The sequence below is a fragment of the Pseudomonas sp. IT-232MI5 genome (assembly GCF_949767845.1).
Lineage (GTDB): Bacteria > Pseudomonadota > Gammaproteobacteria > Pseudomonadales > Pseudomonadaceae > Aquipseudomonas.
Genome location: NZ_CATKQE010000055.1, coordinates 55984 through 286669 on the forward strand (window position 1 = coordinate 55984; position 230686 = coordinate 286669).

Consider the following 230686-nt stretch of genomic DNA (forward strand, 5'->3'; position numbering starts at 1 on the left):
CACCGCGCAAACGCAAATCACCGGCCGAACCGCTGACCGTGCTGTGGATCACCCCCATGCGCGCCCTCGCCGCCGACACCGCGCGCGCTTTGCAAACACCGGTCGATGACCTGCAGATCCCGTGGAACATCGGTCTGCGCACCGGCGACACCAGCAGCAGCGAGCGCGCCCGCCAGAGCCGACGCCTGCCGACCACGCTGATCACCACCCCGGAAAGCCTGACCCTGCTGCTCGCCCGCGCTGATGCACAGGTAGCGCTGTCGACTCTGCGCATGATCGTCGTCGATGAATGGCACGAACTGCTCGGCAACAAGCGCGGCGTGCAACTGCAACTGGCCCTCGCCCGCCTGCGGCATTGGCAGCCTGAGCTGATCGTCTGGGGCGTCTCGGCCACCCTGGGTAATCAATCCCACGCCGAGCAGGTGCTGATCCCACAGGGCGGCGGCATCAGCATTCAGGGGCAACGCGAAAAAACGCTGAAGGTCGACACCCTCCTCCCACCGGCCATCGAACGTTTTCCCTGGGCCGGGCATATCGGTCTGAAGATGCTGCCGCAGGTCGTTGCCGAACTGGATGCTTGCGCCAGCACCTTGGTCTTCACCAATACGCGGGCGCAATCGGAAATCTGGTATCAGGCGCTGCTGGAGGCACGGCCGGACTGGGCCGGGCTGATCGCGTTGCATCACAGCTCCCTGTCTCGCGAGACTCGCGACTGGGTCGAACAGGCCTTGAAGAACGGGCATTTGAAAGCCGTAGTCTGCACTTCAAGCCTGGACCTGGGCGTGGATTTCCTGCCCGTCGAGCGCGTACTGCAAATCGGCTCGGCCAAAGGTGTCGCGCGCCTGATGCAACGGGCCGGACGCTCGGGCCATGCACCGGGCCGCACGTCGCGGGTGACGCTGGTGCCGACGCACAGCCTTGAGTTGATCGAAGCCGCCGCCGCCCGCGATGCCGTCGAACAACGGCGCATCGAACCACGCCTGTCACCGCACAAACCGCTGGATGTGCTGGTGCAACACTTGGTCAGCATGGCCCTCGGCGGTGGGTTTATTCCTGAAGAGTTGTACGAAGAAGTCCGCGGCGCCTGGGCCTATCGCGACCTGACACCCGCTGACTGGAGCTGGGCGCTTGCTTTCGTACGCCATGGCGGGATGTCTCTGACAGCCTATCCGGATTACCGCCGGGTCGAGCCAGACGAGCACGGCGTCTGGCGCGTACCGGATGCGCGATTGGCGCGGCGCCATCGCATGAGCATCGGCACCATCGTCAGTGACGCGAGCATCCATCTGAAATTCTGGAGCAATGGCGGCGGTGGCAAACAGTTGGGCAGTGTCGAGGAAGGCTTTATCGCGCGGCTCAAACCAGGTGATGGTTTTCTCTTCGCCGGGCGTTTGCTGGAGTTGGTGCGGGTGGAAAACATGACCGCTTACGTCAAACGCAGCACGGCGAAGAAAGCCGCGGTGCCGCGCTGGAATGGCGGGCGGATGCCACTTTCCAACGAGTTGGCCGAAGCCGTGGTCAGGCGCTTCAGTGCCGCCGCGCAGGGTGAGTTTGTCGGCCCGGAAATGCAGGCGTTGCGACCGTTACTGGAAACGCAGATGCACTGGTCTGGCTTGCCCACCGCCGAAAATCTGTTGGCCGAAGTGCTGAAATCCCGCGAAGGCTGGCACCTTTTTCTCTACCCGTTTGCCGGGCGCCAGGTGCATCTGGGGCTGGCGAGCCTGCTGGCCTGGCGTGTCAGCCAGCGCCAGCCCGTGACGTTCTCGATCGCGGTGAACGATTACGGCCTGGAATTGCTCAGCGCCACGCCCGTCGACTGGGCCGAGCATTTGAATACACAACTGTTCAACGCCGATCACCTGTTAAAGGATGTACTGGCCAGCCTCAACGCAGGCGAATTGGCGTTGCGACGCTTCCGAGAAATCGCCCGGATTGCCGGGCTGGTCTTCGCCGGTTACCCCGGTGCGCCGAAAAGCACCCGGCAGGTACAGGCGTCCAGCGGTTTGTTCTTCGAAGTGTTCAAACAATACGACGCCGATAACCTGTTGCTCGCACAGGCCGGGGAAGAAGTCCTACGAGAGGAATTGGATATTCAACGTCTGGAACAGACACTGGAGCACATCAACCGGATGAAACTCGACGTGCATCAGATAAAGCGTCCTACACCCCTGGGGTTTCCACTGCTGGTGGAGCGCATGCGCGAAAGCATGAGTTCAGAGAAACTCGCCGACCGCATCAGACGGATGGTTGGAGACCTGGAAAAATCCGCCGACAAGGGCAAACACCGATGAACGCGCCCTACCCTGTGCGACTGGCGGGTGAAGACCTCTGGTTGCTGCCGGAAAAGGCCCTGTACTGGCCGGCGCAACAGGCCTTGTTGATTGCCGATGTGCATTTCGGTAAAGCCGCCGCCTACCGCAGCCTCGGTCAACCGGTCCCGCAAGGCACTACCGCGAGCAATATTGCAGTGATTGACCGATTGCTGGCGAAAATGCCCTGCCGACAGCTGATATTCCTTGGCGATTTTCTCCACGGACCCGGCTCGCATGCCGTGGGGACTTTGCGCGAACTGGCCGAATGGCGTGCTCGCCATGTTGATCTGCCGATGACACTGATCCGCGGCAATCACGACAAACGGGCGGGCGATCCGCCGGAATCGCTGAATATCCGCGTCGTGCCCGAACCGCTGCTGATCGGGCCATTCGCCCTGCAACATGAACCGGACCCGCATCCTGAACGACACGTACTGGCCGGTCATGTGCATCCGGTCTATCGGTTACATGGCAAGGGCCGCCAAAGCTTGCGCCTGGCGTGTTTCAGACTCAGCGAAGGCATCAGCCTGCTGCCGGCCTTTGGCGCGTTTACCGGGGGATATCCGGTCGAGAAGGAGCAAAGCTGCAGAATTTTCGTCATCGGTGACAACGAAATATGGCCAGTCAGTTGACGTCTTCACAGACCTCATCTGACTGGCCATTGGTTTTCAATGCAGATCAGGCAACCGGTGCCGGTGGCGGCTCGTCTGGAAGGGTCGGTTCGCCCGGCTCGGTCGGTTGTTCGTTGGGGGTATCGGGATCGGGCTGTCCGGGAATTCCGCCGGCCATGCTCAGTGGCGGATGCGCCAACAAGGACCAGGCCAATACGCCAATCTGATTGGGCTCGAGCCTTGCCAGTTCGGCAGTGATTTGCGGATCGATCTTCATAGGGCACTCCTCGCGAAGGCCCGTTTTGCCGAAAGCAAAAACGGGCAGTACACCCCATAGAGTGTCTGCCCGCCAAAGAATTCCCGCGATCTGTCGGATGGACCGATCAGGTGCGCGGCAAGGTCACGCCACGCTGGCCCTGGTACTTGCCACCGCGATCCTTGTAGGACACTTCGCATTCCTCGTCGGATTCAAGGAAGAGCATCTGCGCCACGCCTTCGTTGGCGTAGATTTTCGCCGGCAGGTTAGTGGTGTTGGAGAATTCCAGCGTCACGTGGCCTTCCCACTCTGGCTCAAGCGGGGTGACGTTAACGATGATGCCACAGCGCGCGTAGGTGCTTTTACCCAGGCAGATGGTCAATACATTGCGCGGAATGCGGAAGTTTTCGACGGTGCTGGCCAGTGCAAAGGAGTTCGGCGGAATGATGCAGACGTCGCTATGGACGTCGACGAAGCTGCCCGGGTCGAAGTTTTTCGGGTCGACGATGGACGAGTTGATGTTGGTGAACACCTTGAAGTGATTGGTGCAACGTACATCGTAGCCATAGCTCGATACACCGTAGGAGATCACACGGCTGTCATCGCTGCCGCGCATCTGGCGCTCGACGAACGGTTCGATCATGCCGTGTTCCTGCGCCATGCGGCGAATCCACTTGTCCGATTTGATGCTCATGGCGGGGTGTCCTGAATAGCGAGGTGGAAAAATTCTGTCCGGCATCTTACCGGGCGCGCCGCCGGGTTCAAAGTGCGCGGTGCAATTCTCGCCGAACACCCATGAAATACGAGCTTTGGCGACGAACCGTCACACCGCCGATCCCGAAAACAGAGAAACCTTCGCAAGAAGCATTGGCACTTCTCGGAAACTGGGTTAAGGTGGCGTCACTGTGTTGCTTGTGTCACTGAGAATCTCTACACGATATGTTGAATTTCGATCCAACCATCTACAAGAATTTTTCCTGCTCTTTGCACTCAGTCTCGGCCAGGGTTCTTCCTGAGTCGCAGTTATCTTTGTTCAAGGAGTTACACCATGTCTAATCGCCAAACCGGTACCGTTAAGTGGTTCAACGATGAAAAAGGCTTCGGCTTCATCACTCCACAATCCGGTGACGACCTGTTCGTTCACTTCAAAGCTATCCAATCCGACGGCTTCAAAAGCCTGAAAGAAGGCCAACAGGTTTCTTTCATCGCTACCCGCGGTCAGAAAGGCATGCAAGCTGAAGAAGTACAAGTTATCTAACTTGTAGCTTCTTTAGAAAAGAGCCCCGCCCTTAAAAGCGGGGCTTTTTTGTGGGCGTCTGTTTTTCAGCTCGCAAAAAAAGATCGCAGCCTTCGGCAGCTCCTACAGGATGTACATCAATCCTCTGTAGGAGCTGCCGAAGGCTGCGATCTTTTGCTTGCGCCTTACCAGGCCACGCCAAACCCGGCGGTATAACGGGTCTTGTTCAGATCGGCATCGTTGGTGCCACTGATGATGTCGCGCTCAGCCTTGAGGTTGAGCGACGCCCAGTCGGTGACCTTGTAACGCAGCCCCAATTCAGCATCCAGTGCGTAATCAGCAACTCCGGACAGTGGTTTGCCCACTTCACCGTTGGTGAAGAACTCGACTTTCTTGCCAATCAGGTAACGGTTGTAATCCCATTTCATGGCGACAGAGTAGAAGTTGTCCTTGCTGCCATCGCGGTACTCATAGTCCGTGCGGTTGAGCAGCGAGCCCAGCGAGAACGCGCCTAACTCGTCATCCCAGAACTGGTAGCCAGGACCGGTACCAACCACGCGCTGACGCGCCAGCTCTTCGATGTGATCGCGCTTGTAATTCAGACGACCCTGCCAGAACCATTTATCGGTCAGGAAGCGGTCGAGTGCATATTCGGCGCGCCAGTTGTTGGTGGTGGTCTCGTCGTCCTGCACTTCGCGGTTGTACTCGCCTTCGGCGGTATGACGCCAGCGACCATGACGTGCCGTGGTCTTGAAGCCGACATCGTAGTCATCGGTGTCCTTCTCGGCGCGCTGATAATCCAGCGCCAAGTCGACATTGCCCTTCCACACCAGATCCTCGACCACCGGTTTCGGTTTGAGAATCTGCTGAATGCTCGCCAGCTCGACGGTTTTCGGCGCCTCGCCATTGGCCAAGGTGACCTTGCCATCTTCGGCGGCCGTCAGCGACTTGGACACTTCGCCGGTGTAGGCATCCTGTTTGACCAGCAAGTGCTGATCGCTGTCCAGCGTCTTGACCTCTTTCCAGTCGATGGTGACCGCACCGGCGTATTTGGTCTGGATCAACAGCTTGCCGCCGTCGAATACCGTAATGGTACCGCTCAACTTGTCACCGTTCTTCAACCAGACGGTATCGGCAAGCAGGGGCGTGGACGCGCTGAAAACAGCAAGGCACAGCAAGGATCTGGAAAACATAAGCGAATCGAAGGCTCAAGTTTGCGAAAAAGGTCGGCATTATCCGTAGGAATAAGACCCTGACAAGGACTGACCGAACGATTTCCGATGAGTTCATTTCTCAATTGCGCGATCACCGATTACTCTGAAAGCCATCAAACTGTTCATGCTCAGGAACCGCGTACGTGACAGACCCGCTCGACAGCGTTGAAAACGATGCGCAAATCCGACGCACGGCGCTCTACTCGACGCTCGCCCAAGTGCCCGAAGGCAAAGTCGTCAGCTATGGTCAGTTAGCTGAACTGGCCGGGTTGGGGCGCGCCGCCCGCTGGGTCGGCCGCACCTTGAGCCAGCTACCCGGTGATACCAAACTGCCCTGGCACCGAGTGCTGGGCGCCGGCGGTCGGATCAGCCTGCCGGTGGGCAGCCCATCGGGTGATGAACAACGGGCCAGATTGCTCATGGAAGGCATCACCGTCCTGAACAATCGTGTGGATATTCAGCGCCATGGCTGGCGTCCGGTAGAGCACAGCGGTTAGAGTGCGCGCTTTGTTTTCGCAATCTTGAGGCAGACTTCAGCCCATGCCCCGTAAAACCTGGCGCGCCGCGCTAGCCGCTTATGCCAGTCCTTCGACGCTCGTGCTGTTGTTGCTCGGTTTCGCCGCCGGCCTGCCGTACATGCTGGTATTTTCAACGCTTTCCGTCTGGCTGCGTGAAGCCGGTGTCGCCCGTGAAACCATCGGCTACGCCAGCCTGATCGGCCTGGCTTATGCGTTCAAATGGGTCTGGTCACCACTGCTCGACCAATGGCGCCTGCCGTTGCTGGGCAAACTCGGCCGTCGCCGTTCGTGGCTGGTGCTCTCGCAGGCCTTGGTGATTCTCGGCCTGGTCGGCATGGGTTTCTGCGATCCGCAGAAGCATCTGTCCTGGCTGATCGCGATTGCCGTCGTCGTCGCCTTCGCCTCCGCCACCCAGGATATCGCGGTGGATGCCTATCGCCTGGAAATCGCCGAAGACAACCGCCAGGCCGCCCTCGCCGCCAGTTATATGTCCGGGTACCGCGTAGCAGCGCTGCTGGCCACCGCTGGCGCACTGTTTTTCGCTGAGGGCTTCGGCTCCACAGGTTTCAATTATCAGCACTCGGCCTGGGCCGGCACTTACGCGCTGTTCGGCGCATTGATGATTCCTGCCCTGCTGACCACGCTGTTGATGCGCGAGCCGCCAGTGCCGCTACGCACTCAATTGCAGGCCGGGCGCTATACCTTCATGCATCAACTGATGTCGGTGTTTGTGCTGATTATCTTGCTGGTCTCGGTACCGGCGATGTTCACCCAGCTCTACAACACCGATTTTGCCAGTGTGCTGTTCGGCGACATGAGTCCGCTTGACCTGCTGCTCGAAGACCGCGCCTTCCTGCGCGCGATTCTCTATACGCTGCTCACCGGTCTGTGTCTGTCGACCATGGGTCGTCGCGGCCTCGCACCGGTGCTGACACCGGTCAATGACTTCATTCTGCGCTACCGCTGGCAGGCACTGCTGCTGCTCGGCCTGATCGCCACCTATCGGATGTCGGACACGGTAATGGGCGTCATGGCCAACGTGTTCTATATCGATCAGGGTTTCACCAAGGATCAGATTGCCAGTGTCAGCAAGATCTTCGGCCTGATCATGACGCTGGTCGGCGCCGGCATGGGCGGTCTGCTGATCGTGCGCTTCGGCATTCTGCCGATTCTGTTCATCGGCGGCGCGGCCTCGGCCGCCACCAACCTGCTGTTCGTCATGCTCGCCGACATGGGTCCAAACCTGCAGATGCTGATGGTGACCATTTCCCTCGATAACTTCAGTTCGGGTCTGGCGACGTCGGCGTTCGTTGCCTACCTGTCGAGCCTGACCAACCTGAAGTTCTCCGCCACCCAATACGCCCTGCTCAGCTCGATCATGCTGCTGTTGCCGCGCCTGATGGGCGGCTATTCCGGGGTTCTGGTCGAGAAGTTCGGTTACCACAGCTTCTTCCTGATCACTGCCCTGCTCGGCGTGCCGACGTTGATTCTGATCGCGTTGCACTGGTTTCAGGAAAGCCGCCGCGAAGGCCCGACGCCAACGCCCGAGCCTGTGCCGACGCCGGTCGCAGAAGAATCGTAAGACGTTTCGGCAACGGCGGGAGGAATCTCGCCGTCGTGCCTCCCCACTGACCTCACGCCTGTACGTCGGCAAAACTCGCCGGTACACTGCGGAGTCATTTCCAGTCATAGCAACCGACAACGGCCAACCATGCGCACCAGTCAATTTTTGCTCGCCACACAGAAAGAAACGCCTTCCGACGCGGTCGTGATCAGCCACCAGCTGATGCTGCGCGCCGGCATGATCCGCAAACTCGCCTCGGGCCTGTACACCTGGCTGCCGATGGGCTTGCGAGTCATGCGCAAGGTTGAAGCCATCGTTCGCGAAGAGATGAACGCCGCCGGCTCTCTGGAAGTGTTGATGCCGAGCACCCAACCGGCCGAGCTGTGGCAGGAATCGGGGCGCTGGGAAGAATACGGCCCTGAGCTGCTGCGCATCAAAGATCGCCACGGTCGCGACTTCTGCGCGGGCCCGACCCACGAAGAAGTGATCACCGATCTGATGCGCAACGAGTTGAGCAGCTACAAACAGCTGCCAATCAACCTGTACCAGATCCAGACCAAATTCCGTGACGAAATCCGCCCACGCTTCGGTTTGATGCGTGGCCGTGAATTCATCATGAAGGACGCGTACTCGTTCCACGCTGATCAGGCGTCGCTGCAGGTCACTTATGACCGTATGCACCAGGCGTACTGCAACGTGTTCAGCCGTCTGGGCCTGAAATTCCGTCCGGTTGAAGCCGACAACGGTTCGATCGGTGGCGCCGGCTCGCACGAATTCCACGTACTGGCCGAGTCCGGCGAAGACGACATCGTCTTCAGCAACGGCTCCGACTACGCAGCGAACATCGAAAAAGCCGAAGCGGTGCCACGCGAAACCTCGCGTGCCGCTGCGACCGAAGAGCTGCGCCTGGTCGATACCCCAGACACCAAGACCATCGCGGCGCTGGTGGAAAAATTCAATCTGCCGATTGAGAAGACCATCAAGACCCTGATCGTGCGTGCCGAAGAAGAAGGCAAGCTGATCGCGCTGGTGATTCGAGGCGACCACGAACTCAACGAAATCAAGGCTGCCCAGCAACCGGGCGTTGCCAGCCCGCTGGTCATGGCCACCGATGCCGAACTGCGTGACGCCATTGGCGCCGGCGCCGGTTCGCTCGGCCCGCTGAACCTGCCGTTGCCAATCATCATCGACCGCTCGGTCGAACTGATGAGCGACTTCGGTATCGGCGCGAACATCGACGACAAGCACTACTTTGGCGTGAACTGGGAGCGCGATCTGCCGGTTCCGACCGTGGCCGACCTGCGTAACGTAGTCGCCGGTGACCCAAGCCCGGACGGCAAAGGCACGCTGGAAATCAAACGCGGTATCGAAGTCGGCCACATCTTCCAGCTGGGCAACAAGTACAGCAAGGCGATGAAGTGCGAAGTGCTGGGCGAGAACGGCAAGCCGGTAACCCTGGAAATGGGCTGCTACGGCATCGGCGTGTCCCGCGTGGTGGCGGCTGCCATTGAGCAGAACAACGACGAAAACGGCATCATCTGGAGCGACACTCTGGCGCCGTTCCAGATCGCTCTGGTTCCGCTGCGTTATGAAACCGAGCAGGTGCGCGAAGCCACCGACAAACTGTACGCCGAACTGACGGCCGCCGGTTTCGAAGTGCTGCTGGACGATCGCGACAAGAAAACCAGCCCGGGCATCAAATTCGCGGACATGGAGCTGATCGGCATTCCTCACCGGATCGTGGTCAGCGACCGCGGCCTCGCCGAAGGCAACCTGGAATACAAGAGCCGGACCGAAGGCGAAGCGCAAGCATTGCCGGTGGCCGACGTATTGTCCTTCCTGCAGGCCCGTATCCGCCGCTGAAACCAGATAGAGACGTCATGTTCAAGCGAAACACCTTAGGCCTCGGTGGCACCGCCCTGTGCGGTGCCCTGCTGGTCAGCGGCTGTGCCAATCACATGTCACAACGCAGCGAGCACGAAGAGCGGGTCGAGCGGAAGTTGCTCGACCATAGCCTGCAGATTGATGTCGGCGAGCCTAAGGCGCTTGAGCTGCCGCAGCGACGCGTGAAGATCAACGAACAGAAGACTTTCGAAGTCACCGAGTTCGAAGTCACCCGTCGCTACGATCGCTACACGCCTTACCAGCCTTGGCGGGAGGTCTACGAGATCCCGCTGGGCGTGGTGGCCGTGGTCGGCGGCGTCGGCGCGAACGTGGTCAACGTTTTCGCTCTCGGCAATCTGCCGGACAGCGTCACCAAGGACTGGCTGAGCTACGGTTTTGCCGGGCTCAATCCGTTCATGAACGTGCAGTCCAATGGTCGCGCGCAGCAGAACCTGGCGGGTATCGATGAAGTCCAGCGCGACAAGCGCACGGAGTATTCGAGCCTGCCGTGGAGCGAGCGCCCGGTGCAGGTCAAGGCTGGCAAGCAGACCTTCGACATGACCACCGATCGTAACGGTGTGCTGCGTCTGAATCTGCTCGACAGCCCGTTTGCCGAAAATGACCTCAATCATGTCGGCAAGCTGCAGATCAGCGTCGAAGACAGCAAGGATGACGTGCACTCTGATTCGTCGCTGATGATCAGCAGTCATCTGCGCGGCAAATTGCTGGAGGCGCACGGGCTGATTTACGACGACCTGGAAGACGACGAAGTGAGCCAGTGGGTACACCGGGTCAAACGTCTGTCGGAACTGGGTCTGGAAGAAGAAGCCAGCGAGCTGGAACAAAGCCTGATCGAACTCACGCGCAACGATCCTGAGCTGCAGACCGAGTTTCTCAAGTCGCTGACCAAGGATGCCGGGCGTCTGGTGGCAGATCCAGGACCGAATTAAGGCCTATTAAAAGATCGCAGCCTGCGGCAGCTCCTACATTGGAACGCATTTCAATGTAGGAGTGAGCCTGCTCGCGATGAGGCCCTTACATTCCGCAAAAATCTACCGCTCAAACAACTCCATCTGCTCAAACCCGCCGCGCAAATCCTCAAGCCTGACCCCCACCCCCAACAACCGCACCGGCTTCCCGCCGCGATTGAACGCCTGCGTCAGCATCAACTGATAGCTACCGAGATCCCGCCCTGCCCCGGCCTGCTCCAGCGTCGTCTGGGTAAAGTCATGAAACTTCACTTTGACGAACGGCTTGCCCGGCCGATAACTGCTGTCGATCCGCGCCATACGGGTTTTCAGGGTTTCCAGCAGCTCCGGCAGTTTGTCGAGGCAACTGCGTAGATCCGGCAGATCAACGTCGTAAGTATTTTCCACACTGATTGACTGACGCCGGCTGTCGTTGTGCACCAGCCGGTCATCGATCCCACGGGCCAGACTCCAAAGTCGCTCGCCAAAACTGCCGAATTCGCGCACCAACGCGAGCTTGTCCCACTCGCGCAGGTGCAGGCAGTCGACGATGCCGAGCCTGCCCAGTTTGTCGGCGGTGACCTTGCCGACGCCGTGCAGCTTGCTTACAGGCAAATCGCTGACAAAGTCTTCGACCTGATCCGGCGTAATCACGAACAAGCCGTTGGGCTTTTTCCAGTCACTGGCAATTTTCGCCAAAAACTTGTTCGGCGCCACACCGGCAGAAACGGTGATGTGCAATTGATTGGAGACTCGACGACGGATGTCTTGGGCGATGCGTGTGGCGCTGCCACCGAAATGCGCGCTGTCCGATACATCCAGATAAGCCTCATCCAGCGAAAGCGGCTCAATCAGGTCGGTGTAATCGGCAAAAATCGTATGAATCTCTTTCGAAGCCTCGCGATACGCATCCATACGCGGCTTGACGATGGTCAGGTCCGGGCACAGCTTCAAGGCATGCCCCGACGCCATCGCCGAACGCACGCCATACGCGCGCGCTTCATAGTTGCAGGTGGCGATCACCCCGCGCCGGTCCGCCGAGCCACCCACCGCCAACGGCTTGCCGGCCAGACGCGGGTCATCGCGCATCTCGATGGCGGCGTAGAAACAGTCGCAGTCAATGTGGATGATTTTTCGCTGAGTCATGTCAGAAAAGGAAACGTGGCGAACCGGATCGGCAGTATCTCACTGACACCTGTATATAGCACCAGTGGTATGAATGTTCTTTCCAGGTGGTAGGAAATGTCCTTTGAATTTATTTTCTCAATCGACGAGTGGCCGCCAATAGAGCTGAAAGCCTTGCCCCGCCTGACCTGCAGCGTGACAAACACCCGAGAAAAAGCGCTAACCGATTGAACCTCAACAGTTTTTATCCAGATTGCGGGTTGACACCCCGGCGTTCCTCTGTAGAATGCCGACACACAGACGCGGGATGGAGCAGTCTGGTAGCTCGTCGGGCTCATAACCCGAAGGTCGTCGGTTCAAATCCGGCTCCCGCAACCAAACATCAAAAAAGGCTACTCGAAAGAGTGGCCTTTTTTGTGCGCGTTTGTTTTGTAGATTTCCTCTTCTTATAGAGAAGGATCGCCAAACAGGAATTCTTTGCATTTCCGAAACTTAACGCACCACCTGCGACCGTTTGACGCGATTGCACACTTATTTGACCCTTTACGGGATTAGCGGTTGACACCTCGCCGTTCGCCTGTAGAATGCCGCCACACAGACGCGGGATGGAGCAGTCTGGTAGCTCGTCGGGCTCATAACCCGAAGGTCGTCGGTTCAAATCCGGCTCCCGCAACCAAACATCAAAAAAGGCTACTCGAAAGAGTGGCCTTTTTTGTATCTGTTGAAAAAGTCCTTTCGCAACAATGATCTGTCACTGTGCAGTGAACCGCTTGGGATCTTCAGAAGTGCTGAGTTGCGACTATGCTTGAGTCGCAGGCCAGGCCTCTGCAATCCAGGAACTGCCCTCGCCGATACCCGGTGAGAGGCGTAGTATTTTGTGATTATTTTTTTCTACAGGGATTGGTAACTTGGCTGGATACCTCCATCCTGTCGCGCACAATCCAAGAGGTGATTGATGCGCGCCAACTCGTCTGATCCACAAGACACCGTCACAGCGGAACACCCGATCAAACCCGAGCGTCTGCGCTTGCTGGATCGGTTGAGCAAATACCGACAACCGATTGGTCTGGCGGTGACTTTGCTGCTGTTTGCCATTGCGCTGATTGCCTGTCGTCATCTGCTCGCCGAACTCGATCTCGATGCGCTGCACGACTCGATTCTCGACGTACCGAAACCCGCGCTGATCGGCGCCTTCGCTGCGACCGTGGTCGGTTTCATTATTCTGCTCGGCTACGAATGGTCGGCCAGTCGCTATGCCGGCGTGACCTTGCCACCGCGCACATTGGCGCTGGGCGGATTCACCGCGTTTGCGATTGGCAATGCAATCGGTCTGTCGCTGCTGTCCGGCGGCTCGGTTCGCTACCGTTTATATGCTCGACTGGGTCTGGGGGCGTCGGAAGTCGCGCACATGACCTTGTTCGCCAGTCTGTCGCTGGGTTGCGCCTTGCCGCCGCTGGCTGCACTGGCAACGCTGAGTGACCTGCCTGCTGCCTCTCAGGCGCTGGGGTTGTCCGAAGGCCTGCTCGGCACAGTGGCCGCTGTCGTGCTGTTGCTTGGCGCAGTACTGGCTATCGGCATCTACCGTCGGCGCCTGCCGGAACAACCGTTGCGCGACAACCTGCTGGTCAGGGTTGGCCGCCGCACGCTGCGCTTGCCGGGTCGGCGCCTGACGTTCCTGCAACTGATCATTACCGCCCTCGACGTTGCGGCTGCCGCCACTGTCCTTTATCTGTTGCTGCCGGAAGCGCCACCGTTTGGTGCGTTCCTGCTGGTGTACCTGCTGGCATTGGCTGCCGGCGTACTCAGCCACGTCCCCGGCGGCGTCGGTGTGTTCGAAGCGATCCTGCTGGCCGCTTTCGCCGATACTCTTGGTGCCGCACCACTGGCCGCGGCGTTGCTGCTGTATCGCTTGATCTATGTGGTGCTGCCGCTGCTGGTCGCCTGCGTATTCCTGCTGATCAACGAAGGTCAGCGCCTGTTTCAGACTCAGACCATGCGCGCGGCGTCTGGTCTGGCGGCACCGATTCTGGCGGTGCTGGTGTTCTTGTCCGGTGTGGTGCTGCTGTTTTCCGGCGCCACGCCCGAGATCGACACACGTCTGGAACACATCGGTTTTCTGATCCCGCACAGGCTGGTCGACGCGTCGCACTTCGGCGCCAGCCTGATCGGCGTGCTCTGCCTGATGCTCGCTCAGGGCCTGCGTCGTCGCCTGTCGGCGGCGTGGATGCTCACCACCATTCTGTTGCTGGTTGGCGCGCTGCTCTCGCTGCTTAAAGGCTTCGACTGGGAAGAAGCAACGCTGATGACACTGACGGCTGCGCTGCTCGGTGTGTTCCGTCGCTCATTCTATCGCCCGAGTCGCCTGACCGAACTGCCCTTCTCGCCGCTGTATCTGGTGGCCAGCCTGTGCGTCCTCGGTGCCTCGACGTGGTTGCTGCTGTTCGCCTATCAAGACGTACCGTACAGCCATCAACTGTGGTGGCAGTTCACCCTCGACGCTGACGCGCCACGCGGCCTGCGTTCGCTGCTCGGCGCTGCGGTGCTGTTGCTGGTAATCGCGCTGACCTGGCTGCTGCGCACCGCACGTCCGGTCATTCACCTGCCGACGCCTGACGAACTTGATCGTGCGGCGAAAATCCTGATGGCGTCGTCGCAACCCGACGGTGGCCTGGCGCTAACCGGTGACAAGGCGTTGCTGTTTCACCAGAACGACGAAGCGTTCCTGATGTACGCGCGCCGTGGCCGCAGTCTGGTGGCGCTGTACGACCCGATCGGCCCTGGCCAGCAACGCGCCGAGATGATCTGGCAGTTCCGCGACCTCTGCGACATTCACCACGCCCGCCCGGTGTTCTACCAGGTGCGCGCGGAGAACCTGCCGTACTACATGGACATCGGCCTGACCGCGATCAAACTGGGCGAAGAAGCCCGGGTCGATCTGCATCGCTTTGACCTGGAAGCCAAGGGCAAAGAGATGAAGGACCTGCGTTACACCTGGAACCGTGGCACCCGCGACGGCCTGTCGCTGGAAATCCATGAGCCGGGTCAGGCGCCGATGGACGAGCTGAAAGTGATTTCCGATGCATGGCTGACCGGCAAGAACGTGCGTGAGAAAGGCTTCTCCCTCGGCCGTTTCAGCGACGATTACCTGAAGCATTTCCGCATCGCAGTGATTCGCTTCGAAGGCCGCCCGGTGGCGTTCGCCAACCTGCTCGAGACTTACAGCCATGATCTGGCCAGTCTCGACCTGATGCGCGCGCACCCGGACGCCCCCAAGCTGACCATGGAATTCATGATGGTCGGCCTGATTCAACACTATAAGAGTCACGGATACGCGCGCTTCAGCCTGGGCATGGTGCCGTTGTCGGGGTTGCAACCCCGGCGTGGTGCACCGCTGACCCAGCGTCTGGGCTCGATGGTTTTCCGCCGTGGTGAGCAGCTGTACAACTTCCAAGGCTTGCGCCGCTTCAAAGACAAGTTCCAGCCTGACTGGGAACCCCGTTATATGGCCGTGCCCGCCGGACTCGATCCGCTGGTGGCGCTGGCCGACACTGCTGCCCTGATCGCGGGCGGCTTGACTGGATTGGTGAAACGCTGATGATTCAACGCTCCCTGAAGTACATCCTGGCCGCACTGATCGTGCTGGCCGTGATTGCCGGCGGCGGTTTCTGGTACCTCAAACGTCCGGCACCAGAACCGACGCTCGAACCTGTCACGGCGGCAGACGGCACCGTTTTGACCCGCGTCATCCCCGGCACCAAACCCAAGGCGCAGGTGCTGGTCGCGGTCAACGACGACCAGAAACTCTCTGAAAAACAACTGACCACCCTGAGCCGCAGCGCCTCGGCGCAAATCGTTCAGGTGATTCTGCCCAAGGACTGCCTGCTGCAAAGCCGCGCCCTGCAAACCGGTCTGCGCGAACTGAACGGCCCGGCTACGCTGGTCAGCGGTATCGGCCCCGGCGCGGTATTGGCCTGGCGTTGGTTGTCCGAGCAAAAGGACGACAAGGCCCAAGCGATTTCCGTGGACCTGGCACTGGAAAAACCTGGCTGCACTCACCTGTTGCCGAAATCCGCCGCGCATGGTCACTGGCTGGTGGCATGGAACGACAACCCGGATGATGCCAGCGCGGGTTTTGTACGCGATCAGCCGAACGCCGAAACCAGCATCAGCGACTACGACATCAACCTGCCGCAAGTGCTGAACAACGAACTGCGCAAGATCCTCGTCGGCGGCGACAAGGCCAACGGCGGTCTGGCGATCCCGGTGGTTGAAGTGCCGGCCGGTCAGGCGAAAGACACCGTGACCCTGTTCCTCTCCGGTGACGGCGGCTGGCGCGACCTCGACCGCGACGTGGCCGGTGAAATGGCCAAGATCGGCTACCCGGTGGTCGGCATCGACACCCTGCGCTACTACTGGCAGCACAAGAGCCCGGAGCAAAGCGCGCTCGACCTGACCGAACTGATGCAGCACTACCGGCAGAAATGGGGCACCAAACGCTTCATCCTCACCGGTTACTCGTTTGGTGCGGACGTGTTGCCAGCGATCTACAACCGCTTGCCAGAAACCGAGCAGCAACGCGTCGACGCAATCATCCTGCTGGCCTTCGCCCGCACCGGCAGCTTCGAAATCGAAGTCGAAGGCTGGTTGGGTAACGCCGGTAAAGAAGCCGCCACCGGCCCGGAAATGGCCAAGCTGCCACCGGCCAAGGTCGTGTGCATCTATGGTGAAGAAGAGACGGATGAAAGCGGTTGCACGGACAAGACTGCAGTGGGTGAAGCGGTGAAACTGCCAGGCGGCCACCACTTCGACGAGAACTATCCGGCGCTGGCCAAGCGTTTGGTGGATTTGATCGAGAAGCGTCAGAGCAAGGACTCGGTCGCCGAAGAGTGATCTGAGCCACGCCCACAAAAAGCCCCCGCAACTTCGCAGTTGCGGGGGCTTTTTACATTCAGCAGCCACGAAAATCCCCTGTGGGAGCGAGCCTGCTCGCGAAAGCGGTGGGTCAGTTTACAGATTCGTCGACTGACACTACGTCTTCGCGAGCAGGCTCGCTCCCACAGGGGTATTGGGCTGGATTCAGACAACCCGTCAGTCTCGCTGGCCAAGCTGGACATCTATCCACGTGACATCATCGTCGCCAACGCTAAAGTCGCTATCCCGCGCCGCCAACAAACTGCTTTGCTGCACTTGCGTCAAGTCCGCCCAAAAGCCATCAGTGACAAACACCAAGCGCTCAACAGCGTCCAGTGCACAACAAACAAAGTCAGGGTTCGGGACCCGATTGATCTTCAAGCATCGTGTTACCGAATTTCGCGCCGGGTCTTGTGCCAATTCACAGTGCGAACGGTCGCGCCGCCAATTGGCCTTGCAGTGAGGTGGCGTAATCCACTCGATGGCTCCCGCCAGCGGCACAATCCCGCATGAACAGTCTCCCTCGTATGCAATGGTGAGTCGGCCATGAGCGACCATGCCAATCAGGTAACAGATGGCTCCCGTCTGATCAGCAGGCAACGACGCATGAAAATCCGCCAGTATTGAACCCAATAGACGCTCAACAGCTGCGGGGTCTGCAGGATAGCCCCCCTGCTCCATCTGTGTGGAATGAGCCGCCAACATGCCGCTTACGAAGCTTTCAGCCAGCTGTCCACTGCCGCGCCTGGAAGTGCCATCCGCGACAACAAAAAACCCACTGTCACCTTCACAGGTAGCTCCGGCATAGTCATTATTTGCCCTGCTGGCTTGCCCAGTGATTGATCGGGAGTGGTATCTCATGCGCTGGCCAGCGCTTTCAAACGCCGGTGAATAATCTGCCCTCTGCCTGGATTCGCCTGCACCGAGCCTGAACTTTCGATCACATAGCCAACCCCGTCGAGCGCCATCAGTTTGTGGATTCCATCTGTGACGAACGCCTTAAGGTCGCTGTCAGCCTGGCCCACCTCCTCCAACAGCTCAGGCCGACCATCGATCAAGATGATCATGTCCTCGACATCCTTGTGATAAGGATCACCATTTCCCCGACCGGCGAAAGCTTCCAGTTTCGTCGCGAGAAAATATGTGGGCTGGAATATCTGGATGACAGTGCCGCTGGGCAGGGTGAATTTATCCGCCCTCGCCAGCCCCTCGACGAACCAGCGGTTGGCATAGCCGAGCACTGCAGGGTCGGAAGGCATGACATCCACAACAACGTCATTGAAGCGAAAACGACAATTGACCTCGTCCTCACCGGTGATCTTGAATCCCTTGGCAGCCAGCCGTTCAGTGAGTTGGTTCCAGGCGCTGATACCGGCCAACTCGATCACTAGATCAACGTCATCAGTGAAACGAATGTCGTCCAGCACTGCTGTATCTGTAACCAGCATGGCGGTTGTGCAACCGCCAACAAAAGCAACTTCGGCGAGAAACGCCTCGCCCAAGCCTTCAGCCACGAACTCAATAAGTTCGTAGTTGTGATCCGCGTTTGACGACATGTTATTTAAGCCCCATCCCTGCCTTCAGAATACTGATTGCCACACCACACTCACGCGGACCACCCAGACGGATTGCATCAGCGAGCGCCAGATAGTGGTAAAGGATCCGGTCTTTTTTCACCGCTTCCGGCACTGTTTTGTAAAGCGGCTCGATCGCTTGGCCTCGCTCGGTTCCATGCGCATCCGGCCAGACCGGAATCAAACCACCCGCACTCTTGATGCTTTTGGACAGCGCGGGTGCCGCAAAGCCTGTGGGTATGCCACGAACCATCGCGCCAGGCTTGACCGGGAAGAAGTACTTCAGCGCGTGCTCGGTAATTTTCAGCAGTTCCCGGCGGTGCACTTTGGCAAGCCCGGTGTCGTAATCATGAATGAGCAATCCAGATTCCCGGCACCGGGCGAGAGCATTTGAGACTTCGCTTTTGCTCAGTCCGAGAGAGGCAGACAGCGCACGCAGAGAGTAGCGATCGCTCCAACTTGTCAGCGGTGGATCAGATGCTGGTTCCGCCCATCCCTCCCAGCCTGGCCCATCAGCGAAAGGCGAATCGAATTCGCGGCGCTGGAAGACTGTGTCTTCCCCATCAGTGGAATAGGTAACCAATGGCTTCCCCACACCCTCCCCTGCGGTCATTCGGCTGACGACATAGGGCCTGAGCAGCTCTTCGACCCTGTCCGAATTTGATTCGGCCTCCATCTCCCCCAAGAGGTTCTCTTCCTGAGCGTGGAGACTGGCCATTTTGAACAAAAGTAAAATGTCTTGACTCTTCATTTAGTTCAAAACCTCAAGTGTCCACATTCCATAAAACGTGGACACTTGTCTCACTGCCGAGGCCGGGTCGTCAAGCCCTTGGGTCGATCACTAATCGCTGCATACCTTGCCCGCATATCGTCATGGCTGATTGCGTGGGCCAAATCAAAGATGAGCAGTCGTTCACTGGCCTTCTTTTCGATCCGAAGGTCCTTTGGTTCATCCTGTAATTCTTGTTCCGCTGATGCCGTCATACGTACCTGAATGCTTTGCACACGTCGGTTCGTGCGTGACGTTTAGTATCGTTTACTTCCAGTCTCGCAATATCGGATGACGCCCACAGACCTTGTAGGCAAACTCCGAAACTCGTGTTGGGGCGCTTTGCCGCTCTATTGCGCTGTTTTTCGACGGGATACTCTCCGGATGTCGCTGACCCATTCAGCGATCGGGTGTGGTAACCCGGTTAGGCAAAGTGCAACAGTGCCTCCATCACGACATCAGGCGTTCTTTTACGCCTGTAATTTACTGTCATGGCAGCTGTACGTGGGAGACCTTCGGGTCTGCCGGTTTCTTTGCTCTCCCGGTTTACCACCCTGCGTACAGCTGCCACCCATTCGTGTGGTAACGAATGCGGCAGCTCCTCGTTTTAGGGAGCAAAACAATGAGCAAAGAAATTCCGTCAACGCCTTCAGACCTTACAACCATCGGCTTCACCCCTTTCCTCTACCACTCGGATCAAGCGTTCTTCAACGTCCGCGCCGGCATCCCGATCATCGATGCCTTGTCCCAATCCTCCGACCTGCTATCCCTCGCAAAATCCTTCGCCGAGGACGCTGCCTTCATCAAAGACACCGACCGCCATGCCTGGGCCGCGCATTACCTGACGGTGATGGGCAAAGCCTTGATTGATGACGTGATCCAAGCGCTGATCCCACGACCTGCGCGGACGAAGACCGAGTCTGAAGCAGAGATACCTGAAGGCTTGTAAAGGTTTGAAGATCAAAAGATCGCAGCCTTCGGCAGCTCCTACATGGAATGCGAAACCTGTAGGAGCTGCCGAAGGCTGCGATCTTTTGATCTGAAGTTGCCGCCCACAAAAAAGCCCCCGCCAGCCACAAGGCCGACGGGGGCTTTTCGGATGGGGCCAAGCTTACATTTCGACCTGCGTCCCCAACTCAATCACCCGGTTCAGCGGCAGATTGAAGAACCGCAAGTTCCCATTGGCATTCTTCAACATGAACGCAAACAGCGCCTCACGCCAACGCGCCATGCCTTCCAGCTTCGAGGCAATCACCGTTTCGCGGCTGAGGAAGTAGGTGGTGCGCATCGGGCTGAAGTCCAGATCATCCAGATGACACAGCTTCAGCGCTTGCGGTACGTCTGGCTCATCGGTGAAGCCGAAGTGCAGGATCACCCGGAAGAAGCCCTCCCCGTGCGCTTCCACTTCGAAACGTCGCGATGGCGGCACGCGCGGGATGTCTTCGTAAACCACCGTCAGCAACACCACCTGCTCATGCAGCACCTGGTTATGCAGCAGGTTGTGCAACAACGCATGCGGCACGGCGTCGGAACGCGCGGTGAGGAACACCGCAGTGCCCTGCACGCGATGCGGCGGCTGCACGCGGATGCTGCTGATGAAAATCGGCAGCGGCAGCGCGCCTTCGTCGAGGCGTTCGACGAGCAGTTGTTTGCCGCGCTTCCAGGTGGTCATCAGCACAAACAGAGCGATACCGGCGATCACCGGGAACGCACCGCCCTGCACGATCTTCGGCACGTTGGCGGCGAAGTACAGACCATCCACCAGCAGGAAGCCGATCAGCACCGGCACCGCGAGGATCGGTGGCCATTTCCACAGCAGCAGCATCACTGCCGACACCAGAATGGTGGTCATCAGCATGGTGCCGGTCACCGCCACGCCGTAGGCCGAGGCCAGTGCGCCAGAGGATTCGAAACCGAGCACCAACAGGACCACGCCGACCATCAGCGCCCAGTTCACCGCACCAATATAGATCTGGCCCTGCTCGTCGCTGGAGGTGTGCTGGATGTACATGCGCGGGATGTAGCCGAGCTGAATCGCCTGACGGGTCAGGGAGAATGCACCGGAAATCACCGCTTGCGAGGCAATCACCGTGGCCAGGGTCGACAGACCGACCAGCGGAATCAACGCCCAGCTCGGCGCCAGCAGATAGAACGGGTTACGCGCCGCTTCCGGGTTTTCCAGCAACAAAGCGCCCTGCCCGAAGTAATTGAGCACCAGCGCCGGCAACACCAGGATGAACCACGCACGGGCAATCGGCTTGCGGCCAAAGTGGCCCATGTCGGCGTACAGCGCTTCGGCACCGGTCAGCGCCAGCACCACGGCGCCGAGGATCGCCACGCCCATGCCTGTGTGGACCATGAAGAAACGCACGGCCCAGACCGGGTTCAGCGCATGCAGCACTTCCGGGGTGTGGCTGATGCCATAGACACCGAGGGCGCCGAGGACGAGAAACCAGGTGACCATGATCGGCCCGAACAAGATGCCGATCCGCGCCGTACCGTGGCTCTGGATCAAAAACAGAGCGACCAGCACCACCAACGACAACGGCACAACCCAGTGGTCGATACCCTCAAATGCCAACCCCAGACCTTCAATAGCCGACAACACCGAGATCGCCGGGGTGATCATGCTGTCGCCATAAAACAGTGCCGCGCCGATCAGCCCGCAAACCACCAGCAACGAACGCAGCTTCCTGCGATGCCCTGCCGCGCGACGGGCCAGTGCGGTGAGCGCCATGATGCCGCCCTCGCCCTGGTTGTCGGCGCGCAGCACGAACATCATGTATTTGATCGACACGACCCAGATCAGCGACCAGAAGATCAACGACAGTATGCCCAGCACGCCGTCGTGGTTGACCGGTACGCCGTAAGCGCCGGAAAACACTTCTTTGAGGGTGTACAACGGGCTCGTGCCGATGTCGCCGTAAACCACCCCGACCGCCGCGACCAGCATGCTCAGCGGCTTGGAGGCCGAACCCTCGGCGCCTGCCGCATGACTACTTGCCTGACCCATCCAACACTCCTACTTCTCAGAACCGGCTTCTTGAATGAAGCACTATGCTTTGTGGTGCAGCATGCGCTGTTTTACCTGTTGTTACAGACGTTTTGTTGACTGTAAAAAATTGGTAAAGCTCAACGGCGCGAAGCATAGCGCAGCACTCGTCGTATTTCCCTGCATAAAGCTGGTCAACTGCGTTGCCCGCCGCTAGAATTGCGCACTTTTTGATCAGAGGCGCGCCCTAAGCGCCCATCCGTCGGCTTTCGCACCAAGAAAGCGATGTCACAAAATACCGAGGTTAGACATGTCCACCACTCCTGCGCCGGCCAATCCAAAGGTTGGCTTTGTATCTCTGGGTTGCCCGAAAGCACTGGTCGACTCCGAGCGCATCCTGACCCAGCTGCGCATGGAAGGTTATGACGTGGTGTCCACCTATCAGGACGCCGACGTTGTAGTCGTCAATACCTGCGGTTTCATCGATTCGGCCAAGGCTGAGTCGCTGGAAGTGATCGGCGAAGCGATCAAGGAAAACGGCAAGGTGATCGTCACCGGTTGCATGGGCGTGGAAGAAGGCAACATCCGCAACGTGCACCCGAGCGTGCTGGCCGTGACCGGTCCGCAGCAATACGAGCAAGTGGTCAACGCCGTGCACGAAGTCGTACCGCCGCGTCAGGATCACAACCCGTTGATCGACCTGGTGCCGCCGCAAGGCATCAAGCTGACCCCGCGCCACTACGCCTACCTGAAGATTTCCGAAGGCTGCAACCACAGCTGCTCGTTCTGCATCATCCCGTCGATGCGCGGCAAACTGGTCAGCCGTCCGGTGGGTGATGTTCTCGACGAAGCTCAGCGTCTGGTCAAATCCGGCGTCAAAGAGCTGTTGGTGATCTCGCAAGACACCAGTGCCTACGGCGTTGACGTGAAATACCGCACCGGTTTCTGGAACGGCGCGCCGGTGAAAACCCGCATGACCGAACTCTGCGAAGCGCTGAGCACCCTCGGCGTCTGGGTCCGTCTGCACTACGTTTACCCGTACCCGCACGTAGACGAGCTGATCCCGCTGATGGCCGCCGGCAAGATCCTGCCGTACCTGGACATCCCGTTCCAGCATGCCAGCCCGAAAGTGTTGAAGTCGATGAAACGCCCGGCCTTCGAAGACAAGACACTGGCGCGGATCAAGAACTGGCGCGAAATCTGCCCGGACCTGATCATCCGTTCGACTTTCATCGTCGGCTTCCCGGGCGAAACCGAAGAAGACTTCCAGTACCTGTTGAACTGGCTGACCGAAGCCCAGCTCGACCGCGTCGGTTGCTTCCAGTACTCGCCGGTGGATGGCGCTCCGGCGAATGATCTGGATCTGGAGATCGTACCGGACGACGTCAAGCAGGATCGTTGGGATCGCTTCATGGCGCACCAGCAAGCGATCAGCTCGGCACGCCTGCAAATGCGCATCGGCCGTGAAATCGAAGTGCTGGTCGACGAAGTTGATGAGCAAGGCGCTGTTGGCCGCTGCTTCTTCGATGCCCCGGAAATCGACGGTAACGTGTTTATTGATAACGGCAGCAATTTGAAGCCGGGTGACAAGGTCTGGTGCAAGGTGACTGACGCTGACGAATATGACCTGTGGGCAGAGCAGATCTGATCTGAAGATCAAAAGCCCCTCATCGGAACGCCGCCCGCCCAGCCCTCTCCCAGAGGGAGAGGGAGCTGACCGTGTTGTTCTTTCGAGGTACATCGACCTGAGCTATCCGGTCGAACTCAGGTTTGAAAAGCACGAAGTTCAGCTCCCTTCCCCCTCGCCCTCTCTGGGGGAGAGGGGACTGATCGAGGTGCTCTTCAGAATGACGGCGACTTGAAATATCGAGTCGAACTCAGGTTCTGAACAGCACGAAGATCAGCTCCCTTCCCCCTCGCCCCCTCTGGGGGAGAGGGTTGGGGTGAGGGGGAGAGATCTTGCTGGCGACAGAAATAGCCAGCCAGACACCGCAATAAATACGGAAAGCCCCGCTCTTTTTACGAGATGCGGGGCTTTTTTACGGCTATCGTTTAGCGGGGGACGGACTCCCTTGAAACGGACAAGAGGCAGACGGGCATGCGTCACCATTCGGTCATCCACACACCGAAACTCAGCGATTACCAGGAACTGACCCAGGTCTGGGAGGCCTCGGTCCGCGCGACCCATGATTTTCTCCCGGACAGCTATATCGAGCTGCTGCGCAACCTGGTGCTCACCCGTTATCTGGATGCGGTGATGCTGATCTGCACCAAAGACGCCAATCAGCGCATCACCGGGTTTGCCGGTGTTGCGGCGGGCAAGATCGAAATGCTGTTCATCGACCCCGATCATCGCGGTCAGGGCTTGGGCAAGAAACTGCTCAACTACGCGATGCAGCACCTGAATGCTGATGAACTCGACGTCAACGAACAGAACCCACAGGCATTGGGCTTCTACTTCAAGCAGGGTTTTGAAGTGATCGGCCGCTCGGAGGTGGATGGCATGGGCCAGCCGTATCCGTTGCTGCATATGCGGTTGCGTCAGAACCAGCAGCGCTCCAGTAACGGCTGACACACCATGGCCCCCTGTGGGAGCTGGCTTGCCAGCGATGCAGACGCCTCGGTCTGACAGATGCACCGAGGTGATGCCATCGCTGGCAAGCCAGCTCCCACAGGGAATACGGACACCGTGAAAATGGAACCGGACTTAACCGGCGCCACACAGGTACAATGCCCACCCCTTTTTTGTTACGGCCCTGTCATGACTGACCCGATTCGCCTCTCCAAACGCCTCATCGAACTGGTCGGTTGCTCCCGCCGGGAGGCCGAGCTGTTCATTGAGGGCGGCTGGGTCACCGTGGACGGCGAAGTGATTGACGAGCCGCAATTCAAGGTCGGCGACCAGAAGGTCGAGCTCGACAAGGACGCCAAGGCCACTGCGCCGGAGCCGGTGACCATCCTGCTCAACGCCCCTGCCGGCATGGACGTTGAAACCGCCATGCAATCGCTGAGCGCCGAAACCCTCAGCGAAGAACACCGATTCAGCAAGCGCCCGTTGCGCGGGCACTTCCTGCGCCTGACCGCCAGCGCCGACCTGCAAGCCAAGGCCAGCGGCCTGCTGGTGTTCACTCAGGACTGGAAAATCCTCCGCAAGCTCACCGCCGACGCCGCGAAGATCGAGCAGGAATACGTGGTCGAGGTCGAAGGTGACATGGTCGCTCACGGCCTCAACCGTTTGCAGCACGGCCTGACCCACAAGGGCAAGGAGCTGCCGCCGGTCAAGGCCAGCTGGCAGAACGAAAACCGTCTGCGTTTCGCCATGAAAAATCCGCAGCCCGGCATCATCGCCCAGTTCTGCGAAGCGGTCGGCCTGAAGGTCATCGGCATCCGCCGCATCCGTATCGGCGGTGTCTCGATCGGCAAAGTCCCGGTCGGCCAATGGCGCTACCTGTCCGGCAAAGAGAAGTTCTAAGACTTCCACTGCCGCCACACATTCCGGTAGCGCGCCCGCGTGCTGCCCACAACGCTTATCAGGATGACTCACATGATTCATAACGACGTATTGCGCAGCGTGCGCTACATGCTCGACATCAGCGACAAGAAGGTTGTCGAGATCATCAAACTCGGCGGCATGGAAGTCGCGCTCGCCGACGTGGTGACCTGGCTCGACAAGAAAGAAGAAGACGAAGAAGGTTTCGTGCGCTGCCCGGACGAAGTCATCGCGCACTTCCTCGACGGTCTGGTGATCTTCAAGCGTGGCAAGGACGAAAGCCGTCCGCCGCAGCCGATCGAAGTGCCGGTGACCAACAACATCATTCTGAAAAAACTGCGCGTGGCCTTCGAATTGAAAGAAGACGACATGCACGCGATTCTCAAGGCTGCCGAGTTCCCGGTGTCCAAGCCTGAGCTGAGCGCACTGTTCCGCAAGGTTGGTCACACCAACTATCGCCCGTGCGGCGACCAGTTGCTGCGCAACTTCCTCAAGGGTCTGACCCTGCGCGTTCGCCCGGCCTGATCCCCTTCTGCGGTGGCGACTGATGGTCGCCGCCGCAACGCATGATTGTTCATTCCCTCCAGAAATAATGGCTCCGCTTCGTGCGGCTGACGACTAGGGTGTACTGATCCCTAATCCTCAGGACTCGCCATGCACCCGTATTTCTCCCTGCAAGGCCGCACCGCTCTGGTGACCGGCGGCACCCGTGGTATCGGCAAGATGATCGCCAAGGCCTTTGTCGAGGCTGGTGCCCGGGTCTATGTCTGCTCGCGCGATGCCGAAGCCTGCCATCAAACGGCTGAAGAACTCAGTGTCCTGGGCAAATGTCATGGCATCGCCGCGAATCTGGCGACGGAAGAAGGCGTACAGGAGCTGGCCGCGCGCCTGGGTGAGCAGATCACGCATCTGGATATTCTGGTGAACAACGCCGGCACTACTTGGGGCGCGCCGCTGGAGAGCTATCCGGTCAAGGGCTGGGAGAAGGTCATGCAGCTCAACGTGACGTCGGTGTTCAGTTGCATCCAGCAATTCCTGCCGCTGTTGCGCAAAGCTGGCTCAGCGGCGAATCCGGCGCGGATTATCAACATTGGTTCGGTGGCGGGGATTTCTTCGTTTGGTGAGCAGGCGTATGCCTACGGGCCGAGTAAAGCCGCCCTGCATCAATTGTCGCGGATTCTGGCGCGGGAGCTGGTGAGCCAGCACATCAACGTCAATGTGATCGCACCGGGGCGGTTTCCGAGCAAGATGACTCAGCATATTGGTAATGATGAGAAGGCGCTGGCTGAGGATACGGCTTTGATTCCGATGAAGCGTTGGGGGCGGGAGGAAGAGATGGCGGCGCTGGCGATCAGTCTGGCGAGTACGGCTGGGGCTTATATGACCGGGAATATTATTCCGCTGGATGGCGGGTTCAGTCTCTGAGATCGGCGGTGCGGCCTTCGCTGGCAAGCCAGCTCCCACAGGTTTTTGTGGTGTACTTGGATTATGTAGCCACTCGAGAACCCTGTGGGAGCTGGCTTGCCAGCGATGGCGTCAGCCCGGCCACCACCAGACTTGAAGCTCGCCGGGTTATCATGCCCACCCTGCCCCGCTTCGAATGCAAACCATGACTTACAGCGTCTCCCCCATCGGCTTCGTGCGCTCCTGCTTCAAGGAGAAATTCGCCATCCCGCGCCAGCCACAACTGGCCCCCGCCGCCCGTGGCGTGCTGGAACTGGTGGCGCCGTTCGATCAGGGTGACGCCGTGCAAGGTCTGGAACAGGTCAGCCATGTGTGGCTGTTGTTCCTGTTTCATCAGGCACTGGAAGACAAACCGCGCCTGAAAGTCCGCCCTCCACGCTTGGGCGGCAACAAGTCCATGGGCGTGTTCGCCACCCGCGCGACTCACCGGCCGAACGGCATCGGTCAGTCAGTGGTGAAACTGGACAAGGTCGAAGCCCATCGGCTGTTCATCTCCGGGATCGACTTGCTCGACGGCACGCCGATTCTCGACATCAAACCCTACGTGCCTTACGCCGACATCATTCCCGAAGCTTCCAACAGCATCGCCAGTGCAGCACCGCAGCTGATTGACGTGCAGTGGACGGACTCAGCACTGAAACAGGCGCACACACACGCTCAGCGCCTTGGCGAACCCTTGGTTGAGCTGATTGAACAGTGCCTGGCGCAGGATCCGCGCCCGGCCTATCAAACCCCGGTGCCTGAGCGTGAATATGGCGCACAGTTCTGGGATCTGGACGTGCGCTGGCATTACCCGACACCGGAGCAGATCCGCGTGCTGGAAGTCATTCCCGCCATGGTCTGAAACCGCGCCCAATGTAGGAGCTGCCGCAGGCTGCGATCTTTTGATTTTGCTCTTCAAAAGCAAGATCAAAAGATCGCAGCCTGCGGCAGCTCCTACAGGGAAATGTTCGGGCATAAAAAAGCCCCCATTGCCTGCAAAGGCAATGGGGGCTTTTTCAGTGGGGCTTACTTCTCGACGAACGCACGCTCGATCAGGTAATCACCCGGCTCGCGCATCCGCGCCGAGATCTTCAGGCCGAAGCTGTCGAGCACTTCGCTGGTCTCGTCGAGCATGCTCGGGCTGCCGCAGATCATCGCGCGGTCGTCCTGCGGGTTGATCGGAGGCAGGCCGATGTCGCTGAACAGCTTGCCGCTGCGCATCAGGTCGGTCAGACGGCCCTGATTCTCGAAAGGCTCGCGGGTCACGGTCGGGTAGTAGATCAGCTTGTCACGCAGCGCTTCGCCGAAGAACTCGTTCTGTGGCAGGTGCTCGGTGATGAATTCGCGGTAGGCGACTTCGTTGACGTAACGCACGCCGTGGACCAGGATCACTTTTTCAAAGCGCTCGTAGGTTTCCGGGTCCTGAATGACGCTCATGAACGGCGCCAGGCCAGTGCCGGTGCTCAGCAGATACAGGTGCTTGCCCGGGTTCAGGTCGTCCAGCACCAGGGTGCCGGTAGGCTTCTTCGAGATGATGATCTCGTCGCCTTCCTTCAAGTGCTGCAGTTGCGAAGTCAGCGGGCCGTCCTGCACCTTGATGCTGAAGAACTCCAGATGCTCTTCCCAGTTCGGACTGGCGATCGAGTAAGCGCGCATAAGCGGGCGGCCGTTGGGCTGTTGCAGGCCGATCATCACGAACTGACCGTTCTCGAAGCGCAGACCCGGATCGCGGGTGCACTTGAAGCTGAACAGAGTGTCGTTCCAGTGATGAACACTGAGGACACGCTCGTGGTTCATGTTGCTCATGTACGTTTGACTCCTGGAGATTGGGTCTGCGCTGGCTTTTGAAGGCGACGGTGCGCAATTGCATCGCATTCTAATAGCGACGACAATATCTGTTAACTGGATTATTAAGATAAGGGTTATCGGTTATATCGATATGCGATTTACTCTCCGTCAACTGCAAGTCTTCGTCGCCGTCGCCCAGCAGGAAAGCGTATCCCGTGCTGCGGGTCTGCTCAACCTCTCGCAGTCGGCCGCGAGCACCTCGATCACCGAGCTCGAGCGCCAATCCAGCTGCCAGCTGTTCGACCGCGCCGGCAAACGGCTGAGCCTCAACGCCCTCGGCAAACAGCTGTTGCCACAAGCGGTGGCGCTGCTCGATCAGGCCAAGGAAATCGAAGACCTGCTCAACGGCAAATCCGGTTTCGGCTCGCTGTCGGTGGGCGCAACGCTGACCATCGGCAATTACCTGGCGACGCTGCTGATCGGCAGTTTCATGCAACGCCACCCGGAAAGTCAGGTGAAGCTGCACGTGCAGAACACTGCCAATATCGTGCAGCAAGTCGCCCATTACGAAATTGATCTGGGTCTAATCGAAGGCGATTGCAGCCACCCGGATATCGAAGTGCAGAGCTGGGTTGAAGATGAGCTGGTGGTGTTCTGCGCGCCGCAGCATCCACTGGCCCAACGCGGTACGGCGACCATGGAGGAGCTGACGCACGAGGCATGGATTCTGCGCGAACAGGGTTCCGGCACGCGGCTGACCTTCGATCAGGCCATGCGTCACCATCGCAGTGCGCTGAATATTCGTCTGGAGCTGGAACACACCGAAGCGATCAAACGCGCGGTGGAATCAGGACTGGGGATTGGCTGCATCTCGCGGCTGGCGCTGCGTGACGCGTTCCGACGCGGCAGCTTGGTGCCGGTGGAGACGCCGGACCTGGATCTGGCCCGACAGTTTTACTTCATCTGGCACAAGCAGAAATACCAGACTTCGGCCATGCGCGAATTTCTCGAGCTGTGCCGCGCTTTCACCGCCGGGGTGCAGCGCAGCGACGAGATCGTTTTGCCGACAATCGCTTAAAGCAGAATCACTGCCCACACCAGCGCAATCATGCTCAGTGCCACGAATTGTGCGGCGCTGCCCATGTCCTTGGCGTTCTTCGACAGCGGGTGCAGCTCCAGCGAAATGCGGTCGATGGCCGCTTCCACAGCCGAATTCAGCAACTCGACGATCAGCGCCAGCAGGCACACGGCAATCAACAGTGCCTGCTCAACGCGGCTGACATTGAGGAAGAACGTCAGCGGAATCAGCACCACATTGAGCAGTACCAATTGGCGAAAGGCTGCTTCACCGGTGAAGGCTGCGCGCAGGCCGTCCAGCGAGTAACCGGAGGCGTTGAGGATGCGTTTCAGGCCGGTCTGGCCCTTGAAAGGTGACATAAAGTAGAAACCAACCAAAAAGGAGTGGGAAAGCTAGAGCAACAAAAGTCAAAAAAGCGTGAAGACGCCAGCCTTTATTGGCTCGGAATTGACTCAAGTTGTTGCAGCAGTAAAGCCGCTTGCGTACGAGTGCGCACATTCAGCTTGCGAAAGATCGCCGTGACGTGGGCCTTGATGGTCGCTTCCGACACACTCAGCTCATAGGCAATCTGCTTGTTCAGCAGGCCTTCGCAGACCATGGTCAAGACGCGGAACTGCTGCGGGGTCAGGCTGGCGAGACCATCGCTGGCGGCTTTGGCTTCATCGGAAACGGCGACTGCCTCGAACGCCTGCGGCGGCCAGAAAACATCGCCATCGAGCACTTTGCGCACGGCCTCCTGAATCACGCTGAGGTCGCTGGACTTGGGGATAAAACCACTGGCGCCGAACTCACGGGATTTGACCATCACCGAAGCTTCTTCCTGCGCCGAAACCATCACCACCGGAATCTGCGGGTACTGCCCGCGCAGCATGACCAAACCGGAAAACCCGAAAGCGCCGGGCATGTTCAGGTCCAGCAGGACCAGATCCCAGTCAGCCTTTTCGGTCAGGCGAGATTCCAGCTCGGCGATGCTCGCCACTTCTACCAGCCGGACGTCCGGGCCAAGGCCCAGCGTCACCGCTTGATGCAGGGCGCTACGAAACAGAGGGTGGTCATCGGCAATCAGGATGTCGTATGTGGCCATTTTTCAAATGATCCTGTTTTTGATGGCAGACCCGGTGCATTCCGGTCTGGCCAAAGCAACTCAAGATGCCGCTTGAAAGCGGTATCTACAGGGGCACGTTCAACGCCAATCAACAGCAAACACGGCGTTTCAAACCTTGGCCGCACCCCAATCGGCGCCAAGCATGCCCAGCGAAGACGGGGTGGTCAAGCAGCACGGCCGCTGGCTTGTACAGTATGGGCCACTATTGGGCCAACTCCGGCTGCGGCTTTCGTATATAGGGCAACAACTCGGCGTGAGCCGGCGTTGACTCATTCATGTCCAGTTGCTGTTTGGCGCCCAGATAATGCTGGCTGAACACGTCAAAATAGGCGTCCAGCGCAGAGGCGGCGTCGCTGTCACCAGCCAGTTCCAGGCACAATGCCGCGACTTCGGCGGTGCACAGGTGCTCACTGCGGGTCGAACGGCGCAAGCGGTAACGCGAGAGTTTGTCGGGCAGCAGACTGAGAATCGGCAAGCGATCAAAATACGGGCTCTTGCGGAAAATCTTCCGCGCTTCGGTCCAGGTCGCATCCAGCAGAATGAACAACGGGCGCTTGCTGCTATCGATCGCGACAGTATTGGTCACTCGCGACGGCTCCACGTATTCGCCGGGAAACACCAGATACGGTTGCCATTGCGGATCATTGAGCAGCGCCAGCATCTGCGGATCAGGCTCGGTACGCGACCAGATAAACGCATGGTTATCGCGCACCACGTCGGCTATCAGCCAACCGGTGTTGCTCGGTTTGAACACTTCCTTGCCGGTCATGATCAGGCACACGCCCGATCGGGTTTCGACACTCGGACGCCAGGCGCACAAACAATGGCTGATGATCACCCGGCAGTCGCGGCAACGCTCGGAGCGAAAGCCACGGGCCTGAATCGGCTTGATGCCCTCGTCCTCGCGCTGATCGCGCAAGCGGGCTACGGCGTTGGGGGCATGATGGGTCACGGGCAACGCCTTACGGCAGGAAAACTCGACACGCACAGCACTCGGCAAGGCTATAAAGGCCGGCAGTTTACCAGAGCGGCGAGTGCAAACCTGTACCGTCCCGACCGGCTCCCCTATAATCCGGCGCCACTGAACGCACAGCCACAGGGCTGGTCGAACCACCAGTCACTGAATCAGGAGAGTTTCATGCTGCGCCTTATCGTTCCTACCGCTGCCATTCTGCTGGCGTCGTCCTTCACCGCTCAGGCTGCATCCCTGAGTGAGCAGAATCTGAACCGAGAGCTGCGCAACGTCGCCGCCCAGAGCAGCGTCGGCACGCCTCGGGCAATCAATGAAGACATTCTTGATCAGGGCTACACCGTTGAAGGCACTCAGTTGATCAACCACCTGAGCGTACAGAAGAGCCACGCCGACAAAATGCGCGCTGACCCTAAAGCCGTGTATTTCCAGTTGGGCGCCTCGGTATGCAACAACCCGTCGTACCGCAAGCTGATGGCCAAGGGCGCGATCATGCGTTACGACTTCACGGAAGTGAAAACCAACAAAGCGATCGGCTCCGCCAGCTATCAGGAATCGGATTGCCCGAAAGCCGCCCCGGCGAAGAAGAAGTAACTATCGCGAATTGGCGCGCCGCTGTTCATCCTCGGCGCGCAGTTCAGCCAGCAAAGCCTGTAAATAGTGCGAACGACGCTCGCCACCCGCCAACCGCCGGCAGCACTCCTCTTCGAGACTGAGTTGATTGGTCTCGGCTGATGCCTTCAACATCCGATACAACTGCGTATCGATCTCCAGAATCACTCTGGCCATGTGTCCCGCCTCCTTGCCACCCGCAAATCCTTGAATCGCGTGCACCTTGCGTACGGTTATTGACCTAAAGCTGTCGTAAGGCGCCTGTACGTTAGTTAATCAGAGGGTTTGCCATTCGGTGCACGTTCGGACGAGCGGTGAAGCAACGCGCGGAAAATCAACAAACGATTGCCAGCCAAAACTTTACGGCGCAATGATCAAGTCAGCGCAAATGCGCGCAAGGGTCTAGATTCAGAGTATTCCCGATCATTTTTCAACGGCAGACAAGGAACTGCCGATCGTGTGTTTTTTGCAGCGCGGCACTGACGCCGCTCGTCAGGGCCATCCGCTCTGTGCAGAAGGAGACGTTGAATGCCTTACCAACCGAATGACCTCTTGAGCCGTCATTTTCAGGAAAGCGGTCCCGACCTCATCAGTAAGGTCGAAGAACAACTCAACCGTGTTTCACCCAACAGCCCGAATATCCCCATCTACCGCGACATGATCCTGACCGTGCTGCGCATGGCCCAGGAAGACCATAACCGCTGGAATGCCAAGATTACCTTGCAAGCCCTGCGCGAACTGGAGCAGGCGTTTCGGGTCCTGGAGCAGTTCAAAGGCCGACGCAAAGTCACGGTATTCGGTTCGGCGCGCACGCCGGTCGAGCATCCGCTGTATGCGATGGCCCGTGAACTCGGCGCGGCGTTGACCCGCTCGGGGATGATGGTCATCACTGGCGCCGGGGGCGGCATCATGGCTGCCGCGCATGAAGGTGCCGGCCGCGATCACAGTCTCGGCTTCAACATCACCCTGCCCTTCGAGCAGCATGCCAATCCTACGGTGGACGGCACCGGCAATCTGTTGCCGTTTCACTTCTTCTTCACGCGCAAACTGTTTTTCGTCAAAGAAGCCGACGCGCTGGTCTTGTGCCCGGGCGGTTTCGGCACGCTGGATGAAGCGCTGGAAGTGCTGACATTGATCCAGACCGGGAAAAGTCCATTGGTGCCGGTGGTGCTGCTGGATGCGCCGGGCGGCACATTCTGGCAAGGCGCGATGGACTTCATTCGCCAGCAACTGGAGGAAAACCATTACATCCTGCCGACCGATATGAGACTGATGCGTCTGGTTTACACCGTTGAGGAAGCGGTGGAACAGATCAACCAGTTCTACAGTAACTTCCACTCCAGCCGCTGGCTCAAGCGCCAATTCGTGATTCGTATGAATCACAAGCTCAGCGATCAGGCGCTGGCGCACATGCAGGAAGCGTTCGCCGATTTGTGCCTGAGTGATCAGTTTCATCAACACGCCTACGCCGGCGAGGAACACGATGAAGCACAGTTCAGCCATCTGGCACGACTGGCCTTCGCTTTCAATGCCCGAACGCACGGGCGTCTGAGGGAGTTGATCGATTACATCAATCTGCCGGAAAACTGGGCCGATTCAAAACCGCAAACAGCGCAACGCAGCCGCGAGCCGTCAAAGGCAATTTGAAGGCAAAAAAAAACGGCCCGCTATTTTCATAGCGGGCCGTTTTTATTGAAGCGGTTTAATCGTCCATGCCGCGACCGCTGAACAAGCGGTTGATCATCTCCATCGAGAACCCCCGATACGCCAGAAACCGGCCTTGCTTGGCCCGTTCTTTCGCATCAATCGGTAAATGCCCGGAGAACTTCCGGCGCCAGGTTTCCTGAAGTTGCTCCTGCCAGCTGATACCGCTTTCGCGCAGGGCGAGTTCGATATCGGCGCGCTGCAAACCGCGCTGGCTCAGTTCCTCACGAATCCGCAGAGGGCCATAGCCGGAGCGGGCGCGGTAGGAAACAAAGCTTTCAAGGTAACGGGCTTCGGAAAGCAGCCCCTCTTCCGTCAAACGGTCGAGGGCTGTTTCGATCATCTCCGCTTCAGCGCCGCGCTGACGCAGTTTGCGCGTCAGCTCGACTCGACCGTGCTCGCGGCGTGCGAGCAGGTCCATGGCGGTTCGCCGCACAGCGACGAGGGTATCGAGTACGGCGGTGGTCATCGCTGCAATCAGATATCAGCGTCGGCCAGGTCGTCTTCAGTCTCTTTGACTGCAGAAGCCTTGGAATCGATCACTGCAGGCGTCAGCAGTTTGTCACGCAGTTGCTTCTCGAGCTTCGCGGCGATTTCCGGGTTGTCTGCCAGGAACTTGGCCGAGTTGGCCTTGCCCTGACCGATCTTGGTGCCTTCGTAGGCGTACCAGGCGCCGGACTTCTCGACGAAACCGTGGAGCACGCCCAAGTCGATCATCTCGCCGTTGAGGTAGATGCCTTTGCCGTAAAGAATCTGGAACTCGGCCTGACGGAACGGCGAAGCCACCTTGTTCTTCACAACCTTGACGCGGGTTTCGCTGCCGACCACTTCGTCGCCTTCCTTCACCGCGCCGGTACGGCGGATGTCGAGACGAACCGAAGCATAGAACTTCAGCGCGTTACCACCGGTGGTGGTTTCCGGGCTACCGAACATCACGCCGATCTTCATACGAATCTGGTTGATGAAGATCACCAGGCAGTTGGCGTTCTTGATGTTACCGGTGATTTTACGCAGCGCCTGGGACATCAGACGGGCTTGCAGGCCCACGTGCATGTCACCCATTTCACCTTCGATTTCGGCCTTCGGTACCAGTGCAGCCACGGAGTCGACGATGATCACGTCAACAGCGTTGGAGCGCACCAGCATGTCGGTGATTTCCAGCGCCTGTTCGCCGGTGTCCGGCTGCGACACCAGCAGGTCGTCGACGTTGACGCCCAGCTTGCCGGCGTACTCAGGGTCGAGGGCGTGTTCGGCGTCGACGAATGCGCAGGTCGCGCCGGCTTTTTGAGCCTGGGCGATCACGGACAAGGTCAGTGTGGTTTTACCGGAGGATTCAGGACCGTAGATTTCAACGATACGGCCTTTTGGCAGGCCGCCAATGCCGAGCGCGATGTCCAGACCCAGAGAGCCAGTCGAGATAGCCGGGATCGCCTGACGGTCTTGATCGCCCATACGCATCACGGCACCCTTGCCGAATTGACGTTCGATCTGACCCAGGGCCGCAGCCAAGGCTTTCTTCTTGTTGTCGTCCATTAAAGTCCTCACGTAATCAATAAGGCCTGACGGCCAACACCTGTATAAGTAGCCAGTATTATTCCACAGCGTTCGCGGATCGCCTACCCCTGATTTTCGATTTCTCGTGCCGCTAGTCGCAGGAGCCCCTCTAGCGCGGCCTTCACCGTTTGTCGGCGGACTTCATCGCGGTTACCGGGGAAGTGCTGAACCTCACTGGTGACCGTTTCGCCAACACCCCAGGCCAGCCACACAGTGCCCACCGGTTTGTTCGGTGAACCACCGTCCGGCCCGGCCACACCACTGACGGCTACGGCAAATCGCGCCAGACTTTTGTCCTGGGCACCACGCACCATCGCCTCAACCACCTCGCGACTGACCGCACCCACCGACTCGAACAATTCACCCGACACATTCAATTGCTGGGTTTTCTGTCGATTGGAATACGTGACATAGCCCGCCTCGAACCACGCCGAACTGCCCGGGATCCGCGTGATGGCTTCGGCGATCCCGCCACCGGTACAGGACTCAGCGGTGGTGACGTGGGCATTGAGCAGTTGCAGACGTCGGCCAAGGTCGGCAGCCAGTTGAGTGATCTCTTTCACGGCGTGCTCCGGATCGTGTGGAATGCCTCCACCGTACACGAGCCGGTTGCGCTTTCAATACACAGACTCATTCAAAATGTTCGGGCGCGAGCGCTCTGACATACGCCTGACACGCCTGCAAGGCGATCAGTCCACGGTCGCCGGTGTCGGTGATGGCGATAATTCGTTGAGCATGCGCCGGGTCAAGTCGGGCGCGTACGGTTGCATGATCCACGTTGCCGGCGCCGGCGGTGGCTGGCACGTTGCAGCCTGGGGCAACGTCGCTGGCGTCGAGAAGGACTGACAGGCGCACATCAGCAGTGGCAAGACGATCGCGCAGGCGATCCTGATCACGTTGGGCATCGCTCAGCGCTCGGTAATGGGTTTGTTCACTGGCCGCGAGCCGTTGCTCCAGCGCCAGGCGTTTATCCTGCTCAGCCTGCTGCGCGGCGGCGGCGGTCTGCGTCAGTTGATTGAGGGTTTCGGCGTTTAACCGGGCCTGCTCGGCCAATTGCCGTTCGTAGCGCCCCCCCTGAAACTGCCAGGCCGCAGCAAAAGCACCAGCGGCCAGCAATAAGATGCCGATCACTCGCCAGGGGATTGGCATAGCACTGCCCTCGCCCGCGCCCAGATTTCCAGGCGATCCTGCAAGCCGTTCAACCCGCCGTTGATTCGCCGGGTGATGGTGTTGAACTGATCGCGATCGGCCAGTTCATTCAAGCCGTTCTGCTCCCAGAACCATGCCGCGGACTCGGCAGCCCATTGTGGCTGTTCGAGCAGTTCGGGCAGGGACAACAGACGTTCATCACCGAACAGGCCAACGCTGCACTGGCGATAGTTGCTGCGACCAGTGATCTGGATCAGTCCGCGACCACGATACTTCTGCCCGTCGCCATCGGCCTCCGGAGTATTGCCCAGACGTAAAGCCAAAGTGCCGGTGTCGTATTTGCTCAGGTATTGGTTGTTGCCAAGTTCCCGCACATAGCGCAGTTGCCCGGACTCGTGCCCGACCTGCGCGAGGAACGCCGCGACGCGTTTGGGCGAGTCGATATGACGGCGCGCCATCGCGCTGTTGAGTGCAGAAACAAAAACGCCCGCTTGGGAGCGGGCGTTCGGCATGATGTCGATAAGGTTGCTTTCAGTTATTTGCATAATGCTTGATCCTCCCTGGATATTGCCCCCGATTGAATCATGGTTGGCGGCCAATGCCCGTCAGCCATTTTTTTGCCAGAGTTTTCAGCGTGCTGTCCGGTGCAAGTTCTTCGGGCACGTCGAACACCCAACCGAGGGTACCGAAGTGGGCGGTCCAGTCGATTTGCGGTACCGGAGTGATTTCAGTGATGTCGACCCAGAGCAGATCCGGATGAAACATCTCGGCCATATTGCCATCGGTGGAGAACAGCTCGACCACGGTGCTGTTGAAGATGCGTGCGTAGGTTTTCATCAGGCGTACTCGTAGATGATCACAACACCGGGGGCGCCTGCTGCACCCGGTCTGCCCGGCTGGTTGGTGGCGTTAGCAATCCCGCCCGCGCCTGAGCCATAACCTGAACCGGGCGCAGCCACACTCAATGCGACACTGCTCGCATAACCACCACTGCCAAGAGGCGAGTTTGCGCCATGCCCGGCAAGTGTTGATCCGGTGAGGCACATCCCTGGGTTACCGGCCGCACCCGCCGAATTGATAATGTTGCCTCCAGTTGAGGCTTGGCTGGGAAAACCACCCACATACAAGCCGAATCCAGGAAGCGTGAGCGGGGAACTCCAGGGAGAACCTCCACCACCGGTGGCCGAAGCCAGTGAGCCAAGCGAACTTGTTCCACCACTTCCCCCGCCTACGCCAACAGCACCCGCCGCGCCGCCCGCCCCAACCGTAATGATTTGGCTCTGCCCGATCGCGGCAGATGATAACCAGGCTTGTGCGTAGCTACCGGAAGCGCCACCGCCTGTAAGGGAAACCTGGGTAGAGTTCGTCGCACCGATTCCCGAGCTGCCACCACCTCCGCCGACGATGGTGACCAATACGTTCTTCATTCCCACTGACGGCACATAGTTGCCGGATACGGTAAACGTCTTTACCCCCAACAACCGGCCGCTCGCAGCACTACCACCGCTCGCATACACCAGCACCCAACTGTCCAGCGCCGCGCTATACACCACCGAACACACACTGCTGCCGACAATCTCCGCTGGCCGCAACGCACTCAGCCCAAGGCTCAATAGCGGCCGGGGCATCAACCCGTTCGGTGCAAACGTACTCGCCCCGGTATTGGCATTACCGGCAGTAAAGCGCAGCGCCAATCCGTCCTTCAGTGCGGTGACGGCAGGCACATAATTGGCCATGTAGAGATTGGCCGCGCCGATGTCAGTGGCATGTTTGTCTTCACCTGCCTGACTGAGCTTTTTCATCGCTTGCAACAACTGGGTTGCGTCGGCTTCGCTCGGCTCAAGGCCGGCTGATTTGACGACGTTCAACAATTCATCGGTAACGCTGTTGCCCCAGGTCGCAGGGATCAACGATCCGGGCAATCCCGCGACGACGTCTTCATTGACGAATTTGCCATTCACCAGCCCGACGCTGGGAACGCTTTTTGGATAATCCATGTCGATTCCTCAGCCATTGACCTGTCGCAAACCGTCAAGCCAGTCAGGTTCGACCGGGCGCGAACGGGCATCGGGGAAGTCCGGATGATTGGGCCAGTCGCGCAGCGCCTGCCGGTAGGCGAGGAGCTCTTTGAACTCCTCGGTACGCAAGGTTGTGCCCTCGCCCATTTCCAGTTCTTCGGCATCGCGAAGGACCAGCCATTGAGTACGATCCAGAACCTTGTCGCGCCAGAACTTTTCTGTGACATCGGTGGTTTGTCCAGCCAATACCACCCGCTCTGGACGCCCTTTAGCGTTCAGTGAAAGAACTGTCCCTGCGGGAGCATTAGAGACCAGCGCGCAATACTCGCCCTCGCTCAACGCAAACGCGTCAGCAGGGATGTTCGCACCGTGTAGATCTGAATGATAAAAGCCAGAAGTTTGCGGAGAGAAATAATACATATTCAGTACCCTATACCGATTACGCGAGCAGCAATGGAGCCTGTCGGATAATCAGGACAGCGAACATTGATGCCCGCCAGCCGACTGATCGTCGCGTTGTTCCAGACCAGTAAAGTTGCCGATGAAGTACCCTCATGGGTAGCGACTGCGAGAAATAATGCGTTGGGAAACATCAATGGCCATGGGTTTACATCGCCATAATTACTATTGCCTGCCTGGCTGGCACTGCCACTGATCCATTGGATAATGACGCCACCCATCCACGAAGGAAAAACAACATAACCTGATGCCCCTAACCTAACCATGAACCCGAGTCTGAGCTTTTTAGGGGTCACAATAGATGTGTCACTGACACCGGCGTTGACCTCTGCCTGAGAGGCGATTTTTGCGGTTCCTACGAGGGACTCTGTGGCCTGTTGCACTTTTTTCGCAATGGCTTGAAAGACTCTTGACGGCGTCATCAACCGTGTAGTGCTGGTGCCGGATTCGGCTTCGTCCTGACTGGCAAGACTCTCGCTTTGCTTCCTCGCTATAAGCGTATCAATGGCCGCTTTTAGTTGAGTGTTATCACTTTCATCAGCGGCCGCTCCTGAGCCTTTGATGACTTCCAGAATTTCCTGCGTAACGGCATTTCCCCAACTTGCCGGAATCAACGAACCCGGCATTCCAGTGAGAGGGTTTTCATCAACAAACCTGCCATTCACCAGGCCGGCGCTGGGAATATTTTTTGGGTAGTCCATCAATCTTCTCCATATTTTCAAAGCATCAACAAAACGTCTCAGGCAGAAACGCCGACCATCCACTCGGGTGCAGCCGGACGGAAAACCACTTCCGGGAAATGGCTGGAATCAGGCCAGTCGCGCAGCGCTTGTCGGTACTCGAGCAGTTCCAGGTATTGCGCAGCCTTGAGCAAGGTTCCGCGCCCCAGTTCCTGCTCATCGCGATGGCGAGTGACCAGCCATTCAGTCGCAGAAAGGGATGCCTGACGCCAGCTACGTTCGGCTGTCGAAGGCGCTTGATCTGCAACAACCGACGCCTGGAGGATCACCGGACTTTCCTGCGCGGGCAGTGGGTCGGCAGCTGTCGGCATCTCACTGATCGGTGCGCCGATCTCGACCGCCTGATCATCCGGCACTCGCACCATCGACTCGACAAAGGACGGTGCAAACAGTTGGCTGATTGCGTAGTCACCCGTGTCGATTCGTTCGACGACTACGCCGTTTTCGATCCGTGCATAAACGGCCATTACTCGTACTCCCAGATTTCACAGAAAGCGTTACCGCCAACACCGCTAAGGACAGAGGCGGACGCACTGGTCGAACAAGAACCACTGCCACCCGAGCCTCGGACGCCTGCGAAACCCGGATTGTTTACGCCCCTGTACGGGCCGCCACCGTCAAACGGACTCGCCGCTCCGCCTCCGGAGAGCATTCCCCAATTACCGTTGAACATTGCGTAGCCACCGGTGTGCCCCCGAGCATTGGCAAGGTTGCCGCCCACGGCGTCTTGACCTCCAGTGCCACCCTGAACGTACCCCGAGGAAGAGGTTGTCGTATCGATGGTCAGGATCTGTGCACCGCCGCCTCCTGTAACGCTCATGTAAGAGCCGAAGGAAGCCCCACCACCTGCCAGGCCCATCGAAGCGCTGGCAGCTCCACCGGCCCCCAAAGAAACGGGTACGCCGGCAAGCATCTGGGGCGTCACGTCATACAGACTCTCCGCATAGGCCCCCGATCCGCCGCCGCCACCGAGACGTAGGTTCCCGGAGGCGACAGGTGCACAACCGCCGCCAGATCCACCGCCCCCCACCAGTCGAACACGAATACGTTTGGCCTTGGGGTTAGGCTTGTAAACCGTGATCCCGACCGCTTCGAACTGCCTGACTGCCAACAACCGTCCCACCGCATCGGTGATGCCATAGCCGGCCAACGTGGTTGGGGTATTTTTCAGTTTGTTGAAGTCGACCAGTGCGCCGATTGCGCTGGCTAATTGATCGGTTCTGGCTTCATCCGGCGTTAATCCGGCAGCCTTGATCGCGTTGAGAATTTCTTGCGTGACGCTGTTGCCCCACGCAGCGGGAATCAACGATCCCGGTGTTCCGGCGAGCGGGTTTTCATCGACGAAGCCGCCGTTGACCAGCCCGACCCCGGGAATACTTTTTGGATAATCCATTGCACTGCTCCCTGTGCTGAATTCAGTTGGCTAAGGATGTGCCGGGTGCGACCGGCCAGGTAATTTCATCGGGGAAACCGGCCTGTTTTTCGATGCGGTTCAGCTCGACGCTGTAGAGCTTCCATTCGATCAGCAGCAGTTGTTCGTCATGGCTGGCATCGCCGATGTCTTCGGCGTATTGCAGGGGCGCGATGCGCAGCACCGCATCGCGAAGCAACGCGTCGCGTTGAACGAGGACGATGCGTTTGCGATCCGCCAGTTGCGCGGCCTCATCGACCTGCCAGGCGTTGCCCAACCAGACGTGAAAGCCACCCGGAAAAGGCAACCGGGTGAAGCCCTCCGGCAATTCGCCAAGCGCGTTCCAGGTTTCCCGAATGCCTGTGTCAGTGCGATAGACATCCCCACGACAATCGATCTGCTGTTGCAACGAACCTTTGTTATAGGCCCAGGCAAACCCCTCAGGCGCAGGGGAGAGTTCGATGCTCAGCGTCACAGCATTGCTTGGCAGTTGCAGACCGATCCCGGGCACCAGCGGAAACTCGACAGGCCCGGTCAATGCACCGCTGTCATCTATCAAATAATTGAACATGTGCACCTCAGATAAATTTGATTCGCGCGGGATAGGCGATGTTTCGCGGTCGGGTTTCGCCAGCGAAATTGCCGATATTGCCGATGTAGGCATCATTGTCGAATGCTGGGTTGGGATAGGTCGTTGCCACCGTTGCTGAAGTCGGTAAAAAATTGACGTTGGTGGTAACGTCCCAGGCGGTATCCGGAATCGCTGGAGCAGGCTTGAATGTCGCCCCGGTTCCCGTCGGCAGATAATGGTTGTGGCTTTGCAAGGCGTGCATTTGCAGACTGCCTATTACACGTCCAGCATCAACGCTTCTGCTCTCACTCAGCACCCGCAAAAACTCACCCCGAATCTCGGGAATTCGAAAGTTCGAAGCGCCATCGCCACTGGTCCAGCCACCTTCTCTGCCCGCTCGGGCCGCTTCGGTCGTCAGTGCCCCGGACGCCTGAGCAAAATCCCACAGCCACGGCCATTCGGCGCGCTTGAACAGATCACCGTTGGGAACGCCATAACCTCCCGGGTTAAGCGTTGTGGTGGTCTCCAAAAACGGGCGTCCCAAGGCGGTATTGTCGAAGCGTCCTATCGGCCACCAGCTCCCGGCTCCGTCACTGCGCAGATGCCACCAGTCACCTCCCCCCATCAACACCAGAAACGGATAACCGCTGGCCGACAAGTAGGTGTGAAAGCGAATCCTGTCGGTGCCGGATGCTTGAACAACGAGGCGATTGCCGCTGTTGTCGACACGACGAAGAATCACATCGCGTACACCCAGAGAAACATCCGCCGGAGGTAAAGTCAGGGTCACGGGGGCGGGACTGCCATCGATCAAAACAAGTCCGAGTTCCTGCTCAGTCAGTGACTTGGAAGCTGCAAGCCGGGTAATCACCGAGCGCATCGGACTGGCATTACTGACAATCGACTGAATCGCCTTGAATAGCTGGCTGGTATCCGCCTCGGAGGCCACCAACCCACCGCCGCTGATCACACTCAGAATTTCCTGAGTGACACTGTTGCCCCACACCGCCGGAATCAACGATCCCGGCGTACCCGCCACTGGGTTTTCATCAACGAAGCGGCCATCAACCAAGCCGACGCTGGGGACGCTTTTTGGATAATCCATAGGTTATTCGTTCCTTTGAAATGACAAATGACCAGCGTCGACACGGCGTTTTCTGCGTGCCTGCGAGGGTCTGTTTTCTGAAAATAAAAAGCCCACATTGAAGTGGGCTTGGGTGACGCTGAACGGAGGCTTTTCGGCTTAGTTGGAAAGGCCGCTGGCCAGCTCGCGAATGGCGACCAAAGCTTCCTCACCCGCGCTGCGCGCCAGATCCATGTTGCCCTTGGCGGCCTGTGCGCGAATTTGCGCTTTGGCTTTCAGGCGCAGCGTACGCAGCGCCAGCAGATGGTCGGTCAGTTGATCGGCCTTGCTCAGAATCTGCTCGGCGGCCTGTTTGGCCGTGCGCCCTTTGACAACCCACGCGGCGACTGACAGCGGCACTTCCTTTTTCGGGTAACCGGCGTCCTGATAAGCCTGCGCGTCAGCGGCGGCTTGGGCGTACTCCAAGGCTTTGAGGGGGTCGCCGGCCAGCGCGGTGCGGATGTTGTCGGCGGTGGCGTCGACTTTGGTACACAGACGTTCAGTTTCCTGCTCGTTCAGCACAGCCTGCTTATCGCCGTTCACGACCCACTTCTCACCGTCCCAGTCATGGGCGGCAGAAGGTTGAGGAAGGCGCATTTCGCCGTCGAACTGATGAAGTTCCTGAATCACGATCATCGAATAAGCTCCCACGACAGTTGGACGTTCACGGCATCTGCAAAGTTGATCGCAATCCCGACGCTGTAGTCGGTGACAGGGTGGCTCTTGATGCCCATGCTGAGTAACAGCTCATCACTGTCGGCGTTCGACTGACCAAGGTTGTGTTCTGCCTGATAGCACTGCCACAACGAGCGCAGATTGGCATGGTCGAAACTGGCGGCCAGCGTTGAAACCGTCACGTCGTTAACGATGTTGTTGGTAAACAACACACAAGGGGAAACCGTTGCCGGGTTCCAGCCCCCGGGGTTGTTGGAACTTCCCGCAATAATGGGCGAAAGGAAGCAATAGTTACCGCCCGCCCATCCCGTTGACGGAAAGGCGACCGACGTCACTGCCGTCGAGGACGGCGTTGGATTGCCGGCAACCAATCGGGCAGAACGTGCGTGCGGATCCAGCGGCAGGAAAATCGCGCCGGTCCCGTTGACGGTCTGGGTCCAGGTCAAGCGGGCACGGTTGTAAATCGTTCGCACCGTCGGCACCGAACCCGGTGCGCCGGTCACGACCCAGGCCAGGCACATGTCCAGTGCCGTTGACTGGAACCCACCACCGGCGGCACCGTTTACCGTTCCTTTCAACGACTCGGGCGTCACGTCATGAATGTTGCCACGCTGCACGTAGAACGTCAGCGCACCACCGGAAACTTGCGCGCGCAGAAAGTAATGGCTGCTGGGCAACAGATCCACGCTGCTCCAGGCCGATGTCACAAAAGTGCGCGAGCGGCCCAACTGGCCATTCACCACTTCCTGCCCCAGGCTGATAAACGTACCCGCCGCGATCGAAACCTTGCCACCGCTGGTAGCGGCAGCTGCCGGGCTGACCGTCAGCCGGCCATCGGCAGTGGCTACCGTTGGTAGCGGCAACGCCACCAGTGGCAACGCCAGATCCTGATTCCAGCCCTTGGCCGTCACCGATTGAATCGCCTGCAACAGCTGATCGTATTTCTTCTCGTCCGGCGTCAGCCCGGCCGCATTGATCACATTGAGAATTTCCTGCGTAACTCCATTCCCCCAGTCCGCCGGAATCAGCGACCCCGGGGTTCCGGTCATCGGGTTCTCATCGACAAACTTCCCGTTCACCAAGCCGGCGCTGGGAACACTGTTCGGATAATCCATGGCTCATGCCTCCCTAGTCATAATTGATGTGCACCTTGGTATGCGCCGGGGCGCTGCGGTGGATCAGGCATTCCAGCGCCGAGCCCGGGTTGACGCCAAAACGCTCGCCCCAGTAGCTCGCGCCGTAACGCCGGCCGAGCAGCAAGCGGCCGCCGGTGTTGAGCGTCCACATGAACTGCGCTTCCCACGTGCCCCAATGCGCCGAGCCAAAACGCGAGCGGCCCATGCGTGGGGCTTCGAGTTCGGTGATGGTCGCGTTGGGGTAGCCCTGGCTTTTGGCGATGTCGAGGTAGTAACCGACAGCCTGGCTGCCGACCGCGAGCAAGCGCCGGCGTACGGCGAGGCGGCGGTCGTCGAACAGCGGCGTGGCGCCCAGGCACGGATCGGGCAGGTTCATCACCCGCTCCCAGTCCGGCACCAGTTCGCTGACGCCGGCCGGGTCCATCTCGTTGAGCAGGTCAGCGGCGCGGGCATCGAGGCGGGCCAGTTCGACGGCGACGCCTTGCAGCACTTCTTCGAGTTCCGGTACACGCTCCGGGTCCCACGCCGGGCCACTGGGCAGCAAGGCGCGCAGTTGCGCCTGATATTGCGCGGCGGTTCTTATGCCCCCCATACGCAACCTCCGAAGGTGAGCAGTTCGCTTTGCCCGGCAGGCACGTCAACGGCCGGCGCGGTCAGGGTGTGATCGTACTCACCACCGGCGCTGCTGATGGCTTCGCGGATATGGCTGATCAGCAGCGGCACACCCAGGTCGGCCTCGCGGTTGTGCAGGTCGCGCAACTGCGCTTCAACGGCGGCGCGCACAGCGGTGGTGTCCGGATTGACGCTCTTGAAGCGATACACCACCGGCACTTGAATCGGCCGCTGTACGTGCACTTCCGCAGTCACCGGACGCAGCGGTTCGATGTACGCCTGAACCTCCGCCAATTGCTCATCGTTGGGCACCGGTTGCGGGTCTTCATCACGCATGATGAACACCGTCACCGTGCCTGGCCCGAGCAAGCCACCACGACACCAGGCGCGCGTTACGCCCGGCACTTCCAGCGCCCAGGTCTCGTAATCACTGGCCGAGCCGCCATGGGGAATGACGCGGTAGGAACGAATCACCCGCGAGCGCAGCGACTCCAGACTTTCCCGTGCCACGCCGCCGCTGAGCCCCGGCGCCAGCACGACAAAACTGGTGCCGACCACACCGGTAATTGGCTGCACCGGTGTCAGCGCCAGACCGGCGTCGGCATTACCGAGGCTGCCGGCATCCAGCGCGGCGATGGTAGTGGTGTTGCTGCCATTGACCGTGGTGCGCGCGGCGGTGACTTTGTAGGTGCGACCGTCGTTCGATTGCAGCAACGTGTCGACGTCCAGCACTGCTCCGGCAGTGGCGGTAAAACTGACGCTGCCGCTGGCGACTTGCGCGGGTTTGCGCGGTTGATTCAGACGCAGTGCGGCGATGCGCTCCAGGGTCGATTCATCGGCCTTGTCCGGCAGGATCTGCTCGGCAATCCAGTCGAGATAACCGTACAAACCATAAGCCGCGCCACCGAGGGTACGGGCCAGCACTTGCGCATCGGACTGGCGCAGCGAATCGCCGGCCAGGTCGCTTTGGGTGCGCTTGATCAGCACCGGCAGCGAAGGGGTTTCAAACGGCATAGATCACCTGCCAACTGTTATCGGGGTTGATGTCCAGACGTTCGCCGTCAGCCAGGGTCAGGACCGTGCGCAGGTTCAGGCGCTGGGCGTCGAGGCGTTCGCTGATGATGTCGATGGCGCTGCAGTGGCCGTCGTCGATCAGCCATTGCAAGGCTTCGCGGGCATAGAACTCGGCGTCCATCTGCGTTTGTCGGGTCAGCTTGACCCGGCGCAACAGCCACAGCCGCGAGCCGATGCGGTCGTCGGCAACGGTGGGAAACGTGTCGCCCCACCAGCCGAAACGCTCGTCGTCGTCGAGGGCGTCGTCATCGGCGGCGCGGCGCCAGGTGAACAGGCTGATGAGCACGGCGCGGGTCAGCGCGGCGTGGAGGTTTGGGCTGATCAGCATCACTTGCCTCCTGCCGGCGCGCCGGTCTGGCCGTTGCCGGCCTGTACGCCGACATGCACGTGGTTGATCTGGCTGATGCCACCGGCGAGCTGATCGCCGCTGGAGACGATCTTGCCGGTCTGATTGATCACTGGCGTATCGAAGTTCACCGCGCTGCTGGCGCGGATGTTCAGCGTGGCGGTTTCGATATCGATGATCCGCCCGCGCTTGAAATGAATCTTGTCGCCCTCGTCGGTGTAGATCGCCACTTCACCAGCGGCCAGCGCTTGCAAGCGATAGCGGCGGTCGGCGATGACCAGGGCGATGGCATGGGATCGGTCACCGCCGATGAAGGTGACGACGCCCTCGGCGCCGGCCAGCGGATGGCTGGTGAAGCCGTAGGGTTCGAAATGTTCCATGTCGTCGTTCACTTCACCGGCGGTGAGGCGCATTTGCAGCGATTGCAGCTTGGATGCCGAATTGGCGAGCACGACAGTGCCGCGCGCCAGCAGGCGTGTCAGTAGGCTCATGCTTGGTTCCTGTAAGAAACGGGCCGAGGTCAAAAGATCGCAGCCTTCGGCAGCTCCTACATAAGATCGGCGTACACCTGTAGGAGCTGCCGAAGGCTGCGATCTTTTCCGGGCCTATGAGGTTGTTTTAGGAGGGCTGGGATTGGCATCGAAGGTGTGCGGCGGGGCCATTTGCAGGGTGGTCACCGAGCCTTGCGCCGACAGCGAATAAGTGACCTTGGAAATCAGCATGTCGCCATCAAACCCAAGCACCGGATCCGTGACTTTGACCAGCGTGTTGTGCCGCCAAAGATCACCGTTGGCCTGGCGCCAGCCCTGCACCTGATACGTGGTGGTCTGCGCCCGCCCCATACGGGTGGCGCTTTCCCACTGGGCGCGTTGCTGGGCCAGTTCGAACGTCAGCGCGGTGCCCTCGTTGATGATCGTGGTGCGTCGACGTTTGAAGCTCAGATCGGTCGCGCTGGATTCAACCTCGCTGACTGCCGCCCCGCTCTTCTTGTCCGAACCTTTTTGCTGGCCGATCACCCGGTATTCGGAGAACACCTGGCTGTAATCCATCGACGCGCTGGCGGACAAAATATTCTTGCCCAGCTCCAGCGCATCACTGGCCCGCCCACCGCTGCCCGGCTTGGCCAGCACCAGCCGGCCCTGCTCGTCATCGGTGGAAAATACCCGCAGCAGCGAGAGCAAACGGTCGATCGACTGAAACACCGTTTCACCCGGCACGATCGTGTGTTTGGTCAGCCGCGCGGTCTCGGGAATTTCATTGACCACCATCAGCCCGTACTCCATCGCCAGCGCCTGAACGATGCTCAGCAGCGGTTGTTCCTGCCACTGGTTCGGCGTGTTCCTGGCGGCGCAATCGACCAAATCCTGGGTCTTGGAACTGCCCTCGATGGTCAGGCTGATCTGGCGTCCGTCATAGCGGATCGGCGCCTTGAACACATAGCCGGTGAGCACCAGGTCCTGGCCGATTTTCACTTCGCAGGGGTCACCCGGCTTGATCCGCTGGTCCACCGTCTGCCCCGGCCACTGCCAGGTGATGTCAAGTTTGAAAGTGCGGAACTGGCGCTCCAGATCAGCGGTGATTTCCACGTTTTTCCAGCCGCCGTATTCCATGTTGTTGACGGTCAACGTGACGCGGTTATCCATCTCGCTCATGGCTCACTCCCTGGACACTTTCACGTCGTTGGGTGAAAAGCCCGGATGGTTCATCGCGTTGCTCTGAGTCACTTGAGTCACTCGTGTGGCATCGGCAAATTGCTTGTAGGCCACAACCAGCGCCGGCAGGCTTTCCTGGAACGATTTAGTGACCTGTCGCACACCGGATGACGCCACTGCCTTGAGATGCGCCAGCAGCGCTTCCTTGACATCGTTGATTGCCTGGTGGTGCTTGGGATCGGCCTTGTCCAGCATTGGATCAATGGCCACCCCGACCGCCTTCTGCAGCGCTTTCATTTCGTCGGTCACCGGTACTTCCTGACGGGTCACCGGTTGATCCGCCTGATGTGCCACCGAAGGTGTCGACGACAGTTTCACCGCGGGGGTCGCCACTGGCATCGACGCCACCCACTGCGCCACTTTGACCAGCATCGTGTCCTGCACCAGATCGGCCATGGCCTGCGCCGCGGCGTTGGTGTCCTTGCCGGTGGTGATCTTCGGTGCATCCGCCTTGCGGATGGCTTCGAGTTGTTGGGAGACGTCGGCAATCACGCCACGGTAGCCCTCCTTCGCGAATGCCTTGAGCTCTTTGATATCGCCGAGCAAACCTTTGAACTCAGCCGCCACTTCCTTGGGCAACTCTTTCACTGCCTTGACCAGTTCGGTGATCTGCCGGTACTGCTCGATCAGCGGCTTGAGCTGTTCTTTGATCACCTCATAAACCCCGGTGAGGCTGTTGCGCAGATTGGCGATGCCGATCCGCGCAGCCTTGATCAACGTCATCGCCTGCTCGAAGCGTGCCACCGCCGAACCCAACAGCGTGTCAGCCTTGGCCAGCAACACTTTCTGTGTGCTGACGGTAGCGGTCGGAAACGGCAACGGTTGGTCTGGATAGAACTTCAGGGTAAAGGTCACCAACCCGCCGTCCTGGCGGGTGTGGGTCATGTCGCATTCGCCGACCTTGACTTGCAGGCGTCCGAGCCACGGATGCACCAGTTCACCACTGCCCGCCTCCAATGCCTTGAGCAGCTTGTCACGCTGCTCCAGGCAATCGGCGCCGATGATGAATGCAGTGACGTCGTGGGTCTTGGCCTGCTGACCGAGATCTTCGAAAAACGGCAGGTCACGCTGCGGATATTCATGCAACTGACCTTTGCGACCGACCGGGGTTTTCGCCTGATCGATCCAGAAGCCGACACCACGAAAGGATGCCGGCAACAAGCGGTCACGCCAGTTCATTGGAACCTCCCATCGACAGCGAGCGATAGCCGATGCGCGAAGACAGCGCCAGGCCCGGTTGATTGGTTTGCGGTTGATCGGTGCGCAGCCCGGCCGGCGCATTTTCGAAGCGCACGGTCAGGCCGCCTTCGAGTTGCGTACGGTTGTTGGCCGCGCTTTGCTGGATCAGGGCGCCAGAACTTTGCGGTAACGAACCACCCTGCAGCGCACCGTTGGCCGATGTTTGAGGACTTGCCCCGAAGAACGCCGGCGCCAGCTCTCCTTTGCCTTCGGCATTGGTCTGGCGTTGCGCTTCGGTGAACGTTTCAACCTTGCCGGTAACCTTGGCGATCAGTCCGGCAAAGCCGCCGTCGAACAGCTCCTTGATCGGCGCGATCACGGTTTGCAGCTTTTGCCACAACTCGCCGAACCACTCGGTGATCGGCCCCCAGTTCTTGATGATCTGCCCCAACGGGGTCCATTCGAACATGGTGTGCAAAAACTCCAGCACCGGCGCGGCCAACGCTTGCACCACGCCCCACAGCGCCGAAAACACTTCGCTGATCGGTTGCCAGTACATGGCGATCTGTTCCAACGGCGACCATTCGAACAAGCTCTGGAAAAAACTTTTGATCTGCTGCGCCGACGTTTGCAACGCGGTCCAGATCGGTTCGAAGAAGGTCACGATGGCGCCCCAGTTGTTGACAATCATCCCCAGCGGGGAATAGTCGAACAACGTGCCGAAGAAATCCTTGATGGCTTGTGCCGCCGGTTGCAGCGCCGTCCATATCGAGGCAAAGAACCCGGTGATCGCCCCCCAGTTGTTGATGATCATCCCCAACGGTGTCCAGTCGAACAGACCTTTAAGAAACGCCATCACCGGCACACTCAAGGCCTTGAGCAATTCCCAGATCGCCGAAAACAGCCCGGTCAGCGGCGCCCAGTTTTCCAGGATCATGCCGGCGGGCGTCCACGAGAACACCGATTTGAAGAAGTCGATCACCGGGGCGGTGACGGTTTTTACCTTGTCCCAGATGCCCGAGAAGAACCCCGCGACCGGTAACCACAGCGCCGCCAGTGCATCCAGCGGTCGCCAATCGAGGATCGAGCGCAACGTCGCCATCGCACTCGCACCGATGTTTTTCACGCCCTCCCACATGCCTTTGAAGAAAGCACTGATCGGCGTCCAGTTGGCATAAATCAGACCGGCCGCCACCGCGATGCCCATGGCGATCAGCATGATCGGGTTGGTCTTGAGCACCATGCTCATCACGTCCATCACTTGGGTCATGCCGGTGACGGCGGTTTGCATCGCCGAGAAGGCAATCGCCCCCGCCGCTAGGCCTTCGACCAGTTTCGGGTTGTCGGCGAGCAGACTGCCGACCTGGGTCAGCATCGGTTCCAGCCCGACCACCAACGCCCCCACCGCCGGCACCAGTGCCGCGTCCACGGCTGCGGAAACCTTTTCCATCGACGCACTGAACACGTTCATGTTTTGCGCAGCGACTTTCGGTGTGGCGGGCAAGTCGACGGTTTTTGCCGTGTCGCTGACTTCAGTCAATTTGCCCTGAAACGCTGCGGCCGATTTGATCCCGTCCACAAACGGCGTGATCACGCTGCCGCCCTTGAACAGACCACTGATGTCCAGTTTGCCGAGGCCGGCCTGTTCGAGGTTGTTCTTGAAGCTCTCGACCTTGACTCGCAAAGCGCCGAGTTTGGGCGACAGTTCATCGATGCCGGTAAGCAACACCGACGCTTTAGCTTTGGTTTCTTCTGCCATCACTGCACCTGCTGCATCGCATTGATCCGTTGCGCGTGCTCCAGCGATTCGCGGAGCACATCCAGTGGCCTGGCCATCATCTGTTCGGGGTCAACCTTCCAGAACCAGGCCAGGTCATAGGCGACGGCGATCAGGTCGGTGATGGCGCCGACGCCGCACTCATGAAAAAACTCGCAACGGCCCAGCTCAGCGCATTGAGGTCAGCCAGATCGAGCTGGTTGACCGACGACGGCGGAATGCCGGCGCACACGGCGATGTATTTGGCCGCCACGTCCATGTCGAGGCTGACTTCTTCGCTCTTGTCGATCTTGTACGGCAGCGCCTTGATCGCTCGCACTTCCTGCACCGTCGGACGGCGCAGGACGAGTTCGGTCAGGGGCTCGCCGTGAGCTTCGATCGCAACCTGAAGCTTCACGGCGCCGCTCATTGCCAGGTCCCCTTGATGCCTTCGAATTTCAGTTCGATGGTGGCGTCATCGCCCTTGGAAACTGGCTCTTCGACCAGATAGGCACCGGCCAGCACGTAGACTTTGCCGTTGCTGAATTCGCAGGTGACGGTGATGTCGGTGCCTTCGATCAGCTTCTTCAGCGGGAAGTCGGCGGTGTGCAGCGCGGTCACTTTGAAAGACGGCGCGATGTCGGTTTCCTTGTAGAAGCCGGGTACGACGGTTTCGCGTTTGACCGCCATCAGCGGGGCTTCGCAGCCGCCATTGATGGTCAGTTGTGCGCCGTCGACTTTGACGTAGCAGGTGCCTGCAATCAGTTGACCCATGGTGTTACTCCCTTGAATAAAAAAGCCCACGCGAGGTGGGCTGAAAACTTGCCGTCAAACGCGCGGATCAAGCCGCGTCGTCGTACTGCAGACGGAATTGGTTGAGCAGCGCGAACACGCGCAGACCGTTGATGTAATCCGGCGGGAACAGCACGTTCACGCGGCTCGGGTCCTGCACGTCGCGCTCGACGATCAGGTGCTCGGCAAACAGCTCGGCGTTCTCCACGTGACCTTCCAGTTCGAGCTTGGCGTACTGGGCGATCAGCTCACCGCGAATGGTCGCTGGCGTCACGATTGGCTGACCGGCGCCGAAACGGGTGCCGTCGGAGGCCAGTTTGTGCCGGCCGTATTTGCTGGTGATCACGCTTTGCAGACGACGCACGATGAACGCCGATTGGTGCATGGTTTCGCTGTCCAGGTAGGAGTTATCGGCCTGACCGTAAGCGTTTTTCTGGTAGGTGGTGATTGAGCGCTGGATGCGCACGTAGCCGCCTTCGTAGTACGCGGTGGCGATGCCGTAGTTGAGCAGCGACTGACGCTCGGTCAGCGTGAAGCGTTCGCTGGCCGGCGCAGGGTCGACACCCGGCAGGCTGCCGCTTTGCGTCGGACGGCTGGCGTCGGCAGAGATGAACACGGCGGTGCGTGCAGCCAGTGCGGCGGCTTGTACCCAGAACGGTTGCGGTACACCCGGCTCCAACGCCTGAATAGTCATGTGCTGGTCGTTACGCGCTTGGCCCGCGGCAACCAGAGTACCGACAGTGCCGCGCTTGGCGCTGTAGACGTGACCGAACAGCTGCTTGGCCCAGGACCAGCGACCGGTGCTGTCATCCATCACCGCTTGCCAGGTGTTGAGGGTCGACAGATCGGACCATGGCAGTGCGATGAATTCGAACGGCTCGTCACCCAGCGCGGCAATTGCCGCCACCTGATCCGGCACACCGGCGCCGCCAGTCATGGCGGTGATCGCAGTGGTCAGGCCGGCCGGGGTATCTTCGCCGTTGCTCTTGCCCAGGCGATTGAATTGCAGGCTGATGTCGTTACCGCTGTCGCCAGTCCATTTGGCGCTCAGGGTGACCACACCTTCGGCAGCAGCAGCGCTGACCGGCAGGTCGGCGGTAGCGTTGATTTTCTGTGCCAGTGCGGTGGCTGCTTGCGCAGCAGTGGCACCGTTGACCACGGTGGCTTGCACACGCACGCCGCCGACATACAGATTGAGCACGCCAGCCTGAGTGGCAGTGCCGGTCAGGGTCAGCACGCCTTTGGCGATCGCGCCTTCGGTGTTGTGCAGCGGCAGGCACCAGATCTCACCGATCGGGTCGGCCTTGCGGAAGGTCTCGTACATCGAGGCGAGCATCGAGCCCTGACCACCGATGCTTTTGGCCAGCGCAACGCTGGAGACCAACACCAGTTTGCCGACTTCGGTCGGGGCAATGTTGTCGTTGACCTGAGCGACGATCAAACGACGCAGGGTCGAACTCGCGCTATTGGCGGCCGAGTTGTCCATTTCGGCATAGAACAGCGGTACACGAATGTCCGCGGGGATGTTGCTGAATCCGATCGCCATTATTTGGCTCCCTTTTGTTTGGCTGGTGCGGTTTTGAGGGTGATATCGCCGTCGGCCAGACGTCGGCGCCACCAGGCGCTGTCCAGCACTTCACGGCCTTCCAGCGGCAGCAGATCGCCGGCCTCCGGGTCAGGTACAACGCGGCCTTCGGCCGGCAGTACGGTGATGCGATTGCTCATGGGGTTACGTCTCCAGAGAAAGTCATTTCCACGCGCCCATCAGGGCCCGGGCGTTTCAGGTTGGGGTCGGCCGGGTCGATCGCATCGACCCGCACGGTGGCCCCGGTAAAGGACGACAAACCGTCCAGTTCGCGTTCGTGCCAACTCTCCGCAGGCTGACTTGGCAGATTGCGGCCGAGCTGGAACTCGGCAAAAAAGCGCAGCCGGTAGAAGGCGCGGCTGCTGTTGATCGAGACCATCTCGCCGCCGTCGTAAACGATGGCGCTGTAGTCGGAATCGGGCTTGAACCCCACCACCGCGCGCCACAGTTCGGCGCGCAGGTCGTGCAACAGATCCAGCGCTTTTGTGGCGTCCGTGGCGTCAAGCGCCAGGACGATTTCGAAGCGCTCGCGGATCGGTTGGGTGATGAGGTTTTGTGTGGTGCTGTTACTGGCCAGATCGGCGCTTGGCAGCACGTGGGCCGAAGGTGTTGGCAGATCCGGGTTGCCTTGCAGCAAGGCCAGATCGAGGCCCACCGAAATGTGATTGGCAAGGCCAGGGCATTGCCCACGCAGTTGCGTGAGGATCGGGGTGATCTTCATGGGGGTGTTCCAAAATAGTGGGAGTTACCGCAGGCCCCTGTAGGAGTGAGCCTGCTCGCGATAGCGGTGTGTCAGGCGCGTTGGTTTTGAATGTGGCACCGCTATCGCGAGCAAGCTCACTCCTACAGGGGGGGCTCGTGGGTCAGTCTTTGGACTCGGCTTTGGGGTCGAGGCACGACGCATCGATCAGGCAGCGATAGCTGTTCTCGCGATTGCCACTGGCGGTGACCTTGTCGATCGACCAGCGCCCGCGCATGAAGTCCGGCCAGGTCTCATCGAGCAACACCAGGCCTTCGGCGGCCAATCGTGGATCGCCTGGGCAGGTGATCTTCACCTTGTACTTCTGCCGGAGCATTTTGCGCACTTCGCCCTCGCCGACGGCGATGGCATCCGCTTCATTGGGTTGCTTCTGGCGGATGGTCTTGAACGGCGCGAGTCCCGTCTCGACCCAATGCAAAACGCCTGTAACAGCATCGACAAAACAGGTCTTGCAGCCCTTTGCCTGTTCGCGGGCGGCCTCTTCCAGCGTGGCGCTGATGAAGGCGTGATCGCCGGGACGATTGTCGTGGGTGACCGACAACGTCACATCCTGCAGTTTCTGCCCCGAGATTGATTTGATCTGCCCAGGTCGCGCCAGCACATACGCATCGCCATAAGGTTTGGCGACCAGGTTGTACTTCTTCGCCAGCCGCGTCAGAAAGCCCATATCGGTTTCATTGGACTGGTCGACGTGGGCGATCTTGATCATCGACACGTCCGCAGCGACACGCGATGAAAAACCGTGCTGCGACACCAGTTTGCTAAACAGTTGACCGAGCGTCGTCGGTCCATGACTGGCGGTGCGGCGCTGCTTGAAGCCGGTTTCATCATCCTTGCTGAACGGCGCTGCAGTGGCCACCAGGGTCAGGCGAAACGGAAACAGCGTCGGTGTCAGGCGAGTGACTTTGAACTGGCCCTTATCGACCATTTCTTCCATTTCCAGGTAACCCACCAGCAGGCCGATTTTCCCGCCGAGGCTCGGCAGCCCTTCGAGGCCCTCCAGATCAATGGTCAGGGTCAGTTGATCCGACTCGATGCCGGCGGCATCGATGTGCTCCCAACTGATCAGACGCTGGTTGAGAAGATCCGCGTTTGCGCCATAAATCTGCACGACCGGGGTAAAACCCAATGCCATACAACCTCCTTAATCCCAGGCCGTGAGCGCTTTGATCGCAGCAGGTTTGCTGTCGAGTTCAGGCAGCACGACCCAGATGCCAGCGGGCAGAACCGGGCCGTGTTCGGCCAGGATCGGATTGAGTTTCCACAGGGCTTCTTCAGCGGCATCGTCGCTGCGCCCGGTTTCGCGGTAGAGCAGCAAATTCACCGAATCACCGGCCACGCTTCGAACCTTACGCATTGTTGAACTCCGCCAATTCGATGACCCAATCGACCACCATCGCCGTACCGTCATCGATGATCTGGGTCTGGGTTTCCTGAACGTTGTTGATCCGCCAAAGACCCCAGTTGCGACCAATGCCGTCAATCAATGGCAGCGGTATGCGCAGTGCCTGCAAGGCGCGCAGTTCATCGAGCCGATCCATGGCCACGGCGTACATCGACCTGCCGGTGATGGTCAGGGTTTCCGACTTCTGGCCGGTCTGGCTGGATTTCGGTTTGCTGGTGAGGATCTGTATTTCGCTCCAGCCGCCATCGGACTTGCGCAACAACTGGTGGTACGCAAATTGACGCGAGAGGCCGAAGATGAAATTGCCCAGTGCCATTTGTTGTTTCATCAGGCGACTCCATCGGTCAGGGCTGCGTCACGGCGGGTGGCGAGGGGGTTGGTTGGCATGATCTGCCCCAACTGCCCCATGGTTGTTTGGACCACCAGATTGGCGAGCGCCTGGGCGCTGGCCAGATCCTGGCCATTGATCTGTATTGTTGAGTTGAACGTGACAGGCTGGCTGGCGGCTGTGGTGGCTGGGATCGCCGAGGTCGCCGAGGTCGTGATCAGATCCTTGCTGACCTGAGCAGGCGCGCCAAGACGATCGACTTGGGTCCCCAGCTTGTCGCCCAGCGACTCACCGATGGCTCCCCCCGCCATGCTTCCGAGCCACCCGCCAATTGCAGTGCCCACGCCAGGCAGAATCAACGTGCCAAGCGCGGCACCGACAGCGGCGCCCGCTGAAGACCCGGCCAACGAAGCACCGGATGACACCACTGAACGCGTGTCCCCGTGCCTCACACCATTGACCAGTTCATAACCTGCGCTGAGCAGGCGCAGCGGCGGCGCTTTTCTGGCCAGCAGCGCGCCGGCCTTGGCGTAGGAGCCGGACAGCGGCGCGGCGTGCATTGGGCTGGCGCTCGATGAGCCGGCGAATGCCGTCATGCTTGCCGGCCACGCTGAGGTCTGGCGAATGAGAGGATTGCGAGCTGCAGAGCTGCCGGAGCTTATCAGTGGTTGATGGCTCTTTCGTTGGGTCAAAGAACCGAGGCTCACCCTGCGTGGTTTCAGGCCTCTACCCTTTTTCAGGGAAGGCTTTTTCGGGTTTGGCTCATCCAAAGGCGAATTTTCAACGGGTTTACCGCTATCGCCGGCAACATCGATATCAGCAATCCATTTGCCAAGTCCCTTCGGCAGTTTCGTTGCGATACCCTTCACAAGCTTGCCAACGAAATTATCGGCGGCCTTTGCCAGCAATGCCCCCACAAACGCCGTAATCCCCGCCGCCGCAATAGTCAGAGACGTGGCGACTTTCGGGTTTGCCTCAGCTTTTTCCGCCGCCCAGTTCAATGTATTGGTAAGCGAGTCCAGCGTTTGTGCATCCGGAGCTACCGCTGTCGCCAAACGATTTCTACTGGCCTCCAAAGCATTCCAGCTCTGCTGAGGACTCCCGCCTGCCGGATCGGCTGACCTTTGCACCGCACCTTTGTACTGCGGCTCGATGCTTTGGGTCGGTCCTTGAAGGGGAACCGGCGAGACCGGCGTATCAGCAGGTTTCGCCATCAACTGATGCAAACCGTCGCTGCCGGTCGACAACGTCTTCAGCAACTCGGTCTGTGGATCAAGCGGTTTTCTCGCGGTCAGCAACGCAAATGTCTTTTCGACATCCTGCGGTTTCTCCAGCAGTTTGCTGACGCCTTCATCACCGTTGAACAACGTCTTGATCAGTGCCGATTGTTCGCTCGCAGGCTTTTGTTTAAGAGCCTCGAGTGCTTTGAAAACGGTTTGCGGCACATTCTCGGTGAGCTTGTCCGGCTGGAGTCCAAGTGTTGCCCAAGCGGCACGCTCGGCGACAGAGCCTTTGGTACCTTTGGCCAACGCAGCGCTGATGCTTTTCACCGATGTAGCGGCGCCAGACGTGTTCACATCTGCGTTGAGCAAAGCGGCCGCAAGAGCAGCCAGTTGCTCAGGTGCAATACCCGCCGCGACTCCTGTTTCGCCAGAACTCTGTACCACCGAGCCGATGTCGGCTGCGGTCGCTTTCAGCGAATTCTTCCCGAGATGAATACTGGCGTCGGCCAAGCTTTGAGCCTGCGCGCGATCAAGCTTGAGCGAGGTTCTCCAGACCGTCAGCATTTCTCCAGCAGCTTTCAGCTCAATGCCAAACGCTGTCGCGTTCGTGGCGGCATCACGGCCGAAATCCAGCAGTTCCTTTTCCTTTGCGTCGCCAGTGAGATTGGCGCCTACCCCGGATTTGCCCGCGGCATATTCGACCTCGGCCAGGCTAACCGCGGTCGCACCACTGCCCGCCACCGCTTTTTCGCTGGCCATTGCCAGGTTGGCGATCTCCATGCTCTTGAGATCGCCGTCCATGCCCGGCACTTGTTTTAGCCTGGCCATGGCCGTTTGAAGCGCCATGGTCGGCTGCAGAAACGCGGGAGGCTGACGCTGTTCGATCTCGGCCGTGAGTTTTGACTTCGGCGCAGTTACTGGCGCCGACGTCGGCGAACTGGCCTTCGACAGCGATTGCAGCGCGACCATGACTTCCCGGAGCTTGATCTGCTCCTTGATCAACAACCGGATGTCCTGACTGGCGGTCAAGACCGCCAGCTTCAACTCCGCCAGCGGATTGGCGATAACATCGAATGCAGACCTCTCACCTGCCAAGCCAGTGTTGCTGAACCCGACGCTGCTGTTCGCGCTGGCCAGCATTGGCGAATACCTTGTTTCTGCCATGCCGCTCTACTCCTGTTTCACGCCAAGGCGAGTGATCGCTATGTCGTAGCGGCGCAACGCCTTTTCGGCGTCCCATTCCAGAATCTCCGCTTCACTTACCGGGTAAATGAGCGGGACGATATCGAGGATTACTTCGATGTCGCGTTCCGAAAGTAGGCCGCCGGCTGGTTTAAAAAATCGTCGATGCGCACCTGCAATTGCGTCCAGTCCGGGACGGTCATCAGGGCCAGATCGGGGATCATCAGGCCGGTGCAATGGGCGGTGATGAACTCGGCGCGTTCCTTGGCCGTTTTCAGTTTCTTCATCACTTTGGTCGCGCGCAGTGCCGGCATTTCCAGCGACAGCGAGGTTACGGTGCGGCCGGTCACGGCGAGCGGTTGCAGCAACTGCACCTGGTCGGGATCGGCGGATTTTTCCGCGTCTTCGACCTGATCGAGGAAGTACGACGCAGGGCGTGTCGACATCTCGTGCACGTACTGGGCGATGCTCACGTAATCCGGGCGCTTGAGCTGGTCGAGTTCCTTGACCGAGAGGCCGGTGGCGAGCAGCGCCAGTTCGAAGAACTGATCGTCTTCGTCATCGCCGGCGCGCTCCAGCGCGTCTTTTTGCGCGGCGTAGAACAGCGGCTTGAGCTGGATCGTTTCGATCTGCGAACCGTCATCGCCGGTGATCGGCGACAGCAGGTCATGCTGGGGTGGCATCCACGACATGAATGAATTCCTTGGTGATTCTTGAGGGGTGTAGCAATTCCCTTGTAGGAGTGAGCCTGCTCGCGATAGCGGTCTTTCAGGCACATTGATGTTGAATGTGCTGGCCCATCGCGAGCAGGCTCACTCCTACAGGGTTTTGTGGTGATGGGAGGGTTACGGCATCAGCACCGCACGACGCGCATCACCGAGGATGTCGACGCCGTTGAGCACGAACTTCTGGGTGCGCACGTCGATGTCGATCACCGGAATGCCGTTTTCCAGGCGGTTGTAGGTACGGCACGAGAAGTCCAGCGTCGTCAGGGCTTTGCCACCCATTTTGATGGCGTCCTCCCCCATGGTTTTGAGCTTGCCGCCGATGGTGTGATAGGTGAACCAGGTGTTTCCGTCCTGATCCTGACCGGCTTCACGCACGTTCAGCAGAATGTCATCGCCCAATTTCACACCCATGGCGAGCAACACTTCGGCGCCCGTGCCCTGCAGCTTGATCTGAGCATTCAGCGGCTTGGCACTCTTGGCCATTTCCTCAACGATGAAGCGTCCGCCCGTCATGTTTTCCATGTCGAAATCGATTTTCGGCGGGGTGAATTCTTCAACGGTTGCCGACAACGGCAGGCCTTGCAGAGTGGCCGCGATGGCCTGTCTTACGCGGTTGGTAAACATTAGAGAACGTCCTCCAGGAACTGCTCGATGATTTCATCGCGGGCGTTGAGTTGATAAACCATGTGTTCGTTCGGCGCGTAGCGGCCGTAGTCGATAACCACGTACCAGGTGCCGTTCTTGTACTTCTCGACGCTGTTCAGTTCCGGGTGCAGATACACGCTGCCGCCAGGGATGGTTTCGTCGGCGACCAGGGTTTGCAGCCAGTCGTTGATGCGCTTGACCTCTTGATCCATGAACGACTTGGTGAGGTTCTTGGCCATGGCTTTCTGGCCGGCCTTGACCAGCTTGCGGCTGATCGCATCTTCGAGGCCGACATAGCTGATGAACTTGCCGGTGATCGAGCGGTTACCCAGCAGCGAGAAGCCGCCGAGCACGGTGCGGGCGTAGTAGCTGACGCCGTAGCGGTTGAGCAGGTCGCCCTCGGTGGAGGTGTCGAGAATGTTGTATTCAACGACCCGCGAAACGTCCTCGGCGTAGGTCACCTGGTTGCCCGGGCTCTCCCACTGCTTGACCTTGGCCAGCGCGGCAATCGCCAGGCTGGAAGGCGACAGGAAGACGTTTTTCTTCGCCGCTTTCGAATACACGGCGGGCATGTTGTGCACCACCAGGCAACGGTCAAAACCGAGATCGGCGCCGCCGAGTTCCTGGCTGTACAGCACTTGATCGGCGACCGAGGCGTCCTTGCCGTCCAACACCACACGGGCCTTGATGCGCTTGCCGAACGAGGCGAACTCGCTGGCCACTGCTTTGGTGCCGGTAAAGCCCGGCGCGCCGATGATGGTCAGGTCTTCCGGAACACTGCCCAGTGCAGCCAGACCGAGCTTGCGACCGGTCAGCGGATCAACGCCGCCAATCACTGCGTTAACGGTGTCGGCCGGTGTCGCGCCCGCTTCGACGATGACCACGTAGACCGGCACCTTGACCACTTTGAGGATCTGGTAGACGGCGTGGTACAGAGTGCCCTCTTCCGAACCGGTCGGATCGAGCAGCGCATGGGTGGTGAAGCTGTTGATGCGGAACGGTGCGTTGCGCGGAATCAGCGGATCGGCTTTCGGCGCAGTGCCGACCAGACCGATGACGTTGTCACCCAGGCCACCCATGGCCTCGGGGGATTCGGTGGCATTGACGGTAATGCCGTTGTGCTCGAAGTTCAGAACCTCAGCCATGTTCAGTCAGCCTTCTTGGCAGCGGCCTTTTTGGCCTGGGTGGTAGGTGTTTTCAGTTCCAGTCGACCGGCGAAGTGCAAAGCACTGGCCTCGACGTCGAGCAGATCAAGGTCTTGACCGATGCTCGACCAATGCCCACCGCCGGTGGGGAATGGGACGAGCACGGTGTAGGTTTGGCGGGTTGCCATTTTTCGTTTCTCCATAAACGGGAAAGCCCCTCTTGGGGAGGGGCTTTGGCGGGTGTTGAGTGCTTTTGGGGTTAGAAAAAAACACCCCGAATTCGGGGCACTTATTGGAGCGCTGCGCTATCTAGGGCGGCCCATGAAAAGACCACCAGGACTTCATGGTTAACCTATTGCGGGCCTAACGTCGGCAGCCGCTGCTTGAATCGCAATGATTGCTTCATCAGCAATCTGCTTGGCCTCTATAGTGGCCCCCGTTGCGATCTTCTGTTTGATCTGCTCCTTCGCCTGCAGGCGATTCTCGCGGATCAGGTTTAATACCTGCACATATTGGCTGGCCTCAGCCAGCATGCTGTCGGCGGCTTCACGTGGCGTTCGACCCGTGATCGCCCAAGCAGCGACCGTGCGCGGCACTGCATCGTCCGGATAGCCGTCATCCCTGAACTGCTGAGCCTCAGCAGTAGCACGTTCATACTCAACTGCACGCAATGGGTCGCCGGCAACGAGCCGCCGAATTTCGTCAGCATAGGTGTCTATCCGCAAACAAATCTCGTCGGCGGTCGGCACAGGCTCTCCGTCCTGCACCCACATGCCGGTCCATTCCCCAGTTTCCTTGTCCCGTGCTCCGGTAAATCGTGGGTTCCAGCAAGGCTGGGGAAGTGGAATGAGCGTCCAGTCAGAGTAATTTTTATTACTGGCGTCGGAGAAGAGAAATCCGCCTTTTGAATCGAGGATGTAATACATGGCTTGCCTTCACGCTAGTTGAGTGCAGAGGTGAATTTGAGCTTGGTAGGCGCTAGCTCCAGCCGACGCTCCCACTGACAGGTCGATGCTGAGGTTCCCGTTGGTTTCAAGTGACCAGGAGAGGTAACCAAACGCCAAGGGTGACGACGTAACCCAATCCCCGGTGCCACAACATCTGAATCGAGGCCTTGCACCGGGCGGTAGAACACACAAAAGAGTTGATTGACCACCAATCGCAGTTCCACGGGCAAAGTCGATGGAGACATACAAGTTGCCGTTCGCCGTCCAGTAGCGCGAAGTGTTTGCGTCGTAGAACCCGTTCAGAAAGGCCGGAGCGGCCAGGTTTTTAGTTGTCGAGAAGTCGGCAATGGCCTGATTGACGACGCCTTGGGTACCCGCTGTGGTGTAGGCATCGGTTATCCCGTAACCCGCGAGAGTAGCTGGCTTGCCGGAGCCAATTTTCGACCAGTCAAGGAACGGGATGTCTGTCGCCGAAAGTGCTGCTCCCCCTGTCACCAAACCTTTAGTGTTAACGGTAACCTTTGTGTAAGTACCGGCAGCAGCGCCTGAGTCGGCAAGCGCTATGGATATGTTGGCATTTGCCGATCCGTCAAACGACGCGCTACCGCTCGCCGCGCCGGAGACGGAAATACTCCGAGGCGTTTCAAGCTTTCGAGCCGCGACTGCCGTTGCGTTGATGCCAAGGGCGTCAGTGATCCCGAAACCGGCCAATGTATTGGGATTCGCCCCCGCAGTCGCACGGCCATACTCATCAACCGTCAAACTCTTGTAAGTCCCGGCAGCAATCCCGGTTCGCCCGGCGAGCATCTTGAACGTCAGCGCGGTAGTGCCGAGAGTGATCGGCGCATTGGTGGTCAGGTGCCACAGCGAATCTCCGTTCGCCGTGCCCTCCTCGACCATGACCGTCAGACCTGGCGTAACCTTGGCGTTACTGTTGGCATCGGTCGCCCGCACCCAGTCGCCATTGGCGACGATCCACAGTCCGTTGTCCTTGGCCAGCGTCTGATTCGCAACCAGCACGCGGTCACCAGCGATCACTGCGACACCGTCAATTTGCTGCGCACCGTTCAACACGACATTGCCAGTCGCAGCAACACGCACCGACTGCTTGCCATCGAGCTTGCCGAGTTCTTCGGCGAGGTAACTCATGACCCAGGCACGCGTGGCTTTAACCACGGTGTCATCAATCAACAACGTCACCAGCGACGCATTACTCGTCTCGAAAATCGAGCGAATGTAGAACTCTTTACCCGAACCCGACGTGGCCAGAACCGGTTTGAACGACTCCGGATATTTGACGATGGCGTAGAGAATCCCGGTGTCAGTCCACAACCCGGCCTCTCGTACATACCAACCGCCGACATCCGGCGGAATGGTCACTTCGGCGAGCAGCCAGCTCGGATTCTTCTCGTCCTGGAACAGCGCATTGAGCGGCCCGCGCCAGACTTCGCGTTTCAGTGCCGTGGCGGTCGCGGCCGGGTTGTAGACCGCGCCGCCGCCGTCACCGACGGAAATCTGCGTCAACTTGATCGGCGTGCCCGCGGCCTTGCACGCCGTTTCGTAGGCAATCCCTGCGTTGGTGAGCAGGGTGTAATAGTCAGCCATTCAGGCCCCCTGAGGATAAATAGTGGATGTTTCGACGGTGTACATGCCGGCAGCCATGAACGCCTCTCCCGAGGTTTCGAGCCCTTCGATGAACACCGGATAAACCGTGGTCAGCTCGCCGCAGAACGTCGCGGCGCCGATGACGTGATTGCCGAAAGCGCTCAAGCCAACGGAGACCGTCAGCACATCGCGCTCGCTCTTGGCATCCGCCAGGCGTCGGTCGAGACGGGCATCGATTTCTTCGCTGTAGGGTTGGTCGCTGAAGGCGCGAACGGAAAAGCTGTACGGCGCACCGGGCGGTGTCTGTTCGTACCAGGCGCGGATTTCCGGGCGCAGTTGCAAACCCTTGGCGGCGTTTTCCAGCGCCTTGCGAGTGCCGGCCTGGCGCGCGGTGGGCCAGGCCAGTTCAACGGTCAGGCGCTTTTCTGCTTCCGGTGCGGCGGTGCTCCATTCAGCAACACCGCGATCCGCTGCCAGATATGGCAGGAAGGCGACTGGTGTTTCTGCTGGGTTCATCAGTTCCGGGAACGGCGGCGCGATGCGATCAAGCAAGGCGCCAAAACCCAGATCCAGACCTCGTTCAAGTGCCGAACTGTTGGCCGGCAGCAGTGTTGGGCGCTGAGTTTTTTCACTCATAGCGTCAGCACCTCGACTTCGACCGCAGTGCAATACGGCGCTTGAAACGCCGTGGTCACGATCGGCGCCAGCGGTTCAAGAATCTGCAGTTGCACGGCACCGGCGCTGTGCAGCGTGTAGTCGATCCAGCTCGGATCGACCCGGCCTTCGAGGCGATGGCAACTGTCGGCGTAGGCCTGTAGTTGCTGTTGCGCGGCGACTTTGGTCAGGCCCGAATCGGGGCCGGAATTGATCTTGGCGACGACGCGAATCTTGTAGCGCTGAATGTCGGCAGCCTTGACGGTGACGAGGTCGGTTTCCGGTCGCACATCCGGCCGGGCGAAGTGTTCACGCACGCCTTCAAGCAATCCTTCAGATGGCGTCCCATCACCCTCTCGCGACAGCACCGTGACCTGCACTTCACCGGGCGCGGTGCGTCGACCGTTGCCATCCTTGACCTGCGCGGCGAGACCATCGGGGTTGAAGGAGTAAGTGACACTCACCACACCGGCATCGGTGGATGCGACCTTCACCGTTGGCCGCTCGCCGAGGGTGAAGACTTCGCGGCGATATTGCATCCGTGAGCCCGCTGCCGGTGCATGCGGTGCCAGGTAATAACGCAAGCGAGCATCGTCGTCGCTTTCATAAATCGCCGGCACCGGTGGAAATGCTGCCGGATCACCTGGATCAAGCAACTGCCGCTCAAGGCCCATGTCCGCCAGCCGTGCATCGAGGTTGCTGCCCGTCGCCCACCACGCCAGCATCTGTTTGATGCGAGCGTTGTATTTGCGCTCATGGGTTTGCAGCCGCACGCAGAAAGCTTCCAGCGCCAGGGTCAGCAGTTCACTTTCGTTTTCCAGGCTGGTCTTGAGTTTCGCAGCACTGTCCGGCGAACGCGCCCCGACATATTCGACGACGAAAGTCTTGAACTCAGCGAGCAATTCTTCGAAGGCTTCAACGGTGATCAGCGCGGGTTCGGCCAATTGGTTCTGGCCGGGGATCAACATGCTCATGTCACGACCTCGAAGGTTTGTTGACGGTTTTTCCAGGTGCCGGCGAAACGCAGCAGCAGACCGGCGCCCTGACGGCTGGCGACGATCACTTGCGGCTGAAAATCGCTGATCCCGTTCTGCGTGTTGTAGAACGCTTGCGCCGCGTGGCTCTGGGCCAGAAGCAGGACGTCGTCGCCGAGGTTCTGCCCCAACAACGAGGGGATCAGCGATCCGTACAAGGGCCTTTTTTGCCGGGTACCCAGCGGCGTAGTCAGGGCCCGGGTCGCGCGCTGCACAAATTGCAGCCAGTCGTCGACCGTGGCCCCGCTGTCTCTATCGATTCCGATCATGGAAGGCTCTTGATTCAGGGGCTGATGACACGGCCCTGGTGATCGACCAATGGGCCGCTGAAGTGCACGCCCGAAGCGTCAATGGTCAGGCCGACTGCACCCAGTTGCAGGGTGATCAGTTGCGGTGTCATTGCCAGTCGTGCCGGGCCGATGCTCAGCTCCAGCGATTCACGAGAACCGTTGAAAGCTGCCGGGCCGTTTTGCCAGTGCAGGGTGTGTGAAGCATCGTCGTAGCCGCTTTCGCTACCGTCCTGATGCACGCGACGGGTCAGCGTCGGGATCGTAGAGGCTGGCGGAAAACGGTCACTGTTCAAACCGAACAACGCCACGCTCTGTGCACCGCTTTCGCCGCTGCCGTAGTTGAACAGCAGACACTGCTCGCCCACCGTCGGAATCCGCGACTCACTCTGCGCGCCAGCGCTGGGATTGAAGAACTTGATGGCTGGCGTGAGCAAGCCACCGTGACTGACCTGACAGGTGTTGCTCGCGGCGTCGACGGTCTGGCAAATGCCGATACGGCAGAAGCTCTCGGCACGGCGGTGCAGGTCGTCGATTTCCGCTTCCATTTCGGCCAGGCGCTCGATGATCGGGCCGAGTTGCATGCGCAGTAATGCGTCGAACATCGGTCAGGCCTCCAGCGCGGTGTATTGGTCCGGGTCGTCGATATTGCTGACCTCCCAGGTGCGAGCGAATTTCGGCGTACCCAGTGGATCGTCCAGCAAGGTCGGGCCGAGGTAGAGGGTCTGGTTGAACGTCAGGGTCCAGGCTTTGTATTGCTGATCGCCGCGGATGAGCAATGACGGCAAGCCATCAATATTCATCGGCAGATCGCATTGATCGCCGGGCAGGTTCCAGCGGTTGTCAGTAATCAGGTTTTTCAGCACCGCGATCAGATCGCACGCTGCAAATGCGCTGGCGGCAAGGGCCGGGATGACTTGCAGGGAGACCGTCATGACATGAGCAATTCGCCCGTCAGCGGCACGCACTCCCGGTCCATTGCGGTCGAAGTCGATCAGCACCCAGGCCTGATCGCCCGGTGCAGTGAAATCATCATTATTGCCGACGCTGAGGTTGAGTCCGGTAGTGTTGCGCAGTGTCGTCGCGATGGCTGTGAACAGTTGCGACGGCTGCTGGATCGGTGTGGGCATACATGACCTCCTTTTCAATCGTCCACGCGCAGCCCTGCCGCCAAAATGGCGGCACGGAGAAATACCAAGTTCAAGGTTGGTCGCGAGGCGGTACTTCGCAGACGCCGATGCGCTTGGCAGCCCAGCGTTCGTACAACCCGATTGCCACGTCGGCGCCGGCCATTGCGGTCAGGCAACCGAAGGCGCCGGCGGCCCAGATCGACATGCCGGCGGCATACAGCAGCATGATCGCCGACACGCCGCAGATCATGCAGGCGCCCGAGCGCAGGGCCAGGCGCCGCAGCAATGACCAGCCGCGAGCGCCCTCCTTGTCGGCGCGCCACATTTCGCCGGACACCCCGCCCACTACGGCAAGGAGGATGACCAGCCAGATCGGCATGTCGGCCAGGGCTTGTTGCTCGTTTGTCATGTCACGCCTCCGGGGTAGCGTTGAGGAAACAAGAAATTGTGAGCAGACCCGATGCGTTGAGGTCATCTCTCACGTTTGAGTAAAACCAGCGCTCCCCGTCTACAGGCGTTACAAACGCTCGACAATGACGTCATCGATAAAGGCAAAGTTGGCGTACGGGTTCTGCTCGTTGGAAAACGCCAGCGTTGTCTGCGGCGTGGTTGCGGTGAAATCGTAGGTCAGAGTGGCCCATTCAACTGCAACGCCTTTGGCGGTCGGCGTGTTGAAGGTTGCGGTTTGTCCTGCCACTTTCATCTGGATGACACCGTCGCCCGAGCGGCTGGCAAAACGCGAATTGCCCGCACTGAAGGTCACTCGGTATTTGGCGCCCACGGTCGTTGCAAAGTTCTGCTGTATTCCACCGCCGTTGCCGTACACGTAGTTGGCCAAGTCAACGATCATCACGCCATCTGCTGCAACAGAGCCGCCAATCGCATTAGGCATATTGAAATATTCGGCACCAGACAGAAATGTCGTCCAGCCTGTGATGGCGTTGGCTTTTGCGGGAGTGTCCAAAATGCAGCCTGCGCCGCAGGTTGATTGCTCGAAACTGCCGTTCACCAACAGATTGGCAGCCAGTGCGTGGGTACCTGTGCCGAGCAGTACAAAAGTCGTGAAAAGCGCAGCGATTTTATTGTTCAACATGGTTTGTTTTTCATCCCTGATAAATTTCGGAATTGGTTGTGGTCTTCTGGCTCAAGGAACCAGGCACGATGGGTCTGCTTTCACAGCAGACTTGATGCGTCAGTAAGGAGCGACCGGCCACATGATGTTTGCCGGATACCCCGACTGTTTATCGATGTCGCTGAGAGCGATGCAGTACTGTTTGTGAGCCAGCAGCCGGGCCTGCTCTTCTGCCGTGGCCATGGCCAGGTCAACCTTGAACTGCAACGAGTTCATCAACAGCCAGTTGGCGGCAGCATTCAGCAATTGCCATTTCTGCTGTTCGGCTTCATTTCGCAGGTCTTCCTCGGTCGGTGGAGAAAAGGTCCAGATTCCGTTGAATGTGGCTCCCCACCCCACTCGAACATCCGAGCCGGTGACATCAACCCAGACGGAGGCTGGCGAAGCCGGTGCTTCAGGAGCGATTTCGCTCTCTTTCAGTTGGACCACTCTGTTGTATTCGACCAGTGCATAAAGATTCATGTGTATTCCTCGATGTGTGTTTTTCAATGCATGTCGTGTTTGATCAGGCAGGCATTCCAAAAAGCCCGGCGCTTGCACCCCGGGCTTTTCAGTAATGCACTCCTTCGCCTTCCTTCAAATCCTGTGTTCGAGAAGGAAGCTGACTGTTCGGCGCTACTGGCGCGGTACGAGTCCATTCAAATTGTTTTTCCGACCGCGGTCCCTGCCCGCCGGATAACTGCTTCTGGTGCTTTACGCTGCACACCCGGGTCAGTTGCCAACCCTCTGAACCGTTGAGGCCGGTTCATCGCTGCCTGTTCTTGTGGAACTAAAGAGCTTTCTTGCCAGCCGCTTTGTCGAGCGGCTTGGTGGCAAGAATATGCATGTATGCATATCCAGTCAATGCGCAAATGCATTTATTTATGCATTAGAAATGCGCAAACGCATGAAAGCCCCGCAGCGAAAGGGTTTGGTGGTTTTATTCAGGCGAAAAAAAACCCGCCAACGAAGGCGGGTTTATCTGGAAGAGGTCTGGTTAGCGGGCGTACATGCCCCACCAGAAGACGTGACCGAGGATGACGATCTGCTCTTCCTGGATTTCCTGGAAGCTGTAGTCTTCGTCTGGATGCTCATCGCGATTGAAGCTGCGCAGACGAATGCCGGTAGGCAAGCGATAAAGCTGCTTCACGCGCAATTGGCCGTTGTGATTGATCGCGTACAGGTCGCCATCGATGATGTCGCCGATGCCGCACTTGCCCGCATTGACGCCGACGGTGGCACCATCACGCAAGACCGGCAACATGCTGTTGCCACGCACTGTCACGCATTTGGCCTGGTCGAACTGCACCCCGTTATGGCGCAGGCTGCGCTTGCCGAAGCGCAGGCTAGAGCGCTCGCTTTCTTCGATGACGAATCTTCCTGATCCAGCAGCCAATTCAACCTCGCGAAGGAACGGCACCGATACTTCGTCATCATCGACCGGCGTATCGTCGTCCCACAGCATTATGTCCTTGAGTTCCGCGTGTACATCATCACGCGCGGCACCGGCCGACGGCGTGACATCCGCGCGCCCGCGCAACTGATCGGTGCTCACGGCGAAGTACTCGGCGATCTTCGAGATATGTTTATCCGAGGGATCGACGATCTTCCCGCTGAGAATCCGCGAGAGAGTGGATTGAGGCACGCCGGTGCGACGGTGGAGCTCCGTGGGGGAGATCCCGTGCTGGTCGAGCAGTGCTCTTAAGACGGAGGCTACGTTGCGTTTTTGCATAACGCGCATAGTGCTTGAAGTTTTTAATGAAGACAAATGCTGATTTGCATAAATCGTGCATAAATACACCTTTCGGTGAAGAAAACCGTCACCCGGCTGCGATGCCTGCGTCCGGCAGACTGCCCATGGTAACCTTGCGCCCATCGCGCGAAAGCCTGGCCGATGCCCCCGCTTTTGCCCTACATCTTTTAACGAGTTGCCTGACAATCCGATGAATAAAGCCGTCTCCGACCTGTCCTCCCACACTCCGATGATGCAGCAGTACTGGCGCCTGAAGAATCAGCACCCGGATCAGCTGATGTTCTACCGCATGGGCGACTTCTACGAGATCTTCTACGAAGACGCAAAGAAGGCTGCCAAGTTGCTCGACATCACCCTGACCGCGCGCGGGCAGTCGGCGGGACAGGCGATTCCGATGTGCGGGATTCCCTACCACGCGGCGGAAGGCTATCTGGCGAAACTGGTCAAGCTCGGCGAATCGGTGGTGATCTGCGAGCAGGTCGGCGATCCAGCGACCAGCAAAGGCCCGGTTGAACGTCAGGTCGTACGAATCCTCACGCCGGGTACGGTCAGTGATGAGGCGCTGCTCGACGAGCGCCGCGACAACCTGATCGCTGCGCTGTTGGGTGATGAGCGTCTGTTCGGTCTGGCCGTGCTGGACATCACCAGCGGCAGCTTCAGCGTGTCGGAAATCAAAGGCTGGGAAAATCTGCTGGCGGAACTGGAGCGGATCAACCCGGTGGAATTGCTGATCCCGGACGACTGGCCAAGGGACCTGCCAGCGGAAAAACGCCGTGGCGTCAGTCGGCGTGCACCGTGGGATTTCGAGCGCGACTCAGCGCTGAAAAGCCTTTGCCAGCAATTCTCCACCCAAGACCTGAAGGGCTTTGGTTGCGAGAACCTGACCCTGGCCATCGGCGCTGCCGGTTGCCTGTTGGCGTATGCCAAGGAAACCCAGCGCACCGCCCTGCCCCACCTGCGCAGCCTGCGCCACGAGCGTCTCGACGACACCGTGGTGTTGGACGGTGCAAGCCGCCGCAATCTTGAACTCGACACCAACCTGGCCGGTGGCCGCGACAATACCTTGCAATCGGTGGTCGATCGCTGCCAGACCGCCATGGGCAGCCGCTTGCTGACCCGTTGGCTGAATCGTCCGCTGCGCGATCTGACCGTGCTGCTGGCGCGTCAGACCTCGATCACTTGCCTGCTCGATCGCTACCGCTTCGAAAAACTGCAACCGCAGCTCAAGGAAATCGGCGACATCGAACGGATTCTCGCGCGGATCGGCCTGCGCAACGCGCGTCCTCGTGATCTCGCACGGCTGCGCGACGCCCTTGGCGCACTGCCTGAACTGCAAGTGGCCATGACCGACCTGGAAGCGCCGCACCTGCAAGGTCTGGCGACCACCACCAGCACTTACCCGGAACTGGCGGCGCTGCTGGAAAAAGCCATTATCGACAACCCGCCTGCGGTCATCCGTGACGGCGGCGTGCTGAAAACCGGTTACGACAGTGAACTCGACGAGTTGCAATCGCTGAGCGAAAACGCCGGTCAGTTCCTCATCGATCTGGAAGCCCGCGAGAAAGCCCGCACAGGCCTGAGCCACCTGAAAGTTGGCTATAACCGCATTCACGGCTACTTCATCGAACTGCCGAGCAAGCAGGCCGAATCGGCGCCAGCGGATTACATTCGTCGGCAGACGCTGAAAGGCGCCGAACGCTTTATCACGCCGGAACTGAAAGAATTCGAAGACAAGGCGCTGTCGGCCAAGAGCCGCGCCCTCGCACGCGAGAAGATGCTTTACGAAGCGCTGCTGGAAGACTTGATCAGCCAATTGCCACCGTTGCAGGACACCGCTGGCGCACTGGCCGAACTCGACGTGTTGAGCAACCTCGCCGAGCGCGCGCTGAACCTCGATCTGAACTGCCCACGTTTCGTCAGCGAGCCGTGCATGCGCATCTCCCAGGGTCGTCACCCGGTGGTCGAGCAGGTGCTGACCACGCCGTTCGTGGCCAACGACCTCAGTCTGGATGACAACACGCGCATGCTGGTGATCACCGGCCCGAACATGGGCGGTAAATCCACCTACATGCGCCAAACCGCACTGATCGTGCTGCTGGCGCATATCGGCAGCTTCGTGCCGGCCGCCAGTTGCGAACTGTCGCTGGTCGATCGCATTTTCACCCGCATCGGTTCCAGCGATGACCTCGCGGGCGGCCGTTCGACCTTCATGGTTGAAATGAGCGAGACCGCCAACATCCTGCACAACGCCACCGAGCGCAGCCTGGTACTGATGGACGAAGTCGGTCGCGGCACCAGCACCTTCGACGGTCTGTCGCTGGCGTGGGCTGCGGCGGAGCGCCTGGCTCATTTGCGCGCCTACACACTGTTCGCTACACACTACTTCGAACTGACCGTGTTGCCGGAAGCCGAGCCATTGGTGGCCAACGTCCACCTCAACGCCACCGAGCACAACGAACGCATCGTGTTCCTGCACCACGTGCTGCCCGGCCCTGCCAGCCAGAGTTATGGCTTGGCAGTGGCGCAGTTGGCCGGCGTGCCGAGTGAAGTGATCGTGCGTGCCCGCGAGCACTTGAGCCGACTGGAAGAAACCGCGTTGCCGCATGAAGCGCCGAAACCTGCGGCCAAGGGCAAACCGGCGACGCCACAGCAAAGCGACATGTTCGCCAGCCTGCCGCATCCGGTACTCGATGAGCTGGCTAAACTGGATCTGGATGACCTGACCCCGCGTCGTGCGCTCGAAATGCTCTATGCATTGAAGAACCGGATATAAGCACTGAAGAAGCGGATATAACGCAAACGGCTTCAAGCTGTTAGAATCTCGCGCGGTTTGGGATGCTGCTGGCTAATAGCCTGGCCAGCAGGTATCGCTCCCGAACCTGGCGACCCCAACCGTGAAGGGGCAACGCTGCCGCCGCCTGAGGAGAAAATTAGAAATGACCTTCGTCGTCACCGACAACTGCATCAAGTGCAAGTACACCGACTGCGTAGAAGTCTGTCCGGTGGACTGCTTTTACGAAGGCCCAAACTTCCTGGTGATTCACCCGGATGAGTGCATCGACTGCGCCCTGTGCGAACCGGAATGCCCGGCCGTAGCCATCTTCTCCGAGGACGAAGTTCCGGAAGAGATGCAGGAGTTCATTCAACTCAACGTTGAGCTGGCTGAAATCTGGCCGAACATCACCGAGAAGAAAGAATCGCTGCCGGATGCCGAAGAGTGGGACGGCGTCAAAGGCAAGATCAAAGACCTCGAACGCTGATCTGCCCCGCGCTCGAATGAAAAGGCCCCTCGCGGGCCTTTTTGCTTTTCTGTGTTCTGCTTTTCTGCGGGCAAAAAAAGGGGCGGTATGACCCGCCCACATTTTTTCCCTATTCCCTGTATTCCTTTTCATCGTCCTGATGAATCGCGTCCTGCGATGTCCGTTCCCCTCATCCTTGAAGGGCGTGTCTGTCCGTCGACACAACCCAGATACTAGAGAATTCCCCGGCGAGAGCAATCGGCCCTGAGACCGTAGAAGCGCTGTAATAAGCACTTCACATTAAAAAATAAATATATAAATCAATAAGTTAAATAACCACGCCGAGGATAATCGACGTCTGCCGTCCTAAAAAAATAGTGAACACCTACGAAAGAGTAAGCCAAGGCTTACACCGCGAGACTACAAACGATGGAATTGCCAACCGTACGTCCGGCAATCAACAGCGTTGCAAGGGACAGCCACCAAATCCAGGCCAACAAAAAGCCCCGAACCAGTCGGGGCTTTCTGCGGGCGGACGTGAGAGGCGCTTACTGGAACAGCGACTCGCTCGACAGGCCATTCTTCTCAAGAATTTCACGAAGGCGCTTGAGGCCTTCGACCTGAATCTGCCGCACCCGTTCCCGGGTCAGGCCGATCTCCAGGCCTACGTCTTCCAGCGTGCTGCTCTCGTGACCGCGCAGGCCGAAGCGACGCACAACCACCTCGCGCTGCTTGTCGGTCAGCTCCGACAGCCATTGATCGATGCTCTGTGACAGGTCGTCATCCTGCAACAGTTCGCACGGATCGGTCGGACGATCATCGGTAAGGGTGTCCAGCAGGGTTTTATCCGAATCCGGACCCAGCGAGACGTCGACCGAAGAAACCCGCTCGTTCAGGCCCAGCATGCGCTTGACCTCGCCCACCGGTTTTTCCAGCAGGTTGGCGATTTCTTCGGGTGAAGGTTCGTGGTCGAGCTTTTGCGTCAGCTCCCGTGCAGCCCGCAGGTACACGTTGAGCTCCTTGACCACATGGATCGGCAACCGGATGGTCCGGGTCTGATTCATGATCGCGCGCTCGATGGTCTGACGAATCCACCAGGTTGCATAGGTCGAGAAGCGGAAGCCGCGCTCGGGATCGAACTTTTCCACCGCCCGGATCAGCCCGAGGTTGCCCTCTTCGATCAGATCCAGCAGCGACAGCCCTCGATTGACGTAACGCCGGGCGATTTTGACCACCAGCCGCAGGTTACTTTCAATCATGCGCTTGCGCCCGGCCGGATCGCCACTTTGCGACAAGCGCGCAAAATGAACTTCTTCCTCCGGGGAGAGCAATGGGGAAAAGCCGATTTCGTTGAGATACAACTGCGTGGCATCAAGTGCACGCGTGTAGTCGATGTACTTATGTTGTTTAAGTGAAGCGGAGTGTTTGGATTTGGAACGAACGGAAGGTGGAGCAGCCCCTTCATCATTCGACATCGAATCCGAATCGATGCCGGTCTCCATAAGGAGAACCTCATCGTCGATGTCAAACTCCGGCACTTCTTTACTGAGAGCCATTGTTATAGTCCTTTGGTGAGTTCGACCCCAAGCTCAAGCGACGCCTTTATCCTTGGCAGCGCTGGAGCCTGTCCCCTCTACGTGACGGAACAGGCTGGCTTACAAATCAACGTCTTGGCAGGAACTGCAGCGGATCCACAGGTTTACCTTGGCGGCGAATCTCAAAATGCAGTTTCACCCGGTCTGTACCCGTTGACCCCATTTCGGCAATTGTCTGTCCGACCTTGACCTGCTGTCCCTCCCGAACCAACAGCCTACGGTTATGTCCGTAGGCACTGACGTAGGTTTCGCTGTGTTTGATGATGACTAATTCGCCGTAGCCCCTTAAGCCACTCCCGGCGTATACCACCGTCCCATCAGACGCAGCTAAAACAGGCTGTCCCAAATCTCCGGCGATATCAATTCCTTTATTCAAACTACCGTTTGAAGAGAATTTTCCAATCAGAATGCCATTAGATGGCCATCCCCAGCCGGTCGGGGCCGGGCCTGCCGGAGGCAGTGGCGCGGGCGCTTGCTTGTTGGCGACGGACGGTGCAACACCCGCAGAACCGCCAGTAGAACCGGTGGTTGTGGTGGTCGTCGTGCCATTTGCCTGGCGCCGGATTACCGTGGTTTTACTCGAAGAAGAAGGCGAAGAACTGCTGTTGCCGACCACCGCCGTCGGCGTTGAACCGGTGCGGCCATCGAAGCGAATCGTCTGACCCGGATGGATCGTGTACGGCGTAGGAATATTGTTCCGGGCCGCGAGGGCTTTGTAGTCCCAGCCGTAGCGAAACGCGATCGAAAACATCGTATCGCCGGGACGGACTACATACTGTCCGGTCGTCACGGTAGGACGCTGGGCCACCGCATTATTGCGATCGACCACCCGCACATTGCTCGATTTGGTGCTGGAGCAACCGACCAGCAAGGTGCTCAAGACAAGGCCAGTCACCAGGCGCTGAAAGCTCGTGTTACCCATACGCTGCGCAATGACTGTGAGACTCACCCGCCGCTCCCTTTGTGGTGGCTGAAAAATGTGAAATGCCGGATGTCGGCATGAGGTGTCGCAAGTATAACGGGCCGGATCGGCTTTACCTTTAATGAAGCGAAATCGCTTCGCGCACACGTTTGCAAGCTGACAATCTGCTGCGTTTAAACCATCGCTGCCGGAGTAAGACACAGGCGAACGAAAGGAATTCAGCGTGCGTAAACAAATGCTCAGGCCAGCGGCCCATTGAGCAACGGCACGAAACGAACAGCCCCCAGAACATGCCGGGAAAAGCCGTTTTCCTCACGCACGATCAGCAACAATTGCTGCACTTCTCCCGAGCCCACCGGGATCACCATGCGCCCGCCCGGAGCCAGTTGATCGAGCAAGGCTTGCGGTACATCGGTGGCCACGGCCGTGACGATAATGCCGTTATACGGTGCCAGCGCCGGCCAGCCTTCCCAGCCATCGCCCCAGCGGAACACCACGTTGCGCAGGTTCAGTTCAACCAGACGTTCCTTGGCCCGGTCCTGCAGGACCTTGATGCGCTCGACCGAGAACACTCGCTCGACCAGTTGCGACAACACAGCGGTCTGGTAACCGGAACCAGTGCCGATCTCCAGCACTTTATCCAGCGGTCCCGCCTCCAACAGCAGCTCGCTCATGCGCGCCACCATATAAGGCTGGGAAATGGTCTGGTTATTGCCGATCGGCAGCGCCGTGTCCTCGTAAGCGCGATGTGCCAGCGCTTCATCGACGAACAGATGACGCGGCGTACGCCGAATCACTTCCAGCACCTTGGCGTTAGACACGCCCTCTTCGTACAGGCGCTGGATCAGACGTTCACGGGTACGCTGCGAGGTCATACCGATGCCGCTGCGCAGCCTGTCTTCGTGTTCACGGGCCATCAGCGCAGTCCCTCCAGCCAGCCATCGAGACTTCTGAAGGCATCATTGAAGGTGCGATCAAGCTGCAACGGCGTGATGGAGACATAACCTTGCATCACCGCATGAAAGTCGGTGCCGGGGCCGCCATCCTCGGCATCGCCGGCGGCAGCGATCCAGTAACCTGCCTTGCCACGCGGATCGACCACTTTCATCGGCGCGGCCGCGCGGGCGCGATGGCCGAGTCGGGTCAGCTGGATGCCACGAATGTGATCGATGGGCAGGTTGGGAATATTCACGTTGAGCACCGTGCGCGGCGGCAGGTCGAGCCCGGCATGGGCTTCAACCAGTTTGCGCGCAAAGTACGCCGCCGTCGGCAGATTATCCACCTGCCGTGAGACCAGCGAAAAAGCAAACGACGGACGCTCGAGGAAACGTCCCTCAAGAGCGGCCGCCACTGTCCCGGAATACAGCACGTCATCGCCAAGGTTGGCGCCGAGGTTGATGCCGGAAACCACCATGTCCGCCTCGCGTTCCAGCAGGCCGTTCAGGCCCAGGTGCACGCAGTCGGTCGGTGTGCCGTTGAGGCTGATAAAGCCGTTGGCAAGGTATTGCGGGTGCAGCGGACGGTCGAGCGTCAGCGAACTGCTGGCGCCGCTTTTGTCCTGCTCCGGGGCGATAACCACGCACTCGGTGTAATCCGCCAGCGCAGCATAGAGCGCGGCAAGACCGGGTGCGGTTACCCCATCGTCGTTAGAAATCAGAATACGCATGGGCTGTCCGTCTGCCCCACCGGCACCAGATCAACGAGTTCGCGCACCAATACGGTGGCGAAGCATCCGGCCGGGAGGACGAATTCCAGTTGCAGAATGTCAGGCTGGGGATAATGCCACGTCAACCCGCCAATGGGCAGCCGCAGGATGCGACGTTCGTGGCTCATGCCGGCATGAACCAACCAATCGCGCAGCTCTGCTTCATCGGCGGCGATCCCCTGCTCCAGTTCATGGACAACGCCTGCGGTCGGCGAGTCACCTTCGCCCCACTGTGGACCGGTCGGATGCAGATCGAGAATCGCCAGACGCGGGTCGCTGCATTCAGCTTCTCCGGCCGGGAAAAAACTGCGGCTGTCGGTGAACGCCAGCAGATCGCCGACCTGAGCTTTTTGCCAAGTACCATCGGCAACACGCGCCGCCAGCACTTTGTTGAACAGAAAACTGCGCGCGGTCGAGAGCAGGCGCGAGCGCACATTGCGCTGCTCCGGCAAAGCCTTGCGCGCCGCCCACGCACGCGCATCAACGACGTTGCCGCCGTCATGGCCGAAACGCTGGGCGCCGAAATAATTGGGAATGCCCTGTTTGGCGATCAGTTGCAGACGCTGTTCAATCGCGTCTTTGTCGCCAGTGAACTGAGTCAGGCGCAAGGTGAAACCGTTGGCCGAATGCGCACCGCGTTGCAGCTTGCGCTTGTGCCGGGTGGTCTTGAGGATCTTCAGCGTGTCGTTTTCCGCCGCTGACAGATCCGGATCGGCCTTGCCCGGCAGTTGCACGCTGAACCACTGACGGGTCAGCGCCTGACGATCCTTCAGCCCGGCATAGCTGACGGTGCGCAACGGCACGCCGGCAGCCTTGGCAATACGCCGTGCGGCTTCTTCAGTGTTGAGGCCGCGTTTTTCGACCCAGATCCACAAGTGCTCGCCGTCGCCGCTGAACGGGATGTCGAGCACTTCATCGACCTGAAAATCTTCGGCGATGGCTTTTAGTATCGCGCTGCCGAGAGCTTCGCCATAGGCACGCGGGCCGAGCAATTGCAGTTCATTCATGCGCGCAGCAACAAGGCAACGGAGTGCACGGCGATGCCTTCTTCGCGACCGACAAAGCCAAGCTTTTCGGTGGTGGTAGCTTTCACGTTCACTTGATCCAACTCAACTTGAAGATCCGCCGCGATCAGCGCGCGCATCGATTCGATATGCGGGGCCATTTTCGGCGCCTGGGCAACGATGGTGTTGTCGACGTTGCCGACTTTCCAGCCCTTGGCATGGATCAGCGCGACCACATGACGCAGCAGCGCACGGCTGTCGGCGCCCTTGAATTGCGGGTCGGTGTCCGGGAAGTGTTTGCCGATATCACCCAGCGCCGCAGCGCCGAGCAAGGCATCGCTCAAGGCGTGCAGCAAAACGTCACCGTCGGAATGAGCGAGCAGCCCGAAGCTGTGTGCGATACGCACGCCGCCCAGAGTAATGAAATCGCCTTCAGCGAAACGGTGCACATCATAGCCGTGGCCAATACGCATAAAAAAAACGCCCCGATTTTTGTCAGGGCGTGATTCTACCTGCATTAACCGCGCAGGGCGCGTGCGTGATGCTGCAAGTGGTCGTCTATAAAGCTTGAGATGAAGAAATAGCTGTGGTCGTAGCCCGGTTGCAGGCGCAATGTCAGCGGATGGCCCGCTTGTTTTGCTGCTTGTTGCAAGGCTTCGGGTTTGAGCTGAGTGGCGAGGAAGTCGTCGCGATCACCCTGATCGACCAGCAGCGGCAGTTTTTCGTGGGCCTCGGCGATCAGCGCACAGGCATCCCACTCTTTCCACTTCGAACGATCTTCGCCCAGGTAACGGGAGAACGCCTTTTGCCCCCATGGGCAATCCATCGGGTTGTTGATCGGCGAGAACGCCGACACCGATTGATAGCGACCCGGGTTTCGCAATGCGCAGACCAACGCACCGTGACCGCCCATGGAGTGGCCGCTGATGCTGCGTTTGTCCGAAGCGGGGAAATGCGCTTCAACCAGTGAAGGCAATTCCTGCACGACATAGTCATGCATCCGATAGTGGCGCGACCAAGGTTCCTGGGTGGCATTCAGATAGAACCCGGCGCCAAGGCCGAAATCCCAAGCGTTGTCCGGATCACCCGGGACATCGGGGCCGCGCGGGCTGGTGTCCGGCGCAACAATGATCAAACCCAGTTCGGCAGCCATGCGCATCGCGCCGGCCTTCTGCATGAAGTTCTCATCGGTGCAGGTCAGGCCTGACAACCAATACAGCACTGGCAGCTTGCCGCCCTGCTCAGCCTGCGGTGGCAGGTAGACGGCGAACACCATGTCGCAACCGAGCACGTCAGAGCGATGGCGATAGCGCTTGTGCCAACCGCCGAAACTCTTCTGACAGGAGATGTTTTCCAGATTCATATGAAGACTCCTACGTGATCACGACCACAAGCCTTCAAGACTTGTAGCCATGTCGCCACGATTGATCAGAAATGAATGACGGTACGAATGCTCTTGCCTTCGTGCATCAGATCGAACGCTTTGTTGATGTCTTCCAGGCCCATGGTGTGGGTGATGAACGTATCCAGCGGGATTTCGCCGCTCTGGGCCATGTCGACGTAGCTTGGCAACTCGGTACGACCGCGCACGCCGCCGAACGCCGAACCGCGCCAGACGCGACCGGTCACCAACTGGAACGGACGGGTCGCGATTTCCTGGCCGGCACCGGCCACACCGATGATCACCGACTCACCCCAACCTTTGTGGCAGCACTCAAGGGCGGCGCGCATCAGTTGCACGTTGCCGATGCATTCGAAGGAGAAGTCGACGCCGCCATCGGTCATGTCGACGATCACTTCCTGGATCGGACGATCGAAGTCTTTCGGGTTTACGCAGTCGGTTGCACCGAGTTGCTTGGCGATTTCGAACTTGGCCGGATTGATGTCGATGGCAATGATGCGCGCAGCCTTGGCTTTCACCGCGCCGATCACCGCTGACAGACCGATGCCGCCGAGACCGAAGATGGCCACGGTGTCACCCGGTTTGACCTTGGCGGTGTTGAGCACTGCGCCGATACCGGTGGTGACGCCGCAGCCCAGCAGGCAAACCTTTTCCAGTGGCGCGTCCTTGGAGATCTTGGCCACGGATATTTCCGGTAACACGGTGTATTCCGAGAACGTCGAAGTGCCCATGTAGTGGAAAATCGTTTCGCCCTTGTAGGAAAAGCGCGAAGTGCCGTCCGGCATCAAACCTTTACCCTGAGTGGCGCGAATTGCCTGACACAGGTTGGTCTTGCCCGACTTACAGAATTTGCACTGGCCGCATTCCGGGGTGTACAGCGGAATCACGTGATCGCCCACCGCAACCGAGGTTACGCCCTCGCCGATGGCTTCAACGATCGCGCCACCTTCGTGGCCAAGGATCGACGGAAAGATGCCTTCCGGATCAGCACCGGACAGGGTGTAGGCGTCAGTGTGGCAAACCCCGGAAGCCACCACGCGCAGCAACACTTCGCCGGCCTTGGGCATGGCGACATCGACTTCTACGATTTCCAGCGGCTTCTTGGCCTCGAAGGCAACGGCGGCGCGCGACTTGATCATGCTGACTCTCCAGTGAATCCAATGAATAAAAAACCAGACAAGGAGTGTAATACATGGCTTTACGATGAATAATCCGGACAAAAGCAAAACATTATTGCCATACAGGGATAATCCCCATGTCCGAAAACCGCTGGGAAGGCATCGACGAGTTCGTCGCCGTCGCCGAATGCAGCCAGTTCACCGCCGCTGCCGAACGTCTTGGGGTTTCGTCCTCGCACATCAGTCGCCAAATCGTCCGACTCGAAGAGCGTTTGCAGACGCGTCTGCTCTATCGCAGTACCCGGCGCGTGACACTGACCGAGGCCGGGCAGACCTTTCTGCAACATTGCCAACGCTTGCAGGATGGTCGCGAAGAAGCCCTGCGTGCGGTGGGCGACCTGACCAGTGAGCCGAAAGGCATGCTGCGCATGACCTGTGCCGTGGCTTACGGCGAACGCTTTATCGTGCCGCTGGTAACGCGGTTCATGGGGCTTTATCCGCAGCTGCGCATCGATATCGAACTGAGCAATCGCCAACTCGACCTGGTGCATGAAGGATTGGACCTGGCGATTCGTCTCGGTCGCTTGCAGGACTCGCGGCTGGTCGCGACACGCCTGGCGCCACGGCGAATGTTTCTCTGCGCTTCACCGTCCTACGTTGAGCGGTACGGCCGCCCACACAGCCTGTCGGAATTGAGCCGACATAATTGCCTGATCGGCAGCTCGGACATCTGGCAGCTTGAGCAAAACGGCCGGGAGTTTTCCCAACGGGTGCAGGGCAACTGGCGCTGCAACAGTGGGCAAGCAGTGCTGGATGCGGCGTTGCAGGGGGTTGGGCTGTGTCAGTTGCCGGACTATTACGTGCTGGAGCATCTGCACAGTGGCGCGTTGATTTCCTTGCTGGAGGCGCACCAGCCACCGAACACGGCGGTGTGGGCGCTGTATCCGCAGCAGCGGCATTTGTCGCCGAAGGTGCGCAAGTTGGTGGATTTTTTGAAGGAGGGATTGGCTGAGCGGCCGGAATATCGAGGTTGAAAAGCAAAAGATCGCAGCCTTCGGCAGCTCCTACAAAGGCATGCGAACCCATGTAGGAGCTGCCGAAGGCTGCGATCTTTTGATCTTTTAGCGGCGATTCGCCCAACGCTGACGCAACCATTCGAGATCTTCAGGCCGGGTCACCTTGAGGTTATCCGCCCGCCCTTCAATCAGTCGCGGCTTGAGACCGGCCCACTCCATCGCCGAAGCTTCATCAGTAATCAGCGCATCCGCCACCAGACTGTCCGCCAACGCCCGATGCAACGCGCCGAGGCGAAACATCTGCGGCGTATACGCCTGCCAGATCACGCTGCGATCGACGGTTTCCAGCACCCGACCTTGCTTGTCGACGCGCTTCAACGTGTCGCGCGCAGGGACGGCGAGCAAACCGCCGACCGGATCATCCGCCAGTTCATCGAGTAACTTGTCGAGATCTTCGCGACTCAGATTCGGTCGTGCCGCATCGTGCACCAGCACCCAATCTTCATCATCGGCACCCTGCGCATGCAAGTGCAGCAAGGCATTGAGCACCGAACCAGAACGCTCGGCCCCGCCTTCAACCCGCTGAATGCGCGGATCGCTGACGCACGCCAGGTTCGGCCAGTAAGGATCATCAACCGCAAGACTGACCACCAGTCCTTTAAGGCTTGGGTGATCGAGGAAACAGCCGAGGCTGTGTTCGAGAATTGTGCGCCCGCCCAATTGCAGATATTGCTTGGGACGGTCCGCGGCCATTCGGGCACCGACGCCCGCGGCAGGAATCACGGCCCAGAAGGCCGGCAGGGAATTGATCATTGGGCCAACTGGTAAAGGGTTTCGCCGTCCTTGACCATGCCCAGTTCGTGACGAGCCCGCTCTTCAACGGTCTCCATGCCCTTTTTCAACTCACTGACTTCAGCGTCCATCACGCGATTACGCTCCAGCAAACCTTCGTTCTCGGCATGTTGATCAGCAATCTGCTGATTCAGCTCGGCAACTTGCGCCAGACTGCCATTGCCCACCCACAGGCGGTATTGCAGACCGGCCAGTAGCAAGAGCAAAACGAGAAACAACCAGTAAGGACTGCGCATCGAATATCAGGTATCCAGTGAAAAAAGACAGCCACGCCAAAACTTTGAAGCATCTGATAGCACGAAGCCTGGAAGACCCAGGCTTGTGCTGTTAAGGCATCAGATTAGTGGCAAATCCATCGCTGTCACGACTTTTTCGACACAATCCGGTGTCCTTCCATCGATTTGTACTTAGCCGCGAAACTCGCTGCGACCGTTGTACTTGGCCTTGCCATTCAACTGCTCTTCGATACGCAGCAGTTGGTTGTACTTGGAAACGCGGTCGGAACGGCACAGCGAACCGGTCTTGATCTGGCCAGCCGAAGTACCCACAGCCAGGTCGGCAATGGTCGAATCTTCGGTTTCGCCGGAACGGTGCGAGATCACTGCGGTGTAACCGGCTGCCTTGGCCATCTGGATGGCTTCAAGGGTTTCGGTCAGGGTGCCGATCTGGTTGAACTTGATCAGGATAGAGTTGGCGATGTTTTTATCGATGCCCTCTTTCAGGATCTTGGTGTTGGTCACGAACAGGTCGTCGCCCACCAATTGAACCTTCTCGCCGATCTTGTCGGTGAGGATTTTCCAGCCAGCCCAGTCAGACTCGTCCAGACCGTCTTCGATCGAGATGATCGGGTAACGTTCAGTCAGGCCTTTCAGGTAGTCAGCGAAACCTTCAGCGGTGAACACCTGGCCTTCGCCGGACAGGTTGTACTTGCCGTCTTCGTAGAATTCGCTGGCCGCGCAGTCCAGGGCCAGGGTCACGTCGGTGCCCAGCGTGTAACCGGCATTGGCCACAGCTTCGGAGATCACTTTCAGCGCGTCTTCGTTGGACGCCAGGTTCGGTGCGAAACCGCCTTCGTCGCCAACGGCAGTGCTCAGGCCACGAGCCTTCAGCACAGCTTTCAAGTGATGGAAAATCTCGGTGCCCATGCGCAGACCTTCCGAGAACGACTTGGCACCAACCGGCTGCACCATGAATTCCTGGATGTCGACGTTGTTATCGGCGTGCTCGCCACCGTTGATGATGTTCATCATCGGTACCGGCATCGAGTAAACACCCGGGGTGCCGTTGAGGTTGGCGATGTGTGCGTACAGCGGCAGGTCCTGGTCCTGCGCAGCAGCCTTGGCCGCAGCCAGAGACACAGCGAGGATGGCGTTGGCGCCCAGAGTTGCCTTGTTTTCGGTACCGTCGAGCTTGATCATCGCGTGATCCAGGGCTTTCTGGTCGCTTGGGTCGGTGCCCAGCAGCAGATCGCGGATCGGACCGTTGATGTTGGCTACCGCTTTGAGCACGCCCTTGCCCAGGTAACGGCTCTTGTCGCCATCACGCAGCTCGAGCGCTTCACGCGAGCCAGTGGATGCACCGGACGGCGCGCAAGCGCTGCCGATGATGCCGTTGTCGAGAAGCACGTCCGCTTCCACGGTGGGATTGCCACGGGAGTCGAGAACTTCACGACCTTTGATGTCGACGATTTTTGCCATTGTTGTAAACACTCCAAAGTTGACGAAAACGACGCAGCTAGAGGAAATCTTTTTACCGTCGGCAAGGGGTGTGCAGCGGGCAGACTTGCAGACGATAACGCTCATGCCCGAGGGCATGAGCGACAAATCGTGCGGTACTTTACCGGAGAATTGAGGCTTACGCGGTTTCTACCGTCGGAAAACTCTTCACCAGTTCGTCCAAAGCTTTGAGCTGGGCCAGGAATGGCTCCAGTTTGTCCAGACGCAAGGCGCAAGGGCCGTCGCATTTGGCGTTGTCCGGATCCGGATGCGCTTCGAGGAACAGACCCGCCAGCGACTGGCTCATGCCCGCCTTGGCCAGATCCAGAACCTGTGCACGGCGACCGCCTGCGGAGTCGGCACGACCACCCGGCATTTGCAGCGCGTGGGTCACGTCGAAGAATACCGGGTACTCGAACTGCTTCATGATGCCGAAGCCGAGCATGTCGACCACGAGGTTGTTGTAGCCGAAGCTCGAACCACGCTCGCAGAGGATCAATTGATCGTTACCCGCTTCCACGCACTTGTTCAGGATGTGTTTCATTTCCTGAGGCGCGAGGAACTGGGCTTTCTTGATGTTGATCACAGCATTGGTCTTGGCCATCGCGACGACCAGATCGGTCTGGCGCGACAGGAAGGCCGGTAGCTGGATGATGTCGCAGACCTCAGCGACGACCGCGGCCTGTTCAGGCTCGTGGACGTCGGTGATGATCGGTACGCCAAAGGCTTGTTTGATGTCCTGGAAGATGCGCATGCCCTCTTCCAGGCCAGGACCGCGATAGGAGGTCACAGAAGAACGGTTGGCCTTGTCGAAACTGGCCTTGAACACGTAAGGGATACCGAGTTTCTCGGTGACTTTCACGTACTCTTCGCAAACCTGCATGGCCATGTCACGGCTTTCCAGCACGTTCATGCCGCCGAACAGCACCATGGGTTTGTCGTTGGCAATTTCGATGTCGCCGACGCGGATGATCTTCTGTGCCATCGGGATTAAGCCTTCTTCTGGTGTTGAGCCAACGCTGCTTTGACAAAACCGCTGAACAGCGGATGGCCATCGCGTGGTGTCGAGGTGAACTCAGGGTGGAACTGGCAAGCGACGAACCAAGGGTGATCGGCCGCTTCAACCACTTCAACCAGCGCCGCGTCAGCGGAGCGACCGGAGATTTTCAGGCCGGCTTCGATCAGTTGTGGCAGCAGGTTGTTGTTCACTTCGTAACGGTGACGGTGACGCTCGACGATCACATCCTTGCCGTAGCAGTCGTGCACCTTGGAGCCGGCTTCGAGCAGGCAGTCCTGAGCGCCGAGACGCATGGTGCCGCCCAGATCAGACGATTCGGTACGCACTTCAACGGCACCGGTCGCGTCTTCCCACTCGGTGATCAGACCGACAACCGGATGACCGCTGGCGCGATCGAACTCGGTGGAGTTGGCGTCTTTCCAGCCCATCACGTTACGGGCGAACTCGATGACCGCCACTTGCATACCGAGGCAGATACCCAGGTATGGAACCTTGTTTTCGCGAGCGTACTGAACGGCAGTGATCTTGCCTTCCACGCCACGCAGACCGAAGCCGCCCGGTACGAGGATCGCGTCGACACCTTCGAGCAGCGCAGTGCCCTGGTTTTCGATGTCTTCGGAGTCGATGTAGCGCAGGTTGACCTTGGTGCGGTTGCTGATGCCGGCATGACTCATCGCTTCGATCAGCGATTTGTAGGCGTCCAGCAGCTCCATGTACTTGCCGACCATGGCGATGGTCACTTCGTGTTCCGGGTTCAGCTTGGCATCAACCACCGCTTCCCACTCGGACAGATCAGCGCTACCGCATTGCAGACCGAAACGCTCAACGACGAAATCGTCCAGACCCTGCGAGTGCAGGATGCCCGGGATCTTGTAGATGGTGTCGGCGTCTTCCAGCGCAATTACCGCACGCTCTTCAACGTTGGTGAACTGGGCAATCTTGCGACGCGACGAGATGTCGATCGGGTGATCGGAACGGCACACCAGCACGTCCGGCTGCAGACCGATCGAACGCAGCTCTTTTACCGAGTGCTGAGTTGGTTTGGTCTTGGTTTCGCCAGCGGTGGCGATGTACGGCACCAGCGTCAGGTGCATCAGCATCGCGCGCTTGGCGCCGACTTCGAAACGCAGTTGACGGATGGCTTCGAGGAACGGTTGCGACTCGATGTCACCGACGGTGCCACCGATTTCAACCATCGCCACGTCAGCGTCACCGGCACCTTTGATGATGCGGCGCTTGATTTCGTCAGTGATGTGCGGGATCACCTGGATGGTCGCACCCAGGTAGTCACCACGGCGCTCTTTGCGCAGCACGTGTTCGTAGACACGGCCGGTGGTGAAGTTGTTGTTCTGGGTCATGGTCGTGCGGATGAACCGCTCGTAGTGGCCCAGGTCCAGGTCGGTCTCGGCGCCGTCGTGGGTGACGAACACTTCACCGTGCTGGAACGGGCTCATCGTGCCCGGATCGACGTTGATGTACGGATCCAGCTTCAGCATGGTGACCTTAAGTCCCCGCGCCTCCAGGATGGCTGCCAATGAAGCCGATGCAATGCCTTTCCCCAATGAAGAAACAACACCGCCCGTGACGAATATGTAGCGCGTCATGAAAAACCCTAGAAGTCTGCGTTAAAGCGGTACGAGCCGCCGGGGAAAGCGAAGGAAGGCCGAAGCCCCCGATCACCTGCATTAATCACAGTGCACCTTTCAAAAAAACCGCCGCGTTGGGACAGACCGGCAGGTGAAACACCGGTACGTTGCTCGCTACACATTTTTTGGAATCGCCCAGCAAAGACTGCTTGGTAATCGGCAACTCCTGCAATTCAGGCGAATCCACAGAAGTTGTATCAAGAAGGGAGCGTAGTCTACCGGAATGCTCCTTTCAGCTCAAACCTTGATCTTCGTCTGTTGGCAGCCAATGCAATTTCCAGCCGCCCTGCACAGGTCCATCAAGTCCCGGCAGGTTCGCCACCGCGAGCAATTCATCACCGCGAAACAGCAGCGGCAATCTGCCACGGACGAAGCCCGGCACCGCGCGCTCATTGAGCAGGCGCTTGAGATCGCGGTGACCGCGATCCGCCAGGTGCATGACTTCGCCGCCCTGACGATAGCGAATCTGCAAAGGCCCGGAAGGCGCCTGCCCGCTGAACATGACACGGCCATTATCGGCCAAGCGTAGCGCTGACGACGGCGCTTGCCAGTCGGCACCGATCACTGGCGTGCGCAACCAGTTGCCGCTCAGCCACCACACTCGACCGGCGCTACGGTGCAGCTCGCCCTCAGCCAGCCGCCAGACGGGTGAAGCATCGTGAGCGGCCGCGCACAGATCCGTCCATCCCGACCAATGGTCACTATCGGGCAGTTGTGTGGAGGGCTCGAGCCAATGGCTGATCGCGTTTCGTTGGCGGGCCGCGGACAGTGCGGCGAGGGGCGCCAGCTCCAGCGACGGCAATCCCAGCCATTCGAATTCATGAGCGGTGGCGGCTTGAGCCAGATCAATCTGCGCCAACTCATCGAGCAGTCCCTGGGCCTCACGCAGATGCGCAGCGCTGCGGGCCATGCTCGCCTGCGCCTGCGGCCAGCGCCCGGTCAGCAGCGGCATGACCTGATGGCGCAGATAGTTGCGCGAGAATTGCCGATCCTCATTTGATGGGTCTTCAATCCAGCGCAATTGATGAGCCTGCGCATACGCTTCCAGTTCGGCCCGGGAGATTTCCAGCAACGGACGAACCAGCGTGCCCTGCCCCACTGGCCGCTGCGTCGGCATCCCGGACAATCCGCGCACACCGGCGCCACGTAATAACCGGAACAAAAGTGTCTCCGCTTGATCATCGCGATGCTGGCCAGTGAGCAATACGTCATTGGCTTGCGTCAGCGAACTGAACACCGCGTATCGCGCATCCCGCGCCGCGCGCTCCAGGCTTGCACCCGGTTGCACCTTCACCCGCTCGATCAGCAACGGCACACCCAGCGCATCGCAGATGGACTGGCAATGTTGCGGCCACGCATCAGCCGCAGCCTGGAGGCCGTGATGGATATGAACAGCGCACAGCGGGGGCAGGGATTCGGTTTTTACGAGATGGGCAAGCAGATGCAGCAGAACAGTGGAATCGAGTCCACCAGAGAAGGCGATACGCCAATGAGCGGCATTGCGCCAAGGCTCAAGGTTCAGCAGAAGCCGCGACGGCAAATCACTCTTCGAAGAATTCATAGAGAGGGTCGCTTCTCAAAGATCCTGTAGGAGCTGCCGAAGGCTGCGATCTTTTGATCTTGAAAGATCGCAGCCTTCGGCAGCTCCTACAGGGGTACTGCGTTCGACTTAGAGACCGTAGCTCATCAGCCGATCATAACGACGCTTCAACAGCGCTTCGTTATCGAACTTCTTCAGCATCGCCAGTTGCGAGCTCAGCTCGGCACGGATCGAAGCCGCCGCAGCCGCCGGGTCACGGTGAGCGCCGCCCAGTGGCTCGCCAATCACCTTGTCGACAATGCCCAGACCTTTCAGACGCTCGGCAGTAATGCCCATCGCTTCAGCCGCATCCGGCGCCTTTTCCGCGGTTTTCCACAGAATCGAAGCGCAACCTTCCGGCGAGATCACCGCGTAAGTCGAGTATTGCAGCATGTTCAGCTGATCGCAGACGCCGATCGCCAGTGCACCACCGGAACCACCCTCACCGATAACGGTAGCGATGATCGGCGTTTTCAGGCGCGACATCACGCGCAGGTTCCAGGCAATTGCTTCGCTCTGGTTGCGCTCTTCAGCGTCGATACCCGGGTAGGCGCCCGGGGTGTCGATGAAGGTCAGGATCGGCATTTTGAAACGCTCGGCCATTTCCATCAGGCGGCAAGCCTTGCGGTAGCCTTCCGGACGCGGCATACCGAAGTTGCGGCGTACCTTCTCGCGCACTTCACGGCCCTTCTGGTGACCGATGACCATCACCGGCTGGTCTTCCAGACGGGCGATGCCGCCAACGATGGCCGCGTCGTCAGAGAAGTGACGGTCGCCGTGCAGTTCGTCGAACTCGGTGAAGATGTGCTCGATGTAGTCGAGGGTGTACGGGCGTTTCGGGTGACGCGCCAGGCGTGCGATCTGCCAGCTGGTCAGCTTGCCGAAGATGTCTTCGGTCAGCGTTTTGCTTTTGTCCTGCAGGCGGGAGATCTCATCGCCGATATTCAGCGAATTGTCATTACCGACCAAGCGCAACTCTTCGATCTTGGCTTGCAGGTCGGCGATCGGCTGTTCGAAATCTAGAAAATTCGGGTTCATAGGCGTCCGTCTTGGGTCGTGTCCCAAATGAGCTTGGGCCGGCCGGTTGTCTATTCGCGCCCTACCTTAAGGGAGAGGCGCGCTGAGGTCGAGATTAAAAATTCAGGTTGCGGGCAAGCGCAATGATGGCACTTGCCGGTCAACGGTATTGGAGGAAGACGTTGTCTCGCCCGAACTGGTCACGCAGGGCTTGAATCAACGCATCCGCCGGATCAATTCGCCAGGTCTCGCCGAACTGCAGCAAGGTCTTCGCATCCGGGCTGGTGTACTCCATGGTGATCGGGCACGCGCCGCGATGACGCTTGAGCAAATCACCCAACCAGCGTAGCTGATCGCCTTTCAGGTCCTGGGTTTGCAGCTTCAGGCGCAGGCTCTCGGCGAGGTTGGTGCGCGCATCTTCCATGCTCATCACCCGCTTGACCCGCAGGCGCAGACCACCGGAGAAGTCGTCGTTGCTGACTTCGCCTTCGACCACCACCATCGCGTCGGTCTGCAACAACGATTGCGCAGAGTGGAACGCATCGGCAAACAAGGAAGCCTCGATCCGCCCTGAGCGGTCGTCGAGGGTGATGAAGCCCATCTTGTCGCCCTTCTTGTTCTTCATCACGCGCAGGGCAATGATCATCCCGGCCACGGTCTGCGTGTCGCGCGCCGGTTTCAGGTCGATGATGCGCTGGCGGGCGAAACGGCGAATTTCGCCTTCGTATTCGTCAATCGGGTGACCGGTCAGGTACAGACCCAAGGTGTCTTTTTCACCTTTGAGGCGTTCCTTGAGGGTCAGCTCCTTGGCCTTGCGATGGGACGCATAAACATCGGCGTCTTCCTCGACAAACAGCCCGCCGAACAGGTCGGCATGGCCGCTGTCGTGGGTGCGCGCGGTTTGTTCGGCCGCCTTGATCGCCTCTTCCATCGCCGCCAGCAGCACGGCACGGTTACGGTCGATATTGGCCTGGTAAGCCTTTTGCTCGTCGTGGAAGTACGGGCCCAGACGATCCAGCGCACCGCTGCGGATCAGGCCGTCCAGCGTACGTTTGTTGATGCGCTTGAGGTCGACACGGGCGCAGAAGTCGAACAGATCCTTGAACGGACCGGCCTGACGCGCTTCGGTGATCGCCTCAACCGGGCCTTCGCCGACGCCTTTGATCGCGCCGAGGCCATAGACGATGCGGCCATCGTCGTTCACCGTGAACTTGAACTCCGAAGTATTCACATCCGGCGCGTCGAGACGCAGCTTCATGGTGCGAATTTCTTCGATCAAGGTCACGACCTTGTCGGTGTTGTGCATATCCGCCGACAGTACCGCGGCCATGAACGGCGCCGGGTAGTGAGCTTTCAGCCACGCAGTCTGGTACGAGACCAGGCCGTAGGCGGCGGAGTGGGATTTGTTGAAGCCGTAACCGGCGAATTTTTCTACCAGGTCGAAAATGTTACCGGCGAGGTCGGCGTCAATATTGTTGGTCGCGCAACCTTCAATGAAACCGCCGCGCTGCTTGGCCATTTCCTCAGGCTTTTTCTTACCCATCGCCCGACGGAGCATGTCCGCACCACCGAGGGTGTAACCGGCCATGACCTGGGCAATCTGCATCACCTGTTCCTGATACAGGATGATGCCGTAAGTCGGTGCCAATACTGGCTTGAGGCCTTCGTACTGATAGTCCGAGTGCGGGTACGCCAGTTCGGCGCGACCGTGCTTACGGTTGATAAAGTCGTCCACCATGCCGGACTGCAGCGGGCCTGGACGGAACAGGGCCACCAGTGCGATCAGGTCTTCCAGGCAGTCGGGCTTGAGCTTTTTGATCAGCTCTTTCATGCCGCGCGATTCAAGCTGGAATACCGCAGTGGTCTCAGCTTTCTGCAACAACGAGTACGTCGGTTTGTCGTCCAGCGGGATAAACGCGATATCCAGCGGCGGCTCGTTGACCTTGGCGCGGTCGCGGTTAATCGTTTTCAGCGCCCAGTCGATGATTGTCAGGGTCCGCAGACCGAGGAAGTCGAACTTCACCAGACCGGCCGCTTCAACATCGTCCTTGTCGAACTGGGTTACCAGACCGTCACCGGCCTCATCGCAATAGATCGGCGAGAAGTCAGTCAGCTTGGTCGGCGCGATAACCACACCACCGGCGTGTTTACCGACGTTACGCACAACGCCTTCGAGCTTGCGCGCCATCTCCCAGATTTCCGCCGCCTCTTCATCGACCTTGATGAAGTCACGCAGGATCTCTTCCTGTTCGTAGGCTTTTTCCAGGGTCATGCCGACTTCGAACGGAATCATCTTCGACAGACGATCGGCCAGACCGTAAGACTTGCCCTGTACCCGCGCCACGTCACGCACCACAGCCTTGGCGGCCATGGAACCGAAGGTGATGATCTGGCTTACCGCGTTGCGGCCGTATTTTTCGGCCACGTAATCAATCACGCGGTCACGACCGTCCATGCAGAAGTCGACGTCGAAGTCGGGCATGGAGACCCGTTCCGGGTTAAGGAAACGTTCGAACAGCAGGTCGTATTCCAGCGGATCGAGGTCGGTGATCTTCTGCACGTAGGCCACCAGCGAACCGGCACCCGACCCCCGGCCAGGACCTACCGGTACGCCGTTATTCTTGGCCCACTGGATAAAGTCCATAACGATCAGGAAGTAACCGGGGAAGCCCATCTGGATGATGATATCCAGCTCGAAATTCAAGCGATCGACATAGACCTGGCGCTTGGCTTCGTAGTCTTCGGTGGTGTCTTTGGGCAGCAGTACCGCCAGGCGTTCTTCGAGACCGTCGAAGGACACTTTGCGGAAATACTCATCGATGGTCATGCCATCGGGGATCGGGAAGTTGGGCAAAAAGTGCGTGCCCAGCTTCACTTCGATGTTGCAGCGCTTGGCGATCTCGACGGTGTTTTCAATCGCGTCGGGAATATCGCTGAACAGCTCGATCATTTCCTCGGCGCTTTTCAGGTATTGCTGATCGCTGTAATTCTTCGAACGGCGCGGATCGTCGAGGGCACGGCCCTCACCGATGCACACGCGGGTTTCGTGGGCGGCGAAGTCTTCCTGCTTGATGAAGCGCACGTCGTTGGTTGCCACCAGCGGCGCGCCCAGTTTGTCGGCAAGCGCTACGGCACCGTGCAGTTGCTCTTCATCGTTAGGACGATTGGTGCGCTGGATTTCCAGATAGAAACGATCCGGGAACACCACCATCCATTCGCGCGTCAGGGCTTCGGCTTCGGCCGGATTGCCGCCGATCATGGCCATGCCGATCTCGCCTTCTTTGGCGGCGGACAGCATGATCAGGCCTTCGTTGGCTTCGGCAACCCACTCACGCTCGACAATGATCATGCCGTTGCGCTGGCCTTCGATGAAGCCGCGCGAGATCAACTCGGTGAGGTTGCGATAGCCCTTGGCGTTCATCACCAACAGGCTGATGCGACTCAGCGGTGCATCCGGGTCTTTGTTCGACAGCCACAGGTCGGCGCCGCAAATCGGCTTGATGCCGGCGCCCATGGTGTTTTTATAGAATTTGACCAGAGAACACATGTTGTTCTGGTCGGTGACCGCGACCGCCGGCATGTTCATGGCGGTCAGCGCCTTGACCAGCGGCTTGATCCGCACCAGCCCGTCGACCAGGGAGTATTCAGTGTGCAGGCGTAGATGAACGAATGAAGCCGGCATAGTGATCCTGTCCAGTTACATAGAGACAACAAGGCCCGGATTGTACCGGGCCTCGAACAAAACATCAGCCTTGCGACTAAACCTGCGTCAGACCTTCCAGCGCTTCATAAGCCTGACGCACCGGGGCGAACGAGCGCCGGTGAATCGGCGTCGGGCCAAGGCGCACCAAGGCTTCCAGATGAACGGGCGTCGGGTAGCCTTTATGGCCGCCGATGCCGTAACCCGGGTAGATCAATTCGAATGCAGCCATTTCACGGTCGCGACTGACTTTGGCCAGAATCGACGCCGCAGCAATGGCCGGCACCTTGCCGTCGCCCTGCACCACCGCTTCGGCGCGCATCGGCAATTGCGGACAGCGATTGCCGTCGATCATCGCCAGCTTCGGCTGAATGTGCAGGCCGGCGACTGCGCGCTGCATGGCCAGCATGGTCGCGTGCAAAATATTCAGCTCGTCGATTTCTTCGACTTCGGCGCGGGCAATGCACCAGCTCAGGGATTTCTCGATGATTTCGTCGTAGAGCTTTTCGCGCTTGGCTTCGGTGAGCTTCTTCGAATCGTTGAGGCCGAGAATCGGCCGATTCGGATCGAGGATCACCGCTGCCGTGACCACTGCACCGCACAACGGACCACGACCGACTTCATCGACGCCGGCGACCAGTTCTTCGACTTCGGCGACCAGGGTGAAATCCAGGCCCATCTGCATGCTTGCCTTGCTCATCGTGTCTGACCGATCAGGTTGAGGACGGCGTCCGCCGCCTGATTAGAAGCATCCAGCCGCAGTGTGCGGTGGATCTCGTCGAACCCGCGGGTCTGTTCTTCGCCGCCTTCGATCAGCGGCGACAGGGTCTGCGCCAATGCTTCGACCGTCGCATCATCCTGCAACAATTCTGGAACCAGCAGACGCTGGGCCAGCAGATTCGGCAAGGACACGTACGGGCTCTTGACCATGCGTTTGAGAATCCAGAACGTCAGCGGTGCCAAGCGGTACGCCACCACCATCGGCCGCTTGTACAACAGCGCTTCGAGGGTCGCGGTGCCGGAGGCAATCAGCACGGCGTTGCACGCAGCCAGTGCCAGATGGGATTTGCCGTCGAGCAGGGTTACCGGCAGATCACGCCCCGCAAGCAACTCTTCAAGCTGCGCGCGGCGCTCCGGATTGGCGCACGGGATGACAAAGCGCAAACCCGGGCGCATCGCGCGCAGGCGTTCAGCAGTATCGAGGAACAGCGCACCGAGACGGGAGACTTCGCCGCCACGGCTGCCGGGCATCAACGCCACCAGCGGGCCGTCGGGCAAGCCCAACTCGGCACGCGCCGCAGAGCGGTCGGCCTCCAGCGGGATGGTGTCGGCCAGTGTGTGGCCAACGAACCGCACCGGCACGCCTTTCTCTTCGTAGAATTTTGCTTCGAACGGCAGCAGTGTCAGCATCAGATCGCAACCTTCGCGGATCTTCAGCACGCGCTTCTGTCGCCATGCCCACACCGAAGGGCTGACGTAATGCACGGTTTTGATCCCGGCCTGACGCAGCTTGAGTTCGATATTGAGATTGAAGTCCGGCGCGTCGATACCGATGAACACATCCGGTTTCTCGGCGATCAGCGTGGCGATCAGGTCCTTGCGGCGCTTAAGCAATTCGCGCAGGCGCCCGAGCACTTCCACCAGGCCCATGACCGACAAGCGCTCCATGGGAAAATAGGAGGTCAGGCCTTCGGCCTGCATCAACGGGCCACCGACGCCGATGAACTCGACCGCCGGATGCTGCGCCTTGAGGGCGCGCATAAGACCGGCGCCGAGAATGTCACCGGAAGCTTCACCCGCTACCAGCGCGATACGCAGATTGGCCATGATCAGCGAGTGATGCCGCGAGTCGACGACTGGATGGAGTCGCGGAATATCGCGACTTCCGGGAACTGCGCTGCAGGTTCGGCCAGCTCGGCCAGCGCCTGTTCGACCGTGAGGCCCTGACGATAGACGGTTTTGTAAGCGCGACGCAGGGTGTGGATCGCGTCCTCGCTGAAACCGCGACGGCGCATGCCTTCGAAGTTCATGCTGCGCGCTTCGGCCGGGTTGCCGAACACGGTGACGAACGCCGGAACGTCCTTGCCGATGGCGGTGCCCATGCCGGAAAAGCTGTGGGCGCCAATGTGGCAATACTGGTGAACCAGGGTGAACCCGGAGAGGATCGCCCAGTCATCCACATGCACATGGCCGGCCAAAGCCGTGTTGTTGACCAGAATGCAGTGGTTGCCGATAACGCTGTCGTGGCCGATGTGCGCATAGGCCATGATCAGGTTGTGATCGCCCAGCGTGGTTTCCGAACGGTCCTGCACGGTGCCACGGTGAATCGTCACGCCTTCGCGGATGACGTTGTGGTCACCGATCACCAGACGGGTTTCTTCACCCTTGTACTTCAGATCGGGCGTGTCTTCGCCTACCGAGGAAAACTGGTAGATGCGATTGTGTTTGCCGATGCGGGTCGGGCCTTTGAGGATTACATGCGGCCCGATCACGGTACCCTCGCCGATTTCCACACCTGCGCCGATGATCGACCACGGGCCGACCTCGACGCCATCAGCCAGAACGGCCGATGGATCGATGATTGCGCGAGGGTCAATCAAACTCATAGCTTGCGTTCCGCGCAGATGATTTCAGCCGAGCAGACCGGCTTGCCATCAACCGAAGCCTGGCATTCGAACTTCCAGATCTGGCGCTTGCAACTGATGAACTTGGCTTCGAGGATAAGCTGATCGCCCGGCAACACCGGCTGACGGAAGCGCAGCTTGTCGGAACCGACGAAGTAGTAAAGCGTGCCGTCGGCAGGCTTCACGTCAAGCATTTTGAAACCGAGGATCCCGGCAGCCTGAGCCATCGCTTCGATGATCAGCACGCCCGGCATGATTGGATGCGCAGGGAAGTGACCATTGAAGAACGGTTCATTGATGCTGACATTCTTGTAGGCGCGAATGCGCTTGCCTTCAGTGTCCAGTTCCACCACCCGGTCCACCAGCAGGAACGGGTAACGGTGAGGCAGGTATTCGCGAATCTCGTTGATGTCCATCATTTCGGGGGGAAGCCTATGTAAAGATTGGGAGCGCGACTGACGCGCACTCCTCTAGCAAATCAAGGAGGCAGTCTAGAGGCTGTGCACACTTGATATGGAAATGGTATCAGCCATCTGATGAAGCATTGCCGTCAGGGGTCACTTCCCCTACGCGCTTTTCCAGCTGTTTCAAACGTCGCGCGATGTCATCGAGCTGACGGATGCGGGCCGCGCTTTTGCGCCATTCGGCCGCCGGTTGCATGGCTGTACCGGAAGAATAGGCACCCGGCTCGGTAATCGAGTGGGTCACCATGGTCATCCCGGTGAGGAAAACGTTGTCGCAAATTTCAATGTGGCCGACCAGGCCAACACCGCCGGCGAGCATGCAGTGCTTGCCGATTTTGGTGCTGCCGGAAATGCCGACACACGCCGCCATGGCGGTGTGATCACCGACCTGAACGTTGTGGGCGATCTGGATCTGGTTATCGAGCTTAACGCCATTGCCGATCACGGTATCGGCCAACGCGCCGCGGTCGATGGCGGTGTTCACGCCAATCTCGACATCGTCGCCGATGGTCACACCACCGATCTGGGCGATTTTCTGCCAGATGCCTTTTTCATTGGCGAAACCGAAACCTTCACCGCCGAGCACGGCACCAGACTGGATAACCACACGCTTGCCGATGCGCACGTCGTGATACAGCGTCACGCGTGGCGCGAGCCAGCCGCCTTCGCCAATTTCACTGCGCGCGCCGATGAAGCAATGCGCGCCCAGTGTCACGTTTGCCGCGATCCGCGCACCGGCCTCGATCACCACGAATGGGCCGATGCTGGCGGCTGGATCAACCACTGCGTCAGGCGCAATGACCGCCGACGGATGGATACCCGCAGTGGCTTTTGGCTTGGGATCGAACAGATGCGAGATTCGCGCGTAAGCCAGGTAAGGATCCGGCACCACCAACGCATTACCGGCAAAACCTTCGGCATCGGCTTCTTTGAGCAGCAGTGCTGCCGCCTGCGAGCCGGCGAGGTATTTGCGATATTGAGGGTTTGCCAGAAAGCTCAACTGAGCTGGGCCAGCCTCTTGCAAAGTGGCTAGCCCAGTAATTTTCGTCTCAGGGTCGCCACGCAGGGTGGCGCCGAGGAACTCGGCCAATTGGCCGAGCTTGATATTCACGGTCATGGGTTACTTCAGCTGATTCATGCGCTCGATAACCTGGCGCGTGATGTCGTACTGAGGTTTGACATCGATCACTGCACCACGCTCGAACACCAGATCAAAACCACCTTTCTTGATGACTTCTTCCACTGCGCTATCCAGCTTCGGCTTCAGTTGCTTGAGCATTTCGCGGTCAGCAACGGCTTTGGCTTCGTTCAGCTCCTTGGACTGGAACTGGAAGTCACGGGCCTTTTGCTTGAATTCCAGCTCCAGACGCTCACGCTCACCCTGCTGCATTTTGTCGCCACCGGCCATCAGACGATCCTGAATACCCTTGGCGCTGCTTTCCAGCGTTTTCAGCTTGGTCAGTTGCGGACCGAACTTCTTCTCGGCATCCACGGCGTACTTCTTCGCAGCGTCGGATTCCAGCAAGGCCATCTGATAGTTCAGAACGGCAATTTTCATGTCGGCAAATGCCGGGCCTGCCACCATCAAGGAGGCCAGGAGAACCAATTGAGTCAACTTACGCACGATGCACTCCTACAAAATCCATTGTCGTTATCTTGGGTCAGACGCTTAGAACGTCTGGCCGAGGGAGAATTGGAACACTTGAGTTTCAGCCTCATCCGGCTTCTTGATCGGCATGGCCAACGCGAAGCTCAGAGGACCCAGTGCGGTGACCCAGGTCACACCCACACCCACGGAACTGGCCATGTTGCTCAGGCTGATGTCGTTGCACTTGGTGTTCGACGTCGAGCCGTTTGCATTGGTAGTGTCCTTGCACTGCGAGTCAAATACGTTACCCACATCCCAGAAAACAGAGGTGCGCAGCGAACGTTGATCTTTCACGAACGGCAGCGGGAACAGAACCTCGACACCACCCTGGATCAGGACGTTACCACCGAACGGCAGTGGATCCTGGTCCGGGTCAGCCAATGTGCCCGGGTTGGTGCCACGGCTCGGCGTACTGCGCGGGCCGAGGGTGCTGTCCTTGAAGCCACGAACCGAGTTGAAACCACCAGCATAGTAGTTTTCATAGAATGGCAAGCCATCGGTTCCGCCGTATCCATCGCCATAACCCAGCTCGGTGTGCAGACGCAGGGTGTAGTTCTCGCTGATCGGCTGGAACAGCTGACCGCGGTAATCCAGTTTGTAGAACGACAGGTCGCTGCCCGGCACGGTGGTTTCCAGGGTCAGACTCTGGGAACGACCACGGGTCGGCAGTACGCCTTTGTTCAGCGTCGATTCGGACCAACCGGCCGAAGCCTTGAAGTTCAGGTACTTGTCGCCTTCCTTGTTAACGAAGTCGAAAATCTCGTCAACGGTGTAGGTACCGGTCTTGATCTCGTCCTGTTGAACCGACAGGCCAAAGGTCAGACGCGAAGTCTCGCTGATCGGGTAGCCAACGTTCACGCCGGCACCCAGGCTGTCGACCGCATAGCTTGCTACGTCGACGTCGAGGTCTTTGTAGTCGGTGGTGCGATAGAACGCGTTGTAACCCAGGCTCACACCATCGGCGGTCCAGTACGGGTCAACGTAGCCGAAGTTGTAGCGGCTCTGGTATTCACTGCGGGTCAGGCCGACGCTGACGCGGTTACCGGTACCAAGGAAGTTGTTCTGGGTGATCGAACCACCGAGGATCAGACCGGCACTCTGGGCGAAACCGACACTGGCGGTAATCGAACCGGAAGCCTGCTCTTCCACGGCGTAATTCACGTCAACCTGGTCGTCGACACCTGGCACGGCCGGGGTTTCAACGTTGACCTCTTTAAAGAAGCCCAGACGCTCAAGACGGGTTTTGGATTGGTCGATCAGGTAAGTCGAAGCCCAACCGCCTTCCATCTGACGCATTTCACGACGCAGCACTTCGTCCTCGGACTTGGTGTTGCCACGGAAGTTGATGCGATTGACATAGGCTCGCTTGCCCGGATCAACGGCGAACAGAATATCTACAGTGTGATCATCATCGTGCGGCTGAGGTACGCCGTTGACGTTGGCGAAGGTGTAACCCTCGTTACCCAGTCGACGGGTGATCAGTTCGGACGTGGTGGTCATCAGCTTGCGCGAGAACACCTGCCCCTTCTGCACCAGCAGCAGGGATTTGACTTGGTCCTCAGGGACTTTCAGATCACCGCTGAGCTTGACGTCACGAACGGTGTACTTCTCGCCTTCGTTGACGTTGACAGTGATGTAGACGTGCTTCTTGTCCGGGGTGATGGATACCTGGGTCGAAGCGATATCCATGTTGATATAGCCACGGTCCAGGTAGTAGGAGCGCAGACGCTCCAGGTCACCGGAAAGCTTTTCACGGGCGTACTTGTCATCGTTCTTGAAGAACGACAGCCAGTTGGTGGTTTTCAGCTCGAACAGATCGGTCAGGTCTTCCTCAGGGAAAACCGTGTTACCCACCACGTTGATGTGCTGAATGGCCGCAACGGTGCCTTCGTTGATCTTCACTTTCAGACCAACGCGGTTACGCGGCTGCGACACCACTTCGGTATCAACGGTAGCCGAGTAACGGCCTTGCGCGACGTACTGACGTTGCAGTTCGTTACGCACACCCTCAAGGGTGGCGCGCTGGAAGATCTCGCCTTCAGCCAGACCAGACTGTTTGAGACCTTTCATCAAGTCTTCAGTGGAGATCGCCTTGTTGCCTTCGATCTCGATACTGGCGACCGACGGGCGTTCAACGACCGTGATGACCAGAACGTTGCCTTCGCGGCCCAGCTGGATATCTTGAAAGAAACCGGTTTTGAACAACGCACGAGTGGATTCCACCAGGCGACGATCATCCGCCTGCTCACCGACGTTCAACGGCAAGGCACCAAAGACGCTACCCGCGGAGACCCGCTGGAGGCCATTGACGCGAATATCAGAGATAGTGAAGGACTCGGCGTGAACTTCGGCGATCATCAATACGGTGAGAACCGCAGTTAGCAGCAGACGTTTCATGAAGTCCTTTCTTATTCCAACTGGCAATAAACAAACTGCCGCAAAATGCGGCAGATTCGCAATTCAGCGAAGCGTTACAGTCGACCCAGATCGTTGACCAGAGCAAGCAACATCACCCCGACCACCAAACTGATACCGATCTGTATCCCCCAACCTTGCACCCGATCCGACAAGGGACGACCACGCGCCCACTCGATCAGATAAAACAACAAATGCCCCCCATCCAGTACAGGAATGGGCAGCAAATTCAGAACCCCCAGGCTAATACTCAGATAAGCAAGGAAATTCAGGAAATCAGCGACGCCCGACTGGGCAGAAGCGCCCGCCACTTTAGCAATGGTTATCGGTCCACTCAAGTTTTTTACCGAGAGCTCGCCGAACAGCATTTTCTTTAGCGAATCGAGCGTCAGAATGCTCATGGTCCAAGTGCGACGGGCACCCTCGCCAATGGCAGCAAGAGGCCCGTAACTGACCTCGCGAATCATCTCCGGCGGCCAGTCGACAGCTTTTACACCTGCACCCAGATATCCGCTTGGCGATTTGCTTTCACCGCGCGCCGCCAGAGTGACAGGGACGTCGATTTGAGCACTGTCGCGCTCGATGCGCAGCATGATTTTGGTATCAGGACGCGTACGAACGGTATCGACCACTTGCTGCCAGTCATTCAGCGTCTGGCCGTCAAGGGCCAGCAGGCGATCACCCGTCTTCAGACCGGCAGCCTGAGCCGGGCCTTTCGGATCAAGCTCGGCAAGCACCGGTGGCAAAGCCGGGCGCCACGGACGAATACCCAAAGAGCGGATCGGGTCTGGCTCATCAGCACCTTTAAGCCAGTTATCCAGCTTCAGCTCACGCGGCGAATCCGCTGTCGAACCCTGCTCACGCACCAGCAACTGCAGAGAACCGCTTTCGCCCAGGCGCCGGACCAACTGCAGATTGACGGCCGCCCAACCGGTAGTCGGCTCTCCATCGATCGCCACGATCTCTTCACCTGCGCTCAAACCGGCACTGGCGGCGATACTGCCGGATTCAACCGCACCGATGACCGGACGCACCTGTTCGCTGCCGAGCATCGCCAACACCCAGAAGAACACCAGCGCCAAGAGAAAATTGGCAATGGGGCCGGCCGCAACAATGGCGATACGCTGACGCACGGATTTGCGGTTGAACGACTGATCAAGCTGATCGACCGGGACTTCGCCCTCACGTTCGTCGAGCATTTTGACGTAGCCGCCCAGCGGAATCGCGGCAACCACAAACTCGGTGCCTTGCTTGTCGTGCCAGCGCAACAACGGCATGCCAAAGCCTACGGAAAAACGTAGAACCTTGACGCCACAGCGACGCGCGACCCAGAAGTGGCCGAATTCGTGAAAGGTGACCAGCACACCCAAAGCGATCAGGGTGCCGGCAATCATATAGAGCGCGCTCATCTATTTTCTCCGCAATCCTGTTCAGTGCCGCGTGTAGCCATTGTGTAGCAAATTCTATCGATCGTGGCGCTTCAGCCACTGCTCGGCCAGAACTCGCGCCTTGGCGTCTGCCGTAAATACGGCATCGAGGTCTGCCAATGCTACGACCGGTTCGAGGCTCAATACCTCCTCGATGATACTCGCGATTTCCAGGTAACGAACCCGTCCGTCGAGAAACGCTGCCACCGCTACTTCGTTCGCTGCGTTGAGCATCGCCGGAGCACTGTCGCCAGCTTCGGCAGCTTGCCGGGCCAGACGCAGGCAAGGGAAGCGTTCTTCATCCGGCGCCTCGAAGTCCAGGCGCGCCACAGCAAACAGATCCAGCGGTGCCACGCCGGAATCAATGCGCTCCGGCCAGGCCAGGGCATTGGCAATCGGCGTGCGCATGTCGGGATTGCCCAACTGCGCCAGCACCGAGCCATCGACATAATCGACCAGCGAGTGAATCACGCTCTGCGGGTGGATCACCACCTCGACCTGCGAGGGCTTGGCATCAAACAACCAACAGGCCTCGATCAGTTCGAGACCTTTGTTCATCATGCTGGCCGAATCGACCGAAATCTTGCGCCCCATGGACCAGTTCGGGTGAGCACACGCCTGCTCAGGTGAAACATGCGCCAACTCACTCATCGGTGTCTGTCGGAACGGACCACCAGAGGCTGTGAGTAAAATCCGACGGACACCGACCGAGCTCAATCCACGGGCAAAATCCTGTGGCATGCACTGGAAAATCGCGTTGTGTTCGCTGTCGATCGGCAGCAGCACCGAACCGCTCTTGCGCACTGCCTGCATGAACAGGGCGCCGGACATCACCAGCGCCTCTTTATTGGCCAGGAGAATCTTCTTGCCGGCCTCGACGGCCGCCAGGGTCGGACGCAGACCTGCCGCACCAACGATCGCCGCCATTACGGCATCGACCTCAGGAGCAGCAGCGACCTGGCACAGACCCTCCTCCCCCACCAGCACGCGGGTCGGTAAACCGGCCGCACGCAAATCATCCTGCAAACCGCGCGCAGCGGCAGCTTCCGGCACCACGGCAAATTGCGGCACGTGACGCACGCACAAGGCGAAAAGCTCGCTCAGGCGCGTGAAACCACTCAGCGCGAACACCTGATAACGCTCAGGATGGCGGCCAATGACATCCAGCGTACTCAGACCGATCGAGCCGGTCGCACCCAGAACGGTGACCTGTTGAGGGCGACTCACGGTGCAGCCATCCACAGCAGCACGGCAAACACCGGGATGGCCGCTGTCAGGCTGTCGATACGATCAAGCACACCGCCATGACCAGGTAGCAGGTTACTGCTGTCCTTGATGCCGGACTGACGCTTGAACATGCTTTCGGTCAGGTCGCCAACCACGGAGATGAAGACGATCAGCGCAGCGCCAATCAAGCCTTTAAGCAACTCGGCGACCGTCCAGTCGCGAACAAACGCGACAATGGCAGTAATCACCAAACTCAGCGCAAGACCACCATAGACGCCTTCCCAGCTTTTGCCTGGGCTGACTTGCGGGGCCAGCTTGCGCTTGCCGAATTTGCGACCAGAGAAGTAGGCACCGATATCGGCCCCCCAGACCAGCACCATCACGGCCATGATCAGCCAGTTACCCAGCGGATACTGTTTGATCTGCACCAGACCTTGCCAGGCCGGCAGCAGAATCAGCAGGCCGATGACCAGTTTGGTTGCCGCACTGGACCAATGCACGCTGGACCGCGGATAGGTCAGCACCAGCCAGGTTGCCACCGCCCACCACAGCACGGAAGCACCCAGCACCCACGGGGCAAGCCCGGGCAGGATGTACATGATAAACAGCATGAACGCGACCACGGCGGCAAAACCCACGCGGAACGTTTGTCCGGTGAAGCCTGCCAGACGCGCCCATTCCCACGCACCCAAAGTCACGACCAGACCGATAAACAAGGCAAAACCGGAGCCTTCCAGCAGGAAAAACCCGCACAAGGCAATCGGCAGCAGGATCAGTGCAGTGATGATTCGTTGTTTAAGCATTAAACCCGGGCTCCAGCTTCGACCTGTTCGCTCGTTTTACCGAAGCGACGCTGGCGCGAAGCGAAATCGGCCAGCGCATTGCGCATGGCATCGTGTTTGAAGTCCGGCCAGAACAGGTCGGAGAAGTACAACTCGGCGTAAGCCAGTTGCCACAGCAGGAAGTTGCTGATGCGATGCTCGCCACCGGTACGAATGCACAGGTCTGGCAACGGTAGATCGCCGGTCGCCAGACAGGTTTGCAGCAGATCCGGGGTGATGTCTTCCGGACGCAGGTGCCCGGCCTGAACTTCACGCGCCAGACGCTGTGCAGCTTGTGCGATATCCCACTGACCGCCGTAATTGGCAGCGATCTGCAGGATGAATCGGTTGGCGCCCGCCGTCATCGCTTCGGCTTCACGCATTGCCGCCTGAAGCTCCGGATGAAAGCGCGAACGATCGCCAATGATGCGCAGGCTGATGTTGTTGTCGTTGAGGCGCTTGGCCTCACGACGCAAGGCCTTGAAGAACAGGTCCATCAAGGCACTGACTTCATCGGCCGGGCGCTGCCAGTTCTCACTGGAAAACGCGAACAAGGTGAGCACTTCGACCTTGGCCTCGGCGCACACCTCGATTACGGCACGCACAGCATCCACGCCCGCTTTATGCCCGGCGACACCCGGCATAAAGCGTTTTTTCGCCCAGCGATTGTTGCCATCCATGATGATCGCGACATGGCGCGGCACCGCGGACGGCGCAGTCTGCTTGGTCTTGTCCATTAAAAGCTCGAACCTTATACGGCCATCAGATCCGCTTCTTTTTGCTTGGTAGCCGTGTCGATATCAGCCTCGGCCTTGTCGGTGAGCTTCTGAATATCGGCAGCGGCACGACGCTCTTCGTCTTCGCTGATTTCTTTGTCCTTGACCAGTTTCTTCAGCTCGCCCAAGGCGTCACGACGGATGTTGCGCACGGCAACACGAGCGTCTTCAGCAGCACTGCGCGCCTGCTTGGTGAAGCCCTTGCGGGTTTCTTCAGTCAGGGCAGGCATGGAAATCAGCAACAACTCGCCCAGGTTGGTCGGGTTGAGGTTCAGGCCAGCGCTCTGGATTGCCTTGTCGACCGCTGCGAGCATGTTGCGCTCGAAGGCCACGACTTGCAGAGTGCGCGAGTCCTTTACAGTGATGTTGGCCACTTGGGTGATGGAGGTGTCAGCACCGTAGTACGGCACCATCACGCTACCCAGAATGCTTGGGTGAGCCTTGCCGGTACGAATCTGGCCGAATGCATGGGCCAGAGAGTCCAGGGATTTTTGCATGCGCTCTTGAGCGTCTTTTTTGATTTCGTTGATCATTGTTGACCTTCCTCGATCAGTGTGCCTTCAGCGCCGCCATGGACGATGTTCAGCAGGGCACCAGGCTTGTTCATGTTGAATACGCGCAGCGGCATCTTGTGGTCGCGGCACAGGCAAATAGCTGTCAGATCCATTACACCCAGCTTGCGATCCAGCACTTCATCATAAGTCAGATGATCGAACTTCTCGGCATGCGGGTCTTTGAACGGGTCAGCGGTGTAGACGCCATCGACCTTGGTCGCTTTGAGCACGACGTCGGCATCGATCTCGATTGCGCGCAGGCAGGCTGCAGAATCCGTGGTAAAGAACGGATTACCGGTACCGGCCGCGAAAATCACCACGTCCTTGGAGTTCAGGTGGCGCATGGCCTTGCGGCGATCATAGTGATCGGTCACGCCAACCATGGAAATGGCCGACATCACGATGGCCGAGATATTGGCACGTTCCAGCGCATCACGCATGGCCAGGGCGTTCATCACAGTGGCCAGCATGCCCATGTGGTCGCCTGTCACCCGATCCATACCGGCTTTGCTCAAGGCTTCGCCACGGAACAGGTTGCCACCGCCGATCACCAGACCGACCTGCACGCCGATGCCGACCAGCTGGCCGACTTCCAGTGCCATCCGATCCAGCACTTTTGGATCGATCCCGAACTCTTCCGAGCCCATCAGGGCCTCGCCGCTAAGCTTGAGTAGAATGCGTTTATAGCGAGCCTGATAACCACTGCCCTGCTGAGCCATTGCGAATCTCTCCTGCGGCGTATTTAAAATTCTTTGCGAGCTGTTTACAGCTGGCGTTCACTCTAGCTTGGCGCTGCTTCAGCGCCATCGGAACATGGCTTTGTAAGTCAGTTCCAAGTGGAAACCAATAAAAATTGGCAACCCCATCTGAAAAGAGGCTGCGCGCGTGAGCGGGCAGCCTCTTTCGGGCGACAGTTGAAAAACCGTCTTATTGCTTGGCGGCAGCCAGCTGGGCAGCAACTTCTTCAGCGAAGTTGTCGACCGGCTTCTCGATGCCCTCGCCTACTTTGAAGTAGGTGAAGGAAACGATTTCAGCACCGGCTTTCTTGGCCAGTTCGCCAACCTTGATTTCAGGGTTCTTGACGAACGCCTGCTCAACCAGGCTTGCTTCAGCCAGGAACTTGCTGATACGGCCTTTGACCATATTTTCAACAATGTTTTCTGGCTTGCCTTTGATTTTTTCTTCGTTCAACTGCAGGAACACAGCTTTTTCACGTTCGATAGCTTCAGCCGAAACTTCCGATGGCAGCAGGAACTCAGGGTTGCTGGCCGCTACGTGCATAGCGATGTCTTTGGCCAGTTCAACGTTACCGCCTTTCAGAACAACTGCAACACCGATCTTGTTGCCGTGCAGGTAGCCACCAACAACGTCGCCTTCTACGCGAACCAGACGACGGATGTTGACGTTTTCGCCAACCTTGCCGACCAGTACCAGGCGAGCAGCTTCTTGAGCTTCGATCAGCGGAGCAACATCAGTCAGCTTGTCAGCGAAAGCTTTTTCAATGCTTTCAGCAACGAATGCCTTGAAGTCGTCCTGCAGAGCCAGGAAGTCGGTCTGCGAGTTCACTTCCAGCAGAACAGCAGATTTGCCGTCTTCTTTCAGAGCGATGGCGCCTTCAGCGGCAACGTTGCCAGCTTTTTTGGCAGCCTTGATTGCGCCCGAAGCACGCATGTCATCAATGGCTTTTTCGATGTCGCCGTCAGCCTTTTCCAGGGCTTTCTTGCAATCCATCATGCCTTCGCCGGTACGCTCGCGCAGTTCTTTAACCAACGCTGCAGTAATTGCTGCCATTTTCAAATTCCTCTTGGATAGGTTTTCAACCATTCCACCCGATCGAACGGGCGTTCAATTCGTCCCAAACCCCACGTTGTAGCTGCTGCACGTTACAGAAGCTGTAGCTGCGCCGCCGACAAATGGTTTTCGAGGTGGCAAAAAGGGGGCCAAGCCCCCTTTTTGCTTACTGAGTCAACGCCAGGGCGTTAATTACTCAGCTGCAGCCTGAGTTTCTTCAGCTGCGAATTCTACAGTGCCGCCAGCAACATTGTTGCGACCACGGATTACTGCGTCAGCCATCGAACCCATGTACAGCTGGATAGCGCGGATTGCGTCATCGTTGCCTGGGATGATGTAGTCAACGCCTTCCGGGCTGCTGTTGGTGTCGACAACGCCGATTACCGGGATGCCCAGCTTGTTGGCTTCGGTGATCGCGATGCGCTCGTGGTCAACGTCGATCACGAACAGTGCGTCTGGCAGACCGCCCATGTCCTTGATGCCGCCCAGCGAACGATCCAGCTTCTCAAGATCACGGGAGCGCATCAGCGCTTCTTTCTTGGTCAGCTTGGCGAAAGTACCGTCTTCGGCTTGAACTTCAAGGTCACGCAGACGCTTGATGGAAGCACGAATGGTTTTGAAGTTGGTCAGCATGCCGCCCAACCAGCGGTGATCGACGTACGGCGAACCGCAACGTGCTGCTTCTTCAGCAACGATCTTGCCAGCGGAACGCTTGGTGCCGACGAACAGAATCTTGTTTTTGCCCTGGGCCAGACGCTCTACGAAAGTCAGAGCTTCGTTGAACATTGGCAGGGTTTTTTCAAGGTTGATGATGTGAATCTTGTTACGCGCGCCGAAAATGTACTTACCCATTTTCGGATTCCAGTAACGGGTTTGGTGACCGAAGTGCACACCGGCCTTCAGCATATCGCGCATATTGACTTGGGACATGATAGTTCCTTAATAAGTCGGGTTTGGCCTCCACGTATCCCAATGACCAACCAGTGGCATAAAGCCAAAAGCACCCAGGTCATCGTGTCGACACGTGTGTGGATTTAAGCTTTTCGGGGTATCCCCGGAAAGCGGCGCATTTTATACCACAGGGTGCGCAGAAACGGAACCCGGAATCTGTATTCGCACCAAGGACATGGGCGCAGCCCCCTTGGAATCGGCCCCGAACGCACCATTGTATAGAGAGAAGCGATGCACGCGGGCGCTGAATTGCGCCGTGCGTCTGTTAGAATCGCGTTTTTCAGGGTCGCAAAACGCACACCTGCCACCCTATTCGTATCAGCAAGCGCCGCCGAGCGCAGAGAGAGCCTGTATGACCGTCAACCTCAAAACCCCCGAGGACATCGCTGGCATGCGTGTCGCCGGCAAACTGGCCGCCGATGTGCTGGAAATGATTGCCGAACATGTCAAACCGGGCGTCACCACCGATGAGCTGAACCAGATCTGCCACGACTACATCGTCAACGTGCAGCAAGCCATCCCTGCCCCGCTCAACTACAAGGGCTACCCGAAGTCGATCTGCACCTCGATCAACCACGTGGTCTGCCACGGCATCCCGAACGACAAACCGCTGAAAAACGGTGACACCCTGAACATCGACGTCACCGTGATCAAAGACGGTTACCACGGCGACACCAGCCGCATGTTCCACGTCGGTGAAGTGCCGGTGTGGGCCGAGCGCCTGTCGCAGATCACTCAGGAATGCATGTACAAGGCGATCGAAATCGTCAAACCTGGCTGCCGCCTCGGCGACATCGGCGAAGTCATCCAGAAGCACGCCGAGAAGAACGGCTTCTCGGTGGTTCGCGAGTTCTGCGGCCATGGCATCGGCAAGGTCTTCCACGAAGAACCGCAAATCCTGCACTACGGCCGTGCCGGCACCGGCATGGAACTGAAGGCCGGCATGACCTTCACCATCGAACCGATGATCAACCAGGGCAAGGCCGACACCAAAGTATTGGGCGACGGCTGGACCGCGATCACCAAAGACCGCAAGCTCTCGGCCCAGTGGGAGCACACCCTGCTGGTCACCGACACCGGTTACGAGATCTTCACCCTGCGCGCCGATGACACCATCCCGCGCGTCTCGGCCTGATCCACCCAACGCTCCCAGCCTTATAGAAGGAAAGCCAATCGATGCCGCAGGTGGATCCCGAACTCTTCGACCGCGGCCAGTTCCAGGCTGAACTGGCCCTGAAAGCGAGTCCCATCGCGGCGTTCAAGAAGGCGATCCGCCAGGCTCGCGAAGTACTCGACACGCGTTTTCGCAATGGCCGCGACATTCGCCGTCTGATCGAAGACCGTGCCTGGTTCGTCGACAACATCCTGCAAAAGGCCTGGGAGCAGTTCACCTGGAGCGAAGACGCCGACATCGCGCTGGTCGCGGTCGGCGGCTACGGCCGCGGTGAGTTGCACCCGTATTCCGACATTGATTTGCTGATCCTGCTGGACAGCGCCGATCACGAAGTTTTCCGTGACTCTATCGAGCGTTTTCTGACGCTGCTGTGGGACATCGGCCTGGAAGTCGGCCAGAGCGTGCGCTCGGTCGATGAATGCGCCGAAGAAGCCCGCGCCGACCTGACCGTCGTCACCAACCTGATGGAAAGCCGCACCATCTGCGGCCCCGAGCGTCTGCGTCAGCGCATGCTCGACGTCACCAGCACCGCACACATGTGGCCGGCCAAGGAGTTCTTCCTGGCCAAGCGTGCCGAGCAAAAGGCCCGTCACCACAAGTACAACGACACCGAATACAACCTGGAACCCAACGTCAAAGGCTCGCCCGGCGGCTTGCGGGATATCCAGACGATTCTGTGGGTGGCCCGGCGTCAGTACGGCACCCTGAACCTGCGCGCCCTCGCCGGCGAAGGTTTCCTGGTCGAAAGCGAAAACGCCCTGCTCGCCTCTTCCCAGGAGTTCCTCTGGAAAGTGCGCTATGCGCTGCACATGCTGGCGGGCCGCTCCGAAGACCGCTTGCTGTTCGATCATCAACGCACCATCGCCGGGCTGCTCGGGTTTGAGGGTGACGACGCCAAACAGGCCGTCGAAAACTTCATGCAACAGTATTTCCGCGTGGTAATGAGCATCGCCCAGCTCAGCGACCTGATCATCCAGCACTTCGAGGAAGTCATCCTCGCCCCGGAAGACGAAGCGCCGCCGCAGCCGATCAACTCGCGCTTCCAGCTCCACGACGGCTATATCGAGGCACGCAACGACAACGTGTTCCGCCGCACGCCGTTCGCCATGCTCGAGATTTTCGTGCTGATGGCGCAGCAGCCGGAGATCAAAGGCGTACGCGCCGACACCATTCGTCTGCTGCGCGAGCACCGTCACCTGATCGACGACAACTTCCGCAACGATATTCGCAACACCAGCCTGTTCATCGAGCTGTTCAAGTGCAAGATCGGCATCCACCGCAACCTGCGCCGGATGAACCGTTACGGCATTCTCGGGCGTTACCTGCCGGAGTTCGGCTTTATCGTCGGGCAGATGCAGCACGACCTGTTCCACATCTATACGGTCGATGCGCACACGCTGAACCTGATCAAACACCTGCGCAAATTGCAGTACACCCAGGTCTCGGAGAAATTCCCGCTGGCCGCCAAGCTCATGGCCAAACTGCCCAAGCCCGAACTGATCTACATGGCCGGTCTGTACCACGACATCGGCAAGGGCCGGCATGGCGATCACTCGGAAATCGGCGCGGTCGATGCCGAGGCGTTCTGCCAGCGACATCAGTTGCCACTGTGGGACAGCCGCCTGATTGTCTGGCTGGTGCAGAACCATCTGGTGATGTCGACCACCGCGCAGCGCAAGGACTTGTCCGATCCGCAGGTGATCCACGACTTTGCCCTGGCAGTCGGCGATGAAACCCGCCTCGACTATCTCTATGTGCTGACGGTTGCCGACATCAACGCGACCAACCCGACGCTGTGGAATTCGTGGCGCGCCAGCCTGTTGCGCCAGCTCTATACCGAGACCAAGCGTGCCTTGCGCCGCGGCCTGGAAAACCCGGTGGATCGCGAAGAACAGATCCGCCAGACCCAAAGTGCCGCGCTGGATATTCTGGTGCGTGGTGGCACCGATCCGGACGATGTCGAGCAGTTGTGGGCGCAGTTGGGCGATGACTATTTCCTGCGCCACACCGCCGGTGACGTGGCCTGGCACAGTGATGCAATCCTGCAGCAACCGGTCGATGGCGGGCCGTTGGTGCTGATCAAGGAAACCACCCAGCGCGAATTCGAGGGCGGCACGCAGATCTTCATTTATGCGCCGGACCAGCATGACTTCTTCGCCGTGACCGTGGCGGCAATGGATCAGCTCAACTTGAACATTCACGACGCCCGGGTTATCACCTCGAGTAGCCAGTTCACCCTCGACACCTACATCGTGCTCGACAACGAAGGCGAATCCATCGGCGACAACCCGGCACGGGTCAAGCAGATCCGCGAAGGCCTGACCGAAGCCCTGCGCAATCCGGACGACTACCCGACGATCATCCAGCGTCGCGTGCCGCGCCAGCTCAAGCATTTCGCCTTTGCGCCGCAGGTGACGATTCACAACGATGCCCAGCGTCCGGTGACCGTGCTGGAATTGACCGCACCCGACCGCCCGGGACTGCTGGCGCGGATCGGCGGGATTTTCCTCGAATTCGACCTGTCGCTGCAGAACGCCAAGATTGCGACCCTCGGCGAGCGGGTCGAAGACGTGTTCTTCATCACCGACGCTCACAACCAGCCGCTGTCCGACCCGTTGCTGTGCAGCCGTTTGCAGGATGCGATCGTTGAGCAACTGAGCGTCAATCAGGAACCCGATATCAAATTGTCGCGCATCAGTATTTGATGGCGCCCCGGATTCAAATGGCTTTGCGAGAGACCCAGCCCCAATGAACAACGCTCTGAACCAGCTCCAGCCGTACCCGTTCGAAAAGCTCCGCGCCCTGCTCGGCACCGTAACGCCGAACCCGGAAAAACGCCCGATCGCCCTGTCGATCGGCGAGCCGAAACACCGCTCGCCAAGCTTTGTCGCTGAAGCGCTGGCTAACAGCCTGGATCAGATGGCGGTGTATCCGACTACCCTCGGTATCCCGGCGCTGCGTGAAGCCATTGCCGGCTGGTGCGAGCGGCGATTCGGTGTGCCTGGCGGCTGGATCGATCCGGCGCGCAACGTACTGCCGGTGAACGGCACCCGTGAAGCGCTGTTCGCGTTCACCCAGACCGTGGTCAAGCGTGGCGACGACGCGTTGGTGGTCAGCCCTAACCCGTTCTACCAGATCTACGAAGGCGCGGCGTTCCTCGCCGGGGCCAAGCCGCACTACCTGCCGTGCCTCGACGAAAACGGCTTCAATCCGGATTTCGATGCCGTTTCGCCAGACATCTGGAAACGCTGCCAGATCCTCTTCCTCTGCTCGCCGGGCAACCCGACGGGCGCGCTGATCCCGGTCGACACCCTGAAAAAGCTGATCGCTCTGGCCGACGAGTACGATTTCGTGATCGCCGCCGACGAGTGCTACAGCGAGTTGTACTTCGATGAGCAAACGCCGCCGCCGGGCCTGCTCACAGCCTGTGTCGAACTGGGCCGCAAGGACTTCAAGCGTTGCGTGGTGTTCCATAGCCTGTCCAAGCGCTCCAACCTGCCAGGCCTGCGCTCCGGTTTCGTTGCCGGCGACGCCGACATCCTCAAAGGCTTCCTGCTGTATCGCACCTACCACGGCTGCGCGATGCCGGTACAAACGCAACTGGCCAGCGTGGCGGCGTGGAATGACGAAGTGCATGTACGCGCCAACCGTGCGCTGTATCGCGAGAAATTCGATGCGGTGCTGGAAATCCTCAGCCCGGTGATGGACGTGCAGCGTCCGGATGGCAGCTTCTACCTGTGGCCGAACGTGCAAGGTGATGACGCCGCGTTCTGCCGCGATCTGTTTGAGCAGGAGCACGTGACCGTGGTGCCGGGCTCGTACCTGTCTCGTGATGTCGATGGCGTCAACCCGGGCGCAGGGCGTGTGCGCATGGCGCTGGTTGCGCCACTGGCCGAATGTGTCGAAGCCGCCGAGCGGATTCGCGCCTTTATCACCCGTCAGCAATAAGTAGTATTTGGCCCGCGCCAGGCAATCTGGCGCGCGGTTTTATCACCGCGATACATATCAAAGCAATTACCGACTTCCTACCTGCCCGCTCCAAAGATAGTCTTCAGATGAACAGTTACTGTAACTATCCGTCGCGCCCTATCGATTAAAAAACTTCCGGGCACCACCCTAAGCACCTTGTCAATCAATATGGATATTGATCATGCACCATTGCCCCTTCGTCAAAATGCGCAGTCGCAACTTCACCTCGGGAGAACGTCACAAGCGTTCTATCGTCTGTTCCAACCGGTTATGGGACAACGCCAGTACGGTAACTTTTTCGTTCATGGAGGATTTACCCGATGAATTGGCCTACCGGGTCGAACGGATAATTCGTCAATGGGAGCCCTTTGTCAGCCTGACATTTGCCCAGGTCGAACAAGGCCTGGGACAGATCCGTATCGCCCTGAACGGCGAAGCGAACTGGTCGGAAATCGGCACCGAAGCGTTGGAAGTCGATTCAGAAGAACCTACGCTGGTCATCCAGACTGAACCGCAACACCCGCTGTTTGAAGCCACGCTGCTGCATGAGTTCGGACATGCACTGGGGTTTCATCATGCCCATCTGCATCCCGATGCCAATATTCCATGGGATATAGAAGCTGTGTACAAGTACTTCAGCGAAACTCAGGGCTGGAACCGTGAAGAAATTGAACTGAATATCTTCCGCCTCGACAGTTGCGACATTACTTCCGGAGGAGAATACGACAGCCTTTCCATCTTGCATTATCCGGTACCCAACTTTCTGACCCACGGCAACTTCGAGATTGCCTTCAACCTGAAACTCAGTGAACGGGACAAACGCCTGGCCAAACAAAGTTATCCGGCCATTGATTATCAAGCTCAGGTTATTTGACCTGCCCCAAGTTAGCCTCGCTCAAATCCAGATCGGCCAACACTTCTCGGAGAACGTCATCACCTATCTGATGCTGACGACTGAGACTATAGAGCTCCAGGCGCTGCGCCCTCAGCGCCTTCAAGCGCAGGCGACGCTCAAGCAGATCCATCTGGAACGCCAGGGCCTGCGCTTCGGCGGAATCGTTGAAGACATCCAGTTGATGGCGATACTCGGACATGATCCGCGCCTTCAGCTCGGCTGACAGAGCGGCTTGAGCAGCGTCCTGCGGGGTAGTTTCTTCGGTTTCGAGCGCGTGAATCGCCGCCTCTGCGGTTTTACGCCACGCGTCGCGCACTTCCTGGCGCCGTTTGTCATCCGGACTTTTCTCGATGCCGCGCAACAACAGTGGCAGCGCGATGCACGCCGAAATCAGCGACAGCAAAATCACCCCGGCAGCAATGAAGATCAACAGATCACGCTCGGGAAACGCCTCCGCCCCCATCAACATCGGCACCGACATCACCCCGGCCAGCGTCACCGCACCGCGCACACCGCCGACGGTCAGCAGCCAGCAGGAGCGCGCGGTCGGCACTTGCGTCAGATCACCTTTACCGCGCAAACGCCGCAGCAATACCGATAAACGCCAGATGCTCTGCACCCAGATAAATCGCAACAAAACCAGCGCGAGAAAAATCGCCACAACATCGAGGCAGCGATAGAACAACGTCGGCCACAACGTCGGCTCGTGGCTGACCACGGCTTTGATGATGTCCGGCAATTGCAGGCCGAGCAGGAGGAAAATCAGCCCGTTGAAAGCGAACTCCAGCAGCGACCAGACACTGCGATTAAGCAAGCGAGTGCTGGTCTGTCGTGGCAGCAGATCGAGCCAGCTCTGCATCATCCCCGCCGCCACGGCCGAGAGAATGCCCGACACGCCAAGACGTTCGGCCAATACATAAGCGGCGAACGGCAACAGCAACATGAACACAACGTGCGTCGCGGGATCGTCCCAACCGCGAGCGATCATCCACGCCCGCAAACGCCCGACCAGCCAGCTCAATGCCACACCGACCGCCAGTCCGCCGAGCGCCACCACGACAAAGGTCAGGCTGGCGTTGGTCAGCGAGAACACGCCCGTGATGGCCGCCACCAGGGCGAACTTGAAGGTCACCAGACCCGAGGCATCGTTCATCAGCGCCTCGCCCTGCAATATATGCATCAGCGGGGTCGGCAAGCGATTTTGCGAAATGGCCGACACCGCCACGGCGTCCGTAGGCGACAACACTGCCGCCAGGGCGAAGGCCACGGGCAGCGGAATTGACGGCAATAACCAATGAATGAAGTAGCCGGCGCCGACCACGGTGAACAGCACTAGTCCCACCGCCAGCGTAAGGATCGGCCCGCGCAGGTGCCAGAACTCGCGCTTGGGCATGCGCCAGCCGTCGGAGAACAACAATGGCGGCAGAAACAGAAACAGGAACAATTCGGGATCGAGGGCCACGTGCAGCCCCAGCGTCGGCCAGGCGAGCAAGGCGCCGGCGGCAATCTGGACCAGTGGCAGCGGCAGCGGGATGACCCGTCCGACCAGACGCGAGACGCTGACCAGCATCAGCAGGATGAGGACGGTGTAAGCAGTTTGCATAAAGCGGAAATCTCAGACAATCGACAGCGTTGAACTGCCATATTAGCCGCTTAGGCTGTGTCTGACCGTTGCACCTATGTCGCACGCCCGCAACGCCACCCCAATGTGGGAGCGAGCTTGCTCGCGAATGCCGTGGATCAATCAACACTCAATTGACTGAAGCGGCCCCTTCGCGAGCAGGCTCGCTCCCACAGGTTTTGCAGCGTTACGACAACCGTGGCCGACGAAACCGTTTGGTCATGGCATAATCCGACACCATTTTTCTCCAGCACCTGTAAAGGGGGCGATTCCTTGACCGTTTCAAGTAAAACGTTGCACCTTTTCGGCATCAAAGCCTGCGACACCATGAAGAAGGCGCGCACCTGGCTCGATGAACACGCTGTCAGCTACGACTTTCACGACTACAAGACCGCCGGCATCGACCGTGAGCACCTGACCCAATGGTGTGACGAACATGGCTGGCAAACGGTGTTGAACCGTGCAGGCACGACCTTTCGCAAACTCGACGACGAACGTAAAGCCGATCTCGACCAGTCGAAAGCCATCGAACTGATGCTCGCTCAACCCTCGATGATCAAGCGCCCGGTGCTCGATCTCGGTGACCGAACCCTGATTGGCTTCAAGCCAGATATCTACGCGGCCGCTCTGAAGTAAGCAGCCCGTCACTCTTTGTAGAGGTGTATTTACATGTCCAATTCCCTGTTCAGCATCGCCTTTGGTGTCGGCACTCAGAACCGTCAAGGCGCGTGGCTGGAAGTGTTCTACGCACAGCCACTGCTCAACCCATCGGCCGAACTGGTCGCCGCTGTTGCGCCGATCCTCGGTTATACCGAAGGCAACCAGGCCATTACCTTTACCACCGCTCAGGCTGCGCAACTGGCTGAAGCCGTAAAAGGCATCGACGCCGTGCAAGGCAAGCTGTTGACCCGTCTGGCCGAAAGCCACAAGCCGCTGGTCGCCACCCTGCTGGCAGAAGACTCGCAACTGACCTCGACACCTGAGGCATACCTCAAGCTGCATCTGCTGTCGCACCGTCTGGTCAAGCCGCACGGCGTGAGCCTGGCCGGTATCTTCCCGTTGCTGCCGAACGTTGCCTGGACCAGCCAGGGCGCCATCGACCTGAGCGAACTGGCGGAAATGCAACTGGAAGCGCGTCTGCGCGGCGAGTTGCTGGAAGTATTCTCGGTGGACAAGTTCCCGAAAATGACCGACTACGTGGTTCCGGCTGGCGTGCGTATCGCTGACGCCGCGCGTCTGCGTCTGGGCGCTTACGTCGGTGAAGGCACCACCGTGATGCACGAAGGTTTCATCAACTTCAACGCCGGCACCGAAGGCCCGGGCATGATCGAAGGCCGCGTTTCCGCTGGCGTATTCGTCGGCAAGGGTTCGGACCTGGGCGGCGGTTGCTCGACCATGGGCACCCTGTCGGGCGGCGGTAACATCGTGATCAAGGTCGGCGAAGGCTGCCTGATCGGCGCCAACGCCGGTATCGGTATCCCGTTGGGCGACCGCAACACCGTTGAGTCGGGCCTGTACGTGACGGCCGGCACCAAGGTGGCGCTGCTCGACGAAAACAACAATCTGGTCAAGGTTGTGAAGGCGCGTGAGCTGGCCGGTCAGACTGACCTGCTGTTCCGTCGCAATTCGGAAACCGGTGCTGTGGAGTGCAAAACCCACAAATCGGCGATCGAACTGAACGAAGCGCTGCACGCTCACAACTAAGTGCTTGAATAATCCATTGTAGGAGTGAGCCTGCTCGCGATGCTTTTAGCGCCCTCACGGACGCCATCGCGAGCTGGCTCACTCCTACAGGATTTGGCGTACATCCCGCCCCTCTTCACCAGGGCTAAAAACTGTGATGATTCCCTCCCCGTGGCGTGCCGATTTCCCGGCCATCGCCGCGCTGCAACGGCAAGACCAGACCTATCTGGACAACGCCGCCACCACGCAAAAACCCCAAGCCCTGCTCGACGCATTGACGCATTACTACGCCAACGGCGCGGCCAATGTGCATCGTGCGCAACACCTGCCCGGCGCCCATGCCACGCAGGCGTTCGAGGACAGTCGGCTGAAGGTTGCCCAGTGGCTGAATGCCGGTGACAGCGGGCAGATCATCTTTACCCATGGCGCCACCAGTGCGCTGAACCTCCTGGCGTATGGCCTGGAACATCTTTTCCACCCGGGCGATGAAATTGTCATTAGCGCCCTGGAGCATCACGCCAACCTGCTGCCGTGGCAGCAACTGGCCCAACGGCGAAGTCTCAAACTGGTGATCCTGCCGCTGGATGCCGACGGCCTGATCGACCTTGCTGCCGCTGTGCATTTGATAGGCCCGCGCACGCGATTGCTGGCAGTCAGTCAGTTGTCCAACGTGCTCGGCGCGTGGCAGCCATTGCCGGCGTTGCTGGGCATGGCCAAGGCGCAGAACGCGCTGACCGTGGTCGATGGCGCGCAAGGCGTGGTGCATGGTCGGCATGACGTGCAGGCGCTGGGTTGCGACTTTTATGTATTTTCCAGCCACAAGCTCTATGGGCCTGATGGCCTTGGCGTGCTGTTCGGGCGCAATGCAGCACTTGAGCAGCTGAAGCCCTGGCAGTTCGGCGGCGAAATGGTCCTGGAAGCCAACTATCACGACTCGCGCTTTCGCCCTGCGCCGCTGGGTTTCGAGGCCGGTACGCCGCCGATTGCCAGTGTCATCGGCCTTGGCGCGACGCTGGATTATCTGGCGGGTCTGGATCAGGACGCTGTGTCTGCCCATGAAGCCGCGTTGCATGACTATTTGCTGCATGGACTCGCGGCGCGTAACGGCATTCGTCTGCTCGGCAAGCCGCAATTGGCGCTGGCGAGTTTCGTCGTTGAAGGTGTGCACAACGCTGATTTGGCGCACTTGCTGACTGAGCAAGGCATTGCCGTGCGCGCCGGGCATCATTGCGCGATGCCGCTGCTGAAAAGCTTTGAGCTGGCCGGGGCGATTCGTGTGTCACTGGCGCTGTACAACGATTCGGAAGATCTGGAGCGCTTTTTTGAAGCGCTGGATCAGGCGCTGGAGTTGTTGCGATGAGCTTGCCGCTCGAAGCCGCCGAGGCGCTGCAGACTTTTCAAAACGCGGCCGGCTGGGAACAGCGGGCGCGGTTGTTGATGCAGTTTGGTGATCGTCTGACAGCGCTCAGCGATGCGGACAAGTGCGAGGCTAACCGGGTGCATGGCTGTGAGAGTCAGGTGTGGCTGGTTGGGGAGTTGCGTGACGGTCACTGGCAATTTGCGGCGAGTAGCGATGCGCGGATGATTCGCGGGTTGGTGGCGTTGCTCTTGTTGCGGGTAAATGGCTTGTCGGGCGCTGATCTGAAGCAAATTGATTTGCCGGACTGGTTCAATCAGCTCGGCCTTTCGCGGCAGCTATCGCCATCGCGCAGCAATGGCCTCAATGCAGTGCTCCAGCGAATGAATGAGTTGGCTGGTTAATCGCCATCGCTGGCAAGCCAGCTCCCACAGGGTTCTATGGTGTTCATAGATGCAGTGAACTTACCCAATACCTGTGGGAGCTGGCTTGCCAGCGATGAGGGCATAAGCCCCAGCATCAAGCCTGAGGTTTAACTCGGTCAGCCGGACGCCGAACCCCCGCAACAATCTTGTCCACAGCCTTGGTCGCCGCGACCATGCCAAACGTCGCCGTGACCATCATCACCGCGCCAAATCCACCCGCGCAGTCCAGCTTCACACCGTCGCCGACAAAGCTCTTCTGCAAACAAATGCTGCCATCCGGCTTCGGATAACGCAGTTGCTCCGTGGAAAACACACACGGCACGCTGTAATGCCGAGTCACGGTGCGCGAAAAACCATAATCGCGACGCAACGTCGAGCGCACTTTCGAGGCCAACGGGTCGTTGAACGTACGGTTGAGATCACACACCTGAATCAGCGTCGGATCGATCTGCCCGCCCGCGCCGCCCGTGGTAATGATCTGGATCTTGCGGCGCTTGCACCAGGCGATCAGCGCAGCCTTGGCGTTGACCGCGTCGATGCAGTCAATCACGCAGTCGATATTCGGCGTGATGTATTCAGCCATGGTCTCGCGGGTGACGAAATCCGCCACGGCGTGCACGGTGCAATCCGGGTTGATCCCGCGCAGGCGCTCGGCCATCACCTCGACCTTGGGTTTGCCGACGGTGCTGTCCAGCGCGTGCAACTGACGGTTGGCGTTGCTGACGCAGACGTCATCGAGATCGAACAGCGAAATCTCACCGACACCACAACGGGCCATGGCTTCCGCCGCCCAGGAACCGACGCCACCGACGCCGACGATCGCCACATGGGCCGCGCGCAAACGCGCCAGGCCTTCGATGCCATACAAACGGGCGATGCCTGCAAACCGCGGATCTTCTGTACTCATGACCATTACCCCAAAAACCGGCGCGCATTATAGGGCTACACAGCGACAAGTTTTAAGCTTCGCGCTACAAGTGTAAGAACTTAAGTCAAAGTCGGCTGCCCAATGTCGGGCATTTCCCTGTCTGATGTACGACTTGTGAACTGCCGGTGTAGGATGCGCGCCCCTCGGGCGTCTAGCCGACCGATCCTTCGTTCCACAGCCTTTGGAACCCGAAATAGCTATGTCATCGCGTAAATTTGGACTCAACCTGGTGGTGGTTCTGGCAATCGCCGCCCTGTTCACCGGTTTCTGGGCGCTGATCAATCGCCCGGTTTCGGCGCCGAACTGGCCGGAGCAGATCTCCGGTTTCTCCTACTCGCCGTTCCAGCAGGGACAATATCCGCAGAAGGATCAGTATCCGACTGACGACGAAATGCGCCGCGATCTGGAGATCATGAGCAAGCTGACGGATAACATCCGCATCTACTCGGTGGACGGCTCGCTGGGAGACATCCCGAAACTGGCTGAAGAGTTCGGCCTTCGGGTCACCCTCGGCATCTGGATCAGTCCGGATCAGGAACGCAACGAACGGGAAATCACCAAAGCCATCGAACTGGCCAATACGTCACGCAGCGTGGTTCGCGTTGTCGTGGGTAACGAAGCGCTATTTCGTGAAGAAATCACCCCAGAGGCATTGATCGTTCTTCTCGATCGCGTGCGTGCAGCCGTGAAAGTACCGGTCACCACGTCCGAGCAATGGCACATCTGGGAGAAATACCCACAACTGGCCAAGCACGTTGACCTGATTGCCGCGCACGTTCTGCCGTACTGGGAATTCATCCCCGTCGACAAGGCCGGGCAGTTCGTTTTCGACCGCGCCCGCGACCTGAAAAAGCTGTTCCCGAAAAAACCGCTGCTGCTCTCCGAGGTCGGCTGGCCGAGCAACGGTCGCATGCGCGGTGGCGCCGATGCGTCGCCGGCAGATCAAGCGATCTACCTGCGCACCCTGGTCAACAAGCTCAATCGCCAGGGCTTCAACTACTTCGTGATCGAAGCGTTCGACCAACCGTGGAAGGCCAGCGACGAAGGTTCGGTCGGCGCCTACTGGGGCGTGTTCAACGCCGCGCGTCAGCAGAAATTCAACTTCGAAGGCCCGGTCGTGGCGATCCCGCAATGGCGCGTGCTGGCAATCGGTTCGGTGGTGCTGGCGCTGTTGTCGCTGACCTTGCTGATGATCGACGGCTCGGCCCTGCGTCAACGTGGGCGGATCTTCCTGACCTTTATCGCGTTTCTTTGCGGTTCGGTATTGGTGTGGATCGGTTACGACTACAGCCTGCAATACAGCACATGGTTCAGTTTGACGGTCGGATTCCTCTTGGCGCTCGGCGCGCTCGGGGTGTTTATCGTCTTGCTGACGGAGGCGCATGAGCTGGCCGAAGCGGTGTGGATTCACAAGCGTCGGCGCGAGTTCCTGCCGGTCGAGGGCGATTCCAGCTATCGGCCGAAAGTTTCGATCCACGTGCCGTGCTACAACGAGCCGCCGGAGATGGTCAAACAGACCCTCGACGCCCTCGCCGCCCTCGATTATCCGGACTACGAAGTCCTGATCATCGACAACAACACCAAGGATCCGGCGGTGTGGGAACCGGTGCGCGACTACTGCGCAACCCTCGGCCCGCGCTTCAAGTTCTTCCACGTCTCGCCCCTGGCCGGTTTCAAGGGCGGCGCGCTGAACTACCTGATCCCGCACACCGCCAAAGATGCCGAAGTGATCGCCGTGATCGACTCCGATTACTGCGTGCACCCGAACTGGCTCAAGCACATGGTGCCGCACTTCGCCGACCCGAAAATCGCTGTGGTGCAGTCGCCGCAGGATTATCGCGACCAGAACGAAAGCACCTTCAAGAAGCTTTGCTACGCCGAATACAAAGGCTTCTTCCACATCGGCATGGTTACTCGTAACGACCGTGACGCGATCATTCAGCACGGCACCATGACCATGACCCGGCGTTCGGTTCTGGAAGAATTGGGCTGGGCCGACTGGTGCATCTGTGAAGACGCCGAACTCGGTCTGCGCGTGTTCGAGAAAGGCCTGTCGGCGGCGTATTACCACGACAGCTACGGCAAGGGGCTGATGCCGGATACGTTTATCGACTTCAAGAAGCAGCGTTTCCGTTGGGCCTACGGTGCGATCCAGATTATCAAGCGTCACACCCGCAGCCTGCTGCGCGGCAAGGACACTGAGCTGACGCGTGGCCAGCGTTACCACTTCCTCGCGGGCTGGTTGCCGTGGGTCGCGGATGGCATGAACATCTTCTTCACCGTCGGCGCACTGTTGTGGTCGGCGGCGATGATCATCGTGCCGCAACGAGTCGATCCGCCGCTGCTGATCTTCGCGATTCCGCCTCTGGCTCTGTTCGTGTTCAAGGTCGGCAAGATCATCTTCCTCTACCGTCGCGCCGTTGGCGTGAACCTGAAAGATGCATTCTGCGCGGCGCTGGCCGGGCTGGCGTTGTCGCACACCATCGCCAAAGCGGTGCTGTACGGCTTCTTCACCAGCAGCATTCCGTTCTTCCGCACGCCGAAAAACGCCGACAACCATGGCTTCTGGGTGGCGATTTCCGAGGCGCGGGAAGAGCTGTTCATCATGCTGCTGTTGTGGGGCGCGGCGCTGGGGATCTTCTTGGTCAACGGCATGCCGAGCAACGACATGCGCTTCTGGGTGGTGATGTTGCTGGTGCAGTCGCTGCCGTATCTGGCGGCGCTGATCATGGCGTTCCTGTCGTCGCTGCCGAAACCTGCGGCCAAGCCTGAGCCGGCAGCTGCATAATCGGTAACGGATAACGTCAAACGGCGGCCTTCGGGCCGCCGTTTTGCTTTAGAATGACCGCCTTTTTCAATGCCAACAAACTCGGTAGGAGCTGCCGAAGGCTGCGATCTTTTGATCTTGCTGTTGATTTTAAAAAACAAAATCAAAAGATCGCAGCCTTCGGCAGCTCCTACAGGTTTACCGTGCGCACCCGGAGTTATTTACATGACGGCCCACGCCGACCTTTCGCCGACCCTCCAACTCGCCATCGACCTGATCCGCCGTCCGTCCGTGACGCCGGTCGACGCCGATTGCCAGAAGCAGATGATGCAGCGCCTGGGCGATGCCGGTTTCACTCTCGAGCCGATGCGCATCGAAGATGTGGATAACTTCTGGGCGACCCACGGCAGCAACGACGGCCCGGTGCTGTGCTTCGCTGGCCACACCGATGTGGTGCCGACCGGTCCGGTGACCGCGTGGCAGATCGACCCGTTCAACGCGGTGATCGACGAACACGGCATGCTCTGCGGCCGTGGCGCGGCAGACATGAAAGGCAGCCTGGCGTCGATGACCGTTGCCGCCGAGCGCTTTGTCGCCGACTACCCGAACCACAAGGGCAAGGTCGCGTTCCTGATCACCAGCGACGAAGAAGGCCCGGCACACCACGGCACTAAGGCTGTGGTCGAGCGTCTGGCGGCACGCAACGAGCGTCTGGACTGGTGCATCGTCGGCGAACCGTCGAGCACCACCCTGGTCGGCGACGTGGTTAAGAACGGCCGTCGCGGCTCGCTGGGCGCCAAGCTCACGGTCAAAGGCATTCAGGGTCACGTCGCCTATCCGCATCTGGCCAAGAACCCGATCCACCTCGCCGCTCCGGCGCTGGCCGAACTGGCCGCCGAGCATTGGGATCACGGCAACGATTTCTTCCCGCCGACCAGTTTCCAGATCTCCAACGTCAATTCCGGCACCGGCGCGACCAACGTGATTCCAGGTGATCTGGTGGCGGTGTTCAACTTCCGTTTCTCCACCGAATCGACCGTTGAAGGCCTGCAGAAGCGTGTGGCCGATATTCTCGACAAGCACGATCTGGACTGGCACATCGACTGGGCGCTGTCCGGCCTGCCGTTCCTCACCGAACCGGGCGCACTGCTCGATGCGGTGTCCGCGAGCATCAAGGACATCACCGGTCGCGAGACCAAAGCGTCCACCAGCGGCGGTACTTCCGATGGCCGCTTCATTGCGACCATGGGCACGCAGGTGGTTGAACTGGGGCCGGTCAACGCGACCATTCACCAGGTCAACGAACGCGTGCTGGCAGCCGATCTCGACGTACTGACCGAGATCTACTACCAGACCCTGATCAAGTTGCTCGCCTGATGCTTGCTTGCCCCATTTGCAGTGAACCGCTGAATACAGTGGACAACGGCGTGGTCTGCCCCGCCGGCCACCGCTTCGACCGCGCGCGGCAGGGTTATCTGAACCTGCTGCCGGTGCAACACAAGAACAGCCGCGACCCTGGTGACAACCAGGCCATGGTCGAGGCGCGCCGTGACTTCCTGAACGCCGGCCATTACGCGCCGGTGGCCAAGCGTCTGGCCGAACTGGCAGCGAGTTATGCGCCAGATCGCTGGGTCGACATCGGTTGTGGCGAGGGGTATTACACCGCGCAAATCGCCGAGGCCTTGCCGAACGCTGATGGCTACGCACTGGATATTTCCCGTGAAGCGGTCAAACGCGCCTGCAAACGTAATCCGGCGATTAGCTGGTTGATCGCCAGCATGGCCCGCGTGCCGTTGGCGTCGGGCAGTTGCCAGTTTCTCGCCAGTGTTTTCAGTCCGCTGGACTGGGAAGAAGCCAAGCGCCTGCTCAGTGTCGGCGGCGGTCTGATGAAAGTCGGCCCGACCAGCGGCCACCTGATGGAATTGCGCGAACGCCTGTACGACGAAGTGCGCGAATACACCGACGACAAGCACCTGGCCCTGGTGCCGGAAGGCATGGCGCTGGCGCACAGTGAAACCCTGGAATTCAAACTGACACTGGACAAGCCCGAGGATCGCGCCAACCTGTTGGCGATGACACCCCACGGCTGGCGCGCCAGTGCCGAGCGTCGCGCGGCGGTGATCGAACAGGCCGAGCCGTTCGAGACCACCGTGTCGATGCGCTACGATTATTTCGTTCTTCAATAACTATTGGTCTCGGGCGATTGCCCGGGGCCGGCTAAATCCGCGAATGGATTTTTCAGACCCGCAGTGAGGACATCCATGCGCCAACCGGATATCGAGATTTACCTGAAAGACGCCGACGTCGACCACAAGGTCATTTCGGCCTGGCTGGGCGCCGCGTTGGGCCCTTGCAGTGACTGGGTACAGAAAGGCCAGACCTACAAGTGCAAGGCCGGCAACGTGCCGGTGACCTGGCTACCGAAAGCGGTGGGCAAATGGAACAGCCTGTACCTGGAAAGCGACCAGACGCCGTGGGACGACGACATCGCCTGCGCCCGCGCCGCATTCGCTGCGCTGAACGTGGAAGTGCGTTGCGCACCGGGCACGTGGGTTGAAGAAGAAGGCGAGGAAACGGCGGATCGCTGGATGCGCATCAGCGCCGATGGTGAAGAAGAAATCACCTGGAAAACTGCCTAAAAGCAAAAGATCGCAGCCTTCGGCAGCTCCTACAGGGTCATGTGTACACCCGTAGGAGCTGCCGAAGGCTGCGATCTTTTGATCTTCAAGGTTACAGGCCTACAACATCCTCAGCCTGCAAACCCTTCTCGCCAGTAATCACCGCGTATTCGACCTGCTGGCCTTCAGTCAGCGACCGATGCCCTTCGCCGCGAATCGCGCGGTAGTGCACGAACACGTCCACCCCGTCTTCGCGCTGGATAAAGCCGTAGCCTTTGGCGTCGTTGAACCACTTCACGTTGCCGGTTTCACGGGTTGCCATCTGTTCATACTCCTTTCTTATTATTGAACAGGCTTTTCGCAGGAAAGCCTTTGCGGAACGTCAGCCTGCGTCCGACGTCCATAAGAGGGCCCCGGCGACAGACCGCCGAGTATATGACAGGTGCGAAAACTCTCAACAGGAGATTACTTCGCCGCTTTTTTGCCGATTTTCGGTGAATACGGCAAACTGTCGACCTCCCGAGCAACCGCTCGGTTTTATTCACTCACGCAGAAGCCGTATGACCCGTTCCCCGTTCCGCCGTCTTGTGTTTGGCACCCTGCGCCGACTGTTGTACCTCTGGGTTCGCTCGGAGACGATCAACCAGTCGTCGTTCACCCTCAACCTCGACCGCAGTCGTCCGGTGTTCTACGTCCTGCAAAACCCTTCGCTGACTGATCTGGCCGTGCTCGACACCGAGTGCACCAAGGCCGGTCTGCCGCGTCCGGTACTGCCGGTGTCGGTGGGTTCGCTGATCGAACCGGCGGCGTTTTTCTACCTGACGCCGGACCCAGACTGGCTCGGCCGCCAGGACAAACGCGGTGCGCCGCCGACCCTGACCCGTCTGGTCAGCGCCCTCACCCAGAACGCTGCCGAAGACGCGCAGATCATCCCGGTCAGCGTGTTCTGGGGTCAGTCGCCGGACAGCGAAAACAGTCCGTGGAAACTGCTGTTTGCTGACAGCTGGGCCGTTACCGGGCGCCTGCGTCGGCTGCTGAGCATCATCGTCCTCGGCCGCAAGACCCGCGTGCAGTTCTCCGCGCCGATCCATCTGCGCGAATTGATCGAGCACAACAAGGGCCACGAACGCACCGTGCGCATGGCCCAGCGCATTCTGCGTGTGCACTTCCGCAACCTGAAAGCAGCGGTCATCGGCCCGGACATTTCCCACCGCCGTAACCTGGTCAAAGGTCTGCTCAACCAGCCATTGGTCAAGCAAGCGATCCTCGACGAAGCCGAGCGCGAAAACATCTCCCCGGAGAAAGCCAAGGCTCAGGCCTTGCGCTACGGCAACGAGATCGCCTCGGATTACACCTACACCGCGATCCGCTTTTTGGAAGTGGTGCTGAGCTGGTTCTGGAACAAGATCTACGACGGCATCAAGGTCAACCACATCGAAGGTGTGCAGAAGGTCGCCCAGGGTCACGAAGTGATCTACGTGCCGTGCCACCGCAGCCACATCGACTACCTGCTGCTCTCCTACCTGCTGTTCCGCAACGGCCTGACCCCGCCGCACATCGCCGCCGGGATCAACTTGAACATGCCGGTGATCGGCAGCCTGCTGCGCCGTGGCGGCGCGTTCTTCATGCGCCGCACGTTCAAGGGCAATCCGCTGTACACCTCGGTGTTCAACGAATACCTGCACACGCTGTTCACCAAAGGCTTCCCGGTCGAGTACTTCGTCGAGGGCGGCCGCTCGCGCACCGGGCGCATGTTGCAACCGAAGACCGGGATGCTCGCGATTACGATGCGCAGCTTCCTGCGTTCGTCGCGGATGCCGATCGTGTTTGTGCCGGTGTACATCGGTTATGAGCGCGTGCTTGAGGGGCGTACCTATCTGGGCGAACTGCGCGGCGCGAGCAAGAAAAAAGAATCGATCTTCGACATTTTCAAAGTCATCGGCGCGCTCAAGCAGCGTTTCGGTCAGGTCGCGGTGAACTTCGGTGAGCCGATCAAACTCGCAGAATTCCTCGACGCCGAGCAACCGGACTGGCGCCAGCAGGAACTCGGCCCGCAGTACAAGCCGGCGTGGCTCAACGAAACCACCAATCGCCTCGGCGAAAAAGTCGCACAGCATTTGAACGAAGCGGCGGCGATCAACCCGGTCAATCTGGTGGCGCTGGCGCTGCTGTCGACTACACGTCTGGCGCTGGATGATCGCGCCATGGCGCGGGTGCTGGATCTGTATCTGGCGCTGCTGCGCAAAGTCCCGTACTCGCCGCACACCACACTGCCGGAAGGCGACGGCCGGGCGTTGATCGAGCATGTGAAGGACATGGACCTGCTCGCCGAGCAGAACGATGCGCTGGGCAAGATTCTCTATCTGGACGAGCAGAACGCCGTCCTGATGACCTACTACCGCAACAACGTGCTGCACATCTTCGCGCTGCCGGCGCTGCTGGCGAGTTTCTTCCAGAGCGCCTCGCGCATGAGCCGCGAACAGATCCTGCGCTACACCCGCGCGCTGTATCCGTACCTGCAATCGGAACTGTTCATTCGCTGGACGCTGGACGAACTGGACGGTGTGGTCGATCAGTGGCTGGAAGCGTTCGTCGAGCAAGGCCTGCTGCGTTTCGAGAAAGATGTGTACCTGCGTCCGGCGCCAAGTTCGCGACATTTCGTCCTGCTGACGCTGCTGTCGAAGAGCATCGCCCAGACCTTGCAGCGCTTCTACATGACCGTGTCGTTGCTGCTCAACAGCGGCCAGAACAGCATCAGCGCCGAAGAGCTGGAAGACCTCTGCACGGTCATGGCCCAGCGCCTGTCGATCCTCCACGGCCTCAACGCCCCGGAGTTCTTCGACAAGAGCCTGTTCCGCCACTTCATCCAGACCCTGCTCGACCTCGACGTGCTGCGTCGCGACGAGGCCGGCAAACTGAGTTACCACGAACTGCTCGGCGAACTCGCCGAAGGTGCGGCCAAACGCGTGTTGCCGGCGGAGATTCGTTTGTCGATCCGTCAAGTCGCGCTGCATCGCAGTGAAGACGCTGCCGATCAGGTCGTCGCCCAACCCGAGACCTGATGTAAACCTGGTGGGAGTGACGGTGCGACGATTCGACTTGCTCGCGAAGACGGCGTGTCAGACAACTGAAATGTTGAATGCTAAACCGCCCTCGCGAGCAAGCTCGCTCCCACATTGAAAAGGAGAACTTCCGATGCAAAAACTCACCCTGCTCGCCGCTGCCACACTGCTGAGCGCCTGCCAATCGACCACCCCCGCTGGCAAAGTCGGCCTCGACGGTGAAGTGTTCTACCTGCAGCGCATCGCTCTGCCACCGAGCGCGACCCTAAGCGTCAGCCTGCAAGACGTTTCATTGGCCGACGCGCCAGCCGTCGTATTGGACGAGCAAAAAGGCCAGGTCAAAGGCCAGGTGCCGCTGCCTTTCCACCTGAGCTACGACCCGGCGCAGGTCAAACCCGGCCATCGCTATTCGGTCAGCGCGCGCATCGAAGTCAATGGTGAGCTGATGTTCATCACCACCGAAAACCATGCCGTGCAACTCGACGGTAACGACCCGCAGCCGCTGAAAATCCGCGTCGACGCCGTTCGTTAATTCATTTTCCGCAGCCCTTTTCCGCAACAAGGAAGCCGCCATGCTCCGCCCTACCCTTCGCTTCGCCGGCCTGTGCGCAGGCCTGATGATCTCCGCCAGCGCGCTGGCGCTGTCGCTCAGTGACCTGTCGCAAAAAGACGCCACCGGCGGTCTCAAGGATGCTCTGACCCAAGGCGCACAAATCGCCGTCAAACAACTGGGCACACCCGGCGGTTTCAGCAACAACCCCGACGTGAAGATCGAACTGCCGGGCAAACTCGGCAAAGCCGCGAGCAAGATGAAAGCCTTCGGCATGGGCGCCCAGGTTGAAGAACTGGAAACCGCGATGAACAAGGCTGCCGAATCCGCTGTGACTCAGGCCCAGCCAATCCTCGTCGACGCCGTGAAGAAAATGAGCGTGGCAGACGCCAAAGGCATCCTCAGCGGCGGCAAGGATTCGGCCACGCAATACCTCGACAAATCCAGCCGCGAACAGATCCGCGCCAAGTTCCTGCCGATCGTCAAACAGGCGACCGACAAGGTTGGCGTAGCGCAGAAGTACAACTCGTTCGCTGGTCAGGCTGCTGCGTTTGGCGTTGTCGATGCGAAGAGCGCCAACGTTGAAAACTACGTCACCGAACAAGCGCTGAATGGCCTGTTCGAGATGATCGGCAAACAGGAAGAAACCATCCGCCAGAACCCGGCCGCTGCGGCGACCAGTCTGGCGAAGAAGGTGTTCGGCACACTCTAAACAGCCACGACACGGGGGCGAATCAATTCGCTCCCGTGCTTCCCTCCACGTAAAGGACTACGTAAAAAGAACACCCACTCCCGCCCCATCTTCCTTCTCTCCAAAAGCTGCAATTGGTCCAGCCCCTCCAGAACCGAAGTCGCCTCGTTATACGAGCAACCAAAATTTTCCGCCAAATTGCCTGCCGTGAACTCCTTAGCCTCCCCGCTTTTTGCCGCCTGATACACCGCGCGCTGTATTTCCGTCATCTGATCGAAGTAGCCAGAATTCGTCAGCCAGCGCTCGAACTCTTCGGTGTAGGCCACGCTCTTGCGGTAAACATCGGAAAACCCGAGCACCGCACGCTGGATCACCGAACACTGGAACTCGATGAAATAAGTCAGATCCAGCTCATCCGCCTCGGTATGCAGGTATGAACGTCCATATTTCACCGGAGCATTACGCAGTAACAAACTGATCGCAATGTAGCGAAACGCCGCAAATTCGTTCTTGAACATGAACCAGTAAAACAACGCCCTGGCGACCCGCCCGTTGCCGTCGCGAAAGGGATGTTCGTAGCCCAAGGCAAAATGCAGTGTGATCGCCTTGATCAGTGGATGCAGGTAGCTCGTCTCTTGCGGTGAGCCTTCGGGCAGGTTGATCCAGTGCGACAGTCGCTCAAGCCGCGACACCAATCCTGCTGCAGGTGGCGGCCGGTGCACCGTATTGCCCGCCCCGTCCTGGACGACCACCTCGTCATTGGTCCTGAACACCCCAGGGGAATACTGCTCGTCATCGATACCCTCGACCCCCACCCGATGAATCGCCGCAATCAAATCCACGCTCAAGGGTACGTAACGTCTCTCCCAGGCAAAATTCATCATCCGGTAATTACCCATCACCATGCGTTCATCCGGAGTGCGGGGCTGGCGCTGCTGCTTGAGCATGTCCTTGGCCACACGCGTAGTCGTCGCAGCGCCTTCCAACTGGCTACTGGCAATCGCTTCATCTTCGATAAGATCATTGAGCTGATAACTGAAATGCGCCCGTTCGCCAATCTGGCTGGTCATGTACTCCAGCGCAGCCGTACTGGCCTGTCGATCGACGATGGAGATGGTCTTCTGCGCCAGCGGCGTCAACAGATACTTCCCCCACTGCACAGGCTCACCCAGTGGCAGAAGGTTAATGTGCTGGGCCGCCCGCGCCTTCTTGACCAAAGCCCAGCACAGTCTGGCATCCAGCCCCGCCGCCCAGCGATAACGCAACGCTTCAAATGGCAGATAACGACCTTGATCATCGAGCGGCTTGAGCAGCGCAAGATAATCCTCCAGACGATGTTTGTGGGGCGGGCGCACCAACAAGTCGAAAACGGGGTCGGTTCTGCCTTTCAATGCTGGCGGCTTTTTCATCAAGACAAACTCAGGAACGCTGGAAGCAGAGGCTGGAGTACAGCATCCGAGGCACCAAGGCTCAATATCGGAGGTTTCTGAAAAAGATGTAGGAAGTGGCTGAGGTAGAGCGGACTACGGGTAATCAGCTAGAAACTGGTCGGCAGTCAGCCCGCCATCGCTGGCAAGCCAGCTCCCACAATTGGCTTGGGTGTATGCAGGTAGAGATTGGGCGGCTGTCAGGACCTCATCGCGAGCAGGCTCACTCCTACAGTTGGATTGCGTACATCTGCAAAAAACAGGTCGGCTGTCAGGCCGCCTTCGCGAGCAGGCTCGCTCCCACAGAAGAGCAAGAGCAGACCGCTTCTGCTCCTCACCACTCAACAGGATGAGCGTTAGCTCGGCTGCAGCTTTTGATCTTGATCTGAAGGCCCATCGGCAGGCTGAGTGGAGGGATTGATCCGGGGGTGGGAGCGCAGCGACCGTTCGACGAAGTCGAACACATCGAGAGGAGGTGCAGCGAAGCAAACCGTAGGCGATGCCCCCGGATCGATCCCGGAGCGAAGGAACCCCGAGCCCCAGCGAGCGGGCCGAACGTCAGGGCAAAGCCTTTTGGGTTACCTTTTCGGCGTTTGGAAAAGGTGACTCGCCGTAAGGGCGAAACCGCCAGCGGCAGCACCCACAAAAACGGATATACACCCAAAACCCCAAGAACATGGTCGGCCCGAAGGCCGCCACGTCAAACGCAGATCAAACCTCCCGGCGAACCCTGAACCAAGCCGCATACAACGCCGGCAAAAACAACAGCGTCAGCGCAGTCGCAACAATCAACCCACCCATGATCGCCACCGCCATCGGCCCAAAAAACACACTCCGCGACAACGGAATCATCGCCAGCACCGCCGCCAAAGCCGTCAACACAATCGGCCTGAAGCGTCGAACCGTAGCCTCGATAATCGCCTGCCAAGGCTTAAGCCCCGAGGCAATATCCTGCTCGATCTGATCCACCAGAATTACCGAATTGCGCATGATCATCCCGGACAACGCAATCGTCCCCAACATCGCCACAAACCCGAACGGCTGACGGAACACCATCAAAAACAACGTCACCCCGATCAACCCCAACGGCGCCGTCAAAAACACCATCGCCGTACGCGAAAAACTGCGCAACTGCACCATCAACAACGTCAGCACCACGACAATGAACATCGGCACCCCGGCATTCACCGACTTCTGCCCACGCTCGGAATCCTCCACCGTGCCGCCGACATCCAACAGATAACCATCGGGCAACTCGGCACGAATCGAATCCAGCGTCGGCATGATCTGCTTCACCAACGTCGCCGGCTGCTCCTTGCCATAAATATCCGCGCGCACGGTCACGTTTGGCAGACGATTACGATGCCAGATGATCCCCTCCTCAAAGCCGTATTCCAGCGTGGCAATCTGCGACAACGCCACACTGCGACCGTTATCCGTCGGCACGGCCAGACTCGGCAGCAACGACAATTCAGTGCGCTCATGCACCGTGCCGCGCAACAGAATCTCGATCAACTCATTGTCTTCGCGATACTGACTGACACTCGATCCGGTCAACGAACTCTGCAGAAATTTCGCCAGATTCGCCGTGCTTACACCCAGCGCCCGGGCACGATCCTGATCGATATTCAGATACACGACTTTGCTCGGTTCCTCCCAATCCAGATGCACATTGACCACATGCGGATTCTCGCGAACCTTGGCTGCCACCTTACGCGCCAGCGCGCGAACTTCTTCGATGTGTTCACCGGTCACGCGGAACTGCACCGGATAACCCACCGGCGGACCGTTCTCCAACCGCGTGACCCGCGAACGCAATGCAGGAAATTGCTCGTTAAGCGTTTCGATCAACCAGCTGCGCAGCGCCTCACGCTCCTCGATGTTCTTCGCCAACACCACAAACTGCGCGAAGCTCGCCGCCGGCAATTGCTGATCGAGCGGCAGATAGAAACGCGGCGAGCCGGTGCCAACATAGGCGACGTAATTGTCGATGCCGGCGTGATCCTTGAGCATCGCTTCCAGACGTTTGACTTCACCGGTGGTATTGGCCAGCGACGCACCCTCAGCCAGTTTCAGATCGACCATCAACTCCAGCCGATTCGAGGCCGGGAAAAACTGCTGCGGGACGAAACGAAACAACATCACCGACGCGATAAACAGTCCCACCGTCAGCACGATCACGGTCTTGCGATGCATTACGCACCACTCGACCAGACGCCGAACGCGCTGATAAAATGGCGTGCCATACGGATCAGCCTGACCATCGCCAGTGCCATGTTTGGCCGCATGAATTTTCGCCAGATCCGGCAGGAGTTTTTCCCCCAGATACGGCACGAACATCACTGCCGCCACCCAGGACGCGAGCAGCGCGATGGTCACCACCTGGAAGATCGAGCGTGTGTACTCGCCAGTACCGGACTGCGCCGTGGCAATCGGCAGAAACCCGGCGGCAGTGATCAACGTCCCCGTAAGCATCGGAAACGCGGTGCTGGTCCAGGCATAACTCGCCGCACGGATACGGTCGAAACCCTGCTCCATTTTGATCGCCATCATTTCCACGGCGATGATCGCGTCGTCCACCAGCAAGCCCAGCGCCAGCACCAACGCGCCAAGGGAGATCTTGTGCAGGCCGATGCCGAGGTAATACATGCAGGCGAAAGTCATCGCCAGCACCAGTGGAATGGTCAGCGCCACAACCATGCCGGTGCGCACGCCGAGGGAGAAGAAGCTCACCAGCAAGACAATCGCCAGCGCCTCGACCAGCACCTGAACAAACTCGCCGACCCCGGTTTTCACCGCCGCCGGTTGATCGGAAACCTTGCGCAATTGCATGCCGGCCGGGAGGTTTTTCTGGATGCGCGAGAACTCGCCTTCCAGTGCTTTACCGAGCACCAGAATGTCACCGCCATCCTTCATCGCCACCGCCAGACCGATCGCGTCTTCACCCATGAAACGCATGCGCGGCGCCGGTGGATCGTTGAACCCGCGGCGCACATCGGCGACATCGGAGATGCGGAACGTACGATCGCCGACGCGGATCGGGAAGTTTTTTATCTCCTCTACCGTCTGAAAATTTCCCGAGACCCGCAGCTGCAAGCGCTCGCTACCGGTTTCAAAGAAACCGGCGGTCGACACCGCGTTCTGTTCTTGCAGCGTTTGTTGTACCGCCGCCAGCGGCAAGCCGAGGGTCGCCAGTTTGACGTTGGACAGCTCGACCCAGATCTTCTCGTCCTGCAAACCGAGCAAGTCGACCTTGCCGACATCCTTGACCCGTTGCAGCTGAATCTGGATGCGATCGGCGTAATCCTTGAGCACCGCGTAATCGAAACCGTCGCCGGTCAGCGCATAGATATTGCCGAACGTGGTGCCGAATTCATCGTTGAAGAACGGCCCCTGAATATCCGGCGGCAAGGTCTGACGAATATCGCTGACCTTCTTGCGCACCTGATACCAGAGGTCGGGGATTTCCTTGGAATGCATCGAATCGCGAGCAATGAAGGTGACCTGGGATTCACCGGGGCGCGAGAACGAGACGATGCGCTCGTATTCGCCGGTTTCCATCAGCTTCTTTTCGATGCGCTCGGTAACCTGCCGCGAGACCTCCTGCGCGGTCGCGCCCGGCCAGCGAGTCTGGATCACCATCGCTTTGAAGGTGAACGGCGGGTCTTCGCTCTGGCCGAGTTTGGTGTAGGACAACGCACCGACGATGGCCAGCAAAAGCATCAGGAACAGTACGATCTGGCGATTACGCAGCGCCCATTCGGAAAGGTTGAAGCGCATTGGGACTTACTCCTTGTCCGCCAGATTGACCACACGGTTGGAGCGATCCACCGGACGCACCTGCTGACCCTCGAGCAACACGTGAACGCCGGCGGCGACCACCCAGTCGCTGGCGTTCAGGCCTTCAAGCACCGGCACGGTTTTTTCGCCGAACGGGCCGACGCGCACTGGGGTTTTCTTCAAGGTGTTGTTGCCGTTGACGACCCAGACGTAGGTCGCGCCGTTTTCGGCAGTGAGTGCCGAGAGCGGCACCGACAGCGACACGGCATCGGCCGATTGCACAAACACCCGGGCGCTCTGGCCCAGTTCGGCCGGGACTTTGCCACCAGTGAAGGAAATGCGTGCGGCGAAGGTGCGCGAGCGTGGATCGGCGGCGGGCGACAGTTCGCGGATCTGCCCGGCGAAACGCTGGTTCTGTTGGGTCCACAGCTCGACCGTCACTGGCTGACCGACCTTGAAGCGCCCGAAGCTCTGCTCCGGCAGGCTGATCAGCACTTCGCGCTCGCCGTCGGTGGCGAGGGTAAACACCGTTTGCCCGGCGGCGACGACCTGTCCGACTTCCACCGAACGCTTGGCCACCACGCCATCCTGCGGCGCACGCAACACCGCGTAACTGGCCTGATTGGTCGATACGTTGAATTCAGCTTTGATTTGTTTGAGGCGGGCTTCACCGGAGCGGTAAAGGTTTTCCGCATTGTCGTAGGCCGAGCGGCTGACCATCTGCCGATCCATCAGGGTCTTGTAGCGATCGCGCTCGGCACGCACCAGGTTGAGATTGGCTTCGGCGGCGGCAACCTGGGCGCGGGTGGCTTCCAGCTGCAGGCGCACGTCCTGCGGATCGAGTTCAGCGAGCGGTTGATCTGCCTTCACGCGCTGACCTTCATCGACCAGTCGTCGGCTGACTTTGCCGCCAATGCGGAACGCCAGATCGGGTTCGTAGCGGGCGCGCACCTCGCCCGGATAACTTTCCATCGTCTGCGCCGAAGGCTCTGGCTGCACCACCATGGCCGGTCGCACGGTGACTTGCGTCGCCTCTTCCTGACCACACGCTGACAAAAGGAACGCCAGACTCACTGGCAACGCGAGGGACAACGCATGGCGGAACATGGTGACGGACCTTTCGCTAATGGTGCTTGGAATAATTATACTGGCGGGTATGTTATTAATAGCAAACTCACCAGTCCAGTATTAAAAGCGAAGAATGTCGAACAATCTTTCAGCTCCAAACGGTCCGGGCCGTCCCAAGGATCTGGCCAAGCGCCAGGCGATCCTCGACGCGGCGAAAATTCTGTTTCTGAGTCATGGCTATGCCAACACCAGCATGGACGCGGTCGCCAGCGAGGCTGGCGTGTCGAAGCTGACGGTCTACAGCCATTTCAACGACAAAGAGACGCTGTTCTCCGCCGCCGTCGTGGCCAAGTGCGAGGAGCAATTGCCGCCATTGTTCTTCGAATTGCCCGAAGGCATCGCCGTGGAAAATGTGTTGCTGAACATTGCGCGAGGCTTTCATCACCTGATCAACAGTGATGAGTCGGTGAACTTGCACCGCTTGATCATGGCGCTGGGCAGTCAGGATCCGAAGCTGTCGCTGATCTTCTTCGAGGCCGGCCCTCAGCGCATGGTGCAAGGCATGGAGCGGTTGTTGACGCGCATTCACGAGACAGGCGCGCTGAGCATCGATCTGCCGCGCAATGCCGCCGAGCATTTCTTTTGCCTGATCAAGGGTGCGGGGAATTTTCGGCTGTTGTATGGCTGTGGGGAGCCGTTGACTGAAGAGGCAGCGGAAAGCCATGTGCAGGAAGTGGTGGGGTTGTTTATGCGGGCGTACAAAGCCTAATTTCTGCGGTGTCGGCACTGACGCCATCGCTGGCAAGCCAGCTCCCACAAGGATTTGGGTGTGATCACAAATCGTGTACACACCACCAAACCCTGTGGGAGCTGGCTTGCCAGCGATGAGCGCGACTCGGTATCAAGCCTTGAGCGCTTTCTTCGGGTAGATGTCATAGCGGCTCGATTTGCCATCCAGCGCATGACTCGGCTTCGGCCCTTCAATGCACGGCGCCTTGCGCGGTCGTTTGACCACCACCCGGTGCGTCGCTAATGCCAAAGCGGCCTGCAACAGCGCCGGCGCATCCGGATCATCACCCACCAACGGCCGGAACAGACGCATTTCCTTTTTCACCAGCGCAGTCTTCTCGCGATGCGGAAACATCGGGTCGAGATAAATCACCTGCGGCGCCTCACCCTCCCAGTTCTGCATGACCTCGATGGAATTGCCCTTGAGCAACTTCATCCGCGCCACGATCGGCGCCACGTCGAAATCTTCCGCCGCCCGCGCCAGACCATCTTCCAGCAGCGCGCCGATGAGCGGCTGGCGTTCGATCAGGCTCATCTCGCAACCGAGACTGGCCAGCACGAACGCATCCTTGCCCAGCCCCGCCGTGGCATCCAGCACCCGTGGGCGCACGCCTTGAGCGATGCCGACAGCCTTGGCGATCATCTGCCCGCTGCCGCCACCGTATAAGCGCCGATGCGCCGCACCACCTTCAACAAAGTCGACCCGCACCGGCCCCGGTGCATCCGGGCCGAGCTGTTGCAGCTGCAAACCCTGCTCGCCGACCTGCAAGGCAAACTCGCCGTCCGCCACTTCAAGCGGCAGGCCCAGGCGCTCGGCCCACTGCCCGGCTTGCGCTTCAAACGTCGGGCCGAGGGCCTGAACATGGATGCGGCAGGCCGCAGGTTGCTCGATCATGGAAAACACGCTCAAAAATTCAAGGATCGGCAAAAACCGCCGATAATTCATTCAACGCGCATTTTGCCAGAGCTGAGCGTCAACCGAAAAAAATGTCAGGCATTCTTCCCACATCGATTGGCTACATCTCGCCCCATGGCGACTTTAGCCGTCACAACACTCAAGCACTGAGCGGCGTCAGTCACCTGTGGCAGGATTTCTTTGCCCAGGCGATGGCCGAACAGACGAGTGAAGTGGTGCCTGCCTGTGGCACGTTCCCTCCGGTTGACCTGAGCAGCCCGGAAGAACCGACCATCGGCAGCGAGCTGCACGCGCACATCGTCAGCCAGCGCGAGTGCGATGTGGTGGAAACCGAAGTGCGTCCGCCAGAGCCGCTGTTCCTGCCGATCGCCGAATTCGAAATGGACTTGCTGGACAAACCCTTCCCGCCGTTCCCGCCGGAAGAACTGAAAGCTCAGCAAGAGCAACAGGATTTCGACAGCAGTTGGGTGCGTCCGGTGGTGATCAACAATGGTCAGCCCGTTCCAGAGCCTGGCCCGGCCCCGCAGAAGAAACCGCTGTACCTGCCGATTGCCGAATTCGATCTGGATCTGCTGCAAAAGCCTTATCCGCCGTTCCCGCCGGAAGAAATCGTCGAGCAACAGAAGGCGCTGGACTTCGATAATGGCTGGGCCCGCCCGATCGTTCTGCAGAACCTGCGCCTCGCCGCCTAAACCTCAGCGACACACGCTCCAGCGCCCGACATCGACATGAAAGTGATTGCGGTGGGCGGCGTTGTAATCCGGGCTCAACACCACACTGAATGCCTCACAGGCACCGTCGCGCAACTGACGCAGAAACTGCGCGTCCTGATTTTGCTTGGGCCAGTCCTTGAGCACGCTGACCGTGCGACCATCGGCCAGACGAAACCCGGCGATGTCCAGCGCATCAGCACTGGCATGACGGCTGAGCGCGCCGCTTTCGCGGTTGTAGACATTGCGACAGGCGAAGCTGCCGAGGTGATCGACACGCGCGATCTTTTGCCCGTAAACGGATTGCGCGACGGGTTGCAGCGTGTGGTGTTCAAACATCGCGTAGGCCACTGCCAGCGGACAACTGGCGAGGAAGCTGCTGCTCAGCGCCACCTCACCACCCTGTACGCGCAAGGCGCCGATCAGTGGACACTTGGCGTCGGGGCTGTCGGATTGCCGCGTGACGCGCAGATCAGAGCTGCTCAACGCCTGGGCGCAGAGTTCAGGATCGCTGCGCAAGCGCATCAGCTTGTAACCGGTCAGCCAATTGGGCGCGGCTTTGACGTCCAGTGGCGCCCATGGATTCCATTGCGGCGGTACGTCCAGCCAACCGCGCCAGACACTGACCGCAGCGCCGCCAATCGTCAGCAGCACCAGCCAGAATATCCACCGCCCCATGTTCAGCCTTTGAAAAACTGGTTGGCTTTGGCGTACGGCATCGACTGCGCGGTAAACCCGAACGTGCCGGATTGCTGGATCTCTTCAGCGGCGCGGAAGAACTCGCCGAACGCCGCCAACGCCAATGCCGAGCCGGTGCTGATACGCCGCACACCCATTTCTTGCAGCTCCTGCACGGTCAGTTTCAAACCGCCGGACATCAGCACGTTGACCGGTTTCGGCGCCACCGCGCGCACCACTGCCAGCACTTCCTCGGCGTTGCGCAAACCCGGCGCGTACAACACGTCGGCGCCCGCTTCGGCGAAGGCCTGCAAGCGGCGGATGGTGTCGTTGATATCAGGATTGCCGTGCAGGTAGTTTTCCGCGCGCGCCGTCAGGATGAAGGGGAATGGCAGCGTGCGCACAGCGGCGACGGCCGCTTCGATACGTGCCACAGCGTGTTCGAAGCAATAGATCGGCGCATCCGCGCGGCCCGTGGCGTCTTCGATCGAGCCACCGACCGCACCCGCCTCTGCTGCGCGAAGCAGGCTTTCCGCGGCTTCGGCCGGGTCATCGGAAAAACCGTTTTCGAGATCCACCGCCACCGGCAAATCGGTGGCCGCGACAATCGCGCGGACATTGGCCAGGGTCTCGTCGAGACTTAACGCGCCATCGGCCTTGCCCTGGGAAAACGCGTAACCGGCACTGGTCGTTGCCAACGCCTGATAGCCGAGGCTGGCGAGCATTTTCGCCGAACCTGCATCCCACGGATTGGGTATGACAAAAATTCCCGGACGTTCATGCAGGGCTTTGAAGGCGTGTGCTTTAACGGCTTGGGCATCCATCGGCAGGCTCCTGGGCAGGATAAAAATCCGCTTCAGAGCAGGCCAAGTTGCTCCGCAGCGGGTTCTCTGTATAGCTCAGGCAGCGCCGGCAGGCCAGGCAAACGTTGCATCAGTTGTGCGTGAAAACGTTGCGCCAGCTTCGCCGCCAGGAGGTTGTCGGCGGTGTGCAGGAAGATGTACGGCGTGCGGCCCTCTTCGATCCATTCGGCGATTTTCGCCACCCACGGCACCAGGAACGAGTCGTTGGCTTCCAGTTCCGGATGGCCAATGAAACGCACCTGCGGGAACTGCGTAAACGCCGCCGGGCGCGTCGGCACTCGCGGCTTTTTCGATTGCGCGTGGATCACCGACGACTCGGTCGACAGGCAACTGAACAGCGCACGCGGATCGAGACAAATGCGCTCAACGCCACGGTCCAGCAGCAGACGATTGAGCAAACGTTCGCTCTCGCCCTTGGCGAAGAACTGCTCATGCCGTACTTCCACCGCCAACGGACAATCCAGTGCATCGATGAACGCCGCCAGTTCCGGCAGGCGATGCGGCGTGAAGCTTTTCGACAGTTGCAGCCACAGCGGCGAAGCACGCTCACCGAGCGGCTTGAGTAATTGCAGGAAGGTTTCGGCGGCGGTCAGTTGCTCGCGCAGGTCTCCGCTGTGGCTGATGTCGCCGGGGAATTTGGCGGTGAAGCGAAAGTGCTCGGGCATAACGTCAGCCCAACGCTGCACAGTCGCGGGCGATGGACTGGCATAGAAGGTCGTATTGCCTTCAACGGCGTTGAACACTTGGGAATACAGACCGAGGAAGTCAGAGGTTTTTGCATCTACCGGGTACAGATATTCGCGCCAGGCGTTTTCGCTCCAGGACGGGCAACCGAGATAGTAAGGCAGATCCATCAGATGTACAGATCGAGGCCCAGCACGTCTGCATCCCAATCGACAAAACCGGCGGTGCTCAGGTAACTGGCCAAGGCCATCGCTACGCTCTTTTTCATCGCACGGTGATAGATCATGTCTTGCTGACGGGCAGGCAGATTGCTCAGGCGTTGGGCCGAGGCTTTGGCAGCGCGGGCGGCCAATTGCTCTTCAGTCGGGAATTCCAGCTCGCCGTCGATATCGTCGACGGATTCATCCAGCGCCACATTGCCTTTGCGAGGCTTGCGCTTGATGGGGTAGGACTGAGAGGAAAGGCCGTCTATACGCATAATTTCATGCTCGGTATCGATGATGGCAATTTAGCGGCACTTGACCGACTTAGCAAACCGCCGAGTGATAACTAGAACACATAAAGCGCAAAAGGTTTAAAGCGGGGGGTTAGAAACTGACGATTGGCTTCAGAAGATCAAAAGATCGCAGCCTTCGGCAGCTCCTACATTTGGAATGCGATCCTTGTAGGAGCTGCCGCAGGCTGCGATCTTTTTAAAGGCTCAACGAGCCTTGGGGGTGGCGACTTTGTCGCGCAGGTAAACCGGTTGTGCATCATCCGCCGGGATCGACTCGCCGCGCTCCCAGGCGAAACGCGCCAAGGTCAGCAAGTCTTCGGCGTGGGGCAACATGCCGGCGTCGGAGCCGGTCAGATCGACCGCGATCCGCTCGCCATAACCCCAACCGGTGCCAGCACCAAACCAGTCGCCACTGGCATCGGCCGGCAGCGCGGCGACTTCCGGTGGCAACACCGCTTCGGCACCGACCAGACGCATCTCCCCTGCCGTCTCACGGTAGCAGCCCCAATACACTTCATCCATCCGCGCATCGATGGCCGCCGCGACCTGGCTCACGCCGTGCTCACGCAGCGCACGTTGCGCCAACACGGCCAGATTGGACACCGGCAACACCGGACGATCCAGCGCGAACGCCAAACCTTGCACCACACCAATGGCAATCCGCACACCGGTAAACGCACCCGGGCCACGACCGAAAGCAATCGCATCGACCGCTTGCAGCGTGGTGCCGGCATCGGCCAGCAGTTGCTGGATCATCGGCAGCAGCTTCTGCGCATGCAGGCGCGGGATCACCTCGTAATGGCTCGTGACCTTGCCGTCATGCAGCAAGGCAACGGAGCAAGCTTCAGTCGCGGTGTCCAGGGCCAGCAAGGTGCTCATCGATGTTTCCAAAACAGGGGTGGGAAAAAGGGCGTCAGTATAAACAACTACGGCCCGCAAGCGGGCCGTGGATGATGCAGCCGATCAGACTTTTCAGCTCAGCGCGGCCAGCACCTTGGTGGTGATCGCATCAACCGAACCAACGCCTTCGATGTGGCTGTACTTCGGCTTGCCGTTGGCAGCCGACAGCTTCTGGTAGAAATCCACCAGCGGCTTGGTCTGCGAGTGGTAGACCGACAGGCGATGACGCACGGTTTCTTCGGTGTCGTCCTTGCGCTGTACCAGCTCTTCGCCGGTGATGTCGTCTTTGCCCGCGATTTTCGGCGGGTTGTAGACGATGTGGTAAACGCGGCCGCTGGCTTCGTGAACACGACGGCCGGCGATGCGTTGCACGATTTCTTCGTCTTCAACAGCGATTTCAACCACGGCATCCAGCTCGACGCCGGCAGTCACCAGGGCTTCAGCCTGCGGAATGGTGCGCGGGAAGCCGTCGAACAGGAAACCGTTGGCGCAGTCTGGCTGAGCGATACGGTCCTGAACCAGTGCGATGATCAGGTCATCCGACACCAGGCCGCCGGCATCCATGATGCTCTTGGCTTGCACGCCCAGCGGAGTACCGGCCTTGACCGCTGCACGCAGCATGTCGCCAGTGGAAATTTGTGGAATGCCGAATTTTTCGGTGATGAACTTAGCCTGAGTACCTTTACCGGCCCCGGGAGCTCCCAGCAGAATGACGCGCATTAGATGTGCTCCTCAATTTTTTTATAAAAAGCTTTTACAAAACAAAGGATTCGCCTCTTGGGACGAATCCTGAAAATACGGGTCGTGGCCGCACAAACGGCCAAAGGCTGATCAAGATACACAGCAGGCTGCGCCCACACAAGACGCCAAAAGTCGGAGAAACCGACGCCCCCCGCGACCTTGCGACGCGGTAACCCAAGTCGCAACCCCATCAATAACTGTCGCCTGGCGGCATTTTCATCCGTCAGGCAAAGCGGCACCCGGCATTTGTGTGCGGTGCCGCGCGCCACGACAAAAACGTTAGCCGGTATTTCGCAAACCGGCGGCAATCCCCGCCACAGACACCAGCAACGCCTGTTCCACCGGGCTGCCCTGCTCGACATCCTGCTGTCGCGAACGGGCCAGCAATTCGGCCTGCAATAGATGCAGTGGGTCGAGGTAGGTGTTGCGCAGCCGGATGAATTCGAGGGTGTCAGGGCTATGTGCCAGCAGCTGCGACTGGCCAGTCAGGCCAAGCACCACCGCGCACGCCTGCGACAATAGGTCGCGTAACTGCGCGCCCAACGGCAACAGATCCGGCTCGACCAGACGTTCATCGTAGGACAGCGCGATATCCGCGTCAGCCTTGGCCAGGACCATCTCCAGCATGTCGATGCGCGTGCGGAAGAACGGCCACTGCTCGCGCATTTGCCCAAGCAACTCGCCCTCGCCGCGCTCCAGCGCCTTGCTCAGTGCCGATTCCCAACCGAGCCACGCTGGCAGCATCAACCGCGTTTGCGTCCAGCCGAAGATCCACGGGATTGCCCGCAGGCTTTCGATACCGCCGGCCCGGCGTTTGGCCGGGCGACTGCCGAGCGGCAAACGACCCAGTTCCTGCTCGGGTGTGGACTGGCGGAAATACTCGACGAACTGCGGATTTTCCCGCACGACCTGGCGATAAGCACTGACACCGTCAGCCGCCAATTCATCCATCAGATGACGCCACTCTGGCGTCGGTGGCGGCGGTGGCAGCAAGGTCGCTTCAAGCACCGCCGCCAGATACAGATTGAGGTTTTGTTCGGCGATGTCCGGCAGGCCGAATTTGAATCGAATCATTTCCCCCTGCTCGGTGGTGCGGAACCGCCCCGCCACCGAACCCGGTGGCTGCGACAGAATCGCCGCGTGGGCCGGGCCACCGCCACGGCCCACAGTGCCGCCGCGACCGTGGAACAGCAGCAGTTCGACTTGTTGCTCGCGGCAGATTTCCACCAGGCGTTCCTGCGCACGATATTGCGCCCAGGCCGCCGCCGTGGTGCCGGCGTCCTTGGCCGAGTCGGAGTAACCGATCATCACTTCCTGCGGGCCTTGCAGCCGTGCGCGGTAACCCGGCAGCAGCAACAGCCGCTCCATCACCGGCCCGGCGTTGTCGAGGTCGGCGAGGGTTTCGAACAGCGGCACCACGCGCATCGGCCGCAACACGCCGGACTCTTTGAGCAGCAGTTGCACGGCGAGCACATCGGAAGCGGCGCCGGCCATGGAAATCACGTAGGAACCCAGCGACGCACCCGGCGCGGCGGCGATCTCCTTGCAGGTGTTGAGCACTTCGGCGGTATCAGCAGAAGGCTTGAAATGCGCCGGCAGCAATGGCCGACGATTGCTCAATTCGCGGGTCAGGAAGGTGATGCGCTGCTCTTCGTCCCAGTCTTCATAGCGACCGAGACCGAGGTAATCAGTGATTTCAGTCATCGCCGAACTGTGCCGCGAGGAATCCTGCCGCACATCGAGGCGCACGAGGAACAAGCCGAAGGTCACCGCACGACGCAAGCAATCGAGCAACGGGCCGTCTGCAATCACGCCCATACCGCATTCGTGCAGCGAGTTGAAACACAGCTCCAGCGGATCAAGCAGATCGCGGTTGTTGTGCAGCACATCGGCCGGCGCCGGGGTTGGCGCAGTCAGCGCGGCGTGCGCCCAGTTGCGCGTGGCGCGCAGGCGTTCGCGCAGTTGTTTGAGCACCGCGCGATACGGTTCGGCGCTGTCGCCGGCTTTGGCTTTGAGGGCTTCACTGGCCTGCTGCATCGACAGTTCGGCCGCCAGATGATCGACATCGCGCAGGTACAAATCGGCGGCCATCCAGCGCGCCAGCAGCAACACTTCGCGGGTCACCGCAGCGGTGACGTTGGGGTTGCCGTCTCGGTCGCCGCCCATCCAGGAAGCGAAGCGAATCGGCGCCGCTTCCAAGGGCAAACGCAGGCCGGTCGCTTCGTACAACGCCTTGTCGGCCTTGCGCATATGGTTGGGGATCGCTTGCCACAGCGAGTGCTCGATCACCGCGAAACCCCATTTGGCTTCATCAACCGGTGTCGGTCGTGTGCGGCGGATTTCTTCGGTGTGCCAGGCTTCGGCGATCAGCCGTTGCAGGGTATTTTGAATCTGTTCGCGTTCAGCTGTGGTCAGGTCGCGATGATCCTGCGCGGCGAGTTGCCCGGCGATCGCGTCGTACTTCTGGATCAGCGTGCGGCGTGCCACTTCGGTCGGGTGCGCGGTCAAGACCAATTCAATTTCCAGGCGCGCCAATTGCCGGGCCAGCGACTCGGCGCTGTGGCCTTCGTTGCGCAAACGTGCGAGCAACTCGGGCAATACGCGGGATTCGAACGGCGCCGGCTGCGACTCTTCGCGGCGATGGATCAACTGATACTGCTCGGCAATGTTCGCCAGGTTGAGAAACTGGTTGAACGCCCGGGCTACCGGGAGCAACTCGTCTTCGCTCAATTGATTGAGGCTGGCGCTCAGTTCAGCGTCCATCGAGCCACGCCGATCGGCCTTGGCGCCTTTGCGAATCTGCTCGATCTTGTCGAGGAAAGCCTCGCCGTACTGGTCTCGAATGGTGTTGCCCAACAGCTCTCCGAGCAGGTGAACGTCTTCGCGCAAGCGTGCATCAATATCGGTCATCAGCAATTCCCCAGCAGTAATCCGGACGGCTTAGAAACGAGTGCATGACCTAGAGAGTGCCGCTCTACGACGCTTCTTACAAGCATCCGACCAAGGGACGTTAAACCTTGCGGGCGAAAGCTAGTCTCAACAGTAAGCCGTACAACGGCTTGCCGCCGGCCCCGGCGGACACTCACCCAGACCTGCCATGAGCAGGTGCGAAATGAGGTCATCATGAAAATTCGTGAACTCGCCCAGCATTGGGAAGAAAACGCCAAGGGTCGCCTGACCGACACTGGCTACTCGATTCATCTGGACGTCGAAGCCGCTGCGCGTCTGGCAGCGATTACCGAGATGTACCCCAAACGGCATGTCGAAGAATTGCTCGGCGAACTGATCGGCGCGGCGCTTGAAGAGTTTGAGGCGAGCCTGCCGTATGTGAAGGGTTCGACGGTGGTGGCGACGGATGAGGAAGGTGATCCGTTGTATGAGGATGTCGGGCCTACGCCGCGGTTTCTGGCGCTTTCGCGCCGGCATTTGCATGACCTCTCGGCCGCAGCAGGCAAGCAAAAACACTGATCCGGCATTGCGTTAACCCTGTGGGAGCTGGCTTGCCAGCGATGGCGTCCGTTCAGTCACCGATGTGTTGAATCTGATGGCCCCATCGCTGGCAAGCCAGCTCCCACAGGGAATGTATTTTTCCTCCAGCACTACGTCTTTCTTTCCCCGCGCGTACCGCTTCATCCTGCCAAAGTTCCCGCTTTAGAGCCTTGTCCATTCAGTCAAAAATTATTTTGGCGATAGGCCATCTTTTCTGAACTTTTGAAAAATCCCGCCGGTCGGAACCTGTAACCACGCCTGGAACGAGCGTTTCAAAAACGCGCTTTCACACGTCGCTTGCGGCTCCTCGACCAGGATGGATTCAGATGTATTCAGGAGATGCCTAATGGAGTTGAAGACCATGAAAAACCAAACCTCGTTTACCCACCTGCGCGGTCTGAAACTGGCGGCTCTGGCCATCGGCACCAGCTTCGTGCTGGCCGGTTGCGCCGGTAACCCACCGAGCGAGCAATACGCCGTGACCCAATCGGCCGTGAACAGCGCTGTCAGCGCCGGCGGTACCGAGTTCGCTGCGGTTGAGATGAAGCAGGCGCAGGACAAACTGAAACAAGCCGAAATCGCCATGCACGACAAGAAGTATGACGAGGCTCGCACCCTGTCCGAGCAAGCCGAGTGGGACGCTCGCGTCGCCGAACGCAAGGCTCAGGCCGCAAAAGCCGAACAGGCTGTGAAGGATTCCCAGAAAGGTGTTCAGGAACTGCGTCAGGAAAGTCAGCGCACCGTGCAGTAAGCGCGCATCCCGACCGCAAAGCTGAATCTCTTATCGATAGAAAGGACGAAAATTATGCGTAAGCAACTGATGATCCCCGCTCTTCTGGCCGCAAGCGTTGCTCTGGCTGCCTGCTCCACTCCGCCTAACCCGAATCTGGAAAACGCGCGCACCAACTACGCCGGCCTGCAAGCCAACCCGCAGGCAAGCAAAGTCGCGGCGCTGGAAACCAAAGACGCCAGCGATTACCTGGACAAGGCCGACAAGGCTTACCTGGACAAACAAGACGCGGCCAAAGTTGACCAACTGGCTTACCTGACCAACCAGCGTGTGGAAGTGGCCAAGCAGACCATCGCCCTGCGCACCGCTGAAAACAATCTGAAGAACGCAGCTGCCCAACGTGCTCAAGCGCGTCTGGATGCTCGCGATCAGCAGATCAAACAGCTGCAGGACAGCCTGAACGCCAAGCAGACCGATCGCGGTACGCTGGTGACTTTCGGTGACGTGCTGTTCGCCACCGACCGTGCCGACCTTAAATCCAGCGGCCTGGTGAACATCAACAAACTGGCGCAATTCCTCCAGGAAAACCCGGATCGCAAAGTGATCGTCGAGGGTTACACCGACAGCACCGGTACAGCCAGCCACAACCAGTCGCTGTCCGAGCGTCGCGCCAACTCCGTGCGCACCGCACTGGTGAAAATGGGCGTTGATCCAGCGCGTATCGTCACCCAAGGCTACGGCAAGGAATACCCGGTTGCCGAAAACGGCAGCGCTTCCGGTCGTGCAATGAACCGTCGCGTGGAAGTGACCATTTCCAACGACAACCAGCCAGTGATGCCACGTTCGGCGGTCAGCTCGAACTAAGCGCCCTGCTGTAACGCAAAAGCCCCGCCTGAGTGATCAGGCGGGGCTTTTTTGTGCGGGCTGAAATCGCGCCCCCTCACCCCAGCCCTCTCCCGAGGGAGAGGGGGCCGATTTGTGGTGCTTTCAGATTTTGTGTTCGACACGATGGATCAGGCGGGGCTTTTTGTGCTGGCTGATATCGCAGCCCCTCACCCCAGCCCTCTCCCGAAGGAGAGGGGGCCGATTTGTGGTGTTTTCCACATTTGCGTTCGACTCGGTGGATCAGGTCGGCGTATAGCGAAAGAACACCTCGGTCAGTCCCCTCTCCCCCTGGGAGAGGGTTAGGGTGAGGGCTGAACCTGCAGAATCACTGTTCCAGCTTCTGCGGAGTCTCCTCACCCATGCAACGCACGGCTTTCTTCTGGGCGTTAATCAGCACACCGGTCAAACCTTTCTGCTCGGTATCGAACAACACCAACACGCCATCAATGCACTGCGCCACTTGCGCCGCCGGGTCGAGCGAGACCTTGTAGTCTTCGCCCGGCACGGTCTTGAGCATGGTGAATTCATTGAGCAGCAACGCATCCTCGGGTTTGGCGAAGTGCAGGTAGCCGTAGTACCACAGCGCCCCGACGGTGCCGAGGATGCTGCAGATACCGGTGATGATCAGCGGGATGGCGTTGCGTTCTTCAGTCATTGCGGACTCTCATCTTCAGAATTCGGGGGTGTCGGGTAATTGGGGATTTCGCCGAGACGGCGCAGGCCGTTGAAATGCTCGGGATCGTCGAGGTAGCGCAGCATGACCTGACGCCACACCGGGTCGCCGAAGGTCTGCACATGACCGCCACGGGTCAGTTGCAGCACACGCGGTGGCGGCGCAGCTTGATACAGACGGATGCCGTTGGAAAGCGGGACCAGCGGATCGTCGATGCTGTGGAAGATCAGCTTCGGCACGCCGTTGAGTTGCGGCATCGAGTTGATCGCGCTGTCGCCATCCGGCACCAGCCACGACAGTGGTACCTGAAATGGCCAGGTCAGCCACGAAGTGCTGAGAGCATATTGGCCGACACTGCGATAGCTCGCGGGCACGCCGTCGAGCACCAAAGCCTTGAGTTGTTTCTGCCGTTCGGGATGCTGCACCAGCCAATGCACGGCCATCGAACCGCCGAGGCTCTGACCGAGCAGAATCAGCGGCTTGCCTTTGACCTCGGGCGCCTTGTCGAGCCAGGCAAACGCAGCGTCGATGTCCTGATAGATCGCCGGCAAACTCGGCTCGCCCTCGGACAGGCCATAACCGCGATAGTCGACCAGCAGCACTTGATAGCCGTTTTTCGGCAGCCACCAACTGCCACCGAGGTGCATCGGCAGGTTACCGCCGTTGCCGTGCAGGTGCAGAACGGTGCCTTTGACTTCGACACCGGGTTTCGCCGGTAGCCACCAGGCGTTGAGCTTCAAGCCATCAGCGGTAACCAAAGTTACCGTCCGGTATTCGAGCTTGGCTTTTTCCGGGGTAAAGATCTGGCCCGGCTCGGGGTAGAACAACAGCGAACTGCAACCGCCGAGGGTCAGGAGCAGGCAGAAGATGCCGAGGATTCTCATCCGGTGAAACCTCGCAAAAGAAATTGGCAAACAAACGATTCAGAGAAAAACAAATAACCCTGTGGGAGCTGGCTTGCCAGCGATGGCGGTGGGTCAGCCAACATCAATATTGACTGACAGAATGCAATCGCTGGCAAGCCAGCTCCCACAGGGGATATTGGTTGTTCAAAGGATATTGGAGTAATCCGCTTCGATCCGGTCCAGGCTCAAGTGATTGAGGAAGTTGGAGAAACACATCCACGCCGACAACGCATTCAAATCGCGGAACTGATCCGGCAGGTATTTCGGCGGCACCACCAATCCTTCATCCACCAGCTGGCGCAAGGTCCGCATGTCTTCCAGTGTGGTCTTGCCGCAGAACAACAACGGAATCTGCTCAAGCTTGCCCTTACGCACGGCCAACTGAATGTAGTTGTAAACCATGATAAAGCCCTTGAGGTAGGACAAGTCTTTGGTGAATGGCAGCCCCGTCGGCGTCGAGCCACGAAAAACCCGACTGGCGTTGCCGTAACTTTCCGCCATCTCAAAGCCCTGCTCGCGGAAGAACTCGAAGATCTGCAGGAAGTCGGCGCCCTCCTCGACCATGTGAATGGCGCGGGTGCGGTTGGTCAGTTTGCGCAGGCGACTCGGGTAGGAGGCGAACGTGATGATTTCCATCAGGATCGCCAGGCCTTCCTGGGTCACCGTCGACGACGGTGGGCCTTTGGACAGGAAGGTGCAGATCGGCTGGTTCAGCCCGTTGAGCGTGGTGCCGACGTGCACCAGGCCTTCGTGGACTTCCAGCGCGCGTACGTCGCGATCGTTGAACATCGCGTCGGTGCGGATCTTGATGTAGTCGGCGCCGGCCGCCGCGTCGGCAACGATGCCGTCGGACTCGAACACGCGGATGGTTTCCTCGGCCTCGCCGAACACTTTGTTCAGACGGGTCTGCAGCAAGTGCACCGCGTCTTTGGCGGTGAGAATTTTCGGCTCGTCCTTGAGGTCGCCACGGCCATCAATGTTGTTCAGGTAGTCGGACATCATCAGGCCGAGGTCGGCCAGCGTTGGGTCACCGGCGTGGAATGCATCGGAGGCGGCGCCGTACAGTTCCTGCGAAATCAGGCCGAAATCCTCGGTGCCACGCGCTTCAAGCATGCGCACCACCATGCGGTATTCCTTGCACATACGGCGCATGATCTGCCCGACCGGGTTGAACTGGCCGAGCTGGCGAGTGATGTCGCGCTCGATGTTCTGGAACTCCAGCTTGACCTTGCTCGAATCGAAACTCAGCGGCCGATTGAGGTAGTAGTCGCGATCGACGGCGGGCATTTCCTTGCCTTTGGCCTTGAGGAAACCCTTGCGGATGTTCTCGTCCCACTTGACCGCGTCGAGCACACGGATCGGCGTCTGCGCCAGCACAATGCGGTCGGACAACATGCGTATCGTCTGCTGGTAATCGTCCACCCGAAACTCCTGTAGAAAACTGAATTATTTGGCGCGGGCCTGACGCTGGTAGCGCACGGCTTCCACGAAAACATCGGAATTGGCCGGATCATCGAGGTATGCAAAAACCTTGTCGAGGTTGCTGTCGACCTGTACGCCGTCGCCATCGTCAGTCTGGAAAACCTGACCGTCGAGGGCTTTCTGGTTGATCGCTTGATTGATCTGGTCGAGATCGAGGTTGTAGACCACCAGTTCGTGTTTGTCGGTGAGCTCGAAGCCGGCGATGGTGAAGTGGCCGCCGAAGCGCGCCGGCACTTTCGCCGACAGATACCAGCGGCTGCCGTGGCGCGACACGGTGAAGGGATAGGCTTCACGCTCGTGGGGTTTGGCCCTGAAGTACGTGATGGCCTGATAGCGATCGTTGCCCAGGCGCGTCAGCTCAAGGTTCATCGGCTCGCCCCAGGCATTGGTGCTCGACCATTTGCCGAGCAGGCCTTTGGGCGCCGGTTCGCTGGCGGTCAGCGGTTCCTTGAACGTCACCAGACAGCCACTGAGCAGCAGGAACGACAAGGCGATCAGCACGCCACGCCAGGCTTTCATTCAATACTCCCTATGAACATTGGCCGCCCTCATGGTGATCGATCGTTCCCACGCTCTGCGTGGGAATGCATTCACTGACGCTCTGCGTCATGTCGACGAAGGGACGCGGAGCGTCCCCGGCGGCATTCCCACGCAGAGCGTGGGAACGATCTTGTGGTCAGACCGACGCGAGCACCAGGTGCATATACCGCGTCAGAATGCCGAGCATGTCCTCTTCGGCCAAAGGCTCGGCGTCGTTGAGCAGGCCCTGATATTCCATCCGTCCGATAATCGCCGTCAACACCTTGGCATCTTGCTGCGGTTCACGCGAGCCCAACACCTGGAACAACTGGCAGGTACCCTGCAACAGAATCTGCTGATGTGAACGCACCAGAATCGCCAGGCGCGGGTTAAGCAACGCCTCCTGACGGAATGCCTGTTCGGCCATCAAATGCTCACGCCGGTTAATCAACTGCCGGTGCACATAGTCGGCCATCAGCCGCGCAATATCGTCCGCCAGTTGCGAGCGCGACTCCGGGCTGCCGTCGCCACTGACGACCATGTCACGCAACAGACCTTCATTGTTGACCCACAACTTGGCCATGTACGCCGCGCTGCGTTCAACGTATTGGGCGAAGGTATCGGTGAGCAGGTCATCGATGTCCTTGAAGTAATACGTGGTCGCCGACAGCGGCACACCGGCCTCGGCGGCCACTGCACGATGGCGCACGGCGCGCACGCCGTCGCGCACGACAATGCGCATCGCGGCGTCGAGAATGTCCTGGCGACGCTGCTCACTGCCCTGTCGGCTGGCCTTGCGACCCTGGTACTGAACACTTTCAGCGACCGCAGTGGCGATACCCGCTGCACCCTCTTGAGCTATTGCACCCATCACGACAGAACTTCCTCTGCTATTGCAAAATTAACCAATTGATACATTTGTACCAGACAGGCAATAAAAAGCCGCCTGTTTTAGGCGGCTTTTTAACTGAAACGTTTACGCTTGCGGTCGCATGTGCGGGAACAGGATCACATCGCGGATCGACGGCGAGTTGGTCAGCAACATCACCAGACGGTCGATGCCGATGCCTTCACCGGCCGTTGGCGGCATGCCGTACTCCAGCGCGCGAACGAAGTCGGCGTCGTAGTGCATGGCTTCGTCGTCGCCGGCGTCCTTGTCGGCCACCTGCGCCATGAAGCGCTCGGCCTGGTCTTCCGCGTCGTTCAACTCGGAGTAGGCGTTGGCGATTTCACGGCCACCGATGAACAGCTCGAAACGGTCGGTGACGTTCGGGTTGTCATCGTTGCGACGAGCCAGCGGCGAGACTTCGAACGGGTACTGAGTGATGAAGTGCGGCTGTTCCAGTTTGTGCTCGACCAGCTCTTCGAAAATCATCACCTGCAGCTTGCCCAGACCTTCGAAGCCCAGCACCTTGGCGCCGGCCTTCTTGGCGATGGCGCGGGCCTTGTCGATGTCGTTCAGATCATCGGCAGTCAGCTCAGGGTTGTACTTGAGGATCGAGTCGAACACCGACAGACGCACGAACGGCTCGCCGAAGTGGAACACCTTGTCGCCGTACGGCACGTCGGTGCTGCCCAGCACCAGCTGCGCCAGTTCACGGAACAGTTCTTCGGTCAGGTCCATGTTGTCTTCGTAGTCGGCGTAAGCCTGGTAGAACTCCAACATGGTGAATTCAGGGTTGTGCCGAGTCGAGACGCCTTCGTTACGGAAGTTGCGATTGATCTCGAAAACCTTTTCAAAACCACCGACCACCAGACGCTTCAGATACAGCTCAGGGGCGATACGCAGGAACATTTCCATGTCCAGCGCGTTGTGGTGGGTTTCGAACGGCTTGGCTGCGGCGCCGCCCGGAATGGTCTGCAGCATCGGCGTTTCGACTTCGAGGAAGTCGCGCTTCATCAGGAAGCTGCGGATGTGCGCGATCACTTGCGAACGGACGCGGAAGGTCTGACGCACGTCTTCGTTGACGATCAGGTCAACGTAACGCTGACGGTAGCGCTGTTCGGTATCGGTCAGGCCGTGGTGCTTGTCCGGCAGCGGACGCAGCGATTTGGTCAGCAGACGCACGCTGGTCATTTCAACATACAGGTCGCCCTTGCCGGAACGCGCCAAGGTACCTTCGGCAGCAATAATGTCGCCCATGTCCCAGGTTTTCACCGCGGCCAGGGTGTCTTCCGAGAGGGTTTTACGGTTGACGTAGACCTGGATGCGACCGGTCATGTCCTGGATCACCATGAACGAACCACGGTTGAGCATGATGCGACCGGCAACCTTGACCGGGATTGCAGCCTCTGCCAGCTCTTCCTTGGTCTTGTCCGCGTATTTCTTCTGCAGATCTTCGCAGTAGTTTTCGCGGCGGAAGTCGTTCGGGAAGGCATTGCCCTTGGCGCGCTCGGCAGCCAGCTTTTCCTTGCGCAGGGCGATCAGGGAGTTTTCTTCCTGTTGCAGGGCTTGCGGGTCGAGTTGTTGGTCGCTCATGTCTTTAGATATTCCATCAGGTTCGTTGCCCCCGGACCTTGCGGCCCGGGGATCGCCAGCAGGGCTGGCTCCTACAGGGATCGGGTTGAAGCAGCCGATGCTGTATTGCGTCTTTTACAGGCCCGATTTCAGGCTGGCATACAGGTATTCGTCGATGTCGCCGTCGAGTACCTTGTCGCAGTCGCTGCGTTCGATGTTGGTGCGCAGATCCTTGATCCGCGACGCATCGAGCACGTACGAGCGAATCTGGTGACCCCAGCCGATGTCGGATTTGGTGTCTTCCAGCGCTTGCGATGCGGCGTTGCGTTTCTGCATTTCCTGCTCGTACAACTTGGCCCGCAGCATTTTCATGGCGGTGTCCTTGTTGGCGTGCTGGGAACGTTCGTTCTGGCAGCTGACCACGGTGTTGGTCGGTACGTGAGTGATACGTACGGCCGAGTCGGTGGTGTTTACGTGCTGACCACCGGCACCCGAAGAACGATAGGTGTCGATTCGCAGGTCTGCCGGGTTGATTTCGATTTCGACCTTGTCGTCGATCTCTGGCGAGACGAACACCGCGGAGAACGAGGTGTGGCGACGGTTGCCGGAGTCGAACGGGCTCTTGCGCACCAGACGGTGCACGCCGATCTCGGTGCGCAGCCAGCCAAAGGCGTATTCGCCCTTGATGTGCACGGTCGCACCTTTGATACCGGCGACTTCACCGGCCGACAGTTCCATGATGGTCGCGTCGAAACCGCGTTTATCCGCCCAGCGCAGGTACATGCGCAGGAGGATGTTGGCCCAATCCTGGGCTTCGGTGCCGCCGGAACCGGCCTGGATATCCAGGTAGGCGTTGTTCGGGTCCATTTCATGGCTGAACATACGGCGGAATTCCAGCTTGGCCAGATTTTCCTCGAGACGGGCCAGCTCGGCGACGACATCGCCCACTGCGCCTTCGTCGTTTTCTTCGACGGCCATGTCCAGCAGATCGCGGCAATCGGCCAGGCCGGCGTTCAGTTCATCGAGGGTATCGACGATCTGCGCCAGCGCCGAACGCTCGCGGCCCAGCTCCTGGGCGTATTCAGGTTTGTTCCAGACACTCGGATCTTCAAGCTCGCGATTGACTTCAGTCAGACGCTCATGCTTTTGATCGTAGTCAAAGATACCCCCGAATAGTTTCGGAGCGCTCGGACAGGTCCTTGATGGTGTTCAGGATCGGGTTGATTTCCATGACGGGCAGCACTCGTTGGCGAACTTTTGAAAGCCGGCGAGTATAACGTAATCAGGCTGTCACGGCAGCCCGTCTGGCGGGTGTGGGGATCATTAAAACCTTTGCCCTCACCCTAACCCTCTCCCAGAGGTAGAGGGGACCGATTGGGGGATATTTGAGAGATACGCCGAACTGAAATGGCTTTGCCGAATCCATGATCGCCAAGGCTTTCAGGCGGAAATTGGCGTATGGGCCTGCCCTCACCCTAGCCCTCTTCCGGAGGGAGAGGGGACCGATTGGGGGATGTTCGGGAGGTACGCCGACGTGAAAGGGCTTAGCTGAATCCGGAAATGTTGAGCTTGAAGATCCATAATCAAATCGGTCGATCAGGTCGATGTACAGCGCCAGACACCTCGGTCGGCCCCCTCTCCCTTTGGGAGAGGGCTGGGGTGAGGGTAAGCGTTTATTCGATCCCGACCTGATTACGCCCATTGTTCTTGGCCAGGTACAACCCACGATCCGCCGCCGAAATCAGCAAGCGACAATCACTACCCGCCTGCGGCACCATCGTCGCCAGACCAATACTGATGGTCAGGCTCGCCCCTTCCGCCGGGGTGTTGTGCGGAATTTTCAAGGATGCCACGGTCTGCCGCAGTTTCTCCGCCACCAGCCGCGCACCGCCCGGCGAGGTGTTCGGCAGCACCAGCACAAACTCCTCACCGCCATAACGCGCCGGCAAGTCCGACGGGCGCGCGCTGGCATCACGGATCGCCGTGGCGACCTTGCGCAGCGCTTCGTCGCCTTCAACATGGCCAAAGCTGTCGTTGTAGGACTTGAAGTAATCGACATCGATCATCAACAACGACAGCTGGCTCTGATCGCGCAACGAGCGGCGCCATTCCAGTTCCAGGTATTCGTCGAAGTGCCGACGGTTGGACAGCCCGGTCAGGCCATCAGAGTTCATCAGCCGTTGCAGCACCAGATTGGTGTCGAGCAATTGCTGCTGGCTGACCCGCAGCGCGCGATACGCCGCGTCGCGCTGCAACAACGTCATGTACGAGCGCGAGTGATAGCGGATGCGCGCCACAAGTTCGATGGTGTCCGGCAGTTTCACCAGATAATCGTTGGCGCCGGCGGAGAACGCCGCGCTCTTGATCAATGGGTCTTCCTTGGTCGACAGGACGATGATCGGAATGTCCTTGGTCGCCGGGTGATTGCGGTATTCACGCACCAGGCTCAGGCCATCGAGGCCGGGCATCACCAGATCCTGCAGAATCACCGTCGGCTTGATCCGCACGGCCTGCGCGATGGCCTGCTGCGGGTCGGAGCAGAAGTGAAAGTCGATGTTTTCTTGATTCGACAGCCCACGGCGCACCGCTTCGCCGATCATCGCCTGATCGTCCACCAACAACACCATGGCGGCGTTTTCGTCGGTTTTAATGTCGTCGATCTGTAAGTCATTCATGGGCGGTCACCTGTGTACTGCGGGGGCCAGGATTGCCGATAAACCTGTTCATTTGGGGAAAACCTCCAGCAATCGTGGCGCTATCTTTTCCAGTGCACGGATTTCAACCGCGGCATCAATCGCCGCAGCAGCCTTGGGCATGCCGTACACCGCACTGCTTTGCTGATCCTGCGCGATGGTCAGGTAACCCTGCTGACGCATGAGCTTAAGCCCTTGCGCCCCGTCGCGCCCCATCCCGGTCAATAAAACCCCGACGGCGTCGCCATTCCAATAGCTGGCGACACTCTCGAAAAACACATCGATCGAGGGCCGATAGATTTCGTTGACCGGCTCGGCGGTGTAGGCCAGCGTGCCGTTTTTCAGTAAGCGAATATGGTGATTGGTGCCGGCCAGCAGCACCGCGCCGGCTTGCGGCGGTTCGCCCTCGCGGGCCAGACGCACATCGAGGCCGCTGGCGCTGGCCAGCCATTCGGCCATGCCGGCGGCGAACACCTGATCGACGTGCTGCACCAGCACAATGGCTGCCGAAAAATCCTTCGGCAAGCCTTTGAGCAGGACTTCCAGCGCCGCCGGCCCACCAGCCGACGAGCCAATCGCCACCAGCCGCTGGCACGAAGCGGAACTGCGCTGGGCCGGTGGCGCCGGCCGCGAACGCGTGGGCTTCTCGCCGATCAGCCAGCCAATATTGAGGATCTTGCGCAGCAACGGCGCGGCGGCTTCCCGAGCGTCGCCGGCGCCGAGTGCCGGAGTGTCGACCACATCCAGCGCGCCGTGGCCCATGGCTTCAAAGACCCGATGCACGTTCTGCTGGCGGTCAACGGTCACGATGACAATGGCACACGGGGTTTCGGCCATGATCCGGCGGGTGGCTTCGACGCCGTCCATCACCGGCATGATCAGATCCATAAGGATCAGATCCGGGGTGTTTTCGGCGCACAGTTGCACCGCCTCGGCGCCGTTGCGGGCGACCCAGACCACCTGATGCGCCGGCTCGAAGGCCAGCGCCCGGCGCAAGGCCTCCACCGCCATGGGCATGTCGTTGACGATTGCGATCTTCATGCCCGCGCTCCTCCAATAAGCTCGACCACTGCGTCGAGCAGGGCGTCGTCATGAAAACTGGCTTTGGCTAAATAATAGTCAGCGCCGGCATCGAGGCCACGGCGGCGATCCTCTTCGCGATCCTTGTACGACACGACCATCACCGGCAGCGATTGCAGGCGATTGTCGCGGCGCAGCAGAGTTACCAGTTCGATGCCGTCCATGCGCGGCATGTCGATGTCGGTGATCAGCAAATCGAAGTCCTCCGAACGCAGTGCGTTCCAACCGTCCATGCCGTCCACCGCCACCGCAACGTCGTAGCCGCGATTGAGCAGCAGTTTGCGTTGCAGCTCGCGCACGGTCAGCGAATCGTCGACCACCAGCACGCGTTTGCGCGCGGCTTCGGCGGCTTGATTGCCGTGACGGGCGATGCGTTCAAGGCGCCCGGTATTGAGCAGTTTGTCCACCGAACGCAACATGTCTTCGACGTCGACGATCAGCACTACCGAGCCATCGTCGAGCAGGGCGCCGGCGGAGATGTCCTGCACTTTGCCCAGCCGCTCGTCGAGTGGCAAGACCACCAGCGTGCGCTCGCCAATAAAGCGCTCCACGGCAACCCCGTAAACCGCATCGCGCTCACGGATCACCACGACTTTGAGGGTTTCGCCACTGCTCTGGCTGGCCGGGCGGTTGAGCAACTGGCTGGCCGCGACCAGGCCGACGTGCTGGCCCTCGTGCCAGAAATGCTGACGGCCCTCGACCTGCACGATGTCTTCCGGGGCCAGGTCGCACATGCGTTCGATGTGCGCCAGTGGGAAGGCGTACGCCTCTTCACCGACCTCCACCACCAGACTGCGCACCACCGACAAGGTCAACGGCACTTCGAGGTGAAAGCGACTGCCCTCGCCTGCGGTCTGCTCCAACTCTACGGCGCCGCGCAACTGGCGAACCATGTGTTGAACGGCATCGAGGCCGACGCCCCGCCCGGACACTTCGGTGACCGTGTCGCGCAGGCTGAAACCAGGCAGAAAGAGGAAGGTCAGCAGTTCTTCCTCGCTCAACTGCGCCGCCGTTTCCGCTGGGGATAACTGCCGCTCGACAATGCTGCGGCGGACTTTTTCCAGGTCGACGCCGTTGCCGTCATCGCTCAATTCCAGCACTAGCAGACCGGCCTGATGCGAGGCGCGCAGGCGGATCAGGCCCTCTTCAGGCTTGCCCTTGAGCAGCCGTTGCTCCGGGGTTTCGATGCCGTGATCGACGGCGTTGCGCAACAAATGAGTCAGCGGTGCTTCGAGTTTCTCCAGCACGTCGCGGTCGACCTGGGTTTTCTCGCCTTCGATCTCCAGGCGTACCTGTTTGCCGAGGCTGCGGCCCAGATCGCGGACCATGCGCACCTGGCCGGTAAGCACATCGGCAAATGGCCGCATGCGGCAGGCCAACGCGGTGTCGTAAAGCACTTGCGCGCGTTGGCTGGCCTGCCAGGCGAATTCGTCGAGTTCGGCGTTTTTCTCGCTCAGCAGTTGCTGGGATTCGGCGAGCAAACGGCGCGCGTCTTCCAGGGCTTCCAGCGCTTCAAGGCTCAGCGCGTGTTCCTTGAGGTGCACGTTGAGGTTTTCCAACGCGCGCAGGCCGTTGTTCTGCATGCGCTTGAGGCGTTGCATGGTCGCCAGGTGCGGTTTCAGGCGTTGGGTTTCCACCAGCGATTTGCTCGACAGATCGAGCAGGCTGTTCAGGCGCTCGGCGGTAACGCGCAAGACGCGTTCGCCACCTTCGGTAGTGCGTTTGTTTTTGCGTGGCGCTGGCTCTGGCGTCTCACTCGCAACGTCGATGACGGGCGCTGGCGGCGTCGGCTCAACTCGCGGAGCTTGCAGTTGCAATTCGGCCATGACTGGCGCTGCGACAGCAGTCGCGGACGATGGATCCAGCAACTGCGCCATCAACGCCACATACGCTTCGATGTCAGCCGGTTGCGGAGCATTCGCTGGCGTGGCAATGCGCATCAGCAAATCGGTGCCCTGCAACAGCGCATCAATGTGCTCGGGGCGCAGCAATAACCGCCCTTCCTGCGCACTGACCAGGCAATCCTCCATGACATGCGCAACGCTGACACCGCTGTCGATGCCGACAATCCGCGCCGCACCTTTGAGCGAGTGCGCCGCGCGCATGCACGATTCCAGTTGATCGGCCTGACTCGGGTTACGTTCCAGCGCCAGCAATCCGGCACTGAGCACTTGGGTCTGGGCTTCGGCTTCGAGGCTGAACAACTCCAGCAGCGAGGCGTCGCGCATTTGCTCGGGGGTCATGTCAGGCTCCGGGTCACGGCGGACAACAGCTGTTCTTCATCCAGCCAACGCAGACTGCGACCCCGATATTGCAGAACACCACGGGTGTATTTGGCACTGGCTTGCGCGCCGGATTGCGAAGCCGCATCGAGAATGCGTTCATCGATGGCATGAATGCCGTCGACCTCATCCACCGGCACCACCACCGGTCCGCCATGGGCGGCAATGATCAACATGCGCGGCATGATTCTCGCGCCTGTGGCTGGCGCCGAGTTGCCATCCAGATCAAGCAACTCAACCAGCGACAGGCACGCCACCAGCGCGCCGCGTACATTGGCCACACCGAGCAAGGCGCGCGAGCGCTGGTGCGGCAACGAGTGAATCGCCTGCAACGGCGCCACTTCAACAAGGCTGCGCGTCGCCAGACCCAGCCATTCTTCGCCGAGACGGAACATCAGCAACGAGCGGGTTTTCACATCGCTTTCTACGGCAGTCGCCACCGGGTCGCGCTCGTCCTGCTGCAACGCATAACGGTCGAGCAGGCGCGTGGCGGCGGCGGAATACACCGAACAATTGCGGCAATGAATGTGCTCTTCGAGCAGCGGACAGGATTTGTCGCCATGGATGCCGATGCGGTTCCAGCAATCGTCGATGGCCCGGGCGTCTTCGTGGGTGACGTTCAAGGTGTCGGACGGGATCATCATTTACGCTCACTGTCGGCGGTGCGGCCACTGCGGGCGGCGCGCTCCTGCAATCGTCTGGCACCGACGCTGTCGCCCTGGGCCTGCAGCAATGCGGCCAGGTGCATCAACGCTTCGGGGTGTTGCGGTTCGAGGTACAACGCCTTGCGGTAGAAGCCCTGGGCTTCGAGGGTCAGACCGGCGACATCGCTGAGCAAGCCGAGCCAGTAAAAGACTTGGGCCACCGGTTCGTGGCTGCGCAAATACTGTTCGCACGCCGCCCGGGCTTCGGCGCTTTTGCCTTCGTTAGCCAGTGCAGCGATGTTGGCCAGCAACGTCGCCGCGTCCGGGTTCGCGCTTTTGCTGGCGATTGGCAGTGGTGTTACGGCGGCAAACGGTCGATTGCGCACCGGCGCTGGCGGCGTGCTGCGCTGCGGTTGGCTGATCGGCACCGCGATCGGTTTGGCTGTCGGCAGCGGTTCGGGATGCGGCTCACTGTGGCGACTGAAGGCAAAGGATTGCGGGATGCCGATCGAACGCATGCCCAACCGCCCAAGCAAACTGCCCTCGGCCGGGCCGATAAACAGCACGCCATCGAAGTGCGTCAGGCGCTTGAGCACCTCGAACACCAGTTTTTGCGTCGGCTGATCGAAATAGATCAGCAGGTTGCGGCAGAACACGAAATCGAACGCCGGCTCACTGGCCAGCAGCGTCGGATCGAGCACATTACCGACCTGCAAGCGCACTTGCTCACGCACGTTCTCATTGACCCGATGGCCGTCCTGCTCAGGGGTGAAATGCCGTTCGCGAAAGTCCAGATCCTGGCCGCGAAACGAATTCTTGCCGTACAACGCGCGCCGCGCCTTCTCCACCGACAGCGGACTGACGTCCATGCCGTCGACCTTGAACTGATGAGGCTTGAGCCCGGCATCGAGCAAGGCCATGGCAATCGAATACGGTTCTTCGCCGGTGGAACACGGCAGGCTGAGGATGCGCAAGGCACGCATGTTGTTCAGTTCGCCAAGGCGTTTGCGGGCGAGTTTGCCCAGCGTCGCGAAAGATTCCGGGTAGCGGAAAAACCATGTCTCGGGAACGATCACCGCTTCGATCAACGCTTGTTGTTCATCCCGCGAGCCTTGCAGCAACTGCCAATACTCATTGGCATGCGCCGCTTGCGAGAGCGTGGTGCGCTGACGCACCGCGCGCTCAATGATCGCCGGGCCCACCGACGTCACATCGAGGCCGATGCGCTCCTTGAGAAAGTCGAAAAAACGTTGATCGCCGCTCATGGCTGCGCCTCAAGCTGCGCCGGATTCAACGGCGGATCGGGGAACAGCAAAGTACGCACGGCGTCATCGAGCAAATCATTGACCCGTACCCATTGCACCAATCCCTGCGCATCTTCACGCACCGGGCCGAGGTAAGGCGCCTCGCGGTTGTCGAGGCCGTAAGGCTGAAACTCTTGCGCATGGCAACGCAGGGTGTCGGTGGCCTGTTCCAGAATCAGCCCGAGCCATTGCGCCGGTTGCGACTGATCAGGCTGGAAATTGACCAGCACTAGACGCGTGCTGGTACGCGCCTGAGCGGGATGGCCAAAGGTCAATGCGCTGAGGTCGATTACCGGGACTACCGCACCGCGATAAGCGAACACACCGGCAACCCATTGCGGCGCCCGCGCGATCGGCTTCAACGGCAGGCGCGGCAACACTTCGGCGACTTCAGTAGCGCGCAGGGCGTAACGTTCGCTACCGATGCGAAACAGCAGGAACAACGCCGGCTTCGCCACCTGCGCGGCGCTGCGTTTGGCGATGATTTCGCTCATCAGACTTTGAATCGCGAAACGCCGCTGCGCAGCCCGACGGCCACCTGGCTCAGTTCGTCGATGGCGAAACTGGCCTGACGCAACGACTCGACGGTCTGGCTGCTGGCATCACCCAGTTGCACCAGCGCGTGGTTGATCTGCTCGGCACCGGTGGCCTGCGCCTGCATGCCCTCGTTGACCATCAACACCCGCGGCGCCAGCGCCTGCACCTGATGGATGATCTGCGACAGCTGCTCGCCAACCTGCTGCACTTCGGACATGCCACGGCGTACTTCTTCGGAGAACTTGTCCATGCCCATCACACCCGCCGACACCGCCGACTGGATCTCGCGAACCATTTGCTCGATGTCGTAAGTGGCCACGGCGGTCTGATCCGCCAGACGCCGCACTTCCGTGGCGACCACGGCAAAACCGCGTCCGTACTCGCCGGCCTTCTCGGCTTCAATCGCTGCGTTGAGCGACAACAGGTTAGTCTGATCGGCGACTTTGACGATGGTCACCACCACCTGATTGATGTTGCCGGCCTTCTCGTTGAGGATCGCCAGTTTGGCGTTGACCAGATCGGCCGCGCCCATCACCGAGTGCATGGTGTCTTCCATGCGCGCCAGACCTTGCTGGCCGGAGCCGGCCAGCACTGAGGCCTGATCGGCGGCAGTGGAGACTTCGGTCATGGTGCGCACCAGATCGCGCGAAGTTGCCGCAATTTCACGGGACGTCGCGCCAATCTCGGTGGTGGTCGCGGCGGTTTCGGTGGCGGTGGCTTGTTGTTGCTTCGAGGTGGCGGCGATCTCGGTCACCGAGGTGGTCACCTGCACCGACGAGCGCTGGGCTTGCGACACCAGCGCGGTCAGCTCGGTCATCATGTCGTTGAAGCCGGTTTCGACGGCGCCGAATTCGTCCTTGCGATCGAGGTTCAGACGCGAACTGAGGTCACCGGTGCGCATGGTTTCGAGGATCTGCACAATGCGGTTCATCGGCGCCATGATTGCGCGCATCAGCAACAGACCGCACAGGCCAGCGGCGAGGACAGCGACCAACAGGGAAATGAACATGCTGACTTTGGCTGCGGCCACGGCATCGTCGATATTGTTCATGGCCTGATCGGCGACTGTCTTGTTTTCGCCGATGATGTCGTTGAGCTTCATGCGCCCGGAATACCAGGCAGGCGTGAGCTTGTCGTGGAACATCCTGACCGCGTCCGCTTCCAGGTTGCGTTTGTGCAGATCCAGCACGGCATCCTGAATCTGGATGTAGGCGTCGTGATACTTCTCGAACGCGGCGAACTCGACACGATCCTCGTCGGTCGCCATGGTTTTGCGATAGTTGGCCATCTGCTCCTGCAGACGCGCCTCGAACGCCTTGTAGTCAGCCGCGTCCTCGCTGGAAATCCCCTGGCCTTCCTTGAGCCCGAGCAGTTCCTGAGTCTGCAGATAGCTGTCGACCCACGCACCGCGAATCATCGAGCTGTAATAGACGCCGGGAATCGCGTCATCACGCACGCTGTTTTCACTGACCTCGATCTTCAACAGCCGTGAATACGAAACGACGACCATCAGCAACATGATGGCGATAATCACCGCAAAGCTCGCCAAAATGCGTTGGCGCAACGTCCAGTTCTTCACAGTGATTCCTCGTGCCTAGTCGAAATGCGGGGAGTATAGCCGAGGGCGGTGTTTCATTTATAAGACGCTTTGTAACCCTCGGGCCTGTCCGCCTTGGTCGCGGGAGGGCTCTGGGCTGGGACTGTCCGACAATTGCGGGGGGGCGTGCCAGTGGGGTAATGGCAAAAGGAGGCGATAGATCGGCCATGGCGTATGCAGTGAGGCTGAAACATCATCGCGAGCAAGCTCCGTGCACGCCGGAATAACCTGTGGGAGCGAGCTTGCTCGCGAAGAGGCCGGAACGGTCAACATCGATGTCGTCTGACCCGGCGCTTTCGCGAGCAGGCTCGCTCCCACAGGGGGTTGCGATTGTTAAAGCACGCTGTCTCTACACAGAGGCCTGCCGCACCTGCTTCTCCAGTTCCACCTTCAAACCTGGCTCCAGCTTCAACTGGCGCGCCAGTTCATCCAGATATGACTTCTCCATGAAGTTCTCCTCATCCACCAGCATTACACTGGCGATGTACATTTCTGCCGCCATCTCCGGCGTGCTCGCGGCCCGTGCGACGTCGGTGGGGTCGAGGGGTTTGTTGAGTTCGGCGTGGAGCCAGTTCTGTAGCTCCTGATCGTTGTCGAGTTTGGTGAATTCGCCTTCGATCAGTTGACGCTCGCGGTCATCGATGTGGCCGTCGGCCTTCGCGGCAGCGACCAGCGCCTTGAGAATGGCCTGGCTGTGTTGTTCGGCCTGCACCGGAGGCAGACGGTCGAGGGTCTGTGGTTCGCGTTGCGGGGCCGTGCCTTTTTGCGCGTTGTAGTTGCCGTAGGCCTTGTAGGCCAGTACGCCCAGCGCGGCCAGCCCGCCGTAGATCGCGACTTTACCGCCGACCTTGCGCACTTTCTTGTTACCGAGCAACAAGCCCATCGCGCCAGCAGCTAACGCGCCACCACCTGCGCCGGACAAAAGACTGCCGAGGCCGCCAGTGCCTGAAGAACCGCCGAGCAAACCGCCCAAGCCACCGGCCGCCGGTTTGTTGTGCGTTCCGCCAGCCTTGTTCTGCAACAGATCCTGGCCAGATTTAAGCAGTTGATCGAGCAATCCACGGGTGTTCATGTTCCGCCTCCAAAACAGGGGTTATCCGGATCTATAAGGCCCTCAGCCTAGTTCGAAAGTGCCCCTGCCCGGCCCGCGAGTGTGCTTCCAGATGTTGCTCAGTACGCCCGAGCCGTTCGCGAAAATAGATATACACTCAGGCCAATCTATAAAAACCGCCCACTGGGTACCCCTTCTCATGATGACCTTGCGTCAGATTCGTCATTTCATCGCCGTGGCCGAGACCGGCTCGATCTCCGCCGCCGCACAAACTGCATTCATTTCCCAATCGACCCTGACCCTGGCGATCCAGCAACTGGAAGAGGAAATCGGCGTCAGCCTGTTCAGCCGCCACGCCAAGGGCATGACCCTGACGCATCAAGGGCATCAATTCCTGCGTCAGGCGCACCTGATTCTCGCGACCGTCGACAACGCCAAGCGCAGCCTGCAACAGAGTACCGATCAGGTCGCCGGGCAGTTGATCGTCGGCGTGACCAGTCTGGTCGCCGGTTATTACCTAGCGGATTTGCTCACACGATTCCAACGCGCCTATCCCAATGTCGAGATCCGTGTGATGGAAGACGAGCGCCCTTACATCGAGCATTTGCTGGTCAGCGGCGAGATTGATGTCGGCGTGCTGATCCTCTCCAACCTCGAAGATCGTCACGCTTTGCAAACTGAAGTACTGACCCACTCACCGCACCGTTTGTGGCTGCCAGCCCAGCATCCACTGCTGGAGCACGACAGCATCAACCTCGCCGACGTTGCCCGCGAACCTCTGATTCAACTGAACGTCGATGAGATGGATCGCAATGCCCAGCGTTTCTGGCGCGGTTCCGGGCTGCAACCGAAGATCACTCTGCGAACCGCGTCCACCGAGGCTGTACGAAGTCTGGTTGCCGCCGGTTTGGGCGTGTCGATTCAACCGGACATGACTTATCGCCCGTGGTCACTGGAGGGCGACATCATCGAAGCGCGTCCGATCGCCGACCTCAACCAGACCCTCGACGTTGGTCTGGCCTGGCGTCGTGGCACCGCGCGCCCGGCATTGGTCGACCCATTCCTGACCGTAGCCCGTGAACAACCCCACGGCGGACGCAAGCCATCTATTTAATCGAACGCAGCCTTCAGTATTTAGAATTTGTCGACCTCGGAGCCGCGCACTAGTCTTGCTGCATCTATAAGACGGTCGGCTCCCGATATCAGGGAGCAACAATGGCCACACAAGAAAAGAGATCGCGGAAGATGGCTGGCGCGCAGACCCCGATGTGTACCGCGTTGTTGATCGACGGCGAATTGGTCGCTGGGGAAGGTTTTGTCGAGCCGATTCTTAACCCAGCCACCGGTGAGATCCTCACGCACATCGCCGAGGCCAGCACCGAGCAAGTCGAAGCCGCCATCCTCGCCGCCCACCGCGCCTTTGCCGAATGGTCGCGCACCACGCCTCAGCAACGTTCCAACCTGTTGCTCGAGATTGCCAACGCCGTGGAAAAACACGCCGATCACCTCGCCCGCCTCGAATCGCTGAACTGCGGCAAGCCGCTGCACCTGGCGCGTCAGGACGATCTGACGGCGACCGTCGATGTATTCCGCTTCTTCGCCGGCGCCGTGCGCTGCCAGACCGGTCAGCTCAGCGGTGAATACCTGCCGGGTTACACCAGCATGGTTCGTCGCGATCCGATTGGCGTGATCGCCTCGATTGCGCCGTGGAATTACCCGATCATGATGGCCGCGTGGAAAATCGCCCCGGCCCTCGCCGCCGGCAACACGCTGGTGTTCAAACCCTCCGAGCACACACCTCTGTCGATCCTCGCCCTGGCGCCAGCGCTGGCCGAAATCCTCCCGCGCGGGGTGATCAACATCATCTGCGGTGGCGGCGAAGGCGTTGGCAGTCATTTGGTCGGCCACGGGAAAGTGCGCATGGTCTCGCTGACCGGCGATATCGTCACCGGCCAGAAAATCCTGCAAGCCGCGGCGAAAACCCTGAAACGCACGCACCTCGAACTCGGCGGCAAAGCCCCGGTAATCGTCTGCAACGACGCCGACATCCAGGCCGTGGTCGACGGAGTGCGCACTTACGGTTACTACAACGCCGGCCAGGACTGCACCGCCGCATGCCGGATCTACGCGCAGGCCGGGATTCACGACAAATTGGTCGCCGAACTCGGCCAAGCCGTCAGCAGCCTGCGCTTCGCCGGCAAACGTGATGCCGACAACGAGATCGGCCCGCTGATCAGCACCCGCCAACGCGACCGCGTAGCCAGTTTTGTCGAGCGCGCCCTCGGCCAACCACACATCGAGCGGGTGACCGGTGCGGCGGTGCATTCCGGTGCCGGTTTCTACTATCAACCGACGCTGCTCGCCGGTTGCAAACAAAGCGACGAAATCGTTCAGCGCGAAGTGTTCGGCCCGGTGGTCACCGTGACCCGTTTCGACGAACTCGCGCAGGCCGTCGACTGGGCCAACGACTCCGAGTATGGCCTCGCCTCGTCGGTGTGGACACAGAATCTGGACAAGGCGATGCAAGTTGCCGCGCGCCTGCAGTACGGCTGCACGTGGATCAACAGCCATTTCATGCTGGTCAGCGAAATGCCCCACGGCGGGCTGAAACGCTCCGGTTACGGCAAAGACTTATCCAGTGATTCGCTGCAGGACTACAGCGTGGTGCGGCACATCATGGCCCGCCACGGCCAGCATCTCTGACTACGCTAATAACAAGCCGCCAACGGCATGCTTCACCGCGTTCACAACTGCCCCGACCATAATTTGAAGAAGAGGGTTCAACCATGTTCGTGCACAAGACCGCACTGCTCAGTGCAATCACCACGGCCCTGCTGGCCAGCGCCAGCCTGCAAGCGGCCGAGCCGTTAAAGGCTGTCGGTGCTGGCGAAGGTCAGCTGGATATCGTTGCGTGGCCGGGTTACATCGAACGTGGCGAGAGCGACAAGGCTTACGACTGGGTCACCGGTTTCGAAAAAGAAACCGGCTGCAAGGTCAATGTGAAGACCGCTGCGACCTCCGACGAAATGGTCAGCCTGATGGCCAAGGGCGGTTATGACCTGGTCACCGCGTCGGGCGATGCGTCGCTGCGGTTGATCGTCGGCAAGCGTGTGCAACCGATCAACACTGCGTTGATCGCGAACTGGAACACCCTCGACCCGCGCCTGAAAGACGCGCCGTGGTACGTGGTCAACAACCAGACTTACGGCACCCCGTACCAGTGGGGCCCGAACGTGCTGATGTACAACACCAACGTATTCAAGACCGCGCCGAGCAGTTGGAACGTGGTGTTTGCCGCGCAGGATCTGCCCGACGGCAAGCCGAACAAGGGCCGCGTGCAGGCCTATGACGGGCCGATCTACATCGCCGATGCGGCGCTGTATCTGAAATCGACCAAGCCCGAATTGGGCATCAAGGATCCATACCAACTCACCGAAGATCAGTACAAAGCCGTGCTCGACCTGTTGCGCGCGCAGCAGCCGCTAATCCACCGCTACTGGCACGACACCACGGTACAGATGAGCGACTTCAAAAACGAAGGCGTGGTGGCGTCGAGTGCCTGGCCGTATCAGGTCAACGGCCTGATGAACGAGAAGCAGCCGATCGCTTCGACCATTCCGAAAGAAGGCGCCACGGGTTGGGCTGACACCACCATGCTGCACGCCGAGGCCAAGCACCCGAACTGCGCCTACAAGTGGATGGACTGGTCGCTGAAACCGAAAGTCCAGGGTGATGTGGCGGCGTGGTTTGGTTCGTTGCCGGCGGTGCCAGCGGCGTGCAAGGAGAGCGAATTGCTGGGTGCTGAAGGTTGCAAGACCAACGGTTTCGACCAGTTCGACAAGATCGCCTTCTGGAAAACCCCGCAGGCTGAGGGCGGCAAGTTTGTGCCGTATAGCCGCTGGACCCAGGATTACATCGCGATCATGGGCGGCCGCTAGCTCTCGACAACGACGCGGTCTGCTCCCTTTCCCCCCTCGCCCCCCTGGGGGAGAGGGCTGGGGTGAGGGGGTAGCTTTTGACCTTGCCTTTGACTTCAGAGCAACGGCCAATAAAGCCACCCTCACCCCCCACCCTCTCCCGGAGGGAGAGGGAGCTAAAAGCAATTTCAGCGCCCTGCACACCTACTGTAGGAGCTGCCGCAGGCTGCGATCTTTTCGACGCACACACGACTTTTTTGAAAGCCCGTTTTACCGGAGCACCGCACCATGACGCTTGCAGTCCAGTTCACCAACGTTTCCCGGCAGTTCGGCGAGGTGAAGGCCGTTGACCGGGTTTCCATCGATATCGAGGACGGCGAGTTCTTTTCCATGCTCGGCCCTTCCGGCTCGGGCAAAACCACCTGCCTGCGCCTGATCGCCGGGTTCGAGCAACCGAGCGCCGGCTCGATCCGCATCCACGGCGCCGAAGCGGCCGGTTTGCCGCCGTATCAACGTGACGTCAACACGGTGTTTCAGGACTACGCGCTGTTCCCGCACATGAACGTCCTCGACAATGTCGCCTACGGTTTGAAGGTCAAAGGCGTCGGTAAAACCGAGCGCCACAAACGCGCCGAAGAAGCCTTGGACATGGTCGCCCTCGGCGGTTATGGCGCGCGCAAACCGGTGCAGTTATCCGGCGGTCAGCGCCAGCGCGTGGCCCTCGCCCGCGCTCTGGTCAATCGTCCGCGTGTGCTGCTGCTCGATGAGCCGTTGGGTGCACTCGATCTGAAACTGCGCGAACAAATGCAAAGTGAATTGAAGAAGCTGCAACGCCAGCTCGGCATCACCTTCATCTTCGTCACTCACGATCAAACCGAAGCGCTGTCGATGTCCGATCGCGTCGCCGTGTTCAACAAGGGGCGCATCGAACAAGTCGACACGCCGCGCAATCTGTACATGAAACCGACCACCACATTCGTGGCTGAATTCGTCGGCACCTCGAACGTGATTCGCGGCGATCTGGCCCGCCAAATCAGCGGCCATCCGCAGCCGTTTTCGATCCGTCCGGAACATGTACGTTTTGCCGAAGGCCCGCTGGCCAGTCACGAAATCGAAGTCAGCGGTCTGCTCCATGACATCCAGTATCAGGGCAGCGCCACGCGTTATGAATTGAAGCTGGATAACGGTCAGACCCTGAGCATCAGCCACGCCAACAATCAATGGATCGACAGCAGCGCACAGCACCAGACCGGCCAGCGTCTGAGCGCGCGTTGGGCGCGGGAAGCGATGATCCCGCTGCACGATAACGTGGCGAGCGGGGTGTGACATGAGCACGCTCGCGATGACTACATCGCCGCCGTTGCGCCGGTTTTCCAACCTGCTCTACCGCAAGCCGAACCTGTATCTGTCGATGCTGCTGGTGCCGCCGCTGCTGTGGTTTGGCGCGATCTACCTCGGCTCGCTGCTGGTGCTGTTGTGGCAGGGTTTCTACACCTTCGACGACTTCACCATGGCGGTCACGCCGGACCTGACCCTGGCGAATTTTGCCGCGCTGTTTCAGCCGTCGAACTTCGACATCATCCTGCGCACGCTGAGCATGGCCATCGTCGTGTCGATCGCCAGCGCCATCGTTGCGTTCCCGATTGCCTACTACATGGCGCGCTACACCACGGGCAAAACCAAGGCGTTTTTCTACATCGCAGTGATGATGCCGATGTGGGCCAGTTACATCGTCAAGGCGTATGCGTGGACGTTGCTGCTGGCCAAGGGCGGCGTGGCGCAGTGGTTCGTGCAGCACTTGGGATTGGAGCCGGTGTTGCAGTTCATTCTGGGGATTCCCGGGGTGGGCGGTAGCACCTTGTCGACCTCGCATCTGGGGCGGTTCATGGTGTTCGTTTATATCTGGCTGCCGTTCATGATTCTGCCGATTCAGGCGTCGTTGGAACGTCTGCCGCCGTCGCTGTTGCAGGCCTCCGCTGACCTTGGGGCCAAGCCGCGTCAGACCTTTATGCAGGTGATTTTGCCGCTATCGATTCCGGGCATCGCCGCCGGTTCGATCTTCACGTTTTCGCTGACCTTGGGCGACTTCATCGTGCCGCAACTGGTCGGGCCGCCGGGTTACTTCGTCGGCAGCATGGTGTACGCGCAGCAAGGTGCGATCGGCAATATGCCGATGGCCGCCGCGTTTACGTTGGTGCCGATTGTGTTGATCGCGGTTTACCTGTCCATCGTCAAACGACTGGGGGCCTTCGATGCGCTCTGAAAGGGCTTCAATCGGGCTACGAATCGCAGCCTGGGGCGGGCTGGTGTTTCTGCACTTCCCGATCCTGATCATCTTCCTTTACGCCTTCAACACTGAAGAAGCCGCGTTCAGCTTTCCGCCGAAGGGCTTCACGCTGCACTGGTTCAGCGTGGCGTTTTCGCGGCCGGATGTTCTGGAGGCGATCAAGCTTTCGTTGCAGATCGCAGCCATCGCCACGTTGATTGCGATGGTCCTCGGCACCTTGGCTTCAGCAGCGTTGTACCGCCGGGATTTCTTCGGCAAACAGGGCATCTCGCTGATGCTGATTTTGCCGATTGCGCTGCCGGGGATCATCACCGGGATCGCACTGCTGGCGACGTTTAAAACGCTGGGGATCGAGCCGGGGATGTTCACCATCATCGTCGGCCACGCGACCTTCTGTGTGGTGATCGTCTACAACAACGTCATCGCCCGCCTGCGCCGTACTTCGCACAGTTTGATCGAGGCCTCGATGGATCTCGGCGCCGATGGCTGGCAGACCTTTCGCTACATCATCCTGCCCAACCTCGGCTCGGCGTTGCTGGCCGGCGGCATGTTGGCGTTTGCGCTGTCGTTCGACGAAATCATCGTTACCACGTTCACCGCCGGGCATGAACGCACGTTGCCGTTGTGGCTACTTAACCAACTGAGCCGGCCACGGGATGTACCGGTGACCAACGTCGTCGCCATGCTGGTGATGATGGTGACGATGCTGCCAATCCTCGGCGCGTATTACCTGACGCGTGGTGGCGAGAGCGTCGCCGGCAGCGGCGGCAAATAACCGAATAACGGTTTCGGCAGAACAATAAAAGTATTAGTGAGGACAACAGACATGCAAACCAAACTCTTGATCAACGGCCAACTGGTCAACGGCGAAGGCCCGGCGCAACCGGTGCTCAATCCCTCGCTCGGCGAAGTCCTGGTAGAAATCAACGAAGCCAGCGAAGCCCAGGTCGATGCCGCCGTGCGCGCCGCCGACAACGCTTTCGCCGACTGGTCGCAAACCGCGCCGAAAGACCGTTCGCTGCTGCTGCTCAAACTCGCCGACGCCATCGAAGCCCACGGCGAAGAACTGGCCAAACTGGAATCCGATAATTGCGGCAAACCCTACAGCGCCGCGCTCAACGACGAGATTCCGGCGATTGCCGACGTGTTCCGTTTCTTCGCCGGCGCCAGCCGTTGCATGAGCGGTTCGGCCGCTGGCGAATACCTGCCCGGCCACACCTCGATGATCCGCCGCGATCCGGTCGGCGTGATTGCCTCCATCGCGCCGTGGAACTATCCGCTGATGATGGTCGCCTGGAAAATCGCCCCGGCGCTGGCCGCGGGTAATACCGTAGTGCTCAAACCGTCGGAACAAACCCCGCTGACCGCGTTGCGTCTGGCCGAACTGGCGTCAGAAATCTTCCCGGCTGGTGTACTCAATCTGGTGTTTGGTCGCGGTCCTACCGTGGGCAGCCCGCTGGTTACCCATCCGAAAGTGCGCATGGTTTCCCTGACCGGTTCGATCGCCACGGGCGCCAATATCATTTCCAGCACCGCCGACAGCGTCAAACGCATGCACATGGAGCTGGGCGGCAAGGCGCCGGTAATCATCTTCGACGACGCCGACATCAATGCGGCGGTTGAAGGGATTCGCACCTTCGGCTTCTACAACGCCGGGCAGGACTGCACTGCCGCGTGCAGGATTTATGCGCAGCAAGGTATCTACGACAAGTTCGTCGAGAAACTCGGCGCGGCGGTCAGCAGCATCAAGTATGGCTTGCAGGATGATCCGTCGACCGAACTGGGGCCGTTGATCACTGCACAACATCGCGACCGTGTTGCCGGGTTTGTCGAGCGTGCCGTGGCGCAGTCGCACATTCGTTTGATCACTGGTGGCAAGGCTGTCGACGGTAACGGGTTCTTCTTTGAACCAACCGTTTTGGCCGATGCGCAGCAGGACGACGAGATTGTCCGTCGCGAAGTGTTTGGGCCGGTGGTTTCGGTGACCAAGTTCACCGATGAAGCGCAGGCGCTGGAATGGGCCAACGACTCGGATTACGGCCTCGCCTCCTCCGTGTGGACGGCAGATGTCGGACGCGCGCATCGCATGTCGGCGCGTTTGCAGTACGGCTGCACGTGGGTGAACACGCACTTCATGCTCGTCAGCGAAATGCCCCATGGCGGTCAGAAATTGTCCGGCTACGGGAAAGACATGTCCATGTATGGGCTGGAGGACTACACCACGGTTCGGCATGTGATGTTCAAGCATTAACAGCGAAAAGATCGCAGCCTGCGGCAGCTCCTACATGATGGACGCCGCTCTTCTGTAGGAGCTGCCGCAGGCTGCGATCTTTTCCGCGACACACGGACGATGTCGGCGATCCACCACCAGGCTTCACCGAAACCAAAACAATAACTACCGAACCGGGCGGCGCCCACAAAGCCCCGCCACGGCCTTGGCCATCCGAAATCTGCCGATTTCACGGAGCAAAACACACATGAGTTCCTCACCCGATCTCGCCGCAGCCGTTGCCGACAGCGATGCCGAACAACTGCGCAAACTGGGCTACACCTCGAACTTCAACCGCAGCATGAGCCTGTGGGAAAACTTCGCGTTGGGCTTCACTTATCTGTCACCGGTCGTAGGGGTTTATACCCTCTTCGGCCTGTGCCTCGCCGCCGGCGGCCCACCGATGTTCTGGGCCTACTTGCTGGTCGGTTGCGGCCAATTGCTGGTGTGCCTGATCTTCGGCGAAGTGGTTTCGCAGTTCCCGATTTCCGGCGGTGTTTACCCTTGGGCACGCCGATTGGTCGGTAAAAAATGGGCATGGATGGTCGGCTGGATCTACTCCATCGCCCTCTGCGTCACCATTGCTGCAGTTGCCGTCGGCGCTGGCCCGTACCTGGCCGCCATGCTCGGTTTCGAGCCAAGCAACAACACCAACATCGTCATCGCCCTGGTGCTGACCCTGTTCGCCACACTGGTCAACCTCAGCGGCACCAAAGTGCTGGCGCGTATCGCTATGTTCGGCTTCCTCTGCGAACTGGTTGGCGCAGTGATCGTCGGTGTTTACTTGCTGGTATTCGAACGCCATCAACCGCTGAGCGTGCTGTTCAACACCTTCGACATCAGCGTCGACGGCTCATACCTGCCGGCGTTCCTCACCGCGTCGTTGGCGGGGATGTTCCTCTACTACGGCTTCGAGGCCTGCGGCGACGTCGCCGAAGAAACCCCGAACCCGAGCGCAAAAATCCCGGTGGCCATGCGCATGACCATCTACATCGGCGGCATCGCAGCAATGTTCGCCTGCCTGGCGCTGATCCTCGCCGTGCCGGACATGCAAGCGGTGATCAACGGCACCGACAAAGACCCGGTCACCACCATCCTCAACAACGCCTTCGGTCCGGTCGGTTCGAAAGTGGTGATGGGCGTGGTGATGATTTCCTTCATCTCCTGCGTCATCAGCCTGCAAGCCGCGGCGAGCCGTCTGCTGTACTCCTACGCTCGCGATGAAATGGTCATCGGCAGCCGACTGCTGAAAAAGATTTCTCCTACAACCCAAGTGCCGGTTGCTGCGCTGTTCGTCTCCGGCGTCCTGCCTGCGCTGATCATCGCCCTCGGCTTCTTCCTGCAAGACGCCGTGGCCACCATCGTCAGCTTCGCCGCCATCGGCATCTACCTCGCATTCCAGATGATCGTCCTGGCCGCACTGTACGCCCGCAGCAAAGGCTGGAAACCGAGCGGCAAATTCACCCTAGGCGCGTGGGGCTGGCCGGTGAACATCGGCGCGCTGGTGTACGGCGTTGGCGCAATCATCAACATGGCCTGGCCACGTACGCCGGATGCGGCTTGGTATGTGAACTATGCGATGGTGTTGAGTACTGCGATCGTGATTGGGTTGGGCTTGGTTTACATGTGGATTGGCAAGCCGTATGACCATGGCAAGGCGCCGGCTGGGGATGCGTGGAAGGTGAGTCGCTAAGAGCCTGTGATCCCGGCACCGACAAGGTGCCGGGGTTCAGGCAAGCCGTGAAACATCATCAAAAAGAAAGCTCTGCCTGATCGTGCTTCAACAGGGAAATACGGTCGAACAGTTTGATTTTTTCATTGGCTTTTTGCTTGGCGTGATCGGACATGAATGCAATCAACTCTTCGAGCTGACTAACGTCTCCGACTACTTTGAATTGCTTTTCCTTGTTGACGAAAACAAGCGACTTCTTCTTTCTCGACAACAATTCAATGACGTTGCTGAGCGTACCTGTGCTCTTTGCATCCCAGATCATCAAGCCGTAGTCAGCCGCTTCGGCCATGACGACGTCTTTCTCGGTGAAGAAAGCTCTCGACCCTTTGGAATGCTTGGAGTCGACTGTTCTGGCGGGCCAGTGCCCTAGGTTGTTCCTCGGCGCCGAACCGCTGCAGAACACCGTGGTTCTGGATCGTTCGAGACTCAGCAGGTACTCCTGAATGGAGGTATCGGCGCCCCCAGCATCACCCACCACCACCTCAAAATCTGACGCTACGATATTATTGATGCGCTCTTTAACCTTCGGATCAAGGTTCTTGATGTTGATAGAGCCGGCAATAAATACAGTCGTCATTGAATTCACTTCCAAGTTAGCGCTGCGACGTAAATTTTCCCTACCTTCGGATATTTACGCAAAACAGCGCAGGCCGCGTCCATGGACGCCCCGCTATCAAACAAATCATCTACAACCAAAACATTCCAGCGCCCATCAGTGGTGATTTCATCATTGACGCTGAAACTGTCTCCAATCGCAGCAACCTTGTCTGCTTTCGAATGCAAATCCTTGAGCGACTTTCCCGTGGTCGCTTTTCGAAGCAAATCCGAGAAAACCGGCCGACCGATAATTCGTCCCAACGCCTGGGCAACCTCAGTTACCGGTTGTCGCTGACGAATATTTGAAGCAGGCATAGGCACTACAAACCCGACCTGATCCAGTTTTGGGAAGACATTTGTCGCTACTGCCTGAGCAAGTGGGCTGACCTGAGTCCAGTCCTTCTGGTATTTGAGCCGGTAGGTCGCCTCGCCAATCTCAGTGCGCTGATTATCGAAGCATGGGTGTCCGCGATCATCGTTGCCAAGAAAGGTACTACTTACCATGTGTTTGTCCAGCACCCAGCCCTGATCCCAAGGGCCGTTGATCTGCTTGAGAGACACCTTCATTGAATTCTCCGTTATTCCTAACAATCCTTTGAGCCCTGAAACCAAGGGCCGAGCATCTGCAGCGATGCGCAAGATTCAAACAAATAACGGAAAAAACACTGGTTAGGGGCGGGCTCGCTGGCACCTATGCAAAAACAGGCATTTCCTACAGATACGACCCTCAGAGATAAATCCTCTTTCCTACAGAAGGTATCGATAGAGCCGACTTGGCGTAGTAGGTGGCTAGCCGATAGGCTTTCTCTCGGCAGCGAAATCAGCGGCCCGGTGTCGGAGCCGGAGTAAATATCAAAACGGCGTGACCGCACTCATTTGAGTGGCGGCTCTATTCTCAATATTGGAGTCGAAAAATGCCTAACCACGTACAAATTCCTTCTGAAAGCTCCGCTTTCTTCACCCCCGTCGTCTTCACCCGCCACAACCGTTTCCTCCACGCCTTCATGCAAGATCACGAAACCTGGTTCTGTGTTCAGGATCTCGGTCGCTTGATGGGCTATCCGCTGAACGAACGCCTTACTCTGAAACTCGATCCCGACCAGCGTCGCCATGTCCTTCTGCGTCGGGACGGCGAAATCATCGATTGCGCGATGGTCAGCGAATCCGGCCTGTTCGCCCTGCTCGTCCATCACTTCGTCCCGGAAAACCGACACCTGCGCCAATGGCTGAGCCATGAAGTCATCCCGATGCTGCGCGAAACCCATTCAAGCTCTGTGAAAAACCACCCCAGCGTGAGTTCGATGCATTGGGCAGGCGTCACCGTGCCGTTGCTGCACTGGCAACAGCAGGCGTGGGTCAAATGGCGGGATGTGCCGGAGTTAATGCACGGCCAACGGCCGTATCCGGTTCTGGCCACTTGCAGCTAAGGCTCATAAACAAAAAACCTGTGGCGAGGAAGCTAGCTCCCTCGCCACAGGTTTAGCGTGTCCCCTCTAGCGAGTTGAATTCAGATGAGTAGAACTGTTCTCAAATTTCCTCAGATTGAGGAAGTCATTCCCTGCGATGAAAGCTTTGCGATCTCTTACCTGAAACTAAACGACAGTGCCGAGCTTCAGAAAGCCATTGCCGTCGGCATCGACGATGCCGACGCAGGCAATTTGATTGACCTGGCCAGCGAAAAAGCCGAATGGCTTTCCCGGTGCCCACCCCAGCGTTAAAACCGCGAAACACTCCGCATCGCATCCACCAGGTACCGCATCGCAATCCGGTCGTTCTCCGAAAGCTCCCGATATCGCTCAACCAGCTTCACTTCGTCAGAGCTGAGCCGACGCCTTTTGCGGCCGCTGCCGAGGCAGGGAAAGATGCCCAGCATGTCGGTGATACCTTGTATTTTTGCCATGGACGATGTCCTTCAATACTTCAAAGAATTGCTAAACCACCACATCGCCCTGCCCCTTACAGCAGCGCCGTGTGCCCTACCGGTCAGCACCGGTCATGCCCATAGAATAGAAATTAAATCGGCGCTGAAAAGCGGTTTTTAGAGTAATTAGTCGAAAAAAGCAGATATGCCGTGTAAATCAGAACGCCCTGTCAGATTTTTAACCGACATGTCTTGTTTCATTGACACACTGGCGCGGTGAATCAACGAATTTTGCATTGCGAGCGAACCGTTTAAGCTAGCGGGCATCTGTTAATAGTCCGTTGCGTTTGGCCGAAGGCTTGTCCGAACCGTTATTTCTGATCCAGCACGTGCCAGGAACGGCGCGGGATTGCACACGACAGGTTGTATTTATGCATCGCAGGAATTTGCTCAAAGCGTCCATGGCCATTGCGGCTTACACCGGTCTTTCGGCCACTGGCCTGCTGGCCAGCCGTGCGTGGGCGGCCAATGGCGGCGCCGCCGATGGCGAGGCGCAGGCCTTCGACTTCGAAGCGCTGAAGCGCCAGGCCAAGCAACTGGCTGGCAGCGCCTATCAGGACACCAAACAGGTGCTGCCGCCAACCCTGGCGACCATGACCCCGCAGAACTTCAACGCGATCCGCTACGACGGCGAGCATTCGCTGTGGAAGGAAAACAAGGGCCAACTGGACGTGCAGTTCTTCCATGTCGGCATGGGGTTCCGTCAGCCGGTGCGCATGTACAGCGTCGACGCCAAGACGCGCACTGCCCGCGAAGTGCATTTCCGCCCGGCACTGTTCAACTATGAAAACACGTCAGTCGACACCCAGCAGCTCAAGGGTGACCTCGGTTTTGCCGGCTTCAAGCTGTTCAAAGCGCCAGAGCTGGATCGTCACGATGTGTTGTCGTTCCTCGGTGCCAGCTATTTCCGTGCGGTAGACGCCACTGGCCAATATGGCCTCTCGGCGCGCGGCCTGGCGATCGACACTTACGCGAAAAAACGCGAAGAATTCCCTGACTTCACCAAGTTCTGGTTCGAGACCCCGGACAAGAACGCCACCCGATTTGTGGTGTATGCCCTGCTCGACTCGCCAAGTGCCACTGGCGCTTATCGTTTCGACATCGATTGCCAGGCCGAGCGCGTGGTAATGGAAGTCGATGCGCACATCAATGCGCGCACGGCGATCGAGCAATTGGGCATCTCGCCGATGACCAGTATGTTCAGTTGCGGCACCCACGAGCGCCGCATGTGCGACACCATCCACCCGCAGATCCACGACTCGGATCGTCTGGCGATGTGGCGCGGCAACGGCGAGTGGATCTGCCGTCCGCTGAACAACCCGGCGACCCTGCAGTTCAACGCGTTTGCGGACAAGGATCCGAAGGGTTTCGGGCTGGTGCAGACCGACCACGAGTTCGCCAACTACCAGGACACCGTCGACTGGTACAGCAAGCGCCCGAGCCTGTGGGTAGAACCGACCACCGCGTGGGGCGAAGGCTCGATCGATCTGCTGGAAATCCCTACCACCGGCGAGACCCTCGATAACATTGTGGCGTTCTGGACCCCGAAAAAACCGGTGGCTGCCGGCGATTCGCTGAACTATGGCTACAAGCTTTACTGGAGCGCATTACCGCCAGTGGGTACGCCGTTGGCACGGGTGCACGCGACCCGTTCCGGCATGGGCGGATTCACCGAAGGCTGGGCACCGGGCGAGCACTATCCGCCGGTGTGGGCGCGCCGTTTTGCCGTGGACTTCAACGGTGGCGGTCTGGATCGACTGCCGCCGGGCACCGGGATCGAGCCCGTGGTGACCTGCTCGAACGGCAAGGTGCAGGACTTCAGCGTGCTGGTGCTGGATGACATCAAGGGTTACCGGATCCTGTTCGACTGGTACCCGACCAATGACAGCGTGGAGCCGGTGGAGCTGCGCTTGTTTATCCGCACCAATGACCGCACGTTGAGCGAGACCTGGCTGTACCAGTACTTCCCGCCGGCGCCGGACAAGCGTAAATACCCTTGATGATTTGAGGCGCCTGCACGGGCCTCATCGCTGGCAAGCCAGCTCCCACAGTGTTTGGTGTTGATCACAATTTTTGTGTACGACGCCAAACCTGTGGGAGCTGGCTTGCCAGCGATGACGGCAGTATTTCAACAAAAGATCATCAGACAAAACAAAGCCCCGGCCATCACTGACCGGGGCTTTTTGCTTTACCGCTACCAACTCAATCGCGCAGATCAGACTCATGAATCGGCTGATCCCGATGAGTCGCACGCTGGTACTGCGCCGGCCACACCGCTTTGCGCCCACCCAGATCATCGTCCGCGTGCAGCGGCCAGTACGGATCACGCAGCAGCTCGCGGGCAAGGAAGATGATGTCGGCCTGACAGGTGCGCAGAATGTGCTCAGCCTGCGCCGGCTCGGTAATCATTCCCACAGTGCCGGTGGCGATGCCTGACTCCTTGCGCACACGCTCGGCGAAACGCGTCTGATAACCCGGCCCCACCGGAATTTCAGCGTTGGCTGCTGTCCCGCCCGACGACACGTCGATCAGATCCGCGCCAAGGGTGTGCAGGCGTCGCGCCAGCTCCACGGTTTCGTCCGGATTCCAGCCGTCTTCCACCCAGTCAGTCGCCGACACGCGGACAAACACCGGCAATTCCTCAGGCCAGACCGCCCTCACCGCCTCGGTAACTTGCAGCACCAGACGAATACGGTTCTCAAACGAACCACCGTATTGATCACGACGCTGATTGCTCAGCGGCGAGAGAAACTGATGCAGCAGATAACCATGCGCCGCATGCACCTCAACCACACTGAAACCAGCCGTCAAAGCACGTTTGGCAGCATCGACAAACGCCTGAATGACGTCGGCAATCTGCCCCTCATCCAGCTGTTTCGGTTGCGTGTGCTGCGGATCGAAAGCAATCGGCGACGGCCCGACTGGCGTCCAGCCGCCATCTTCCGGTTTGACGCTGCCATGCTTGCCGATCCACGGCCGATGGGTGCTGGCCTTGCGCCCGGCGTGGGCCAATTGAATGCCGGCGACTGCGCCTTGCGACGTGATGAATCGGGTAATGCGTTGCAGCGGTTCGATTTGTTCGTCGTTCCACAGGCCAAGGTCTTCGGCGGTGATCCGCCCGTCGGCGGTAATGGCCGTGGCTTCGGTGAAGACCAGGCCGGCACCGCCCACGGCGCGGCTGCCGAGGTGCACCAGATGCCAGTCGTTGGCCAGGCCGTCGACGCTCGAGTATTGGCACATCGGTGACACGGCGATGCGGTTGGGCAAGGTCAGTTGGCGAAGAGTGAAGGGTTCAAGCAGCAGACTCATGGGGCACCTCTCAAATCAGTGGGCAGGCTCCAGGGTTCTGTTTGAATAGTCGACGAGTGACAGGAAAAAGGCGCAGCACCCGCCCCCGCGGGCAAAAAATTCGACAAGACGTCACAAGGCCAATCAAGCAGTGCTTAGAGCCTAGTCGACAACGGGGGATCGCGGGAAATTCAAGAAAAGATCGTCCGATCGCGGCCCGAACCTTCGGCAGCTCCTACAGGAAACCGCATTCCCATGTAGGAGCTGCCGAAGGTTCGGGCCGCGATCGGACGATCTTTTGATCTTCAGCGCGGTTCGATGTGGGCAATCATCAACTGAACAGTCTCATTACCCCGAAACTCATTAACGTCGAGCTTGTAAGCCAGCTCAACCCACTGAATCGTCGGATTCGGCCAGATATCCCGGTCGATACCAAACGCGATGCCATCCAGCTTCACCGAGCCACATTCACTCTTCAGCACCACTTTCAGATGACGTTCACCGACCACGCGCTGCTCGACCAACTGGAACACGCCATGAAACAGCGGCTCCGGGAAGTGCTGCCCCCAAGGCCCGGCATGGCGCAAGGCGCGAGCCAGTTCGAGGTGGAATTCTTCCACCGCCAGTGTGCCGTCCGACAGCATGCGCCCGGTCAGGTCTTCCTCGCGAAGTTGCCTACGCACTTCAGCGTCAAAGGCCTCGGCGAAAAGCGGAAAATTCTCCTGCGGCAAGGTCAGACCGGCGGCCATTGCGTGGCCGCCGTACTTGGCGATCAGGTTCGGATGCTGCGCCGCCACCACACTCAAGGCATCACGAATGTGGAAGCCCTGCACCGAACGGCCCGAACCTTTTAGCAAACCATCACCGGCATCAGCAAAAGCAATGGTCGGACGGAAGTAACGCTCTTTCATCCGCGACGCGAGAATCCCGATCACGCCCTGGTGCCATTCCGGATCGAACAGGCACAGGCCAAACGGCATCGACTCCACCGGCAAGTCCTTGAGCTGCGCCAGCGCTTCACGCTGCATGCCCTGCTCGATAGATTTGCGATCCTGATTCATGCCGTCCAGTTGTGCGGCCATTTCCCGGGCCAGGTTGGCGTCGGCGGTGAGCAGGCATTCGATGCCCAGACTCATATCATCCAGACGCCCGGCGGCGTTGAGGCGCGGGCCGACGATGAAGCCGAGATCCGTGGAAGTAATGCGTGCAGCGTCACGCTTGGCCACTTCCAGGATCGCTTTGATCCCCGGCCGTGCGCGTCCGGCGCGAATTCGTTCCAACCCTTGATGCACCAGAATCCGGTTATTGGCATCCAGCGGCACCACGTCGGCAACGCTGCCCAGCGCTACCAGATCAAGCAGTTCACCGATGTTCGGCTGCGGCTTGTTCTCGTACCAGCCGAGGCTGCGCAAACGCGCGCGCAACGCCATCAACACGTAAAAAATCACCCCGACGCCGGCCAGTGCCTTGCTCGGGAATTCGCAACCGGGCTGGTTCGGATTGACCAGCGCATCGGCCTGCGGCAGCTCATCACCGGGCAAGTGGTGGTCGGTGATCAAGACCTTCAGACCCGCACGCTTGGCTGCTGCCACGCCTTCGACGCTGGAGATGCCGTTGTCGACGGTGATCAGCAATTGCGGCTCGCGGGTCAGCGCAACTTCGACGATTTCCGGGGTCAGGCCGTAGCCATACTCGAAACGGTTCGGCACCAGATAATCGACGTGCGCCGCACCGAGCAAGCGCAAACCGAGCATGCCGACAGTGCTGGCCGTCGCGCCGTCCGCATCGAAGTCGCCGACGATGAGGATGCGCTGACGTTGTTCCAGCGCCGTCACCAGCAGGTCTACCGCTGCGTCTATGCCTTTGAGTTGCTGGAACGGGATCAACCGCGCCAGGCTCTTGTCCAGCTCTGCCTCGGACTGCACGCCCCGCGCCGCGTACAAGCGGGTCAACAGCGGCGGCAGATCACCGAGAAAAGGCAGAGTGGCAGGCAGTTGACGAGGTTCGATACGCATGGGGTGACGGAGACTTCTCTTGATTACGTGGGATTATTCCGGTGGTGACGCGGGATCAGCCGCGCTCACCTTGCAGCCATTGCAACTGGACTTCGTGCTGACCACGGTCGTCGGTGACGAAGATCGTCCCTTCGCTGATCATCACGTCCCACTTGATAACGCGGGGCATGTCCTTGGCCAGGGTTTCCAGCACTTCTTGCGGGACAGCAGCGATGTTGACGTTTTTCAGGTTCTTGATCGCCGGGATCACCTTGGTTTCCCAGACACGCAGGCTGCCGTAGGCCAGCAGGCTGGTGCGCTCGGTGCGACGCGAGCACCAGGTCAGACGGTCGGCGTCTGGCTGGCCGACTTCGATCCAGTGCAGAACACGATCATCCAGGCTCTTTTCCCACAGCGCAGGTTCATCCACGTCTGACAGACCACGGCCGAACGACAACTGCTCGTTGTACCAGAGAGCGTAGGCCAGCAGTCGCACGGTCATGCGCTCTTCGGTTTCCGAAGGGTGACGGGCGATGGTCTGCTTGACGCTCTCGTAGACACTGCGGTCGAGGTCGGTGAGGTTCAGTTCAAATTTATAGGTAGTGGACGGCTGGGCCATGAACGGGCTTCTTGATACGAGGAAAGTCGGCAAGTCTAACCGATGCGGTAGGCAATCATCGAATTGATGGCGATCAAGCTGCGGCGTCTGACAGCCGGCTATGTTAAAACGCTGTATCTGCTCAGCCTTTGTCCTACAGGATTTCGCATGCCGTTCACCAGCAAACCGCTCTCGGGTCTGAAAGTCATTGAATTGGGTACATTGATTGCCGGGCCTTTTGCCTCGCGCATTTGCGGCGAGTTCGGTGCCGAAGTGATCAAGATCGAATCGCCCGACGGCGGTGATCCCTTGCGCAAATGGCGAAAACTGTACGAAGGCACGTCGCTGTGGTGGTTCGTCCAGGCGCGCAACAAGAAATCACTGACGCTGAACCTCAAACACCCTGAAGGTCTGGCGATCCTGAAAAAACTCCTCAGTGAAGCCGACATTCTCATCGAGAACTTCCGCCCCGGCGTACTGGAAAAGCTTGGCCTGAGCTGGGAAACCCTGCACGCCTTGAACCCGAAACTGGTGATGGTCCGGCTGTCCGGTTTCGGTCAGACCGGGCCGATGAAAGATCAACCGGGCTTCGGCGCGGTCGGCGAGTCCATGGGCGGTTTGCGTTACATCACCGGTTTCGAGGACCGGCCACCGGTGCGTACCGGGATTTCCATCGGCGATTCGATTGCCGCACTGTGGGGTGTGATCGGCGCACTGATGGCGCTGCGTCATCGCGAAGTCAACGGTGGCACCGGTCAGGTTGTCGATGTGGCGTTGTATGAAGCCATTTTTGCGATGATGGAAAGCATGGTGCCGGAGTTCGACGTGTTCGGCTTTATCCGCGAGCGCACCGGCAACATCATGCCGGGCATTACACCCTCTTCTATTCACACCAGCGCCGACGGCAAACACGTGCAAATCGGCGCCAATGGCGATGCAATCTTCAAACGCTTCATGCTGATCATCGGCCGCGAAGATCTGGCCAACGATCCGACACTGGCCAGCAATGACGGCCGCGATAATCGCCGCGACGAGCTGTATGGCGTGATTGATCGCTGGGTCAATTCGCTGCCGCTGCAAAGCGTGCTCGACCTGCTCAATCAGGCCGAGGTGCCGGCCAGCCGGATCTTCAGTGCCGAGGACATGTTCAACGATCCACAGTACCTGGCCCGAGAGATGTTCCTGCACGCCAAGCTGCCTGACGGCAAAGACTTCAAGATGCCGGGCATTGTGCCGAAACTCTCTGAGACACCGGGCAGTTCAGAATGGGTCGGGCCGCAACTGGGTGAACACAATACGCAGGTACTTCACGAACTTGGCTATGACGAGAGACAGATCGCCAAGTTGCGCGAAGACGGAGCCATTTAAGCTGAAACGCCGGCAGACATCGCACAGCAACCGCGCCCATCACTGGTGGACGTGGCGGTTGTTCGGCTTGCTGTTTTTGCTCACGCTGTCGACCGGCGCGCAGGCGAAACCGACGCTGATCTGGTTGCTGCGTGACCTGCCGCCACTGACCATTTTCGAAGGCCCGAAAAAGGGCCAGGGTGTGATCGATCAACTGATGCCGTTGCTGATCGCCGGCATGCCGCAGTACGAACACACGCTGATGCGGGTCAATCGCGCCCGTGGTCTGCAGATGCTTCATGAAAACCCGTTTGCCTGTGACCCCGCGCTGCTGTGGAACAAAGAGCGCGCACAGTGGGTGGCGTATTCGATCCCGGCGATTCGCGCGGTGAGCAACGGCCTGGTGGTTCGCCAACAGGATCGCGCGGTGCTTGATTCCTATCTGGTGGACGGCGAAGTCGATCTGTCGGCGTTGCTGACCGCCACCGACAGAAAAGTCGGCGTGGTCGCTGAGCGCAGTTATGGCGAATTTATCGACAACATTCTGAATCAGGCCCCCAGCGGCGCACTGACGCCCCATTACGGTAACGATGCACTGACCAATCTGCTGTCGATGCAGCGTCTGGGCCGGTTGCAGGTGGTGCTGGGTTACTGGCCGGAAATCCGCTATCAGGCCAGGCAGGCGCAGATCGCCGAGGATGAGCTGGAGTTTTATCCGATTCGCGGCACGGGAAAATATCTCTCAGGCTACGTGGCGTGTTCCGACACCACCCAGGGACGCCAGGCCATCAGCGAGATCAACCAACTGCTGCGCACCCTGCCCCATGACCATCTCAATCAGCTCTATGCCGCCTGGCTGGACACCGACCGACGTGAGGATTATCTCGAAGAAGCCCGCAAATTTTTCGAGCACCAGGCAGCGCAATAGGCAAACGCCGGACAAAAGAAACCCCGAGAAGTGGGGAGACGACTCGGGGTTAAACGTGGCCTACATAAAGACCCGTAGCAGCAAGCGACAAGCACCGGAGCACAATGCTTGATCCTGCTGTTATGGGGTCTGACTGACAGGGATGCAGGAAGGTTCCCACAAAAAATATTTCATCTTTACAACGCCGCACGTTTGTCCAGTGCTGCGTTGCGCAATGCCGCGATCACACACGGTTCCAGCCGTCCTTCAGCAATCAGAACGTCGCGGTGCAAACCGTCAACGACATCGGTCAGTTGGCGCTTGTCGCTCAGTTGTGCCTGATTGAATTCGCGTTCTACCACAATGGCGCCGCTGCTGTTCTTCAAGGTCACCAGGCATTCGCCATGGGAACCGTTTGGAGACAACGAAACCTGATACGGGCTCAGAGCCTCACCGAGCAATAGACTGATACTTTCCATCTCGATCTCCACTCAATAGTCCGAAAACTGTGTGCCTGGGGCGTGTTCACAATAAATGACCACCGGCCCGAGAAGAAAGTTCTGCATACCGACTACCCCGTTTCTGGAGTGTCACCGGTCTGTCAGAGCATGCACGGCGAAGATGACAGAAAAATAACCGTCCCGGTCAACCCCGCACGGGTGGCGAAGCAGCGATCAGGTAACTGTCGAGCAAACCGCGCATCAACACCGCCGACACCGGCGTTTGCAGGCGCCCCAACAGCCGCAAGTGGTGTTCGCACAGCAAGGGTTCGAGATCGTTCAGCAAGCTCGAGGCCACCGTTCCCAGCAGGATCAGCGCACGCGCCTCATGCTGAACCGCCAGATGATGGATCAGTGCCAGGCCATCGCCGCCCTTGAGTTGCGGATCGCAAATAGCGATGTCGACCGCACCGCGATGGTCCAGCGAAGACAGCGCCGAAGCCAGCGACGGCGCCGTCAGTACGTCGTAGATGCCAATGGCATTGAGCATTTGATGCAATGCCATCAGCTGGAACGGATTGGGTTCAAGTATCAGGACTTTAAGCGAGCGCATAAGCGACCTCTGGAGCGACAATCGCGGACTCTCACCGCAGTTGTTGTCACTCTAGGGCAGCCGTCCTAAGCCTCCCATCGGAAAAGTAGTCGCGTCTTATAGGACATTTCCCATCTTCATTGCAGACATCGACACCCGCTCTCTGTACGGCGCTGAGTGATGTCTGTCCAACCGCCCAAAAGCCCCCGCAGTTTGCCGTCGGCGCTGTAAAACGGCACCGTCCACTGATAGACCTCACGGGGGCCACTCTTGAACTGCAATCGCCGTTTGCTGAAACGCGATTTGCGCGTGCGCAACTGCACCATGAATTCATCGTGCAACATCAGCGCCGTCGCTTCGGGCAGCGCGTTGACCTCGATCAGCAAGCGCCCCAGCACCTGATCCAGTCGAACCGACAGGGCCTCCTCATAGCTACGATTGCACATGATCAGTCGCCCTTGAAGATCACGGACAAACACCGGATCCGGCATGGAGTCGATCAACGCATGCTGAAATGCCAGTTGATCGCCGAGATCCTTTTCCGCCGCGCGCCGCAGTTTGATCACGGCGGCCAGACGCCGATTCCATATCAGCGACAGCAGGCCGAACACGCCAAGCCCGACCATGCCCCAGCAACCCCATTCAAGCATTTGCTGCCAGACTGAAGGCACGGGCGCCGGTGCAATACCTTCCAGCCATTTCAGGCGGATCGCCCGCAGTTCGGCTGCGGGAAACGCTTCAAGGGCCTTGTTGAGAATACTCAGAAGCACTGGCATGCCTTTGCGTACGGCCAGGTTATCCGCTTCCCATTTGCCTTCGACCAGACCACCGACCTTGAGCAAACCCAGCGGGTAAAGCTGTGCGCCGATTTCGTTTTCGATAGTGGCGTAGGCATCGCCACTTTCGACCAGTGCCCGTGCTTCGGCGTAGGTCTTGACCGAGCGAATCTCGATCGAAGGAAAGTCACGCCTGATCATGTCCTCCAGCGCATGCCGGGCCGGCAGCACCAGCACCCGTTTACTCAACTGCTCGAAAGCATCCAGCCGAGGTGCGTCGGCGCGGCCGACAAACACCCAGCCCGCACCACCGAACGCGTGGCTGTAATCGAGGAATGCCTTGCGCTCCTCGCTCATGGCCAAGGTTGTACTGATATCGGCCGCTGCGCTCTCCAGGCGCTCGAGCATGTGATCCGTTGAGAACGACTCCTGATGCTCAAACTGCAGCCCGGTCATCGCCGTTATGCGCTTGAGCACGTCGTTGTTCAAGCCGCTCCACTGCCCGTGCTCATCCTGAAACAGATACAACGGATACTGCACCGACGTCACCGTCACCTTGGGGTTGTCGCGAATCCATTGACGCTCGTGTGGAGCCAGTTCGATGGGCTGGACTCTGGACGTCACGGCATCAGCGTGCAGCGCCAATTGCGCCGCCATGCTGCAGCGCATCAACGCCAACAATCCGAACAAAAACAATACACCCAGTGCCGGTTTCAAACCTCTATAAAACAGCATTGCCACTTCCTTCGTGATCGACTCACCCGTCCTTCATGGGTGAAAACCCGAGCAGTGTGGCAGCAGAAACAAAAAAGCCCGTCAGGAGACGGGCTTCAAAATGTGACAGCTTTTAATGGCTCAAAGCGGCTTGCCGCGGTTGCCATGCTGGCTGACAAAGGCTTGCACGGCTTTCAGCTCGTTTGGCAAAACGGTGCAGCGCTCGTTTCGCTCAAACAAATCAGAAAGATGTGCAGGTAGCTCGAGCGCTTTTCCTACACCGGCTTTCTCCACCGCATCCGGGAATTTTACCGGGTGCGCGGTACCGAGGATGACCATTGGAATGTCCAGGCTGCGACGACATTCGCGCGCAGCTTTGACGCCGATGGCGGTGTGCGGATCCAGCACTTCGCCGGTCTGCTCGTAGACTTCGGCGATGGTCTCGCAAGTCTGCGCATCGTCTACGGCCAGCGAGTCGAACAGTTTGCGCGCTTCAGTCCAGCGCTCTTGCTCGACGCTGAAACCGCCGCCCTGCTTGAACGAATCCATCAGATCGGCGATTGCTGCGCCGTTGCGACCGTGCAGGTCGAACAGCAGGCGTTCGAAGTTCGACGAAACCATGATGTCCATCGACGGCGACAGCGTGGCGTGCAGGGTGTCCTTGACGTACTGATTGCCGCTCATGAAGCGGTGCAGAATGTCGTTGCGATTGGTGGCGACGATCAACTGGTTGATCGGCAGGCCCATGTTGCGTGCCAGGTAACCGGCGAAGATATCGCCGAAGTTGCCGGTCGGCACCGAGAACGACACCGAACGCGCCGGACCGCCCAACTGCAGGGCGGCGTGGAAGTAGTAGACGATCTGGGCCATGATCCGCGCCCAGTTGATCGAGTTCACCGCCACCAGACGCGTGCCTTTGAGGAAGCTCTGGTCGGCGAAGCTCGCCTTGACCATTTCCTGGCAGTCATCGAAGTTGCCTTCGATGGCGATGTTGTGGATGTTCTCGCCGAAGATCGTGGTCATCTGGCGACGCTGCACCTCGGACACACGGTTGTGCGGGTGCAGGATGAAGATGTCGACGTTTTCGCAGTGCTTGCAGCCTTCGATGGCGGCCGAACCGGTATCACCGGAGGTGGCGCCAACGATGACGACGCGCTCGCCGCGTTTTTCCAGCACGTAGTCGAGCAAGCGACCGAGCAGTTGCAGAGCGAAGTCCTTGAACGCCAGGGTTGGGCCATGGAACAGCTCCAGCACCCATTCATTGCCATTCAGCTGACGCAGCGGCGCCACGGCGTTGTGCGAGAACACGCCGTAGGTTTCTTCGAGAATCTTTTTGAAATCGGCGTCCGGAATGCTGCCGGTGACGAACGGGCGCATGACCCGGAAGGCCAGTTCGTGATACGGCAGGCCGGCCCAGGAAGCGATCTCTTCCTGGGTGAAACGTGGCAGGTTTTCCGGAACGTACAGACCGCCATCGGTGGCGAGACCGGCCAGCAGGACGTCTTCGAAATTCAGGGCCGGTGCCTGGCCGCGGGTACTGATGTAACGCATGACTGACTCCAATGGAGAGTGTTCACAACAACGGCCCCGTTCACGGGGCCGGTGCAGGACAACAACTTAGTTCAGGTGCTCGACGCGGATCCGCACAACCGGACCGTTGACGCCGGCCAGCGCTTCGAGGGCGGCGATGGCGTCGTTGATGCGCTGCTCGACCACACGGTGGGTCAGCAGGATCATCGGTACCAGACCGTCGTGTTCCTCGACTTCCTTCTGCATGATCGACTCGATGTTGATGCCGCGCTCCGAGAGGATGCTCGCCACCTGAGCGAGAACGCCCGGATGGTCCTTGGCCTGAATGCGCAGGTAGTAAGCGCTTTCGCAGGCTTCGATCGGCAGGATCGGATGGGCCGACAGCGAATCCGGCTGGAAGGCCAGATGCGGTACACGGTTTTCCGGGTCGGAGGTCATGGCGCGAACCACATCGACCAGATCGGCGATCACCGACGAAGCGGTTGGCTCCATGCCGGCGCCAGCACCGTAGAACAGCGTCGAACCGGCGGCGTCACCGTTGACCATCACCGCGTTCATCACGCCGTTGACGTTGGCGATCAGACGATCGGCCGGGATCAGCGTCGGGTGTACGCGCAACTCGATACCGGCGGCGGTGCTGCGCGCCACACCGAGGTGCTTGATCCGATAGCCCAGCGCTTCGGCGTAATTCACGTCAGCGGTGGTCAACTTGGTGATGCCTTCGGTGTAAGCCTTGTCGAACTGCAGCGGAATGCCGAACGCGATGGAGGCCAGGATCGTCAGCTTGTGCGCGGCGTCGATGCCCTCAACGTCGAAAGTCGGATCGGCTTCGGCGTAACCCAGTGCCTGAGCTTCGGCCAACACGTCTTCGAAGGTACGGCCCTTCTCGCGCATTTCGGTGAGGATAAAGTTACCGGTGCCGTTGATGATCCCGGCGACCCAGTTGATGCGGTTGGCGGACAGGCCTTCACGGATCGCCTTGATCACCGGAATGCCACCGGCCACGGCCGCTTCGAACGCCACGATCACGCCTTTCTCGCGTGCCTTGGCGAAAATTTCATTACCGTGAACGGCAATCAGAGCCTTGTTCGCGGTGACCACATGCTTGCCATTCTCGATGGCCTTGAGTACCAGCTCGCGGGCAACGGTGTAGCCGCCCATCAGCTCTATGACGATGTCGATCTCAGGGTTCGTGGCCACTTCGAAGACATCGTTGGTAATCGCAATACCGGTCGTCTGGAACTGAGGCTTTGGCGTGCGCATGGCAATTTGTGCCACTTCGATTCCACGCCCGGCACGACGAGCGATTTCCTCGGCGTTGCGCTGAAGTACGTTGAAGGTACCGCCACCGACGGTCCCTAACCCACAGATGCCTACTTTGACCGGATTCACTGTGAACTCCCCATAAAACGGCCGACGCGGGGTCGGCCGGAAAACAACCGCGTGCTCGCGGCTCTCTATTAATGGCCCGGCGATGCTGCTACCGGACCATGATCGTCACGGCTGACCGTGACGATACGAATTACTTCGCGCCCAGCGCCAGTTTGGCGACTTGTGGCGCAGGCTGGTAGCCCGGAATCACTTGTCCGTCAGCCAAAACGATGGCCGGTGTGCCGTTCACGCCGATCGACTGACCGAGGGCGAACTGTTTGGAAACCGGGTTATCGCACTTGGCGGCCTTGATTTCCTTGCCATCGACCATTTTGTCCATCGCGGCTTTCTTGTCTTTCGAGCACCACACGGCTTGCAGCTGCTCATCGCCCGGCGAGTTCAGACCCTGGCGCGGGAACGCGACGTAGCGCACTTCAATGCCGCGCTTGTTCAGCTCAGGCACTTCGGCGTGCAGTTTGTGGCAGTACGGGCAGGTGGTGTCGGTGAACACGGTGATGTGCGATTTGGTTTCGCCCACGGCCGGATAAACCACGGTTTCGGCCACCGGGATGGCATTGATCAGTTTGGAGATGCCCAGGCGTTCGGTCTTCTCGGTCAGGTTGACCGGTTTGCCGTCCTTGAGCTGGAACAGGTAACCCTGAACGATGTACTGGCCGTCGGCGCTGGCGTAGAGCACGCGGCTGCCCTTGAGCTTGACTTCGTACATGCCCGGCAACGGGCTGGCGCTGATGCTTTCTACCGGAACCTCGAGTTCGAGTTTTTCCAGGCTTTGACGAATGGCTTTGTCGGCCGCGTCATCGGCGACGGCAAAGGTGCTGACCAACGCAATGGCTGCGGCGGCGAAAATCTGGGTCAGACGCATGAGAACTCCTGAAGGCGGACAAATGGAACGATCAGAACGCCCGTGCCGGAACACCGGGTCATAACCGTCCATCGTGCAAACCGGCAAAGCCTAACACATAAGGCCACGGTGGCCGAATGCGCCTGTCGCCATAGATCACACCGCTTTATGTAGGAGCTGCCGAAGGCTGCGATCTTTTGATTTTGTTTTTAAGATCAAAAGATAGCAGCCTTCGGCAGCTCCTACAGGGGAAGGTATGGAGTTAACCTCTTGGATGGTGTTTGGCGTGCAGATCCTGCAATCGAGCGCGGGCGACGTGGGTGTAGATCTGCGTGGTGGACAGGTCGCTGTGGCCGAGCAGCATCTGCACCACGCGCAAATCCGCGCCGTGGTTGAGCAGGTGCGTGGCAAACGCGTGACGCAAGGTGTGCGGCGACAACGACTTGCCGATGCCCGCGACCTTGGCCTGATGCTTGATCCGGTGCCAGAAGGTCTGGCGGGTCATCTGCTCGCCGCGCTGACTGGGGAACAGCACATCACTTGGCCGGCCGCCAAGCAGTTCGCCACGGCCATCACGCATATAACGCTCGATCCAGACAATCGCCTCCTCGCCCATCGGCACCAGCCGCTCCTTGCTGCCCTTGCCCATCACTCGCAACACGCCCTGGCGCAAATTGACCTGCTCCAGCGTCAGACTGACCAGTTCCGTCACCCGCAAACCGCATGCGTACAGCACTTCAAGCATGGCGCGGTCACGCTGGCCGATCGCTTCGCTCAGATCCGGTGCTTTGAGCAGGGCTTCGACGTCGGCTTCCGACAGGGACTTAGGCAACGGCCTACCGAGTTGCGGCATGTCGACGCGCAACGTCGGGTCGACGCTGATCAGCTTTTCCCGCAGCAGATAGCGATAAAAGCCACGCACCCCGGAGAGGAATCTTGCTGTGGAGCGCGGTTTGTAGTTCTGCTCCAATCGCCAGGCCAAATGATCGAGGATCAGCTCGCGACCGGCGTTGATCAGCTGCAGATTTTTCTCCTGCAACCAGCCATTGAACAGCGCCAGGTCGCTGCGATAAGCGCCGCGGGTATTATCGGACAGGCCTTTCTCCAGCCATAGAGCGTCGAGGAATTGGTCAATCAGCGGATGGTCGATGGCAGGCATGGGCGCTCAAGACACACAGCCTCATGGACTGTGCGCAAATGTAGAGTGAACTGTAGGAATGGGCGCTAGTCTTTCATAGCCGGCTAATTCAAGGAACAGGGAGCATCAATGAACGAGCAGCAAATTCTCTTGGCGTTTGGCGGGATCGGCGCAGCGGCGCTGAGTTGCCAATGGCTGGCTTGGCGCCTGAAGCTGCCGGCGATTCTGTTTCTGTTGCTGACCGGCATTCTGGTCGGCCCGGTGCTCGGCTGGCTCGATCCGCAGGAAATGTTCGGGCCGCTGCTGATGCCGTTGGTGTCGCTGGCGGTGGCGCTGATTCTGTTCGAAGGTAGCCTGACCCTGCACCTGTCGGAGTGGAAAGAGATCGGCAGTGTGGTTCATCGCCTGGTGACCATCGGTGCGATTTCGACCTGGATCGTCATCGCCGTCGCTACACACTTCCTGCTCGGCTTCGACTGGATGCTGGCCATCCTGTTCGGCAGCCTGACGCTGGTCACCGGCCCGACCGTGATTGTGCCGATGCTGCGCGTGGTGCGACCGAAAGCCTCGATCGCCAACATTCTGCGCTGGGAAGGCATCGTCATCGACCCGATCGGCGCCCTCCTCGCTGTGGTGGTCTACAGCTTCATCATTGCCAGCGCTGAAGGGCATGGCCTCAAGCAGAGTCTGTTCACCTTTGGCGGCGTGATTCTCTGCGGCGCGGTGTTCGGCGTTGTCGGTGGCTGGCTGCTCGGTACGGTGATTCGCCGGCAATGGCTGCCGGAGTATCTGCATAACCTCGCTTCGCTGGCAGCGGTGCAGGGGATTTTCATTGCTTCGAACACCGTGATGCACGAGTCGGGACTGTTGGCGGTGACATTGATGGGCATGTGGCTGGCGAACATGAAGGGCGTGGATGTACGGCACATCCTGCACTTCAAGGAAAACCTCAGCGTGCTGCTGATTTCCGGGTTGTTCATTCTGTTGGCGGCGCGCCTGGATCTGTATGCCCTGATCGGACTGGGGCCGCTGGTGCTGATTCTGCTGTTGGTGATTCAGTTAATCGCCCGGCCGCTGAACGTGCTGCTGAGCACTGCCGGATCCAGCCTGAGCTGGCGAGAGCGAGCGCTATTGTGCTGGATTGCGCCACGCGGGATCGTTGCGGCGGCGGTTTCGGCGATTTTTGCGATTCGCCTGCATGAGGCCGGTCACGAGGGCGCGTTACTGCTGGTGCCGCTGACGTTTGCGGTGATTATCGGCACCGTTGTGCTGCAGAGCGCGACCGCACGACCGCTGGCACGCTTGCTGAAAGTCGCGGAACCCGCGCCGAGCGGCTTCCTGATTGTCGGCGCGAACGGCCCGGCGCGGGAGTTGGGCAAATCGCTGCAGCAACTGGGCAGCCGCGTGCTGCTGACCGATTCGAGCTGGGAGAATATTCGTGCGGCGCGCATGGAAGGGTTGCCGACGTACTTTGGCAATCCGGCCTCGCAACATGCCGATGCGCATCTGGATCTGGTCGGGCTGGGGCATTTGCTGGCGCTGTCACCGTCGGGTGAACTCAATACCTTGGCGGCGATGCGGTTCCGTCATGACTTTGGGCATCAGCGTTTGTTCGGTCTGGCCAGCGGTCATGAGAGTCGGCGCAGCGATAAACATCGGGCGAGTCTGGAACATCGAGGCAATCAGTTGGGCAGCGAGGCGTTTACTTACGCGAAGCTGGCCAGTCAGATGGGTCAGGGGGCTGAGCTGTACAGCACGACGCTGACAGATGGTTTCGGATGGGAGGATTACCGCGCACTGCATGGCAATCGCGCCACGTTGTTGTTCATGCGTGATGACAGCGGCTGGGTGCATGTGGTGACGCCGGAGACGGCGGTAAAGCCTGGGGCGGGATGGACGCTTCTGGCGTTGATTCAGCCTGAGGCCAGCGGCGCCTGAGCTGACGCCTTCGCGAGCAGGCTCGCTCCCACAGTGATCGGGGTGAACACAACATTTGTGTCCGGCAAAGAACCTGAGGGAGCGAGCCTGCTCGCGAATGGCGCGACTCGATATCAGATCAGGCCGCAAAACCCGGCAGCACCGGCACCGGCCGCTTGTCATCATCAATGGCAACAAAGCTGAACTGCCCATGAATCGCCTTCTCGCGTCCATCACAGCTCATGCTCTCAACAAAGACTTCTACCTCGACCTTGAGGCTGGTATTGCCGACCTTGATTACCTTCCCGACCAGTTCAACGATGGAGCCGGCCGGGATCGCGTGGTTGAAGTCGATACGGTCGGTGGACACGGTCACCAGTGGCAAGCGGCAGAAGCGTGTGGCGGTAATGAACGACACCTCATCCATCCACGCCAGCGCAGTGCCGCCGAACAGGGTGTTGTGGTGGTTGGTGGTCGGCGGGAAGACAGCCTTGGTTACGCGAGTCACCGAGAGTTCGGTGCGGCGCTGGATTTCCTGGTCGCGGGTGGTCATGAAATAGACTCGATATCTGGCTTCCGAATACAAGCAAGATCAAAAGATCGCAGCCTTCGGCAGCTCCTACAGGATGGGGGCAGTTTTATTGCGGGCAACAAAAAAGCAGCCCGTAGGCTGCTTTTTTCTGCATCGGAAGCTGGACTTAAGCCAGTTTTTCCTTGATGCGAGCTGCTTTACCCGACAGGTCGCGCAGGTAGTACAGCTTGGCTTTACGTACGTCACCGCGACGTTTAACAGCCATGCTGTCGATCTGCGGGGAGTAGGTCTGGAAAGTACGTTCTACGCCAACACCGTTGGAGATTTTACGAACGGTGAACGCACTGTTCACGCCGCGGTTACGCTTGGCGATTACAACGCCTTCGAACGCTTGCAGACGGGAACGATCGCCTTCCTTCACTTTCACCTGAACGACAATAGTGTCGCCTGGGGCGAAGGTAGGGATTTCTTTGGTCATCTGCTCTGCTTCGAGTGCAAGGATGATTTTGTTGGTCATGCTGTGCTCCTAAGGTAAATCGTTCGATCTACCATCGATACGTTGTTAACTATCGTCCCGCTCGCGGATGTATTCCTCGAGCAGCTTCTTCTCTTCTCCAGAAAGCGAGCGGCTTTCCAGAAGATCGGCGCGTCGTTCAAAGGTCCTACCAAGGGACTGCTGTAAACGCCAACGCCGGATATGCGCGTGATTGCCACTCAGCAACACGTCGGGAACACGCTGATCCGCATACACCTCAGGTCGGGTGTAGTGCGGGCAATCCAGCAGACCATCCGTAAAGGAATCTTCCTCAGCGGAATCCGCATGCCCTAAAGCTCCAGGCAGCAGTCGTGTAACCGCATCGATCAGGACCATCGCCGGCAGCTCGCCGCCAGACAGTACATAGTCGCCAATCGACCACTCTTCATCGACATGAGCCTCAATAAAGCGCTCGTCAATGCCTTCATAACGGCCGGCAATCAGGATCAATGCATCCGATTGTGCCAGCTCGCGTACCGCCGACTGATTCAGTTGACGGCCTTGGGGGGACAGGTAAATCACCTTCGCCGCCTCCCCGGCTGCTGCCTTGGCCTGAACCAGAGCATCTTCCAGGGGCTTGATCTTCATCACCATGCCCGGACCACCGCCAAACGGGCGATCGTCCACAGTGTGATGCCGATCCGTCGTGTAATCCCGCGGGTTCCAACAGGTCAGCTGCAAGAGCCCCTGTTTGACCGCTCGACTGGTGATGCCGTAGTCGCCGATGGCGGAAAACATCTCGGGAAACAAACTGATCACTTCTACGCGCAAGTTAGCCACGCTTAGAAGTCCGCGTCCCAATCCACCTTCATCTCGCCCGCGGCCAGGTCAACGGCCAACACACATTGCGCCGTATAGGGCAACAAGCGTTCGCGATCATCCAGGCTGCCAGCGCAAGGCTTGACTACCATTACATCATTGGCGCCGGTTTCCAGAAGATGATCGACTTTCCCGAGCATTTGCCCCAGTTGATCGATAACCTTCAGACCTTCCAGCTGGTACCAGTAGTACTCGCCGTCGGTCAATTCAGGGAACAGGTTGCGCGGCACGCAGATCTCATAACCGGCCAGAAGACGAGCTTCTTCACGATCATCAAGACCCTTGAGCTTTGCGACCAGGAACTTATCGCTCCCGCGTCCACTGACCAGCTCGACCTGTTTGACATTGCCTTCACGCTTGAGCGTCCAGGTTTTGTACTGCAACAGGTTTTCAGTCGGATCAGTAAAGGAATAAACCTTCACTTCGCCGCGAACGCCATGAACAGAATAAATTTTGCCAATAACGATCAAATCATCGGCAACAGCAGGCGTCGCGTTCATATTGCTCAGGCCGCAGCCTTTGCAGATTCCTTCAGCAACTGAGCAACACGCTCAGAAGGCTGTGCACCAACGCTCAGCCAGTAGGCTACGCGCTCTTGGTTCACGGACAGACGGATTTCCTGACCACGGGCAACAGGGTTGAAGAAACCAACCTGTTCTTTGTGGGAGCCGTCACGCGGGTTACGCGAGTCGGTTACGGTCAGGTGGTAAAACGGGCGCTTTTTGGAGCCGCCAAGGGCAAGACGGATTGTTAGCATGTGAACATCGTTCCTGTAGTCGGTGCTGCAAATCTAAATGCACAGCGGGCATGGGTGCCCGAAAGGCCGCATATTCTAAGGAATATCCGGACTTTTGCAAATGACTTTTTCCGGCGCCTATGGCATGCCGTGCAGATCTGCATATAGAGCCGTCGATGAAAACGGCCAGTCAGCTCCCGCCGAGTGCGGGTTTGCTGTTGATCCTGCGTCCTTGCAGGGTCTGCGCCGGTGCGACGACCGGCGAAGTCTTGGTGTCCTGTCTCACCCGTTTCGCTCACTTTTGGCGAGCAGAATGGGTGAGACGGGACACCTTACATTTTCGGCATGCCGCCGCCGGGCAACATTCCGCCCATGCCGCGCATCATTTTCGCCATTCCGCCCTTGGCGGAGAATTTCTTCATCATCTTCTGCATCTGCTTGTGCTGCTTGATCAAGCGACCGATGTCCTGCACCTGAGTGCCGGAACCCATGGCGATCCGGCGCTTGCGCGAACCGCTGATCAGCTCAGGGTCACGGCGCTCGGCCGGGGTCATGGAGTTGATGATGGCTTCCATCTGTTTGAATTGCTTCTCTGCGGCGTTCTGGGCATTGCCCATTTGCGACAGGTTGACGCCGCCGATGCTCGGCAGTTTGTCCATGAGCCCACCGAGGCCGCCCATGTTCTTCATCTGTTGCAACTGATCGCGGAAGTCTTCGAGGTCGAAGCCCTTGCCCTTCTTCAGCTTCTTGGCCAGTTTGTCGGCCTTGTCTTTATCGAGGGTCGCTTCAGCCTGTTCGATCAGGCTGAGCACGTCGCCCATGCCGAGAATCCGCGAAGCGATACGCTCAGGGTGGAACGGATCGAGCGCTTCGCTCTTCTCGCCCATACCGATGAACTTGATCGGCTTGCCGGTGATGGCGCGCACCGACAGTGCGGCACCGCCACGGGCGTCGCCGTCGACCTTGGTCAGAATCACACCGGTCAGCGGCAGGGCATCACCGAAGGCCTTGGCCGTGTTGGCCGCGTCCTGACCGGTCATGGCGTCGACCACGAACAGGGTTTCGACCGGGTTGATCGCGGCGTGCAGCGCCTTGATCTCGCCCATCATCTCTTCGTCGATGTGCAGACGACCGGCGGTATCGACGATGACCACGTCGATGAATTTCAGTTTTGCTTCTTTAATAGCGGCGGTGGCGATGTCGACCGGCTTCTGGCTCAGGTCGGACGGGAAGAACGTCACGCCGATGTCGTTGGCCAGGGTTTCCAGCTGTTTAATAGCCGCAGGACGGTAAACGTCCGCCGACACGACCATGACCGACTTCTTCTTGCGCTCTTTAAGGAAGCGCGCCAGTTTGCCAGCGGTGGTGGTTTTACCCGCACCTTGCAGACCGGCCATCAGAATGACGGCTGGCGGCACAGCGCTCAGGTTCAAATCTTCGTTGGCCGCGCCCATCAGGCTTTCGAGTTCGGCCTGGACGATCTTCACGAACGCCTGGCCCGGCGTCAGGCTGCGCGACACCTCGGTGCCGACAGCGCGCTCCTTGACCGAATTGACGAAATCCTTGACCACCGGCAGGGCGACGTCGGCTTCGAGCAACGCCATGCGCACTTCACGCAGGGTGTCTTTGATATTGTCCTCGGTCAGCTTCGCCTTGCCGGTGACATGGCGCAGCGTCTGCGAGAGACGGTCGGTTAAGTTTTCAAACATTGCGCGATCCTTTCAGGCCCTGTGTAGACCGGGATAATGGCGGCCCAGACCGGAATCAACATGTGCTCGGCGAGCCTGCGGCGTGGGCAGGTCGCGGATTATAGCGAAGACTGCGGCTGGCGGACACCTCGCTGTCAGCTTCCTGAGTCTTTCGTGCGATGGCGGTTCTATGCCAAACTCAGCCCCTTTCGGGCTTGCCTAACAGGATTTATGCTCCCCTTGTCACCCAGTTTGCTGACCACCCTCGCCGCCGCCCTTCTATATGCCGCTGCGACCCTTTATCAGAGCACCCGCTTGGCCACTGGCGCCAAGGCGAACAAGCGCCTGTTGGTTAGCCTCGGCGCCTTCGCCGTGGTGGCCCACGCCGCCAGCCTGCTCACGCATTTGCTGACCCCGATCGGTCTGGGCCTGGATTTTTTCAGCGCCTCCAGCCTGATTGCCGCGGCGGTCATCGCGCTGACGCTGATCGCCTGCTCGCGGATCCCCGTGGAAAACCTGCTGGTGCTGCTGTTCCCGCTCGGCGCCATCACCGTACTGCTGGCGCAATTCGCGCCGACCGGTACGGTGCAGATCATCGATGAAGAGCCGGGCATCCTCGCGCACATTCTGTTGTCGATCCTTGCGTACGGCATGTTCACCATCGCGGTGTTCCAGGCCTTGCTGCTACTGGTGCAAGACCACCAGCTCAAGCACAAGCACCCGTCCGGGCTGATCAAGAACTTCCCGCCGCTGCAAACCATGGAAAGCCTGTTGTTCGGTTTCCTCTGGGCCGGCTGGACGCTGCTGTCGCTGTCGCTGATCTCCGGCTGGCTGTTCGTCGAGAACCTGTTCGCCCAGCATCTGGTGCACAAGACCCTGCTGGCGTGCCTGGCCTGGATCGTGTTCAGCGTGCTGCTGTGGGGCCGCAACCGTCTCGGCTGGCGCGGTCACAAGGCGATTCGCTGGACCCTCGCCGGTTTCTGCCTGCTGATGTTGGCGTATTTCGGCAGCAAACTGGTTCGTGAATACATCCTGCACATCTGACGGGCGGCATAAATGGACGGTTTGCCCATAGGGCCGATGCTCGCGGTATTTGTCCTGCTGATTTTATGGTCAGGGCTGTTCACTGCCGTCGAAATCGCGCAACAGCAGCTGCTCGCGCAACGCACCGCCTCGCGCGCCAGCGATAAACCGCTGGCGAAGCTGAGCTTCCCGCTCGACAGCCTGATTCTCTGCAACACCCTGTGCCGCGCACTTGCCGTGGTGATTGCGACGTTGCTGGCAATTTTCCTCTGCGAAGAAAACGGCCCATGGACAGCCTGCCTGGGTGTTGGCGCAATACTGCTGGTGTTCGCCGATTATTTCCCGCGCAGCGTCGCCCAACGGTATCCGGATGCGGTGCTGGCATTTGGCAATACCTTGTTGGCGGTGCCGCTGAAGATTATTTATCCGGTTGCCTGGCTGTTCAGCCGCTTCAGCGGATTGCTCATGCGCCCGTTTGCGCGCAAAACCCAAGTGGTGCAGCAGAGCGAAGACGATCTGCCTTCTGATCGTCACGATGATCCCGAGCATCCCGTTCACGCTCACCCGGTTTCCGGTATTCATGCGTTGGACAACATCACGGTCAACGACATTCTGGTGCCACGCAGTGACGTCGACGGCATCAACCTCGACGATTCGATCGAAGAAATCATCGAACAACTGCGCCACAACAAGCGCACCCGCCTGCCGGTGTTTCACAGCGACATCAATCAGGTTGAAGCGGTGCTCAACACCCGGCAGATCCGCCATCTGCTGAACAACGCTGATCTGACCCGCGAAGCGCTGCTGGCCGCCAGTTACGAACCGTACTTCGTGCCGGAAAGCACACCGTTGCAAATGCAGTTGCTGAACTTCCACAAGCAGCAACGGCGCTTGGGCATGGTGGTGGATGAGTACGGTGAAGTGCTCGGCATCGTGACACTGGAAGACATTCTCGAAGAAATCGTCGGCGAATTTGAGAGCGAGCACAGCCTGGATAACCCGCATATTCATCCGCAGACTGACGGGCGGATGGTGATTGATGGCACGGCTTCGATTCGCGAATTGAACAAATGTCTGGGTTGGCATTTGCCGAGTGATGGGCCGAAGACGCTGAACGGGTTGGTGACTGAGGCGCTGGAAACGATTCCGGCGAGTGCGGTTTGTTTGAAGATCGGGCGTTATCGACTGGAGATTCTTGAGACTGAGGAGAACCGGGTGAGCAAAGTGCTGATCTGGCATACCTCGTCTGTGCCTGCTTTGGTGCCGGCCAGGTAAAAGATCAAAAGATCACAGCCTTCGGCAGCTCCTACCCTGCGATCTTTTGCTCTTGTTTGATCGTTAGCCCCCTTCCTATAATCAAATCAGCTTACCCAAGCCCCGCCAAACCGCGTGCTTACCCCGCACCCGACAGGTTTCGGCCATTTCATATGCAATCCGGCGACTGTTCCTACCTGAAACAGCGACCGCGCCTCATCCCACATCCCTGGGTGCTCGACCATAATAATTCGCTCCAACGGAGCTCATGACTGTCAGGGATCACCGCATGACGACCAGTACCGCTTTCAGCGACACCGCGCCTGCCCAACCGACCAACTCCGCCACCCGCGTGGCGACGGCGAGTTTTATCGGCACCGCGATCGAGTTCTACGATTTCTACGTTTACGCCACCGCCGCCGCGCTGGTGATCGGGCCGGTATTCTTTCCGCAGACGTCCGGCACGGCGCAGATGCTCTCGGCGTTTCTTACTTTCGGCATCGCATTTCTGGCCCGACCGCTGGGCTCCGCGCTGTTCGGCCACTTCGGCGACCGTATCGGGCGCAAGTCGACACTGGTCGCATCCTTGCTGTTGATGGGCGTGTGTACGACGCTGATCGGCGTGCTGCCGGGTTACGCCACGATTGGCGCGTGGGCACCGATTCTGCTGTGCGTGCTGCGCTTCGGGCAGGGGCTGGGATTGGGTGGCGAATGGGGCGGTGCCGCCCTGCTGGCCACGGAAAACGCGCCGAAAGGCAAACGCGCGTGGTTCGGTATGTTTCCGCAGCTTGGCCCTTCGATTGGTTTTCTCGCGGCCAACGGCTTGTTTCTAACCCTGGCCATGACTCTCGATGACGAGCAGTTCCGCAGTTGGGGCTGGCGGATTCCGTTTCTGCTCAGCGCAGCGCTGGTGATGGTCGGTCTTTATGTGCGATTGAAACTGCATGAAACACCGGTGTTCGCCAACGCCATCGCCCGTCAGGAACGGGTGAAGGTGCCGCTGGTCGAGCTGTTCAGCCAGTACTGGGCGCCGACACTGCTGGGCGCGGCGGCGATGGTGGTCTGTTATGCGCTGTTCTATATCTCGACGGTGTTCTCCCTTAGCTATGGGGTTTCCACACTTGGCTATAGCCGCGAAACCTTCCTCGGATTGCTGTGCTTTGCCGTTTTGTTCATGGCCGCTGCGACACCGCTTTCAGCCTGGGCTAGCGACCGTTACGGGCGCAAACCGGTGCTGATCATTGGTGGCGTGCTGGCGATTCTGTCTGGATTTCTGATGGAGCCGTTACTGACTCAGGGTTCGACCTGGGGTGTGGCGCTGTTTCTGTGCATCGAGCTGTTTTTGATGGGCGTGACATTTGCACCGATGGGCGCACTGTTGCCTGAGCTGTTTCCGACCCACGTGCGTTATACCGGTGCTTCGGCGGCGTATAACCTGGGCGGCATTGTCGGGGCCTCGGCGGCACCGTTCTTCGCACAGAAGCTGGTAGCGATGGGTGGTTTGAGTTATGTCGGCGGGTATGTGTCAGCGGCGGCGGTGCTGAGTTTGATTGCGGTGCTGTGTTTGAAAGAAACGCGCAATAACGATCTGAATCAGGTTGCCTGACAGATCGCTATCGCGAGCAGGCTCACTCCTACAGGGGAACGCATTCCAACTGTAGGAGTGAGCCTGCTCGCGATGGACGCGACCCGGTTTACAGCTCTACAACAACAGCCTGAGCAGCGCGAGTCGCCTTGGCACGAGCAGCCTCGATCGACTCATCCCGCGCCAGCGCCACGCCCATGCGGCGCTGGCCATTCACTTCTGGCTTACCAAACAGACGCAATGCCGTGTCCGGCTCGCTCAACGCCGCGCCGAGGTTGGCGAATGCGGTCTGCGTCGACTGCCCTTCCACCAGAATCACCGCCGAAGCCGAAGGCCCGAACTGACGGATCAGCGGTACCGGCAAGCCCAGAATCGCGCGAGCGTGCAGGGCGAACTGCGACAGATCCTGCGAAATCAATGTCACCAGACCGGTGTCATGCGGACGCGGCGAGACTTCGCTGAACCACACCTGATCACCTTTGATGAACAGCTCAACGCCGAACAGACCACGACCGCCCAGCGCTTCAGTCACCGCTTTGGCAACGCGCTCGGATTCAGCCAGAGCAATCGGGCTCATGGCCTGAGGCTGCCAGGACTCCTGATAATCGCCCTTCTCCTGACGGTGACCGACCGGCGCGCAGAACGTGGTGCCGCCAATGTGGCGCACAGTCAGCAAGGTGATTTCGTAATCGAAATCGATGAAACCTTCGATGATCACCCGACCTTTGCCAGCGCGACCGCCTTCTTGCGCGTAATCCCAGGCTTTCTGCACGTCATCAGTGCTGCGCAACAGGCTCTGGCCTTTGCCCGACGAGCTCATCACCGGTTTGACGACGCATGGGAAACCGAGGTCCTCAACAGCTTTGCTGTAGTCCTCGAAGGTGTCGGCAAAGTGGTACGGCGAGGTCGGCAGATCCAGCTCTTCAGCGGCCAGACGACGGATGCCTTCGCGGTTCATGGTCAATTGCGCAGCGCGCGCAGTCGGGATCACGGTGAAGCCTTCGGCTTCCAGCTCGACCAGGGTGGCGGTGGCGATGGCCTCGATTTCCGGCACGATGAAGTGCGGCTTCTCGGCTTCGATCACGGCACGCAGGGCGGCGCCGTCGAGCATGTTGATCACGTGGCTGCGATGCGCAACTTGCATGGCCGGCGCGTTGGCGTAGCGGTCAACGGCGATTACTTCAACGCCCAGGCGTTGCAGCTCGATCACCACTTCCTTGCCCAACTCACCACAGCCACACAGCAATACGCGGGTCGCGGTTGGCGACAACGGAGTTCCGATACGGGTCATCTCAGGTCCTCAAAGAAGCGGATCATCGAGGAAAGCAGCGCCAGACGCGCTTTCCATGGGGAGAAAGCGCGGCATTTTACATGAACCTGAGGGTTTGGCTTCAGCCGGCGACAGCCTGTTTGCGCTCACGCCAGGCCATGATCAGCCAGACGGCAGTGACGCCGGCGAATTTCGAAGCCAGTGCGGTGATGATCACCGGCGGCGTCAGCAGGTCGATCATGCCGAAGAAGATGAAGGTATCGAGAGGAATGCTCAGTGCCGAACTGATCCACAAGCGGTCGCGCAATGGGCGTTTGGTGATGCTGAACACCAGCCAGTCGATGACTTCCGACACCGCGAACGCCGTGGCGCTGGCCAAGGCGATGGAGGGATCGGAGGTGACGTAGGAGAGCACCAACGCCGCCAGCATCGCCACGACTGCGCCGTGGCCGAAGCGGGTTTGCACCATGTCGCGCAGTATGAAGACCAGACCGCCCCAGGCCGACCAGATGATGTCCAGGTGCGGCGCGGTGGAGAAGGCGAAGTTGATCAGCACAACGCTGCTGATGTAGGCGATGAGGAAAATCATGGAGGCGACCTGTCAGATTGGCGCACAGGTTACTTGACCGGCAAATCAAGAGCTACCCCCTCACCCCAGCCCTCTCCCCCATGGGGGCGAGGGGGAAAGGGAGCAGATCTTCGTTGAATCGAATCCCGAGTTCGACTCGAGAACGCAGGCCGGTATGGACCGAACAATCAACCCGTTCATTCCCTCCCCCTTCGGACAAGGGGGAAGGGAGCAGATCGGGGGCTTTTCAAACCTGAGTTCGACTCGGTATGCCAAGTCGGCGTATAGCGTAAGACATCTCGGCCCGTCCCCTCTCCCTCTGGGCGGTCCGACGTTTCGGGAGGGCTAGGGTGAGGGCATTCTCAAGTCGATCAAGATTTCGAAGGGATCATCCACACCAACCCACTCGCCTTCGCCCGCTCATGACACAACCCCAGCACCACCCGTCGTTCGTCATTGGTCATGCGGCCCCAGCGGGTGATCTCCTCGACCGTACGCTGGCAGCCAGTGCAGATGTCAGCCTCATCCAGCGCACAAATATTCACGCATGGCGAGGCTACTGGTCTTTCTGGCGTGTTCATTCTTCCTGCTCAACCAGATCGCGGGCATAACGCTGCGAGTTATGCACATAGTGGGCGGCACTGGCTTCGAGCATTTTCTTCTGCGGCTCGGTCAGCTCGCGCACAACCTTGCCCGGCGAGCCCATCACCAGCGAACCGTCGGGAATCTCTTTGCCTTCGCCAATCAGCGAGTTGGCGCCAATGATGCAGTTCTTGCCGATCTTCGCGCCGTTGAGAATCACCGCGTTGATGCCGATCAGGCTGTAATCGCCCACCGTGCAGCCGTGGAGCATGGCGTTGTGGCCGATGGTCACGCCGGTGCCAATGGTCAGCGGATAGCCCATGTCGGTATGCATCACCGTGCCGTCCTGCACATTGCTGTTCTTGCCGATCAGGATCAGTTCGTTGTCGCCGCGCAGCACGGCGTTGAACCAGACGTTGGCGCCCTCTTCCAGTTTGACCTTGCCCACCAGCACGGCATTGGGCGCGACCCAGCTCTGTGGGTGGGTCTCGACACGGGCGTCGCCCAAACGGTATTTCATCTTGTCTTCCTCAGCGCCCACGGTGATGGCCATTCGAACGATGGCTCAGGTGTTAATAAAGCTTTTAGGGGGTTGGTGCAGACTGATCTTGGCGTCATAGAGCAGATTGATCAACTCGACGATCATGATCGCCGTCAGCCCCCAGATCTTGTATTCACCAAATCGATAACTCGGCACGTACCAACTGCGGCCCTGATAGTCGATGCGGTGCGTGTGTTCACGGGGGTCTGCGCGGAAGAATTCCAGCGGCACAGTGAACACCGCAGCAATCTCGGCATCGTTGGCCAGATACTCGACAAAATCGGGGATGACGCCGACATAAGGCGTGACCTTGATGCCGTGCAAGGAGATCAGCGGGCTGAGCGGGCCGATGATTTCGACCAGGCCGGGCGGCAGACCGATCTCCTCTTCAGCTTCACGCAGCGCGGTGAAGATCAGATCCGGGTCCTCCGGATCGCGGCGACCACCCGGGAAGGCGACTTCGCCACCGTGGGTCGAAAGCCCGCTGGCGCGCAGGGTCAGTACCAGTTCCGGTTGGTCACTGCGGGTGATCGGCACCAGAACGGCGGCCTCGGGGAAACGTGTGTCAGTCTCCAGCGTGCGCGGTGTGTGGTTGCTTACCCTATGCAGTAGCTCGTCCAGCATGAGTGTTCTCGATCTGTGCCTTACTTTGCATCATGCACCAATCGTTGCGAGCGCCCAAGCCCCCGAAACCCGTCGTGTCGCGAAACGACAACTTGCCGACCGACACCGCTGCACGCCAAGATAGGCGCAGCATTCAGGAAGCCCAGCATGAAATTTTGCAGCCACTGCGGTAACCCGGTCACCCAACGCATTCCCGAAGGCGATTCGCGGCTGCGATTTGTCTGTGACAGCTGTCAGACCATTCACTATCAGAACCCCAATATCGTCGCCGGTTGCGTACCGACCTGGGGTACAAAAGTGTTGCTCTGCCGCCGCGCCATCGAGCCGCGCCTCGGTTACTGGACCTTGCCCGCCGGTTTCATGGAGAACGGCGAGACCATCGAACAGGCCGCCGTACGCGAAACTGCCGAGGAAGCCTGCGCCCGCGTGCGCAACCTGAGCATCTACACATTGATCGATGTGCCGCACATCAGTCAGGTGCATGTGTTCTTCCGCGCCGAGCTGGTCGATCTGGACTTCGCCGCCGGCCCCGAGAGCCTCGAAGTGCAACTATTCGACGAAGCCGACATTCCCTGGGACGAGCTGGCTTTCCGCACGGTGGGGCGTACCTTAGAATGCTTCTTCGCTGATCGGCGTATCGAGGTGTATCCGGTTCGGTCGGAATCGATTCCTCCGTTGGCGCAGCCGGTCATTATTTAATCAAGACATTGGCGTGATGGCCGACAAAAAGATCGCAGCCTTCGGCAGCTCCTACATGCACACATACATATAAAATGTTGGTTATCTGCGTCACTCCCTGGGGAATCGTTTCAATGCGCTGGTTGCTTGCCCTGTTTTGCCTGTCGTTCGTTACCGTCTCCCAAGCGTCATTCGTGACCACCGTGACGCCTTCGAATACCCCGCTCATCGAGAAAGTCCTGGTGCTCAAAGCGGCTCATCAACTGCAGTTGATCGCTGACGGCAAGCCGCTGAAGACCTATCGCATTTCGCTGGGCAAAGGCGCGAAGAAAGGCCCGAAACTGATAGAGGGTGACAAGCGCACGCCAGAAGGTTTCTATTGGATCGACTGGCGCAAGACCAGCGACAAATTCAACCTGTCGATGCACATTTCCTACCCGAACATCAGCGATTCGGCCCGCGCCCGACGTGAAGGCGTCGAGCCCGGCGGCATGATCATGATCCACGGCACGCCGGATTCGGAAGAAACCCCGGAAGACCTGTTCCACACCCTCGACTGGACTGACGGCTGCGTCGCCATGCGTAACGTCGACATGCGCGAAGTGTGGAATCTGGTGCCGGACGGCACGATGGTCGAAATCCGCCCTTAACTTCCTCACGACCATTGGTCGGCATTAAAAAATAAATCAAAAAGATCGCAGCCTGCGGCAGCTCCTACAAGGGTGATACCACTCTCAACTGTAGGAGCTGCCGCAGGCTGCGATCTTTTGCTTTTCCTGGCCAACCACTAATACCACTTGAAACCACACCCCCTGAATACCGCCAATTCATTAGATATGGCGCTGTTTCATCGCGTTGACATGGTATTCAAGTGGTATTAATTTCCGCCCCACAAGCGAGCCACAACAATCCTATACTCGCGACGGAAATGCCCTACATGAACGACCTCCATACCTTACGCCCGGACGACTCTCAGCCGACGCCGCTGTACCTGCAACTGGCACGCAATCTGGAAGCAGCGATTCATGCCGGGCAGTGGAAGTCCGAGCAGGCGATGCCCTCGGAACGCAACCTCAGCGAGCAACTGGGCATTTCCCGGGTGACTGCGCGCAAGGCATTGGAAGTCCTCCTCGATCAAGGCCTGATCCGTCGCCTGCAAGGTTCCGGCACGTTCATCACCCCACGCCTCGAACAACCGCTATCGCGCCTCTCCGGTTTCAGCGAGATGCTGCGCCTCAAGGGCTTCGTGCCCAGCTCGCAATGGCTGGAACGCGAAATCACCCTGCCGACTCATGAAGAATTGATCCGCCTCAGCCTGTCGCCGAACGACAAGGTTGCGCGCATGAAGCGTCTGCGCAAAGCCGATGACACGGTCATGGCGATCGAAATGAGCACCCTGCCCGCCTCGATCATGCCCAAGCCGCAACTGGTCGGCGATTCGCTCTACGAATACCTCGACGGCATCGGCAAACCGATCGTCCGCGCCTTGCAGCACATTCAGGCGATCAACGCCTCGGACGAATTCGCCGCGCTGGTCGGCATCGCTCCCGGTACCGCGATGCTGCTGATGACCCGGGTCGGTTATCTGGAAGACAACACGCCGATCGAAGTCACCGACACCTATTGCCGCAACGACTACTACGACTTTGTTGCAGAGCTTCGTAGATAAAGAGCTGCGCCGCTGAGAGCGGCCCAAAGCGAGAACCAAAATGTCCGAAGACAATATCCTCACCGCCAGCGGCTGGGTTCGCGGCCGGCTGATCCACGAACACGGCAAAGTCGTGTCGATCGAAGGCGTGCCTTGCGATCCGGCAACTAATGACCTGCCGTATCTGCTGCCCGGTTTCATCGACCTGCACGTCCATGGCGGCGGCGGCAAAGACATCATGGAAGGCACCAGCGCTTTCGAAACCATCACCAGAACCCACGTGCGGTTTGGCACCACTTCGCTGCTGGCCACCACCATGACGGCGCCGAGTGCCGAGATCTCCAGCGTGTTGAAGGAAGTCGGAGAGTTCTGCGAACAGCGTCCGAAAGGTGCCGCCCGCGTCCTCGGCGTCCACCTCGAAGGCCCGTACATCAACCCGGGAAAACTCGGTGCGCAACCGAACTTCGCCCACACCGCGTTGATGGCCGAAGTCGAAGAGTACCTGGCACTGGCGCCGATCCGGGTGATCACCATCGCCCCGGAAATCGCCGGTCATGACGGTTTGATCCGTGAGCTGAGCAGCCGTGGCGTGCGCATGCAGATCGGCCACACCCTCGGCAGTTACGAGGAAGGCGTCGCCGCTCTGGATGCCGGCGCGACCAGTTTCACCCATCTCTATAACGCCATGAGCCCGCTGCATCACCGCGAGCCGGGCATCGTCGGCGCCGCATTGGCCCACGCCAAATTCGCCGAGTTGATCCCGGATCTGCTGCACGTGCATCCCGGTGCCATTCGCGTGGCCCTGCGTTCGATCCCGTGCCTGTATTGCGTCACCGATTCGACCGCTGCCGCCGGCATGCCCGACGGTGAATACAAGCTCGGCAGCCACACCGTGACCAAATGTCTGGGCGGCGTGCGCCTGCCGGACGGCACTTTGGCCGGCAGCACCCTGACCATGGATCAGGCCCTGCGCAATCTGGTGAAGATTGGTCTGCCGATCGCCGAAGCCTCACAACGTCTTTCGCAATTCCCCGCCGACTACCTCGGCATTACTGAACGCGGGCGCCTTGCACCAGGTGCCTGGGCCGACTGCGTGCGGCTCGATCGCTCACTCACACTGACCGCCGTCATGGTCGAAGGAGAAGACATTGACTTCAAAAATGCTTGAGGAGGCGCTGTCCTCGTTCGAGGCCGTGCAAGCCCAACTGCAACAACTCGACCCGCAAATGATCGAGATCGCCGGGCGCCTGCGCCGGCAGCCACCACAAGTGGCGATGACCGTTGCGCGCGGTAGCTCCGACCACGCGGCGAGCTACTTCGCCTACCTGACCATGCAGCAACTGGGTGTGCCGGTGGCGTCGTTGCCGATGTCGGTGGTGACCATGCAGCAGGCGCCGTTGAAGGTCAGCGGTCAGGTCGCGTTCGCCTTTTCACAATCGGGGCAGAGCCCGGATCTGGTCAACAGCCTGCGTCTGTTGCGCAAGCGTGGCGCGATGAGCGTGTCGATGGTCAACGCCGCCGACTCGCCACTGGAAGCGGCGTGTGAATTCAGCCTGCCGCTGCTCGCCGGGACTGAAAGCAGCGTCGCCGCGACCAAGAGTTTTATCGCCACCCTCAGCGCCAGCGCCCGCTTGATCGCGCACTGGAAAGAGGACAGCGAATTGCTGGAGGCCGGCAACGCCCTGCCTGAAGGTCTGCGCGAAGCGGCGAAACAGGACTGGAGTGTGGCTATCGAAGCCCTGCGCGATTGCGAGCGCTTGATGGTAATCGGCCGTGGTGCCGGTTTCGCCATCGCTCAAGAGGCAGCGCTGAAATTCAAGGAAACCTCGGCAATTCAAGCCGAAGCGTTCAGCAGCGCCGAAGTCCGTCACGGCCCGATGGCGCTGATCGACGAACACTATCCATTGCTGGTTTTCGCTCCACGCGGCGCCGAACAGGCCGGCCTGCTGAGCCTCGCCGCAGAGATGCGCCAACGCGGCGCCCGCGTTTTGCTGGCCGCGCCGGACGATGTGAGCGAACGCGATCTGACCCTGACCCGCGCCGAACACCCGGCCCTTGATCCGATTCTGGCTATTCAGAGTTTCTACGTGATGGCCGCAGGTCTGGCCGTGGCCCGTGGCATGGACCCGGATCAGCCGCGCCACCTGAGCAAAGTGACCCGCACGCACTAATTGAAGCAAGCCTGTAGGAGCTGCCGAAGGCTGCGATCTTTTGATTTTGATCCAAAAAACAAGATCAAAAGATCGCAGCCTTCGGCAGCTCCTACAGGGACATCGAACCGAGATTTAACCGATGAGACCGAGCCATGCACAACAACAATAAAGAGCTGACCCTCAGCGCCCCGCTCAGCGGCCCGGTGCTCACGCTCGCCAAAGTCCCGGACGCGGTGTTCGCCAGCGGCGCGATGGGCGACGGCATTGCCATCGACCCGATCAACGACACGCTGTATTCGCCGTGCGCCGGGGTGATCATTCACGTCGCGCGCACCGGCCACGCGTTGACGGTGCGCGCCGACAACGGTGCGGAAATCCTTTTGCATCTGGGCCTCGACACCGTTGAGTTGAACGGCGAAGGCTTCTCGATGCTGGTCAAGGATGGCACCCGCGTCAGCAAGGGTCAGCCGTTGTTGCGCTATGACCTGGACAAGGTTGGCCAGCAATGCAAAAGCCTGGTCAGCCTGTTGATCCTGACCAACAGCCAGGATTTTCAAGTGCGGCCGATTACGCTGAAAGCGGTGAAGGTTGGCGAGCCGCTATTGCACATTGTTGCGCGTAACAGCGTGGCGGCGAATGTCGCGGATGTCGGCGGACCTGAGGTTCACGGTCATGTGCTGGTGGCTCATCGCGGTGGTTTGCATGCCCGCCCGGCGGCGTTGATTCGGCAAACTGCGCAAGCTTTCAAAAGCCAGTCGCAACTGCACTTCGCCGGTAAATCGGCGCCGTGCAACAGCCTGATCGGTTTGATGGGCCTGGCGGTTGGCGAGCAGGACGAAGTGCAGGTCAGCTGTCAGGGTCCGGACGCTGAAGCGGCGTTGCAAGCGTTGCTCACCGCGTTGGCGACAGCCCTGCCGGATGAACATCACGCTGCCGCGCCGGTCAGTATTGCGCCTCTTAAACGCCCCGCCGAAGCAGGTGTGCTGCACGGTGTGTGCGCCGCGCCCGGACTGGTCGGCGGGCCGCTCTTTCGCTTGAACGCGATCAGTTTGCCGGCGGATGCCGGTCATCATGATCCGCTGCAACAACTGCAGATTCTTGAGACGGCGCTGACTCAAGTAAGGAGAGAAATCGACGGCACCCTCGCCCAAGCGAAAACACACAAGAACGCCGATGAAGAAGCGATCTTCGCCGCGCATCTCGCACTGCTGGAAGATCCAGCGCTGCTCGACGCCGCGCAGCAAGCCATCGAACAAGGCACTGCGGCGACTCACGCGTGGAGCCAGTCGATCGATGTGCAGTGCGAAGTCCTGCAACACACCGGCAGCGCGCTGCTGGCTGAGCGCGCCAACGATCTGCGCGACCTCAAGCAACGCGTGTTGCGGGCATTGCTCGGCGAAGCATGGCATTACGACGTGCCGGCCGGCGCCATTGTTGCCGCTCACGAACTGACACCCTCGGATCTGCTGCAACTCAGCGCGCAAGGCGTTGCCGGGTTATGCATGGCCGAGGGTGGCGCGACCTCGCATGTGGCGATTCTCGCGCGTGGCAAAGGTCTGCCGTGCATGGTGGCGTTGGGTTCGGCCTTGCTTGATCAGCCGCAAGGCCAAGCGGTGGTGCTCGATGCCGACGGTGGACGCCTCGAACTGACGCCGAATGCCGAACGTCTGGCTGAAGTTAAGCAGGCGCAAATTGATCGTCAGCAACGCCGCGACGCACAGCAAGCCAAGGCTCACCTGCCTGCAGAAACCCGCAATGGCGTGACCATCGAAGTCGTCGCCAACGTCGCCTCCAGCGCTGAAGCCGCAGACGCCTTTGCCAATGGTGCCGATGGCGTCGGTTTGCTGCGCACCGAGTTCCTCTTCGTTGATCGTCAGACCGCTCCGGATGTCGAAGAACAGCGCGCGGCCTATCAAGGCGTACTGGACGCGATGGGCGAGCACTCGGTAATCATCCGCACCATCGACGTCGGCGGCGATAAACAACTCGACTACCTGCCGCTGCCCGCTGAAGCCAACCCAGTGCTCGGTCTGCGCGGCATTCGTCTGGCTCAGGCCCGCCCGGAGATCCTCGATCAGCAACTGCGCGCGCTGCTGCAAGTCAGCCCGCTGCGCCGCTGCCGGATCCTGTTACCGATGGTCACTGAGGTCGACGAACTGCTGCACATTCGTCAACGCGTCGATGCGCTGTGCCTGGAACTCGGTGTCAGTCAGCGCCCGGAAATCGGCGTGATGATCGAAGTCCCCGCCGCCGCTCTGCAAGCCGAACAACTCGCCGAACACGCCGACTTCCTCTCGATCGGCACCAACGACTTGTCGCAATACACCTTGGCCATGGATCGCGATCACGCCGGTCTCGCCGCACGGGTCGACGCCTTGCACCCCGCGCTATTGCGCCTGATCGCCATGACCTGCGAAGGCGCGGCAGTCCACAAGCGTTGGGTCGGCGTCTGCGGCGCCCTCGCCTCCGACCCGCTGGCGACGCCGGTACTGATTGGTCTGGGCGTTACCGAATTGTCGGTCAGCCCGGTGCAAATCGGTGAAATCAAGGATCGCGTGCGCCAGGTGCACGAAGCCGAATGCCAGCGCCTCAGCCGCGACCTGCTCAAGCTGAGCAGCGCCGCCGCCGTGCGTCACGCCTGTCACCAACATTGGCCTCTGCGCTAACAAAAACAACAAGGACAAACGCCATGTACCAACTCTTCATCGAAGGCCTGCAACGCCTCGGCCGCGCGCTGATGCTGCCGATCGCGATCCTGCCGATTGCCGGCCTGCTGCTGCGGCTGGGTGACACCGACCTGCTGAACATCGCGATCATCCACGACGCCGGTCAAGTGATCTTCGCCAACCTGGCAATGATCTTCGCCATCGGCATCGCGGTCGGTTTTGCCAAGGACAACAACGGTACTGCCGGTCTGGCCGGGGTAATCGGTTATCTGGTGATGATCTCCACGCTCAAGGTGCTCGATTCAACCATCAACATGGGCATGCTCGCCGGTATCGTCAGCGGCCTGATGGCCGGCGCGCTGTACAACCGCTTCAAGGACATCAAGCTGCCGGAGTACCTCGCATTCTTTGGTGGTCGACGGTTTGTGCCGATTGTCACCGGGTTCGCGGCGGTCGGTCTGGGCGTGGTGTTCGGTTATATCTGGCCGCCGATCCAGCACGGCATCAACGCCTTCGGCGCGCTGATGATGGAAAGCGGCAGCATTGGCGCGTTCGTGTTTGGCGTGTTCAACCGCCTGCTGATCGTCACCGGACTGCACCACATCCTCAACAACATGGCGTGGTTTGTGTTCGGCAACTTCACCGACCCAACTACCGGGGCATTGGTGACCGGCGACCTGTCGCGCTACTTCGCCGGTGATCCGAAGGGCGGCCAGTTCATGACCGGCATGTTCCCGATGATGATCTTCGGCCTGCCGGCGGCGTGTCTGGCGATGTATCGCAACGCCCTGCCGGAACGCCGCAAAGTGATGGGCGGGATTTTCCTGTCGATGGCTTTGACTTCGTTTTTGACCGGGGTGACCGAGCCGATCGAATTCGCCTTCATGTTTCTGGCGCCGCTGTTGTATTTGCTGCATGCGCTGCTGACCGGGTTGTCGATGGCGATTACCAATGCGCTGAACATTCACCTCGGCTTCACCTTCTCCGGCGGCTTTATCGACATGGTCCTGGGCTGGGGTCGTTCGACCAACGGCTGGCTGGTGATCCCGGTCGGGCTGGCCTATGCCGTGGTGTATTACGCGGTGTTTGATTTCTGTATTCGTCGCTTCAATCTGAAGACGCCGGGGCGGGAGGATGTCGCTGTCAGTGAAAAAGCCGTACTGACTGAGAACGAACGCGCCAGTGCTTACATCAAGGCATTGGGTGGGGCGGAGAATTTGGTCACCGTTGGCGCCTGCACTACGCGGTTGCGCCTGGAGATGGTCGATCGCAACAAGGCGTCGGATGCTGAGCTGAAAGCGCTGGGGGCGATGGCGGTTGTGCGTCCGGGCAAGGGTGGAAGTTTGCAGGTGGTTGTCGGTCCAATGGCGGACAGTATTGCTGATGAGATTCGCCTGGCGATGCCGGCGCTGGGGCGTGCAGTCCTGATGGAAACCGCTGTTGCCGCTGATGAGCCAACAGCAGTGATGGTCGCCGGTTTTGAAGCGCAGCAATGGCTGAATGCCCTGGGCGGCGGCAACAATGTGCTGCAACTGAACTGCATTGCGATGACGCGGATTCGCCTGCAATTGGCGGATGGCACGGCCTTGTCTGAGGCAAAGTTGAAAGCACTGGGTTGTCAGGGTGTCAGCCAGCTGGAAGGCGGGATCTGGCATCTGCTGGTGGGCGATAAAGCAGCGAGTCTGAGTGGCGCGCTGGAGAACTTGGTCAATCGCATCGAGGTCGGTGCCAGGGCCTGACATGAGGGTGCGCGCGCCGGACTTATAGCGAGTTCGGCGGCACGCCCCCGCTCGCCGAACCTTGCGCGCGACAGACAACACCTGGTGCGCGGGCGTCCTTCAATACATATGTACCACCACTGCCACCGCCATCCTCGCCATGCTGAAGACTCTTCCCACCAGCATGGAGGCTGTGCCGATGAGCACTTCCGCTGTAGCCACGCCCGAAGAGGTCAGAAACGATCTCAATCAGATCGGCCACCACCTTTTCAAGATCGAGCCCCCGCTGCTCTCTGAACAGCCACCGACGGCCGAGCAGGCGTACCTGAAGCGCCTGAACGAGCAGTTGAACACCTACCGTGAACACTTCCTGCAGCGTAGCCGTGCGCTTTATCAGGCACTGGCAACCAGTGACCTGCACAGCGATGCCGGGAAGAAGCTGATCGCGACACTCAAGATCAGGCTCAACACGCAATTGATCAATATGGATCTTCGCGATCTGATCGATGGCAAACCCGCCAAGACATTTTTGAAGTACGACGCTGGCTTCACCGCCATCGGCCACGAGGCGCGACAGGCTGTAAAGGATCGTCTGCTGCATCCGCAAGCCGGTGCACTTCTGGAAAAAACGACACTTGGGCCAATGCTGCGTCCGGCCATGTACGCTCTGCAGTTCGGTTATCAGGGAATCACCGTCGAGCTGGCCGGCGCCTTTGTGATCACTGAAAAGGACCGCCCCAGGGTCAGCGACCTTTTGACTGATCAAAGCGTCGGCTATGTTGTGCTGTTTACGCCGACAAGAGGCATTGAGTACTTCGACTCTCTGGCCGACCTCGATAGCCATTTGCTTGATTACCTCAAAAAAGCCACGGGCCCCGACGGATTCCTGCATTTGTTGCCGACGCGTTATCACAACGTCGGCGCCGCAGGGATCTGGCCGCTGCAACTGACGCCGATCGACAGCAAACCATTGTTTGAACATACCTACGATGCCTTGATCGATAAACGCATGCAGGACATCGAGCGCGCGTTGAGCTTTGACGACAACCCGCAACAAGACGTTGCACTGCTGCTGGCGGCCCTCGATCGGGCCATCGCGGTCTCACTGCCGGACCTCACGCAGCGCCTGGAACTGCGAGCGCAAATCTTATTCGAACGCCACCTGCGCAACAGCGCTCCGGATTGGTATCGCAGCGCCAGCACAATGAAACAGACCGAGCTGGCGCAGCAGGCAGGCAACTACCATCAGGCACGGCAAACACTGCTCGATTTGATGGGACCGGCGGCCAGCCTGATGGCACTGGCCCGGCATCAATGGCTTGAGTGCCTCAGCGACGATCTGGAAATCGATGATCTGGATCCCCAAAACCTGCATATCAGCACTGATCGTCGGGTAGCCGGGTACGGTGTCTTTGAGCATCGGCGCAACCTGATCGATCTGTCCCTGCGCGGACCGCATACCGGCGATGAATTGTCGGGTTCGGAGTTTCTCAGCCATACCACCCTCACCTACAACGATGCGCCCCTGCCGGCATCGTACTCGGACGTTACGCCAGCATGGCTTGTCGAGCAGGCGTTGAAGCTGCAGCCGCGCATCGACTTCAACCATTTGCAGAAGGAGATGCAGGCGCGCTCGACCATAAGGCCAGCCCTCGAGCACATGCTGGATCAACGAATCCTCGCGCTCGCTCGCACAGCAGTGCTGCAGGGCCATTTGTTCGACAGTGACTTGCAGCTTATCCGCGACCTGCGCAGCGCCAGCGACTCACGCCTGCGTGCCGCGACGTTGGCCCTGCACGGCGCGCAATTACAGGATCTGTGGGTACTCCGACAAAGCGACAGCGCCGGTGCCGTTACACGCGTATTGCTCTGTACACCACAAGCGCCACGAGAACGGCAGTTCCAGGCGTTCGCCAGCGAACTTGAATGCCAGACCCATATCCTTGGTTGGGCCGGGCACAGCGATGACGCCAACAGCATGGCCGGCTACCTGATCAGCCGTGCCCCCCTGCGTTTTCGTCAAAGCCTGCACAAAGTGCTCTCCGGTCTGAGCCTCAAGCCAGAGGACCAGGAACACAAAAAGGTCACCTTCGAAAACTCCGGCAATCATCTCGTCTGCCTTCGGGCTATGGCCGACCACATCTTGGCGACTCGGATCGACGACTATGATTTCGGCACTCCCGTGTGGTATCGCACGACCACAATTGCCAACCGCAGAAAGCTGTCGACATTATCTGAAGAGGCCGAGGGCACGTCGCAGGCTTTCGCCAGACACAAGCTATCGGACAGCCGCTTTCCAGGCTTTGAGGCGTTCGTGCATGAACAAGCGAAAAAAAGCCTGAACCAATTGCTCAAGCGCCCGGCCAACGATGTTGACCCGGATACTGTCTGGGCCTACTCGCCGCTCTCTATCGTGCGTTCGGCGACGCCGGAACCGGTGAACTACACCCGCTTGTACCGCGACGGGTATGCCGACGGCATCGGTTTTCTCGATGAAAAATTTTCGCGCTCGGCGCGCTTCAAAGGGCCACCGGGGATCGATATCAGCCACCTGACCGCGCAGAATGTTGCGCGCTCGGTCAGGGGCGTCTGGATCGGTGAACGATACACCGCCAAGGTCAAAAAAGACCTGCAAGACCCGGCAAGCGAGGGTTACGATTTCAGGCGCAATACGACACTGGCCATTACCCAGCGCCAGATGAAATACGCGGCACTGGAATGCCGTCTGCAAGGCCATATCGCCAGCAATGATCTGGTATGGCTGGAGCAGAGTATCGACAGCATGGGTGACACATCCAGGCAGAGGCAAAAAAACTACCCGATTCACCGACTGATGATCGACGGTGAATGGGTCCTCGACAGCTGGCTGTTCAGCCATGACAAAAACCCGGTTCTGCTCTACACCCCTGGTGCTCCCGATGGCGTCAGCTTTCGCGAAGCCAGACTGTTCAATTACCTGCTGAAACAGCAGGACGGCATGATCGAGTATTTCACCCGGCGGGTGAGCGTTGAATCCCAGGTCAGGATTCGCACATTCCTCGAAGCCGCGAAAAATAGCCTGCCCGAGGATATCAACAAAACCACATCCAGCCTTGCACGTTACGACTCGACCCGCGCGGTGACGCCAGTCAGCGACCTGCGCCAGGGTTTATACAACATGAAACTGCAGCGCAAGATCGACAACGTTCACGCCACCACCACCGGCCGCACCGAGATGATTTCCGGCCTGATCTGGACGTGTGTCGAATGGGTCACCGCCATTGCCACTGCGCCCTTTCCGCTGTTGAGTCTGAGCACCGGCCTGCTGCTGGCATTCAAAGACGCCATGCTCGCTCTGCATGCTTATCGCCAGGGAAAAAACAGCGAAGCGTTCCAACATTTCCTCGGTTATCTGTTCAACAGTGCCGGTGCGGTATTGACCGATCTGCGTCCCGCCCTGCGCTCACTCAATCCCGTCAACCGCCCCCTACGCCTGACCGCGGGCAGCGCCGCCAACGAGCAGGCGCGGGTCATGGCCCTGATCGATCAACTTGAACCCACTGCGCCGTCATCGGACATGCGACCGGTGGTTTATAAAGGCCGGCCGCTGTGGGCATCGCACAAGACTGATGCCGTCGGTCGTTACTTGCTCCATCGCCTGGACCCTGAAACCGGCAGATTTTTGTCGACCGGGATCCAGGCCATGCCCAACTCTGACGGCGTGATGGTGCGCAGTGGCGTGTCGGGCGGTGCACCGAAATACGAACCTGTGCCGCAGACACCCGGCCCGCACAAAGACTATGGCATGCCGCCCAAATACTGGGGCCGGATCGAAATGGTGATGAACCCGCAAACCAGAGAAGACATAATCAAAAAGGGTCAGGACTACATGGGTTCTTCACCCCAGCCCTATCTCTACGGCGCAGTCGAGGAACTCGCCTCCACACGCAAGACCTACCAGCAACAAGTCGAAAAACTGACCACGGATGCTACGCGTCACTTTGAACAACTCGCGCCTCTGCCTGTTCGCGCCGAAGTCCCCACTGTCGCCAGCGACACTTCATTTGCCCAGTTGATCGGCGGCAATGCCTTCACCCAAAAAAATCTGGTGATCGGAGCCGAGCCTGGCTCCATCGCCAGCAAACAGGTACTGATCAACGATATGGACGCGCTGATCGACAGGGGTTTCAAGTGCATCTATGTGGAATACCTGCCGGGCGACGTCTTCAACGTCAAACTGGAAAGGTTCAACCGAGGAAAATCCTGGAAGCACATCAAAACGCATCTGACCGCAGTCGATGCCGCGCTGGGCCATGGACCCGAAGCGCCATTTTCCTACGTGGCGCTGGTGCGCACGGCTCGAGAAAAGGGTTTGAAGGTCAAAGCACTGGACGCCTCGACCAGTTACAACCTGGACGGAGCCTTGCTGATGAGCGATGTTTCGCCACTGACCCAGCGCAACAACAGTGTCAGGAATTTCTACTCGTATAAAACCATAGCCGCCGATATGGCCGACGTACCTGACGAACGCTGGATTGCCCTGACCGACCACTCACGCATGACCACGTTTGATAACACGCCAGGTCTGGCCGACCTGCACGACGCCGTCGCGGTCCGTATCGAGGATATCGCAGCGGGGCAGCCTGCACGTATTGGTGTGGACTTACCCGGCGCCGCAGCCGGCGAAGCCACGGCCAAAGGCGATTATCATGTCGCCTTGGCCACGTCATACAAGGCCCGGCGGCCACTTCCTCAGCTACCAGAAGCTGACACCCCCAGCGCTCAGCATTTCAGCGAATTCGACATACCAGTGTCGATGCGTGACGACGTTGCTCAATTGCGCAGAGAACCCCACTCAATGGACCCCAGATACCGTCCGGCAGGACAAAAGCAGGCGCAGGCCTACGATGCCTTTCTCGCCAGCCGCGCACGCCTGGAGAAAACGGCGAGCGACGCTTTCACCGACTTCGTCCCCTCTCCTGGCGCCAAGTTGCCGCAGCTTGTCGATGGCACCGATTTCAAGGTTTTTTTAAGACAAATGGCTGACGGTCGTCTGAATCTGGTGATCGGCGAAGCGCATCACCATGTATCGAGCAAGGCGCAAATCAAGATCTACATGAAGACACTCAAGGAAGCCGGGTACGAAACGTTGTATATGGAGCATCTGATGACCGATCTGCACCAGGCCGACCTGGATCGTTTTTACCGCACCCATCGCATGCCCGAGCGACTCAAGACTTTTCTGAGTGACCAGGATAGCGGCCACATGCCTCTCTACACCGGTAACGATACTTACACCGAGGTGGTTCAGGCAGCCGCGAAATACAACCTGCGTATCAGGGCCCTCGACTGCACCGCCAGCTACCATCTCGAAGGTTTATATGACCCGAGCCTGTCACGAAACCAGATGTTCAGTTATTTCGCGACCCAGGTGATCGAGGCCGACCAACTGGCACACGGCCCGCACAAATGGGTGGCCTTTGTCGGCAGCGCCCATACCAATTACAACCTGGGCGTGCCCGGCCTGGCCGATACCCTTGGGGCCGCCGGCCTGCATATACGTGATGCTGCGCCTGAAGTGGCCAGTGGTGTCCATCGCGGGGTGTGGGAAGTTTCGCAATCCCCCTCCGGCAGTGGCACTTGGGCGTTACGCGGCGATTTTACGATGGAGGTCGCTGTTGCCGGAATGAACAAGGCTGCACCGGTTTTGCCTGTCGACCGGGGCAAACTGATCAAACCGGGCGACTTTCTGATCGAACATCCCAGCCCGGGCGAAACCACACTGGTGCACAAGTCCGGCACCGGCAACATCGTCACCACCCCCATCCAGGTGGATGACAAAGGCCTGCTTTACATTGATCGATGGGGCAAGAAAGACCTGCGTTTCAAGTATCTGCAGACGCTGATCAATATGCTTAAAGAGGACAAGGGCATGACGGCCGTAAGCTAAATTACCGGCCACAAAAAACCCGCTGAAATCACTCTCAGCGGGTTTCCTGTTTCAGCAGCAAGAAAGATCAGAAATCTTCCAGCCGCCACACCTCATAAGCCGGTGTCTCGTAGGGATGACTGAGCTTCAACGCCGCTACAGCAGCAACGATCAACTCATCCGCCACCACCAGCTCAACCTTCCATTCCTCAATCCGCTCGATCTGCCCCGCTTCACCAATGAACGGCTGACTGCCGTCCAAAGGTCGAAACTGGCCAGACCCAAGCACCTGCCACGCACAGTGGTCATAGTCACCGATTCGCCCACCACCGGCAGCGAACACAGCCCCTTTGACCACTTCGACATGACTGTCGGGAACAAAAAAAGCGAGCTTGTACACAGGCCTTAGTTAACCCAGACGCGCGCGTTACGGAACATACGCATCCACGGTGCATCTTCGTTCCAGTCTTCCGAACGCCACGAGTTCTGCACGGCACGGAACACACGCTCCGGGTGCGGCATCATGATCGTCACACGGCCATCACGGCTGGTGAGACCGGTAATCCCGCGCGGCGAGCCGTTCGGGTTGGCCGGATAACGCTCGGTGACCTTGCCGTGGTTGTCGACGAAACGCATCGCCACGCAACCCGACAGATCGGCTTCCAGCAGTGCTTCTTCGCTGGAGAATTCGGCGTGACCTTCACCGTGAGCAATGGCGATCGGCATACGCGAACCGGCCATGCCCTGCAGGAAGATCGAGTTCGACTCCTGAATCTGCACCATCGCCACGCGCGCTTCGAACTGCTCGGAGCGGTTGCGCACGAAGTGCGGCCAGAACTCGCTACCCGGGATCAGCTCGTGCAGGTTGGACATCATCTGGCAACCGTTGCACACGCCGAGGGTGAAGCTGTCGTTACGCTCGAAGAAGCCTTGGAACGCATCGCGGGCGCGGCTGTTGAACAGTGCCGATTTGGCCCAGCCCTCACCGGCACCGAGCACGTCGCCGTAGGAGAAACCACCGCAGGCCACCAGACCTTTGAACTCGTTCAGGTCGACACGGCCGGCGAGAATGTCGCTCATGTGCACGTCGATCGCGTTGAAACCGGCACGGTCGAACGCGGCAGCCATTTCCACCTGACCGTTGACGCCCTGCTCACGCAGCACGGCAACCTGTGGGCGGATGCCTTTCTTGATGTAAGGCGCGGCGATGTCCTGGTTGACGTCGTAGCTGAGCTTGACGCTCAGGCCCGGGTTGTCTTCTTCCAGCAGCACGTCGAACTCTTGCTCGGCGCAGTCGGCGTTGTCACGCAGACGCTGGATCTGGTAGCTGGTTTCAGCCCAGGTACGTTGCAGCAGACGACGCTGGCCTTCGAACACGGTGGCACCGTTGAAGGTGATGTTGATCTGGCCATTGTTGATCGGCTGACCGATCACCGACACGCAGTCGCCCAGACCGGCCGCGCTGAATTGCGCGAGGATGTCTGGCGTGGCGTCCTGACGAACCTGGATCACCGCACCCAGTTCTTCGTTGAACAGGATCGCAGCGATTTCGGACGAAGACTCGGCAACGCTGTCGAGGTTCAGGCTCAGACCGCAGTGGCCGGCGAAGGCCATTTCCACTACAGAAGTCAGCAGACCACCGTCGGAACGGTCGTGGTAAGCCAGCAGGTGACCGTCGGCGTTGAGGCCTTGGATCACCGCGAAGAAGGCTTTCAGGTCTTCGGCGTCATCGACGTCCGGCGCGTGTTTGCCGAGCTTGCCGTGTACCTGTGCAAGGATCGAAGCGCCCATACGGTTCTGACCGCGACCGAGGTCGATCAGGATCAGGTCGGTGGTGCCCTTGTCCATGCGCAGTTCCGGGGTCAGGGTCTGACGGATGTCAGCCACTGGCGCGAAACCGGTCACGATCAGCGACATCGGCGAGGTCACGGTTTTTTCTTCGCCGTTATCGTTCCAGCGAGTGGCCATGGACATCGAGTCCTTGCCCACCGGAATGGTGATGCCCAGCTCAGGGCACAGTTCCATACCGACCGCTTTCACGGTGTCGTACAGACGCGCGTCTTCGCCCGGGTGACCGGCAGCGGACATCCAGTTCGCCGACAGTTTGATGTCGGAGATCTTGTTGATGCGCGAAGCAGCGATATTGGTCAGGGTTTCGCCGATGGCCATGCGGCCCGACGCCGGAGCATCCAGCAATGCCAGCGGAGTGCGCTCGCCCATCGCCATGGCTTCACCGGTGTAAACGTCGAAACTGGTAGCGGTGACGGCAACGTCGGCCACCGGAACCTGCCACGGGCCAACCATTTGGTCACGGGCAACCAGGCCGGTGATGGTGCGGTCGCCGATGGTGATCAGGAAGCTCTTGCTCGCCACGGCCGGGTGATGCAGAACGCGCTCGATGGACTCGGTGATGTCGAGGTTCGACGGATCGAAGTCATCGCCCAGCTCGGCTTCACGAACCACCGAACGGTGCATGCGCGGTGCTTTGCCCAGCAACACTTCCAGTGGCATGTCCACCGGGTTGTTACCGAAGTGGCTGTCGGTCACGGTCAGTTGCGGCTCGGCAGTGGCTTCACCAACAACGGCAAACGGGCAGCGCTCGCGTTCGCAGATCGCCTGGAAGCGCTGGAAGTCTTCCGGGCCGACCGCCAGAACGTAACGTTCCTGGGATTCGTTGGACCAGATTTCGTGCGGGGCCATGCCCGGCTCGTCGTTTGGAATGTTGCGCAGTTCGAAACGACCACCGCGGTCGCCGTCGTTGACCAGCTCCGGGAAGGCGTTGGACAGACCGCCCGCGCCGACGTCGTGGATGAAGCTGATCGGGTTCTTGTCACCCAGTTGCCAGCAACGGTCGATGACTTCCTGGCAGCGACGCTCCATTTCAGGGTTTTCACGCTGCACGGAAGCGAAGTCGAGATCCGCCGAGCTGGTGCCGGTGGCCATCGAGGAGGCAGCGCCGCCGCCCAGACCGATCAACATCGCTGGGCCGCCAAGGACGATCAGCTTGGAGCCGACCACGATCTCGCCCTTCTTGACGTGTTCTTCACGAATGTTGCCCATGCCGCCAGCCAGCATGATCGGCTTGTGGTAACCGCGAACTTCGTCACCGTGCGGGGTGGTGATCGACTGTTCGAAGGTACGGAAATAGCCAGTCAGGGCCGGACGACCGAACTCGTTGTTGAACGCAGCGCCGCCGAGCGGGCCTTCGATCATGATGTCCAGCGCGGTAACGATGCGCTCAGGCTTGCCGTACGGCACTTCCCACGGCTGTTCGAAGCCCGGGATCTGCAGATTGGACACGGTGAAACCGGTCAGGCCGGCTTTTGGCTTGGCGCCACGACCGGTTGCACCTTCATCACGGATCTCGCCACCGGAACCGGTCGACGCGCCCGGGAACGGAGCGATCGCGGTCGGGTGGTTGTGGGTTTCAACCTTCATCAGGATGTGCACCGGCTCCTGCACCGCGCCGTACTGGCGGGTTTCAGGATTCGGGAAGAAACGGCCGGCAACGTTGCCGACGATCACCGAGGCGTTGTCCTTATAAGCCGACAGAACGCCTTCGCTGTGCATCACGTAGGTGTTCTTGATCATGCCGAACAGGCTTTTTTCCTGGTTCTCGCCATCAATATCCCAACTGGCGTTGAAGATCTTGTGGCGGCAGTGCTCGGAGTTGGCCTGGGCGAACATCATCAGTTCGATGTCGTGCGGGTTGCGCTTGAGGCCGTTGAAGGCGTTGACCAGATAGTCGATCTCGTCTTCGGCCAGGGCCAGGCCCAGCTCGGTGTTGGCTTTTTCCAGCGCGGCGCGACCACCACCAAGGATGTCGATTGCAGTCAGCGGCTTCGGCTCGGCGTGGCTGAACAGACCGGCGGCCTGTTCGAGGTTGGCCAGCACGATTTGCGTCATGCGGTCATGCAGTACATCGGCAATCTGCTGGGCTTCGGCTTCGCTGAACTGACCGGCAACGTAGAAGGCGATACCGCGCTCCAGACGCTGGATCTTGCTCAGGCCGCAGTTGCGGGCGATGTCGCTGGCCTTGCTCGACCATGGCGAGATGGTGCCGAAACGCGGCAACACCAGAAACAGACGACCGGTCGGCTCTTGTACCGGAACGCTTGGGCCGTACTTCAGAAGGCGCGCTAGCACCTGCTGTTCGTCGCCGGTCAGGACGCCGGTGACTTCGGCGAAGTGAGCGAATTCAGCATACAGGCCACTGACAGCTGAAACCTTCTGGCTCAGTTGCTCAAGGAGTTTGCTGTGGCGAAAGGCAGAAAGGGCAGGAGCGCCGCGCAGGATCAACATCTTCGGGACAGCCTCGGGAAGGGGTGTGCTTTGAGGCCGTGCATTCTAGCCTAAACCGCCCTCAACATCACCCGAAACGCTACGCACGGTTGCACTCGGGTATCAATCTGTGTTTCCGACTTCAGAGTCAGGTAAATCAACCATTCAGAGGCCGCTTATTTTTACTGTAACAAAAAGCCTTAAAGGCCCGTTTCTGTGGGGTTTCGTCCTATTTTGTGATCGCTAGCAGACTCGCCCTGCACTGTCGAGATATGGCGCCCGTGGCCGTTTGCGTATACTGCGCAGATGTTTTTCCCAACGGCTTTGCGTCCGCGGTACGCCAAATGGCTGATCGCAACCGGACTCTTCCTGATGCTCGGTGGCTGTGTTGATAAACCCAACACACTCGAGCGCGTAAAGGAGGATGGTGTGCTGCGGGTGATTACCCGTAACAGCCCCGCCACCTACTTTCAGGATCGCAGCGGTGAAACCGGCTTCGAATACGAGCTGGTGAAGCGCTTCGCCGACGATTTGGGTGTCGAGCTGAAGATCGAGACCGCCGACAACCTCGACGACCTCTTCGACCAGATCGGCAAACCGAATGGCCCGGTGCTGGCTGCCGCCGGTCTGGTCAGCAGCGAACAGCGCAAGAAACAGGTGCGCTTCTCGCACTCCTATCTGGAAGTCACCCCGCAGATCATTTATCGCAACGGTCAGTCGCGGCCGACCGACCCGGGTGATCTGGTCGGCAAGAAGATTATGGTGCTCAAAGGCAGTACCCATGCCGAACAACTGGCGGAGCTGAAAAAGAAACTCCCCGGCATTGAATATGAAGAGTCCGATGCGGTTGAAGTGGTCGACCTGCTGCGCATGGTCGATGAAGGGCAGATTGACCTGACCCTGGTCGACTCCAACGAAGTGGCGATGAACCAGGTGTATTTCACCAATATTCGCGTGGCCTTCGACCTTGGCGATGCGCGCAGCCAGAGCTGGGCGGTCGGCCCGGGAGAAGACAATAGCCTGCTCAACGAAATCAACGCGTATCTGGACAAGGTGCAGAAGAACGGCACACTGCAACGCTTGAAGGATCGTTATTACGGCCACGTCGATGTCCTCGGCTACATGGGTGCCACGACCTTCGCCCAGCACTTGCAGCAGCGCCTGCCGAAATACGAACAGCACTTCAAGAATTACGCGAAGAAAGAGAAAGTCGACTGGCGCCTGCTGGCAGCCATTGGTTATCAGGAATCGCTGTGGCAGCCGACCGTCACCTCGAAAACCGGTGTGCGCGGCCTGATGATGCTCACACAGAACACCGCTCAGGCGATGGGTGTGTCCAACCGCCTCGATCCGAAGCAGAGCATCATGGGCGGCGCCAAGTACCTGGCTTATATGAAGGACCAGCTCGACGATTCGATCAAGGAACCGGATCGCACGTGGTTCGCCCTGGCGGCGTACAACGTCGGCAGCGGTCATCTGGATGACGCGCGCAAGCTGACGGCCAAGGAAGGGTTGAACCCGGACAAATGGCTGGACGTGAAGAAGATCCTACCGCGCCTTTCCCAGAAGCAGTGGTACAGCAAGACGCGTTATGGCTACGCCCGAGGCGGCGAGCCGGTGCATTTTGTGGCGAACATTCGTCGTTACTACGACATTTTGACCTGGGTGACGCAGCCGCAGCTTGAGGGTGATCAAGTGGCTGAAGGCAATTTGCATGTGCCCGGCATCGACAAGTCAAAACCCGCGCAAGAACCTGCCCCGCTTTAAAAGCAAAAGATCGCAACCTTCGGCAGCTCCTACAGGGTTATGCGTACACCTGTAGCTGCCGAAGGCTGCGATCTTTTGATCTTAGCCCTTGAGAGCGGCCGCCAGAATCAGCGCCTTCATTTCCGATACTGCAGACTTGAAGCCGACGAACAACGCATGTGCCACCAGCGCATGGCCGATGTTCAGTTCGTTGATACCCTTGATTGCCGCTACGGCTTCAACGTTGTGGTAATGCAAGCCGTGACCCGCGTTAACGATCAGCCCTTGGGCCAAACCAAACGCCACACCGTCCGCCACACGCTTCAATTCTTCAGCCACTTCGGTCGGGGTTTCGGCATCGGCGTAACGACCGGTGTGCAACTCGATGGCTGGAGCGCCAACACGCTTCGACGCCGCAATCTGACGCTCGTCGGCATCGATGAACAGCGACACTTCGCTGCCGATCTTCGACAGACGTTCAACTGCTGCCTTGATGCGCTCTTCCTGCCCCGCTACATCCAGACCGCCTTCAGTGGTCAGTTCCTGACGGGTTTCCGGGACCAGGCAAATGTGCGCCGGACGGATGCGTTCGGCGAACGCCATCATTTCTTCGGTAACGCCCATTTCAAAGTTCATGCGGGTTTGCAGCACATCCTTGAGCAGCAGTACGTCGCGCTCCTGAATGTGCCGGCGGTCTTCACGCAGGTGCACGGTAATGCCATCAGCGCCCGCCTCTTCCGCGTCCAGCGCAGCCTTGACCGGATCCGGGTAGCGCGTGCCACGGGCCTGACGCAGGGTGGCGACGTGGTCGATGTTCACGCCAAGAAGAATGCGATTACTGGTGGTCACGGATGCGCGCTCCTGAAGAAAAAGATTCGGCGCACAGCATACACGGTGAAGGGTCTGTTTACGTCTGGGCCCGTTGCGCCGCTTCCAGACGTAAACAGACCCTTAGGGCTTGCGAAACAGCTCACGACTGACGAGAGGGCGACCGCCCAAATGAACGGCCAAGGCCTGCCGCATCAAGCGCTTGGCGGCGGACAGCGCACCGGGCGCGGTCCAGTCGGCTTCGGCCATGGCCAGTAGTTCGACGCCGTTGAACAGGCCGGGTTGCAGCAGGAAGACCCGCTCAAGTCCCGCATCCACTTGCAGACGATAGAGACCGTCTGGCGCGACGGGCTCGCCATGGACATCAGTGTTCAACGAAAAGCCGTAACCGAGATCGTCCAACAGTCGCCACTCGAAGGAGCGCAGCAATGGCTCCAGCGGTCGCCCTTCAGCCAGTGCCAGCAAAGTCGCGGCGTAGTGATCGAATACGCCCGGATGCGGGTCTTCAGCGGGCAGCAAACGAATCAGCAACTCATTGAGATAGAGACCGCTGAACAGCGCTTCGCCGTTGAGCCAGGCAGAGGTGCCAGAACCCTCCATGCGCCCGACATTCTTCAGCTCGCCCTTGCCGCGGAACTCCACTTCCAGCGACACGAACGGCCGCGCCAATGTCCCGGCCTTGCCCCGCGCACTGCGCAACACCGCCCGCAGCCGCCCTTGCGGCGTGAGGAAATCCACCAACGCACTGGTTTCGCGGTAGGCGCGAGAATGCAGGACGTAGGCGGGTTGGGCAGGAGGCGGGTTTTGCGACATGACGTTTTTCCCGGTCGGGATTGCAAAAAAAGATCGCAGCCTTCGACAGCTCCTACAGGTGTAAACAAGACATTGTAGGAGCTGCCGAAGGCTGCGATCTTTTGATCTTCGAATCGCTTACAGGTCGCCGTAACCCAGCGAACGCAGCGCACGCTCGTCGTCGGACCAGCCGCCCTTCACCTTGACCCACAGGTTGAGCATGATCTTGGAGTCGAACAGCAGTTCCATGTCCTTGCGCGCTTCGGTGCCGATGCGCTTGATACGCTCGCCCTTGTCGCCAATGATGATCTTCTTCTGGCCGTCACGTTCAACGAGGATCAAGGCGTGGATGTGCAGGGTTTTGCCCTGCTGCTTGAACTCTTCGATCTCGACGGTGATCTGGTACGGCAGCTCAGCGCCCATCTGGCGCATGATTTTCTCGCGCACCAGTTCAGCGGCGAGGAAACGGCTGCTGCGGTCGGTGATCTGGTCTTCCGGAAAGAAGTGATCGTTCTCCGGCAGATGATCGGCAATGACCTTTTCCAGCGCGTCGAGGTTGTGACCGTGTTGCGCCGAAATCGGAATGATCTGCGCGTTCGGCAGTTGTTCCTGCAACCAGCTCAGGTGCGGCATCAGCTCGGCTTTGTCTTCGATGCGGTCGGTCTTGTTCAGCGCGACGATCAGCGGACCCGTCACGTACTGCACGCGTTCAAGAACCATCTGGTCTTCGTCGGTCCACTTGGTGCGATCGACCACGAAGATCACCACGTCGACGTCTTTCAACGCCGCCGAAGCGGTTTTGTTCATGTAGCGGTTCAGGGCCTTTTCGCCACCCTTGTGCATGCCGGGGGTGTCGACGTAGATCGCCTGCACGTCACCTTCGGTTTTGATCCCGAGCATATTGTGGCGAGTGGTCTGCGGCTTGCGCGAAGTGATCGCGAGCTTCTGGCCAAGGATGTGGTTCAGCAACGTGGACTTGCCAACGTTGGGACGGCCGACGATGGCAACAT

General features: G+C 59.4%; 216 protein-coding genes and 2 tRNA genes (2 of these 218 running past the window's edge). 70 read left to right on the plus strand and 148 right to left on the minus strand.

Annotated elements, in window-relative coordinates; genetic code table 11:
- Positions 1-2291, plus strand: partial view of a ligase-associated DNA damage response DEXH box helicase gene (locus ACM6JQ_RS21140; protein WP_414894635.1) — the 3' portion only. Its footprint begins 199 nt before the window's first position; the window shows 2291 of its 2490 coding nt (coding positions 200-2490); the start codon falls outside the window, past its left edge; the stop codon is at positions 2289-2291.
- Positions 2288-2944, plus strand: coding sequence for a ligase-associated DNA damage response endonuclease PdeM (pdeM, locus tag ACM6JQ_RS21145; protein WP_007918614.1), 657 nt, complete (start codon positions 2288-2290; stop codon positions 2942-2944). Before ACM6JQ_RS21140 ends, pdeM begins: the two co-directional genes overlap by 4 nt.
- A gap of 46 nt (positions 2945-2990) precedes the next feature.
- Here the strand turns inward: pdeM and ACM6JQ_RS21150 are convergent, their stop codons facing one another.
- Together ACM6JQ_RS21150 and dcd are read right to left on the minus strand one after the other, a co-directional pair.
- On the minus strand, positions 2991-3200 hold the full coding sequence (locus ACM6JQ_RS21150; RefSeq protein WP_007918615.1) for a hypothetical protein: 210 nt from the start codon (positions 3198-3200) through the stop codon (positions 2991-2993).
- 106 nt (positions 3201-3306) lie between these two features.
- Complete coding sequence (dcd, locus tag ACM6JQ_RS21155; RefSeq protein ID WP_414894636.1) at positions 3307-3873, minus strand: dCTP deaminase; 567 nt, start codon at positions 3871-3873, stop codon at positions 3307-3309.
- 354 nt (positions 3874-4227) lie between these two features.
- On the opposite strand from dcd, the gene ACM6JQ_RS21160 reads away from it, so the two are divergent.
- Positions 4228-4437, plus strand: a complete 210-nt coding sequence (locus tag ACM6JQ_RS21160; protein ID WP_002554837.1) for a cold-shock protein — start codon at positions 4228-4230, stop codon at positions 4435-4437.
- Positions 4438-4601: 164 nt separating this feature from the next.
- Here ACM6JQ_RS21160 and ACM6JQ_RS21165 read toward each other — a convergent pair whose 3' ends face one another.
- Positions 4602-5609, minus strand: coding sequence for a DUF481 domain-containing protein (locus tag ACM6JQ_RS21165; protein WP_007918617.1), 1008 nt, complete (start codon positions 5607-5609; stop codon positions 4602-4604).
- Between the two features lie 164 nt (positions 5610-5773).
- Between ACM6JQ_RS21165 and ACM6JQ_RS21170 the strand changes: the two genes are divergently transcribed.
- From ACM6JQ_RS21170 to ACM6JQ_RS21185, 4 genes are all read left to right on the plus strand, one after another.
- Entirely contained in the window at positions 5774-6127 is a 354-nt protein-coding gene (locus ACM6JQ_RS21170) for an MGMT family protein (RefSeq protein ID WP_414894637.1), read from the plus strand.
- Between the two features lie 43 nt (positions 6128-6170).
- Positions 6171-7730: an AmpG family muropeptide MFS transporter gene (locus tag ACM6JQ_RS21175; RefSeq protein ID WP_007918629.1), complete on the plus strand. Its 1560-nt coding sequence runs from the start codon at positions 6171-6173 to the stop codon at positions 7728-7730.
- A gap of 129 nt (positions 7731-7859) precedes the next feature.
- Positions 7860-9575: a proline--tRNA ligase gene (locus tag ACM6JQ_RS21180; RefSeq protein WP_007918631.1), complete on the plus strand. Its 1716-nt coding sequence runs from the start codon at positions 7860-7862 to the stop codon at positions 9573-9575.
- 17 nt (positions 9576-9592) lie between these two features.
- A complete protein-coding gene (locus tag ACM6JQ_RS21185; RefSeq protein WP_007918633.1) occupies positions 9593-10546 on the plus strand; it encodes a hypothetical protein in 954 nt (317 codons plus the stop codon).
- A gap of 102 nt (positions 10547-10648) precedes the next feature.
- On the opposite strand, the gene dinB is transcribed toward ACM6JQ_RS21185, so the two are convergent.
- Positions 10649-11710 carry a DNA polymerase IV gene (dinB, locus tag ACM6JQ_RS21190; RefSeq protein WP_095113865.1) on the minus strand — a complete coding sequence of 354 codons (1062 nt, stop codon included), beginning with the start codon at positions 11708-11710 and terminating at the stop codon, positions 10649-10651.
- A 280-nt stretch (positions 11711-11990) separates the two neighbouring features.
- Between dinB and ACM6JQ_RS21195 the strand changes: the two genes are divergently transcribed.
- From ACM6JQ_RS21195 to ACM6JQ_RS21210, 4 genes are all read left to right on the plus strand, one after another.
- Positions 11991-12067, plus strand: a tRNA-Met gene (locus ACM6JQ_RS21195).
- 221 nt (positions 12068-12288) lie between these two features.
- Positions 12289-12365, plus strand: a tRNA-Met gene (locus ACM6JQ_RS21200).
- A 279-nt stretch (positions 12366-12644) separates the two neighbouring features.
- Positions 12645-15284, plus strand: coding sequence for a bifunctional lysylphosphatidylglycerol flippase/synthetase MprF (gene mprF, locus ACM6JQ_RS21205; RefSeq protein WP_095113866.1), 2640 nt, complete (start codon positions 12645-12647; stop codon positions 15282-15284).
- Positions 15284-16579, plus strand: a complete 1296-nt coding sequence (locus ACM6JQ_RS21210; protein ID WP_007918639.1) for a virulence factor family protein — start codon at positions 15284-15286, stop codon at positions 16577-16579. The genes mprF and ACM6JQ_RS21210 overlap by 1 nt, the downstream gene beginning before the upstream one ends.
- Before the next feature lie 198 nt (positions 16580-16777).
- On the opposite strand, the gene ACM6JQ_RS21215 is transcribed toward ACM6JQ_RS21210, so the two are convergent.
- The 3 genes from ACM6JQ_RS21215 to ACM6JQ_RS21225 are packed head-to-tail and all read right to left on the minus strand — an operon-like array spanning position 16778 to position 18925.
- Positions 16778-17461: a serine/threonine protein phosphatase gene (locus ACM6JQ_RS21215; RefSeq protein WP_414894638.1), complete on the minus strand. Its 684-nt coding sequence runs from the start codon at positions 17459-17461 to the stop codon at positions 16778-16780.
- Positions 17458-18156 carry a hypothetical protein gene (locus ACM6JQ_RS21220; RefSeq protein ID WP_007918643.1) on the minus strand — a complete coding sequence of 233 codons (699 nt, stop codon included), beginning with the start codon at positions 18154-18156 and terminating at the stop codon, positions 17458-17460. The genes ACM6JQ_RS21215 and ACM6JQ_RS21220 overlap by 4 nt, the downstream gene beginning before the upstream one ends.
- Before the next feature lies 1 nt (position 18157).
- Positions 18158-18925, minus strand: coding sequence for a MarR family transcriptional regulator (locus ACM6JQ_RS21225; RefSeq protein WP_123594849.1), 768 nt, complete (start codon positions 18923-18925; stop codon positions 18158-18160).
- 640 nt (positions 18926-19565) lie between these two features.
- Here ACM6JQ_RS21225 and ACM6JQ_RS21230 point away from each other — a divergent pair.
- Positions 19566-19892 (plus strand): DUF3077 domain-containing protein, encoded by a 327-nt coding sequence (locus ACM6JQ_RS21230; RefSeq protein WP_414894639.1) that lies wholly within the window; start codon positions 19566-19568, stop codon positions 19890-19892.
- A 162-nt stretch (positions 19893-20054) separates the two neighbouring features.
- Here ACM6JQ_RS21230 and ACM6JQ_RS21235 read toward each other — a convergent pair whose 3' ends face one another.
- Entirely contained in the window at positions 20055-21896 is a 1842-nt protein-coding gene (locus ACM6JQ_RS21235) for a potassium transporter Kup (RefSeq protein ID WP_414894726.1), read from the minus strand.
- 349 nt (positions 21897-22245) lie between these two features.
- On the opposite strand from ACM6JQ_RS21235, the gene rimO reads away from it, so the two are divergent.
- The 6 genes from rimO to tsaA all read left to right on the plus strand — a co-directional run bounded on the left by rimO (position 22246) and on the right by tsaA (position 27733).
- Positions 22246-23583, plus strand: coding sequence for a 30S ribosomal protein S12 methylthiotransferase RimO (gene rimO, locus ACM6JQ_RS21240; RefSeq protein ID WP_095188906.1), 1338 nt, complete (start codon positions 22246-22248; stop codon positions 23581-23583).
- A gap of 450 nt (positions 23584-24033) precedes the next feature.
- Positions 24034-24507, plus strand: a complete 474-nt coding sequence (locus ACM6JQ_RS21245) for a GNAT family N-acetyltransferase (RefSeq protein ID WP_007908717.1) — start codon at positions 24034-24036, stop codon at positions 24505-24507.
- Positions 24508-24696: 189 nt separating this feature from the next.
- Positions 24697-25407 carry an rRNA pseudouridine synthase gene (locus ACM6JQ_RS21250; protein ID WP_042704893.1) on the plus strand — a complete coding sequence of 237 codons (711 nt, stop codon included), beginning with the start codon at positions 24697-24699 and terminating at the stop codon, positions 25405-25407.
- A 72-nt stretch (positions 25408-25479) separates the two neighbouring features.
- The gene (locus ACM6JQ_RS21255; RefSeq protein ID WP_007908719.1) at positions 25480-25950 is read left to right on the plus strand and encodes a DUF1456 family protein; all 471 of its coding nucleotides are present in this window, start codon (positions 25480-25482) and stop codon (positions 25948-25950) included.
- Between the two features lie 129 nt (positions 25951-26079).
- A complete protein-coding gene (locus ACM6JQ_RS21260; RefSeq protein ID WP_123374626.1) occupies positions 26080-26850 on the plus strand; it encodes an SDR family oxidoreductase in 771 nt (256 codons plus the stop codon).
- Positions 26851-27025: 175 nt separating this feature from the next.
- Positions 27026-27733, plus strand: coding sequence for a tRNA (N6-threonylcarbamoyladenosine(37)-N6)-methyltransferase TrmO (gene tsaA, locus ACM6JQ_RS21265; RefSeq protein WP_095112453.1), 708 nt, complete (start codon positions 27026-27028; stop codon positions 27731-27733).
- Positions 27734-27897: 164 nt separating this feature from the next.
- Here the strand turns inward: tsaA and fpr are convergent, their stop codons facing one another.
- On the minus strand, positions 27898-28677 hold the full coding sequence (gene fpr / locus ACM6JQ_RS21270; RefSeq protein ID WP_007908723.1) for a ferredoxin-NADP reductase: 780 nt from the start codon (positions 28675-28677) through the stop codon (positions 27898-27900).
- A gap of 133 nt (positions 28678-28810) precedes the next feature.
- Here fpr and ACM6JQ_RS21275 point away from each other — a divergent pair, with 133 nt between their 5' ends.
- Positions 28811-29737 carry a LysR family transcriptional regulator gene (locus tag ACM6JQ_RS21275; RefSeq protein ID WP_007908725.1) on the plus strand — a complete coding sequence of 309 codons (927 nt, stop codon included), beginning with the start codon at positions 28811-28813 and terminating at the stop codon, positions 29735-29737.
- Here ACM6JQ_RS21275 and ACM6JQ_RS21280 read toward each other — a convergent pair.
- From ACM6JQ_RS21280 to ACM6JQ_RS21290, 3 genes are all read right to left on the minus strand, one after another.
- Positions 29734-30096, minus strand: coding sequence for a diacylglycerol kinase (locus tag ACM6JQ_RS21280; RefSeq protein WP_003222276.1), 363 nt, complete (start codon positions 30094-30096; stop codon positions 29734-29736). The two genes, ACM6JQ_RS21275 and ACM6JQ_RS21280, sit on opposite strands and share 4 nt — an antisense overlap.
- A gap of 74 nt (positions 30097-30170) precedes the next feature.
- Positions 30171-30821, minus strand: a complete 651-nt coding sequence (gene erdR / locus ACM6JQ_RS21285) for a response regulator transcription factor ErdR (RefSeq protein WP_007908734.1) — start codon at positions 30819-30821, stop codon at positions 30171-30173.
- Positions 30822-31044: 223 nt separating this feature from the next.
- Complete coding sequence (locus ACM6JQ_RS21290; protein WP_007908736.1) at positions 31045-31794, minus strand: tRNA-uridine aminocarboxypropyltransferase; 750 nt, start codon at positions 31792-31794, stop codon at positions 31045-31047.
- A 186-nt stretch (positions 31795-31980) separates the two neighbouring features.
- On the opposite strand from ACM6JQ_RS21290, the gene ACM6JQ_RS21295 reads away from it, so the two are divergent.
- Complete coding sequence (locus ACM6JQ_RS21295) at positions 31981-32406, plus strand: PA3611 family quorum-sensing-regulated virulence factor (protein ID WP_007908738.1); 426 nt, start codon at positions 31981-31983, stop codon at positions 32404-32406.
- Here the strand turns inward: ACM6JQ_RS21295 and ACM6JQ_RS21300 are convergent, their stop codons facing one another.
- Entirely contained in the window at positions 32407-32601 is a 195-nt protein-coding gene (locus tag ACM6JQ_RS21300) for a hypothetical protein (protein WP_007908740.1), read from the minus strand.
- Positions 32602-32952: 351 nt separating this feature from the next.
- Between ACM6JQ_RS21300 and ACM6JQ_RS21305 the strand changes: the two genes are divergently transcribed.
- Entirely contained in the window at positions 32953-34071 is a 1119-nt protein-coding gene (locus ACM6JQ_RS21305) for a TIGR00730 family Rossman fold protein (RefSeq protein WP_123374624.1), read from the plus strand.
- 55 nt (positions 34072-34126) lie between these two features.
- Here ACM6JQ_RS21305 and recX read toward each other — a convergent pair whose 3' ends face one another.
- The 46 genes from recX to ACM6JQ_RS21535 form a co-directional block, all read right to left on the minus strand.
- Entirely contained in the window at positions 34127-34597 is a 471-nt protein-coding gene (recX, locus tag ACM6JQ_RS21310) for a recombination regulator RecX (protein WP_095112456.1), read from the minus strand.
- A gap of 8 nt (positions 34598-34605) precedes the next feature.
- A complete protein-coding gene (gene recA, locus ACM6JQ_RS21315; protein WP_007908746.1) occupies positions 34606-35661 on the minus strand; it encodes a recombinase RecA in 1056 nt (351 codons plus the stop codon).
- An 83-nt stretch (positions 35662-35744) separates the two neighbouring features.
- Positions 35745-36245, minus strand: coding sequence for a CinA family protein (locus ACM6JQ_RS21320; RefSeq protein ID WP_414894640.1), 501 nt, complete (start codon positions 36243-36245; stop codon positions 35745-35747).
- Positions 36246-36312: 67 nt separating this feature from the next.
- Positions 36313-36831 (minus strand): lysis system i-spanin subunit Rz, encoded by a 519-nt coding sequence (locus ACM6JQ_RS21325; RefSeq protein ID WP_414894641.1) that lies wholly within the window; start codon positions 36829-36831, stop codon positions 36313-36315.
- Entirely contained in the window at positions 36810-37376 is a 567-nt protein-coding gene (locus ACM6JQ_RS21330; protein ID WP_007908750.1) for a glycoside hydrolase family 19 protein, read from the minus strand. Before ACM6JQ_RS21330 ends, ACM6JQ_RS21325 begins: the two co-directional genes overlap by 22 nt.
- A 37-nt stretch (positions 37377-37413) precedes the next feature.
- Positions 37414-37668: a hypothetical protein gene (locus ACM6JQ_RS21335; RefSeq protein WP_007908751.1), complete on the minus strand. Its 255-nt coding sequence runs from the start codon at positions 37666-37668 to the stop codon at positions 37414-37416.
- Positions 37668-38828, minus strand: coding sequence for a hypothetical protein (locus ACM6JQ_RS21340; protein ID WP_414894642.1), 1161 nt, complete (start codon positions 38826-38828; stop codon positions 37668-37670). The genes ACM6JQ_RS21335 and ACM6JQ_RS21340 overlap by 1 nt, the downstream gene beginning before the upstream one ends.
- Before the next feature lie 9 nt (positions 38829-38837).
- Positions 38838-39269, minus strand: a complete 432-nt coding sequence (locus ACM6JQ_RS21345; RefSeq protein ID WP_414894643.1) for a phage tail assembly chaperone — start codon at positions 39267-39269, stop codon at positions 38838-38840.
- Positions 39270-39271: 2 nt separating this feature from the next.
- Entirely contained in the window at positions 39272-40009 is a 738-nt protein-coding gene (locus ACM6JQ_RS21350; protein WP_095112466.1) for a hypothetical protein, read from the minus strand.
- 38 nt (positions 40010-40047) lie between these two features.
- Positions 40048-40515, minus strand: coding sequence for a phage tail assembly chaperone (locus ACM6JQ_RS21355; protein ID WP_095112467.1), 468 nt, complete (start codon positions 40513-40515; stop codon positions 40048-40050).
- Positions 40515-41441 carry a hypothetical protein gene (locus tag ACM6JQ_RS21360; protein ID WP_414894644.1) on the minus strand — a complete coding sequence of 309 codons (927 nt, stop codon included), beginning with the start codon at positions 41439-41441 and terminating at the stop codon, positions 40515-40517. The genes ACM6JQ_RS21355 and ACM6JQ_RS21360 overlap by 1 nt, the downstream gene beginning before the upstream one ends.
- 22 nt (positions 41442-41463) lie before the next feature.
- The gene (locus tag ACM6JQ_RS21365) at positions 41464-42030 is read right to left on the minus strand and encodes a tail fiber assembly protein (RefSeq protein WP_095112469.1); all 567 of its coding nucleotides are present in this window, start codon (positions 42028-42030) and stop codon (positions 41464-41466) included.
- Between the two features lie 7 nt (positions 42031-42037).
- Complete coding sequence (locus ACM6JQ_RS21370) at positions 42038-43135, minus strand: hypothetical protein (protein WP_007908764.1); 1098 nt, start codon at positions 43133-43135, stop codon at positions 42038-42040.
- Positions 43136-43273: 138 nt separating this feature from the next.
- A complete protein-coding gene (locus tag ACM6JQ_RS21375) occupies positions 43274-43789 on the minus strand; it encodes a phage tail protein (protein WP_095112471.1) in 516 nt (171 codons plus the stop codon).
- On the minus strand, positions 43786-44943 hold the full coding sequence (locus ACM6JQ_RS21380; RefSeq protein ID WP_095112472.1) for a phage tail protein: 1158 nt from the start codon (positions 44941-44943) through the stop codon (positions 43786-43788). Before ACM6JQ_RS21380 ends, ACM6JQ_RS21375 begins: the two co-directional genes overlap by 4 nt.
- 13 nt (positions 44944-44956) lie before the next feature.
- Positions 44957-45556, minus strand: coding sequence for a YmfQ family protein (locus ACM6JQ_RS21385; RefSeq protein WP_095112473.1), 600 nt, complete (start codon positions 45554-45556; stop codon positions 44957-44959).
- Positions 45544-46590, minus strand: coding sequence for a baseplate J/gp47 family protein (locus ACM6JQ_RS21390; RefSeq protein ID WP_123374611.1), 1047 nt, complete (start codon positions 46588-46590; stop codon positions 45544-45546). The genes ACM6JQ_RS21385 and ACM6JQ_RS21390 overlap by 13 nt, the downstream gene beginning before the upstream one ends.
- Complete coding sequence (locus ACM6JQ_RS21395; protein ID WP_007908772.1) at positions 46580-46978, minus strand: phage GP46 family protein; 399 nt, start codon at positions 46976-46978, stop codon at positions 46580-46582. Before ACM6JQ_RS21395 ends, ACM6JQ_RS21390 begins: the two co-directional genes overlap by 11 nt.
- A complete protein-coding gene (locus tag ACM6JQ_RS21400) occupies positions 46978-47487 on the minus strand; it encodes a phage baseplate assembly protein V (RefSeq protein ID WP_007908773.1) in 510 nt (169 codons plus the stop codon). The genes ACM6JQ_RS21395 and ACM6JQ_RS21400 overlap by 1 nt, the downstream gene beginning before the upstream one ends.
- Positions 47488-47601: 114 nt before the next feature.
- Positions 47602-48648, minus strand: a complete 1047-nt coding sequence (locus ACM6JQ_RS21405; protein ID WP_007908774.1) for a phage baseplate assembly protein — start codon at positions 48646-48648, stop codon at positions 47602-47604.
- Positions 48649-48651: 3 nt separating this feature from the next.
- On the minus strand, positions 48652-49887 hold the full coding sequence (locus ACM6JQ_RS21410; RefSeq protein WP_007908775.1) for a DNA circularization protein: 1236 nt from the start codon (positions 49885-49887) through the stop codon (positions 48652-48654).
- Positions 49874-51646: a phage tail protein gene (locus tag ACM6JQ_RS21415; RefSeq protein ID WP_414894645.1), complete on the minus strand. Its 1773-nt coding sequence runs from the start codon at positions 51644-51646 to the stop codon at positions 49874-49876. The genes ACM6JQ_RS21410 and ACM6JQ_RS21415 overlap by 14 nt, the downstream gene beginning before the upstream one ends.
- 130 nt (positions 51647-51776) lie before the next feature.
- Positions 51777-52073, minus strand: a complete 297-nt coding sequence (locus tag ACM6JQ_RS21420) for a phage tail assembly protein (protein WP_007908778.1) — start codon at positions 52071-52073, stop codon at positions 51777-51779.
- Positions 52070-52417, minus strand: a complete 348-nt coding sequence (locus ACM6JQ_RS21425; RefSeq protein WP_007908779.1) for a phage tail tube protein — start codon at positions 52415-52417, stop codon at positions 52070-52072. The genes ACM6JQ_RS21420 and ACM6JQ_RS21425 overlap by 4 nt, the downstream gene beginning before the upstream one ends.
- 67 nt (positions 52418-52484) lie before the next feature.
- Positions 52485-53981 carry a phage tail sheath subtilisin-like domain-containing protein gene (locus tag ACM6JQ_RS21430; protein ID WP_095112479.1) on the minus strand — a complete coding sequence of 499 codons (1497 nt, stop codon included), beginning with the start codon at positions 53979-53981 and terminating at the stop codon, positions 52485-52487.
- On the minus strand, positions 53981-54160 hold the full coding sequence (locus ACM6JQ_RS21435; protein ID WP_007908782.1) for a DUF2635 domain-containing protein: 180 nt from the start codon (positions 54158-54160) through the stop codon (positions 53981-53983). Before ACM6JQ_RS21435 ends, ACM6JQ_RS21430 begins: the two co-directional genes overlap by 1 nt.
- Positions 54157-54741 carry a hypothetical protein gene (locus ACM6JQ_RS21440; protein WP_414894646.1) on the minus strand — a complete coding sequence of 195 codons (585 nt, stop codon included), beginning with the start codon at positions 54739-54741 and terminating at the stop codon, positions 54157-54159. The genes ACM6JQ_RS21435 and ACM6JQ_RS21440 overlap by 4 nt, the downstream gene beginning before the upstream one ends.
- Before the next feature lie 142 nt (positions 54742-54883).
- The gene (locus tag ACM6JQ_RS21445) at positions 54884-55915 is read right to left on the minus strand and encodes a phage late control D family protein (protein WP_414894647.1); all 1032 of its coding nucleotides are present in this window, start codon (positions 55913-55915) and stop codon (positions 54884-54886) included.
- A gap of 9 nt (positions 55916-55924) precedes the next feature.
- Complete coding sequence (locus tag ACM6JQ_RS21450; protein WP_007908788.1) at positions 55925-56137, minus strand: tail protein X; 213 nt, start codon at positions 56135-56137, stop codon at positions 55925-55927.
- Positions 56130-56513, minus strand: coding sequence for a phage tail protein (locus tag ACM6JQ_RS21455; RefSeq protein WP_007908793.1), 384 nt, complete (start codon positions 56511-56513; stop codon positions 56130-56132). The genes ACM6JQ_RS21450 and ACM6JQ_RS21455 overlap by 8 nt, the downstream gene beginning before the upstream one ends.
- Positions 56513-58876 (minus strand): phage tail tape measure protein, encoded by a 2364-nt coding sequence (locus ACM6JQ_RS21460; protein ID WP_414894648.1) that lies wholly within the window; start codon positions 58874-58876, stop codon positions 56513-56515. The genes ACM6JQ_RS21455 and ACM6JQ_RS21460 overlap by 1 nt, the downstream gene beginning before the upstream one ends.
- Positions 58877-59028: 152 nt before the next feature.
- Complete coding sequence (locus ACM6JQ_RS21465) at positions 59029-59610, minus strand: phage tail assembly protein (RefSeq protein WP_007908797.1); 582 nt, start codon at positions 59608-59610, stop codon at positions 59029-59031.
- A 153-nt stretch (positions 59611-59763) separates the two neighbouring features.
- Positions 59764-60270, minus strand: coding sequence for a phage major tail tube protein (locus ACM6JQ_RS21470; RefSeq protein WP_007908799.1), 507 nt, complete (start codon positions 60268-60270; stop codon positions 59764-59766).
- A complete protein-coding gene (locus ACM6JQ_RS21475; protein ID WP_064120771.1) occupies positions 60270-61436 on the minus strand; it encodes a hypothetical protein in 1167 nt (388 codons plus the stop codon). Before ACM6JQ_RS21475 ends, ACM6JQ_RS21470 begins: the two co-directional genes overlap by 1 nt.
- A 2-nt stretch (positions 61437-61438) precedes the next feature.
- Complete coding sequence (locus ACM6JQ_RS21480) at positions 61439-61624, minus strand: hypothetical protein (protein WP_007908808.1); 186 nt, start codon at positions 61622-61624, stop codon at positions 61439-61441.
- A gap of 159 nt (positions 61625-61783) precedes the next feature.
- Entirely contained in the window at positions 61784-62362 is a 579-nt protein-coding gene (locus ACM6JQ_RS21485; protein WP_414894649.1) for a hypothetical protein, read from the minus strand.
- 9 nt (positions 62363-62371) lie between these two features.
- Entirely contained in the window at positions 62372-63988 is a 1617-nt protein-coding gene (locus tag ACM6JQ_RS21490) for a phage tail protein (protein ID WP_414894650.1), read from the minus strand.
- Positions 63989-64624: a phage tail protein I gene (locus ACM6JQ_RS21495; protein ID WP_007908812.1), complete on the minus strand. Its 636-nt coding sequence runs from the start codon at positions 64622-64624 to the stop codon at positions 63989-63991.
- Positions 64621-65616 (minus strand): baseplate J/gp47 family protein, encoded by a 996-nt coding sequence (locus ACM6JQ_RS21500; protein WP_414894651.1) that lies wholly within the window; start codon positions 65614-65616, stop codon positions 64621-64623. The genes ACM6JQ_RS21495 and ACM6JQ_RS21500 overlap by 4 nt, the downstream gene beginning before the upstream one ends.
- Complete coding sequence (locus tag ACM6JQ_RS21505) at positions 65613-65945, minus strand: phage baseplate protein (RefSeq protein WP_095112497.1); 333 nt, start codon at positions 65943-65945, stop codon at positions 65613-65615. The genes ACM6JQ_RS21500 and ACM6JQ_RS21505 overlap by 4 nt, the downstream gene beginning before the upstream one ends.
- 14 nt (positions 65946-65959) lie before the next feature.
- Positions 65960-66568, minus strand: coding sequence for a phage baseplate assembly protein V (locus tag ACM6JQ_RS21510; RefSeq protein WP_007908815.1), 609 nt, complete (start codon positions 66566-66568; stop codon positions 65960-65962).
- 3 nt (positions 66569-66571) lie between these two features.
- A complete protein-coding gene (locus tag ACM6JQ_RS21515; RefSeq protein ID WP_095112500.1) occupies positions 66572-67093 on the minus strand; it encodes a hypothetical protein in 522 nt (173 codons plus the stop codon).
- A gap of 70 nt (positions 67094-67163) precedes the next feature.
- Positions 67164-67502, minus strand: coding sequence for a phage holin family protein (locus ACM6JQ_RS21520; protein ID WP_007908817.1), 339 nt, complete (start codon positions 67500-67502; stop codon positions 67164-67166).
- 108 nt (positions 67503-67610) lie between these two features.
- A complete protein-coding gene (locus tag ACM6JQ_RS21525) occupies positions 67611-68186 on the minus strand; it encodes a DUF642 domain-containing protein (protein WP_007908819.1) in 576 nt (191 codons plus the stop codon).
- A 99-nt stretch (positions 68187-68285) separates the two neighbouring features.
- A complete protein-coding gene (locus tag ACM6JQ_RS21530; RefSeq protein WP_007908820.1) occupies positions 68286-68687 on the minus strand; it encodes a tail fiber assembly protein in 402 nt (133 codons plus the stop codon).
- 514 nt (positions 68688-69201) lie between these two features.
- Positions 69202-69936, minus strand: coding sequence for an XRE family transcriptional regulator (locus ACM6JQ_RS21535; protein WP_414894652.1), 735 nt, complete (start codon positions 69934-69936; stop codon positions 69202-69204).
- A 211-nt stretch (positions 69937-70147) separates the two neighbouring features.
- Between ACM6JQ_RS21535 and mutS the strand changes: the two genes are divergently transcribed.
- Both mutS and fdxA read left to right on the plus strand, forming a co-directional pair.
- Positions 70148-72730, plus strand: coding sequence for a DNA mismatch repair protein MutS (mutS, locus tag ACM6JQ_RS21540; protein WP_405122229.1), 2583 nt, complete (start codon positions 70148-70150; stop codon positions 72728-72730).
- Positions 72731-72893: 163 nt separating this feature from the next.
- Positions 72894-73217: a ferredoxin FdxA gene (fdxA, locus tag ACM6JQ_RS21545; RefSeq protein WP_007908827.1), complete on the plus strand. Its 324-nt coding sequence runs from the start codon at positions 72894-72896 to the stop codon at positions 73215-73217.
- Between the two features lie 527 nt (positions 73218-73744).
- Here fdxA and rpoS read toward each other — a convergent pair.
- The 8 genes from rpoS to ACM6JQ_RS21585 all read right to left on the minus strand — a co-directional run bounded on the left by rpoS (position 73745) and on the right by ACM6JQ_RS21585 (position 80963).
- Complete coding sequence (gene rpoS, locus ACM6JQ_RS21550) at positions 73745-74752, minus strand: RNA polymerase sigma factor RpoS (protein WP_007908828.1); 1008 nt, start codon at positions 74750-74752, stop codon at positions 73745-73747.
- A gap of 106 nt (positions 74753-74858) precedes the next feature.
- A complete protein-coding gene (locus ACM6JQ_RS21555) occupies positions 74859-75740 on the minus strand; it encodes a peptidoglycan DD-metalloendopeptidase family protein (RefSeq protein WP_007908829.1) in 882 nt (293 codons plus the stop codon).
- Between the two features lie 212 nt (positions 75741-75952).
- Complete coding sequence (locus ACM6JQ_RS21560; protein WP_171057346.1) at positions 75953-76588, minus strand: protein-L-isoaspartate(D-aspartate) O-methyltransferase; 636 nt, start codon at positions 76586-76588, stop codon at positions 75953-75955.
- 41 nt (positions 76589-76629) lie between these two features.
- The gene (gene surE / locus ACM6JQ_RS21565) at positions 76630-77379 is read right to left on the minus strand and encodes a 5'/3'-nucleotidase SurE (RefSeq protein WP_007908831.1); all 750 of its coding nucleotides are present in this window, start codon (positions 77377-77379) and stop codon (positions 76630-76632) included.
- Positions 77367-78425, minus strand: coding sequence for a tRNA pseudouridine(13) synthase TruD (gene truD / locus ACM6JQ_RS21570; protein ID WP_007908832.1), 1059 nt, complete (start codon positions 78423-78425; stop codon positions 77367-77369). The genes surE and truD overlap by 13 nt, the downstream gene beginning before the upstream one ends.
- Positions 78422-78895, minus strand: coding sequence for a 2-C-methyl-D-erythritol 2,4-cyclodiphosphate synthase (gene ispF, locus ACM6JQ_RS21575; RefSeq protein WP_034149878.1), 474 nt, complete (start codon positions 78893-78895; stop codon positions 78422-78424). Before ispF ends, truD begins: the two co-directional genes overlap by 4 nt.
- Positions 78896-78939: 44 nt before the next feature.
- Positions 78940-79785, minus strand: a complete 846-nt coding sequence (fghA, locus tag ACM6JQ_RS21580; RefSeq protein ID WP_095112506.1) for an S-formylglutathione hydrolase — start codon at positions 79783-79785, stop codon at positions 78940-78942.
- A gap of 65 nt (positions 79786-79850) precedes the next feature.
- Positions 79851-80963, minus strand: coding sequence for an S-(hydroxymethyl)glutathione dehydrogenase/class III alcohol dehydrogenase (locus ACM6JQ_RS21585; RefSeq protein ID WP_007908835.1), 1113 nt, complete (start codon positions 80961-80963; stop codon positions 79851-79853).
- A gap of 116 nt (positions 80964-81079) precedes the next feature.
- On the opposite strand from ACM6JQ_RS21585, the gene ACM6JQ_RS21590 reads away from it, so the two are divergent.
- Positions 81080-81976 carry a LysR substrate-binding domain-containing protein gene (locus tag ACM6JQ_RS21590; protein WP_007908836.1) on the plus strand — a complete coding sequence of 299 codons (897 nt, stop codon included), beginning with the start codon at positions 81080-81082 and terminating at the stop codon, positions 81974-81976.
- An 87-nt stretch (positions 81977-82063) separates the two neighbouring features.
- Here the strand turns inward: ACM6JQ_RS21590 and ispD are convergent, their stop codons facing one another.
- The 23 genes from ispD to rpsB all read right to left on the minus strand — a co-directional run bounded on the left by ispD (position 82064) and on the right by rpsB (position 108162).
- Positions 82064-82771, minus strand: coding sequence for a 2-C-methyl-D-erythritol 4-phosphate cytidylyltransferase (ispD, locus tag ACM6JQ_RS21595; RefSeq protein ID WP_095112507.1), 708 nt, complete (start codon positions 82769-82771; stop codon positions 82064-82066).
- A complete protein-coding gene (gene ftsB / locus ACM6JQ_RS21600; RefSeq protein WP_007908838.1) occupies positions 82768-83046 on the minus strand; it encodes a cell division protein FtsB in 279 nt (92 codons plus the stop codon). The genes ispD and ftsB overlap by 4 nt, the downstream gene beginning before the upstream one ends.
- Before the next feature lie 171 nt (positions 83047-83217).
- On the minus strand, positions 83218-84507 hold the full coding sequence (gene eno, locus ACM6JQ_RS21605) for a phosphopyruvate hydratase (RefSeq protein WP_414894653.1): 1290 nt from the start codon (positions 84505-84507) through the stop codon (positions 83218-83220).
- Positions 84508-84664: 157 nt separating this feature from the next.
- A complete protein-coding gene (kdsA, locus tag ACM6JQ_RS21610) occupies positions 84665-85510 on the minus strand; it encodes a 3-deoxy-8-phosphooctulonate synthase (RefSeq protein ID WP_007908840.1) in 846 nt (281 codons plus the stop codon).
- 5 nt (positions 85511-85515) lie between these two features.
- Positions 85516-87147 carry a CTP synthase gene (locus ACM6JQ_RS21615; protein ID WP_007908841.1) on the minus strand — a complete coding sequence of 544 codons (1632 nt, stop codon included), beginning with the start codon at positions 87145-87147 and terminating at the stop codon, positions 85516-85518.
- A 274-nt stretch (positions 87148-87421) separates the two neighbouring features.
- Positions 87422-88750, minus strand: coding sequence for a tRNA lysidine(34) synthetase TilS (gene tilS / locus ACM6JQ_RS21620; RefSeq protein ID WP_414894654.1), 1329 nt, complete (start codon positions 88748-88750; stop codon positions 87422-87424).
- A 108-nt stretch (positions 88751-88858) separates the two neighbouring features.
- Positions 88859-89806, minus strand: a complete 948-nt coding sequence (locus ACM6JQ_RS21625; protein WP_007908843.1) for an acetyl-CoA carboxylase carboxyltransferase subunit alpha — start codon at positions 89804-89806, stop codon at positions 88859-88861.
- Between the two features lie 139 nt (positions 89807-89945).
- Positions 89946-93467, minus strand: coding sequence for a DNA polymerase III subunit alpha (dnaE, locus tag ACM6JQ_RS21630; RefSeq protein ID WP_414894655.1), 3522 nt, complete (start codon positions 93465-93467; stop codon positions 89946-89948).
- Positions 93468-93543: 76 nt separating this feature from the next.
- Complete coding sequence (gene rnhB / locus ACM6JQ_RS21635; RefSeq protein WP_007908845.1) at positions 93544-94170, minus strand: ribonuclease HII; 627 nt, start codon at positions 94168-94170, stop codon at positions 93544-93546.
- Positions 94171-94181: 11 nt separating this feature from the next.
- Positions 94182-95312: a lipid-A-disaccharide synthase gene (gene lpxB, locus ACM6JQ_RS21640; protein ID WP_123374595.1), complete on the minus strand. Its 1131-nt coding sequence runs from the start codon at positions 95310-95312 to the stop codon at positions 94182-94184.
- A gap of 2 nt (positions 95313-95314) precedes the next feature.
- A complete protein-coding gene (gene lpxA / locus ACM6JQ_RS21645; protein WP_007908847.1) occupies positions 95315-96091 on the minus strand; it encodes an acyl-ACP--UDP-N-acetylglucosamine O-acyltransferase in 777 nt (258 codons plus the stop codon).
- Complete coding sequence (gene fabZ / locus ACM6JQ_RS21650) at positions 96088-96528, minus strand: 3-hydroxyacyl-ACP dehydratase FabZ (RefSeq protein ID WP_003222142.1); 441 nt, start codon at positions 96526-96528, stop codon at positions 96088-96090. Before fabZ ends, lpxA begins: the two co-directional genes overlap by 4 nt.
- Before the next feature lie 106 nt (positions 96529-96634).
- Positions 96635-97690, minus strand: a complete 1056-nt coding sequence (gene lpxD / locus ACM6JQ_RS21655) for a UDP-3-O-(3-hydroxymyristoyl)glucosamine N-acyltransferase (RefSeq protein ID WP_007908848.1) — start codon at positions 97688-97690, stop codon at positions 96635-96637.
- A gap of 3 nt (positions 97691-97693) precedes the next feature.
- The gene (locus tag ACM6JQ_RS21660; protein ID WP_007908849.1) at positions 97694-98197 is read right to left on the minus strand and encodes an OmpH family outer membrane protein; all 504 of its coding nucleotides are present in this window, start codon (positions 98195-98197) and stop codon (positions 97694-97696) included.
- Between the two features lie 45 nt (positions 98198-98242).
- The gene (gene bamA / locus ACM6JQ_RS21665; protein WP_007908850.1) at positions 98243-100618 is read right to left on the minus strand and encodes an outer membrane protein assembly factor BamA; all 2376 of its coding nucleotides are present in this window, start codon (positions 100616-100618) and stop codon (positions 98243-98245) included.
- A 74-nt stretch (positions 100619-100692) separates the two neighbouring features.
- Positions 100693-102045, minus strand: a complete 1353-nt coding sequence (rseP, locus tag ACM6JQ_RS21670; RefSeq protein ID WP_095112514.1) for a sigma E protease regulator RseP — start codon at positions 102043-102045, stop codon at positions 100693-100695.
- 54 nt (positions 102046-102099) lie between these two features.
- Positions 102100-103290, minus strand: coding sequence for a 1-deoxy-D-xylulose-5-phosphate reductoisomerase (gene ispC / locus ACM6JQ_RS21675; protein WP_007908852.1), 1191 nt, complete (start codon positions 103288-103290; stop codon positions 102100-102102).
- A complete protein-coding gene (locus tag ACM6JQ_RS21680; protein ID WP_095112516.1) occupies positions 103287-104093 on the minus strand; it encodes a phosphatidate cytidylyltransferase in 807 nt (268 codons plus the stop codon). Before ACM6JQ_RS21680 ends, ispC begins: the two co-directional genes overlap by 4 nt.
- Positions 104093-104848, minus strand: coding sequence for a polyprenyl diphosphate synthase (gene uppS, locus ACM6JQ_RS21685; protein ID WP_007908854.1), 756 nt, complete (start codon positions 104846-104848; stop codon positions 104093-104095). The genes ACM6JQ_RS21680 and uppS overlap by 1 nt, the downstream gene beginning before the upstream one ends.
- 14 nt (positions 104849-104862) lie before the next feature.
- Positions 104863-105420 carry a ribosome recycling factor gene (gene frr / locus ACM6JQ_RS21690; protein ID WP_007908855.1) on the minus strand — a complete coding sequence of 186 codons (558 nt, stop codon included), beginning with the start codon at positions 105418-105420 and terminating at the stop codon, positions 104863-104865.
- Positions 105417-106160, minus strand: a complete 744-nt coding sequence (gene pyrH / locus ACM6JQ_RS21695; RefSeq protein ID WP_003222124.1) for a UMP kinase — start codon at positions 106158-106160, stop codon at positions 105417-105419. The genes frr and pyrH overlap by 4 nt, the downstream gene beginning before the upstream one ends.
- 208 nt (positions 106161-106368) lie before the next feature.
- On the minus strand, positions 106369-107232 hold the full coding sequence (tsf, locus tag ACM6JQ_RS21700) for a translation elongation factor Ts (protein WP_007908856.1): 864 nt from the start codon (positions 107230-107232) through the stop codon (positions 106369-106371).
- Between the two features lie 192 nt (positions 107233-107424).
- The gene (gene rpsB, locus ACM6JQ_RS21705) at positions 107425-108162 is read right to left on the minus strand and encodes a 30S ribosomal protein S2 (protein WP_003222119.1); all 738 of its coding nucleotides are present in this window, start codon (positions 108160-108162) and stop codon (positions 107425-107427) included.
- Positions 108163-108535: 373 nt separating this feature from the next.
- Here rpsB and map point away from each other — a divergent pair, with 373 nt between their 5' ends.
- From map to ACM6JQ_RS21725, 4 genes are all read left to right on the plus strand, one after another.
- Positions 108536-109318 (plus strand): type I methionyl aminopeptidase, encoded by a 783-nt coding sequence (gene map, locus ACM6JQ_RS21710; RefSeq protein ID WP_007908857.1) that lies wholly within the window; start codon positions 108536-108538, stop codon positions 109316-109318.
- 41 nt (positions 109319-109359) lie between these two features.
- Positions 109360-112062, plus strand: a complete 2703-nt coding sequence (locus ACM6JQ_RS21715; protein WP_007908858.1) for a [protein-PII] uridylyltransferase — start codon at positions 109360-109362, stop codon at positions 112060-112062.
- 43 nt (positions 112063-112105) lie between these two features.
- Positions 112106-113305, plus strand: coding sequence for a succinyldiaminopimelate transaminase (dapC, locus tag ACM6JQ_RS21720; RefSeq protein ID WP_414894656.1), 1200 nt, complete (start codon positions 112106-112108; stop codon positions 113303-113305).
- Positions 113306-113507: 202 nt separating this feature from the next.
- Positions 113508-114200, plus strand: coding sequence for a M12 family metallopeptidase (locus ACM6JQ_RS21725; RefSeq protein ID WP_414894657.1), 693 nt, complete (start codon positions 113508-113510; stop codon positions 114198-114200).
- On the opposite strand, the gene ACM6JQ_RS21730 is transcribed toward ACM6JQ_RS21725, so the two are convergent.
- Positions 114193-115824: a Na+/H+ antiporter gene (locus ACM6JQ_RS21730; protein WP_007908861.1), complete on the minus strand. Its 1632-nt coding sequence runs from the start codon at positions 115822-115824 to the stop codon at positions 114193-114195. The two genes, ACM6JQ_RS21725 and ACM6JQ_RS21730, sit on opposite strands and share 8 nt — an antisense overlap.
- A 291-nt stretch (positions 115825-116115) precedes the next feature.
- Here ACM6JQ_RS21730 and ACM6JQ_RS21735 point away from each other — a divergent pair, with 291 nt between their 5' ends.
- The 4 genes from ACM6JQ_RS21735 (at position 116116) to ACM6JQ_RS21750 (ending at position 119286) form a co-directional block, all read left to right on the plus strand.
- Positions 116116-116478 carry an ArsC family reductase gene (locus tag ACM6JQ_RS21735; RefSeq protein WP_003222107.1) on the plus strand — a complete coding sequence of 121 codons (363 nt, stop codon included), beginning with the start codon at positions 116116-116118 and terminating at the stop codon, positions 116476-116478.
- Positions 116479-116511: 33 nt separating this feature from the next.
- Positions 116512-117546, plus strand: a complete 1035-nt coding sequence (gene dapD, locus ACM6JQ_RS21740) for a 2,3,4,5-tetrahydropyridine-2,6-dicarboxylate N-succinyltransferase (protein WP_007949650.1) — start codon at positions 116512-116514, stop codon at positions 117544-117546.
- Positions 117547-117679: 133 nt separating this feature from the next.
- A complete protein-coding gene (locus ACM6JQ_RS21745; RefSeq protein ID WP_123374593.1) occupies positions 117680-118885 on the plus strand; it encodes an aminotransferase class V-fold PLP-dependent enzyme in 1206 nt (401 codons plus the stop codon).
- Positions 118882-119286 (plus strand): SufE family protein, encoded by a 405-nt coding sequence (locus ACM6JQ_RS21750; RefSeq protein ID WP_123374592.1) that lies wholly within the window; start codon positions 118882-118884, stop codon positions 119284-119286. The genes ACM6JQ_RS21745 and ACM6JQ_RS21750 overlap by 4 nt, the downstream gene beginning before the upstream one ends.
- A gap of 115 nt (positions 119287-119401) precedes the next feature.
- Here ACM6JQ_RS21750 and tcdA read toward each other — a convergent pair whose 3' ends face one another.
- Positions 119402-120220, minus strand: coding sequence for a tRNA cyclic N6-threonylcarbamoyladenosine(37) synthase TcdA (gene tcdA, locus ACM6JQ_RS21755; RefSeq protein WP_007908865.1), 819 nt, complete (start codon positions 120218-120220; stop codon positions 119402-119404).
- A gap of 214 nt (positions 120221-120434) precedes the next feature.
- Between tcdA and ACM6JQ_RS21760 the strand changes: the two genes are divergently transcribed.
- The 4 genes from ACM6JQ_RS21760 (at position 120435) to ACM6JQ_RS21775 (ending at position 125641) form a co-directional block, all read left to right on the plus strand.
- A complete protein-coding gene (locus ACM6JQ_RS21760; protein WP_123374591.1) occupies positions 120435-123023 on the plus strand; it encodes a glycosyltransferase in 2589 nt (862 codons plus the stop codon).
- 204 nt (positions 123024-123227) lie between these two features.
- Complete coding sequence (gene dapE, locus ACM6JQ_RS21765) at positions 123228-124379, plus strand: succinyl-diaminopimelate desuccinylase (RefSeq protein WP_007908867.1); 1152 nt, start codon at positions 123228-123230, stop codon at positions 124377-124379.
- The gene (locus ACM6JQ_RS21770; RefSeq protein WP_007908868.1) at positions 124379-125188 is read left to right on the plus strand and encodes a putative RNA methyltransferase; all 810 of its coding nucleotides are present in this window, start codon (positions 124379-124381) and stop codon (positions 125186-125188) included. Before dapE ends, ACM6JQ_RS21770 begins: the two co-directional genes overlap by 1 nt.
- Before the next feature lie 75 nt (positions 125189-125263).
- Positions 125264-125641 carry a hypothetical protein gene (locus ACM6JQ_RS21775; RefSeq protein WP_414894658.1) on the plus strand — a complete coding sequence of 126 codons (378 nt, stop codon included), beginning with the start codon at positions 125264-125266 and terminating at the stop codon, positions 125639-125641.
- A 91-nt stretch (positions 125642-125732) separates the two neighbouring features.
- Here the strand turns inward: ACM6JQ_RS21775 and ACM6JQ_RS21780 are convergent, their stop codons facing one another.
- Complete coding sequence (locus ACM6JQ_RS21780; protein WP_007908870.1) at positions 125733-125942, minus strand: cold-shock protein; 210 nt, start codon at positions 125940-125942, stop codon at positions 125733-125735.
- 238 nt (positions 125943-126180) lie between these two features.
- Here ACM6JQ_RS21780 and plsB point away from each other — a divergent pair, with 238 nt between their 5' ends.
- From plsB to ACM6JQ_RS21795, 3 genes are all read left to right on the plus strand, one after another.
- Positions 126181-128682 carry a glycerol-3-phosphate 1-O-acyltransferase PlsB gene (plsB, locus tag ACM6JQ_RS21785; RefSeq protein ID WP_095112525.1) on the plus strand — a complete coding sequence of 834 codons (2502 nt, stop codon included), beginning with the start codon at positions 126181-126183 and terminating at the stop codon, positions 128680-128682.
- 133 nt (positions 128683-128815) lie between these two features.
- Positions 128816-129214, plus strand: a complete 399-nt coding sequence (locus ACM6JQ_RS21790; RefSeq protein WP_095112527.1) for a YbaY family lipoprotein — start codon at positions 128816-128818, stop codon at positions 129212-129214.
- Between the two features lie 40 nt (positions 129215-129254).
- Positions 129255-129944: a DUF4197 domain-containing protein gene (locus ACM6JQ_RS21795; RefSeq protein ID WP_007908873.1), complete on the plus strand. Its 690-nt coding sequence runs from the start codon at positions 129255-129257 to the stop codon at positions 129942-129944.
- On the opposite strand, the gene ACM6JQ_RS21800 is transcribed toward ACM6JQ_RS21795, so the two are convergent.
- From ACM6JQ_RS21800 to ACM6JQ_RS21810, 3 genes are all read right to left on the minus strand, one after another.
- The gene (locus ACM6JQ_RS21800; RefSeq protein ID WP_414894659.1) at positions 129941-131332 is read right to left on the minus strand and encodes a Fic family protein; all 1392 of its coding nucleotides are present in this window, start codon (positions 131330-131332) and stop codon (positions 129941-129943) included. The two genes, ACM6JQ_RS21795 and ACM6JQ_RS21800, sit on opposite strands and share 4 nt — an antisense overlap.
- 729 nt (positions 131333-132061) lie before the next feature.
- Positions 132062-135130 (minus strand): efflux RND transporter permease subunit, encoded by a 3069-nt coding sequence (locus ACM6JQ_RS21805; RefSeq protein ID WP_414894660.1) that lies wholly within the window; start codon positions 135128-135130, stop codon positions 132062-132064.
- Between the two features lie 6 nt (positions 135131-135136).
- Positions 135137-136237 carry an efflux RND transporter periplasmic adaptor subunit gene (locus ACM6JQ_RS21810; protein ID WP_095112531.1) on the minus strand — a complete coding sequence of 367 codons (1101 nt, stop codon included), beginning with the start codon at positions 136235-136237 and terminating at the stop codon, positions 135137-135139.
- Between the two features lie 94 nt (positions 136238-136331).
- On the opposite strand from ACM6JQ_RS21810, the gene ACM6JQ_RS21815 reads away from it, so the two are divergent.
- Positions 136332-136967, plus strand: a complete 636-nt coding sequence (locus ACM6JQ_RS21815; protein ID WP_007908881.1) for a TetR/AcrR family transcriptional regulator — start codon at positions 136332-136334, stop codon at positions 136965-136967.
- A 132-nt stretch (positions 136968-137099) separates the two neighbouring features.
- Here ACM6JQ_RS21815 and ACM6JQ_RS21820 read toward each other — a convergent pair whose 3' ends face one another.
- Positions 137100-137882 carry a class I SAM-dependent methyltransferase gene (locus ACM6JQ_RS21820; RefSeq protein WP_007908882.1) on the minus strand — a complete coding sequence of 261 codons (783 nt, stop codon included), beginning with the start codon at positions 137880-137882 and terminating at the stop codon, positions 137100-137102.
- Positions 137883-137974: 92 nt separating this feature from the next.
- Here ACM6JQ_RS21820 and ACM6JQ_RS21825 point away from each other — a divergent pair, with 92 nt between their 5' ends.
- A complete protein-coding gene (locus ACM6JQ_RS21825; RefSeq protein WP_007908883.1) occupies positions 137975-138595 on the plus strand; it encodes a hypothetical protein in 621 nt (206 codons plus the stop codon).
- A 3-nt stretch (positions 138596-138598) separates the two neighbouring features.
- On the opposite strand, the gene ACM6JQ_RS21830 is transcribed toward ACM6JQ_RS21825, so the two are convergent.
- The 7 genes from ACM6JQ_RS21830 to ppc all read right to left on the minus strand — a co-directional run bounded on the left by ACM6JQ_RS21830 (position 138599) and on the right by ppc (position 145885).
- Entirely contained in the window at positions 138599-139291 is a 693-nt protein-coding gene (locus ACM6JQ_RS21830; protein WP_095112533.1) for an extensin family protein, read from the minus strand.
- Between the two features lie 2 nt (positions 139292-139293).
- Positions 139294-140115, minus strand: coding sequence for an isocitrate lyase/PEP mutase family protein (locus ACM6JQ_RS21835; protein WP_095112534.1), 822 nt, complete (start codon positions 140113-140115; stop codon positions 139294-139296).
- 32 nt (positions 140116-140147) lie between these two features.
- The gene (locus ACM6JQ_RS21840) at positions 140148-141008 is read right to left on the minus strand and encodes a DUF72 domain-containing protein (RefSeq protein ID WP_095112536.1); all 861 of its coding nucleotides are present in this window, start codon (positions 141006-141008) and stop codon (positions 140148-140150) included.
- Positions 141008-141316, minus strand: coding sequence for a hypothetical protein (locus tag ACM6JQ_RS21845; RefSeq protein WP_007908889.1), 309 nt, complete (start codon positions 141314-141316; stop codon positions 141008-141010). The genes ACM6JQ_RS21840 and ACM6JQ_RS21845 overlap by 1 nt, the downstream gene beginning before the upstream one ends.
- 222 nt (positions 141317-141538) lie before the next feature.
- Positions 141539-142213, minus strand: coding sequence for a tRNA (adenosine(37)-N6)-threonylcarbamoyltransferase complex dimerization subunit type 1 TsaB (gene tsaB / locus ACM6JQ_RS21850; protein ID WP_095112537.1), 675 nt, complete (start codon positions 142211-142213; stop codon positions 141539-141541).
- Positions 142214-142306: 93 nt separating this feature from the next.
- Positions 142307-142954 carry an adenylate kinase gene (adk, locus tag ACM6JQ_RS21855; RefSeq protein ID WP_134176932.1) on the minus strand — a complete coding sequence of 216 codons (648 nt, stop codon included), beginning with the start codon at positions 142952-142954 and terminating at the stop codon, positions 142307-142309.
- A gap of 300 nt (positions 142955-143254) precedes the next feature.
- Positions 143255-145885, minus strand: coding sequence for a phosphoenolpyruvate carboxylase (gene ppc, locus ACM6JQ_RS21860; protein ID WP_414894661.1), 2631 nt, complete (start codon positions 145883-145885; stop codon positions 143255-143257).
- A gap of 213 nt (positions 145886-146098) precedes the next feature.
- Here ppc and ACM6JQ_RS21865 point away from each other — a divergent pair, with 213 nt between their 5' ends.
- From ACM6JQ_RS21865 to ACM6JQ_RS21875, 3 genes are all read left to right on the plus strand, one after another.
- On the plus strand, positions 146099-146443 hold the full coding sequence (locus tag ACM6JQ_RS21865) for a pilin assembly protein (protein ID WP_095112540.1): 345 nt from the start codon (positions 146099-146101) through the stop codon (positions 146441-146443).
- 367 nt (positions 146444-146810) lie between these two features.
- Positions 146811-147215, plus strand: a complete 405-nt coding sequence (locus tag ACM6JQ_RS21870; RefSeq protein WP_007908899.1) for a DUF4398 domain-containing protein — start codon at positions 146811-146813, stop codon at positions 147213-147215.
- A 54-nt stretch (positions 147216-147269) separates the two neighbouring features.
- Positions 147270-148058, plus strand: coding sequence for an OmpA family protein (locus tag ACM6JQ_RS21875; protein ID WP_007908901.1), 789 nt, complete (start codon positions 147270-147272; stop codon positions 148056-148058).
- 346 nt (positions 148059-148404) lie between these two features.
- Here the strand turns inward: ACM6JQ_RS21875 and ACM6JQ_RS21880 are convergent, their stop codons facing one another.
- From ACM6JQ_RS21880 to ACM6JQ_RS21950, 15 genes are all read right to left on the minus strand, one after another.
- Entirely contained in the window at positions 148405-148734 is a 330-nt protein-coding gene (locus tag ACM6JQ_RS21880; RefSeq protein ID WP_007908903.1) for a hypothetical protein, read from the minus strand.
- Positions 148731-149636, minus strand: coding sequence for an alpha/beta hydrolase (locus tag ACM6JQ_RS21885; protein ID WP_095112542.1), 906 nt, complete (start codon positions 149634-149636; stop codon positions 148731-148733). Before ACM6JQ_RS21885 ends, ACM6JQ_RS21880 begins: the two co-directional genes overlap by 4 nt.
- 165 nt (positions 149637-149801) lie before the next feature.
- A complete protein-coding gene (locus ACM6JQ_RS21890; protein WP_176091693.1) occupies positions 149802-151052 on the minus strand; it encodes a flavohemoglobin expression-modulating QEGLA motif protein in 1251 nt (416 codons plus the stop codon).
- A gap of 51 nt (positions 151053-151103) precedes the next feature.
- On the minus strand, positions 151104-151658 hold the full coding sequence (locus ACM6JQ_RS21895) for a hypothetical protein (protein WP_095112544.1): 555 nt from the start codon (positions 151656-151658) through the stop codon (positions 151104-151106).
- A 157-nt stretch (positions 151659-151815) separates the two neighbouring features.
- A complete protein-coding gene (locus ACM6JQ_RS21900; protein WP_007908909.1) occupies positions 151816-152529 on the minus strand; it encodes a TetR/AcrR family transcriptional regulator in 714 nt (237 codons plus the stop codon).
- 105 nt (positions 152530-152634) lie between these two features.
- Positions 152635-154137 (minus strand): lysine--tRNA ligase, encoded by a 1503-nt coding sequence (lysS, locus tag ACM6JQ_RS21905; RefSeq protein ID WP_007908910.1) that lies wholly within the window; start codon positions 154135-154137, stop codon positions 152635-152637.
- 114 nt (positions 154138-154251) lie between these two features.
- A protein-coding gene (prfB, locus tag ACM6JQ_RS21910; protein ID WP_102358477.1) for a peptide chain release factor 2 occupies positions 154252-155347 on the minus strand; the annotation gives its coding sequence in 2 pieces (ribosomal slippage) (positions 154252-155274 and positions 155276-155347; 1095 coding nt in all).
- Between the two features lie 442 nt (positions 155348-155789).
- Positions 155790-156791: a response regulator gene (locus tag ACM6JQ_RS21915; protein ID WP_007908918.1), complete on the minus strand. Its 1002-nt coding sequence runs from the start codon at positions 156789-156791 to the stop codon at positions 155790-155792.
- Positions 156792-156839: 48 nt separating this feature from the next.
- Positions 156840-157850 (minus strand): chemotaxis response regulator protein-glutamate methylesterase, encoded by a 1011-nt coding sequence (locus ACM6JQ_RS21920; RefSeq protein WP_007908919.1) that lies wholly within the window; start codon positions 157848-157850, stop codon positions 156840-156842.
- Positions 157847-160132: a hybrid sensor histidine kinase/response regulator gene (locus tag ACM6JQ_RS21925; protein ID WP_007908924.1), complete on the minus strand. Its 2286-nt coding sequence runs from the start codon at positions 160130-160132 to the stop codon at positions 157847-157849. The genes ACM6JQ_RS21920 and ACM6JQ_RS21925 overlap by 4 nt, the downstream gene beginning before the upstream one ends.
- On the minus strand, positions 160129-160812 hold the full coding sequence (locus tag ACM6JQ_RS21930; protein ID WP_123374575.1) for a chemotaxis protein CheW: 684 nt from the start codon (positions 160810-160812) through the stop codon (positions 160129-160131). The genes ACM6JQ_RS21925 and ACM6JQ_RS21930 overlap by 4 nt, the downstream gene beginning before the upstream one ends.
- Positions 160812-162080, minus strand: a complete 1269-nt coding sequence (locus tag ACM6JQ_RS21935; RefSeq protein WP_414894662.1) for a CheR family methyltransferase — start codon at positions 162078-162080, stop codon at positions 160812-160814. Before ACM6JQ_RS21935 ends, ACM6JQ_RS21930 begins: the two co-directional genes overlap by 1 nt.
- Positions 162077-162613 (minus strand): chemotaxis protein CheW, encoded by a 537-nt coding sequence (locus tag ACM6JQ_RS21940; RefSeq protein ID WP_414894663.1) that lies wholly within the window; start codon positions 162611-162613, stop codon positions 162077-162079. The genes ACM6JQ_RS21935 and ACM6JQ_RS21940 overlap by 4 nt, the downstream gene beginning before the upstream one ends.
- On the minus strand, positions 162613-164235 hold the full coding sequence (locus tag ACM6JQ_RS21945; RefSeq protein WP_095112550.1) for a methyl-accepting chemotaxis protein: 1623 nt from the start codon (positions 164233-164235) through the stop codon (positions 162613-162615). Before ACM6JQ_RS21945 ends, ACM6JQ_RS21940 begins: the two co-directional genes overlap by 1 nt.
- A 367-nt stretch (positions 164236-164602) precedes the next feature.
- On the minus strand, positions 164603-165325 hold the full coding sequence (locus tag ACM6JQ_RS21950) for a tellurite resistance TerB family protein (RefSeq protein ID WP_095112551.1): 723 nt from the start codon (positions 165323-165325) through the stop codon (positions 164603-164605).
- A 178-nt stretch (positions 165326-165503) separates the two neighbouring features.
- On the opposite strand from ACM6JQ_RS21950, the gene ACM6JQ_RS21955 reads away from it, so the two are divergent.
- The 8 genes from ACM6JQ_RS21955 (at position 165504) to ACM6JQ_RS21990 (ending at position 175470) form a co-directional block, all read left to right on the plus strand.
- Entirely contained in the window at positions 165504-166418 is a 915-nt protein-coding gene (locus tag ACM6JQ_RS21955) for a LysR family transcriptional regulator (protein WP_007949637.1), read from the plus strand.
- Between the two features lie 131 nt (positions 166419-166549).
- On the plus strand, positions 166550-168007 hold the full coding sequence (locus ACM6JQ_RS21960; protein ID WP_414894664.1) for a gamma-aminobutyraldehyde dehydrogenase: 1458 nt from the start codon (positions 166550-166552) through the stop codon (positions 168005-168007).
- A gap of 83 nt (positions 168008-168090) precedes the next feature.
- Entirely contained in the window at positions 168091-169242 is a 1152-nt protein-coding gene (ydcS, locus tag ACM6JQ_RS21965; RefSeq protein ID WP_095112553.1) for a putative ABC transporter substrate-binding protein YdcS, read from the plus strand.
- A gap of 267 nt (positions 169243-169509) precedes the next feature.
- On the plus strand, positions 169510-170547 hold the full coding sequence (locus tag ACM6JQ_RS21970) for an ABC transporter ATP-binding protein (protein WP_414894665.1): 1038 nt from the start codon (positions 169510-169512) through the stop codon (positions 170545-170547).
- A gap of 16 nt (positions 170548-170563) precedes the next feature.
- The gene (locus ACM6JQ_RS21975; RefSeq protein WP_400754107.1) at positions 170564-171484 is read left to right on the plus strand and encodes an ABC transporter permease; all 921 of its coding nucleotides are present in this window, start codon (positions 170564-170566) and stop codon (positions 171482-171484) included.
- Positions 171474-172283, plus strand: coding sequence for an ABC transporter permease (locus tag ACM6JQ_RS21980; protein ID WP_007908948.1), 810 nt, complete (start codon positions 171474-171476; stop codon positions 172281-172283). Before ACM6JQ_RS21975 ends, ACM6JQ_RS21980 begins: the two co-directional genes overlap by 11 nt.
- A gap of 51 nt (positions 172284-172334) precedes the next feature.
- Positions 172335-173759, plus strand: coding sequence for a gamma-aminobutyraldehyde dehydrogenase (locus ACM6JQ_RS21985; protein WP_007908949.1), 1425 nt, complete (start codon positions 172335-172337; stop codon positions 173757-173759).
- Positions 173760-173985: 226 nt separating this feature from the next.
- On the plus strand, positions 173986-175470 hold the full coding sequence (locus ACM6JQ_RS21990; protein ID WP_077571272.1) for an APC family permease: 1485 nt from the start codon (positions 173986-173988) through the stop codon (positions 175468-175470).
- 58 nt (positions 175471-175528) lie between these two features.
- On the opposite strand, the gene ACM6JQ_RS21995 is transcribed toward ACM6JQ_RS21990, so the two are convergent.
- Positions 175529-176086 carry a hypothetical protein gene (locus tag ACM6JQ_RS21995; protein WP_007908951.1) on the minus strand — a complete coding sequence of 186 codons (558 nt, stop codon included), beginning with the start codon at positions 176084-176086 and terminating at the stop codon, positions 175529-175531.
- A 5-nt stretch (positions 176087-176091) separates the two neighbouring features.
- Complete coding sequence (locus ACM6JQ_RS22000) at positions 176092-176673, minus strand: ComF family protein (protein WP_007908952.1); 582 nt, start codon at positions 176671-176673, stop codon at positions 176092-176094.
- 347 nt (positions 176674-177020) lie between these two features.
- Between ACM6JQ_RS22000 and ACM6JQ_RS22005 the strand changes: the two genes are divergently transcribed.
- Positions 177021-177533 (plus strand): Bro-N domain-containing protein, encoded by a 513-nt coding sequence (locus tag ACM6JQ_RS22005; protein ID WP_122598070.1) that lies wholly within the window; start codon positions 177021-177023, stop codon positions 177531-177533.
- Positions 177534-177617: 84 nt separating this feature from the next.
- A complete protein-coding gene (locus ACM6JQ_RS22010) occupies positions 177618-177824 on the plus strand; it encodes a hypothetical protein (RefSeq protein ID WP_414894666.1) in 207 nt (68 codons plus the stop codon).
- Here ACM6JQ_RS22010 and ACM6JQ_RS22015 read toward each other — a convergent pair.
- Positions 177821-178006 (minus strand): hypothetical protein, encoded by a 186-nt coding sequence (locus ACM6JQ_RS22015; RefSeq protein WP_007908956.1) that lies wholly within the window; start codon positions 178004-178006, stop codon positions 177821-177823. The two genes, ACM6JQ_RS22010 and ACM6JQ_RS22015, sit on opposite strands and share 4 nt — an antisense overlap.
- Positions 178007-178398: 392 nt before the next feature.
- On the opposite strand from ACM6JQ_RS22015, the gene ACM6JQ_RS22020 reads away from it, so the two are divergent.
- Positions 178399-180027, plus strand: a complete 1629-nt coding sequence (locus ACM6JQ_RS22020) for a glucan biosynthesis protein D (protein WP_007908958.1) — start codon at positions 178399-178401, stop codon at positions 180025-180027.
- A 202-nt stretch (positions 180028-180229) separates the two neighbouring features.
- Here the strand turns inward: ACM6JQ_RS22020 and ACM6JQ_RS22025 are convergent, their stop codons facing one another.
- The 3 genes from ACM6JQ_RS22025 to ACM6JQ_RS22035 all read right to left on the minus strand — a co-directional run bounded on the left by ACM6JQ_RS22025 (position 180230) and on the right by ACM6JQ_RS22035 (position 183928).
- Positions 180230-181336: an NADH:flavin oxidoreductase/NADH oxidase gene (locus ACM6JQ_RS22025; protein ID WP_095112560.1), complete on the minus strand. Its 1107-nt coding sequence runs from the start codon at positions 181334-181336 to the stop codon at positions 180230-180232.
- A gap of 284 nt (positions 181337-181620) precedes the next feature.
- Positions 181621-183330, minus strand: coding sequence for a single-stranded-DNA-specific exonuclease RecJ (recJ, locus tag ACM6JQ_RS22030; protein WP_007908960.1), 1710 nt, complete (start codon positions 183328-183330; stop codon positions 181621-181623).
- 55 nt (positions 183331-183385) lie between these two features.
- Positions 183386-183928 (minus strand): YaeQ family protein, encoded by a 543-nt coding sequence (locus ACM6JQ_RS22035; protein ID WP_007908961.1) that lies wholly within the window; start codon positions 183926-183928, stop codon positions 183386-183388.
- A gap of 147 nt (positions 183929-184075) precedes the next feature.
- On the opposite strand from ACM6JQ_RS22035, the gene ACM6JQ_RS22040 reads away from it, so the two are divergent.
- Both ACM6JQ_RS22040 and ACM6JQ_RS22045 read left to right on the plus strand, forming a co-directional pair.
- Positions 184076-185275: a CaiB/BaiF CoA transferase family protein gene (locus ACM6JQ_RS22040; protein WP_414894667.1), complete on the plus strand. Its 1200-nt coding sequence runs from the start codon at positions 184076-184078 to the stop codon at positions 185273-185275.
- Positions 185229-186182, plus strand: coding sequence for a TIGR02285 family protein (locus tag ACM6JQ_RS22045; protein WP_414894668.1), 954 nt, complete (start codon positions 185229-185231; stop codon positions 186180-186182). The genes ACM6JQ_RS22040 and ACM6JQ_RS22045 overlap by 47 nt, the downstream gene beginning before the upstream one ends.
- Positions 186183-186358: 176 nt before the next feature.
- On the opposite strand, the gene ACM6JQ_RS22050 is transcribed toward ACM6JQ_RS22045, so the two are convergent.
- The 7 genes from ACM6JQ_RS22050 to xerD all read right to left on the minus strand — a co-directional run bounded on the left by ACM6JQ_RS22050 (position 186359) and on the right by xerD (position 193605).
- Positions 186359-186640, minus strand: coding sequence for a DUF3509 domain-containing protein (locus ACM6JQ_RS22050; RefSeq protein WP_007908964.1), 282 nt, complete (start codon positions 186638-186640; stop codon positions 186359-186361).
- Positions 186641-186806: 166 nt separating this feature from the next.
- Positions 186807-187214, minus strand: coding sequence for a response regulator (locus ACM6JQ_RS22055; RefSeq protein ID WP_007908966.1), 408 nt, complete (start codon positions 187212-187214; stop codon positions 186807-186809).
- A gap of 116 nt (positions 187215-187330) precedes the next feature.
- Complete coding sequence (locus ACM6JQ_RS22060) at positions 187331-188704, minus strand: transporter substrate-binding domain-containing protein (protein WP_095112563.1); 1374 nt, start codon at positions 188702-188704, stop codon at positions 187331-187333.
- A 120-nt stretch (positions 188705-188824) separates the two neighbouring features.
- Positions 188825-190234: a threonine synthase gene (gene thrC / locus ACM6JQ_RS22065; RefSeq protein WP_414894669.1), complete on the minus strand. Its 1410-nt coding sequence runs from the start codon at positions 190232-190234 to the stop codon at positions 188825-188827.
- A 66-nt stretch (positions 190235-190300) separates the two neighbouring features.
- The gene (locus ACM6JQ_RS22070) at positions 190301-191605 is read right to left on the minus strand and encodes a homoserine dehydrogenase (RefSeq protein WP_007908972.1); all 1305 of its coding nucleotides are present in this window, start codon (positions 191603-191605) and stop codon (positions 190301-190303) included.
- 130 nt (positions 191606-191735) lie between these two features.
- The gene (gene dsbC / locus ACM6JQ_RS22075) at positions 191736-192467 is read right to left on the minus strand and encodes a bifunctional protein-disulfide isomerase/oxidoreductase DsbC (protein ID WP_007908974.1); all 732 of its coding nucleotides are present in this window, start codon (positions 192465-192467) and stop codon (positions 191736-191738) included.
- Positions 192468-192708: 241 nt separating this feature from the next.
- The gene (gene xerD / locus ACM6JQ_RS22080) at positions 192709-193605 is read right to left on the minus strand and encodes a site-specific tyrosine recombinase XerD (protein WP_007908976.1); all 897 of its coding nucleotides are present in this window, start codon (positions 193603-193605) and stop codon (positions 192709-192711) included.
- Between the two features lie 108 nt (positions 193606-193713).
- Here xerD and ACM6JQ_RS22085 point away from each other — a divergent pair, with 108 nt between their 5' ends.
- The gene (locus ACM6JQ_RS22085; protein WP_414894670.1) at positions 193714-195522 is read left to right on the plus strand and encodes a cation:proton antiporter; all 1809 of its coding nucleotides are present in this window, start codon (positions 193714-193716) and stop codon (positions 195520-195522) included.
- 118 nt (positions 195523-195640) lie between these two features.
- Here ACM6JQ_RS22085 and ACM6JQ_RS22090 read toward each other — a convergent pair whose 3' ends face one another.
- From ACM6JQ_RS22090 to ffh, 6 genes are all read right to left on the minus strand, one after another.
- Complete coding sequence (locus ACM6JQ_RS22090) at positions 195641-196054, minus strand: acyl-CoA thioesterase (RefSeq protein WP_007908981.1); 414 nt, start codon at positions 196052-196054, stop codon at positions 195641-195643.
- A gap of 145 nt (positions 196055-196199) precedes the next feature.
- Positions 196200-196550 (minus strand): 50S ribosomal protein L19, encoded by a 351-nt coding sequence (gene rplS / locus ACM6JQ_RS22095; protein ID WP_003175895.1) that lies wholly within the window; start codon positions 196548-196550, stop codon positions 196200-196202.
- 45 nt (positions 196551-196595) lie between these two features.
- Positions 196596-197348 (minus strand): tRNA (guanosine(37)-N1)-methyltransferase TrmD, encoded by a 753-nt coding sequence (gene trmD, locus ACM6JQ_RS22100; RefSeq protein WP_007908983.1) that lies wholly within the window; start codon positions 197346-197348, stop codon positions 196596-196598.
- 2 nt (positions 197349-197350) lie between these two features.
- Positions 197351-197887: a ribosome maturation factor RimM gene (gene rimM, locus ACM6JQ_RS22105; RefSeq protein WP_007908985.1), complete on the minus strand. Its 537-nt coding sequence runs from the start codon at positions 197885-197887 to the stop codon at positions 197351-197353.
- Positions 197888-197892: 5 nt separating this feature from the next.
- The gene (gene rpsP, locus ACM6JQ_RS22110) at positions 197893-198144 is read right to left on the minus strand and encodes a 30S ribosomal protein S16 (RefSeq protein ID WP_003185073.1); all 252 of its coding nucleotides are present in this window, start codon (positions 198142-198144) and stop codon (positions 197893-197895) included.
- 311 nt (positions 198145-198455) lie between these two features.
- Entirely contained in the window at positions 198456-199832 is a 1377-nt protein-coding gene (gene ffh / locus ACM6JQ_RS22115; RefSeq protein WP_007908988.1) for a signal recognition particle protein, read from the minus strand.
- A 210-nt stretch (positions 199833-200042) separates the two neighbouring features.
- Between ffh and ACM6JQ_RS22120 the strand changes: the two genes are divergently transcribed.
- From ACM6JQ_RS22120 to ACM6JQ_RS22130, 3 genes are all read left to right on the plus strand, one after another.
- Positions 200043-200855, plus strand: coding sequence for an inner membrane protein YpjD (locus tag ACM6JQ_RS22120; RefSeq protein WP_007908989.1), 813 nt, complete (start codon positions 200043-200045; stop codon positions 200853-200855).
- Positions 200856-200867: 12 nt separating this feature from the next.
- On the plus strand, positions 200868-202109 hold the full coding sequence (locus ACM6JQ_RS22125) for a CNNM domain-containing protein (protein ID WP_414894671.1): 1242 nt from the start codon (positions 200868-200870) through the stop codon (positions 202107-202109).
- Between the two features lie 268 nt (positions 202110-202377).
- Positions 202378-203694, plus strand: coding sequence for an MFS transporter (locus ACM6JQ_RS22130; RefSeq protein ID WP_007908991.1), 1317 nt, complete (start codon positions 202378-202380; stop codon positions 203692-203694).
- Between the two features lie 88 nt (positions 203695-203782).
- Here the strand turns inward: ACM6JQ_RS22130 and purT are convergent, their stop codons facing one another.
- The 5 genes from purT to ACM6JQ_RS22155 all read right to left on the minus strand — a co-directional run bounded on the left by purT (position 203783) and on the right by ACM6JQ_RS22155 (position 207258).
- Positions 203783-204964 carry a formate-dependent phosphoribosylglycinamide formyltransferase gene (purT, locus tag ACM6JQ_RS22135; protein ID WP_007908992.1) on the minus strand — a complete coding sequence of 394 codons (1182 nt, stop codon included), beginning with the start codon at positions 204962-204964 and terminating at the stop codon, positions 203783-203785.
- A gap of 100 nt (positions 204965-205064) precedes the next feature.
- Positions 205065-205532 (minus strand): preQ0 transporter, encoded by a 468-nt coding sequence (locus tag ACM6JQ_RS22140; RefSeq protein WP_414894672.1) that lies wholly within the window; start codon positions 205530-205532, stop codon positions 205065-205067.
- 350 nt (positions 205533-205882) lie between these two features.
- Positions 205883-206092: a DUF1289 domain-containing protein gene (locus ACM6JQ_RS22145; RefSeq protein ID WP_007908996.1), complete on the minus strand. Its 210-nt coding sequence runs from the start codon at positions 206090-206092 to the stop codon at positions 205883-205885.
- Positions 206089-206613, minus strand: a complete 525-nt coding sequence (locus ACM6JQ_RS22150) for a gamma carbonic anhydrase family protein (RefSeq protein ID WP_007954617.1) — start codon at positions 206611-206613, stop codon at positions 206089-206091. The genes ACM6JQ_RS22145 and ACM6JQ_RS22150 overlap by 4 nt, the downstream gene beginning before the upstream one ends.
- Positions 206614-206658: 45 nt before the next feature.
- The gene (locus ACM6JQ_RS22155) at positions 206659-207258 is read right to left on the minus strand and encodes a CoA pyrophosphatase (RefSeq protein WP_095112572.1); all 600 of its coding nucleotides are present in this window, start codon (positions 207256-207258) and stop codon (positions 206659-206661) included.
- A gap of 147 nt (positions 207259-207405) precedes the next feature.
- Between ACM6JQ_RS22155 and ACM6JQ_RS22160 the strand changes: the two genes are divergently transcribed.
- From ACM6JQ_RS22160 to ACM6JQ_RS22195, 8 genes are all read left to right on the plus strand, one after another.
- The gene (locus tag ACM6JQ_RS22160) at positions 207406-207957 is read left to right on the plus strand and encodes an NUDIX hydrolase (protein WP_414894673.1); all 552 of its coding nucleotides are present in this window, start codon (positions 207406-207408) and stop codon (positions 207955-207957) included.
- Positions 207958-208070: 113 nt separating this feature from the next.
- On the plus strand, positions 208071-208586 hold the full coding sequence (locus ACM6JQ_RS22165) for a L,D-transpeptidase family protein (RefSeq protein WP_007909004.1): 516 nt from the start codon (positions 208071-208073) through the stop codon (positions 208584-208586).
- A 287-nt stretch (positions 208587-208873) separates the two neighbouring features.
- The gene (locus tag ACM6JQ_RS22170) at positions 208874-209605 is read left to right on the plus strand and encodes a GntR family transcriptional regulator (RefSeq protein ID WP_093436861.1); all 732 of its coding nucleotides are present in this window, start codon (positions 208874-208876) and stop codon (positions 209603-209605) included.
- A gap of 40 nt (positions 209606-209645) precedes the next feature.
- Positions 209646-210752 carry an N-acetylglucosamine-6-phosphate deacetylase gene (gene nagA / locus ACM6JQ_RS22175; RefSeq protein ID WP_414894674.1) on the plus strand — a complete coding sequence of 369 codons (1107 nt, stop codon included), beginning with the start codon at positions 209646-209648 and terminating at the stop codon, positions 210750-210752.
- The gene (locus ACM6JQ_RS22180) at positions 210733-211755 is read left to right on the plus strand and encodes an SIS domain-containing protein (protein ID WP_095112573.1); all 1023 of its coding nucleotides are present in this window, start codon (positions 210733-210735) and stop codon (positions 211753-211755) included. Before nagA ends, ACM6JQ_RS22180 begins: the two co-directional genes overlap by 20 nt.
- Before the next feature lie 134 nt (positions 211756-211889).
- Positions 211890-214403 carry a phosphoenolpyruvate--protein phosphotransferase gene (gene ptsP, locus ACM6JQ_RS22185; RefSeq protein ID WP_095112575.1) on the plus strand — a complete coding sequence of 838 codons (2514 nt, stop codon included), beginning with the start codon at positions 211890-211892 and terminating at the stop codon, positions 214401-214403.
- Positions 214404-214426: 23 nt separating this feature from the next.
- Positions 214427-216142: an N-acetylglucosamine-specific PTS transporter subunit IIBC gene (gene nagE / locus ACM6JQ_RS22190; protein WP_007909017.1), complete on the plus strand. Its 1716-nt coding sequence runs from the start codon at positions 214427-214429 to the stop codon at positions 216140-216142.
- 178 nt (positions 216143-216320) lie between these two features.
- The gene (locus ACM6JQ_RS22195) at positions 216321-222050 is read left to right on the plus strand and encodes a toxin (protein WP_414894675.1); all 5730 of its coding nucleotides are present in this window, start codon (positions 216321-216323) and stop codon (positions 222048-222050) included.
- A 67-nt stretch (positions 222051-222117) separates the two neighbouring features.
- On the opposite strand, the gene ACM6JQ_RS22200 is transcribed toward ACM6JQ_RS22195, so the two are convergent.
- A complete protein-coding gene (locus ACM6JQ_RS22200) occupies positions 222118-222429 on the minus strand; it encodes an NGG1p interacting factor NIF3 (protein WP_414894676.1) in 312 nt (103 codons plus the stop codon).
- A gap of 5 nt (positions 222430-222434) precedes the next feature.
- Entirely contained in the window at positions 222435-226331 is a 3897-nt protein-coding gene (purL, locus tag ACM6JQ_RS22205) for a phosphoribosylformylglycinamidine synthase (protein WP_414894677.1), read from the minus strand.
- Between the two features lie 285 nt (positions 226332-226616).
- Between purL and mltF the strand changes: the two genes are divergently transcribed.
- Positions 226617-228077: a membrane-bound lytic murein transglycosylase MltF gene (gene mltF, locus ACM6JQ_RS22210; protein ID WP_414894678.1), complete on the plus strand. Its 1461-nt coding sequence runs from the start codon at positions 226617-226619 to the stop codon at positions 228075-228077.
- Positions 228078-228158: 81 nt separating this feature from the next.
- Here mltF and pdxJ read toward each other — a convergent pair whose 3' ends face one another.
- The 3 genes from pdxJ to era form a co-directional block, all read right to left on the minus strand.
- The gene (gene pdxJ / locus ACM6JQ_RS22215; protein ID WP_047292711.1) at positions 228159-228905 is read right to left on the minus strand and encodes a pyridoxine 5'-phosphate synthase; all 747 of its coding nucleotides are present in this window, start codon (positions 228903-228905) and stop codon (positions 228159-228161) included.
- Positions 228906-229007: 102 nt separating this feature from the next.
- Positions 229008-229697 carry a DNA repair protein RecO gene (recO, locus tag ACM6JQ_RS22220; RefSeq protein WP_095112584.1) on the minus strand — a complete coding sequence of 230 codons (690 nt, stop codon included), beginning with the start codon at positions 229695-229697 and terminating at the stop codon, positions 229008-229010.
- A 117-nt stretch (positions 229698-229814) separates the two neighbouring features.
- A protein-coding gene (gene era, locus ACM6JQ_RS22225) for a GTPase Era (protein ID WP_007909024.1) crosses the window boundary here: on the minus strand, positions 229815-230686 show its 3' portion. 31 nt of this gene lie beyond the right edge of the window; the window shows 872 of its 903 coding nt (coding positions 32-903); the start codon falls outside the window, past its right edge; it ends in the stop codon at positions 229815-229817.

Bases quoted from the DNA above. Each gene is read 5' to 3' on its own strand.
- ACM6JQ_RS21515 (WP_095112500.1), bottom strand. From the start codon at position 67,093: ATGCCCACACCGATCCAGCAGCCGTCGCAACTGTTCACAGCCATCGCG.
- dsbC (WP_007908974.1), bottom strand. From the start codon at position 192,467: ATGCGTCTGACCCAGATTTTCGCCGCCGCAGCCATTGCGTTGGTCAGC.
- lpxB (WP_123374595.1), bottom strand. From the start codon at position 95,312: ATGGCCAATCTGCGTATCGCGCTGGTAGCGGGTGAAGCTTCCGGTGAC.
- ACM6JQ_RS21990 (WP_077571272.1), top strand. From the start codon at position 173,986: ATGAGTTCCTCACCCGATCTCGCCGCAGCCGTTGCCGACAGCGATGCC.
- ACM6JQ_RS21175 (WP_007918629.1), top strand. From the start codon at position 6,171: ATGCCCCGTAAAACCTGGCGCGCCGCGCTAGCCGCTTATGCCAGTCCT.
- ACM6JQ_RS21790 (WP_095112527.1), top strand. From the start codon at position 128,816: ATGCAAAAACTCACCCTGCTCGCCGCTGCCACACTGCTGAGCGCCTGC.
- ACM6JQ_RS21385 (WP_095112473.1), bottom strand. From the start codon at position 45,556: ATGGGGGGCATAAGAACCGCCGCGCAATATCAGGCGCAACTGCGCGCC.
- surE (WP_007908831.1), bottom strand. From the start codon at position 77,379: ATGCGTATTCTGATTTCTAACGACGATGGGGTAACCGCACCCGGTCTT.
- ACM6JQ_RS21950 (WP_095112551.1), bottom strand. From the start codon at position 165,325: ATGAACACCCGTGGATTGCTCGATCAACTGCTTAAATCTGGCCAGGAT.
- ACM6JQ_RS21615 (WP_007908841.1), bottom strand. From the start codon at position 87,147: ATGACGCGCTACATATTCGTCACGGGCGGTGTTGTTTCTTCATTGGGG.
- ACM6JQ_RS22045 (WP_414894668.1), top strand. From the start codon at position 185,229: ATGACGAGAGACAGATCGCCAAGTTGCGCGAAGACGGAGCCATTTAAG.
- ACM6JQ_RS21345 (WP_414894643.1), bottom strand. From the start codon at position 39,269: ATGTATTATTTCTCTCCGCAAACTTCTGGCTTTTATCATTCAGATCTA.
- ACM6JQ_RS21955 (WP_007949637.1), top strand. From the start codon at position 165,504: ATGATGACCTTGCGTCAGATTCGTCATTTCATCGCCGTGGCCGAGACC.
- ACM6JQ_RS21485 (WP_414894649.1), bottom strand. From the start codon at position 62,362: ATGTATTACATCCTCGATTCAAAAGGCGGATTTCTCTTCTCCGACGCC.
- ACM6JQ_RS21995 (WP_007908951.1), bottom strand. From the start codon at position 176,086: ATGACGACTGTATTTATTGCCGGCTCTATCAACATCAAGAACCTTGAT.
- fdxA (WP_007908827.1), top strand. From the start codon at position 72,894: ATGACCTTCGTCGTCACCGACAACTGCATCAAGTGCAAGTACACCGAC.
- ACM6JQ_RS21335 (WP_007908751.1), bottom strand. From the start codon at position 37,668: ATGAAAACCTACGCACGCATCTTCAACAGCACCGTGGTCGAGCTGTTC.
- plsB (WP_095112525.1), top strand. From the start codon at position 126,181: ATGACCCGTTCCCCGTTCCGCCGTCTTGTGTTTGGCACCCTGCGCCGA.
- tilS (WP_414894654.1), bottom strand. From the start codon at position 88,750: ATGAATTCTTCGAAGAGTGATTTGCCGTCGCGGCTTCTGCTGAACCTT.
- ACM6JQ_RS21920 (WP_007908919.1), bottom strand. From the start codon at position 157,850: ATGAAGATCGCAATCGTCAACGACATGCCCATGGCGGTGGAGGCCTTG.
- recJ (WP_007908960.1), bottom strand. From the start codon at position 183,330: ATGCGTATCGAACCTCGTCAACTGCCTGCCACTCTGCCTTTTCTCGGT.
- ACM6JQ_RS21715 (WP_007908858.1), top strand. From the start codon at position 109,360: ATGCCGCAGGTGGATCCCGAACTCTTCGACCGCGGCCAGTTCCAGGCT.
- ACM6JQ_RS22085 (WP_414894670.1), top strand. From the start codon at position 193,714: ATGAACGAGCAGCAAATTCTCTTGGCGTTTGGCGGGATCGGCGCAGCG.
- rpsB (WP_003222119.1), bottom strand. From the start codon at position 108,162: ATGTCCCAAGTCAATATGCGCGATATGCTGAAGGCCGGTGTGCACTTC.
- ACM6JQ_RS21445 (WP_414894647.1), bottom strand. From the start codon at position 55,915: ATGGCATTGGGTTTTACCCCGGTCGTGCAGATTTATGGCGCAAACGCG.
- dinB (WP_095113865.1), bottom strand. From the start codon at position 11,710: ATGACTCAGCGAAAAATCATCCACATTGACTGCGACTGTTTCTACGCC.
- dapC (WP_414894656.1), top strand. From the start codon at position 112,106: ATGAACAACGCTCTGAACCAGCTCCAGCCGTACCCGTTCGAAAAGCTC.
- ACM6JQ_RS21805 (WP_414894660.1), bottom strand. From the start codon at position 135,130: ATGCGCTTCAACCTTTCCGAATGGGCGCTGCGTAATCGCCAGATCGTA.
- ACM6JQ_RS21165 (WP_007918617.1), bottom strand. From the start codon at position 5,609: ATGTTTTCCAGATCCTTGCTGTGCCTTGCTGTTTTCAGCGCGTCCACG.
- xerD (WP_007908976.1), bottom strand. From the start codon at position 193,605: ATGCCTGCCATCGACCATCCGCTGATTGACCAATTCCTCGACGCTCTA.
- ACM6JQ_RS21380 (WP_095112472.1), bottom strand. From the start codon at position 44,943: ATGGATTATCCGAACAGTGTTCCCAGCGCCGGCTTGGTGAACGGGAAG.
- ACM6JQ_RS22005 (WP_122598070.1), top strand. From the start codon at position 177,021: ATGCCTAACCACGTACAAATTCCTTCTGAAAGCTCCGCTTTCTTCACC.
- fpr (WP_007908723.1), bottom strand. From the start codon at position 28,677: ATGAGCAACATGAACCACGAGCGTGTCCTCAGTGTTCATCACTGGAAC.
- ACM6JQ_RS21275 (WP_007908725.1), top strand. From the start codon at position 28,811: ATGCGATTTACTCTCCGTCAACTGCAAGTCTTCGTCGCCGTCGCCCAG.
- ACM6JQ_RS21825 (WP_007908883.1), top strand. From the start codon at position 137,975: ATGTCAGGCATTCTTCCCACATCGATTGGCTACATCTCGCCCCATGGC.
- kdsA (WP_007908840.1), bottom strand. From the start codon at position 85,510: ATGGCACAGAAGATCATCCGCGTCGGCGACATCGAAATTGCCAACGAC.
- lpxD (WP_007908848.1), bottom strand. From the start codon at position 97,690: ATGACCGTGAATATCAAGCTCGGCCAATTGGCCGAGTTCCTCGGCGCC.
- ACM6JQ_RS22165 (WP_007909004.1), top strand. From the start codon at position 208,071: ATGCGCTGGTTGCTTGCCCTGTTTTGCCTGTCGTTCGTTACCGTCTCC.
- ACM6JQ_RS22055 (WP_007908966.1), bottom strand. From the start codon at position 187,214: ATGCGCTCGCTTAAAGTCCTGATACTTGAACCCAATCCGTTCCAGCTG.
- ispD (WP_095112507.1), bottom strand. From the start codon at position 82,771: ATGATCAATTCCCTGCCGGCCTTCTGGGCCGTGATTCCTGCCGCGGGC.
- ACM6JQ_RS21295 (WP_007908738.1), top strand. From the start codon at position 31,981: ATGCTGCGCCTTATCGTTCCTACCGCTGCCATTCTGCTGGCGTCGTCC.
- tsaA (WP_095112453.1), top strand. From the start codon at position 27,026: ATGCAAACCATGACTTACAGCGTCTCCCCCATCGGCTTCGTGCGCTCC.
- ACM6JQ_RS21680 (WP_095112516.1), bottom strand. From the start codon at position 104,093: ATGCTTAAACAACGAATCATCACTGCACTGATCCTGCTGCCGATTGCC.
- ACM6JQ_RS22150 (WP_007954617.1), bottom strand. From the start codon at position 206,613: ATGAAATACCGTTTGGGCGACGCCCGTGTCGAGACCCACCCACAGAGC.
- ACM6JQ_RS22170 (WP_093436861.1), top strand. From the start codon at position 208,874: ATGAACGACCTCCATACCTTACGCCCGGACGACTCTCAGCCGACGCCG.
- ACM6JQ_RS22050 (WP_007908964.1), bottom strand. From the start codon at position 186,640: ATGGAAAGTATCAGTCTATTGCTCGGTGAGGCTCTGAGCCCGTATCAG.
- ACM6JQ_RS21525 (WP_007908819.1), bottom strand. From the start codon at position 68,186: ATGTTGAACAATAAAATCGCTGCGCTTTTCACGACTTTTGTACTGCTC.
- ACM6JQ_RS21730 (WP_007908861.1), bottom strand. From the start codon at position 115,824: ATGCAAACTGCTTACACCGTCCTCATCCTGCTGATGCTGGTCAGCGTC.
- ACM6JQ_RS21390 (WP_123374611.1), bottom strand. From the start codon at position 46,590: ATGCCGTTTGAAACCCCTTCGCTGCCGGTGCTGATCAAGCGCACCCAA.
- ACM6JQ_RS21590 (WP_007908836.1), top strand. From the start codon at position 81,080: ATGTCCGAAAACCGCTGGGAAGGCATCGACGAGTTCGTCGCCGTCGCC.
- ACM6JQ_RS21775 (WP_414894658.1), top strand. From the start codon at position 125,264: ATGCGCCAACCGGATATCGAGATTTACCTGAAAGACGCCGACGTCGAC.
- fghA (WP_095112506.1), bottom strand. From the start codon at position 79,785: ATGAATCTGGAAAACATCTCCTGTCAGAAGAGTTTCGGCGGTTGGCAC.
- ispF (WP_034149878.1), bottom strand. From the start codon at position 78,895: ATGCGTATTGGCCACGGCTATGATGTGCACCGTTTCGCTGAAGGCGAT.
- ACM6JQ_RS21435 (WP_007908782.1), bottom strand. From the start codon at position 54,160: ATGAGCAATCGCATCACCGTACTGCCGGCCGAAGGCCGCGTTGTACCT.
- bamA (WP_007908850.1), bottom strand. From the start codon at position 100,618: ATGAAACGTCTGCTGCTAACTGCGGTTCTCACCGTATTGATGATCGCC.
- ACM6JQ_RS21325 (WP_414894641.1), bottom strand. From the start codon at position 36,831: ATGCCAATCCCCTGGCGAGTGATCGGCATCTTATTGCTGGCCGCTGGT.
- ACM6JQ_RS21980 (WP_007908948.1), top strand. From the start codon at position 171,474: ATGCGCTCTGAAAGGGCTTCAATCGGGCTACGAATCGCAGCCTGGGGC.
- ppc (WP_414894661.1), bottom strand. From the start codon at position 145,885: ATGACCGATATTGATGCACGCTTGCGCGAAGACGTTCACCTGCTCGGA.
- ACM6JQ_RS21985 (WP_007908949.1), top strand. From the start codon at position 172,335: ATGCAAACCAAACTCTTGATCAACGGCCAACTGGTCAACGGCGAAGGC.
- purT (WP_007908992.1), bottom strand. From the start codon at position 204,964: ATGACCCGTATCGGAACTCCGTTGTCGCCAACCGCGACCCGCGTATTG.
- dapE (WP_007908867.1), top strand. From the start codon at position 123,228: ATGACGGCCCACGCCGACCTTTCGCCGACCCTCCAACTCGCCATCGAC.
- ACM6JQ_RS21160 (WP_002554837.1), top strand. From the start codon at position 4,228: ATGTCTAATCGCCAAACCGGTACCGTTAAGTGGTTCAACGATGAAAAA.
- pdeM (WP_007918614.1), top strand. From the start codon at position 2,288: ATGAACGCGCCCTACCCTGTGCGACTGGCGGGTGAAGACCTCTGGTTG.
- ACM6JQ_RS21530 (WP_007908820.1), bottom strand. From the start codon at position 68,687: ATGAATCTTTATGCACTGGTCGAATACAACAGAGTGGTCCAACTGAAA.
- ACM6JQ_RS21940 (WP_414894663.1), bottom strand. From the start codon at position 162,613: ATGAGCGAAATCATCGCCAAACGCAGCGCCGCGCAGGTGGCGAAGCCG.
- ACM6JQ_RS21875 (WP_007908901.1), top strand. From the start codon at position 147,270: ATGCGTAAGCAACTGATGATCCCCGCTCTTCTGGCCGCAAGCGTTGCT.
- fabZ (WP_003222142.1), bottom strand. From the start codon at position 96,528: ATGATGGACATCAACGAGATTCGCGAATACCTGCCTCACCGTTACCCG.
- ACM6JQ_RS21400 (WP_007908773.1), bottom strand. From the start codon at position 47,487: ATGAGCCTACTGACACGCCTGCTGGCGCGCGGCACTGTCGTGCTCGCC.
- ACM6JQ_RS21505 (WP_095112497.1), bottom strand. From the start codon at position 65,945: ATGATCGGAATCGATAGAGACAGCGGGGCCACGGTCGACGACTGGCTG.
- ACM6JQ_RS21495 (WP_007908812.1), bottom strand. From the start codon at position 64,624: ATGAGTGAAAAAACTCAGCGCCCAACACTGCTGCCGGCCAACAGTTCG.
- ACM6JQ_RS21725 (WP_414894657.1), top strand. From the start codon at position 113,508: ATGCACCATTGCCCCTTCGTCAAAATGCGCAGTCGCAACTTCACCTCG.
- ACM6JQ_RS21500 (WP_414894651.1), bottom strand. From the start codon at position 65,616: ATGAGCATGTTGATCCCCGGCCAGAACCAATTGGCCGAACCCGCGCTG.
- ACM6JQ_RS21365 (WP_095112469.1), bottom strand. From the start codon at position 42,030: ATGTTCAATTATTTGATAGATGACAGCGGTGCATTGACCGGGCCTGTC.
- ACM6JQ_RS21255 (WP_007908719.1), top strand. From the start codon at position 25,480: ATGATTCATAACGACGTATTGCGCAGCGTGCGCTACATGCTCGACATC.
- rpsP (WP_003185073.1), bottom strand. From the start codon at position 198,144: ATGCTAACAATCCGTCTTGCCCTTGGCGGCTCCAAAAAGCGCCCGTTT.
- ACM6JQ_RS22145 (WP_007908996.1), bottom strand. From the start codon at position 206,092: ATGAACACGCCAGAAAGACCAGTAGCCTCGCCATGCGTGAATATTTGT.
- truD (WP_007908832.1), bottom strand. From the start codon at position 78,425: ATGAATGAACTGCAATTGCTCGGCCCGCGTGCCTATGGCGAAGCTCTC.
- ACM6JQ_RS22000 (WP_007908952.1), bottom strand. From the start codon at position 176,673: ATGAAGGTGTCTCTCAAGCAGATCAACGGCCCTTGGGATCAGGGCTGG.
- ACM6JQ_RS22025 (WP_095112560.1), bottom strand. From the start codon at position 181,336: ATGAGTCTGCTGCTTGAACCCTTCACTCTTCGCCAACTGACCTTGCCC.
- ACM6JQ_RS21355 (WP_095112467.1), bottom strand. From the start codon at position 40,515: ATGGCCGTTTATGCACGGATCGAAAACGGCGTAGTCGTCGAACGAATC.
- ACM6JQ_RS21820 (WP_007908882.1), bottom strand. From the start codon at position 137,882: ATGATCGAGCAACCTGCGGCCTGCCGCATCCATGTTCAGGCCCTCGGC.
- ACM6JQ_RS21460 (WP_414894648.1), bottom strand. From the start codon at position 58,876: ATGCTGGCCAGCGCGAACAGCAGCGTCGGGTTCAGCAACACTGGCTTG.
- erdR (WP_007908734.1), bottom strand. From the start codon at position 30,821: ATGGCCACATACGACATCCTGATTGCCGATGACCACCCTCTGTTTCGT.
- rimO (WP_095188906.1), top strand. From the start codon at position 22,246: ATGTCCACCACTCCTGCGCCGGCCAATCCAAAGGTTGGCTTTGTATCT.
- nagE (WP_007909017.1), top strand. From the start codon at position 214,427: ATGTACCAACTCTTCATCGAAGGCCTGCAACGCCTCGGCCGCGCGCTG.
- ACM6JQ_RS21780 (WP_007908870.1), bottom strand. From the start codon at position 125,942: ATGGCAACCCGTGAAACCGGCAACGTGAAGTGGTTCAACGACGCCAAA.
- ACM6JQ_RS21350 (WP_095112466.1), bottom strand. From the start codon at position 40,009: ATGGACTACCCAAAAAATATTCCCAGCGCCGGCCTGGTGAATGGCAGG.
- ACM6JQ_RS21430 (WP_095112479.1), bottom strand. From the start codon at position 53,981: ATGGCGATCGGATTCAGCAACATCCCCGCGGACATTCGTGTACCGCTG.
- recO (WP_095112584.1), bottom strand. From the start codon at position 229,697: ATGTCGCAAAACCCGCCTCCTGCCCAACCCGCCTACGTCCTGCATTCT.
- ACM6JQ_RS21865 (WP_095112540.1), top strand. From the start codon at position 146,099: ATGAAAATTCGTGAACTCGCCCAGCATTGGGAAGAAAACGCCAAGGGT.
- ACM6JQ_RS21230 (WP_414894639.1), top strand. From the start codon at position 19,566: ATGAGCAAAGAAATTCCGTCAACGCCTTCAGACCTTACAACCATCGGC.
- ACM6JQ_RS21970 (WP_414894665.1), top strand. From the start codon at position 169,510: ATGACGCTTGCAGTCCAGTTCACCAACGTTTCCCGGCAGTTCGGCGAG.
- rnhB (WP_007908845.1), bottom strand. From the start codon at position 94,170: ATGCAGATGGGCCTGGATTTCACCCTGGTCGCCGAAGTCGAAGAACTG.
- purL (WP_414894677.1), bottom strand. From the start codon at position 226,331: ATGTTGATCCTGCGCGGCGCTCCTGCCCTTTCTGCCTTTCGCCACAGC.
- ACM6JQ_RS21900 (WP_007908909.1), bottom strand. From the start codon at position 152,529: ATGGGTGCAATAGCTCAAGAGGGTGCAGCGGGTATCGCCACTGCGGTC.
- ACM6JQ_RS22015 (WP_007908956.1), bottom strand. From the start codon at position 178,006: ATGGCAAAAATACAAGGTATCACCGACATGCTGGGCATCTTTCCCTGC.
- thrC (WP_414894669.1), bottom strand. From the start codon at position 190,234: ATGCGTTACATCAGTACCCGCGGCCAGGCACCGGCCCTGAATTTCGAA.
- ACM6JQ_RS21520 (WP_007908817.1), bottom strand. From the start codon at position 67,502: ATGACAAACGAGCAACAAGCCCTGGCCGACATGCCGATCTGGCTGGTC.
- ACM6JQ_RS22010 (WP_414894666.1), top strand. From the start codon at position 177,618: ATGAGTAGAACTGTTCTCAAATTTCCTCAGATTGAGGAAGTCATTCCC.
- ACM6JQ_RS21845 (WP_007908889.1), bottom strand. From the start codon at position 141,316: ATGCGTATAGACGGCCTTTCCTCTCAGTCCTACCCCATCAAGCGCAAG.
- ACM6JQ_RS21815 (WP_007908881.1), top strand. From the start codon at position 136,332: ATGTCGAACAATCTTTCAGCTCCAAACGGTCCGGGCCGTCCCAAGGAT.
- ACM6JQ_RS21935 (WP_414894662.1), bottom strand. From the start codon at position 162,080: ATGAGCGGCGATCAACGTTTTTTCGACTTTCTCAAGGAGCGCATCGGC.
- ACM6JQ_RS21770 (WP_007908868.1), top strand. From the start codon at position 124,379: ATGCTTGCTTGCCCCATTTGCAGTGAACCGCTGAATACAGTGGACAAC.
- ACM6JQ_RS22120 (WP_007908989.1), top strand. From the start codon at position 200,043: ATGCTCCCCTTGTCACCCAGTTTGCTGACCACCCTCGCCGCCGCCCTT.
- ffh (WP_007908988.1), bottom strand. From the start codon at position 199,832: ATGTTTGAAAACTTAACCGACCGTCTCTCGCAGACGCTGCGCCATGTC.
- ACM6JQ_RS22020 (WP_007908958.1), top strand. From the start codon at position 178,399: ATGCATCGCAGGAATTTGCTCAAAGCGTCCATGGCCATTGCGGCTTAC.
- tsaB (WP_095112537.1), bottom strand. From the start codon at position 142,213: ATGAGCACCTTGCTGGCCCTGGACACCGCGACTGAAGCTTGCTCCGTT.
- ACM6JQ_RS21370 (WP_007908764.1), bottom strand. From the start codon at position 43,135: ATGGATTATCCAAAAAGCGTCCCCAGCGTCGGCTTGGTTGATGGCCGC.
- rpoS (WP_007908828.1), bottom strand. From the start codon at position 74,752: ATGGCTCTCAGTAAAGAAGTGCCGGAGTTTGACATCGACGATGAGGTT.
- ACM6JQ_RS21535 (WP_414894652.1), bottom strand. From the start codon at position 69,936: ATGCAAAAACGCAACGTAGCCTCCGTCTTAAGAGCACTGCTCGACCAG.
- nagA (WP_414894674.1), top strand. From the start codon at position 209,646: ATGTCCGAAGACAATATCCTCACCGCCAGCGGCTGGGTTCGCGGCCGG.
- frr (WP_007908855.1), bottom strand. From the start codon at position 105,420: ATGATCAACGAAATCAAAAAAGACGCTCAAGAGCGCATGCAAAAATCC.
- ACM6JQ_RS21915 (WP_007908918.1), bottom strand. From the start codon at position 156,791: ATGAATGACTTACAGATCGACGACATTAAAACCGACGAAAACGCCGCC.
- recA (WP_007908746.1), bottom strand. From the start codon at position 35,661: ATGGACGACAACAAGAAGAAAGCCTTGGCTGCGGCCCTGGGTCAGATC.
- ACM6JQ_RS21180 (WP_007918631.1), top strand. From the start codon at position 7,860: ATGCGCACCAGTCAATTTTTGCTCGCCACACAGAAAGAAACGCCTTCC.
- mltF (WP_414894678.1), top strand. From the start codon at position 226,617: ATGTTTTTCCCAACGGCTTTGCGTCCGCGGTACGCCAAATGGCTGATC.
- ACM6JQ_RS21410 (WP_007908775.1), bottom strand. From the start codon at position 49,887: ATGAACTGGCGTGACCGCTTGTTGCCGGCATCCTTTCGTGGTGTCGGC.
- ACM6JQ_RS21300 (WP_007908740.1), bottom strand. From the start codon at position 32,601: ATGGCCAGAGTGATTCTGGAGATCGATACGCAGTTGTATCGGATGTTG.
- ACM6JQ_RS22040 (WP_414894667.1), top strand. From the start codon at position 184,076: ATGCCGTTCACCAGCAAACCGCTCTCGGGTCTGAAAGTCATTGAATTG.
- ACM6JQ_RS21475 (WP_064120771.1), bottom strand. From the start codon at position 61,436: ATGGCTGAGGTTCTGAACTTCGAGCACAACGGCATTACCGTCAATGCC.
- ACM6JQ_RS21800 (WP_414894659.1), bottom strand. From the start codon at position 131,332: ATGAAAAAGCCGCCAGCATTGAAAGGCAGAACCGACCCCGTTTTCGAC.
- tsf (WP_007908856.1), bottom strand. From the start codon at position 107,232: ATGGCAGCAATTACTGCAGCGTTGGTTAAAGAACTGCGCGAGCGTACC.
- ACM6JQ_RS21830 (WP_095112533.1), bottom strand. From the start codon at position 139,291: ATGGGGCGGTGGATATTCTGGCTGGTGCTGCTGACGATTGGCGGCGCT.
- ACM6JQ_RS21470 (WP_007908799.1), bottom strand. From the start codon at position 60,270: ATGTTTACCAACCGCGTAAGACAGGCCATCGCGGCCACTCTGCAAGGC.
- ptsP (WP_095112575.1), top strand. From the start codon at position 211,890: ATGCACAACAACAATAAAGAGCTGACCCTCAGCGCCCCGCTCAGCGGC.
- adk (WP_134176932.1), bottom strand. From the start codon at position 142,954: ATGCGCGTCATTCTGCTGGGAGCTCCCGGGGCCGGTAAAGGTACTCAG.
- ACM6JQ_RS21395 (WP_007908772.1), bottom strand. From the start codon at position 46,978: ATGCTGATCAGCCCAAACCTCCACGCCGCGCTGACCCGCGCCGTGCTC.
- ACM6JQ_RS21225 (WP_123594849.1), bottom strand. From the start codon at position 18,925: ATGAAGAGTCAAGACATTTTACTTTTGTTCAAAATGGCCAGTCTCCAC.
- rplS (WP_003175895.1), bottom strand. From the start codon at position 196,550: ATGACCAACAAAATCATCCTTGCACTCGAAGCAGAGCAGATGACCAAA.
- ACM6JQ_RS21480 (WP_007908808.1), bottom strand. From the start codon at position 61,624: ATGGCAACCCGCCAAACCTACACCGTGCTCGTCCCATTCCCCACCGGC.
- ACM6JQ_RS21215 (WP_414894638.1), bottom strand. From the start codon at position 17,461: ATGAGATACCACTCCCGATCAATCACTGGGCAAGCCAGCAGGGCAAAT.
- ACM6JQ_RS22195 (WP_414894675.1), top strand. From the start codon at position 216,321: ATGAGCACTTCCGCTGTAGCCACGCCCGAAGAGGTCAGAAACGATCTC.
- ACM6JQ_RS21415 (WP_414894645.1), bottom strand. From the start codon at position 51,646: ATGGCAGAAGAAACCAAAGCTAAAGCGTCGGTGTTGCTTACCGGCATC.
- pyrH (WP_003222124.1), bottom strand. From the start codon at position 106,160: ATGGCTCAGCAGGGCAGTGGTTATCAGGCTCGCTATAAACGCATTCTA.
- mprF (WP_095113866.1), top strand. From the start codon at position 12,645: ATGCGCGCCAACTCGTCTGATCCACAAGACACCGTCACAGCGGAACAC.
- ACM6JQ_RS21490 (WP_414894650.1), bottom strand. From the start codon at position 63,988: ATGGCTGACTATTACACCCTGCTCACCAACGCAGGGATTGCCTACGAA.
- ACM6JQ_RS21405 (WP_007908774.1), bottom strand. From the start codon at position 48,648: ATGAGCGAGATGGATAACCGCGTCACGTTGACCGTCAACAACATGGAA.
- ydcS (WP_095112553.1), top strand. From the start codon at position 168,091: ATGTTCGTGCACAAGACCGCACTGCTCAGTGCAATCACCACGGCCCTG.
- ACM6JQ_RS21835 (WP_095112534.1), bottom strand. From the start codon at position 140,115: ATGGATGCCCAAGCCGTTAAAGCACACGCCTTCAAAGCCCTGCATGAA.
- ACM6JQ_RS21360 (WP_414894644.1), bottom strand. From the start codon at position 41,441: ATGGATTATCCAAAAAGTATTCCCGGGGTCGGGCTGGTCAACGGCGGC.
- ACM6JQ_RS21840 (WP_095112536.1), bottom strand. From the start codon at position 141,008: ATGGATCTGCCTTACTATCTCGGTTGCCCGTCCTGGAGCGAAAACGCC.
- ACM6JQ_RS21795 (WP_007908873.1), top strand. From the start codon at position 129,255: ATGCTCCGCCCTACCCTTCGCTTCGCCGGCCTGTGCGCAGGCCTGATG.
- ACM6JQ_RS22125 (WP_414894671.1), top strand. From the start codon at position 200,868: ATGGACGGTTTGCCCATAGGGCCGATGCTCGCGGTATTTGTCCTGCTG.
- lpxA (WP_007908847.1), bottom strand. From the start codon at position 96,091: ATGAGTTTGATTGACCCTCGCGCAATCATCGATCCATCGGCCGTTCTG.
- ACM6JQ_RS21925 (WP_007908924.1), bottom strand. From the start codon at position 160,132: ATGACCCCCGAGCAAATGCGCGACGCCTCGCTGCTGGAGTTGTTCAGC.
- ACM6JQ_RS21280 (WP_003222276.1), bottom strand. From the start codon at position 30,096: ATGTCACCTTTCAAGGGCCAGACCGGCCTGAAACGCATCCTCAACGCC.
- ACM6JQ_RS21975 (WP_400754107.1), top strand. From the start codon at position 170,564: ATGACTACATCGCCGCCGTTGCGCCGGTTTTCCAACCTGCTCTACCGC.
- ACM6JQ_RS21750 (WP_123374592.1), top strand. From the start codon at position 118,882: ATGAGCTTGCCGCTCGAAGCCGCCGAGGCGCTGCAGACTTTTCAAAAC.
- ACM6JQ_RS21760 (WP_123374591.1), top strand. From the start codon at position 120,435: ATGTCATCGCGTAAATTTGGACTCAACCTGGTGGTGGTTCTGGCAATC.
- tcdA (WP_007908865.1), bottom strand. From the start codon at position 120,220: ATGGTCATGAGTACAGAAGATCCGCGGTTTGCAGGCATCGCCCGTTTG.
- ACM6JQ_RS21330 (WP_007908750.1), bottom strand. From the start codon at position 37,376: ATGCAAATAACTGAAAGCAACCTTATCGACATCATGCCGAACGCCCGC.
- ACM6JQ_RS21890 (WP_176091693.1), bottom strand. From the start codon at position 151,052: ATGTTGTCCGACCGCATTGTGCTGGCGCAGACGCCGATCCGTGTGCTC.
- eno (WP_414894653.1), bottom strand. From the start codon at position 84,507: ATGGCAAAAATCGTCGACATCAAAGGTCGTGAAGTTCTCGACTCCCGT.
- dnaE (WP_414894655.1), bottom strand. From the start codon at position 93,467: ATGCCGGCTTCATTCGTTCATCTACGCCTGCACACTGAATACTCCCTG.
- ACM6JQ_RS21260 (WP_123374626.1), top strand. From the start codon at position 26,080: ATGCACCCGTATTTCTCCCTGCAAGGCCGCACCGCTCTGGTGACCGGC.
- ACM6JQ_RS21245 (WP_007908717.1), top strand. From the start codon at position 24,034: ATGCGTCACCATTCGGTCATCCACACACCGAAACTCAGCGATTACCAG.
- lysS (WP_007908910.1), bottom strand. From the start codon at position 154,137: ATGAGCGACCAACAACTCGACCCGCAAGCCCTGCAACAGGAAGAAAAC.
- ACM6JQ_RS21930 (WP_123374575.1), bottom strand. From the start codon at position 160,812: ATGATCCCGTCCGACACCTTGAACGTCACCCACGAAGACGCCCGGGCC.
- ACM6JQ_RS21235 (WP_414894726.1), bottom strand. From the start codon at position 21,896: ATGCTGGTCGCGGCGGTCGGGGTGGTTTACGGCGACATCGGCACGAGC.
- ACM6JQ_RS21560 (WP_171057346.1), bottom strand. From the start codon at position 76,588: ATGACCTCGCAGCGTACCCGTGAACGTCTGATCCAGCGCCTGTACGAA.
- ACM6JQ_RS21450 (WP_007908788.1), bottom strand. From the start codon at position 56,137: ATGCGTAAGGTTCGAAGCGTGGCCGGTGATTCGGTGAATTTGCTGCTC.
- ACM6JQ_RS22090 (WP_007908981.1), bottom strand. From the start codon at position 196,054: ATGACCACCCGCGACCAGGAAATCCAGCGCCGCACCGAACTCTCGGTG.
- mutS (WP_405122229.1), top strand. From the start codon at position 70,148: ATGAATAAAGCCGTCTCCGACCTGTCCTCCCACACTCCGATGATGCAG.
- ACM6JQ_RS21375 (WP_095112471.1), bottom strand. From the start codon at position 43,789: ATGATCGTGATTCAGGAACTTCATCAGTTCGACGGCGAAATGCGCCTT.
- dcd (WP_414894636.1), bottom strand. From the start codon at position 3,873: ATGAGCATCAAATCGGACAAGTGGATTCGCCGCATGGCGCAGGAACAC.
- ACM6JQ_RS21625 (WP_007908843.1), bottom strand. From the start codon at position 89,806: ATGAACCCGAATTTTCTAGATTTCGAACAGCCGATCGCCGACCTGCAA.
- ACM6JQ_RS21250 (WP_042704893.1), top strand. From the start codon at position 24,697: ATGACTGACCCGATTCGCCTCTCCAAACGCCTCATCGAACTGGTCGGT.
- ftsB (WP_007908838.1), bottom strand. From the start codon at position 83,046: ATGCGCAGTCCTTACTGGTTGTTTCTCGTTTTGCTCTTGCTACTGGCC.
- ACM6JQ_RS21425 (WP_007908779.1), bottom strand. From the start codon at position 52,417: ATGGGTCAACTGATTGCAGGCACCTGCTACGTCAAAGTCGACGGCGCA.
- ACM6JQ_RS21885 (WP_095112542.1), bottom strand. From the start codon at position 149,636: ATGAGAATCCTCGGCATCTTCTGCCTGCTCCTGACCCTCGGCGGTTGC.
- ACM6JQ_RS21420 (WP_007908778.1), bottom strand. From the start codon at position 52,073: ATGAGCGGCGCCGTGAAGCTTCAGGTTGCGATCGAAGCTCACGGCGAG.
- ACM6JQ_RS22140 (WP_414894672.1), bottom strand. From the start codon at position 205,532: ATGATTTTCCTCATCGCCTACATCAGCAGCGTTGTGCTGATCAACTTC.
- uppS (WP_007908854.1), bottom strand. From the start codon at position 104,848: ATGGACAAGACCAAGCAGACTGCGCCGTCCGCGGTGCCGCGCCATGTC.
- ACM6JQ_RS21210 (WP_007918639.1), top strand. From the start codon at position 15,284: ATGATTCAACGCTCCCTGAAGTACATCCTGGCCGCACTGATCGTGCTG.
- ACM6JQ_RS21880 (WP_007908903.1), bottom strand. From the start codon at position 148,734: ATGACTGAAGAACGCAACGCCATCCCGCTGATCATCACCGGTATCTGC.
- ACM6JQ_RS22155 (WP_095112572.1), bottom strand. From the start codon at position 207,258: ATGCTGGACGAGCTACTGCATAGGGTAAGCAACCACACACCGCGCACG.
- ACM6JQ_RS22035 (WP_007908961.1), bottom strand. From the start codon at position 183,928: ATGGCCCAGCCGTCCACTACCTATAAATTTGAACTGAACCTCACCGAC.
- ACM6JQ_RS21220 (WP_007918643.1), bottom strand. From the start codon at position 18,156: ATGTCGTCAAACGCGGATCACAACTACGAACTTATTGAGTTCGTGGCT.
- ACM6JQ_RS22060 (WP_095112563.1), bottom strand. From the start codon at position 188,704: ATGCTGTTTTATAGAGGTTTGAAACCGGCACTGGGTGTATTGTTTTTG.
- ACM6JQ_RS21585 (WP_007908835.1), bottom strand. From the start codon at position 80,963: ATGATCAAGTCGCGCGCCGCCGTTGCCTTCGAGGCCAAGAAGCCGCTG.
- ACM6JQ_RS21305 (WP_123374624.1), top strand. From the start codon at position 32,953: ATGCCTTACCAACCGAATGACCTCTTGAGCCGTCATTTTCAGGAAAGC.
- ACM6JQ_RS21150 (WP_007918615.1), bottom strand. From the start codon at position 3,200: ATGAAGATCGATCCGCAAATCACTGCCGAACTGGCAAGGCTCGAGCCC.
- ACM6JQ_RS21465 (WP_007908797.1), bottom strand. From the start codon at position 59,610: ATGTCGTGGATGCCACCCCAGCATGACCTGCTGTCGCCGATCACCGGC.
- dapD (WP_007949650.1), top strand. From the start codon at position 116,512: ATGTCCAATTCCCTGTTCAGCATCGCCTTTGGTGTCGGCACTCAGAAC.
- ACM6JQ_RS22160 (WP_414894673.1), top strand. From the start codon at position 207,406: ATGAAATTTTGCAGCCACTGCGGTAACCCGGTCACCCAACGCATTCCC.
- ACM6JQ_RS21510 (WP_007908815.1), bottom strand. From the start codon at position 66,568: ATGTTCGACGCATTACTGCGCATGCAACTCGGCCCGATCATCGAGCGC.
- rimM (WP_007908985.1), bottom strand. From the start codon at position 197,887: ATGAACGCGACGCCTGCTGTTGCCGATGATTTGATCGTTATTGGCAAA.
- ACM6JQ_RS21340 (WP_414894642.1), bottom strand. From the start codon at position 38,828: ATGGATTATCCAAAAAGCGTTCCCAGCGTCGGGCTGGTGAATGGCAAA.
- recX (WP_095112456.1), bottom strand. From the start codon at position 34,597: ATGACCACCGCCGTACTCGATACCCTCGTCGCTGTGCGGCGAACCGCC.
- ACM6JQ_RS22130 (WP_007908991.1), top strand. From the start codon at position 202,378: ATGACGACCAGTACCGCTTTCAGCGACACCGCGCCTGCCCAACCGACC.
- ACM6JQ_RS21455 (WP_007908793.1), bottom strand. From the start codon at position 56,513: ATGAAACAACAAATGGCACTGGGCAATTTCATCTTCGGCCTCTCGCGT.
- rseP (WP_095112514.1), bottom strand. From the start codon at position 102,045: ATGAGCGCGCTCTATATGATTGCCGGCACCCTGATCGCTTTGGGTGTG.
- map (WP_007908857.1), top strand. From the start codon at position 108,536: ATGACCGTCAACCTCAAAACCCCCGAGGACATCGCTGGCATGCGTGTC.
- ACM6JQ_RS21185 (WP_007918633.1), top strand. From the start codon at position 9,593: ATGTTCAAGCGAAACACCTTAGGCCTCGGTGGCACCGCCCTGTGCGGT.
- ACM6JQ_RS21960 (WP_414894664.1), top strand. From the start codon at position 166,550: ATGGCTGGCGCGCAGACCCCGATGTGTACCGCGTTGTTGATCGACGGC.
- ACM6JQ_RS21810 (WP_095112531.1), bottom strand. From the start codon at position 136,237: ATGTTCCGCCATGCGTTGTCCCTCGCGTTGCCAGTGAGTCTGGCGTTC.
- ACM6JQ_RS21870 (WP_007908899.1), top strand. From the start codon at position 146,811: ATGGAGTTGAAGACCATGAAAAACCAAACCTCGTTTACCCACCTGCGC.
- ACM6JQ_RS21440 (WP_414894646.1), bottom strand. From the start codon at position 54,741: ATGAAGATCACCCCGATCCTCACGCAACTGCGTGGGCAATGCCCTGGC.
- ACM6JQ_RS21895 (WP_095112544.1), bottom strand. From the start codon at position 151,658: ATGAAAGCCTGGCGTGGCGTGCTGATCGCCTTGTCGTTCCTGCTGCTC.